The 215,192-nt window shown below is 54.4% G+C and carries 209 protein-coding genes, 6 tRNA genes, 1 pseudogene and 1 riboswitch (1 of these 217 cut by a window edge); of the genes and pseudogenes, 138 read left to right on the top strand and 78 right to left on the bottom strand.

What is annotated here, in order from left to right; genetic code table 11:
- Positions 1–1,312: hypothetical protein (locus C6Y32_RS07530; RefSeq protein ID WP_129589412.1), on the bottom strand; the 1,312-nt coding region annotated here is incomplete at its 3' end.
- A 510-nt stretch (positions 1,313–1,822) separates the two neighbouring features.
- Between C6Y32_RS07530 and C6Y32_RS07525 the strand changes: the two genes are divergently transcribed.
- A complete protein-coding gene (locus C6Y32_RS07525; RefSeq protein ID WP_105204683.1) occupies positions 1,823–3,040 on the top strand; it encodes an RNA polymerase sigma factor in 1,218 nt (405 codons plus the stop codon).
- 71 nt (positions 3,041–3,111) lie between these two features.
- Here the strand turns inward: C6Y32_RS07525 and C6Y32_RS07520 are convergent, their stop codons facing one another.
- Entirely contained in the window at positions 3,112–4,491 is a 1,380-nt protein-coding gene (locus tag C6Y32_RS07520; protein ID WP_105204682.1) for a glycine--tRNA ligase, read from the bottom strand.
- 357 nt (positions 4,492–4,848) lie between these two features.
- Positions 4,849–5,808 carry an L-lactate dehydrogenase gene (locus C6Y32_RS07515; protein ID WP_105204681.1) on the bottom strand — a complete coding sequence of 320 codons (960 nt, stop codon included), beginning with the start codon at positions 5,806–5,808 and terminating at the stop codon, positions 4,849–4,851.
- A gap of 224 nt (positions 5,809–6,032) precedes the next feature.
- Here C6Y32_RS07515 and C6Y32_RS07510 point away from each other — a divergent pair, with 224 nt between their 5' ends.
- Complete coding sequence (locus C6Y32_RS07510; protein ID WP_164998180.1) at positions 6,033–6,716, top strand: lipase family protein; 684 nt, start codon at positions 6,033–6,035, stop codon at positions 6,714–6,716.
- Between the two features lie 194 nt (positions 6,717–6,910).
- Here C6Y32_RS07510 and C6Y32_RS07505 read toward each other — a convergent pair whose 3' ends face one another.
- The 8 genes from C6Y32_RS07505 to C6Y32_RS07470 form a co-directional block, all read right to left on the bottom strand.
- A complete protein-coding gene (locus C6Y32_RS07505; protein WP_105204679.1) occupies positions 6,911–8,179 on the bottom strand; it encodes a GGDEF domain-containing protein in 1,269 nt (422 codons plus the stop codon).
- 520 nt (positions 8,180–8,699) lie between these two features.
- Positions 8,700–9,197, bottom strand: coding sequence for a flavodoxin family protein (locus C6Y32_RS07500; protein WP_164998179.1), 498 nt, complete (start codon positions 9,195–9,197; stop codon positions 8,700–8,702).
- 4 nt (positions 9,198–9,201) lie between these two features.
- Positions 9,202–10,440: a nitrogenase component 1 gene (locus C6Y32_RS07495; RefSeq protein WP_105204677.1), complete on the bottom strand. Its 1,239-nt coding sequence runs from the start codon at positions 10,438–10,440 to the stop codon at positions 9,202–9,204.
- Positions 10,437–11,735: a nitrogenase component 1 gene (locus C6Y32_RS07490; protein ID WP_129589411.1), complete on the bottom strand. Its 1,299-nt coding sequence runs from the start codon at positions 11,733–11,735 to the stop codon at positions 10,437–10,439. The genes C6Y32_RS07495 and C6Y32_RS07490 overlap by 4 nt, the downstream gene beginning before the upstream one ends.
- Before the next feature lie 24 nt (positions 11,736–11,759).
- Positions 11,760–12,539 carry an ABC transporter ATP-binding protein gene (locus C6Y32_RS07485; protein ID WP_105204675.1) on the bottom strand — a complete coding sequence of 260 codons (780 nt, stop codon included), beginning with the start codon at positions 12,537–12,539 and terminating at the stop codon, positions 11,760–11,762.
- A complete protein-coding gene (locus tag C6Y32_RS07480) occupies positions 12,529–13,557 on the bottom strand; it encodes a FecCD family ABC transporter permease (RefSeq protein ID WP_105204674.1) in 1,029 nt (342 codons plus the stop codon). Before C6Y32_RS07480 ends, C6Y32_RS07485 begins: the two co-directional genes overlap by 11 nt.
- A 34-nt stretch (positions 13,558–13,591) precedes the next feature.
- Positions 13,592–14,605 carry an ABC transporter substrate-binding protein gene (locus tag C6Y32_RS07475; protein ID WP_105204673.1) on the bottom strand — a complete coding sequence of 338 codons (1,014 nt, stop codon included), beginning with the start codon at positions 14,603–14,605 and terminating at the stop codon, positions 13,592–13,594.
- Between the two features lie 48 nt (positions 14,606–14,653).
- Positions 14,654–15,415, bottom strand: a complete 762-nt coding sequence (locus tag C6Y32_RS07470; RefSeq protein ID WP_105204672.1) for a nucleotide-binding protein — start codon at positions 15,413–15,415, stop codon at positions 14,654–14,656.
- A 187-nt stretch (positions 15,416–15,602) separates the two neighbouring features.
- On the opposite strand from C6Y32_RS07470, the gene C6Y32_RS07465 reads away from it, so the two are divergent.
- Positions 15,603–16,301, top strand: a complete 699-nt coding sequence (locus C6Y32_RS07465) for a helix-turn-helix transcriptional regulator (protein ID WP_105204671.1) — start codon at positions 15,603–15,605, stop codon at positions 16,299–16,301.
- A gap of 463 nt (positions 16,302–16,764) precedes the next feature.
- On the opposite strand, the gene C6Y32_RS07460 is transcribed toward C6Y32_RS07465, so the two are convergent.
- From C6Y32_RS07460 to C6Y32_RS07445, 4 genes are all read right to left on the bottom strand, one after another.
- Complete coding sequence (locus C6Y32_RS07460) at positions 16,765–17,112, bottom strand: nucleotide pyrophosphohydrolase (protein WP_105204670.1); 348 nt, start codon at positions 17,110–17,112, stop codon at positions 16,765–16,767.
- 57 nt (positions 17,113–17,169) lie between these two features.
- Positions 17,170–17,346, bottom strand: a complete 177-nt coding sequence (locus C6Y32_RS07455; protein ID WP_105204669.1) for a DUF4250 domain-containing protein — start codon at positions 17,344–17,346, stop codon at positions 17,170–17,172.
- A 124-nt stretch (positions 17,347–17,470) separates the two neighbouring features.
- Positions 17,471–18,028, bottom strand: a complete 558-nt coding sequence (locus tag C6Y32_RS07450) for a PucR family transcriptional regulator (RefSeq protein WP_105204668.1) — start codon at positions 18,026–18,028, stop codon at positions 17,471–17,473.
- Positions 18,029–18,035: 7 nt separating this feature from the next.
- On the bottom strand, positions 18,036–18,287 hold the full coding sequence (locus tag C6Y32_RS07445; protein ID WP_129589410.1) for a hypothetical protein: 252 nt from the start codon (positions 18,285–18,287) through the stop codon (positions 18,036–18,038).
- Between C6Y32_RS07445 and C6Y32_RS07440 the strand changes: the two genes are divergently transcribed.
- Both C6Y32_RS07440 and C6Y32_RS07435 read left to right on the top strand, forming a co-directional pair.
- A complete protein-coding gene (locus C6Y32_RS07440) occupies positions 18,256–18,774 on the top strand; it encodes an acetolactate decarboxylase (RefSeq protein WP_164998178.1) in 519 nt (172 codons plus the stop codon). The genes C6Y32_RS07445 and C6Y32_RS07440 overlap by 32 nt on opposite strands.
- Positions 18,775–18,980: 206 nt before the next feature.
- A complete protein-coding gene (locus C6Y32_RS07435) occupies positions 18,981–19,868 on the top strand; it encodes a MerR family transcriptional regulator (RefSeq protein WP_105204665.1) in 888 nt (295 codons plus the stop codon).
- Between the two features lie 273 nt (positions 19,869–20,141).
- On the opposite strand, the gene C6Y32_RS07430 is transcribed toward C6Y32_RS07435, so the two are convergent.
- The 4 genes from C6Y32_RS07430 to acgA form a co-directional block, all read right to left on the bottom strand.
- Positions 20,142–20,756, bottom strand: a complete 615-nt coding sequence (locus C6Y32_RS07430; RefSeq protein ID WP_105204664.1) for a 4Fe-4S binding protein — start codon at positions 20,754–20,756, stop codon at positions 20,142–20,144.
- A gap of 10 nt (positions 20,757–20,766) precedes the next feature.
- Complete coding sequence (locus C6Y32_RS07425) at positions 20,767–21,345, bottom strand: nitroreductase family protein (RefSeq protein WP_105204663.1); 579 nt, start codon at positions 21,343–21,345, stop codon at positions 20,767–20,769.
- A gap of 4 nt (positions 21,346–21,349) precedes the next feature.
- On the bottom strand, positions 21,350–22,381 hold the full coding sequence (acgM, locus tag C6Y32_RS07420) for a radical SAM/SPASM domain protein, ACGX system (protein ID WP_105204662.1): 1,032 nt from the start codon (positions 22,379–22,381) through the stop codon (positions 21,350–21,352).
- A gap of 98 nt (positions 22,382–22,479) precedes the next feature.
- The gene (gene acgA, locus C6Y32_RS07415) at positions 22,480–22,695 is read right to left on the bottom strand and encodes an ACGX-repeat peptide (RefSeq protein WP_105204661.1); all 216 of its coding nucleotides are present in this window, start codon (positions 22,693–22,695) and stop codon (positions 22,480–22,482) included.
- A gap of 281 nt (positions 22,696–22,976) precedes the next feature.
- Here acgA and C6Y32_RS07410 point away from each other — a divergent pair, with 281 nt between their 5' ends.
- Positions 22,977–23,303 (top strand): winged helix-turn-helix transcriptional regulator, encoded by a 327-nt coding sequence (locus C6Y32_RS07410; RefSeq protein ID WP_105204660.1) that lies wholly within the window; start codon positions 22,977–22,979, stop codon positions 23,301–23,303.
- 197 nt (positions 23,304–23,500) lie between these two features.
- Here the strand turns inward: C6Y32_RS07410 and C6Y32_RS07405 are convergent.
- The 9 genes from C6Y32_RS07405 to argH form a co-directional block, all read right to left on the bottom strand.
- Positions 23,501–23,585 (bottom strand) — tRNA-Tyr (locus C6Y32_RS07405).
- Between the two features lie 17 nt (positions 23,586–23,602).
- Positions 23,603–23,679, bottom strand: a tRNA-Pro gene (locus C6Y32_RS07400).
- Between the two features lie 194 nt (positions 23,680–23,873).
- Complete coding sequence (locus C6Y32_RS07395; protein WP_105204659.1) at positions 23,874–24,728, bottom strand: polysaccharide deacetylase family protein; 855 nt, start codon at positions 24,726–24,728, stop codon at positions 23,874–23,876.
- Between the two features lie 2 nt (positions 24,729–24,730).
- A complete protein-coding gene (locus C6Y32_RS07390) occupies positions 24,731–25,597 on the bottom strand; it encodes a polysaccharide deacetylase family protein (RefSeq protein ID WP_105204658.1) in 867 nt (288 codons plus the stop codon).
- Between the two features lie 30 nt (positions 25,598–25,627).
- Complete coding sequence (locus tag C6Y32_RS07385; RefSeq protein WP_105204657.1) at positions 25,628–26,350, bottom strand: amino acid ABC transporter ATP-binding protein; 723 nt, start codon at positions 26,348–26,350, stop codon at positions 25,628–25,630.
- On the bottom strand, positions 26,337–27,002 hold the full coding sequence (locus C6Y32_RS07380) for an amino acid ABC transporter permease (RefSeq protein WP_105204656.1): 666 nt from the start codon (positions 27,000–27,002) through the stop codon (positions 26,337–26,339). Before C6Y32_RS07380 ends, C6Y32_RS07385 begins: the two co-directional genes overlap by 14 nt.
- Before the next feature lie 597 nt (positions 27,003–27,599).
- Entirely contained in the window at positions 27,600–28,430 is an 831-nt protein-coding gene (locus C6Y32_RS07375) for a transporter substrate-binding domain-containing protein (protein WP_164998177.1), read from the bottom strand.
- A gap of 49 nt (positions 28,431–28,479) precedes the next feature.
- Complete coding sequence (locus tag C6Y32_RS07370; RefSeq protein ID WP_105204654.1) at positions 28,480–29,226, bottom strand: aspartate/glutamate racemase family protein; 747 nt, start codon at positions 29,224–29,226, stop codon at positions 28,480–28,482.
- Between the two features lie 13 nt (positions 29,227–29,239).
- Positions 29,240–30,574, bottom strand: coding sequence for an argininosuccinate lyase (gene argH, locus C6Y32_RS07365; protein WP_105204653.1), 1,335 nt, complete (start codon positions 30,572–30,574; stop codon positions 29,240–29,242).
- A gap of 395 nt (positions 30,575–30,969) precedes the next feature.
- On the opposite strand from argH, the gene C6Y32_RS07360 reads away from it, so the two are divergent.
- Together C6Y32_RS07360 and C6Y32_RS07355 are read left to right on the top strand one after the other, a co-directional pair.
- Positions 30,970–31,045, top strand: a tRNA-Thr gene (locus C6Y32_RS07360).
- Positions 31,046–31,085: 40 nt separating this feature from the next.
- Positions 31,086–31,170 (top strand) — tRNA-Tyr (locus C6Y32_RS07355).
- A gap of 177 nt (positions 31,171–31,347) precedes the next feature.
- On the opposite strand, the gene C6Y32_RS15355 is transcribed toward C6Y32_RS07355, so the two are convergent.
- Positions 31,348–31,527 carry a hypothetical protein gene (locus C6Y32_RS15355; RefSeq protein WP_164998176.1) on the bottom strand — a complete coding sequence of 60 codons (180 nt, stop codon included), beginning with the start codon at positions 31,525–31,527 and terminating at the stop codon, positions 31,348–31,350.
- Positions 31,528–31,661: 134 nt separating this feature from the next.
- Between C6Y32_RS15355 and C6Y32_RS07350 the strand changes: the two genes are divergently transcribed.
- The 5 genes and pseudogenes from C6Y32_RS07350 (at position 31,662) to C6Y32_RS07335 (ending at position 36,860) form a co-directional block, all read left to right on the top strand.
- Positions 31,662–32,276 (top strand): TetR/AcrR family transcriptional regulator, encoded by a 615-nt coding sequence (locus tag C6Y32_RS07350; protein ID WP_105204652.1) that lies wholly within the window; start codon positions 31,662–31,664, stop codon positions 32,274–32,276.
- Positions 32,273–33,478 (top strand): annotated as a pseudogene (locus tag C6Y32_RS07345) (cation:proton antiporter); the annotation flags it as partial. The gene C6Y32_RS07350 and the pseudogene C6Y32_RS07345, both read left to right, overlap by 4 nt.
- 39 nt (positions 33,479–33,517) lie before the next feature.
- On the top strand, positions 33,518–34,123 hold the full coding sequence (locus C6Y32_RS15640) for a cytidylate kinase-like family protein (RefSeq protein ID WP_279386208.1): 606 nt from the start codon (positions 33,518–33,520) through the stop codon (positions 34,121–34,123).
- Between the two features lie 547 nt (positions 34,124–34,670).
- A complete protein-coding gene (locus C6Y32_RS07340) occupies positions 34,671–36,056 on the top strand; it encodes a TrpB-like pyridoxal phosphate-dependent enzyme (protein ID WP_105204650.1) in 1,386 nt (461 codons plus the stop codon).
- 225 nt (positions 36,057–36,281) lie between these two features.
- Positions 36,282–36,860 carry a hypothetical protein gene (locus C6Y32_RS07335; RefSeq protein ID WP_129589409.1) on the top strand — a complete coding sequence of 193 codons (579 nt, stop codon included), beginning with the start codon at positions 36,282–36,284 and terminating at the stop codon, positions 36,858–36,860.
- Between the two features lie 74 nt (positions 36,861–36,934).
- Here C6Y32_RS07335 and C6Y32_RS07330 read toward each other — a convergent pair whose 3' ends face one another.
- Both C6Y32_RS07330 and C6Y32_RS07325 read right to left on the bottom strand, forming a co-directional pair.
- A complete protein-coding gene (locus C6Y32_RS07330; RefSeq protein ID WP_105204648.1) occupies positions 36,935–38,548 on the bottom strand; it encodes an amidohydrolase in 1,614 nt (537 codons plus the stop codon).
- A 1-nt stretch (position 38,549) separates the two neighbouring features.
- Positions 38,550–39,965, bottom strand: a complete 1,416-nt coding sequence (locus C6Y32_RS07325; RefSeq protein ID WP_105204696.1) for an APC family permease — start codon at positions 39,963–39,965, stop codon at positions 38,550–38,552.
- A 128-nt stretch (positions 39,966–40,093) separates the two neighbouring features.
- A riboswitch (Lysine riboswitch) is annotated at positions 40,094–40,262 on the bottom strand.
- A 250-nt stretch (positions 40,263–40,512) separates the two neighbouring features.
- Between C6Y32_RS07325 and C6Y32_RS07320 the strand changes: the two genes are divergently transcribed.
- On the top strand, positions 40,513–41,415 hold the full coding sequence (locus tag C6Y32_RS07320) for an LCP family protein (RefSeq protein WP_105204647.1): 903 nt from the start codon (positions 40,513–40,515) through the stop codon (positions 41,413–41,415).
- A 134-nt stretch (positions 41,416–41,549) separates the two neighbouring features.
- Here C6Y32_RS07320 and C6Y32_RS07315 read toward each other — a convergent pair whose 3' ends face one another.
- The 8 genes from C6Y32_RS07315 to glmU all read right to left on the bottom strand — a co-directional run bounded on the left by C6Y32_RS07315 (position 41,550) and on the right by glmU (position 51,871).
- Positions 41,550–42,125, bottom strand: coding sequence for an AAA family ATPase (locus C6Y32_RS07315; RefSeq protein WP_370738812.1), 576 nt, complete (start codon positions 42,123–42,125; stop codon positions 41,550–41,552).
- 68 nt (positions 42,126–42,193) lie between these two features.
- Positions 42,194–42,532 (bottom strand): Smr/MutS family protein, encoded by a 339-nt coding sequence (locus C6Y32_RS07310; protein ID WP_475600678.1) that lies wholly within the window; start codon positions 42,530–42,532, stop codon positions 42,194–42,196.
- A gap of 31 nt (positions 42,533–42,563) precedes the next feature.
- Complete coding sequence (locus tag C6Y32_RS07305; RefSeq protein WP_105204644.1) at positions 42,564–43,763, bottom strand: transglutaminase domain-containing protein; 1,200 nt, start codon at positions 43,761–43,763, stop codon at positions 42,564–42,566.
- A 130-nt stretch (positions 43,764–43,893) separates the two neighbouring features.
- Entirely contained in the window at positions 43,894–44,940 is a 1,047-nt protein-coding gene (locus tag C6Y32_RS07300) for a hypothetical protein (protein WP_105204643.1), read from the bottom strand.
- A gap of 152 nt (positions 44,941–45,092) precedes the next feature.
- Positions 45,093–48,539 (bottom strand): transcription-repair coupling factor, encoded by a 3,447-nt coding sequence (gene mfd / locus C6Y32_RS07295; protein ID WP_105204642.1) that lies wholly within the window; start codon positions 48,537–48,539, stop codon positions 45,093–45,095.
- Between the two features lie 9 nt (positions 48,540–48,548).
- On the bottom strand, positions 48,549–49,139 hold the full coding sequence (gene pth, locus C6Y32_RS07290) for an aminoacyl-tRNA hydrolase (protein ID WP_243562601.1): 591 nt from the start codon (positions 49,137–49,139) through the stop codon (positions 48,549–48,551).
- Between the two features lie 280 nt (positions 49,140–49,419).
- Entirely contained in the window at positions 49,420–50,373 is a 954-nt protein-coding gene (locus tag C6Y32_RS07285; RefSeq protein ID WP_105204640.1) for a ribose-phosphate diphosphokinase, read from the bottom strand.
- Positions 50,374–50,458: 85 nt separating this feature from the next.
- Positions 50,459–51,871 carry a bifunctional UDP-N-acetylglucosamine diphosphorylase/glucosamine-1-phosphate N-acetyltransferase GlmU gene (gene glmU / locus C6Y32_RS07280; RefSeq protein ID WP_105204639.1) on the bottom strand — a complete coding sequence of 471 codons (1,413 nt, stop codon included), beginning with the start codon at positions 51,869–51,871 and terminating at the stop codon, positions 50,459–50,461.
- A gap of 472 nt (positions 51,872–52,343) precedes the next feature.
- Here glmU and ppdK point away from each other — a divergent pair, with 472 nt between their 5' ends.
- Complete coding sequence (gene ppdK / locus C6Y32_RS07275; protein WP_105204638.1) at positions 52,344–54,965, top strand: pyruvate, phosphate dikinase; 2,622 nt, start codon at positions 52,344–52,346, stop codon at positions 54,963–54,965.
- A gap of 319 nt (positions 54,966–55,284) precedes the next feature.
- Positions 55,285–55,656: a VOC family protein gene (locus C6Y32_RS07270; RefSeq protein ID WP_105204637.1), complete on the top strand. Its 372-nt coding sequence runs from the start codon at positions 55,285–55,287 to the stop codon at positions 55,654–55,656.
- A gap of 723 nt (positions 55,657–56,379) precedes the next feature.
- On the opposite strand, the gene C6Y32_RS07265 is transcribed toward C6Y32_RS07270, so the two are convergent.
- The 6 genes from C6Y32_RS07265 to C6Y32_RS07240 all read right to left on the bottom strand — a co-directional run bounded on the left by C6Y32_RS07265 (position 56,380) and on the right by C6Y32_RS07240 (position 67,168).
- The gene (locus C6Y32_RS07265; RefSeq protein WP_105204636.1) at positions 56,380–56,865 is read right to left on the bottom strand and encodes a PaaI family thioesterase; all 486 of its coding nucleotides are present in this window, start codon (positions 56,863–56,865) and stop codon (positions 56,380–56,382) included.
- Between the two features lie 21 nt (positions 56,866–56,886).
- Entirely contained in the window at positions 56,887–60,057 is a 3,171-nt protein-coding gene (locus C6Y32_RS07260; RefSeq protein ID WP_105204635.1) for a UvrD-helicase domain-containing protein, read from the bottom strand.
- Between the two features lie 233 nt (positions 60,058–60,290).
- Positions 60,291–62,999: a bifunctional metallophosphatase/5'-nucleotidase gene (locus tag C6Y32_RS07255; RefSeq protein ID WP_164998175.1), complete on the bottom strand. Its 2,709-nt coding sequence runs from the start codon at positions 62,997–62,999 to the stop codon at positions 60,291–60,293.
- 388 nt (positions 63,000–63,387) lie between these two features.
- Positions 63,388–64,641, bottom strand: a complete 1,254-nt coding sequence (locus tag C6Y32_RS07250; RefSeq protein ID WP_105204633.1) for a TPM domain-containing protein — start codon at positions 64,639–64,641, stop codon at positions 63,388–63,390.
- On the bottom strand, positions 64,638–65,753 hold the full coding sequence (locus C6Y32_RS07245; protein WP_105204632.1) for a TFIIB-type zinc ribbon-containing protein: 1,116 nt from the start codon (positions 65,751–65,753) through the stop codon (positions 64,638–64,640). Before C6Y32_RS07245 ends, C6Y32_RS07250 begins: the two co-directional genes overlap by 4 nt.
- A 77-nt stretch (positions 65,754–65,830) precedes the next feature.
- Positions 65,831–67,168, bottom strand: a complete 1,338-nt coding sequence (locus C6Y32_RS07240; RefSeq protein WP_105204631.1) for an SPFH domain-containing protein — start codon at positions 67,166–67,168, stop codon at positions 65,831–65,833.
- Positions 67,169–67,457: 289 nt separating this feature from the next.
- Here C6Y32_RS07240 and C6Y32_RS07235 point away from each other — a divergent pair, with 289 nt between their 5' ends.
- From C6Y32_RS07235 to C6Y32_RS07220, 4 genes are all read left to right on the top strand, one after another.
- On the top strand, positions 67,458–68,480 hold the full coding sequence (locus C6Y32_RS07235; protein ID WP_105204630.1) for an ADP-ribosylglycohydrolase family protein: 1,023 nt from the start codon (positions 67,458–67,460) through the stop codon (positions 68,478–68,480).
- 133 nt (positions 68,481–68,613) lie between these two features.
- Positions 68,614–69,540: a carbohydrate kinase family protein gene (locus tag C6Y32_RS07230; RefSeq protein WP_105204629.1), complete on the top strand. Its 927-nt coding sequence runs from the start codon at positions 68,614–68,616 to the stop codon at positions 69,538–69,540.
- Positions 69,541–69,620: 80 nt separating this feature from the next.
- Positions 69,621–70,637, top strand: coding sequence for an ADP-ribosylglycohydrolase family protein (locus C6Y32_RS07225; protein WP_105204628.1), 1,017 nt, complete (start codon positions 69,621–69,623; stop codon positions 70,635–70,637).
- Positions 70,638–70,768: 131 nt separating this feature from the next.
- Positions 70,769–71,701 (top strand): carbohydrate kinase family protein, encoded by a 933-nt coding sequence (locus C6Y32_RS07220; RefSeq protein ID WP_105204627.1) that lies wholly within the window; start codon positions 70,769–70,771, stop codon positions 71,699–71,701.
- 467 nt (positions 71,702–72,168) lie between these two features.
- On the opposite strand, the gene C6Y32_RS15350 is transcribed toward C6Y32_RS07220, so the two are convergent.
- The 5 genes from C6Y32_RS15350 to C6Y32_RS07205 all read right to left on the bottom strand — a co-directional run bounded on the left by C6Y32_RS15350 (position 72,169) and on the right by C6Y32_RS07205 (position 74,757).
- A complete protein-coding gene (locus tag C6Y32_RS15350; protein ID WP_164998174.1) occupies positions 72,169–72,324 on the bottom strand; it encodes a hypothetical protein in 156 nt (51 codons plus the stop codon).
- A 9-nt stretch (positions 72,325–72,333) separates the two neighbouring features.
- Entirely contained in the window at positions 72,334–72,465 is a 132-nt protein-coding gene (locus tag C6Y32_RS15750; protein ID WP_279386207.1) for a hypothetical protein, read from the bottom strand.
- Between the two features lie 80 nt (positions 72,466–72,545).
- Positions 72,546–73,079: a flavodoxin domain-containing protein gene (locus C6Y32_RS07215; protein WP_105204626.1), complete on the bottom strand. Its 534-nt coding sequence runs from the start codon at positions 73,077–73,079 to the stop codon at positions 72,546–72,548.
- On the bottom strand, positions 73,076–73,615 hold the full coding sequence (locus C6Y32_RS07210) for a nucleoside deaminase (RefSeq protein WP_105204625.1): 540 nt from the start codon (positions 73,613–73,615) through the stop codon (positions 73,076–73,078). The genes C6Y32_RS07215 and C6Y32_RS07210 overlap by 4 nt, the downstream gene beginning before the upstream one ends.
- Complete coding sequence (locus C6Y32_RS07205; RefSeq protein ID WP_105204624.1) at positions 73,612–74,757, bottom strand: CPBP family intramembrane glutamic endopeptidase; 1,146 nt, start codon at positions 74,755–74,757, stop codon at positions 73,612–73,614. The genes C6Y32_RS07210 and C6Y32_RS07205 overlap by 4 nt, the downstream gene beginning before the upstream one ends.
- A gap of 266 nt (positions 74,758–75,023) precedes the next feature.
- Between C6Y32_RS07205 and C6Y32_RS07200 the strand changes: the two genes are divergently transcribed.
- Together C6Y32_RS07200 and C6Y32_RS07195 are read left to right on the top strand one after the other, a co-directional pair.
- Complete coding sequence (locus C6Y32_RS07200) at positions 75,024–76,862, top strand: ABC transporter ATP-binding protein (protein ID WP_105204623.1); 1,839 nt, start codon at positions 75,024–75,026, stop codon at positions 76,860–76,862.
- On the top strand, positions 76,849–78,696 hold the full coding sequence (locus tag C6Y32_RS07195; protein ID WP_243562598.1) for an ABC transporter ATP-binding protein: 1,848 nt from the start codon (positions 76,849–76,851) through the stop codon (positions 78,694–78,696). The genes C6Y32_RS07200 and C6Y32_RS07195 overlap by 14 nt, the downstream gene beginning before the upstream one ends.
- 109 nt (positions 78,697–78,805) lie before the next feature.
- On the opposite strand, the gene C6Y32_RS07190 is transcribed toward C6Y32_RS07195, so the two are convergent.
- The 4 genes from C6Y32_RS07190 to C6Y32_RS07175 all read right to left on the bottom strand — a co-directional run bounded on the left by C6Y32_RS07190 (position 78,806) and on the right by C6Y32_RS07175 (position 90,047).
- On the bottom strand, positions 78,806–80,710 hold the full coding sequence (locus tag C6Y32_RS07190; protein ID WP_105204622.1) for an NAD(+) synthase: 1,905 nt from the start codon (positions 80,708–80,710) through the stop codon (positions 78,806–78,808).
- Positions 80,711–80,957: 247 nt separating this feature from the next.
- Entirely contained in the window at positions 80,958–88,001 is a 7,044-nt protein-coding gene (locus tag C6Y32_RS07185; RefSeq protein WP_105204621.1) for an InlB B-repeat-containing protein, read from the bottom strand.
- Between the two features lie 151 nt (positions 88,002–88,152).
- On the bottom strand, positions 88,153–88,605 hold the full coding sequence (locus C6Y32_RS15635) for a hypothetical protein (RefSeq protein ID WP_243206524.1): 453 nt from the start codon (positions 88,603–88,605) through the stop codon (positions 88,153–88,155).
- A gap of 248 nt (positions 88,606–88,853) precedes the next feature.
- Positions 88,854–90,047 (bottom strand): AfsR/SARP family transcriptional regulator, encoded by a 1,194-nt coding sequence (locus C6Y32_RS07175; RefSeq protein WP_105204620.1) that lies wholly within the window; start codon positions 90,045–90,047, stop codon positions 88,854–88,856.
- Positions 90,048–90,338: 291 nt separating this feature from the next.
- Between C6Y32_RS07175 and C6Y32_RS07170 the strand changes: the two genes are divergently transcribed.
- The 7 genes from C6Y32_RS07170 to C6Y32_RS07140 are packed head-to-tail and all read left to right on the top strand — an operon-like array spanning position 90,339 to position 95,135.
- Positions 90,339–91,262 carry a transglutaminase-like domain-containing protein gene (locus C6Y32_RS07170; protein ID WP_105204619.1) on the top strand — a complete coding sequence of 308 codons (924 nt, stop codon included), beginning with the start codon at positions 90,339–90,341 and terminating at the stop codon, positions 91,260–91,262.
- 44 nt (positions 91,263–91,306) lie between these two features.
- Complete coding sequence (locus C6Y32_RS07165; RefSeq protein WP_105204618.1) at positions 91,307–92,356, top strand: type II secretion system F family protein; 1,050 nt, start codon at positions 91,307–91,309, stop codon at positions 92,354–92,356.
- Positions 92,353–92,688 (top strand): hypothetical protein, encoded by a 336-nt coding sequence (locus C6Y32_RS07160; RefSeq protein WP_105204617.1) that lies wholly within the window; start codon positions 92,353–92,355, stop codon positions 92,686–92,688. The genes C6Y32_RS07165 and C6Y32_RS07160 overlap by 4 nt, the downstream gene beginning before the upstream one ends.
- Positions 92,689–92,706: 18 nt before the next feature.
- Positions 92,707–93,192 (top strand): DUF4860 domain-containing protein, encoded by a 486-nt coding sequence (locus tag C6Y32_RS07155; RefSeq protein WP_105204616.1) that lies wholly within the window; start codon positions 92,707–92,709, stop codon positions 93,190–93,192.
- Positions 93,189–93,632, top strand: a complete 444-nt coding sequence (locus C6Y32_RS07150; RefSeq protein ID WP_105204615.1) for a type II secretion system protein — start codon at positions 93,189–93,191, stop codon at positions 93,630–93,632. Before C6Y32_RS07155 ends, C6Y32_RS07150 begins: the two co-directional genes overlap by 4 nt.
- A complete protein-coding gene (locus C6Y32_RS07145) occupies positions 93,629–94,069 on the top strand; it encodes a hypothetical protein (protein ID WP_105204614.1) in 441 nt (146 codons plus the stop codon). Before C6Y32_RS07150 ends, C6Y32_RS07145 begins: the two co-directional genes overlap by 4 nt.
- 4 nt (positions 94,070–94,073) lie before the next feature.
- Positions 94,074–95,135 (top strand): type IV pilus twitching motility protein PilT, encoded by a 1,062-nt coding sequence (locus tag C6Y32_RS07140; protein WP_105204613.1) that lies wholly within the window; start codon positions 94,074–94,076, stop codon positions 95,133–95,135.
- 97 nt (positions 95,136–95,232) lie between these two features.
- Here C6Y32_RS07140 and C6Y32_RS15850 read toward each other — a convergent pair whose 3' ends face one another.
- From C6Y32_RS15850 to C6Y32_RS07075, 13 genes are all read right to left on the bottom strand, one after another.
- A complete protein-coding gene (locus C6Y32_RS15850) occupies positions 95,233–95,763 on the bottom strand; it encodes a GNAT family N-acetyltransferase (RefSeq protein WP_370738811.1) in 531 nt (176 codons plus the stop codon).
- An 848-nt stretch (positions 95,764–96,611) separates the two neighbouring features.
- Complete coding sequence (ileS, locus tag C6Y32_RS07130; protein WP_105204612.1) at positions 96,612–99,725, bottom strand: isoleucine--tRNA ligase; 3,114 nt, start codon at positions 99,723–99,725, stop codon at positions 96,612–96,614.
- 417 nt (positions 99,726–100,142) lie between these two features.
- Complete coding sequence (locus tag C6Y32_RS07125; protein ID WP_105204611.1) at positions 100,143–101,198, bottom strand: type IV pilus twitching motility protein PilT; 1,056 nt, start codon at positions 101,196–101,198, stop codon at positions 100,143–100,145.
- Between the two features lie 12 nt (positions 101,199–101,210).
- Positions 101,211–102,887 (bottom strand): GspE/PulE family protein, encoded by a 1,677-nt coding sequence (locus tag C6Y32_RS07120; RefSeq protein WP_105204610.1) that lies wholly within the window; start codon positions 102,885–102,887, stop codon positions 101,211–101,213.
- Between the two features lie 25 nt (positions 102,888–102,912).
- Positions 102,913–104,070, bottom strand: coding sequence for a prepilin-type N-terminal cleavage/methylation domain-containing protein (locus C6Y32_RS07115; RefSeq protein ID WP_164998173.1), 1,158 nt, complete (start codon positions 104,068–104,070; stop codon positions 102,913–102,915).
- A gap of 37 nt (positions 104,071–104,107) precedes the next feature.
- A complete protein-coding gene (locus C6Y32_RS07110; protein WP_105204608.1) occupies positions 104,108–104,467 on the bottom strand; it encodes a prepilin-type N-terminal cleavage/methylation domain-containing protein in 360 nt (119 codons plus the stop codon).
- Positions 104,460–106,778 carry a bactofilin family protein gene (locus C6Y32_RS07105; protein ID WP_105204607.1) on the bottom strand — a complete coding sequence of 773 codons (2,319 nt, stop codon included), beginning with the start codon at positions 106,776–106,778 and terminating at the stop codon, positions 104,460–104,462. The genes C6Y32_RS07110 and C6Y32_RS07105 overlap by 8 nt, the downstream gene beginning before the upstream one ends.
- Positions 106,729–107,388, bottom strand: coding sequence for a hypothetical protein (locus C6Y32_RS07100; protein WP_105204606.1), 660 nt, complete (start codon positions 107,386–107,388; stop codon positions 106,729–106,731). Before C6Y32_RS07100 ends, C6Y32_RS07105 begins: the two co-directional genes overlap by 50 nt.
- Before the next feature lies 1 nt (position 107,389).
- A complete protein-coding gene (locus tag C6Y32_RS07095; RefSeq protein ID WP_105204605.1) occupies positions 107,390–107,965 on the bottom strand; it encodes a hypothetical protein in 576 nt (191 codons plus the stop codon).
- Between the two features lie 11 nt (positions 107,966–107,976).
- Positions 107,977–108,876 carry a type IV pilus biogenesis protein PilM gene (pilM, locus tag C6Y32_RS07090; protein ID WP_105204604.1) on the bottom strand — a complete coding sequence of 300 codons (900 nt, stop codon included), beginning with the start codon at positions 108,874–108,876 and terminating at the stop codon, positions 107,977–107,979.
- Between the two features lie 13 nt (positions 108,877–108,889).
- Positions 108,890–110,077 (bottom strand): type II secretion system F family protein, encoded by a 1,188-nt coding sequence (locus C6Y32_RS07085; protein WP_105204603.1) that lies wholly within the window; start codon positions 110,075–110,077, stop codon positions 108,890–108,892.
- 34 nt (positions 110,078–110,111) lie between these two features.
- The gene (locus C6Y32_RS07080) at positions 110,112–110,894 is read right to left on the bottom strand and encodes a prepilin peptidase (RefSeq protein WP_105204602.1); all 783 of its coding nucleotides are present in this window, start codon (positions 110,892–110,894) and stop codon (positions 110,112–110,114) included.
- 149 nt (positions 110,895–111,043) lie between these two features.
- Positions 111,044–111,469, bottom strand: a complete 426-nt coding sequence (locus C6Y32_RS07075) for a prepilin-type N-terminal cleavage/methylation domain-containing protein (protein WP_105204601.1) — start codon at positions 111,467–111,469, stop codon at positions 111,044–111,046.
- Positions 111,470–112,904: 1,435 nt separating this feature from the next.
- Between C6Y32_RS07075 and C6Y32_RS07070 the strand changes: the two genes are divergently transcribed.
- The 23 genes from C6Y32_RS07070 (at position 112,905) to C6Y32_RS06955 (ending at position 134,207) form a co-directional block, all read left to right on the top strand.
- Positions 112,905–113,726 (top strand): ParA family protein, encoded by an 822-nt coding sequence (locus C6Y32_RS07070; RefSeq protein ID WP_002569249.1) that lies wholly within the window; start codon positions 112,905–112,907, stop codon positions 113,724–113,726.
- The gene (locus tag C6Y32_RS07065) at positions 113,683–114,612 is read left to right on the top strand and encodes a ParB/RepB/Spo0J family partition protein (RefSeq protein WP_006059569.1); all 930 of its coding nucleotides are present in this window, start codon (positions 113,683–113,685) and stop codon (positions 114,610–114,612) included. Before C6Y32_RS07070 ends, C6Y32_RS07065 begins: the two co-directional genes overlap by 44 nt.
- Before the next feature lie 11 nt (positions 114,613–114,623).
- Positions 114,624–114,896 (top strand): DUF5720 family protein, encoded by a 273-nt coding sequence (locus C6Y32_RS07060; RefSeq protein ID WP_007862445.1) that lies wholly within the window; start codon positions 114,624–114,626, stop codon positions 114,894–114,896.
- Between the two features lie 28 nt (positions 114,897–114,924).
- The gene (locus C6Y32_RS07055) at positions 114,925–115,113 is read left to right on the top strand and encodes a hypothetical protein (RefSeq protein WP_006059571.1); all 189 of its coding nucleotides are present in this window, start codon (positions 114,925–114,927) and stop codon (positions 115,111–115,113) included.
- 67 nt (positions 115,114–115,180) lie between these two features.
- Complete coding sequence (locus C6Y32_RS07050) at positions 115,181–116,059, top strand: DUF6017 domain-containing protein (protein ID WP_006059572.1); 879 nt, start codon at positions 115,181–115,183, stop codon at positions 116,057–116,059.
- Positions 116,060–116,095: 36 nt separating this feature from the next.
- The gene (locus tag C6Y32_RS07045) at positions 116,096–116,863 is read left to right on the top strand and encodes a BRO family protein (protein WP_002589066.1); all 768 of its coding nucleotides are present in this window, start codon (positions 116,096–116,098) and stop codon (positions 116,861–116,863) included.
- A gap of 23 nt (positions 116,864–116,886) precedes the next feature.
- Positions 116,887–117,198 carry a DUF5720 family protein gene (locus tag C6Y32_RS07040; RefSeq protein ID WP_008723307.1) on the top strand — a complete coding sequence of 104 codons (312 nt, stop codon included), beginning with the start codon at positions 116,887–116,889 and terminating at the stop codon, positions 117,196–117,198.
- A 100-nt stretch (positions 117,199–117,298) separates the two neighbouring features.
- Positions 117,299–117,799 carry a PcfB family protein gene (locus C6Y32_RS07035; protein WP_008723309.1) on the top strand — a complete coding sequence of 167 codons (501 nt, stop codon included), beginning with the start codon at positions 117,299–117,301 and terminating at the stop codon, positions 117,797–117,799.
- A complete protein-coding gene (locus C6Y32_RS07030; RefSeq protein ID WP_006059575.1) occupies positions 117,796–119,625 on the top strand; it encodes a VirD4-like conjugal transfer protein, CD1115 family in 1,830 nt (609 codons plus the stop codon). The genes C6Y32_RS07035 and C6Y32_RS07030 overlap by 4 nt, the downstream gene beginning before the upstream one ends.
- Positions 119,626–119,844: 219 nt before the next feature.
- Positions 119,845–120,063, top strand: a complete 219-nt coding sequence (locus tag C6Y32_RS07025; protein WP_003525154.1) for a Maff2 family mobile element protein — start codon at positions 119,845–119,847, stop codon at positions 120,061–120,063.
- 69 nt (positions 120,064–120,132) lie between these two features.
- Positions 120,133–121,002 carry a VirB6/TrbL-like conjugal transfer protein, CD1112 family gene (locus C6Y32_RS07020; protein WP_050005938.1) on the top strand — a complete coding sequence of 290 codons (870 nt, stop codon included), beginning with the start codon at positions 120,133–120,135 and terminating at the stop codon, positions 121,000–121,002.
- 13 nt (positions 121,003–121,015) lie between these two features.
- On the top strand, positions 121,016–121,561 hold the full coding sequence (locus tag C6Y32_RS07015) for an MT-A70 family methyltransferase (protein ID WP_002589060.1): 546 nt from the start codon (positions 121,016–121,018) through the stop codon (positions 121,559–121,561).
- A gap of 14 nt (positions 121,562–121,575) precedes the next feature.
- Complete coding sequence (locus C6Y32_RS07010; protein ID WP_002589059.1) at positions 121,576–122,031, top strand: PrgI family protein; 456 nt, start codon at positions 121,576–121,578, stop codon at positions 122,029–122,031.
- Entirely contained in the window at positions 121,988–124,387 is a 2,400-nt protein-coding gene (locus C6Y32_RS07005) for a VirB4-like conjugal transfer ATPase, CD1110 family (protein WP_071699002.1), read from the top strand. Before C6Y32_RS07010 ends, C6Y32_RS07005 begins: the two co-directional genes overlap by 44 nt.
- A 2-nt stretch (positions 124,388–124,389) precedes the next feature.
- The gene (locus C6Y32_RS07000; RefSeq protein ID WP_050005937.1) at positions 124,390–124,764 is read left to right on the top strand and encodes a DUF3851 family protein; all 375 of its coding nucleotides are present in this window, start codon (positions 124,390–124,392) and stop codon (positions 124,762–124,764) included.
- Positions 124,757–126,466, top strand: coding sequence for a C40 family peptidase (locus C6Y32_RS06995; protein WP_050005936.1), 1,710 nt, complete (start codon positions 124,757–124,759; stop codon positions 126,464–126,466). Before C6Y32_RS07000 ends, C6Y32_RS06995 begins: the two co-directional genes overlap by 8 nt.
- A 29-nt stretch (positions 126,467–126,495) precedes the next feature.
- Positions 126,496–126,747: a DUF4315 family protein gene (locus C6Y32_RS06990; protein WP_050005935.1), complete on the top strand. Its 252-nt coding sequence runs from the start codon at positions 126,496–126,498 to the stop codon at positions 126,745–126,747.
- On the top strand, positions 126,737–127,489 hold the full coding sequence (locus C6Y32_RS06985; protein ID WP_050005934.1) for a DUF4366 domain-containing protein: 753 nt from the start codon (positions 126,737–126,739) through the stop codon (positions 127,487–127,489). The genes C6Y32_RS06990 and C6Y32_RS06985 overlap by 11 nt, the downstream gene beginning before the upstream one ends.
- Before the next feature lie 147 nt (positions 127,490–127,636).
- Positions 127,637–128,344, top strand: a complete 708-nt coding sequence (locus C6Y32_RS06975; protein ID WP_050005933.1) for a hypothetical protein — start codon at positions 127,637–127,639, stop codon at positions 128,342–128,344.
- Positions 128,325–130,424, top strand: coding sequence for a type IA DNA topoisomerase (locus tag C6Y32_RS06970; RefSeq protein WP_071698958.1), 2,100 nt, complete (start codon positions 128,325–128,327; stop codon positions 130,422–130,424). Before C6Y32_RS06975 ends, C6Y32_RS06970 begins: the two co-directional genes overlap by 20 nt.
- Positions 130,421–130,699: a hypothetical protein gene (locus C6Y32_RS06965; RefSeq protein WP_050005931.1), complete on the top strand. Its 279-nt coding sequence runs from the start codon at positions 130,421–130,423 to the stop codon at positions 130,697–130,699. Before C6Y32_RS06970 ends, C6Y32_RS06965 begins: the two co-directional genes overlap by 4 nt.
- A gap of 6 nt (positions 130,700–130,705) precedes the next feature.
- Positions 130,706–133,990 (top strand): YodL domain-containing protein, encoded by a 3,285-nt coding sequence (locus C6Y32_RS06960; RefSeq protein ID WP_105204599.1) that lies wholly within the window; start codon positions 130,706–130,708, stop codon positions 133,988–133,990.
- Position 133,991: 1 nt separating this feature from the next.
- Entirely contained in the window at positions 133,992–134,207 is a 216-nt protein-coding gene (locus C6Y32_RS06955) for a transposon-transfer assisting family protein (RefSeq protein WP_055228434.1), read from the top strand.
- Positions 134,208–134,302: 95 nt separating this feature from the next.
- Here C6Y32_RS06955 and C6Y32_RS15630 read toward each other — a convergent pair whose 3' ends face one another.
- On the bottom strand, positions 134,303–135,070 hold the full coding sequence (locus tag C6Y32_RS15630; protein WP_243562594.1) for a hypothetical protein: 768 nt from the start codon (positions 135,068–135,070) through the stop codon (positions 134,303–134,305).
- Here C6Y32_RS15630 and C6Y32_RS15625 point away from each other — a divergent pair.
- From C6Y32_RS15625 to C6Y32_RS06915, 9 genes are all read left to right on the top strand, one after another.
- Complete coding sequence (locus C6Y32_RS15625) at positions 135,057–135,413, top strand: TnpV protein (RefSeq protein WP_158361358.1); 357 nt, start codon at positions 135,057–135,059, stop codon at positions 135,411–135,413. The two genes, C6Y32_RS15630 and C6Y32_RS15625, sit on opposite strands and share 14 nt — an antisense overlap.
- A 776-nt stretch (positions 135,414–136,189) precedes the next feature.
- Complete coding sequence (locus tag C6Y32_RS06950) at positions 136,190–143,068, top strand: SNF2-related protein (RefSeq protein WP_475600677.1); 6,879 nt, start codon at positions 136,190–136,192, stop codon at positions 143,066–143,068.
- 1 nt (position 143,069) lies between these two features.
- The gene (locus tag C6Y32_RS06945) at positions 143,070–143,888 is read left to right on the top strand and encodes a DUF3848 domain-containing protein (protein ID WP_105204597.1); all 819 of its coding nucleotides are present in this window, start codon (positions 143,070–143,072) and stop codon (positions 143,886–143,888) included.
- Complete coding sequence (locus C6Y32_RS06940; RefSeq protein WP_425516119.1) at positions 143,885–144,229, top strand: plasmid mobilization protein; 345 nt, start codon at positions 143,885–143,887, stop codon at positions 144,227–144,229. Before C6Y32_RS06945 ends, C6Y32_RS06940 begins: the two co-directional genes overlap by 4 nt.
- Before the next feature lie 155 nt (positions 144,230–144,384).
- Positions 144,385–144,684, top strand: a complete 300-nt coding sequence (locus tag C6Y32_RS06935; protein ID WP_071698956.1) for a CD1845 family protein — start codon at positions 144,385–144,387, stop codon at positions 144,682–144,684.
- 124 nt (positions 144,685–144,808) lie between these two features.
- Complete coding sequence (locus tag C6Y32_RS06930; protein ID WP_425516120.1) at positions 144,809–145,402, top strand: type IV toxin-antitoxin system AbiEi family antitoxin domain-containing protein; 594 nt, start codon at positions 144,809–144,811, stop codon at positions 145,400–145,402.
- On the top strand, positions 145,399–146,253 hold the full coding sequence (locus C6Y32_RS06925) for a nucleotidyl transferase AbiEii/AbiGii toxin family protein (RefSeq protein ID WP_002595844.1): 855 nt from the start codon (positions 145,399–145,401) through the stop codon (positions 146,251–146,253). Before C6Y32_RS06930 ends, C6Y32_RS06925 begins: the two co-directional genes overlap by 4 nt.
- Positions 146,250–146,576, top strand: coding sequence for a hypothetical protein (locus tag C6Y32_RS06920; protein ID WP_006059593.1), 327 nt, complete (start codon positions 146,250–146,252; stop codon positions 146,574–146,576). Before C6Y32_RS06925 ends, C6Y32_RS06920 begins: the two co-directional genes overlap by 4 nt.
- Positions 146,577–146,630: 54 nt before the next feature.
- Complete coding sequence (locus C6Y32_RS06915) at positions 146,631–148,043, top strand: relaxase/mobilization nuclease domain-containing protein (protein ID WP_071698954.1); 1,413 nt, start codon at positions 146,631–146,633, stop codon at positions 148,041–148,043.
- 188 nt (positions 148,044–148,231) lie between these two features.
- Here C6Y32_RS06915 and C6Y32_RS06910 read toward each other — a convergent pair whose 3' ends face one another.
- Entirely contained in the window at positions 148,232–148,573 is a 342-nt protein-coding gene (locus tag C6Y32_RS06910) for a helix-turn-helix domain-containing protein (RefSeq protein ID WP_008723376.1), read from the bottom strand.
- 130 nt (positions 148,574–148,703) lie between these two features.
- Between C6Y32_RS06910 and C6Y32_RS06905 the strand changes: the two genes are divergently transcribed.
- The 31 genes from C6Y32_RS06905 to C6Y32_RS06770 all read left to right on the top strand — a co-directional run bounded on the left by C6Y32_RS06905 (position 148,704) and on the right by C6Y32_RS06770 (position 173,067).
- Entirely contained in the window at positions 148,704–149,246 is a 543-nt protein-coding gene (locus C6Y32_RS06905; RefSeq protein ID WP_105204596.1) for an SLOG family protein, read from the top strand.
- Positions 149,247–149,353: 107 nt separating this feature from the next.
- Entirely contained in the window at positions 149,354–149,524 is a 171-nt protein-coding gene (locus tag C6Y32_RS15345; protein WP_008723379.1) for a hypothetical protein, read from the top strand.
- Between the two features lie 15 nt (positions 149,525–149,539).
- Positions 149,540–150,655, top strand: coding sequence for a hypothetical protein (locus C6Y32_RS06900; protein WP_105204595.1), 1,116 nt, complete (start codon positions 149,540–149,542; stop codon positions 150,653–150,655).
- Between the two features lie 61 nt (positions 150,656–150,716).
- Positions 150,717–150,995, top strand: coding sequence for a hypothetical protein (locus tag C6Y32_RS06895; RefSeq protein WP_024739416.1), 279 nt, complete (start codon positions 150,717–150,719; stop codon positions 150,993–150,995).
- A gap of 21 nt (positions 150,996–151,016) precedes the next feature.
- Positions 151,017–151,526, top strand: a complete 510-nt coding sequence (locus tag C6Y32_RS06890; protein ID WP_105204692.1) for a hypothetical protein — start codon at positions 151,017–151,019, stop codon at positions 151,524–151,526.
- Positions 151,523–151,756: an immunity 17 family protein gene (locus C6Y32_RS06885; RefSeq protein ID WP_105204594.1), complete on the top strand. Its 234-nt coding sequence runs from the start codon at positions 151,523–151,525 to the stop codon at positions 151,754–151,756. Before C6Y32_RS06890 ends, C6Y32_RS06885 begins: the two co-directional genes overlap by 4 nt.
- Positions 151,757–151,767: 11 nt before the next feature.
- Entirely contained in the window at positions 151,768–152,271 is a 504-nt protein-coding gene (locus C6Y32_RS06880) for a DUF2004 domain-containing protein (RefSeq protein WP_002588985.1), read from the top strand.
- Between the two features lie 36 nt (positions 152,272–152,307).
- The gene (locus C6Y32_RS06875; protein ID WP_002588986.1) at positions 152,308–152,634 is read left to right on the top strand and encodes a DUF5713 family protein; all 327 of its coding nucleotides are present in this window, start codon (positions 152,308–152,310) and stop codon (positions 152,632–152,634) included.
- A gap of 5 nt (positions 152,635–152,639) precedes the next feature.
- Complete coding sequence (locus tag C6Y32_RS15890; protein WP_006059601.1) at positions 152,640–152,789, top strand: hypothetical protein; 150 nt, start codon at positions 152,640–152,642, stop codon at positions 152,787–152,789.
- A gap of 65 nt (positions 152,790–152,854) precedes the next feature.
- Positions 152,855–153,586: a DUF4241 domain-containing protein gene (locus C6Y32_RS06870; protein WP_173892457.1), complete on the top strand. Its 732-nt coding sequence runs from the start codon at positions 152,855–152,857 to the stop codon at positions 153,584–153,586.
- Between the two features lie 27 nt (positions 153,587–153,613).
- Entirely contained in the window at positions 153,614–154,054 is a 441-nt protein-coding gene (locus tag C6Y32_RS06865; RefSeq protein WP_006773011.1) for an Imm51 family immunity protein, read from the top strand.
- Positions 154,051–154,314, top strand: a complete 264-nt coding sequence (locus tag C6Y32_RS06860; protein ID WP_006773010.1) for a hypothetical protein — start codon at positions 154,051–154,053, stop codon at positions 154,312–154,314. The genes C6Y32_RS06865 and C6Y32_RS06860 overlap by 4 nt, the downstream gene beginning before the upstream one ends.
- 10 nt (positions 154,315–154,324) lie before the next feature.
- The gene (locus C6Y32_RS06855; RefSeq protein ID WP_006773009.1) at positions 154,325–154,624 is read left to right on the top strand and encodes a DUF6881 domain-containing protein; all 300 of its coding nucleotides are present in this window, start codon (positions 154,325–154,327) and stop codon (positions 154,622–154,624) included.
- A gap of 15 nt (positions 154,625–154,639) precedes the next feature.
- Positions 154,640–155,590: a hypothetical protein gene (locus tag C6Y32_RS06850; protein ID WP_006773008.1), complete on the top strand. Its 951-nt coding sequence runs from the start codon at positions 154,640–154,642 to the stop codon at positions 155,588–155,590.
- Complete coding sequence (locus tag C6Y32_RS06845) at positions 155,587–155,997, top strand: DUF6966 domain-containing protein (protein ID WP_105204592.1); 411 nt, start codon at positions 155,587–155,589, stop codon at positions 155,995–155,997. Before C6Y32_RS06850 ends, C6Y32_RS06845 begins: the two co-directional genes overlap by 4 nt.
- A gap of 11 nt (positions 155,998–156,008) precedes the next feature.
- Positions 156,009–156,986 carry a hypothetical protein gene (locus C6Y32_RS06840; protein WP_105204591.1) on the top strand — a complete coding sequence of 326 codons (978 nt, stop codon included), beginning with the start codon at positions 156,009–156,011 and terminating at the stop codon, positions 156,984–156,986.
- 42 nt (positions 156,987–157,028) lie between these two features.
- Positions 157,029–157,499 carry a DUF4259 domain-containing protein gene (locus C6Y32_RS15620; protein ID WP_113998225.1) on the top strand — a complete coding sequence of 157 codons (471 nt, stop codon included), beginning with the start codon at positions 157,029–157,031 and terminating at the stop codon, positions 157,497–157,499.
- Between the two features lie 3 nt (positions 157,500–157,502).
- A complete protein-coding gene (locus C6Y32_RS06835) occupies positions 157,503–163,706 on the top strand; it encodes an immunity protein Imm33 domain-containing protein (RefSeq protein ID WP_243562592.1) in 6,204 nt (2,067 codons plus the stop codon).
- Between the two features lie 15 nt (positions 163,707–163,721).
- Positions 163,722–164,585: a CbrC family protein gene (locus C6Y32_RS06830; protein ID WP_105204590.1), complete on the top strand. Its 864-nt coding sequence runs from the start codon at positions 163,722–163,724 to the stop codon at positions 164,583–164,585.
- Between the two features lie 15 nt (positions 164,586–164,600).
- On the top strand, positions 164,601–165,380 hold the full coding sequence (locus C6Y32_RS06825; protein WP_105204589.1) for a hypothetical protein: 780 nt from the start codon (positions 164,601–164,603) through the stop codon (positions 165,378–165,380).
- A 12-nt stretch (positions 165,381–165,392) separates the two neighbouring features.
- Positions 165,393–166,271: a DUF4261 domain-containing protein gene (locus C6Y32_RS06820; RefSeq protein ID WP_105204588.1), complete on the top strand. Its 879-nt coding sequence runs from the start codon at positions 165,393–165,395 to the stop codon at positions 166,269–166,271.
- Positions 166,272–166,412 carry a hypothetical protein gene (locus C6Y32_RS15335; RefSeq protein ID WP_007862354.1) on the top strand — a complete coding sequence of 47 codons (141 nt, stop codon included), beginning with the start codon at positions 166,272–166,274 and terminating at the stop codon, positions 166,410–166,412.
- Positions 166,413–166,440: 28 nt separating this feature from the next.
- The gene (locus C6Y32_RS06815) at positions 166,441–167,403 is read left to right on the top strand and encodes a helix-turn-helix transcriptional regulator (RefSeq protein ID WP_105204587.1); all 963 of its coding nucleotides are present in this window, start codon (positions 166,441–166,443) and stop codon (positions 167,401–167,403) included.
- Between the two features lie 131 nt (positions 167,404–167,534).
- Positions 167,535–167,903 (top strand): helix-turn-helix domain-containing protein, encoded by a 369-nt coding sequence (locus C6Y32_RS06810; RefSeq protein ID WP_003524836.1) that lies wholly within the window; start codon positions 167,535–167,537, stop codon positions 167,901–167,903.
- Between the two features lie 68 nt (positions 167,904–167,971).
- The gene (locus C6Y32_RS06805; RefSeq protein ID WP_425518609.1) at positions 167,972–168,529 is read left to right on the top strand and encodes an ImmA/IrrE family metallo-endopeptidase; all 558 of its coding nucleotides are present in this window, start codon (positions 167,972–167,974) and stop codon (positions 168,527–168,529) included.
- A 104-nt stretch (positions 168,530–168,633) separates the two neighbouring features.
- On the top strand, positions 168,634–169,170 hold the full coding sequence (locus C6Y32_RS06800) for a hypothetical protein (protein ID WP_002592913.1): 537 nt from the start codon (positions 168,634–168,636) through the stop codon (positions 169,168–169,170).
- 311 nt (positions 169,171–169,481) lie between these two features.
- The gene (locus C6Y32_RS06795) at positions 169,482–170,030 is read left to right on the top strand and encodes a sigma-70 family RNA polymerase sigma factor (protein WP_006059623.1); all 549 of its coding nucleotides are present in this window, start codon (positions 169,482–169,484) and stop codon (positions 170,028–170,030) included.
- Between the two features lie 487 nt (positions 170,031–170,517).
- Positions 170,518–170,898 carry a type II toxin-antitoxin system PemK/MazF family toxin gene (locus tag C6Y32_RS06785; RefSeq protein WP_002569115.1) on the top strand — a complete coding sequence of 127 codons (381 nt, stop codon included), beginning with the start codon at positions 170,518–170,520 and terminating at the stop codon, positions 170,896–170,898.
- Between the two features lie 30 nt (positions 170,899–170,928).
- On the top strand, positions 170,929–171,156 hold the full coding sequence (locus C6Y32_RS06780) for a helix-turn-helix domain-containing protein (protein WP_002589006.1): 228 nt from the start codon (positions 170,929–170,931) through the stop codon (positions 171,154–171,156).
- 104 nt (positions 171,157–171,260) lie between these two features.
- Positions 171,261–171,698 carry a helix-turn-helix domain-containing protein gene (locus C6Y32_RS06775; protein WP_024739393.1) on the top strand — a complete coding sequence of 146 codons (438 nt, stop codon included), beginning with the start codon at positions 171,261–171,263 and terminating at the stop codon, positions 171,696–171,698.
- Complete coding sequence (locus C6Y32_RS06770) at positions 171,676–173,067, top strand: tyrosine-type recombinase/integrase (protein ID WP_069411180.1); 1,392 nt, start codon at positions 171,676–171,678, stop codon at positions 173,065–173,067. Before C6Y32_RS06775 ends, C6Y32_RS06770 begins: the two co-directional genes overlap by 23 nt.
- Before the next feature lie 348 nt (positions 173,068–173,415).
- Here C6Y32_RS06770 and C6Y32_RS06765 read toward each other — a convergent pair.
- Positions 173,416–173,492: transfer RNA gene (locus C6Y32_RS06765), tRNA-Arg, on the bottom strand.
- Between the two features lie 390 nt (positions 173,493–173,882).
- Between C6Y32_RS06765 and C6Y32_RS06760 the strand changes: the two genes are divergently transcribed.
- The 4 genes from C6Y32_RS06760 (at position 173,883) to C6Y32_RS15330 (ending at position 176,554) form a co-directional block, all read left to right on the top strand.
- On the top strand, positions 173,883–175,274 hold the full coding sequence (locus tag C6Y32_RS06760; RefSeq protein ID WP_243206526.1) for a TrkH family potassium uptake protein: 1,392 nt from the start codon (positions 173,883–173,885) through the stop codon (positions 175,272–175,274).
- A 40-nt stretch (positions 175,275–175,314) separates the two neighbouring features.
- The gene (locus tag C6Y32_RS06755) at positions 175,315–175,941 is read left to right on the top strand and encodes a hypothetical protein (protein ID WP_105204585.1); all 627 of its coding nucleotides are present in this window, start codon (positions 175,315–175,317) and stop codon (positions 175,939–175,941) included.
- A gap of 86 nt (positions 175,942–176,027) precedes the next feature.
- On the top strand, positions 176,028–176,159 hold the full coding sequence (locus tag C6Y32_RS15745; protein ID WP_279287518.1) for a hypothetical protein: 132 nt from the start codon (positions 176,028–176,030) through the stop codon (positions 176,157–176,159).
- A 239-nt stretch (positions 176,160–176,398) separates the two neighbouring features.
- On the top strand, positions 176,399–176,554 hold the full coding sequence (locus C6Y32_RS15330) for a hypothetical protein (protein WP_164998172.1): 156 nt from the start codon (positions 176,399–176,401) through the stop codon (positions 176,552–176,554).
- Positions 176,555–176,636: 82 nt separating this feature from the next.
- On the opposite strand, the gene C6Y32_RS06750 is transcribed toward C6Y32_RS15330, so the two are convergent.
- Both C6Y32_RS06750 and trxB read right to left on the bottom strand, forming a co-directional pair.
- Positions 176,637–177,929, bottom strand: coding sequence for a glycoside hydrolase family 10-like protein (locus C6Y32_RS06750; protein ID WP_164998171.1), 1,293 nt, complete (start codon positions 177,927–177,929; stop codon positions 176,637–176,639).
- A 10-nt stretch (positions 177,930–177,939) separates the two neighbouring features.
- Positions 177,940–178,872, bottom strand: coding sequence for a thioredoxin-disulfide reductase (gene trxB / locus C6Y32_RS06745; RefSeq protein WP_105204583.1), 933 nt, complete (start codon positions 178,870–178,872; stop codon positions 177,940–177,942).
- 388 nt (positions 178,873–179,260) lie between these two features.
- Between trxB and C6Y32_RS06740 the strand changes: the two genes are divergently transcribed.
- The 9 genes from C6Y32_RS06740 (at position 179,261) to C6Y32_RS06705 (ending at position 187,348) form a co-directional block, all read left to right on the top strand.
- Positions 179,261–180,208: a D-2-hydroxyacid dehydrogenase gene (locus C6Y32_RS06740; RefSeq protein WP_105204582.1), complete on the top strand. Its 948-nt coding sequence runs from the start codon at positions 179,261–179,263 to the stop codon at positions 180,206–180,208.
- A gap of 111 nt (positions 180,209–180,319) precedes the next feature.
- Positions 180,320–181,411: an iron-containing alcohol dehydrogenase family protein gene (locus C6Y32_RS06735; protein WP_105204581.1), complete on the top strand. Its 1,092-nt coding sequence runs from the start codon at positions 180,320–180,322 to the stop codon at positions 181,409–181,411.
- A gap of 13 nt (positions 181,412–181,424) precedes the next feature.
- A complete protein-coding gene (locus C6Y32_RS06730) occupies positions 181,425–182,579 on the top strand; it encodes an aminotransferase class I/II-fold pyridoxal phosphate-dependent enzyme (protein WP_105204580.1) in 1,155 nt (384 codons plus the stop codon).
- Between the two features lie 252 nt (positions 182,580–182,831).
- Positions 182,832–182,920 (top strand) — tRNA-Ser (locus tag C6Y32_RS06725).
- A 199-nt stretch (positions 182,921–183,119) separates the two neighbouring features.
- Positions 183,120–184,379, top strand: coding sequence for a diaminobutyrate--2-oxoglutarate transaminase (ectB, locus tag C6Y32_RS06720; protein WP_105204579.1), 1,260 nt, complete (start codon positions 183,120–183,122; stop codon positions 184,377–184,379).
- Between the two features lie 203 nt (positions 184,380–184,582).
- A complete protein-coding gene (locus tag C6Y32_RS06715) occupies positions 184,583–185,230 on the top strand; it encodes a CatB-related O-acetyltransferase (protein WP_105204578.1) in 648 nt (215 codons plus the stop codon).
- A gap of 49 nt (positions 185,231–185,279) precedes the next feature.
- Positions 185,280–185,444, top strand: coding sequence for a hypothetical protein (locus C6Y32_RS15325; protein ID WP_164998170.1), 165 nt, complete (start codon positions 185,280–185,282; stop codon positions 185,442–185,444).
- A gap of 71 nt (positions 185,445–185,515) precedes the next feature.
- Positions 185,516–186,475: a hypothetical protein gene (locus C6Y32_RS06710; RefSeq protein WP_105204577.1), complete on the top strand. Its 960-nt coding sequence runs from the start codon at positions 185,516–185,518 to the stop codon at positions 186,473–186,475.
- Positions 186,476–186,481: 6 nt separating this feature from the next.
- Positions 186,482–187,348 (top strand): 4Fe-4S binding protein, encoded by an 867-nt coding sequence (locus C6Y32_RS06705; protein ID WP_105204576.1) that lies wholly within the window; start codon positions 186,482–186,484, stop codon positions 187,346–187,348.
- A 235-nt stretch (positions 187,349–187,583) separates the two neighbouring features.
- Here the strand turns inward: C6Y32_RS06705 and C6Y32_RS06700 are convergent, their stop codons facing one another.
- The 6 genes from C6Y32_RS06700 to C6Y32_RS06680 form a co-directional block, all read right to left on the bottom strand.
- Positions 187,584–187,796, bottom strand: coding sequence for a helix-turn-helix transcriptional regulator (locus C6Y32_RS06700; RefSeq protein WP_105204575.1), 213 nt, complete (start codon positions 187,794–187,796; stop codon positions 187,584–187,586).
- A 268-nt stretch (positions 187,797–188,064) separates the two neighbouring features.
- On the bottom strand, positions 188,065–188,364 hold the full coding sequence (locus C6Y32_RS15115) for a hypothetical protein (RefSeq protein ID WP_129589407.1): 300 nt from the start codon (positions 188,362–188,364) through the stop codon (positions 188,065–188,067).
- A 52-nt stretch (positions 188,365–188,416) separates the two neighbouring features.
- The gene (locus tag C6Y32_RS06695; protein WP_105204574.1) at positions 188,417–189,616 is read right to left on the bottom strand and encodes a tyrosine-type recombinase/integrase; all 1,200 of its coding nucleotides are present in this window, start codon (positions 189,614–189,616) and stop codon (positions 188,417–188,419) included.
- Positions 189,617–189,857: 241 nt separating this feature from the next.
- On the bottom strand, positions 189,858–190,871 hold the full coding sequence (locus C6Y32_RS06690) for a DUF4236 domain-containing protein (RefSeq protein ID WP_105204573.1): 1,014 nt from the start codon (positions 190,869–190,871) through the stop codon (positions 189,858–189,860).
- Positions 190,872–190,943: 72 nt separating this feature from the next.
- Positions 190,944–191,444, bottom strand: coding sequence for an ImmA/IrrE family metallo-endopeptidase (locus C6Y32_RS06685; protein WP_105204572.1), 501 nt, complete (start codon positions 191,442–191,444; stop codon positions 190,944–190,946).
- Position 191,445: 1 nt separating this feature from the next.
- Positions 191,446–191,871: a helix-turn-helix domain-containing protein gene (locus C6Y32_RS06680; protein ID WP_105204571.1), complete on the bottom strand. Its 426-nt coding sequence runs from the start codon at positions 191,869–191,871 to the stop codon at positions 191,446–191,448.
- Positions 191,872–192,069: 198 nt separating this feature from the next.
- On the opposite strand from C6Y32_RS06680, the gene C6Y32_RS06675 reads away from it, so the two are divergent.
- From C6Y32_RS06675 to C6Y32_RS06510, 33 genes are all read left to right on the top strand, one after another.
- Positions 192,070–192,291 (top strand): XRE family transcriptional regulator, encoded by a 222-nt coding sequence (locus tag C6Y32_RS06675; RefSeq protein WP_105204570.1) that lies wholly within the window; start codon positions 192,070–192,072, stop codon positions 192,289–192,291.
- A gap of 46 nt (positions 192,292–192,337) precedes the next feature.
- Entirely contained in the window at positions 192,338–192,637 is a 300-nt protein-coding gene (locus C6Y32_RS06670; protein ID WP_105204569.1) for a hypothetical protein, read from the top strand.
- Positions 192,638–192,933: 296 nt separating this feature from the next.
- Complete coding sequence (locus C6Y32_RS15320; protein WP_164998169.1) at positions 192,934–193,092, top strand: hypothetical protein; 159 nt, start codon at positions 192,934–192,936, stop codon at positions 193,090–193,092.
- Positions 193,093–193,384: 292 nt separating this feature from the next.
- Positions 193,385–194,326 (top strand): ATP-binding protein, encoded by a 942-nt coding sequence (locus C6Y32_RS06660; RefSeq protein WP_105204567.1) that lies wholly within the window; start codon positions 193,385–193,387, stop codon positions 194,324–194,326.
- A 124-nt stretch (positions 194,327–194,450) separates the two neighbouring features.
- Positions 194,451–194,915 carry a hypothetical protein gene (locus tag C6Y32_RS06655; protein WP_154865201.1) on the top strand — a complete coding sequence of 155 codons (465 nt, stop codon included), beginning with the start codon at positions 194,451–194,453 and terminating at the stop codon, positions 194,913–194,915.
- A complete protein-coding gene (locus tag C6Y32_RS06650) occupies positions 194,912–195,493 on the top strand; it encodes an HD domain-containing protein (RefSeq protein ID WP_105204565.1) in 582 nt (193 codons plus the stop codon). Before C6Y32_RS06655 ends, C6Y32_RS06650 begins: the two co-directional genes overlap by 4 nt.
- A 57-nt stretch (positions 195,494–195,550) precedes the next feature.
- Positions 195,551–195,988, top strand: coding sequence for a hypothetical protein (locus C6Y32_RS06645; protein ID WP_105204564.1), 438 nt, complete (start codon positions 195,551–195,553; stop codon positions 195,986–195,988).
- Between the two features lie 2 nt (positions 195,989–195,990).
- On the top strand, positions 195,991–196,521 hold the full coding sequence (locus C6Y32_RS06640; protein WP_243562605.1) for an ERCC4 domain-containing protein: 531 nt from the start codon (positions 195,991–195,993) through the stop codon (positions 196,519–196,521).
- Positions 196,518–197,141, top strand: coding sequence for a CHC2 zinc finger domain-containing protein (locus tag C6Y32_RS06635; protein ID WP_105204562.1), 624 nt, complete (start codon positions 196,518–196,520; stop codon positions 197,139–197,141). Before C6Y32_RS06640 ends, C6Y32_RS06635 begins: the two co-directional genes overlap by 4 nt.
- 43 nt (positions 197,142–197,184) lie before the next feature.
- Positions 197,185–198,897, top strand: coding sequence for a DUF927 domain-containing protein (locus tag C6Y32_RS06630; protein ID WP_243562603.1), 1,713 nt, complete (start codon positions 197,185–197,187; stop codon positions 198,895–198,897).
- Between the two features lie 276 nt (positions 198,898–199,173).
- On the top strand, positions 199,174–199,608 hold the full coding sequence (locus C6Y32_RS06625) for a hypothetical protein (protein ID WP_105204560.1): 435 nt from the start codon (positions 199,174–199,176) through the stop codon (positions 199,606–199,608).
- Between the two features lie 173 nt (positions 199,609–199,781).
- Positions 199,782–200,063 (top strand): nucleoside triphosphate pyrophosphohydrolase family protein, encoded by a 282-nt coding sequence (locus C6Y32_RS06615; protein WP_105204558.1) that lies wholly within the window; start codon positions 199,782–199,784, stop codon positions 200,061–200,063.
- A complete protein-coding gene (locus C6Y32_RS06610; RefSeq protein ID WP_105204557.1) occupies positions 200,056–200,406 on the top strand; it encodes a 3D domain-containing protein in 351 nt (116 codons plus the stop codon). The genes C6Y32_RS06615 and C6Y32_RS06610 overlap by 8 nt, the downstream gene beginning before the upstream one ends.
- The gene (locus tag C6Y32_RS06605; RefSeq protein ID WP_105204556.1) at positions 200,406–200,777 is read left to right on the top strand and encodes a hypothetical protein; all 372 of its coding nucleotides are present in this window, start codon (positions 200,406–200,408) and stop codon (positions 200,775–200,777) included. Before C6Y32_RS06610 ends, C6Y32_RS06605 begins: the two co-directional genes overlap by 1 nt.
- Complete coding sequence (locus tag C6Y32_RS06600; protein WP_105204555.1) at positions 200,764–200,952, top strand: hypothetical protein; 189 nt, start codon at positions 200,764–200,766, stop codon at positions 200,950–200,952. The genes C6Y32_RS06605 and C6Y32_RS06600 overlap by 14 nt, the downstream gene beginning before the upstream one ends.
- The gene (locus C6Y32_RS06595) at positions 200,949–201,392 is read left to right on the top strand and encodes a hypothetical protein (RefSeq protein ID WP_105204554.1); all 444 of its coding nucleotides are present in this window, start codon (positions 200,949–200,951) and stop codon (positions 201,390–201,392) included. Before C6Y32_RS06600 ends, C6Y32_RS06595 begins: the two co-directional genes overlap by 4 nt.
- Complete coding sequence (locus C6Y32_RS06590; protein WP_105204553.1) at positions 201,385–201,831, top strand: sigma factor-like helix-turn-helix DNA-binding protein; 447 nt, start codon at positions 201,385–201,387, stop codon at positions 201,829–201,831. Before C6Y32_RS06595 ends, C6Y32_RS06590 begins: the two co-directional genes overlap by 8 nt.
- Before the next feature lie 479 nt (positions 201,832–202,310).
- Positions 202,311–202,679 carry a phBC6A51 family helix-turn-helix protein gene (locus tag C6Y32_RS06585; RefSeq protein WP_105204552.1) on the top strand — a complete coding sequence of 123 codons (369 nt, stop codon included), beginning with the start codon at positions 202,311–202,313 and terminating at the stop codon, positions 202,677–202,679.
- 2 nt (positions 202,680–202,681) lie between these two features.
- Positions 202,682–203,917, top strand: coding sequence for a PBSX family phage terminase large subunit (locus C6Y32_RS06580; RefSeq protein WP_105204551.1), 1,236 nt, complete (start codon positions 202,682–202,684; stop codon positions 203,915–203,917).
- 9 nt (positions 203,918–203,926) lie between these two features.
- Entirely contained in the window at positions 203,927–205,390 is a 1,464-nt protein-coding gene (locus tag C6Y32_RS06575; RefSeq protein WP_105204550.1) for a phage portal protein, read from the top strand.
- A gap of 124 nt (positions 205,391–205,514) precedes the next feature.
- Positions 205,515–206,945: a minor capsid protein gene (locus C6Y32_RS06570; protein ID WP_164998168.1), complete on the top strand. Its 1,431-nt coding sequence runs from the start codon at positions 205,515–205,517 to the stop codon at positions 206,943–206,945.
- A complete protein-coding gene (locus C6Y32_RS15740) occupies positions 206,930–207,052 on the top strand; it encodes a hypothetical protein (RefSeq protein WP_279287426.1) in 123 nt (40 codons plus the stop codon). Before C6Y32_RS06570 ends, C6Y32_RS15740 begins: the two co-directional genes overlap by 16 nt.
- Positions 207,053–207,157: 105 nt before the next feature.
- Positions 207,158–207,712: a phage scaffolding protein gene (locus C6Y32_RS06565; RefSeq protein WP_105204548.1), complete on the top strand. Its 555-nt coding sequence runs from the start codon at positions 207,158–207,160 to the stop codon at positions 207,710–207,712.
- Positions 207,713–207,725: 13 nt separating this feature from the next.
- A complete protein-coding gene (locus tag C6Y32_RS06560) occupies positions 207,726–208,604 on the top strand; it encodes a phage capsid protein (RefSeq protein WP_105204547.1) in 879 nt (292 codons plus the stop codon).
- Positions 208,604–208,903 carry a head-tail connector protein gene (locus C6Y32_RS06555; RefSeq protein WP_105204546.1) on the top strand — a complete coding sequence of 100 codons (300 nt, stop codon included), beginning with the start codon at positions 208,604–208,606 and terminating at the stop codon, positions 208,901–208,903. Before C6Y32_RS06560 ends, C6Y32_RS06555 begins: the two co-directional genes overlap by 1 nt.
- Entirely contained in the window at positions 208,900–209,220 is a 321-nt protein-coding gene (locus C6Y32_RS06550; protein ID WP_105204545.1) for a hypothetical protein, read from the top strand. The genes C6Y32_RS06555 and C6Y32_RS06550 overlap by 4 nt, the downstream gene beginning before the upstream one ends.
- Positions 209,213–209,632: a hypothetical protein gene (locus C6Y32_RS06545; RefSeq protein ID WP_105204544.1), complete on the top strand. Its 420-nt coding sequence runs from the start codon at positions 209,213–209,215 to the stop codon at positions 209,630–209,632. The genes C6Y32_RS06550 and C6Y32_RS06545 overlap by 8 nt, the downstream gene beginning before the upstream one ends.
- Entirely contained in the window at positions 209,622–209,990 is a 369-nt protein-coding gene (locus C6Y32_RS06540; protein WP_105204543.1) for a hypothetical protein, read from the top strand. The genes C6Y32_RS06545 and C6Y32_RS06540 overlap by 11 nt, the downstream gene beginning before the upstream one ends.
- A gap of 4 nt (positions 209,991–209,994) precedes the next feature.
- Positions 209,995–210,807 (top strand): hypothetical protein, encoded by an 813-nt coding sequence (locus tag C6Y32_RS15315; RefSeq protein WP_164998167.1) that lies wholly within the window; start codon positions 209,995–209,997, stop codon positions 210,805–210,807.
- Positions 210,808–210,870: 63 nt separating this feature from the next.
- Positions 210,871–211,689 (top strand): LptM family lipoprotein, encoded by an 819-nt coding sequence (locus C6Y32_RS06530; protein ID WP_105204542.1) that lies wholly within the window; start codon positions 210,871–210,873, stop codon positions 211,687–211,689.
- A gap of 55 nt (positions 211,690–211,744) precedes the next feature.
- Positions 211,745–212,026, top strand: a complete 282-nt coding sequence (locus C6Y32_RS06525) for a hypothetical protein (RefSeq protein WP_105204541.1) — start codon at positions 211,745–211,747, stop codon at positions 212,024–212,026.
- 307 nt (positions 212,027–212,333) lie between these two features.
- On the top strand, positions 212,334–215,048 hold the full coding sequence (locus tag C6Y32_RS06515; protein WP_105204539.1) for a phage tail tape measure protein: 2,715 nt from the start codon (positions 212,334–212,336) through the stop codon (positions 215,046–215,048).
- A protein-coding gene (locus C6Y32_RS06510; protein ID WP_105204538.1) for a hypothetical protein crosses the window boundary here: on the top strand, positions 215,045–215,192 show its 5' portion. The gene runs 545 nt beyond the window's last position; the window shows 148 of its 693 coding nt (coding positions 1–148); the start codon lies at positions 215,045–215,047; its stop codon lies beyond the right edge, outside the window. The genes C6Y32_RS06515 and C6Y32_RS06510 overlap by 4 nt, the downstream gene beginning before the upstream one ends.

Below are 215,192 nucleotides of genomic sequence, written 5' to 3'. Positions count from 1 at the left end.
GGGCCGTCTTCTTCTGCAGTTTCCACACGCCGGAGAGACTGTCGGTGAGGGTGAGGTCGGTGCTGGCGGCGGCAAGACCGGGGGCGGTCTTATCGATCTTGATCTCGTCTTCTTTTTTTACCGATACGGCGTTTTCTTTGGAGCTCTCGGCCTGCAGATACACCGGCTTGCCGGAGAGCTCATCGGTGTACTGCTGGACCTTGTTCGTCTCGTCCAGCAGCACCTTGTCGCCGGTATTTTGCCTGTCGGTGATGCCGAACCGGTCGAAGTCGCCGGGGCAGAACTCGATCTTCACGTCCCCGTTGTTCCAGCCGTTTTCGTTGGCCGGGGTGCGGATGTAGTGGTAGTCCTTGCCCGGCTCCTGCTGTTCTTCTTCCGGGGCGGCAGGGTCGTAGGGAATGAGCGGCTGCTCGGGCACCAGTTCGGTGCCAGAGTACTGTTTAGAGAGGAAGAAGTCGTCCTCCATCATCTGCCCCACCGACACCGCCAGCCCGTCGGGGTTTACTACCTTGGCCCGGTAGGTGACGATGGTGTCGCCGGCCTTACAGGAAAAAGGGATACCGTTCCCGGTGATGTTGGCGTTTGGTATAGTCTGGGCCGCCTGGCCGGCGTACTGCACCTGTACCTGCTGGCTCTCTCCCCCCCAGCTCGTGTCGTCAAAATTCAGGCCGGCGGTGGTGTACTTCTCCTTGTCCGACAGTTTCAGGTGTACCGGCACCGCGTTGGCGGTGCCGGTGCCACTATTGGGGTCTTTGTAGTTGTTGGTGACCTTGGCCTGAATGGTGATGATGTCGCCGTCTTTAACCTTTTTAAGTTCCTCAGGGCTCATGGGCTGCCAGCTGCCAGCTTCGGCCTGGGTCACCACGACGGTCTCGATAAACTCCGGCTGGTACTGGGTGTAGCGCGCCTCGTTAAAGTGGGCCTTTATGCTGCCCTGGGGGGTGTCAGATGTTTTGAGCCAATGTGTTAGGCCAGAAATACCTACGGATACTTTATCTCCATTGATATAGGGACATGCAGCGGCAGTCGTAGAGACAGATTTCCCGTTAAAAGTAGCCGTAAGTGTTTTTGTATCTGCACGGTAACTCAAGACAAATACGTGGGTGCCGCTCACGTCACTGCTGGAAAGAGAGATTTTCGCATAGACTTTATCGTATTTGCTACCATCCCAGTGATGTATTACAAATTCATTGTCGTCTGCATCTATAGCAATACCTCCCTTTTCTCCAGAAATAGTATAGCGCGCCATACAGATAGCAGCAGTCTTTTTATCCAGCGTAAAATCGGTAGAAAATTGCCAGTCTGCCTGCATAGATACCTGCCGTGTACTTCCAACACTTGTCGTATTTGACCAATAAGTTGGGCCCCACTCAGGCGTAACCCACCTATCCTTTAAAGATGGTTGGCTGAGCAGCAAATCATTCTCGCTCATAGCCATCGGTGATCCGCTAAAAATCTCGCGCAAGTCAAAACTGCCCACAAACTCGCTGCTGGTATCTTCCTCCTCCCCCTCGGCGGCGACGGGCAAAAGGATTATTGGCAGGCAGGCCGCACACAAGGCTGCAGCCAGCACCAGCGCCAACAGGCGGCGGCCCGCCGCTCTTATATTTTTTGTAAGCTGTCTCATGACTTTTCACTCCATTTCAATTTTTGGGCGCTCTCTCCCTAAAGCGTCCTTATAATCAGTAGGTGTTTCACTTGCGCAAAAAGCACCAGGCAGCGGACAAAAATTCGTCCTGGGTGCTTTTTCCGTTGTCCCCCCTGTCAAATCATGTTATACTCAAGGCGAAAAACAGAAAATTTTGTCAGATAGGGTGGTGGAATGACGCTTACACACAAAGAGCTGGAAAAGCTGGTACAGCGGGCCCAGGGTGGCGACAGCACCGCCTTTGAACAGCTGTACCGCGCCACCAGCAGCGCCCAGCGCTATCTGGCGCTGGGCTACTTAAAAGATGCCGACGCCGCCGACGAGGCGGTGCAGGAGGTGTACTTAAACCTGTACCGCAAATTGCCGCAGATCGAGAGCGGGCGCTCGGTGGTGGTCTATTTAAATCACACCACCTACTTTGTCTGCCAAAACAAAAAGCGCTGGTGGCAGCGGCAGCGGGATGCCACTGTGCAGGATGCGGACCTGGAGGGGTTAGAGAGCAGCGAGGAACAGAGTCAGCCGGAACTGAGCTTGCAACGAAAAGAGCGGGACCGCCAGCTATACGCCGCGCTGGAGGCACTGCCCGACCGTCAGCGGGCTGCAATTTTGCTGCGCTACTTTAATAATTGCAGGATAAATGAGATTGCTGAGATCCTGTCCGTTTCGAGGAATACCGTTTTGCGGGACCTAAAAAACGCCAAGCGCCAACTGCGCGCCGAGATGGGCGACTTTTTCCCGGCAATATTTCCACTGGGTATCTGCCTACAGGCCGCACTGCAGCAAGACGCGGCGGCAATTGGGCTGGGTGGCGGCCAAGCTAAGACCGGGATAAAGGCACGCACCGCCTTGGCGGCCTGCGCGGTGGCAGCGGTGGGAGCAGCGAGTATCGGCGCGCTGCTCCCACCGCGCATTACCGGGGCACAGTGTCAGGTATTCACCCCCACCACCGCCAGTATCACCGCCCGGGTGCAGGGGCCGCAGATCCGGCAGGTATATGTGACAACAGAGGGCCAGCACCTGCCCATGTCACAGCAGGACGGCAGCTATGTGGTCACAGCTACCCAAAACGGCTGTTATACCATAACGGCGGTCACCGCCGCCGGCAACAAGACCAGCCGCCAGGTAATGGTGACCGGCCTGGATGATGAGCCGCCCCAGATAGTGTGCTGGGGGCAGCAGGAAGGATACGTATCGGTGTGCCTGACCGACAGTGGGAGCGGCGTAGACTGGTCCAGTGTGCGGGCGACCGGTGACGACGGCACCGTATTTTTCTCCTCTCAAACAGACCCGGCCAGCGGTACTGTACTGCTGGCACTGCCGCTGGGCAGTTACTGTTTAGAAGCCACCGACCTGGCAGGCAATCGGGTGAGTGGACTACTGACCGTGCAGTGAGTGGCAGCTAGGTTAGACCTCCGCAATAAAAAGGCAGCCCCTTAAAGGGACTGCCTTTTTAGCTGACCAGATCAGAAAGCCAGCTTTTCCTCGATATACCGATCCAGGTCGGCGATAGCGATGCGCTCCTGGGCCATTGTGTCGCGGTCGCGTACGGTGACACAGCCGTCCTCCTGCGACTCGAAGTCGTAGGTGATGCAAAACGGCGTGCCGATCTCGTCCTGACGGCGATAGCGCTTGCCGATAGAGCCGGCATCATCGTAGTCGACCATAAACTTTTTGGCCAGCTGGGCGTACACCTCGCCGGCGGGCTCGCTGAGCTTTTTAGACAGCGGCAGCACGGCGGCCTTAAACGGCGCCAGCGCCGGGTGCAGGTGCATGACGATGCGGGTATCTTTCTCGTCGAGCTGCTCCTCGTCGTAGGCCTCGCACAGGAAGGCCAGCGCCACGCGGTCGGCGCCCAGCGAGGGCTCGACCACGTAGGGGACAAAGCGCTCGCCGGTCTGCTGGTCGAAGTACTCCAGGCTCTTGCCGGAGGTGTTTTGGTGCTGGGTGAGGTCGAAGTCGGTGCGGTCGGCTATGCCCCACAGCTCGCCCCAGCCAAACGGGAACATGAACTCGATGTCGGTCGTCCCTTTGGAATAGTGGGAGAGCTCCTCGGGGTCGTGGTCGCGCAGCTTGATGTTCTCCTCTTTGATACCCAGCGACAGCAGCCAGTTTTTGCAGGTGTCTTTCCAGTAGGCAAACCACTCCAGGTCGGTGCCGGGGGCACAGAAAAACTCGAGCTCCATCTGCTCGAACTCGCGGGTGCGGAAGGTGAAGTTGCCGGGAGTGATCTCGTTTCTAAAGGATTTGCCCACCTGCGCCACGCCAAAAGGCAGTTTTTTACGGGTGGTGCGCTGGATGTTGGCAAAGTTGACGAAGATGCCCTGTGCGGTCTCGGGCCGCAGATAGATCTCGTTTTTGGCGTCTTCGGTCACGCCCTGAAAGGTCTTGAACATGAGATTGAATTTGCGGATATCGGTAAAGTTTTTGCCGCCGCAGTTGGGGCAGCAGACACCGTTTTCTTTGATGTACTGGGACATCTGTTCGTCGCTCCAGCCGTTGGGGGCCACACCGGTCTGGTCCTCGATGAGCTGGTCGGCGCGATGGCGGGTCTTGCAGTCCTTGCAATCCATCAGCGGGTCGGAAAAACCGCCCACATGGCCAGAGGCCACCCAGGTCTGCGGATTCATGAGGATGGCTGAATCCAGCCCCACGTTGTAGGGGCACTCCTGCACGAACTTTTTCCACCAGGCGCGCTTGACGTTGTTTTTGAACTCGACGCCCAGCGGGCCGTAGTCCCAGGTGTTGGCGAGACCGCCGTAGATCTCGGAACCCGGATACACGAAACCGCGGTTTTTACAGAGCGCTACGACTTTGTCCATGGTCTTTTCACTGTTTGCAAGCATTGCGAAACCTCCAAAATTTTAAGTGCCGCCGACCGGCTGCCGGCGGCCTTATCTGCCGCTGCTACCCGCACCGACCGCCCGATTTGCGGGCAGCTACAGGCGGGGCAGGTGCTCGCCGCGGCGGGGGCCGGCGGTAGAGCGCGCGATATGAGTATTGTAGTATCCCCCCGCGACAAAGTCAAGCGCTGCAGAGGCCACATAGCGCCCGCCACCGCGCGCTGTCACCGGCCGGCGCACAGTGGATGCACACTGTATGCCCGGCAGCGGACAGCACCGCCGTACAGGCAGCAAAAAAGCCGACCTTTCGGCGGCTATACTTCCCGCACGGGTCGGCTTTTTAAACGGCTATACCTATATCTAAAAATGGGTGACTTTGATCTGATCGTAGGACTGCTGCAGCGTTTGGCAGGAGGCCTGTAGTTTTTCCAGCTCCTCGGGCAGCAGATTTAAAGTGAGCACCTTTTTGACACCGCCCCGATTGATAAAGCAGGGCACGCCCACGAACACGTCGGAGGCACCGTACTGGCCGTTGAGCCGGGCAGACACGGTGAGCACGCTGTTCTCGTTGCCAAAGATGGCCTTGGTGATACGGGTCATGGCCATGCCGATGCCGTAGTAGGTGGCGCGTTTGGCGTCGATGATCTTGTAGGCGGCGGTGCGCACCTCCTCGGTGATGTCGTCGAGATCGGACAGCTTGTAGCGGCCGGATGACTCGCTGCAGATATCGAGGATGGGCTTGGTGGCCAGCATGGCCTGACTGTAGGGCACGAATTCAGTATCGCCGTGCTCGCCCATGACATAGGCGTGGACATTGCGGGCGTCGGCCTCGAAATAGTCGCCCAGCAGGTAGCGCAGACGGGCGGTATCCAGCGCGGTGCCGGTACCGAGTACCCGGCCGGCGGGAAAGCCCGACAGCTTGTGGGTGATGCGGGTCATGATATCGACCGGGTTGGTAGCCACCAAAAAGATGCCGCCAAAGCCCGACTCGATGACCGGATCGACGACTGAGCGGAACACCTCGGTGTTACGCTGGAGCAGGTCCAGCCGGGTCTCGCCCGGCTTTTGGGCCACACCGGCACAGATGGCGACGATGTCGGCGTCGGCACAGTCGCGGTACTCGCCGGCATAGATCTTCATGTTGGAGCCGGAGAAGGCCAGACCATGATTGAGGTCCATCGCCTCGCCCATGGCGCGCTTTTTGTCTAAGTCGATGAGCACCAGCTCATCGCACACTGCCTGGTTGAGCAGGGCATAGGCGTAGCTCATGCCCACCATGCCGGTGCCGACCAACGCCACTTTTCGAATATCGTTTCGCATTATTGGCCCCCTTTTTATGGATGGGCCGGCGCGGGGCAATAAAGCGGTTTGCACCGGGCCGGTCTATTTGTTTTTACAGCTTTAGCATACCCCATTTACTGCCGGATTGGCAAGAGAAGGCGGGCATTTCTGTACAAAAGTACGACGAAATGGAAAAACATGGTGTGCGCCTTGTGACTCTGGTGCGCCGGGCGGCATATCTCTGCCAGAGAGGGGGCATTTTTGTGGAGGACGAATACCTGCTGCGCTACTATTATGAAAAGTGCCTGTACGCCAAATACTACCAGGTGGAAAACGCCGGCAGCTACGCCACCGAGCGCCAATGTGGCACGCTGTATTTGATGTTTGAAAAATCTAACGGGCTAGAGGACTGGGTAAACAATTTTGACTTTCCCGCCAAGCTGCACTGCGACAGTGGGGCGCTTTGGTATTGCCACCGTGGTTTTTTGCGGGTGTGGGAGTCGATACGACCGCACATCGAGCACGAGGTGCGCGATCCGGCTGTAAAAAAGATCGTGCTCATCGGTTACAGCCACGGCGCGGCCATTGCCACCTTGGCCCACGAATGGGTGTGGGCGGTGCGCCCGGACCTGCGCGAGGTACTTTACGGCTACGGTTTTGGCTGTCCGCGGGTATATTGGGGCTTTTGGCTGCGACAGGACCTGCGGCGCCGGTGGGTCCACTTTACCCCGGTGCGCAACCTGAGCGATATCGTGACCCACGTGCCACCGGTCCTATTTGGCTTTCGCCATGTGCACCGGGTGCTGAACATCGGCCGCCGAGGGCTGTACAGCCCTATTGACGCCCACCGGCCCGAGAGCTATATCGCACAGCTGACCGCCTACGAGGAAAAGCTGCAGGCGAGCGGCCACTCTGCTCTGTCCGCCCATGGGCTGTGGCTGCTTTGACGGCCGAGCGCACACAGAGAGCGATGGTGCAAACCGTGTGGGTGTTTTTATATACCGGCTGGCTGCCCGATGTACCGTATTTTGCCGGGAAAATAGCCAGCTATACTACAAGGACCATTTGTAAATAAGTAGGTACATGTGGGCACAAAAGAGCTCCCGGCGGTGACCGCCGGGAGCTCTTTTGTGTTTTGTATTTACTGCCATACGATCTGGTTACGGCCCTGATTTTTGCCGACATAGAGATTTTTGTCGGCCCGGCTGATGATCTCGTTCACCGCACTGCCCTCGGTGCAGCAGGAGAGACCAAAGGTCATGGTGACCGATATCTGATGACCGCCACAGGAGATGGGGGCTGCCACCTGCTGTTGCAGCTGGCGCAGGTGCTCTAAGGTCTGGGTGCAGTCCGCATCCTCGTAGATGAGCAAAAACTCCTCCCCACCCCAGCGAAATACAAAGCCCAGATGTTCGATATGCGCCGTCAGCCGCTGGGCCACCTGCCGCAACACCTGGTCGCCCACCTGGTGGCCAAAGGTGTCGTTTATCGACTTGAAGTGGTCGATATCCCCCATGACGGCAGTAAAGACGCTTCCCTTGCGGTGATTTTCGGCCATGAGGCTCTCGAGCACTACGTCGCAGCTGCGGCGGTTGTGCAGGCCGGTGAGCGGATCTTTTCCTACCAGATCGGTGATGGAGTTTTGCAGCACTACGGCAAACCGGCCCATCTCGCCGATCTCGTCTTTGCGGTCGAGCAGATAGGGGTCGATGCGGGCAGTGAGGTCGCCGCCGGCGATCTCGCCCAAAAACTGCTCCGTTTTATCCAGCGAATAGAGCAATTTTTTGCTGTAGTAGCCGGACACTGCCACCGCAATGGTGAGGATGCCCACCGCCGACACACAGACCAACAGGATGTTGCGGTCGATCCGCTGCATCACCTGGGTGCGGGGGCGCCCCACGAACAGCATGCCCACAGTGGCGCCGTCGGTGTTTTGTACCGGCATGTAGTAGCCAAAATACTCGGTACCATCGACCAGCACCCGGTCGGAAAAATAGTCTTTATTTTGCTGCAGGACCGTGCTGGACACCACTTTCTCGGCCTGAGTGCCCACCGCCCGCTGCCCATCCGCCCCGCGGATGGTGGTGAGGTACCGCCTGTCGCCCCAAAATAGCGTCGCATCGGCGCCGGTATCCGCTTTGACCTGGTCTACCAGCTCCACGTGGGCAGAGAGGTCCTGCCCTCCCTTGGTGACGCGGGTGCCGTCGCTCACAAAATCACCAGGGTAGGTGAGCTGATAGGTCTGGTAGGCGGCGTGCACCAGCACGTCGAGACTGTACCGCACCTCGTCGCGCAGGCCAGTGTAGATGAGATGCGAGGTGACGATGGTGACCACCAGGCCAAAAACCAGCAGTGGGGCGATGGTGAGCGCCAGCAGCGACCTGGTGAGCGCCCCTTTTTTGTGTTTCATATAAGCCCTCTTTTAGAAAGCATCGCTGTGCGGTCTTCTCCCCTGCACTACAGCGTTTTTCACAGCCTATTTTTATTGTACAGATACCGGTCGCCGACAGCCCGTATACACGGTGTTCTGGAGATAAACGAGCGGGTGACGCCGATCATGAGAGCAACTGATCCCCTGTGTTTTGAGCAGGAGCCATAAGGTCTGTACTCGACTTTTTGAAGCTTGACCAGCCAGCAGCATAAGAGGAGCGCCCATATGTGCCTTTCTCCCCCATCTCGGCCGCCGTTTCGACTTTTATTATAGTCTAATCAGCGTCTGAAAAGATAGCCCCCTTTCGACAAAACATGACTACCCACAAAAAAACGCTTTGTTCTTGTGGCATATTGCCGTTTGACGTGTGTCGCATGCCAGGTCAGCTGTTGGTGCGGCCGACGGCCAAAACGCTGCCCACGATAAAAGGCAGCTGCCCCTGCGCAACATTTGCAGCGGGCAGCTGTCTTTGTATGGAAGGAGAAAGGTGCGGGCAGCCCTACTGGTGCTGCAACCGCTCTTTAAACAGGGAGGCGGCGTACTGGATATCGGTCTGGTTGGGATGTGTGGCGGCGATAGTATGGCGGGTCTTCGCCTGGGGCGCGATCGGCTTATCGGCGGCCATGCGCTGCAGCAGATCTGGGTCGACCGGCCCCTGACAGAGAAAGTGCCCCATCAGCAGGCAACTGTCGGACAAGCAGTCCTCTGCCGCCTGCATGATATGCCGGGCGTGCGGGCCGTAAGGATATGCTCCCAAAGTGCCAAACAGGCCCACTTTTTGGCCGGTGAGCTGTTTTAAAAAATGCTGGGCGCGCTCGTCGGCGCGGCCCCGGTCGACCCAGTAGCCCACCAGGTAGCAGTCGGCGGCGGGCAGTGGACCCTGCAGCTGGGCCAGATCGATCAGGGCGGGGGCGTAGGCGGACAGCTCGTCGGCTATGCCCTGCGCCAGACGACGGGTGTTGCCAGTACGGGTGGAATAGAATACAGCCACTTTCATGCGATCACTCCAATACTTGATAATAGCGGTCGATCGTCTCGAGGATGTAGTCGGTGCCGCGAATGCCCATGAGAGGCAGGTGCTCGGCGATCTGCACATGACTGACCAGCGGAAAGCTGACACAGAGGCCAGTGTTGGTGCGGTCGCACAGATGCAGCGATACATCGTCGCCAAATACCAGATGGTACTGCAGCTGGCGCAGGGCGGTTATCTGCTCTTTTTCGGTGGCAAAGTGGCGAACGATGGGGTCGCAGTCGGTAATATCCCTTAAGGTGTGCGGGCAGATGAGCAGGTCTGGGCAGATATCCAGCTCCCGGCACAGGCCCGCCAGGCCCTGCAACAGGTCGTAATCGCCGATGATGGCGGCAGCAGGGGGGTGGGGTCTGTTGCGGTACATGGTGGCATACATGCGGAAAGTAGCTGCCTGGCTCTGTCGCTGGCCCAGCTGGTCGCGCACTGATCGGGCGGCAGGCCGCCCCAAAACGGAAGCGATCTGCTCGAGCCATTGTTCAGTTCCCTGATAGCCGTACGGGACGCCGTAGACATAAGGGGTGCCAAACTGCTGTTTGAGCCACTCGGCAGCCGGGAGCGCCTCGGCTCGCAGCACGATGTTCAGCTGGGCGCCGCCCATAGCCGCCAGCTGTTGTAAGCTGGTATCTACCCCCAGAGCCGTGTGACGGGAAAGACCAAAGGAGCGCGAGAGCAGGTCCTCTATCTCCCTGAGGTCGGAGCGGATGCGGTAACTGCTGGCCGAGGCGCCCAGCACATTGTAACGGCCAGGCAGCAGCCCCTGCTTTTGCCCCGCCAGCTGTTTGACCAGCAGACGATAGACCTGGCGCAGACCGACGGTATAATCCCCCTTGAAACCGCCGTTTTCCAGTGCGATGAGGCGGGCATCGACCTGCTGCTGCATGTAATTACAAACGCCGACCAGATCGGTGCCGATGACCGCGGTGACCGCCGAGGCGATGACAAAGATCACCTTGGGGCGATACCCCTTATCCAGCTCGACGATGGCCTCTTCCAGACGCCGGACATCGCCCATGATGACATCGTCTTCGCTCATGTGCGTGGTAAAGAGTGACTGGTCGGGCGAGATGCCCATGGCACCAAACAGACTGACGCAGTAGTGGGTGGTTCCCGCCGGGCCGTATTCCAGCACCACCGCGTCGCCCACGGTGAGCAGCGTCCACATGACAGCCATGCGGTCAGACGGGACCGGCAGATATCTGCACAGACTCATACGGCGGCCCTCCCCTCACGCAGCTGCCGGGCAGCGGTGCTGGCATCGATCAGCTGCTGTACCCCGGCTATGGTGACCTCTAGCCCCAGCATGGGGGACAGTACATCGGTGTGGGCGATCTCGATCTTTTTTTTGCGCAGCCGTTCGGCGTATTCGTGCCCCAGATACAGGTGGGGCTGCAGCACGTCGTACACGTATTGCAGCGGGGCGATGTTGGCAGTTTTGGTGACATAGGGGTCACATTGCTTTAATATGGTCTGCCGGGCAGGGTCTTCTTCCCCGGGAATGGCGCTGGTCTGGATGAGCAGCGGCCGCATACCCAGTTTGACCATAAAGGCGTTAAGCTCAAAACACTCTACCGGCGTGTTGCCGTAGATGTAGGTGACGCCCGCTAGGTGGGCAGAGGCACCGGCCACTGCCCGGCAGGCCTGGCGGTATAGGTCTTCGACCTCGGCCGGCAGGGGCAGCTGCAGATAGCCAAACAACTGGGCGTATAGCCGGTAGATGCGTGCAGGGTCGATATACTTGTCGAACAGCACATAGGGGGTGCCAAACGCCCGCTGCATTTTTTTGGCCAGCGGCAGACCGATGGGGTTGACTACCAGATTTACCCGGGCCGCTGCGGCCCGCTCGATCTCGGCCACGGTGGTGCCGCTGGGCAGCATCATCCCCATGGGCACACCGGCCTGCTGCAGCACGCGGTAGAGCTCGGTGGTAGTGAAATCGCCCAGGCGTTGGCCAATGACATTGACCGTCTGTCCCACCGGCTGTGGGCGCATCATGGCAAAGCAGGCGGTGATAGTATCCTGTACTCCGGGCAGGTGGTTCTCGGTCTTAAAGTGCTCGGTGTGCACCGCCATGACCGGGATGCCGTACTGCTCGCCCAGCTGTTGGGCCATCGAGTCGACATCGTCGCCAATGACTTCTACTACGCAGGTGGTGACCACGAACACCGCTTTGGGGGCGTACTCCTCCATCAGCTCGGCAAAGGCCCGGTACAGCTTTTCCCGGCACCCAAAAGTGACGTCGTGGCTGTCGAGCACCACCGAGAGACAGCGCCCGTCGAGGCCGCCGAACGAGCTGCCGCTGATGGTGGTGTTTTTGGTGTAGTAGGTGCACTCGTCGGTACCCACTACCAGCAGCACGCTGTCTTTGATGCCGCGCACCGCCATCATGGCGCCCATGAGCGGGCAGTGGGGCCCGGGGAATATAGCGCTGCTGAGCTGCGTGACCTCTTTTATGTCGGTGACCTGACTCAACCGCTTCATGCGCGAAACAAGGTCCTGTCCGTTCAATATAATTCCTCCTTTAACTCTGCGCTAGGCGAGCTCGGCAAAGGCGATGAGCGGTTTTTGCCGCCCCTCGATATGGATGATCTCGCCGCCCACACCGTAGACCTCGCGCAACATTTTGCTGGTGATGACCTCGCTGGGGGTGCCTTCGCTGTACTTTTTTCCATCTTTGATCACCACGATGTGGTCGCTGACTTCCAGTGCGTGCGACAGATCGTGCAGCACCATCACCACCCCTACGCCAGTCTCTCGGTTGAGACGGCGCACCATACGCATCGTGTCGAGCTGATGAGAGATATCTAAATAGGTGGTGGGCTCGTCTAAAAACAGGATCTCGGGCTGCTGGGTGAGCACGGTGGCGATCCAGACGCGCTGAGTCTCGCCGCCGGATATCTCGTGGATAGATTTATCGCGCAGGTGGTAGGTACCGGTAGCGCGCATGGCGCTTTCGATAATGCGTTCATCTTCGGGCGACTTGCGGGCAAAAAAGCCCTGGTGTGGCATACGGCCATAACTGACGAGCTCTTTTACGCGAAAATCAGCCGGAGCCGAATGCATCTGCGGCAACACACCGATGCGGCGGGCCAACTCTTTGGGTCCAAAATCCTGCAGGTCCCGCCCGTCGATGCAGACGGTACCGCGCTGGTATTTGAGCAGCCGGGTGAGAGCCTTGAGTACCGTGGATTTGCCCGAGCCGTTGGGCCCGATGATACTGGTGACCTCGTGTCGACCGATGTGGATATCGAGGTCTTTGACCACCACGCAGTCCCCGTATCCGATCTGTAAGCGCTCGGCGCTAACTTCCATTAAATTTACCCCGCTTTCTGAGCATGTAGAGGAAAAACGGCCCGCCGGACACCGCCATGACGATGCCCACCGGGATCTCCATCCCGGGGATGATGGTGCGCCCCACCGTGTCGGCAAAGAGCAGGATCGAGCCGCCCAACAAGATGCTGGTGGGCATGAGCACCTTGTAGTCAGAGCCCACCAGCATGCGCGAGATATGCGGCACGACCAAACCGACAAAGCCGATCATGCCGGCCACCGATACGGTGGAGGCGGCCAAAAATGCCGATACGGCCGACAGACACACCCGACTGGCATTGACGCGGATCCCCAAATTTTTGGCCATCTCGTCCCCCAACTGCAGCGCGTTGGCGTGGCGGATACACAGAAGCGCCAGAGCCAGGCCCACCAGCGCATACACCGCCATGGTACGCACGTGCACCCAAGACATGCCGGACAGACTGCCGTTCATAAAGGCCAATACCCCGGAGAGATTGTCGCTGTTCATAAGCTGCAGCAGCGAGTTATAGCCGCCCAGCACTGAATTGATGGCCACGCCCGAGAGAATGATGCGCACCGGGTCGACGCCGCCTTTCCAGGCCAGCGCATAGATGAGCACGCAGGCCAGCGCGGCGCCCACAAAGGCAAACAAGGGCAGAGAGAGCGTGAGATTGGGGAAGATGAGCAGCACCGTGATGGCAGCGGTACCGGCACCGGCCGAGACGCCGATGGTACCGGGGTCGGCCAGAGGGTTGCGCATGACGGCCTGCAACAGCGCACCGGCCGCCGACAGCGCCCCGCCGATGAGCAGGGCCAATATGACTCGGGGCAGACGCAGGTTGAGTACTACTGTACGGGTGGTGCTGCGCTCGCTGGAAAAGATGGCCCCGAGCACCGCGCGAAATGAGTAGCCCGCGCTGCCGATGGCGATGGCGGTGATGCTGAGCACCACCAGTACCGCCACCAGCACCGTCCACACCACTCCCACCCGCAGCAGCTGGACACCACCCTGATTTTTACCGTGTTTTTTTGCTGTCATGGGTATGTTCCTTTCCGGTAGCGGGCGTGGCCGGCTACTTTTGGGCATAGTAGTCCTCTAAAATATCGGCCAAGTCTTCAATATTCTGGATGATGTTGATACCCGCGGTCGAGACGTAGTTGCCCGGCAGGTAGATGACGTTTCCATTTTTAATGGCGGGAATACTGTTCCAGTAGTCGGGGTTGAGCTCGTAAACGCCTTTCATCAGCGTCTCTACATCCTCGGAGGTACCCATACCGGTAATAAGCACCACGTCGGGATCGTATTCCAGCGCCTTTTCCATATCCAGCGGGATCATGGAAGCGGCCTGATCGTTTTGGTACACGCTCTCCAGCCCACACATGGCCGCCATGCAGCCCAGCGTTCCTTTTTCGGTCTGCAGGTACATGGAGGTGGGGCCGCCGGCCAGCAGCATCAGCACCGATTTTCCGGCACAGATCTTCTGCATCTCCTCCACCCGCTTATCGAGATCGTCAAACTGAGCCATGACCTCCTTGGCCTTGGCCGCGGAGGCGTCGTCCATGGTGAAGGCGTCGACCAAGGCTTGGCTCTGCTCGCGCACCACGTCGTAGATGCTGTAGGTCTGGGAGTTGGTGGCCATATAGTAGACCGGGATGCCCAGACTGGACAGCGTATCGCCGTAATCCTGCTTGCTGGCGGCGGCCATGATCACCAGATCTGGCTCCAGCTCGACGATGCTCTCGGCGTTAAAGCTCTCCATACTCAGCGACGGCAGCTGCTGGGCCTCGAGATCAGCGGGGTAATCCAGTACCGAGGTCTGGGGCACGGCGATCATCTCGACATCCATATCGTACAGCGTCATCACCGGATAGGTGGTGGTGCACACGATGCGCTCGGGGGCCTTTTCGAGCTCGATCTTATCGGTGTAGCCCAGCTCCTGCATGTGGGCGGGGTACTCGAGGGTGAATTTCTGCTTGTCGGCAGTGCCGGAAGATGCGGTCTGTTTGGCGTCGTCGCCGGCACAGCCGGCCATAGACAGGGCCAACACGGCAGCCAGGGCCGCGGCGGCGATCTTTTTCAGTTTCATCGGTATTCCTTCCTTTCGGTGGGCCGGTTCAGAGCCGGCTGGATTATATTAGGCCGATAAGATCTTTTCGGCCAGCTCACTGTATACGGCCTGCATAGGAGAACTCTCCAGCGTCTCGAACACTGTGCCTCCCCGAGCCTCTGCGCTCTGGATATCGGGTGAGCGGGGAATGTATTGGATGACACGGGTATCTATCTCCTGCACGGCCCGATCGACGATCTGGCGCTCGTTTTCGATGTTTTTGGCGTTGAGGATAAGGCCCTGCAGCTTGGCGTAGCCCCGCTTGCCAAAGCCGCGAATGGCGGTGGCAATATTGTTGGCGGCGTACAGGCTCATCATCTCGCCGGAGGAGACGATGTACACCTCGCGGGCATAGCCACCGCGGATGGGCATGGCAAACCCGCCACAGACCACATCGCCCAGCACGTCGTAAATGACGATATCGGGACGATACACCGCGAAAGCGTCGAGGCTTTCGAGCTGCTCAAAGGCGGAAATGATACCCCGTCCGGCGCAGCCCACCCCGGGGGTGGGGCCGCCAGACTCGACGCACAGCACACCGCCAAACCCGGTAAAAACGATGTCCTCCAGTTTGATGGCATCACCTTTTTGACGGATCTGCTCTAATACGGTGGGAATGCGCTGGCCGCCCATCAGATTTTTGGTAGAGTCGGCCTTGGGATCGCATCCGATCTGCATGACCCGGTACCCCTTACCAGCCAGTGCCGCCGATAGGTTCGATGTTGTGGTGGATTTACCGATACCGCCTTTGCCGTAAATGGCGATCTTGCGCTGTATGATATGCTCCAAATTTTGACCTCCCTTTTTTGCTGTAAAATTGGATGAAAGCAGTGAAAATCCGCTTTACAGAAGATGGAAAACATGTTACGATGTGGTTAGCGATAGCTAACTGCGTGCTAAAGTATACCACACAGAAAACTTTCATGTCTTTCAAAATATTAGGCAGCTTTTGCAATTTAGCAGGGAGGACCCGTCTATGAAAGAGACTCAACAGATGTACCCCGAGGCATTTTACAACTTTCAGCTGTTGTGTGATGCCGTGTTGCACCGGGACCTGATACAGGCCCGTCTGGTACTGGAAGAACAGTCGCAGTGCCTGTTTGAGAGCGAACGGCCGTCGTGGGAGTCGATGATGGTCTTTTTGACCTCTATGAACCGCAGTCTCTATAACTTTATCCTCTACCGCACCAGCTTGTCGCTGCACCAGTGCTGTTTTGAAAACAGCAAGCTGATGCACAAGTGCCACACTCGGCAGCAGTTCTTCGACCTGGCCGAGCAGATATTAGAGGCCTATTGCAGCGAGTTGCGCTGTGACAGCTGCCGGGGCAACTACATCACCCGCGCCAAAGCCTACATCGACTGGAATCTGGATAAGCCGCTGCGCCTGGAGGAGGTGGCCGCGCGGGTATTTATCAGTAAGACCTATCTGTCGGAGCTGTTTACCAGCTACACCGGCATGTCTTTTACCACCTATGTGACCCGTCAGCGGATGCAGCGGGCCAAAAAGCTGCTGCTTTCTACGCGCATGTCTATCCACGATGTAGGGCAGGCCTGTGGCTTTTACTCCTCGGCCTACTTTTCTACCGTGTTTACCCGGCAGTTTGGGTTATCGCCCAGCCGTTACCGAACAGCTATGGCCCAGCTGCCCACCGATGACCGCCGCGACTATGCCTGAGACGGAGACTTATTTGCAGGCGGCAAAAGCGGTAAATAAGTGGTAAATTCTCCGGGGTAGAGTGGGCCTGCCCCGACTGCGCCTGACGATCAAAAAAGCAGGACCGGCTATCTATATTAGATAGCCGGTCCTGCTTTTTCGCCGGGCAGCTGTCGACAGCGGACAGCAGTTTAACTTTTAACCCTGCTCACAGTGCCACACAGCGCTTGGGCCGCAGCCAAGAACCCCTGCGCACACACAGTGGTCAGATGACCGCTCACCGCCAAAACAAGCGGTCTATTCTAGTGTCGGGCTGTTTACCCACCACACCAAAACCACAGCCGTTGCCCCTGCTGCCGTGGACACCCGCGCGCTGGGGCGACTGACCAGGTATAGCGGCTGGCCAAGACCGCCCCTTTACAGGGCCGGCGTGGCCGGAGATTTGGCAGACATGCCAGTTTGCACTGCAAAAGTTCCTGCGGTGTTACCGATCCCGGCCGGTCTTGGCCGGGTATTTGACGGCGTTCTTCATCGCTTTGTCGGCCACTGCCTGGGTCAGGTCAATATCAAAATGCTGGCATATGCGGCAGAGATACCAAAACACATCTGCCAGTTCCTCTTGCAGGTGCTCAAACTCGCGGGCGTCCTGTCTGACATCATCGGCTGCGTCGGAGTGTCTCCACATAAAGATCTCGGCCAACTCGGCGGCCTCTACGGTGAGGGCCATAACCAGATCTTTGGCGTTTTGCTCTTTGCGCCAGCCCCGCGCATCTGAAAATTGCTGGATCTGCTGTCTGAGTTGGGCCACCGTGGTTGTCTGGTCGTTTTTCATCCTGTCTCTCCTTTTACATCTTTCGGGTGTGCTTTTTGCGGACACAGCGACCCTATATCAGCGAAACTGATTGAGTGCCGGCAGATAGGTATAGCCAATAGCGGCCATCTTTTTTTCGAGTGCGGCGCGGTCGGCCTGCAGATCGTCGCACAGTGCATCCAGGCTGGTGTAGCAGTCGCGCAGCTTGGTGTTCAAAAAACTCAACAGTAAAAATGGATCACTGGGGATGGGCATATGATCTCTCCTATATGACCCGTGGATGACATGTGTCATCCACGGTACTATTTTCGCGTATGCCCGCATTGTACCACATTTCTGATCGCGCCGGCAAACCCCGTTTATCTATGATACAGGGGTATTATGACTGCCGCGCACCGGCTGCGGGCGACGGGGCCAGCTGAAAGCCCCGCACAAACAGCTGGTCCTGATGATCCCAGAGCAGTACCAGCGCCGCTGACAGCAGCAGAGCCAACGCCTGGGATGGGTCGTCCAGCGGCAGATCGAATTCCTCTTTCATCTTGCGCAGGCGGTAGAGGACCGTATTGCGGTGGGTAAAGAGCTGGGCACAGGTCTGCTTTACCGAGTGGTGGCTGATACAGTAGGTGTACAGTGTGCGGCAGTACTGCGTGTGGTACTGGTGGTCGTAATCGAACAGTGCCCGGATCTGGGGGTGGATGAGATCAGTTCTTCCCTGCAGTTGACGCAGCATCAGGTCGTGAAACTGCTCGACCCGCGCGACCCAGCTGCCGGCGGTATGCGCCCGCAAATACTGCATCACCTCGTCTGCCGCACGGTAGTACCGGGGCAGGTGATACAGCCGGTCAAGCACGTCGGAAACAACGACCCGCAGGTGAAATTGCCGGGCCAGATCATCAAACTGGGTCAGGTCGTGGCCGTCGTTGAGAAACAGTAGCACCGATCCCCTATAGAGGAAGGGGTGGGCGCTGAGGCCGATAGTCGGCGAGGTAGGTGGCGGCCTGTGCTTTAAAAAACACCTCGCTGGAAAACTTGTCGTCCAGAAGGTGGGTGAGCACCTCTTCGGCGGTGGAGAACATCACCCCGCCGCGGCTGGCTTCGAAGTATAGCTGCTTGGCCAGGATCGCCTGCAGCTGCTCAAAGGTCTTTGGCGGCAAGGTGATGGTAATGCAGCCAGAGGACGGGGTGGCTTTTGGCACCGTATCGCGCTCTGACAGCCAGGCACCTATTCAACAGCTGCACGATATACCGTCGCTGGATGTACTGCGGGAGAAGCTGGCGCCCGCAGTGGCGGCTAACCCCAACCTGTTTTACATACTCAAAGTTCGCGGAAACTTTCGCACCATGTACGTGCGCAGCTGCTTTGTGTGTGAAAAACCTTATCCCACGCTCTGGGAGGCGGCCGGCCAGCAGCGGGAATTCCGCTATGAAAATGTGTCCGGCAGTATTATCGCCGTATTTTGCCCCGCATATGTAGAAGGCATCAACCTGCCGGGCTGGCACTTCCATTTTCTAAGTGGCGACAAGCAAAAAGGCGGCCATATCCTGGGGCTGAGCGCCGATACACTGATATACCAGATCAATGCGCTGCACGATTTTGAGCTCCTGCTGCCCCAAAACCGCGAATTTGCCGGGCTCGACCTGTGCGAGGATCTCAGCGCTAAAACTGCCGCTGTCGAGGGCTGACTGACCAGCCTACTGTATCCGTGACAAAAACCGCCCTGCTGTATACCGGTGGGGCGGTTTTTAATCTCGCTGCGATTTTTTGCAAAAAAACGTCTATGCCCCTTGACTCTTACGCTGCGTGATAGGGTAGGATAGCAGTAGATGGTAAAGCAGTTGCCGGCAAACGTATATCCATCCAGCGAAGAGAGGAAAGAGGGCGATGAGAGATGAAGACCATCAGCGAAATTGCCGCACTGACCGGCGTCAGCGTGCGCACCCTGCAGTACTACGACGAGATCGGTCTCCTGCACCCAACTGCACTGACTGCGGCGGGCTACCGATTATACGATGAAAAGGCGCTGGCTGCCCTACAGCAGATCCTGTTCTTTAAGGAACTCGATTTTCCCCTAAAAGAGATCGCGCGCATCATGACCGACCCCGGCTTTAGCAGGCAGGAGACTTTTCAGCGGCAAAAAGCACTTTTGACCGCCAAACGAGATCGGCTGGACCGCCTGCTACAGCTGCTGGACCGGCTGGAGAGAGGAGAGAATTGCATGGATTTTGAGGCTTTTGATATAGGTGGCTATATACAGGCCCTGGAGGACTTTAAACAGACGCACCACACAGTCATCGCCACCTATTGGGGCAGCGAGGAGCATTTTGACGAGCTGATAAGGCGCTGCCGGGAACACGGGCCCAATATTGCCCAAAATGCCATCCGCTATTACGGCAGTGTCGAGAACTATGTAACTGCTATGAGAGAGCAGATGGACCACTTTTCTGAGCACATGCAGGCGTTAGACACGTTACAGCAGGAAGGCAAAGTGGAAGAAAATCAGCGCTATATGCTGGAGCTGGTAGCCGACCTCACCCGCGATGCAAGCGACCCGGAAGTGCAGGGCATCATAGCGCGCATCGTTGGGCTGACGGGCGACAGCAGCATCTCTGCGCTGCAGGCCACCGAGAGCTGGCAGATGGTGATCGACGCCTACCTGTATAACGACAAGCTCATCGCAGCGATAGATAAAAAATATGGTCAAGGAGCCTCCCACTTTATCGGCGAGACGGCCCAATACTATTTTGATCATCAAAAAACAGTACATGGCCCGGCCTGATCGGGGAGAAAGCGCAGATCGTCTCGCACACGATACGCTGAAATTACCCGGTTGCCGTCTGAGGTCTGACCCACCAGGCATTTAAAACCGATAGATACCCGTACTGAACCATTACAAAAAAGGTCCTATCCCAATCGGGATAGGACCTTTTTTGTTGAGAGCGCGATACTTCAGCCCCGCTGACGTGCAGTGAAAGCAACGCCCGAATTTACCGCCGACAACACCGGCAAGACGCCTTAGCGGACTTACCGGCAATACTGTGCGCAGATCTCATCAAGTTCTCCGCTCTACTGCCTGGACCGGACAATTTTCAAAGCAACTGCCGCAGTGCAGACAGTGCGCCTGTTGGATGTGGTAGGGAGCTCCCGTCTGGATGCACTGCTGTGGGCAGACGCGCAGACATTTTCCACAGCGGATACAGCGGTCTGTTATCCGGTAGCCCCGCAGCTTGCGTTTACCGCTGCCGATTGTATAACACGCCCGAAAGATCGGGCGCACACCGAGATCGAAATATTCGATCTGCAGGTCGCCAGCGGCAAATACGACCCCGATCTTTCTCGTGTCGCCGGGATAGACATTTGAGAGATAGGGCTGCTCGGCAAAGATCCTATCAATATATTTTTTCTGCTCGGCCCGGGGGACCGGTACCGCCTTGGCAGAGATGCGGATCATCTCCTTGTAACGGGTAAAAGCCAGTATCTGCACCCGCCCATCGCGCAGCAATTCACGGCAGAACTCTTTGCCCCGCGCAGTGAAAAAGTAAAGCGTGTCCGGTGTATAGTGGATGGCGCTTATACACCGCACCTGCGGCGTTCCATCCAGCCCCACCGTAGCAAAATTGAGTACTCCCACGTATCGCAATTTTTCTAAACAGGTCTGTGCGTCCATAAGATCCACCTCACTCGATGATAAGGCTGCGCCCGTCTTTTCGGGGCTTGGCGGCGGGATAGGCTCCCGCACAGTAACCGAGCAGAACAAAGCACCGCACAACATAGCTGTCGGGTACTTTCCACTCCCGCAAGAGCGCAGCACCGGCCTCACCGGCAAAGGTATCTTCTCCCCGAGCTACGATACAGGAGGAGATGCCCAGCTCTGTCGCCGCCAACACCATGTTTTCTGCACAGCAAAATGCGTCGGGGATACTGTATAAAAAGTTTTTTGGGCACAGGACCATGCAGACGGTCGGTGCACCGTAAAATCCACTTTTGAGGGAGGGGTCATCGATGATACTCGGCTGCTCGGAAGAGACGTAAGAGCCGGCCAGCTGCTGCCGGTCGAATCTGGCGATATTGAGCTGCCCGACTTTTTGACAGAGAGCCTGATTGCGAAGGGCGATAATCGCGGCGCGCTGGCCACCGCCGGCGCTGGGCGCATACAGGCCGGCCTCGATGATCTTTTCCAGGTCGCATCGTGCGATCTGCTGGTCTTTATACTTGCGGATAGAGCGGCGATACCTCATCAGTTCAAACAGTTGCACCTATTTAAACCTCCTTCCAGCACTGGGGGTCGGCGGCATAAAAATTTCCGTTTTGTCCGCTGGCTACGGCGGGGCAGCCCCGGCAAAAGCGCAGCAGCTCACACCTAGAACATTTTTCAAACCTGGTGTAGTCGCGGTAGGTCTCCATCTGACAGATCCACACGTCGGCGAGTCGATCTTCAAACACATTGCCGACTTTGCTGCTTTGCACGCGGCGGCAGGCGTAGATCTCCCCTGTCGGCAGGATGGTCATATGGCAGTTGCCACAGTTACAACCGCCGTAGATCACCTTTTCCCCGGCACCCTCTGGGATCTGAAAGATGCCTCTTTCGTATTCATAGAGGGTCCAGAGGTGGTCCTTTTTGTTAAAATAAGTCGTGCAGCCGGCAGCTTCGTAGGCCTGGAACTTTTTGTAGCAGGTATCGAGTAATTGCCGGTACTGCTGCGGGGTCATGCCTGTGTCTTTTTCCTCGCTTGTAGGGCAGTAGCGGGCAAAGGCGAAGATGTCTGCCCCCGCCGCTACGACCGTATCGATTATGTCGGGCACCTCGCTGATGTTCGTCCCCGATACAGTCGTCATGATCACCGCGCGCATACCCGCTTTTTTAATGCAGGCGATCTTTTCGAGCGTACAGTCGAAAGAACCGGGCTTGCGGAACCAATCGTGGGTCTGGCGCATGCCGTCGATGGAGAGTTGATATTTCTGGCAACCGTATTCTCGCAGTTTTTGACAAACTGCATCGGTCAAGTGGAACGGGTTGCCGAGGATGGTAAATGGGATATCGTGTTCCTTTATCAGTGCCAGCAGCTTCCAAAAATCTGGGTGCAGGATCGGATCGCCGCCCGTGAGATAAAAGTACGGGAGCCGGTCGTAGACTCTGCAAAAGTCGAGGCAGTTGTAAAACGTGTCCTGCATTTGCCGCCAGCTCATAGCCTCTGGCTCTTTGCGGGTGTCCTCTGAAAAGATATAGCAGTGTTTACAGCGCTGGTCGCAGGCATCGGTGATGTGCCACTGAAAGGCAAAATACTGTTTCATACTTGATGCATCCTCACTTTATATAAGATCGGACAGGCCGATTTGCAATTCTGAGTTCCCGGCGAAGATATACACCGGGAACGGGTCGATGGAACAAGCTACTTGTCGCCAGCGCCGCAAGCCGCCCCACAGGCAGTGGGCTTTTCTTCCGGCTTGTCCGCCGCGCCACAGGCGGCAGGTGCTTCGGCAGGTCTGTCGCCGGCGCCACAGGCGGTACCGCAGGCGGCGGGACTTTCCTCCGGCCTATCTGCTGCACCGCAGGCGGAAGATACCGTTTCTTTTTCGTTCCATCCAAAGATGTTTGAGAGTGCCATAACTGTGACCTCCACTTTTGTATTCAGAGTGCTGTTGCTGTTGCTGTTTTGCTCTCTGTAATTCTAATTGTACGATTTTATTTTTCGGTCACAAGTACGCACTTTTTTATAACACAGTTACCTTGAGGTGACTTTTGCGCCGCCTCGGGCTTATAGAGGTCAAAAATATAAGCGGTATTAAAAAATTTTACAATACTGCTTACACGCAAATAGAGTAGTATCGTATAATAGGCATGTAACATTATATTTTGATCTAACAGCTATTTAAGGAGGTATTCATTGTGCTGACCAAAGCAGAGATGCCTGCATGCCCCGTTGCGACCACCGTACAGATGATCGGCAGCAAATGGAAACTGCTGATCATCAGAAATCTGCTCGCTCGGCCGTGGCGATTCAACGAGCTACGCAAGGATCTGGAGGGTATCAGTCAGAAGGTGCTGACCGACAGCTTGCGCTCGATGGAAGACGACGGGATCGTCACCCGCACCGCCTATCCCGAAGTGCCACCCCGGGTAGAATACGCCCTGAGCGAATTGGGGGAATCCATGCGTCCCATTATAAAAGCTATGGAGATATGGGGACTCAATTATCAAAAAAGCGCCAAATAGAAAAACTCGTAAAAACAGCGCCAAAGCTCTTTAAAATAGAGCACATTGGCGCTGCTTTTTGCTACCAAAATTCTGTGTTGATGCACATCTTATCGGGGCTATTATATAAAGCAGGTGGCGACACACCATATATTGGGCCAGATACTTTGTACTTGGATGCATAAAAAAGCCTGTACCGATGGGTACAGGCTTTTTTATGGTGGTGGAGGATGGATTCGAACCATCGAAGTCACTGACAACAGATTTACAGTCTGCCCCCTTTGGCCACTCGGGAACTCCACCGCATATTTGGTTTTAAATGGTCGAGGCGACAGGACTTGAACCTGCGGCATCCTGGTCCCAAACCAGGCACTCTACCAAACTGAGCTACGCCTCGGTACACAGTGCGCAGTTGTAGCTCACGGCCGTAACTACAGCTTTTTAATTTTATCGTATCCAGAACAAAAAGTCAACGGCATTTTCCTATTTTCACCTTGCTTTTTCACAAATTTCCTTCCAGATAAAAAAGAGCAGCACGGTGCTGCTCTTTTTTATCTGGTGCTGACTGTCGACAGCAGCACCTTTTTACCATTACCGGTGCAGGATCTCCGACTCATTTTGACGACAGTAGTCGTACATTTCGCTGCCGGTAGCAAACCACACCCCGGGCTTATCTTTGACAAAGGTCAAAAACTCTTCGAGTATGGCTGAGCGGCCGGGGTTACCGATCGTTTGGGGATCTAATTGCATGACGTAACACAGGTGATGGGTGTAGTGGCCGGTAAACTCATCCTTCCAGTTCGAGAGCATACTGCTGTAAGGTGCTACCCTGCCCTGACCGGTGGGAAAAGCCGGCCGGTAGTTAAAGGCCAGATAGGGGAAATCGAAGTTGGCCCACTGGATAGGTATCTGCAGCATTTGGGTGCCGGCATCGTCTACCGGCATAAAGTAGGGGCGGTCGTCATCGCTCAGGTCGCTGGAATAACACATGCCTAAGCTGTGGGCGATCTGCAGCGTCTCCAGGGTGAGGTCCCCCTCGGGGGCACGAAAACCGCGAGGCGAAACGCCACTGTACTTTTCGATAGCGGCCACCGCTTTTTTGAGCCGTTCTTGCTGTTGGGCGCGGTCAAACAGCGACAAGTTCTCGTGCAGATAGCCGTGGCAGGCGATCTCGTGTCCGGCAGACACGATGTCTTTCATGTAGCCGGCATATTTTTCGGCCACGATGCCGGGGACGAAAAAGGTCGCCTTGATCGAAAAGCTCTGTAAGATATCCAGTAACCGGCCCAGTCCGCGCGTCATGCCGTACTGGCCCATCGAAAGCGTTTTAGGCATGTGGGCCGCCCGTTCATCCAGCTGCAGCCAAAAGTATTCGGCGTCGAGATTGACGGTGATCATGGCTGCGCACTGGATGTTTTGCGGCCATTTGGGGTGCTGTGTATACATGTTTATCTATCCCTCCCTACTGCTCTGGCCGGGTATGTCTGCCGCCACCAGTCGGCGATCTGGCTGCCGGTAGCCACCCATACGTCTTGGTGGCTGGTGACTTCTCTGAGTATCTCTTCCAATATCTGATTGCGGCCCGGTGCGCCGGATATCTGTGGGTGCATGAGGAAAGAGATACACAGCCCATAGCGGTGGTAACCGGCAAATTCGGCCAGGTAATTTTGCTGTACATTGCGGTAACAGGAGATGCGGTCGAGGCCTGCCGGTTCAGCCGGATAGATATTGTAGGCCTGCGCCACATAATCGTCCAGTTCCCACTTGGAGGGAATCTCGATAAAGTCGGTTACCCGGCCATCGAGCACGGTGCGGTAGGGCCGGTCGTCGCCGCGCATGGAACTGGAGTAGGAAAAGCCCCGCTCCTCCAGCAGGTAGGGGGTGTCTACCGCCCAATCGCCCGACGGGGTGCGAAAGCCCACCGGCGCCGTGCCGGTGATATCTTTGATGATCTTCTGGGTCTTTTCGATGATCTCGATCTGCTCCTCCCGCGTTTTTTCCACAAAGCGCTCGTGGGTATAGCCGTGATTGCCGATCTCATGGCCGGCGGCATGTATTTTTTTCACAACTGCGGGATTGTGCTCGGCTACGTAGCCGGGAACGAAAAAAGTGGCCTTTACCCCGTACTTGTCGAGCAGATCCAGGATCATATCCACACAGCGGTTAGGGCCGTACTGGCCCACCGAGCGTGCGCGGATGAGTTTATCGGCGTTGGGCTCGTCAGACGACATGTTTTGCCAGATGATGTCGCCGTCGAGGTCAAAAGTAAACATGGCCGCGCTCTTGCAGCCGTGGGGCCATTTTACAGCTTGCATATAGGTCGTCCTCTCTATCGTGAGGTGCTGTTAGAGCACCTTCTCTAAAAACACACGGGCGCGGTCAGATTTGGGGGTGGAGAAAAACACATCGGGCGGCGCGTCCTCCACCAATATGCCTTCGTCTAAAAAGCAGATGCGGTCGGCCAGTTCCCGGGCAAAGCCCATCTCGTGGGTCACTAGTACCATCGTGATGCCGGTATCGGCCAGATTTTTGATGACTCCCAACACCTCTTTTACCATCTCGGGATCCAGGGCGCTGGTGGGCTCATCGAACAGGATGACTTCCGGGTCCATGGCCAGCGCACGGGCGATGGCCACCCGCTGCTTCTGCCCGCCAGAAAGCGTATCGGGGTACACGTTGGCCTTGTCGGGCAGTCCAACCTGCGCCAGCAGCTGCAGCGCCTTTTTCTCGGCCTGTTTGGGCGGCACTTTTTTTACTTTGCGGGGGGCATATGTCATGTTGCCCAACACGGTCATGTGGGGAAAGAGGTTAAAGTGCTGGAATACCATCCCCACCTTTTCGCGCACCGACATCAGGTCTACTTTTTTCTGGGTGATATCTTGCCCGTCGATAAAAATTGAGCCGCCAGATGGCTTTTCGAGCAAATTCATGCACCGCAGCAAGGTGGATTTTCCCGACCCGGAGGGACCGATGATCGCCACGATCTCCCCTTTGTGGATATCCAGCGACACGCCTTTGAGCACCTCCAGCGCGCCAAATTCCTTATAGATATTTTTAACGCTTATCACTCTTATGTACCTTCCTCTCAACCAGGTGGGCCAGCAGCGTCAGCAGCATGACGATGATGTAGTAGATGAGCGCCGATACCAAGAGTGGTTCAAACGCCTTATAGGTGGAGTTCATTACCAGCTGGGCGGTGCGCATAATATCTACCAGACCGATGGTGGCCACCAGCGAAGTACCTTTGAGCAGGTTGATGATCTCGTTGATGACGCTGGGCAGTGTGCTCTTGATCGCCTGGGGAAAGATGATATCGCACATCATACGCGGATAGGGTACCCCCAGAGCGATGGCCGCCTCGCGCTGACCCGCATCTACTGCCTGGATACCACCGCGCAGGTTCTCTGACAAAAAGGCGGCCGAGTTGCAGGCAAAAGCCAATACGCTGGCCTGCATGGCGGTGATCTTGTAGGCAAATAGCTGGGGGACGGCAAAGTACACCAAAAACAGCTGCACCAGCTGGGGAACACCGCGGAATATGGAGGTGTAGAAGTAGGCGATGCCCCGCAACACTCTGCTGCGCGATATCTTGCACAGCGTGAGCGGAATGGCGATGACAAAGCCCAACAGTAGGGACAGGCCGGTGATCTGTAAGGTCATGCCGATGGACTTAAAAAACAGCGGCATGTATTTGGGAATGACACTAAAGTCTAAGTTCACGTTCTCTCTCCTTTGGCCGCAGCGTAGAGCCAGACGGCTGCCCGCCTGGCTCTGCCTGCGCGAAATGCCGATATCGGCGCTGAGATCTTTTTTACACTAGGATGTGATGGAAAATATCCAATTTTTCGCCAAAAAGCGTATCGTCAGCCACAAGAACAGCGCTGCTGTTTCGCGGCGCGAGGAACTGTGTTTCGAGAGCTGTTCTTACACTTTTTGCGCTGCCTAACGGGAGGGTAGGTCTTATCTTTACCTGTATTTTGGGTGACCTATTGCGCAAAAAGCCCACCCTTGAATCGGCCCTGTGACCGTAAGAACAGCGCTGCCGCTTCGCGGTGCGAGGAACTGTGTTCCGAGAGCTGTTTTTACACTTTTGCGCTGCCCGGCGGGAGGATAGGTCTTATCTTTTTCCTGTATTTTGGGTGACCTATTGCGCAAAAAGCTCACTCTCAAATCGACCCTGTGGCTGTAAGAACAGCGCTGCCGCTTCGCGGCGCGCGGAACTGTGTTCCGAGAGCTGTTCTTACACTTTTTGCGCTGCCTGGCGGGAGGGTGGGTCTTATCTTTACCTGAATTTCGGGTGACCTATTGCGCAAAAAGCTATTCGCCGATATATGCCTCTCCCAGCCATTTGACGATGATCTGGTCCATCGTGCCGTTGTCCTTAAGTGTCTGGATCTCCTCGTCGAAAACTTTTTTGAGCTCTGAATCCTTGGGGAAAGCGATCGCGAACTCTTTGGCCACTCCTTCGCTCAGCGAACTGTCGACCGGTACCATAAAACCGTCGATCTCATCGTACTGTTTCATAAAACCGTCGATGAGCGAACCGTCGGTACACATGGCGTCGATACGGCCATTGAGCAGCTCCTGCAAAACCGCGGGCTGGCCGTCGAATGTTGACACCTGGGCATTTGGCACCCGGCGGGCCATGTCTTCGTATGAGGTACCGGTAGAGCAGCCGATCTTTTTACCGGTCAGATCGTCTACCGTGGTGATACCGGAGCCCTTTTTGACCAAAAAGGCATCGCGGGCCTGGATGTAGCCGATCGAAAAATCCACATTTTTGCGGCGTTCATCCGTGGCGGTCATTCCGGAGATGACCATGTCGGCCCGGCCGGACTGCAGCGCCCCGATCAGCCCGGAAAACTGCATGTTGGATATCTCGTAGGTAAAGCCCAGATCTTTTGAGAGCTGCTCGATAAAATCGATATCCAGCCCTTCGTAGGTCTCGTTCCCCTCCTCATCGACGGTGACCGACTCAAAGTTTTTAAACGAGGCGCTCAGGGCGATAACATAATGCTTGCCAGACAGGGGCTTTGAGCTGTCACCTCCCGCAGCACCGGTCTCTTTGGCCTCTTCGCCACAGCCGGCAAACAGCCCCAGAGTGAGTACCGATGCCGCCAACAGGGCAAGTATTTTTTTCAGTTTCATAAAAACTCCTCTTTCTCTCATACAGATATTGTTTGTAAAACCGTCGGCTCTACTGTGCCGACAAGTCGATCTTTCCCGCTTTCCAACACCGGGGCGACCGGGGTGGCGTGGGGTAGGCGCGCTTGCTGTGGGAGAGCGACTGGGCCACCAGCATCTCGGCGGTATTTACCAGTACCATAGCGGGGTCGATGACCGGGATGCCGACCAGCGCCGAGACCTGTGGCGCCAGCCCGGCAAAGCTGAGACAGCCCAAGATCACGGTGTCGGCCCCGTCGGCGGCACATTTTTTTGCCGCCTCGGCCAGTTGAGCGATCAGCTGGTCATCGCCAGTGGCGGTGCGTATCTGATCTGGCCTGTGCTGCGCGCTGCGCACCGAGGTCAAAAAGCTGCCATAACCCAATGCACGGACAAAAGCCTCTTTTTGGGGGATGCGGCGCTCGTCGGTGGTGAGTACCGAAAAGTGATAGCCCAACTGGGTGGCCAGCGCCAGCGAACACTGGGCCCCACCCAGCACTGGGATCGAGAGCACCTCGCGGCAGGCAGCCAGACCGGGATCGCTAAAACAGTATAGCGCCACTGCGTCGTACCCCTCCTGTTGGGCATCCAGTGCCAGCTGCACGATCTCGGGGGCCGCAACCGCCACATCCAAGTCGGAATCGATGCAGACCTCGGTACACTGGGGGCAGATCATCGATATTTGGGTATCCGGTCTGGCTGTTGTCAACAGCAGCGCCTCACGAACCGCCAACTGCTGGCGATCGAGACCAGAATCGGGGTTTATAAACTTGATGCGCATAGTTAAGTCCCCTCTAGAGCATCTCTTTTTTAATGCCTTTTTTCAGGATATTGTGGTAGTCGATATAGGGATATATGCCATCATCGAACACGGGGCAAAACTGCTGCAATTCTGAGAGCTGCAGCTCCTCGATAGCTTTTTGGTGGTCCTCGCAGTAAATGACGATCTGGCCGACGATGCCGTGGGCATCACGGAAGGGGATCCCTTTCCCCACCAGGTAATCGGCTACCTCCGTTGCATTGAGAAAGCCCTTTTTGACCGCTTTTTCCATATTTTCTTTTTTCACAGTGAGCGTGGCGATCATTCGCTCCATCATACAGAGCGATAAGATGACCGTTTGCAGACTGTCGTGAAAGGCCTCTTTATCCTCCTGCATATCTTTGTTATAGGCCAGTGGCAACCCCTTCATTACGGTGAGCAGCCCCATCAGATCGCCGTATACTCTGCCGGTCTTGCCGCGAATGAGTTCGGCCCCATCTGAATTTTTCTTTTGAGGCATGATACTGGAACCGGTGGTGTAGTTGTCGTCGAGACTGATAAAGCCAAATTCCTGCGAGCTCCAGAGGATGATCTCCTCGCTGAGACGGCTGAGGTGCATCATAAGGATACTAAAGGCAGACATGACCTCCAACTGGTAGTCGCGGTCACTGACCCCGTCGATAAAGTTTGCATACACGCCGCTAAAACCCAACTGTTCAGCGGTAAAAGCACGGTCGATCTGGTGTGTCGTACCGGCCAGTGCTCCACAGCCCAGCGGCGACAGATCCATGTTGTCCAGTGCTCTCTGCAGCCGCTTTTTATCGCGTTGGAGCATACCGTGGTAAGCCATTAGATAGTATTTGAAGGTGACTACCTGTGCCCGCTGCAGATGGGTATAGCCGGGCATAATACAGGGGTTTTGCGCCGCTTTTTCCTGTAGTGTGCGCTGCATCTTCTCCACCAGCTCAATAACGTACGCCGTCTGCTGCTTTACATATAGCTTCATATCTGTATTGACCTGGTCGTTTCTGGAGCGGGCGGTGTGCAGCTTTTTACCCACATCGCCGATGCGCTCGATAAGATGTACCTCTACAAAGGTGTGCACATCTTCGTAGGCGTTGGTCATCTGCAGGGCACCGCTCTGTACGTCCGCCAGGATACCCTGCAGGCCCTGTGCGATCTGTTCACCTTCCTGGACGGTGAGCAGCCCACACTTTACCTGCATAGCTACATGGGCCAAACTCCCCTGGATGTCTGGCCCACACAGCCAGGTCGTATTGGAGAGATTGTTGTTAAACTGCTCCATCAGCTCGTTTTCGTCCTGGCGGAAACGACCGCCCCACAGTTTGGTAACTGTTTTATGCTCCATTTTAAAGCCCTCTCTGCTGTATGTTTTTTAAAGTAGCATAATTATACGATATATTTTATAATAATTGCAATAGATTGCGATGAATTTTCTATTTATCTAGTAATTATACATTTATGAAGCTATATATATTCCATTTTTTGTATTTAATGCCTTTAATTATTGTATATTTAGTTGTATATTAAAATATTTATTCATAACATACAAATTGTACGGATGTGTATATCTGTATCTCTATCCACAATCGAGTAAAACTCTTTATCGCGGCTAACTTTGTAGCCTACCTGGATGAACAGCCTATGGGTTACAAAAAGATAAGCATGATGGTCGCAAAAATTCTCCCTCAGACATTGACAACCTAATAGGTAGATGATATAATTCACGTTGTTGTCATATTCGCTGGTGTAGCTCAGTTGGTAGAGCAGCTGATTTGTAATCAGCAGGTCGGGGGTTCAAGTCCGTCCACCAGCTCCATAAGATAGAGCCAGCCAATGTGGCTACTAAAATAAAATATGGTGGAGTTCCCGAGTGGCCAAAGGGGGCAGACTGTAAATCTGTTGTCAGTGACTTCGATGGTTCGAATCCATCCTCCACCACCAAAGCTGCGGCGTGTGCATTGCACACCGCAGCTTTTTTCTTTTAGTAACGCAAAATGCTCGCGTTTGAGGCGGTATCTAAACCGCTTGTCCCTCTCAGTAAAAAAGGCTGTGCCACTTCGGTCCAGTCTTTTTTACTGTCTGATGCACGTGCGCAAATGTAAATAGTAATTAAAAGACTCATTTTCCAGCCGCATTTACACGTTCCCCATGCATTTTACGAAAAAGTATTTTGTCCACATCCAGCGTTACAAAATGGCCGCCACTCGGCACAGCTCTCCTCTTTGTGTATACGACGGCTATGCACACCTTGCCGGGTAGATCCAGCAACCAAATATGCGCCTGTTTATCTAAAGACAATACTGCCATGCTCCTGTTTGTAGCTGCAGGATATCCCTGGTGTAAAAGCCCCAAGTAATATTGACCGAACGGTCTGTAATTGTTATAATAAAATATAGACCATCTAGTCTATATTTTAGTTCAGAGGTGTTTTGGTGAAAAAACAGGAGAAGACAGAACGGACGCGTGAGCGGATCGTCGGCGCCGCCATAGAAGAATTTGGCACTGTCGGTTACAGTGCCGCGGCGATCAACAACATCTGCAGTGGCCATGAAATATCTAAGGGGTTGCTCTACCACAATTTTACCGGTAAAGATGCATTGTATCTGGCCTGTGTATCGTGCTGCTTTGCCGAAGTGACTGCATATTTAAAAGATCAGGACATCGGAGATGACTTAGAGCGGTATATGCAGCTGCGCATTCGGTATTTTTCTCAGCATCCGCTGTGCGCCAGAATTTTTTTTGAAGCAGTCCTTCAGCCACCAGCACCGCTGGCGGCACAGATACGCGAGGCCAAAGCCGACTTTGACTGTCTCAACAAAAAGATATATCAGGCGGCACTGTCTAAAATGACGCTGCGGCCGGGCGTTACGCAGGATGACGCTATAGCGTATTATGAAGTCATGCAGGAGATGTTTAACGGCTATTTTAGCAGCCCGGCCTATGTGGGCAAAGACCTACAGGTACTGGTGGCTGACCACGAGAGCCGCCTGGCAAAAATGCTCGATTTTATGTTATATGGTATCGCCGAGAGGAGGATACAAAAATGATCTTGCTTTTTCTGCGGCTGCTGGCCGCTGTTGCGCTGGCCTTTGTGGCCGGTAAATTGGTGTCGAAACTCAAGCTGCCCTCGATCCTAGGCTGGCTGATCGCCGGCATGATCTTAGGCCCCCACGCGGTCTCTCTCGTGAGCAACACTCTGCTCGATGCCGTTTGGTATCAGAGCATCATGCATGTTTTAGAGTGTGCTGTGGGCCTGATGATCGGTACCGAACTGGTGTGGCGCAAGATAAGGCGTTCGGGAAAAGCAATCATCATCACCACGCTCACCCAATCTATTGGCACATTCCTAGTCGTGTCGCTGGTATTTGGTATCGTGTTCTATTTTTCCGGTATACCCCTATACCTGGCGTTTCTCTTTGGCGGTATCGCTCTGGCCACCGCCCCGGCACCGGCCCTCTCTATCGTGCGCGAATTTAAAACAGAGGGGCCGGTGACCGCCACCCTTATCCCTATGGCGGCGCTGGACGACATTGTGGGCTGTATCGTATTTTTTAGCACCATCGCCATCGTGGCGGGCAATCTGTCGGCGGGAGAGCTACCAACCTATATGATCGTGCTGGTAGTGCTGCTTCCTTTGATTATTGGCGTCGTCACCGGCCTGTTGGCCGGCTTGGTGCTGAAAAAAGAGCGGGGCGCAGGCCCCACTTTAGCTTTGCTGATAGCGATGATCCTCCTCTCCTCTGGGGTGGGTTTTTGGTGCAATGATTTGCTGCCACGACCGGTGCTCAATTTTATGTTGATCGGTATGGCTTTTTCAGCTACATTTTCGAATATGGTCTCTGAAAAACGGCTGGATCAGATCATGCAGGGCTTTAATCCCATTCTCGGGGTGGCCATGATCGTCGTCATCCTAAATTTGGGTGCACCGCTGGATTACCACCTGATCCTGGGGGCGGGGCTCTACACAGCGATCTACATCGCCGCCCGGGCATTCGGAAAGTACTTTGGCGCCTTTTTTGGCGCTGCGGTGACCAAGTCTCCCAAAACTGTGCGCAACTATCTCGGCCTTACGCTGCTGCCCCACTCCGGTGTATCGCTGGTGTTTACCGGTATTGCCGTATCGGTGCTGGCGGGGCCGGCACCGGCCTGCGCCAAGATCATTCAGGGCACGATCGCGGCCGCCGCGGTGATCAACGAGGTGATCGCCGTCGTCATGGCCAAAAAGGGGTTTGAATGGGCCGGCGAGTTTGATCGGCAAGAGGCCACCAACAACGTCAGCGCAGTACCCCTGCCGCCGGTCATTACCATCAGCCGCCAACACGGCAGCGGTGGGCGTATGGTCGGGCACCAGCTGTCACAGCAGTTAAAGATCCCTTTTTACGACCACGAGATCATCGAGCGGGCCGTCAATTCCAGTACGATCGACCAGAGCTTTTTTGAAGAGGCCGAGACACGTTGGGCGGGCAGTTTACTAGATGGGCTCTCCCGCGATGTCGGACAGGGTCTCTCGGTCGATGATCAGGTATTTTTACACCAGTCACAGATCATTCGTCAGATCGCCAGCGAGAACTCCTGCATCATTGTAGGCCGCTGTGCCGATCAGGTCCTCAAGGACCGACAAAATGTAATTCGGGTATTTATTTATGCCGATCGCAAGAGCCGCCAACACCGGCTCATCCATACCTATCACGAGACGACCGATCATGCTCTGGCGGATATAGAGAGGACCGACAAGCGTCGAGCTTCCTACTACAGTTTTTACTCCGGGCGTCAATTCGGCGATGCCGACAACTACGACATCTGTCTCAACAGCAGTGCATTGGGGATCGATGGCTGTGTGCAGATCTTAAAAGACGTCTATCGCTCTTTGTCTGCCGCCACCCAAGAGCCGTAGATAAGGGATGATCCATGTAAAAAAGCGCTCTGTCCGGGTGGGGCAGAGCGCTTTTAGGTGCACAGTCACACTGATTAAAAATCGGCATAGAATGGTCAGACTGAGCGAAGTACCCCTATCTGATCACCTTTGCTGGGCGATATGATTTTAAAAATAAACCTTGACATTTGTCCGTCATGTGCTAAAATACAGATTAAATCGACGAGGAAGAGGAAGTAACTGCTGTGCCTTCCGGCCAAGAGAGTTGCGGGCGGTGAGATCGCAGCGCGGTAAGACAGCAGTGAATGGGCTTCTGAGAGCAACCCGAACTTTTCTGGTTAGCAAAAGAAAAGTAGGCGCGCCGGAGTGAGACCTCCGTTAACAAATGTCTGGCGTATGTTTGTACGCGGCGAGTGGGCGCAGTGCTGTTTGCACAGACGAGCGCCAAGCAGGGTGGCACCGCAGGAGTGTTTTTACAGCTTCTGTCCCGGCAGTATGCAGGGACAGAGGCTTTTTTGTTTGCCTTTGTCCCGCAAGAGTCGCATATTTTGGAAAGGAGACAAATACTATGGCAAACCAAAACATCCCTTACAAGATCTACCTGTCTGAAAGCGAGCTGCCCCGCCAGTGGTACAATCTGCGCGCGGACATGAAAAACAAGCCCGCACCGCTTTTAAATCCCGAGACTCTGCAGCCCATGACCGCCGCCGACCTGGCGCCGGTGTTCTGTGAGGAACTGGTGGCGCAGGAGCTCGACGATACCACCCCTTTTATCGACATCCCCAGTAAGATCCGCGACTACTACAAAATGTACCGGCCTGCTCCGCTGATGCGCGCTTACCGGCTGGAACAGGCACTGGGTACTCCGGCCAAGATCTACTACAAATTTGAGGGCAATAATACCAGTGGCAGCCACAAGCTAAACAGTGCGATCGCCCAGGCCTATTACGCCAAAAAGCAGGGGCTAAAAGGCGTCACCACCGAGACGGGCGCCGGCCAGTGGGGCACGGCCCTCTCGATGGCCTGTGCGTACTTTGGGCTCGACTGCAAGGTGTATATGGTCAAGGTCTCGTACGAACAAAAGCCGTTTCGCCGTGAGGTGATGCGCACCTACGGGGCTGATGTCACCCCTTCTCCGTCTGACACCACCGCCGTAGGCCGCAAGATACTGGCCGAGTTCCCCGGTACTGGCGGCAGTTTGGGCTGTGCTATCTCAGAGGCGGTGGAGGCCGCCACCACCCGCGAGGGATACCGCTACGTGCTGGGCAGTGTGCTGTCGCAGGTGATGCTGCACCAGTCGGTCATCGGTCTGGAGACCAAAGCTGCTCTGGACAAATATGATATCACCCCAGACATCATCATTGGCTGTGCCGGCGGCGGTTCAAATCTGGGGGGACTCATCGCCCCGTTTATGGGACAAAAGCTGCGGGGTGAAGCAGATTACCGCTTTATCGCCGTAGAGCCGGCCTCTTGCCCCAGCTTGACCCGGGGCAAATACGCATACGATTTCTGCGACACCGGTATGGTCTGTCCGCTAGCCAAAATGTATACGCTGGGCAGCGGCTTTATCCCCGCTCCCAACCATGCCGGCGGGCTGCGCTACCACGGCATGAGCAGTGTGTTGTCGCAGCTTTATGACGACGGTCTTATGGAGGCCCGCAGCGTAGAACAGACGGCGGTGTTTGCCGCAGCTGAGCAGTTTGCCCGCATCGAGGGCATCCTTCCTGCTCCCGAGAGCAGCCACGCCATTAAAGTGGCGGTGGATGAGGCACTGGCCTGCAAACAATCTGGCGAAGAAAAGACCATCGTGTTCGGTCTCACCGGTACCGGCTACTTCGATATGACCGCTTACGAGCGCTATAACAACGGCGAGATGAGCGACTATATCCCCACCGATGAAGACCTAGCACGAGGTTTTGCCGGTCTGCCCCAGTTCCCCGGCAGCATGAACTGAACCTCCCCTTTTTCCTTCTCTTTATTTTCACACTGCTGAGAGACGAGCGCTGATGGCGTTTGCCTCTCTTTTTTTGTTTATCTATCTTCTTATCTTGACTTGCAGATAAGGCCCAGGAAAACGCTTTTTTGTTGTCTGTGGGCAAATTGGTGTATACTGGTATTTATAGAGAGCGGGCCCTTACTGAATATGACCGCCCTATACCAGAGCAGGAGGTAAAGTGCTGTGGACAAACTTTCTCGATGGATACGCGTCGCTACTGCAGCCCCTATTTTGGCCGGCTGTATGCTGGGCGTTTTGTATTGCTGCCGGCCCGAGCTGATAGGAGGAGCCCCTCCACTGCAGTGGGGGCTTTTGTGCTTGACGGTGCTGCCGCTGCTGGCCTACCCCCTGCAGCGATATATTCCCGGTTTTCGCGACCGCGGACGGGAGGGTCAGCGCAGCTTAGCTATGGTGTTCGCCGTTATCGGCTATCTGCTGGGGTGTGCGGGCAACGCACTGCTGCGCGGTACCCGGGCTATGTGGATCGTGTATACTGAGTATCTGCTCTCTGGGTTACTATTACTGGCGGTCAACAAGCTCATCGGTAAAAAGGCCAGCGGCCATGCCTGTGGTGCCGCTGGGCCCGTGGCACTGCTCTGCTACTTTGGAGTGCCGGCGCTGCTTCCGGGGGCGGTGCTCTTGGTTTTGGTGTGGTGGGCCAGTCTGCACACCGGGCGGCATACATCGGCCCAACTGGCCGGTGGTACAGCAGTACCGCTGGCAGCGCTACTTCTCATCCACCTGCTATCGCCGCTGCTGTAGATAGAATAGACTATAAATAGAAAGAGGGGCGGGACCGCCATAGGTCCCGTCCCTCTTTCTATTTATAGAGCCGATCAGACATCTTTTCGCTGATAGACGAACTCACCGGCCAATATCGTGGCGTCGACTTTTACATCTTTGATGCGCTCGGGGTCGATGGTGAAGATATCCTCGCTGAGCACTGCCAGATCGGCATAGTACCCGGGCCTGATGCGGCCCTTCACATCCTCTTCGAAACTGGCGTAAGCGCTGGCTGCCGTGTAGGCATCCACCGCATCGTACACGTCTACACACTCATCGGGATAAAAACCGCCGCTCGGGGTGCCGGCCAGATTTTTTCTGGTCACTGCACAGTAGATGTTGTGCATGGTATTCAGGTCTTCCACCGGCGAATCGGTACCGAAACTGTTGTGGATGCCCAACCGGTTCATGGTGGCAAAAGCATAGCTGGTCGCGGCCAATTCTTTGCCCGCCCGGCTCTCTAACACCGTCATGTCGTAGTGTAAAAAGATGGGTTGGATATAAGCCAAAATATCGTTTTGGGTAAAGCGCTCTACCAGCGCCCGATCGGTGATCTGGCAGTGGACGATGCCGTGCCGATGGGGGTTCTCCCCATCCCCGCAGACCGTATCGTAACTGTTAAGCACCTGCTCGATGGCTGCATCGCCGATCGCATGCACCGCCACCTGACAGCCGGCGGCATCGGCTATCTGAACCAGCTCGTCGGTCTGTTGCTGGGTGAGCGTTTGGATACCGGTAGTCGACGGGTCATCGGCGTACGGTGCGCGCATCAGCGCAGTGCGGGCGCCCAGCGAGCCATCTACAAACAGCTTCAGCGGCCCGATCTTATTAAAGGCGTCGCCGCTGCCGGTAATATAGCCCTGCTCTAAAAACTCCCGGTACTCGTCGGGGGCCATAAAATTACACTGGTGATAGACCCGCAATGTGGGGTGGGTCGACTGGATGTTGTGATAGGCCTGCAGCATATCTCTATAGGCACCGGGCCGCACATCCATGGTCTGCACCGAGGTGATGCCCCACTCGGCGGCATGCTCCATAGCGGTGTGCAGGGTGTGCTCGATCTCCTCTACCGTGGGGTCGCGGCGCAGGCACATCACCAAATTGGCCGCTGTCTCACGAAAGATGCCGTTGGGCTCGCCGTTTTCATCCACATCGAACTGGGCCCCTTCGGGCTGCGGGGTATCTTTGGTGACCCCGGCCAGTTGGATGGCCAGCGAGTTGGCCGTGAGGGCATGACCACAGGCCCGCTCTAAAATGAGGGGATATTCCGTAGTGATCTCATCCAGGTCGTGCCGGTCCATCATGCGGGGCTCATCGGTAAAGTAATCCTGGTTCCAGCCGGTTCCGTGCAGCACAGTGCCGGGCGCGGGCTTGGTGCGGGCGATAAAGTCGCGCGCGATCTGCTTGGCCTCGGCCATCGAGGTGACGCCGTGCAGATCGATAGATTCTAAGTTCTCGCCCACAAAGTACAGATGCATGTGGCTGTCGTTAAAACCGGGCACCACGGTGCGGCCGCCGGCGTCGTATTGGGGCGTACCGGCCGGGGCTACGGCCAGCACCTCTTCGTTGGTGCCCACTGCCTTGATGACACCGTCCTCCATATACACCGCCTGTGCAAATTTTTCGCGCTCTACATATACTTTGGCGTTGGTGATGAGTCTGCCCATGTTAGTTATCCTCCTTCTCGGCATTTTGAGCAGCCAGCACTGCCTGGCGGCTCTTTTTAAATACCAGTTCGTAGATGACAAGGCCGGCTGCCGGCACTGCCAGACCAATCAGGGAAGTGACCGGGTCCTCGATCAGGGTGTTGATAAGCAGGCCAATGGTGATGAGGATGGTGACGATCACCAGCACCGGATAGCCCCACACCTTGTACGGCCGCTCCATATGGGGGTATTTTTTGCGCAGCCGAATGACTGCATAGAAGATGAGCGTGTTAAACAGCATGCCGCTGAAAGCCACCAGGCTGGTCAGCTGATTGAGGTCGCGGGCCATCACCAGAGCAATAGACACGATGGCCGAGGCGATCTGGGCGTTGACCGGCGTTTTGTACTTGGGGTGCAGCTTGCCCACGCTCTTAAAGAAAGCGCCGTCTTTGGCCATAGCGTAGTAGGAGCGGGGGAACACCATCACACAGCCGTTGAGGGCACTGAAGATGGCCACCACCATAGCTGAGCCCACCACGATCATGCCCAGATTGCCAAACAGCTCTTTGGCGGCCTGGGTGCCCAGAAAAAAGTCGCCGTTGGCCAGCATCGTCTCGATGGTGGCGTAGGGGACGGTGCGGTAGATAGCCAGGTTAAACAGTACGTAGACCACCATGACGCCGCAGATGGAGATGATGATAGCCAGCGGCAGATTGCGGCGGGGATTTTTGATCTCCTCGCTGATGGTGTTCAGGTTGGTCCAGCCCTCGTAGGCCCACAGTGTAGCCACTACACCAAAGGCGATCATGCCGCAGAGCTGGAATACGCTGGGATTAGAAGCGGGCATGGGGCTTAAATTGGGGGTCTGCTTGCCCATAAACAGACCGCAGAGAATGATGGCCGCAATGGGCAGCAGCTTGAGCACCATAAAGATATTCTGGATAATGCTGCCCATCTTGATACCGAACACATTGATCACCGTGAGCAAGAGGATCATACCGATGGCGATGACCTTACAGCCCAGCGCACTGATGGGCACCAGGCTGGATATGGCCTCGGGAAAGGCAATGGCCAGCCCGGCGATCGAGCCCGAAGAGCCCAATATGAAGTTTGAAAAACCGCTCATAAAAGCGGTGCGCTCACCGTATGCCTCGCGCAGGTACACATAGCCGCCGCCGGCTTTGGGCATCATAGCCCCCAGCTCGGCGTAGCAGATGCCCGAGGCCAGGATCACCAGGCCGCCGATCACCCACACGATCAGAGCCAGACCCTGACTCATGCCCGCGCGCATCAGCACGTAGCTGCCCAGGTAGAAGATACCCGAGCCGATCATGATACCGCCCAGCACCGATACGCCGCCGAACAGCCCCACTTCGCGCTTGAACTCGGTCTTTTCAGACTGCAGTTCCTTTAAGTGGGTATCCTGTGTGTTTGCCATAAGAAAAAACATCCTTTCTCCCGGCGCGGATGCGCGCCGCTACTCCTCTTTTTGCCTACACGGCAAAATAAAAAAGCTGCACCCCACCGATGCAACTTTTCCATAGGCCCTGCGGGCATATAGCCGTTTTCACCGATAGCGCCTCTGTTAAAAAACAGGAGTCACAGAGATGTTTTCCCTGCGCCCAACTGATCTGCCGCGCCCGGCAGCCAGTTTCGGCAATTTGGCCTTTTCCGCGGCGTCACCGGGTGCCCCCTGTGCCGCGGTACTCATCCGCACTGCGCCTCTACCAACTTTTCTGGTACAAATATACCATACCGGGGCCAGCTTGTCCAGCTGTCAGCAGCCCCATTTTGACCATGAGCGCCACAAAGTGACAAAATACTATCACCCCAGCGATCCCCTATGTCGCCGAGTGCTGATAGGATGGCGCTCTCACCGGGCCGGCGCCCCCGACCAGTAGGCGCCAGCCGCTGTCTCTACTTTTGTTTGCCCGCATGATACGGCCCATTTTGTCCCATACTACCGGACGAGGGGAGGTGCGCCCATGCGCCCGGAACAAAAGACCTTTTGGAAGAGTTTCTTCCTAAGCCTGGCCGCTATTGGGCTGGTATTTGGACTGTCGTGGTTGCTGTTTATGCCCAAACAGGAAAAGCCGGCAGCATCTGACGCCCAGCAGGCAGCGGCTGACACCGATACTGCCGACGATGTAAATATCCTGTTTTTGCACCGCACCGACCGGCGGGGATTGCCCCAGAGCTGCCAGCTGGTGCGCATCTCCCCCGCACAGGGGCAGTTGCTGGTGACCAATATTCCCCTGTCGTGGAAGGTACAGTTCGGTACCCGCACCGGCGACCTGCGCCAGGCATATGCCTATAATGGGGTGGGCCAGTTTATCGAGAGTCTGCAGCAGCTCACCGGTCTAAAGACCGACTACTATGTTGATCTGACCGATGCCTCGCTGATCGCTCTGGCCGACAGTTTTGGACCGGTAGACTTTGACGTACACGAAAACATCTACCACTACAGTGAGCAGAGCGGTCTGCTGCAGTTCAAACTGCTCTACGGGCGGCAGCGGCTCGACGGCAGCCGCTGCCTGGGGTATCTCTCTTACTGCGATCTGCAGGGGCAGGAAAAAGATACCCTGCGCCTACAGCTCATCAAGGCCTATATCGAACACTATTTTAACCGCGACGAAGTCGAGCGTTTGGCCGATACCTTTACCGGGGTAGCCGACAATATCGAGACCGATATCGCCTCCATCGATATCCCCGATCTACAGGCCGCTCTGCGCGAGGTGTTGGTTACCGGCTCCAGCACAGTGACCACACCACAGATCTACTGCGACGAAAATGGCGACTATCAGCCCGACCTGCACGGCAGCGTACTGCGGGACTACTTTGGAGTGGGCCTCCAAAAAGAGACACCTACTGTGTCGTCACCCGACTAACAGTTGAGCAGATCTGCTCTAACTCCGTATCTCTCACCTCAATAAAAGCCCCCGGCACAGGCAAAGTAAGCTGTGCCGGGGGCTTTTACGAGTCATTTTCGGTGGCGACCGGCGCTTTCTATCTGCGCCGGCAGCTACCCTAATACCTCTTTTATTTTCCGGGCGATCTCTTTATAATCCACCTGAGCAAAATCGGTGCAGTCGACCGGGATCACTGGCCCCCGTACGGCAAAGCGGTCAAAGCCGCGGGTCTGTACACCAGCGGTAAAGGCTGCTAATCCCATAGGCACATAGGGCGGCGGGGGTCCTACTTCGGGGTAGACGGCATTCACCACATGGCCGCGGTGGCGCTGTGGTGACTTGTCGCGGGCAATAAAGCGATGGTACAGTACCTCGATATCGCCGCCAAAACGCACCGTCACTGCCCGACAACCATACCGATCCAGCAGCTGCGTCAGTGGCTGGATCGAGCTGTCTTCAAAGTTGTTCTCCAAAATAAAGCTGTTTTGGGCTTCTAGCTGGCGCGCGGCAAAATCGAGCAAGACTGCCTGTGCTGCTGCGCCCAACGCCACTTTCTGTCGCCTGCTCTCAAAGCCCAACTGATCGAAGAGCAACTCTTTTACGCCATCTTTAGATAGGCAGGGCAGCTGCCAGGCACTGCCTAGCCAGCAGGCAAAACGGGTCTTGCCCGCTGCCGGTATACCCGCCACCAAGATCGCACATCCACCGCTTATGCCAGAACCGGGCTCAAAGTCTTTTTGAGGAGGCACAGCGGTGTTCATTTGAATACCACGAAAGTAATGCCCAAATTCATACGGCCCATATCGCTGTCTCCGGCCAAAAAATAGTATTTGGCCAACGCGCGCTGGGTATCGGCATCGAACAGGGTAAAGTTTTCGCCGTAGATCACCGCCTGCAACTCGCCATCGGCCAGCTTTTCGCCCAGCCGCTGGCGCACTGCCTTTTTGATCTTGCCGCCTTTGCCGCTGGAGCCGTAGCCGTGGATAAATTTGAGCACTTTACAGCCGCTCTTCTTCGAGCGCTCCAGTGCGCGTTCCATGTGTTCCAGCGCCTCTTTTACAAAGGGGCGGCCCTCTTCTAAATTTACTGTATCCACTGCCAATGTCCGCCCCTCCTCTGGTATGCAGTCAACTCTCGGCCCGCTGAAAGTAGATCTGCACCGTGGACTGCTCCTCGTTGAGATAGTACGAGTAAGCGTAGCTCAGCTGTACGTCGTTTAGCCGGTAGTTGATATCACCCAGCAGCCGACCCATGGCGTTGCGCGACTCCACCAGCTCCAAAGCCTGCTCTTTACTGCCAAAACGCAGCTCCAGGTAATCCTCGCCGGCGGCGATGTTTTGGGCCGCAACCTCGGCGGCCCGGTCGGCGATCTGCTCAAAATCAGCAGCCTGCAACCCGTTTTTCACATAGTAGTTGAGCGCCTGCTCGCTGCAGTCGGGCAGAGGATAGTTCTCGCTGTCGTCGATCTGGTGGTCGCGCAAAATATCGGCGGTGGTAATGTTTTGATAAGTGTGATTGCGCACCCCTTGTTCCTGCTCAGAGCTCTCGAACTGAATGTCGTTCCAAGTCGGGTCCAGATGATAGTACGCCCCCTCCAGCTTGACGATATTCCAGCCGTGGCGCTCACCACGGCTCTCGCCCCGCACATACAGGCACTCCATGCCCGCCTGCTGAAACAACAATTGAGCGGCTTTGGCATACCCCTGGCATACCGCCTGCCCCTGCACCAGCGCCCCGTAGGCGGTGTAAGCATCGGCACCAGCGGCCTGTTCGGTATCGTACTGCAGTGTGGCTGACAGATAGTCGCTGACGAACACGCTTCTTTCAAAATCACCCGGCTGTCCCTGCATCTGACTGTCGAGCTCTTCCAGTTTTTGCTGTAGCTGCGAGGACTGGGCCTCGATCTCGCCCCGGGTACCGCTGTAATCCAGCAGTACTTTCTTTACCCGCCCCGACTCGGTGCGGGTCACATAGCGATACCCCTCGATCCAAAAGTGCTCTGGCGAGTCGGAAAAATAGTAGCGGTATACCCGTTCCAGTTCTTCCGCAGTGATATCGCCCTTTATACGCACCTCGTCCTGCCGCGAGGCGACGGCGGTATACAGTGCGTCGTAGAGGATCTGCTCGTCACCACTGAGTTGGGTGCGGCCATATTTGGCCTCTAGTTTAGCGTCGATATCCTCACCCGCCACGATGAGGTCGGCCTCAGGCCCGAGCAGGCCCTCCACTTTGTCTCCCAGCTGACAGCCGGTCAGCGCTGTCAAGAGCAGCAGGGCCAGCAGGCTTACGAATAGGTGTCTGTAGCGGCGATGGCTTTTTTTTTGCAATGTGTCCTCCCAAGGTATCATACCCGCTGCCCAGCACGGTGTACCGAATAAATGGGCAAATGGGTAAAAGAAAAAACGGAGCGGTGCATCCGTTTTTTCTTTTGCGCCGTATAGTTTTGTCAATGGCAGGCTACTTCTCGTACTTCACCTTTTTAGGGGTGTACTTTTTCAGAGCCTCTTCGCTGATCTTTACTTCCAGACTGTCCTGTTTTTCCTGTACCAGCGTCTCATACTCGGGCTGCTTCATTGCCGCTAACAGGCTGGTCTTGTAGCTGGCATACGCCTCGGGGTCGCTGTCGACCTCTACCCGCTGAAATACGTAGATGTACTGGGCCCCTTCGTAGTAGCCGTAGCTGCCCACCGCCGTGTCTTTCATGGCTTTCACGTACGCCAGCGGGAAGTTGGTGCCGTCCTCGCTGTAAGAGACATAGGTGGCGCCGATATAGTCGGCCCCCTCGCTCACGGTGTAGCCGCCTACCGGCAGGCACTGGGCCATCACGTCGCTGGCCACCTGGGCAAAGTCCTTGCCGCCATTGGCATCGGTCACGCCCTGCTGAGCGTACCCCAACATCTGGTTTACGCCGTCTTTACTAATGGAGGCGCTGTTGCTGTCGAGTTTTGGGATCTCAAAATAGCGGATGCGCATATAATTTTCTCTGGTGTAGGTGAGCAGTTCCTCGTCGGTCACTGCCTTTTCACCGCCCTCGCCGTACAGGGCATTAAACAGCTTGGTGGACTTGACGGCATTTTCTACGATGAGCTTATACGTGGCTTCGCTCACGCCGTTTTTCTCCATCACTTTTTGACCTGAGGGCCAGTTCTGGGCCACAGCGGCATCGACGTAATCGCGATCGCTGTCGGTGAGCTCCAGCCCCTTTTCTGCAAACAGCTGCTCGACTGCCGCGTAGGAGGCGCAGTGGGTCTTGGTGCGGTCCACAATGTACTCAGAAGCGGTCTGATCACCGACTTTTTGCTTAAACAGGCTCTTTTCCGAGTCCTCTACCGCGCTGAGCGCCTCGCCATAGGCGGTGTACTGATAATACAGGTAGATACCGTCGGTGATCTTTACGTCGCCCACCGTGGCCACGGTGCCAAAATGGGTGCCAAAGGTACAGCCGGCCATCACCAAGCTCAGTACCAGCGCCAGCGGTGCCAGCAGCTTTTTCTTTATCGACATTTCTAGGTCTCCCCCTCAACGCCGGCAGCCCGCCGGCGGGAATTTTTAACATTCTGCAGGGCCCTATGGCCCCATAATACTTTGCCTGTTATTATAGCAATTTTCGCGCCCGGTGTAAAGGCAAACCTAGCCAGCTATAGCCGGCTAGGCGGCTATTTCTCCATCAGTGCCAACACTTTTTTGATCAGGTCGATAGGCTTTTGGCCCGCTGCCAGTCGCGCGGCCAAATATGGCTTTTGACCGGCGTTAAAGACGATATTCTTGGCGCCGGTGCCCCCCGAAAGCGCCCGCGAGATGCGGTCCATATTCGGCCGGCCTATATAGAAATAGATGGTATCTTCCCGCTGTACGATCTCGGTGATGTCGAGCCCTGCCGCCTGGTTGCGCAAAAGCGCCACATCGATGAGTCCCAGCACGCTGCGCGGCGGGTCGGAAAAGCGGTCGATAATCTCGTCGAGCACGTCGTCTGCCTCCTGCCGCGAGGCGATGGCAGCGATCTTTTTATAGATATCGATACGGCTGGGCAGGCTCTCGATATAGGTCTCAGGGATATAGGCGTCCACCTGGATATCCACCTGGCACTCCTCATTCTTGTACGGCCGCTCCTCGCCTTTTTTCTCGCTCACCGCCTCGGCCAACAGGCGCAGGTACATATCGTAACCCACCGCCTCCATATGGCCGTGCTGTTGGGCCCCCAGCAGGTTGCCGGCGCCCCGCAGCTCCAGGTCGCGCATGGCGATCTTAAAGCCCGATCCAAAACTGGTAAACTCGCGGATGGCTGTAAGCCGTTTAGAGGCGATCTCGGTGAGCACCTTGCCCCGCTTAAAGGTAAAGTAGGCAAAGGCCCGCTTGGTGGAGCGGCCCACACGGCCGCGTATCTGATATAGCTGCGACAGACCTAGTCGGTCGGCGTCCTCGATAATGAGGGTGTTGCAGTTGGCCACGTCCACTCCGGTCTCGATGATGGTGGTGCAAACCAACACGTCGATGGTGCCGTCAAGCAGTTGCGACCACACCGACGACAGTTCCCGCTCGGTCATTTTACCGTGGGCAAAAGCCACGCTGGCCCCGGGGACCATCTGGGCGATCTTGGCCGCCCGGCTCTCGATCGATTCCACCTTGTTATACAGATAATAGACCTGGCCGCCACGGCGCAGCTCCTTTTTGATGGCGTCGGCCACCAGCACGTCGCTGTGTTCCACCACATAAGTCTGGATGGGGTGGCGGTCCTGGGGCGCCTCGTCGATGATGGAGATGTCGCGGATGCCCGACATAGCCATGTTCAGGGTGCGGGGGATGGGGGTGGCCGACAGCGTCAGCAGATCGATCCCCTTAAACGCCTCTTTGAACCGCTCTTTGTGAGCCACGCCAAAGCGCTGCTCCTCGTCGATGATGGCCAGTCCCAGGTCTTTAAACTTTACATCTTTTTGGATGAGGCGGTGAGTGCCCACCACGATATCCACCTCGCCGGTGCGCAGTTGACGGATGATCTCGCGCTGCTGCTTGGCATTGCGAAAGCGCGAGAGCAGCTCTACCTTTACCGGGAAGTCGCCGATGCGCTTGAGCAGGTTCTGATAGTGCTGCCAAGCCAGGATGGTGGTGGGCACCAAAATGGCGCACTGCTTGGAGTCGAGCACACATTTAAATGCTGCCCGCAGCGCCACTTCGGTCTTGCCAAAGCCCACGTCACCGCACAAAATGCGGTCCATGGGGCGAAGAGACTGCATATCCTGTTTGATCTCCTGGATGCATCGCAGCTGATCGTCGGTCTCGGCGTACTCGAAGCGCTCTTCAAATTCTCGCTGCCAGTCGTTGTCCGCAGAGAAGGCGAAGCCTTTGGCCTGAGCGCGGGAGGCATACAGTGCGATGAGTTCGTCAGCCATGTCGCGCACTGAGGCGTATACTCGCTGTTTGGTCTTCTGCCACTCGGTGGAGTGCAGCCGGTTGAGCTTTACCCGCTTATCCTCTTTGGGGCCGATGTATTTCGACACCAGATCGAGTTGGGTCACCGGCACGAACAGCACGTCTTTGCCCGAGTACTTGATCTTTAAATAGTCCTTTTTTACCCCCTGTATCTCCAGCTGGGTCACCCCGTCGAACTGGCCGATACCGTGGGCGATATGCACCACGTAGTCGCCTTTGGTGATGTCCTCCAGCGAAGTTATAGCATCTTTTTTGCGCACCTTTTTGGCCCGGCGCTTACCGGCACCCACATTGGTCTGCAGATAGGTGATGACCCCTACTCGCAGTTCGGGGTACTCAAAGCCCGCCGACAAGCTGCCGGTGGCCACGTATATCCGCCCGGCCACGATATCTTTGCCGCTCTCGGTATACTGGGCGCTATAGCCGTCTTTTTGCAGGTCGTGGGCCAGCGTACGAGCTGATTTTTCGGTGCCGGCCAAAATTAACAGGCAGTAGCTCTTTTCCAACTGGCCGTCGATCTCCTCGCGCAGCATCTGCATCTGGCCGCTCCAGCAGGAGGTAGAGATAGCGGTAAAATCGATCAGATCTTTTAAGGCAAAGTCGGGGATGGGGCGGGAAAAAGTCTCTAAAAAGGCGGTGCGCCGCCGGCCCAACTGCCCCAGCAGGTAACCCTTATCACCGCAAAAAGTGGTGAGTTTTTCTACCAGTAGCCCCTCTTCCAGGAGCGTTTGGATATCCTCTCCCATCTGCCACAGAAAGTTGTCGAGCTCTACCAAAATATCGTTTAGCTCACTGGTAAATACCACTGCGTCTTCTAAATAGTCAAACAGCGTTGCTCCTTGCGGGTAACATAGGCCGATATAGCGGTCAATGTCCACGATCTCCACACCGTTTTGTGCCCGCTCGATATCTGCCGCCAGCTGCTCGTTTTTCTGCTTGGCGGCCAGTTTTTGCAGCTGCTTTACCAGGTCTTCCGGCTCCTGTATAAGCACCTCTTTGGCCGGGGTGATGGCTATCTTCTCCAGCTGGTCGGTGCGCCGCTGGCTCAGTAGGTCGAAAGTGCAGATGGTATCGATCTCGTCGCCCCAGTACTCCAGGCGCAGCGGCTGCGCCGCCTGCGGGGGAAAGATATCCAGAATACCGCCCCGCAGTGAAAATTGACCTGGACCATCTACCTGCGGCCGGCGGATATACCCGCTGGCCACCAGCCGCGCAGCCAGCTGCTGTACCGGCAGCTCGTCGCCCTGACCCACCTCAAAACTGTTTTGCCGGTAAAGCTGTGGTGGTATCGTGTGTTGCAGCGCCGCCGGGGCGGTGGTTACCACGATCTTACAGCTGCCGTCGAGTATGCCACCCAGCACTGCCAGGCGACTGTACTCAAATTCCCGCGAGGCCCCCTCGATAGGCCGAAATACAAAATCTTTTTGCCGATACACCTGGGCCAGCAGGCTGCCGTACATGTTGTTGATGTTGTCACAGGTGCGCTCGGCCGAGCGCTCGTCAGGGCAGAGCAGCAAAAATTGCCCGCCCAGGTCGCAGTAAGCGGCCATGGCCAGGTTGGATTTGTGCACCGTAGACAGCCCGTACCCCGCTATGGGGGTATTTTCGTCTTTCAGTGCGTCTTTTAACCTTTGATAGGGACCCGAGTTCTGCAGGATACTGTGAAAAAATTCCATGGTGCGCCTCTAGCTGTTGTAGCGGTTCATGGCCTCGCCGATATTGTCCTGCAACACCAGCTGTACGGTGTCCAGGCAGGGCTCGGCCAATTCCTCGATGCGGCGGCGCTCGCTCTCGGTAAAGCGGGAGAGCACCCAGTCGGCCAGGTCGTAGCGGGGGTCGGGCTTTTTGCCGATACCCACCTTGATACGCGGAAACGCCTCGCTGTCCAGGCAGTAACTGATATCGCGGATACCGTTGTGCCCGCCGTGCGATCCCTTACGCCGGATGCGCATCTTGCCTATCTCCAGCGAGATATCATCAAAGATGACCAGCACTTTTTCCGGTGGGATCTGATAGTAGTTGCAGGCCTCCAGCACGCTGTGGCCCGAGAGGTTCATAAAGGTCTGAGGCATTAACAGCAGCACCTTTTTTCCGTTTATCTGCGCGCTGCCACATTTGCCCTGAAAACGGGCCCGATCGATCTTGACTCCCAGTTGATCGGCTATCTTCTCCATCAGTATAAAGCCGGTGTTGTGCCGGGTATATTGATATTTGGGTCCGGGGTTGCCAAGGCCCACCACACACAGGTCAAATTGGGGCCGCGAAAACAGTGCCACGATAAAAGTCCCTCCTACTTCCCCATCTGGGGGCGTTTAGCTGGTTTATATGCGGGCAAATTTTATCGCCGCGCTGCCCATTGGGTAAGCCCGGTTTAAGTATGACACTGCTCTTTCAGCTCATTGTGTCACGGTGCCGCGCAAAAATTTGCCAAAAAGCGGCGAAACGCCTATTGGCGGACCGGTGAAAAACACCGCCCCGCCAATTGCTATGTACACCTGTATGCCGCCCGTCTTCTGCGCTGGGTGCCTCAGCCGAGCTGGCCCGGCGGCACTGCACTCAGACAAACAGCGTCGACACTGGTTTGTCTGAGTAGATACGGGCGATGGCCTCGGCAAATACGGGGGCCACCGGCAGCACTTTGATCTTGTCCAGCTGCTTTTCTTTGGGCAGCGGGACGGTATCTAAAAACACCAGCTCTTTGATGGGGCTCTCTTTGATGCGCTCGATGGCTGGACCGGAGAGCACCGCATGGGTGGCGCAGGCGTATACCTCTTTGGCGCCTTTCTCGATCAGCGCTTTGGCGCCGTTACATAAGGTGCCGGCGGTGTCGATCATGTCGTCGACCAAGATGATGCGCTTGTCTTTCACGTCGCCGATGATATTCATCACTTCCGACACATTGGCCTTCTGGCGGCGCTTGTCGACAATGGCGATGGGGAAATCCAGTTTCTGGGCGAAGTTACGGGCACGGGTCACCGAGCCGAAATCGGGCGACACTACCACCACGTCGTCGGCGCCGGCAAACTTCTTTTCAAAGTACGGGGCCAGCAGAGGCACGCCCAGCAGGTGATCTACCGGGATGTCGAAGAAGCCCTGCAGCTGAGCGGCGTGCAGGTCCATGGTCAGCACCCGGTCGGCGCCGGCGGCGGTGATCAGGTCGGCCACCAGCTTGGCCGAGATGGGGTCGCGGGCCTTGGACTTGCGGTCCTGCCTGGCGTAGCCAAAGTAGGGGATGACCGCCGTCACCCGGCCGGCCGAGGCCCGTTTAAAGGCGTCGATCATGATGAGCATCTCCATCAGGTGGCGGTTGACCGGCGCACAGGTAGACTGCACTACAAAGACGTCTGAGCCGCGGACCGACTCGTGGATTGCCACCGAGATCTCGCCGTCAGAAAACTGCCCTACGTCGGATTTGCCCACCGGCAGCCCCAGATACTCGGCGATCTCTCCGGCCACTTTGGGGTTGGAGTTCGCGGTAAAAATCTTGATGTCTTTCCCGTGTATGTTCATAATTTTTCCCCTATCTTAAAATCAAGTCTATCCCTTATCCGGCGGGACACGGTCCGCCGTTTCTCCCCTTTTTGATAGCGGCCGGCTACTTCTCCTCTTTTTGGGCCCGCTGTTTCTTGATGCGGGCCGCAAGCTTTTTGCTGGCCCACCCCTCGATATTTTTCTGGTATCCGCGCTCGATAGCCAGCGAGCCGGCGGGCACGTCCTCAGTGATGGTAGAGCCGGCGGCGGTATAGGCCCCCTGCCCCACCTTTACCGGCGCCACCAGGTTGGTGTTGCAGCCGATAAATGAGTCGCTCTCGATGGTGGTGCGAAACTTATTAGACCCGTCGTAATTGACGGTGACGCAGCCGCAGCCGAAGTTGACCCGGTCGCCCACATCACTGTCGCCCACATAAGTCAGGTGGGCGATGCTGGTCTTTTCGCCCACGGTGGAGTTTTTCACCTCTACAAAGTTACCCACCTTAGCCATGTCGCCAATATGCGAATTGGGCCGCAGCTGCACGAACGGGCCCATGCGCACCCCGCTGCCCACAGTGGCATTTTGCATATGGGTGCTGTTGATGATGCTGTCGTCGCCGATGACCGAATCGTCGATGAGCGAGTTGGGGCCGACGATGCAGCCGCCACCGATGACCGAGCGACCTTTGACGATGGTCCCAGGCAGCACTTTGGTATCGGGGCCGATCTGGCAGTCGGGCGACAGCACTACGCCGTCACAGCTGACAAACTCTACCCCCTCGTCCATCATCCGCTCGATGACCCGCTGCCGGGCGATCTGGTTGAGTTTGTACAGGCTGCGCCGATCGTTGGCCCCCAGCACCACATCATCGCTGGCGGCGGCAAAGCTCCCGGCCCCGCGGCCCATCTCGATGAGCAGCGCCACCGAGTCAGTCAGGTAGTACTCGCCCTGGGCATTGTCATTTTTTAAGCTGTCGAGCACCTCTAACAGGTCGCCGGTCTTAAACCAGAAAGCGCCGGAATTGACCTCTTTTATAAGCAGCTGCTCAGGGGTGGCGTCTTTTTGCTCCACAATTGCCGCTATCTTGCCATCGCTCCCTTTTACGATGCGGCCATAGCCGGTGGGGTCGCTCAGCTCGGCAGTGATCACAGTGACTGCGTCGCCGCTCTGCACGTGCGCCCGAAGCGAGCGGCGGATGGTGTCGGCGTCGATAAAAGGGGCGTCTCCACATAAAATCAGGGTATGCCCATTGGTACGCGAAGATAAAAATACTCTCCCCTGCATCACAGCATGCCCTGTTCCCAGTCTCTCTTTTTGCAGCACCGTGGTCACATCGTCACCCAACACGTCGATGACCTGCTGGCTGCCGTTGCCCACCACGGCACATATGTCCTGTATATCGGCCTCGCGCAGCGCATCGACGACCCAGTTGATCATCGGCTTAAAAAGCACCTCGCAGAGCACCTTGGGTTTTTTCGAGCGCATGCGTTTGCCTTCGCCGGCAGCCAGCACCACTGCGCTGATGGTTTGCTCCATTACTTTTCCTCCCACACAAAACGCGCCGATAAGGCGCTATCTCTCATGGCGGTGAGCCAGAACATCTGCTCGCGGTCTGCCCGATCTCTTTTCACGACCTAAAACAGCCCAAAAGCGGGCGCACTGCACCCGCGAAAACAACAATTTTTTGTGAAATAGGCAGACGTCCGACCCAGTTTGTATATATAATTATTACAATTTTAAAACTTTTTTGCAAGTCCTTTTTGATTTGCTGGGGAAAATATATGGAAACTACACAATATTTGCCCGCCAAATCAATTTGGGTATAGCAAATAGAGGTCCCATTTGTTATAATGATAGGCATAGACAAAGGGTCTAAAGCATATGAACAATCAGCGACGCACTCTGTGCAGATTTTAACCCCGCGAGAAATCCGCTTGCGAGGAGATATCTGCATGGGTATTTTGCTGTCTGTTTGTGTGGATGTAAAAATATCAGGAGGTAGATATTTGTGAGCACAAAATTTGTGTACAAATTTTCCGAGGGCAACGGCACTATGCGCGAGCTCTTGGGCGGCAAAGGTGCCAACCTGGCCGAGATGACCAACCTGGGCATGCCGGTGCCCCAGGGCTTCACCGTCACCACCGAGGCCTGCACCCAGTACTACAAAGACGGCAAACAGATCAACGAGGATATCCAGAACGAGATCTTCGCCAATCTGGCTGATTTTGAGAAACTGGTCGGCAAAAAATTCGGCGACCCCGAGAACCCGCTGCTGGTCTCTGTCCGCTCCGGCGCCAGAGCTTCTATGCCCGGCATGATGGACACCATCCTCAACCTGGGCCTCAACGACGAGGTGGTCGAGGGCTTTGCCAAGTTCACGAACAACCCCCGTTTCGCCTACGATTCCTATCGCCGCTTCATCCAGATGTTCTCTGACGTGGTCATGGAACTGCCCAAACCCGAGTTCGAGAAGATCATCGACCAGAAGAAAGAGGAGCGCGGTGTCGTTCAGGATACCGAGCTGGATGCCGACGACATGAAAGACCTGGTCGTCCGTTTCAAAGCTTTCTACAAAGAGAAGAAAGGCACCGACTTCCCCGCTGACCCCAAGGTCCAGCTGATGGAGGCCGTTAAAGCCGTGTTCCGCTCTTGGGACAACCCCCGCGCCAATGTCTACCGCCGCATGAATGAGATCCCCTACGACTGGGGCACCGCTGTCAACGTACAGATGATGGTATTCGGTAACTCCGGCGACAACTCCGGTACCGGCGTTGCCTTTACCCGCAACCCCGCCACCGGCGAGAAAGCGCTGTTCGGCGAGTACCTGATCAACGCTCAGGGCGAAGACGTGGTCGCCGGCGTACGCACTCCGTTCCCCATCTCTCACCTGAAAGAGGATATGCCCGAGGTGTACGACCAGTTTGCCGCTATCGCCGACCGACTGGAGAAACATTACCGCGACATGCAGGACATGGAGTTTACCATCGAGAATGGTCAGCTGTTCATGCTGCAGACCAGAAACGGCAAACGCACCGCCGCTGCCGCTCTGAAGATCGCTGTCGACCTGGTCGACGAAGGCATGATCTCTGAGAACGAAGCTGTCCTGCGCGTTGAGCCCAAACAGCTGGATTCTCTGCTGCATCCCCAGTTCGACGCTGCCGAGCTGAAAAAAGCCGAGCTCATCGGCAAAGGTCTGGCCGCTTCTCCGGGCGCTGCCTGTGGCAAAGTCGTCTTTACCGCTGAGGACGCCAAAGAGTGGGCCGACCGCGGTGAGAAGATCGTTCTGGTTCGTCGCGAGACCTCTCCTGAGGATATCGAGGGCATGAACGTAGCCGAGGGTATCCTGACCGTTCGCGGCGGTATGACCTCCCACGCTGCTGTTGTTGCCCGTGGCATGGGTACCTGCTGTGTATCCGGCTGCGGCGAGATCGTCATGAACGAGGAAGCCAAAGAGTTTACCCTGGGTGGCAAGACCATCAAAGAGGGCGACTTCATCTCCATTGATGGCTCTACCGGTAACATCTACTACGGCGCCATCCCCACCAGCCCCGCTGCTATCTCCGGCGACTTCAGCCGTTTCATGGCTTGGGCCGATGCTGTGCGCAAGCTCAAAGTGCTGGCCAACGCCGACAATCCGCGCGACGCCAAGCAGGGCCGCGCTTTCGGCGCACAGGGTATTGGCCTGTGCCGTACCGAGCACATGTTCTTCGAGGAGACCCGTATCAAAGCCATGCGCGAGATGATCGTGGCCGAGAACACCGAGGACCGCAAAAAAGCGCTGGCCAAAATCGAGCCCTATCAGCAGGGTGACTTCGAGGCGCTGTACGAAGTGATGGAGGGCGACCCGGTAACCATTCGTTTCCTCGATCCCCCGCTGCATGAGTTCCTGCCCACCAAGGAAGAGGACATCAAAGAGATCGCCGACGAGCTGGGCATCACCGTTGAGAAGCTCAAGACCGTTATCGCCTCTCTGCACGAGTTTAACCCCATGATGGGTCACCGCGGCTGCCGCCTGGCTGTCTCCTATCCCGAGATCGCCGAGATGCAGACCACTGCCGTCATCAAAGCGGCCATCAACGTCACCAAGAAAGGCAAATTCTCGGTAAAACCCCAGATCATGATCCCGCTGGTCGGCGAGGTCAAAGAGCTGAAGTTTGTCAAAGACGTGGTCGTTGCCACCGCTGACAAGCTGATCGCCGAGTCGGGTATCGACCTCGAGTACGAAGTCGGCACCATGATCGAGATCCCCCGCGCTGCTCTGACTGCCGACGAGATCGCCACCGAGGCCGAGTTCTTCAGTTTCGGTACCAACGACCTCACCCAGATGACCTTCGGCTTTAGCCGTGACGACGCCGGCAAGTTCCTGGATTACTACTACGACAACAAAGTCTACGAGTCCGACCCGTTTGCTCACCTGGACCAGAAAGGTGTTGGCAAGCTGGTAGAGATGGCCGCCAAACTGGGCCGCCAGACCAGACCTGACATCCACCTGGGCATCTGCGGCGAGCACGGCGGTGATCCGACGTCGGTCGAGTTCTGCCACCGCGCCGGCCTGGACTATGTCTCCTGCTCGCCTTTCCGCGTGCCCATCGCCAGATTGGCCGCCGCTCAGGCTGCGCTGAAAGACTAAGTTTTTTAACCAGGGCGCCGGTGCCTGGCACCGAAGAACTCTGTCTAGGTTTATCTAAGTGAATAAAAAGCACCCGCCGTTTTAAACGTCGGGTGCCTTTTTATTTATACTAAACCATTCTTTCTGTACCCTGCATTTGTGCTCAACACTGTCTCACTCTTTTTTGCATACCAGTATTATCGGCAGATGCACGGTATCGAGGCAGCAATTCCTGTACAATCTGTAAAAAGTATATGAGATCTCTTGTTTCTACCTGCAGCAAGTAGTATGGTAAGATTGTAAAATTGTTCTACTTGTCTAACGAATAGGAGGGATCTCAATGGCTGATCAGATCAAACTAGCCGATATTGTGGTGGATTGCCCAGATGAACAGAAACTCTGCACGTTTTACCAGGAATTGCTGGGCTGGTCTCGCAGTGAGATGTTTGGACATCCGGCAGTGGTCAGCAAAAACGGCGTGATGTTTCTTTTTGTTCAGGAGGAAGACTATGTAGCTCCTGTCTGGCCAGAGGAACCTGATAAGCAGCAAAAACAGCTGCACTTTGACTTTCTGGTGCCCGATGTGGCGGCAGCTGTAGCTAAAGCAGAGCAGTTGGGGGCTATTAAGGCTACCGCTCAATTTGGCGGAGATCATTTCGTCACCATGTTCGACCCTGCCGGTCATCCGCTCTGTCTCTGCCTGGCAGATTGAGCAGCGAGCAGTTATAGCTGCTTATAAATCTACTGATAAGCAAAAAGTGGCGCTATATAAATATAGCGCCACTTTTATATTATAAGTATTTAACTCAGGAATTCGCCCCTACTATTGCATTTTTGTCTTGATCTGCACCAATGCCTTCTTTAGCACTTGAGCGTGTAGCGGCCCTAGACCCCTCCTGACTAAAAAGTACTGAAGTATCTCTTTCTACCCATATCTGCTGGCAGCAGTTCAGAAAGTGGGGATTCGATGCTCCAGATAACCAATGGCAAGATAGTAATTGCTGATGATAAAAGCGCAGTCTCTCGACATTAAATATTCTGTGTTGTGAAAAATCGGGGTTTATATCCGGTTCGTGTCCATCGACGACTGCCTTTGTTCCTTCTGTATGCGCTCGTACAAGCATCTATACCTACAAGTATATAGAGCATATAGGACTTCTGTTTCTATTTTGTTAAAATACGTACATTTTGTACGGGTATTTTCCAAGACAGTGGGCGTATATCAGTAGATAGGAAAACACTTGACGGCCAACCTATAATAATCTGCATACTCCCGTTTTGTACTAAAATTGTTTACAATTATATTTAGATTAGGCCTGTTAAAGTAGCAGATCACACCGGAGATAACATCCCTGCGTCTTCCTCTCAATTGACCAGTAGACGCCGTTATCTTTGCACTGTTTTCTGGAATATGAAAGGAATACAGCAAGAATATTTATAGCTCCCACACATCATCTATCAACGGATAGCACATCTCCTCGTGAAAGTCAGCGTCGGTCACTGCCGCACTCGGCAACTTGATATACTTCATCTCGGCTTCGGCCAGTACTTCCCCATCTAAGTCTCGTATCTCGGCGTGGCTCTTCACAAATCGTGAGTTGGCCATCTCTATAGAACCCTGTCCCAGCAGCGGCACCCCGTAGGGTACTGGTTTGCGGTATTTGGTCTGCAACGTCATGGTAACTGCCAACACCTCCGGCTCTACCACCCAGTAGGCGCGGAAACCCAACTCATCGAGCATAGCTGTGATCATACCTCCGTGTACCCGGCCGGGGTAGCTCTGATGTTCGGGGCGGTAGCAAAAGCGTGTCATTACCGAGTCGTCTTCCATTACGTAAAACGGTGCCTGTACACCGAGTGGATTATCCATCCCGCAGATCACGCACATACGACTGTTGGCCTGCTTTTCCCTCACTCTCATTTTTTTGACCTCCGGTAGCTCTTAGAAAAAGCGCAGCTGTTGTACCCGGGGTGCCGGGCGGCGGCGCTGTATCATGCGCACCTCTGCCGGCAGCTCAGCCACAAAAAGGCTGCTCTTGTCAGCTCCCGTCAGCATCAGGTGCTCCTTAGCTCGGGTAATCCCCACATAAAACAGCCGCCGTTCCTCTTCCAGGTCATCCACTTCGCCACCGCGTTCCAGGGGCAAATTCCCTTTAGAAAGCCCCGCTAGTATTACCGCCGCAAACTCCAATCCCTTGGCACCGTGCAGGGTCATCAACCGCACTGCTCCACCGGATCCGACTTTACCACTGCGGCGGCGCAAATCGCCTTCCTGACCCAAGATCAGCGCCTGCAACATCTCTGGCAGCGTTTTGTAAAAAGCTGCGGCTCCCAGCAGCTTTTGCAGGCCTGCCGTCTGCTCCGGCTGGTTGTCGGTCCATTGTTGTAAAAGCTTTAGCGGCTTATCTTTTAAGTGGGGTAGATAACTCTCCACTGCGGTCAACCAAGAGGCGAGCAGCGGCTGTTGACCGAAGGTCCGCTGTAGGTCTTCTATCTCTAGTTCCCCCATCTCACCACACTGCCGACACACTGACTGTACCAGGTCTTCTGGGCAGTTCCACAGCACCCGCAGTGCCGCACCCAGTGCCGGACGATCAGCCGGCTGACACAACCAGCTAAAAAGGGCCAGCACACCTTGTACCTCTGGCTGTTCTAAATAATTTTCTCGCCCGGTGACGATACAGGGGATGTCATCGTGGCGCAGACAATGTTCGATCAGATCTAATTGGTGGTGTGTGCGCGCCAACACTGCTATCTCACCAAAGGCATAGACACGTTCTGGCTGTTCCATATCTTGAGCAGCCAACATGTCTACACCGCCGGACAGGCGGGCGATTTCCTTGGCAATAGCCACCCCTTCAGAAAAATCGGTGGCTGACTGCACGTATTCCACCGGTTCTCCTTCTGGCAGATGGGGCAGCAGAAGTCGCGGCTCGCCCGGATTGTGATCGATCACGGCGCGGGCGCAGTCGAGTACCTGCGGCGTGCTGCGATAATTTTGTCGCAACACCACTGTACGTACCGGTCGGTCGCCGGCAGACAGCCGCTCAAAGCAGTGGGCATCTGCCCCGCGAAATCCGTAGATCGCCTGGTCAGGATCGCCGATAGCAAACAAGCTCTGGCTATTTGCCGCCCAGCACTGCACCAGATCAAATTGAACCGGATTGATATCCTGAAACTCGTCTACCAGCAGATGGGTGAATCGGGCCGATCGTCCCGGTCCTTTTTGCAGTGCGCGCAACAACAGATCATCCAGGTCAGTCAGGCCGTACACTTGTAACTTTTGGTCATATGCAGCCACGATATCGTCCAACTCGCCGGTCTGTCGACTATTTTTGGCCGCCGAAATAGTCTGTAATAATTTCTTAGGCCGTTCTTTGCGCCCATACTCCTGAATCAGTTGAGCGGCGATCTCCGCTGCCGCCGCATCATTGAGCAGCTGTACCTTTCCCAACAGCTTTAAGCAAATGCTGTGAAAGGTCCCCACCGTCAGACCGCGCAGTGCTGACTTACCGCCCAACATAACCTCTAAACGCTGGCGCATCTCAGTTGCCGCCTGATTAGTAAAGGTGACTGCCGTAATGTTTGCGGGCGAAACACCTTGCTCGATCAGATGTGCGATTCGGGCTACCAGTGTCTTGGTCTTACCCGTACCCGGACCAGCAATGACTGCTATTACCGGATCTGTGGCGGTAGCAGCTTCTAGCTGCTCGGCGTTTAGGCCATCCAGTGGGCCTGTTGATAAACGCCGCTTCTCCTCTGGCTCTGCTGGCTGCTTATCTGAGCTGCCACCTGTCAGCGGCAATGTCTCGCGCTTTTGAGGTGCTTTCTTTTTCTTTTCTGGTACCAACAGCGTCATCTGGCCGTTGAGCAGTTCCAGCTCCTGTTCATCAAACAGCTGTATTTTACCGTAAGCGCCGTCATAACCGGGGGTACGCTGTACTTCACCACGGCGCAGTCGGGCAATACCTTCTGCAATAGCCGGGCCGGCTACCTTTTCGACCTCCGCTGTGTCCAGCTGCCGCAGAATAAAAAACTCCGGCCCCAGTTGCCACAACAGCTCTATATAGGTTCTCTGCACCTTTTTGCTAGTTGCCGAAACTCCCGTCGAGGCGGCGATGATCTCTGGCAGTGGGACGATGCTCTCATAAGGTTTTGCGCCCGGCCGCACCGTACCAAGTGCCCGGTCAGCCAATTCCTCTACCCGGTGCTGCACGCCTACCGTGATCTTTTTTCCACACACCGGACAGCGACCGCCCAGCCATACCGTCTCGGCCGGCTCGATGCACAGATCGCAGTTCCGGTGGCCATCCAGATGATATTTTCCCTCTTCGGGGAAAAATTCCAGCGTCCCGGCAAATCCCTCCCCAGTGCAGATCGCTGCTGCCATCGCCGGGTAAGAGAGCTCTGTATCTAACAGATTTGCCTCGCGCCCCAACTTAGCTGGTGAGTGGGCATCGGAATTCGAGATCAGTGTGTATCCATCAATACTCGATACCTGCCAGTTCATGGGCGGGTCGGAGGAGAGACCCGTCTCCAGCGCGTGGATGTGCCCGCTCAGATCGCCAAAGCACTGTTCCACCGTCTCAAAACCGGAGAAGGCGCCAAACATTGAAAAATGTGGGGTCCAGATATGGGCGGGTACAAATACTGCCTCCGGGCAGCTCTCCAGCGTCAATTCCAGCAGGTCACGACTATCCAGGCCCAGAATAGGCCGACCGTCCGAGTGGATATTGCCCACTGCCTCCAGCCGGCGGGCTAGCTCATCTGCCGCTTCCAGGCTGGGGAGCAATATCACATTGTGCACTTTTCTTGTGCGCCCGTCTTTTTTATAGATACAGCTTATCTCTCCGGTCACCACAAAGCGCGGGTCGCATACCTGCCCAGCGACCTGGTCGGGTATGCGGTATTCCGGGCGCAGTGTATAGAAACCCTCCTCAGCCGGCTGCAACCGTTCGCGCAGCTCCTGCCGCCAGGCCTGGTGTGTAAAATCACCGGTACCCACTACTTGAATACCTTTGCGGCGTGCCCACTGATCCAGGTGGGGGGCATCGCAGTCTTTACTGGTGGCCCGAGAATATTTTGAGTGGATGTGCAGGTCTGCTATATACAAAGCGTATTCTCCTTATTCTTCTGTAGGGCTCTATCGGCCCGCCTACCATCAGTGGATAGCTCTGACAAGTGATCTCCTCTATTATACTGCAAACAGTGTCAAAAAAACTAGTTTTTTGCCTATTTTCTGTAGTTTTGATAGCGAGTCATGTCTCTTTTGTACTGCTGATACGGCAAAAAAAGAGCGCCGAATGGCACTCTTTTTTTGCTCTTATCTAGAACGACCGTGTACCTCTAGTTCTCTTTTTTCTTACGCAGGGCAACAAATGCCACTCCGGCTAGAGCAGTAAAGGTAACTACTGTCGCCACGGCAAAATCGTCACCGGTGTTGGCAGAGTCATTCTTGTTATCTGGTTTATCGTTTTTGCCAGACTCTACCTTCTCGCCCACGATACCGAAGACTGAGAAAGAGGAGGTGGTGATGCTGACTGCATCACCCTCAACAGCGGCATCCAGCAGTTCTACCGAGCCATCGGCTTTCAGGTGCGCGACTTGGATGCCTTTTAGCACGTCTTGGACACCTTTCGAGACGATAGTGACGTTGACCGGTCCCTCGGGCTGGAACTCTTGATCACTGAGCATATCAAACAGTTTGATCTCGTAGATATCGGCCAGCATCTTACCCTCCGGGATGCCTTTCAGCAGACCAGCTACAGAGTCTTCACCGCCGTCTCTGGGGGCGACGGTCACCTTTACGTACCAGGGCAGATTGTCGCCAGAAACAGTGACGTTGTCCGCAGTGTGGTTGTAGTTAGCTACCTTTGCGATAGCACCGTCTAGTTTGAGCAATGCATCAGAACTCACGCGGTCGAAGTCCTCGTCGCTGAGTTCGCCAATAGCCAATAGGATATCGATCACTTTCTCCACATCGCTATCCGACTTGATCTCATCGGGCAGTGCGGTGATAGCGTTCTCTACATCGGTCACTGCCTGCGGCAGCGGGGTGGAGAACTCGCCGGATGTGGTATTGATGAGCAGTCCGGCAATGTTGTCGATATAGGCGACTTCCGAGGTGATTCTTGTATCGATCGAGCGGATCGTTACTTCCTGCGGGCCATTTTTCAAATTGATATGCAGCTCTCCAGCGGCATTGGTCTTTGCATTGCCCACATACTCGCCATCAGAGTACACTTCAAATTCACGGTCCGCCACCGCTGCATCATTTTCCTTTACGATGATGGTGGCCTCAAAAGAATCAGCGGTGTAGAGAGAATCTACCAATTTGATGCGGCCAGAATCCACCGGCACGGTAATGCCGTCTTCATTGCCGGGCAGGCTCATCAGGTATTTGATATAGTCTACCAGTGCCACATCGGAGGAATTGAGCTCGGCCACTTTATTGGTATTGCCCAGCATGTAATAGCCGTCGCCGCCGCCGATCTCGTACTCGCTGCAGACCAAGATCATCTTGGTAGTGGTGTCGTTCCTGTCCAGCAGTACTTCCGTACCATCGTCTTTTACCAGGTAGATCTCTTTTAAACGGTTGCCCATGATCTTGTTGTTTACGTCACTGGCAGTGCCGTTTACATTGTAGGTGTATCTAAAGCCGGAGGCCTGCGGGAAACGGCCATGCACATTGCCGTCAGCCGAAAGAGCACCGGTGGTGGTATCTTGGCCGGTCATAGCGCTCAGGCCCGCCTCAATGACCTCATAAAACAGTTTCGGTGTGACTTCTACGCACACGTCAGAACCGCCAAAGGGCAGGACCGTCAGTATTTGCCGTTGGGTGATGTCGCCGGCGGGGATGGAATCGCGTATGCCGCCGCCGCCCTGCAACACTACAAAAGGTGTGCCGGCACTGGTCTCAGTAGGCATATTCTGCATGGCTTGCCATCTGCGGGCATCGGCCACCAGAGAGCCCATATTGGTCTCGCCGCGACGGGCGATGCTCACCTTGTTGGGCATACCCACATTGCCGCCCCAAAGGTTAGATTTGCTCTTGCCCACGACCTTATTGAGTATGGGGTCCATCTCGGCATCCAGTGCATCGATGGCAGCTTTTACCGCCGCATCGGAATAGGTGTTCATGGCGGCGTAATCCAAACCGGTGGATACGGCGCTGGTGACACCGGTGCTGTCTATCGTCAGCTCAACTTTGCCCAGGTAGGCCAGTTTGGTGCCGGTAGAGGCGATGAGTGTCTGGTAGGTACCGACCTTTTTGCTGCTGTCGCCCAACATCACCTGGTGAGCGTGGCCGTCGATGATGACGTCTATCTTTTCAGTCTCGTCGGTGGCGGCGTTGGCGATATCGTAAGAGGAATCGCCGGCAGCTTCGTCATAGCCACAATGGGATAGACAGATAACAACGTCACAGCCCTGCTCCGTGCGCAAGGTCTTCGCCATCTCATTGGCGACATCGCCCACATCTTCAAACGTGATGCCCGAGAGTTTGGCGGGGTTGGCCGTCACGGCAGTCGACGGGGTCAGAATGCCAAATACACCGACCTTAACGCCATTATCCAGTTCTTTGGTAAAATAGGGCTGCAAGGTGGTGCCCAAACCCTTTACGTTTGCCGCCAGAACAGGGAAACCGTGCTGGCCATTTGAAGTGTCGGCGGCCAGCGAGATGTTATTGTACAGGTCCTGCAGCGCATAGTCAAACTCGTGGTTGCCCATTGCCGCCGCATCGTATCCGGCCAACTTCATCATTTTTACTGCAGTGGCGCCATTGTCGTGCGATACGTCAAAGTTGCCCTGTGAGAAGTCACCGGCATCCACTAATAGGGAATTGGGTGTGTTCGCTTTTATGCCAGCGATCATATCCATGCCGACTGAGCTCTTGCCATCGCTGCCGATGGCCCCGTGCATATCGTTGGTGTGGAAAATGGTTACTGTAGCAGTCTGGCCGCCACTCGGGAGCGCCGCCGAGACATTCGGCAGTACCAAGCTGAAGACCATAGCCACCGTCACGACCATCGATATGAGCCGTTTAAAGGTTTTCATGTACATCCTCCTTATTAAGTGTACGTTTTCGTTCACATTCATCCAGGGTACATTCTCTTCATATTTTTGGGCAGGTCTTGCAAAAAGGGCCTGCTCTTTTTGCCTCTTATCTACAAAAATAAATATGAACGAAAAGTTACAAATTCTGTTTTCATTATAGGTTTTAAAGCATCTCTGTCAATACTTTACATAAATTTTACACAATTAGTCTTTCAATTTTGGATGTATGGCCAATAGCATCTCTTCAATTTTGGCAATTATTCTCACTTACTGTTTACACAATGTGCTTTTCTTCGACAGCTCCAACCGGTACAAAAAAAGGCCCGCTGATCGAGCGGGTCTTTTTAAACTGATATTTATGCAAATAGATGCACTCTACTTTAAGTCTTTAAAAACTGCGGCCACCGCCACCGTGGCTGCTGCCACTAGAGCTGGTATGTGTCGATGACCCCCCGCCGCTGTGACCTCCACTATCTTTTGGTATGGCGGTACGGCTGGTGTGTGTGCTCACAAAACGGTCTTCTTTGATATATAGCTGCATGCTCTGTGCGCCGCGCCGGCCAGCTGTACCGCCGCCACCGGCAATATTTTTATGCCCGGCATACATCACCCATATGGTAATGCCACCCACGCCCAAAGAGATGCCCAGAGCCAGCAAAATAAAGCCGGGAGTAAACTGTGAGCTCACCCGCTTACCTTCATGCTCGATGCAGTAAGCACTCATCGAGAGGAACTTGTCGGCCGCTTTGTAATAGTCGTCATCGCTCATTTTGGGGGTGATCACGTCGAGGATATCATCGATATTGCGATCGCTGAACAGCTCGATGGCTTTGCCTTTGGTCGATATCCAGATTTTGCGCGCGTCCATATCCATCAGCAGGATCAGTCCATCGCCTGTTTCACCGCAGCCCAGACCATTATAGTCGTAAAAGTCATCGGCGAATGCCATCGACGACTTGCCCTGATTATCATCAATAGTCAGCACGGCGATGTCTATCTGGTATTGGTCGGCGATTTCTACCGCCGCCTGCGACAGCTCTTTTTCCTGTTCATCATCCAGCAACTCAGCGTAATCGTATATCTTCTGATATCCGGTGTCTTGAGCGCCGCCAAACAAGTTTCCCCCGATGTTGCCGGTATCCATCGGCGCCAACAGCTGCTTTGCCCGATCAAAAAACAATTGGCTACCTGCCAGATAGTTATCTTCATCGATAGCCTCTACGATATCGCGGGTCAGAGTATCCAGATCATCATTAGTGAGGTAGTTGTTCACTGCCCCCACCGAGTGCAGATAGACCTTGTATTCCTGCATATCCAGCAGCAAAAACAGTGCACTTCGGGTGTCTCCCCTACCCAGACCGTTGTTTTGGTACAGTGCCTGTACAAAGTCGTACTGGTCCTGGTCGCCCTTATCTCCGGTGGTGACGACAACGATATCGGTACCGTATCGGGCCGAAAGCTCCCCCGACTGCTGCGAGAGCTGCTGTAGCTCGCTATCCACAAACAGGCCGGCGTCATCATAAATACCGGCATAGTCTGTCTGCATGGCGGCGCTGGCCGGCAAGACTGCCATGACCACAAGCACAAGTGCCAGCAGCACCGCTGCCAGCCGCTGTGGGCTATGCTTTTTTTGATCTGTCATAAAAGCAGCCCTCCCCCCAGCATGATCAGGCCAAATACCACCGCCGAGACACCGGCAAACCAGGCCAGCATACGCTTTTTACTGAGGGGCAGCCGCCCTACCATTTTACCAGTCTGGCCGTTCATGGCAAATGTGTAGGTCTCGCCTTTATAGCGGGTGTTGAGCATCCACACCGGCAGCATCACGTAGTCGGCGTGGATCTGCTTGATCTGGGTATTGGCCGAGGACACCTGCACCGCCGCATAGCCCATGATCGTGTCTTTGAGCAGCTGCTGGCTGGTGGATGTCACCCGGTCGCGTACCCGCGGATACAGCTGTTGGGCATCTTCATCGTAGCGCTCGGCCAGGTATCCCGACAAATAGGCCATCGAGAAAGGTTTGAGCTGACCAAAATCAAACGGTTCCATACCGTCCATCAGCGCATTGTCCATCTTTTTCGAACCGTCTACCGGCAGATCTTCAAATTGCAGCTGACCGCCGCGGATTATGGAATACACATCTGTCTTGGTGTAGCGGTAGTTGGAATCTGACCAGTGCTGCACCCGCTCAGCTCTGGCCTGCAGTGAGGCGTCGGCCGCACAGTCGTACAGCCAAAACGGCGTGTAGATGCCGGTGAGTTTTTCTATTTGATGTGTCTTTTTAAAGTCACCAGGCAGCAGTGGGCGCTTTTTACAAAGGCGTTGTAGCGCATCCTGCGCGGCATCGGCCTTTAGCCGAAAAGGCAGGATCTGTTTGGGCGCGAATTTGCCCTGTACCTGGCCGGGTATAACGGTGGGGTTTTGGCAATAGGGGCAAAACGTGGCGGCGGTATTCTCATCTGCCAGTATCTGTGCCCCACAGCTGTTACAGCTCCACACGCGCATCTGGGAGGCATAATCCTGTTCTTCACCGCCACTTTTGGGGGTCTCGTCCACCACTGGTTGGCCGCTCTCGGTCTCGCCTTCGTCGGCCAGAGGGTCGGGCACCTCCCCCTCTTTCTTCTTTTTATAGATCTCGTCCATCTGCTCAACTGTAAAGCTGCTCAGGCAGAATTTACAGTCGAACTTCTGGGTGTCGCTGTTAAAGGTGAGTCCCGCCCCGCAATTGGGGCAGTCATAGGTGACCGTCTGCACAGCGCATACACCTCCTCTTTTCCTCAAAATGGGCGCCAGCCGCCATTCGGCTGGCGCCCATTTTACGCCATTTATAGTTACTGCAGCTTTTTACCGCATTCCGGACAGAATTTAACTGGCTGTTCTCCCTGCCAACCGCAGTCAGGGCACACCGTACCAGGTTCTGGGCCCTCTGGCCGTTTAGCGCCACAATTCGAGCAGAATTTCCCCTTGTTCTCCTGTTGTCCGCAGGCCGGGCAGGTCCACACCGCCGCCGGAGCCGGCTTGGCGGCTCCGCAGTTCTGACAGAATTTTCCGCCATTATCTTTTTCACCGCAGGCCGGGCAGGTCCAACCCGCTGGGGCTGGTGTTGGGGTTGGAACTGGGGAGGGAGTCGGTTCAGCCCCGCTAGCTGCAGCTGGCTCGGGCTGCTGGCGCTGCATCTGTGCCTGGTTGGAGGCCGAGGCAGCACCCACAAAGCCACCGCCTACCTGCGACCCCATGCCCATACCCATAAAGGCAGCCGCCGCACCGGCGGAGTTGCTGCCGGCAGCCTCCATACCGCGGGCCATGGCTCCCTGTACATAGCCCTCACGAATGCTGGCGTCGGCGAGCATAGCGCCCTGATTGCGCTGATTGATGAGTTTTTTCGAGTCCTCATCGTACGAGATAGAGCTGATGCCCACGCTCTCGACGATCATACCGCGCTTTTCGTTCCAGTCGTCGTCCAGCACGGTGGACATGTAATTGGCTAACTGCTGTCCCTTGGAGGCCACAAAGGAGATGCGCTCCCCATCGGCCGACATCTGGTTGATGGAGGTCTGCAGAGCGGTGAGGAACTCCGACAGGTACAGCTTGTGGATATCGGTGATGTCCACTTTAGCGGCGTTGCGGGGGATGGCCTCAGCGTAGAACTTGAGTGGGTCGGTTATCTTGATAGAGAAGAATCCATGGGCCCGCAAAAACAGTTCGGCGCCATAGAAGTTATCGAAATAATTGATGGGGTTGACGGTGCCGAAGGCAATATTTTTGATCTCCTGTAGGTTGATGAAATACACCTTTTGCTGCAGGGGGCTCACGCCGCCGAACTTCACCCGCTCAAAAGTCTCTTTGAGCGCCTCGCCAAACTGCCCGTTAAACAGCGAAGGAGCCGAGGAGTTATCCACCTTATAGTAACCGGGCTCAGCGGTGTAGTCCACTACTTTGCCGCCATCTACCAGCAGCATGAACTGGTTTTGGTTCACCTGGATGATGGACCCGTTGGAGATCAGGTCGGCAGTCCCTTTATAATTCTGGTCTCTCCGGTCGCCCTGACGCACCTTTACACCAGGCGACATCACGGTATCATCGCCCATATCATAGGCCTCGTATACCTCTAACCACTGGTCGGCTAAACCGCCGCCGATGGCATTCATGGCTGCTTTAATAATGCCCATAGCCTGTTTCCTCCTTCGTTTATGCGCGCGAGCTGTCGCTCGGCGTCGAAAAATCTGTAGACATCCACATTATAACACAGATATGCGTCTGCTCCGATAGATTTGTATTCGTCAAATAAAACTTTTTCGGCCGCTGATTTTGTTGATTTTGCCGACAACCCCTACCCCAAATGTGGCACAGCTGTGCATATGCGGCTGCGGGTGGGGTGTGCTATACTGGTGGTAGACAATGCGTTTGGGCCGGCTGGGTGGCCGGCCCCATCTGCGAGCAGAGAGGAGTCTTGTAACAATGACAAGGTACGACAAGATACTGGGCAACCTGATAGGTGGCGCTATGGGCGACAGTATGGGTGCCCCCACCGAGGAGCGCTCCACCGCCATGATCCTGCGCGATTTTGGCGGCTATGTGACCGAGTTTTTAGATTCGCCGCTCGACACCTGGGCCCACGGCGCCGCTGCCGGTATGGTCACCGACGACTTCTCGCTGGCCTATTTCACCGCACAGGCAATTGCTGAAAACGGCGGCCACGCCACCACCGAAGCCGCCCAGAAGGCACTACTCAAATGGTGCGAGTACCCCGAGTACTTCGACTATAATGTCGGCCCCACCACCCGCGCTGCCATCGAGGCCATGAAGGGGAAAAAAGTGGAGAAAAAGCCCGGCGCTATCACTCCGGCGGCAGATAACGGCAAAGCCACCAACGGTGCGGCCATGAAGATCGGCCCCATGGGTCTGTTCTCCGGCGGCGATATCGACCGGGCCATCGACGATGCCATCACCGTCTGCCTGCCCACTCACCGCAGTGATATCTCGCTCTCGGGTGCCTGCGCCGTAGCCGCCGCCGTGGCCAAGGGGCTCGACCCGGCTGCCGGTATCTACGAGATGGTGGAAGCCGGCCTGTACGGCGCCCGCCGCGGTATGGAACTGGGCGGTAAGGTCGGCGATCAGGCAGCTGGCCCCTCGGTCGAAAAGCGCATTTGGCTGGCGGCCTCTATCGGTATGAAAGCCGGCGGCGACTGGGAGAAAGGCATGTGCGAGGTACGCGATATCATCGGCAACGGCCTGATGACCGTTGAGGCGGTACCTGCCGCTTTTGGCCTGTTCGTATCTGCCGGGGGCGACGTGATGAAAACGGTATATGGCGGCGCCAACATCGGTGGTGACACCGATACTATCGCCTGCATCGCCGGCTGTATCGCCGGTACTTATGCCGGCACTGCCGGTGTGCCGGAACGCTACCTCGACCTCATCGAGGAGAAAAACAAATTTGATCTGCGCGGTTTGGCCCGGCAGATAGAGGAGCTCTTATAGTGGATGAGCTTTGCCCCAATGTCTGGTTGCAGCGGCAAAAAGGCGGCTACTTTAAAAATGGTGACAGTTACTGACTCTGTGTGCATAGCGGGGGCATACCCCGCGCTACACAGACGAAAGTGAGGGTTATTATATGCAAAAAGAACAATACGTCATCTGTGTGGGCAGCGGCGGAGTAGACAACTACTTTACGCTTCCCCACTGGCCCAAACTGGGCGTGCAGATCGTGGCCCGGCCCATTGGCAAATATGTGGGTGGTCTGGTCTCTAACGCCTGCAATGTGCTGGCCGGTTACGGTGCCCACACCTATCTTATGGGCATGGTCGACACCACCCCCGACGGTCAGTTCGTACTCGATACGCTCAAAGCCGGCGGGGTGGATATGGCCTATTACCGGCAGGATAAAAATTATACTGCCTGCGTCTGCAACATCTATCTGGTCGACGGCGAGCGCACCATTTTTGTGGGCATTCCCGAGGAGCACGAGCGCTTTTCCTTCACCCCTGAGCAGATCGAGGGGCTCTGTGGAGCGGCCTATATCTACACCACCCTCGACCAGATCGAGGGCATTGAAAACGGCTATGAAGTCATCACCAAAGCCAAGGCGTGCGGGGCCACGGTCTGCGTGGATATGGAGAGCTATCAGCCCGACGAGATCCATCAGAAATACCTGCCGCTGTGCGATATCATCTTTGTCAATGACCACGATTTCGAGGTGCTCTCGGGCGGCAAAGACGAGCTCATCTACTGCAAGACACTGCTGGAAAACGGCGCCAAGCTGGTGGTCATCACCAAAGGCAGTAAGGGCGGCAGCGTCTACTCTAAAGATATGTTGTTTGACTACCCCGCTTTTCCGGTCAAGGCGATCGACACCACCGGGGCTGGCGACACCTTCAACGCCAGCTTTGTCTACGGGCTGCTGCAGGGCATGTGCCTGAAAAAGGCGGCCGTATTCGCCGCTGCCGCCGCGGCGCGGGCCGTAACTCAGCTTGGCCCCCAGGGCGGGGTGACTGATGTGGCTACCGTACAGGACTTTATGCAGTCTTATGGCCAACAGTAAAACTGTTTTGCGCACGGGCAGCCGGCGACGGCTGCTACACATACAACCGTAATATTTAATATTTCAGGAGGAACACGATTATGGAGCGTTATAAGAGAATTTTAGGCGGCCTCACACTGGCTGCTGCGGCTGATTCGATCGGCACCGTCACCGAGACCAGATCTATGGACCTGATCAAAGAGTATTTCGGCGGCTTTGTACGCGATTTCCGCCAGGCACCGGAAGACACCTTTGCCCGCGGCGCCGAGGCCGGCCTTGTCAGCGACGACTTCTCGCTTGCGTATTACACCGCATTGGCCATCATCAAAAACAAAGGCGTCATCAACGACAAGACCGCCTCTGATGCTCTGCTCGACTGGGCGGCCGACCCCCGCTACTTTGAGGCCTTTGCCGGCCCCACCACCAAAGCTGCCGTTTATGCCCTGCAGGGCCATCCGGTACAGGGTCCCTACCCCTTCTTGGCCTGCGACAACGCCAAGGCCTCTAACGGTTCGGCCATGAAGATCGAAGCGGTCGGCTACATCCATCCCGGCGACCTGGATGCTGCCATCGACGATGCCATCACCATGTGCATGCCCACCCACGGCAACGATATCGCACTGTCTGCCGGCTGCGCGGTAGCAGCCGCCTGTGCCAAAGCCATGGAGGACGACGCCGACCTGTTTAGCATCGTTGAGGCCGGCCTGTACGGCGCCCGTGTGGGCTACGAAAAAGGCGGCAAAGTCGGCAAGCGGCTGGCTGGCGCCTCGGTCGAAAAGCGCATCAAGCTGGCCGTCTCCATCGCCATGCAGAGCGAGAGCTTAGAGGATGCCATGCGTGAGATCGCCGCCATCATCGGCTGTGGCCTGCGCGCCAACGAGGCAGTGCCCGCGGCGTTTGGCCTGCTCATTGCCGCCAAAGGCGATCCGGTCGAGGCTATCCTGGCCGCTGTCAACATGGGCGACGACACCGATACTGTGGCCACCATCGTCGGTTCTATCGCCGGTGCCTATGCCGGTATCGATGCGCTGCCGGCTCACTACCTAACCACCATCGATCGGGTCAACAAGTTCGATCTTGAGGGGACCGCCAAAGCCCTTGACGCGCTGATCGACTAAACTTACCCTACACATGTATGCGGGCGCGCCCGCTACCGGGATACCCGGCCCAATACACAGGGCCGGGTATCTTTTGAGCAGGCGCCCCTTTTTACCCCAATACTTCTTTTCATAAGAGAGGCAAGAGATCTATGAGCGATAAAAACGACCGCTATGTAGTGTTCATCGGCGAAGCCTGCATGGACGAGTACTACGAGACCAACCGCTGGGGCCAGATGGGAGACAAGATGATGCTGGTGCCCCAGGGGAGCCTGGTGGGGGGGATGGTGCCCAACGCCGGTGGAGTGATGGCCGGCTACGGTCACCAGACCTATCTTATCGACGCCCAGAGCGACAGCCCGGTCTGCCGCCACATCAAGGAGGAGATCCGCAAATCGGGCATGAACGTCGACTACGTCATGCTCGACGAGCAGATGGCCGACCCCAAATGTATCATCGTCACCCAAGAAGGTGAGCGAGTGGTGTGCGTGGTAGATACAAAGCGCGCGCCTCGCATCATAACGCCCCGCCATCAGCAGCTGTTAAATGGGGCCACCTATATCTATACCATTATCCGCACACTGCAGCAGATCGAAAATGCTCCTGCCGTTTTAGATGAGGCCAAAGCCAACGGCTGTAAACTGTTTTTGGATGTGGAGGGTCTGGTAGAGGAGGATAACGACCTCACCTACATCACCCGCGCCAATACGCTCTCTTTTAACGATCAGGGGTTCGACGCTTTTCGCAAACAGCAGTCAAAAGAGGAGTGCCTGCAAACGCTCTTTGGTTACGGGGTCGAGGTCGTCGTTATTACCTTGGGTGCCGACGGCTGTGAAGTACACACCCCCGAAAAAAGCTATCGGGTAGCCGGTATCCCCACCAAACCGATCGACACTACCGGTGCTGGTGACACCTTCAACGCCAGCTTTGTCTACCGCATGCTGCACGACTATCCGCTGGATGACTGTGCGCGTTTTGCCAATGCGGCAGCCGCCAGAGCCATCACCGTATTTGGTCCCCGCGGCGGCATTTGCGATCTGTCTACCATTGAGCAGCTGGTAAAAGAGCACTACGGCAGAGTCTGACTCCCCGGTGCCCCACAATACCTCATACAGCGAAACAGTATTCCACATGCATAAAGACCGGACGGAGCTATGATGCTCCGCCCGGTCTCGCTGTATATCGGGTGTCATACCTATTAAAATCTGTCTGTTTATATGAGATCTACCCACAGCTGCTTGTGATACAAGTAACAAGAGCGCTGCTGCTCCTGCCACTCAGGCCCAGCACGATCTCCCGCGTCCCCGCCCGGCAAGATCCCCAGTACGCGTAAAACTGGTATGTACAGCCCGAATCTGTAAAGAGGTGGATCTTATTCCCCTGCTCTTTTTGCTCTAACGCACGCAGCAGCAACGTTTCTATACCACTGTCTATTGTGCGGGGTCAACGGCAAAAAGCCGATCTCCCCCTGCGGTGTACAGCGCTCTTGAAAGGATCGGAGCATCTCCTCGTTCGCCGTGTCGTACAGGTCTGCGTGCCCGCTGTAAAACACTTATAACAGCAGCGACACCGCCTTCACCTTTACCTCTACCAGTACCCCATACAGTACCGGCACTCCCAGTTTTGGCTGCCCTTCTATATCCGCCAGCAGTACGCCCACCAGCTTTTCGTCGATGTATACACCGATCGCCTTGGTGGCGCGCGTCATCTCCAGCCATCAGAAGTAGCGGCTGTACACCCACAGCTCCACTGCATTTTTGGTGCACCAGTCCAGGTGTGCGCCCGGCACGATCATCGCTTGCGCAGCACGGTAATCGCCGCGGGCCAGCGATCTGAACTCTACTGTCATACGGTCTCTTCTATACCAAAAAGCGCGCCCGGTCTCATCCGGGCGCGTTCACTTCCAAAAGCTGTTTTCCAGCCGATACTCTATTCCTGCATATACGTCAGCAGCTCCACCGTCTGGTCGACATCCACACAGTCCTCGTGCCGATCTAGCGCGGTCAACAGACCCTCATCAGCAGAGGTGTGGTCATCACTGCCCTTTTTCTGAAGACCCCGCCGCAAAAGGCCGATGAGCAGCCGATGAGAAAAGACCAGCTGGTCGTACTCCAAATTGCCGCTGTAGTGAAACACCCGAATGGCGGCCCGCATCTCGGAATTAAAGTTGTGGCTGTCTACCTGCCGATAGTAGCCGGCATCGCTACAGGGGGTCAGGCCCACTGTAAAGGCAGCCATCTTTTTGCCCCACAGCTGGGGCAGGTATTTTTTGATCTTTCCTATTCCGGCCATTTTTCCAGCATACAGCCCACCGCCGAATACCAGTTTCTCGTACTCCAGCAGCTGGCCGGCATCGATCTGCTCCCAGCTGTACAGGTCGGCGCCCAACTCCTGGGCGATATAGCTGGCATAGCGGCGCGTACTGCCGTAACGGCTCTTGTAGATCACTGCCGTGGTGTTCATGTATCTTGCTCCTCAGTCGTATTTTCAGGGGGGCCGGCAGCCGAACGGGCGGCCTTCTTTTGGGCCCGCAGCTCCTTAAAAAAGTTGCCCAGCAGCGCCTGGCAGCGGCCGACCTCTACCCCGCCCTGCACGGTGTGGGGCAGGTAGGTGAACCGCTGGGAAAACAGGTCGGTCACACTGCCACAGGCGCCAAATTTAGGGTCGCTGGCGCCGTAGTACACCTGGTCGATACGGGCGTTGATAATGGCCCCCGCACACATGCTGCAGGGTTCCAGCGTCACCAAGATCGCACAGCCGGGCAGCCGCCAGCCGCCCAAGTTGCGGCAGGCCATGTCTATAGCCTTCATCTCGGCGTGGTCCAGCGCATTTTTGGTGTGCTCGCGGGTGTTGTAGCCCCATCCCACGATACGGCCCTCCCGCACCACCACCGCTCCTACCGGCACCTCTCCCTGAGCGGCGGCGATCTCGGCACACTCGATCGCCGCCGCCATAAAGCGCTCTATCTCCTCGGGGCTGAGCCGCTGCGGCCCGCTCATCCGGTAAGCCTCAACTGTCCCAACAGCAAAAATAGCACTACGCCCGCCGCGATGAGAAACCCGCTGGACGAGACGAAGGTGGACAGCTTGGTAGTCAGGGTATTTACGTCCTCTAAGTCGGTGATGGCAAACATACTGCTGCTGCGCCGAGCCATCAGGATCACTGCCAGGATACCGCCTAGCAGTACCAGCGCACAGGTGCTCCACAAAAACACCTGATAGGCTCCCCGCCCCATCAACGGCTGGGCCCCCTCCATAAAAATGGCAAAGGCACTGTTGAGACCGTGCAGGATCATACAGGTGTAGATCGAGCCAGATTTTATAGCCACATAGCCCAAAAACAGGCCCACAAAAAAGGTTCCCGGCACCGATACCACACTGCGACAACCCATGGCGAACACCGCAGCACTCACCACCACGGCAAAGCGGTCGCCCATGGCCCGCAGCGGCTGCAGCACTGCGCCCCGGTACACCAGTTCCTCCACCACTGCCGGCACTACCGACCACAGCACCGCATATACCGCCAAACTGCGCCAGCTGGTGCTCGACCCGGCGTACTGCTGGATAAAGCGCACACCACCGCGGGCGGCCATGCTGGTAAACAGCCCCGAGAGCATACTGCCTACCACATTGAGGCCCAGCAAAAAAAGGCCCGCCATACACAGGTAGGGCAGTTGTGCCCGCCGACGGGGCAGATCCCGCTTGGGCGTATAACCCAGCAGTGCACCGACCAGCAAAAAAGGCAGCAGCAGACTAAATATGTAGACCAGGAGCTGGATGGTGTAGAGTGCCGGGCGCGAGGCCAAGATATCGCCGTTTTCAAGCACGCTCACTCCCGGCAGCACCGGCGCCACCACCCGCAGCAGTGTACTCGAGACCACTGAATTTAAAAATACCGACAGCATCACCCCAAAGCCCAATACATTGGCTGCCCGGCGGATCTTGGCGCGCTGCAGCTCACTGCGCGACAGCCGTATAAAGCCGTAGCCCGGGGCGTAGGCATACCCCTCCTCGTCCTCGGGGGCCAAGTCGGGCCGCAAGCCCACACCGGTGTGACGGCGCAGTGGGTCCTGCTCGGGCTGCATTTGGGCAAACACCTGCTGCCCGTTCTCGCTCTCGAAAAATCCATTCTGCCGTGCCACTGGCTATCCCCCTTTGCTGTCAGGTATGTGGCGCCAAACTGCGCCGAGCGGGGGCAGGTGATCCAAAGTACCTGTCCCCGCGTAAAGGATACATAAATTGTACCATCGGCACCGGTCAAAATCAATCGCTATTGTTTGAACAAAGCGTAAATACGCCCGTTCGACAGCGCCGGTCTGGGCTTTTTTATCCAGGTGCTGCCATTGATCTCAAGATATGGTATACTGTCTATACTTGTACCGTTTTATAAGAGAGGAGGTCTTTATATATGCCCCGAGAACAGATCACCCGCGCCGGGCTCATCGGCCGTTTTTTGCGCGGGTCTGCCCATCACTTTGTCAGCGCCATCGTTTTTTCACTGGCCGGCACTGCCCTGGGCGCTCTGCTGCCGCAGATCGTCAAGATGGCCGTCGACAGCATACTCGGCGGACAGCCCAGCTTTTTAGACCCGCTACTGGCAGGGTCCATTTTGGGTCAGGCACCTGGCACTCGGCGCGACCTGCTGCTGGCCGCCGGGCTCATCCTGCTCATTTCGGCCCTGGCCTGGCTATCGCAATACCTCTACCGGGTCAGCATCGCCCGCGGGTCAGAACGCTTTACCAAGTCCATGCGCGACACGCTGTACAGCCACATTCAAAAGCTGCCCTACGCCTGGCATATGACCCACCAGACCGGCGAGATCATCCAGCGCTGCACCTCTGATGTAGAGGTGGTGCGCAGCTTTGTTTCGAGCCAGCTGCTAGAGGTGTTTCGCACCAGCTCGCTGCTGGGCATCTCGCTGTGGGTCATGTTTTCTATGAACATCTCCATCTCGCTCATCGCCACCGCCTTTTTACCGCTTATCCTGCTCTATTCGGCCATCTTTTACCGCCAGATAGCCCGCCGCTTTTTAGCGGCCGACGAGGCCGAAGGCGAGCTCTCATCGGTGGTGCAGGAAAATCTAACCGGTGTGCGCGTGGTGCGGGCCTTTGGCCGCGAACAATTTGAGCTGGACCGCTTCGACGAGAAAAACACCGGTTTCGCCAAACTGTGGATCAAGCTCGGCTATCTGCAGAGCTACTACTGGGGCATTGGCGACATGATCACCAGCCTGCAGATCATCGCCGTCATTGTGGCCGGTACAGTCCAGGCCACCAGCGGCGCCATAACTCTGGGGGAATTTTTGGCGTTCTGCTCTTATAATCTCACCCTGATCTGGCCGGTGCGCAGCCTGGGGCGCATCCTGTCTGAAATGAGCAAAGCCGGCGTCTCTATGGACCGGGTGCGCTACATTTTAAACTGCACACCGGAAAGTGACCGCCCCGGCGCACAGCGCCCCCCGATGGATAGAGACATCTCTTTTTCACACGTCACTTTTGGCTACGACCGGCAAAAGCCGTTGCTACACGATATCAGTTTCACGATCCCGGCCGGTACCACACTGGGTATTCTGGGCGATACTGGCTCGGGAAAATCGACACTCATCCACCTGCTCGACCGGCTGTACGATCTGCCGCCAGACGGCGGCCACATCACCATCGGCGGCGCCGATATCGCTGATATCGAACTCGCCTGGCTGCGCCGCAATATCGGCATGGTCTTGCAAGAGCCGTTTCTCTTTTCGCGCACTGTACACCAAAACATTGCCGCCACCCACCCCGACGCCTCTCCCGAGGAGGTCCGCCGCGCTGCCTCAACCGCCTGTGTGCACAGCGCTATCGACCGCTTTCCCGACGGGTATGACACACTGGTGGGCGAGCGGGGCGTCACGCTCTCGGGCGGGCAAAAACAGCGGGTGGCTATTGCCCGCATGCTCATGCAAAATGCCCCCATCATGGTGCTCGACGACTCGCTCTCGGCTGTCGACGCCGAGACCGACGCCAAGATCCGTGCCGCCCTGGATGCGCACATGCACCAGAGCACCGTGATCCTCATCTCGCACCGGGTCACCACACTGCTGCACGCCGACTGTATCATGGTGCTCGACGGCGGCCGGATCGCCGAAATGGGCACCCATCAACTGCTGCTGCAAAAAGGCGGTATTTACCGCAGTATCTACGATCTGCAGCTGCGCGGTGAAGATGCCGCCAGCTTAAAAGAGGGAGGTGTGGGCCGTGAAGCAGACTGAGCGGCAGGCGCGCGCCAAGCGCAGCATTGACGGGTCTGTGTGGAAGTCGCTGCTGCCGTTTTTGCGCCCCTACAAAAAAATATTGGCGGCGGTGGTGGGGCTCAACTTGCTGGTGGCTGCCATCGATATCTCTTACCCTCTGTTTCAGCGCTATGCTATCGATCATTTCATACAGACCGGCACGCTGCAGGGCCTGGGTGTTTTTGCCCTGTGTTACCTGGCTGTCTGCACATTGCAGGCGCTCTCGGTGGTGTTTTTTACCCGCGGCTCTATGGTGGCGGAGATGCAGCTGGGCAAAGACCTAAAACGGGCCTGTTTTGTACAGCTGCAAAAGCTCTCTTTTTCCTACTACAACCAAAAGCCTGTGGGCTATCTGCTGGCCCGGGTCATGAGCGATACCAATCGCATTGCCGGCTTGGTGGCCTGGAGCCTGGTCGATATTCTCTGGGCGCTGACCTATGTGCTGGGCACGTTTTGCGCCATGTTGGCCCTAAATGCCCGGCTGGCACTGCTCATTGCGCTCATCGTACCGGCTATCAGTCTGCTCACCGTCTATTTTCAAAAGCGTATTTTGCGCCAAAACCGCAAGATGCGACAGCTCAACTCTACCATTATGGGGGCTTACAACGAGGGGATCACCGGGGCCAAGACCTCTAAAACGCTGGTCATCGAGCAGCAAAACGAGCAGCAGTTCTCACATCTCACAGGACAGATGCAGCGCGCCTCGGTCAAGGCCGCCCGGCTGGGGGCTGTCTATATCCCCACCGTAGTGTTTTTGGGGTCGCTGGCCACCGCCATCGTGCTGGCCAGCGGCGGCAATATGGTCGCCGAAGGCGCGTTGCTGTTGGGCACATTGTCGGCTTTTATCAGCTACGCCGTCAGCATCTTCGAACCCATTCAGCAGATCGCCCGCATCCTCTCGGATGTCATTTCGGTACAGGCCAATATCGAGCGGGTAAACAGCTTGCTCTCCCAGCAGCCCGCCATTACCGACAGCCCCGCTGTGACCGCGCGCTACGGCGATGTGTTCAGCCCTCTAAAGCAAAATTGGGAACCGCTTGTCGGCGATATAGAATTTCGCGACGTCTCGTTTAAATACCCAGATGGCGGCGATTATGTGCTGCGCCACTTCGATCTGCACATTCCCGCCGGCACCACTGTGGCCATCGTGGGCGAGACCGGTGCCGGCAAGAGTACGCTGGTAAACTTGGCCTGCCACTTTTTTGAGCCCACCGAGGGTCAGATCCTCATCGACGGGCGCGACTACCGCGAGCGCTCACAGCTGTGGCTGCACCAAAATATCGGCTATGTGCTGCAGAGTCCCCACCTGTTTTCTGGCACTGTGATGGAAAATATCCGCTACGGACGGTTGGACGCCACCGACCGGGAAGTTATTGCCGCGGCCGAGAGCGTTCATGCCGACGCAGTTGCCGCCCGCCTTAAAGACGGCTACCAGAGCGATGTGGGTGAAGGGGGCGACCTGCTCTCTACCGGCGAAAAGCAACTCATTTCTTTTGCCCGGGCGGTCCTCTCTGACCCGCGTATTTTTGTGCTGGATGAGGCCACTTCTTCTATTGACACCCGCACCGAACAGCTCATTCAAAACGCCACCGAAAAACTGCTGCAGGGCCGCACCTCTTTTCTCATTGCTCACCGCTTGTCCACGATCCGCAAAGCTGACGTTATACTGGTAGTCAAAGACGGCCGGGTGGTGCAGCGCGGCACCCATCAACAGCTGCTGCAAAAAGGCGGCTATTACCGCGACTTGTATACCCGCCAGTTCGAGGAAGAATCTGCCCTGCAAGTACTGCGGCAGGGCCGTGTCGAAAAGTAGTTGCGGCCCCTTTACTGTCGCACAAGGTTGCACAAGCAAATAGAAAAAACACCGGCAAGAGCTGTCTCCAACAGCGTCTTGCCGGTGTTTTTTAGCAGAAACTGCGATCTTAAAGTGCGTCGAGCTCCTGTTTCCACAGTGCGATACTGGCGTCGCTGGGCATCCGCCAATCCCCCCGGGGCGACAAGGTAATCGAGCCCACCTTGGGGCCGTCGGGCAGACAGGACCGTTTAAACTGCTGAGAGAAAAAGCGCTGGTAAAATACCCGCAACCAGCGTACGATCGTCTCGTGCCGGTACTCTTCGGCAAAGGCGTGCTCGGCCAAAAAGCAGATCTTTGCCGGGGAAAAGCCAAAGCGCACCACATAGTAGAGAAAAAAATCGTGCAGCGCATAGGGTCCTACCAGATCCTCTGTTTTTTGTGCGATCTGGCCGTTTTTTGCCGGCAACAACTCAGGGCTTACAGGCGTACTTAAAATGTCCTCTAGCACGCTTTTTAAGCGTTTTCTGCTGTGCTCTGCCACATAGCTCACCAGGTGGCACACCAGAGTTTTGGGGACCGAGGCATTGACGGCGTACATCGACATGTGGTCGCCATTATAGGTGGCCCAGCCCAGCGCCAGCTCTGACAGGTCACCTGTGCCGACTACCAGGCCATCTGTCTGGTTGGCTAGATCCATCAGCAATTGGGTGCGCTCACGGGCCTGGGCATTTTCGTAGGTGATATCGGCGATATGCGGGTCGTGGCCCAGATCGGCTAAATGGCCCGTAACAGCAGCTGTAATATCGATCTCGCGAAAGGATACCCCCAGTTCGGCACATAGTTCAGCGGCGTTTTTCCGCGTGCGGTCGGTCGTGCCAAAGCACGGCATACTGACCGCCGTGATATCCCGGTGCGGGCGTTTTAAGAGTTCTATCGCACGCACCGTGACCAGCAGGGCAAGCGTAGAATCCAGCCCGCCAGAGATCCCGACGACAGCCGTTTTGCAACCTGTAGAAAGCAGCCGTTTTTTAAGGCCCTGGGCCTGCATGGTCAAGATCGACTCGCAGCGGCGGGCACGGTGTGCGCTGTCGACAGGCACAAAGGGGAATCTTGCCACCTCACGGCACAGTGGCGTACATATCGGCCGCTGCTCAAAATATACCGTGCGGTATGCCCCATCAACAGGTGGGTAGGTGCTCATACGGGTGCGCTCTGCCCACAGGCGCTGCAGGTCGATGTCGGCGACGAGCTGCCCGTTTTCAAATAGGGGTGTCTCGGCCAATACGGTGCCGTTTTCGGCGATAATATTATGGCCGCCGAACACCATATCTGTGCTGGACTCCCCCTCCCCGGCATCGGCGTACAGGTAAGCACAGCACAGCCGGGCTGACTGGCTGCTTACCAGCTGGCGGCGATATTCCGCTTTGCCCACCGTCTCGTCGCTGGCGGAGAGATTGCAGATCACCGCCGCACCGGCCAACGCGTGGGCGATGGAGGGCGGAGCAGGCACCCACAGGTCTTCACATATCTCGACAGCAAAGGTGAAGTTGGGCTTGGCACCACTGGCAAAGAGCAGTTGCTCGCCAAAAGGTACCGTCTGTCCCAACAGCTCTATATCCCGAACTGCTACTGGGCCGGGGGCGAAGTGGCGCGCCTCATAAAATTCGGCGTAATTGGGCAGGTTGCGCTTAGGGACCAATCCCAATATGCGCCCCTTTTGCAGAACAGCAGCACAGTTATACAGCTTGCCACCCATCTGCAGCGGCAGGCCTACCACAGTGATCATATCGCTTTGACTGCTGACTGCACACAGCTGCTGCAATGCCTGTAGCGCCCCCTGTTGCAGAGTATGCTGCAAAAACAGATCACCGCAGGTGTAGCCGGTAAGGCCCAACTCTGGCAGTACGAGCAAACCGGCTCCAGCGCGCTGGGCGCGGTCCATCTCCGCTGCTGTCCTGCGTGCATTATAGTTGCAATCTCCCACCTGCACAGCGGGGGTAGCCACTGCCATCTTGACAAAACCATAATCCATCTGTACATGCCCCTCCTCTTGCCGTTTTATCTGCACTTCATCATACTGCCCACACCGTGCCGCTGGCAAGCGAATTTGTCACGAACTGGCGCTTTGTGGGACGCAGACCGCACAGAAAGTTCCAGCCATCGTAAACATTGCCCATATACAGGATCTGGCAACACAGACACACTAAAAGAGAGACCGCCATATGGCGGTCTCTCTTTCGTTAGGCAGTAGACATATCTCTACTGTTTTGTGTTTGATACTACTGTGCGTTCACAGCCTCGGGATCGTCTTTCTGGTCGTTATCCTTGCGGCGTTTGATGCACAGGATCGAGATGATCAGCTGTACCACGGCAATGATGAGCATCAGCAGGGTCCATTTATCGGTAAAGATCATGGGATTGCGCATGTCCTCGGTGAGGAAGAACACAATGATGGAACCGATACCAGGTACCAGGCTGAGCAGCCGCCAAATGCCTTTGCGCTTGAGGATATCGGCATCTTCGTCGTCCTGACGGGCGTACTGGCTGTTTTCATCTTCATCTTTCTTGTGGTTTCTGCCCAGGATGTAGCCTACGATCAGCAGGACCGATACCAGAGCGGTAGCGATAGCCAGCAGCAAGTTGAGCAGCGCCCAGCTGGATTGCGACTGTGCAAGCGGGGTCTCGGGATCCTGGATCTCTACTTCAGGTGTGTCGACCTCAGGGGTAGCAGGCTCTTCCACAACAGGGGTCTCGGGGGCAGCCGGGGTATCAGGTGCTGCAGGGGTCACCGGAGTTACGGGACCTGCAGGGGTGGCGTCGGTCGGCGGAGTGGTCGGCGTGACGGGTGTTACCGGAGGCACGACCGGGGCCGGCTCAGCCACATAGTTGACGCGGATGACATCGCCATCTTTGACCTGATAAGGCAGCTCTACGCTGTAACTGCTGAACTGATAGCCGTCGTAGGTGTTCTGGGCGATAGAAGTCACTTCGGCAGTATCGTCACCAACCCAAACACGCACGGTCACCTGTTCGGTATCGCGGGCAGCGGTCTCGCCCTCCACCCAGTGCTCAACAGTGTAGGTGATCTCTTTTTGCTGGTCGTCATCGCGCACATAGTTCACGCGGATGACGTCACCGTTTTTAGCCTGGTAGGGCAGCTCTACGCTATAGCTGTCAAACTTGTAACCGGTATAGGTCTTCTGCGCAACAGCCGTTACCTCGGTGGTATCGTCATTGACCCAGACAGACTTGGTCACCTGTTCGGTATCGCGGGCAGCGGTCTCACCCTCTACCCAGTGCTCAACAGTGTAGGTGATCTCTTTTTGCTGGTCGTCATCGCGCACGTAGTTCACGCGGATGACGTCGCCGTTTTTAGCCTGGTAGGGCAGCTCTACGCTGTAGCTGTCAAACTTGTAACCGGTGTAGATATTCTGGGCGATAGCAGTGACTTTGAATGTGTTATCGTTGACCCAGATCTTTTCGGTTACCGGCACGCGATCGCGGTAGGTTTCTTCGCCCTTTACCCAGTGCTCGACATAGTAGGTCAGTTCTTTCTGCGCCGTGAGGTCTTTTTCGTAGTAGACTTTGATGACGCCGTTTTCAGACACTTCGTACGGCAGCTCGACATTATAGGCGCGGAACGTATAGCCGGTGTAGTCTTTCAGCTGTACAGCTGTTACGCTGTAGCTGTCGGCCGCAGCCCAAATATCCACTTGAACCTTCTCGCGGTCGCGATAGGTCTCTTCGCCGTCGATATAATGCTCTACGTAGTAGGTGAGTTTTTTGGTGTCATCGGGGTTGATGGTGTAGTTGACACGGATGGTCTGGCCGTTATAAACGGTGATCGGCGTAGCCACTTGACTGCCATTTACAGTGTAGTCTTTAAAGGTATAACCGGCAAAAGTCTTTTCGTCGACAGCGTTGACTTTGTAGCTGTCGCTCTCGACCCAGATCTGCTCGGTCTTTACTTCACGGGCTGCATAGGTGCTCTCGCCTTCCAGCCAGTACTCTACATAGTAGGTCAGCGCCTTGGTGTCGTCGTAGTTCTCGGTCCAGTGAGCGGTATAGCTGCGATCTCCAGTCGAGCCCTTAACTACCTGCACCGTCATGGTGGGGGCAGTTAGGTCCGTACCAGTCCAACCGGCAAAGGTATAGCCGCTTCTGGTGGGATTGTTCAGGGTAAATGTCTCGGTCTCAACATCGTAGTGTACGGGGTTCTCTTTGCCTTCGGGCAGAACGCCTTGAGCCAGATCGTATTCGATGTCGTAGCCGATCTTCTCCCAGTTGGCGGTGTAGCTGCGATCACCAGTAGAACCTTTCTCCACGGTGACCGTCTTGGTCTCGCCCTCCAGGTCGGTACCGGTCCAACCGGTAAAGGTGTAGCCGGTCCGAGTGGGATTATGCAGGGTAAAGGTATCGGTCTCGATGGTGTATTTGGTGGGGTTCGACTCGTCCTGAGCCAAGCTGCCGCCGGCCAGTTCGTAATCGATACGGTAGTCGATAGCCTCCCACTTGGCGGTGTAGACACGATCGCCAGTAGAACCTTTCGTCACGGTAACAGTCTGGGCTGTACCGCTAAAACCAGTCCCCTCCCAACCGAGGAAGTTGTAGCCGCTCTTGGTGGGGTTATGCAGGGTAAAGGTATCGGTCTCGATGGTGTAGGTGGTGCGGTTCTCGGCGACGGTAGCACCATCCAGGCCGCGGTACTGAATGTTATAGATCTCCGGCTGCCAGTTGGCAGTGTATGCACGGTTGCCGGTAGAGCCTTTTTGCACCGTTACCTCTTTAGACATACCATCGACATCTGTACCGCTCCAACCCAGGAAAGTATAGCCGTCTTTGGTGGGGTTATTGAGGGTAAAGGTCTCGGTATCTACACTGTAGCTGGCGGGGTTCTCTTCGACCACAGCGTTCTCCAGGCCGGCATACTGAATGGTATAGCTGTCTTTGGTGAAGTTGGCAGTATACTCTCTGTCGCCGGTGGAGCCCTGCTCGATGGTGACTACCAGCGTAGCGCCACTGAGACCAGTACCGGTCCAACCAGTAAAGGTGTAGCCCGCTTTAGAGGGATTATTGAGGGTAAAGGTCTCGGTGTCAACATTGTAGCTGGTGGGGTTCTGTACGTTTTCGGCCAGCTCGCCACCATTTAAAGTGTACTGAATGTTGTACTCATTGCGCTGCCAGGTGGCCACATAAGCGCGGTCGCCGGTAGAACCCTTGGCTACGGTCACTTTTTCGGTGGGGTCGATAAGGCCGGTACCGGTCCAGCCGGTAAAGGTATAACCCGCTCTGGTGGGATTATTTAAGGTGAACGTATCGGTCTCAACATTGTAGCTGGTGGGGTTCTGCTTATCTGCTGCCAGCGAGCCGCCATCCAGGTCGTAGCTGATCGAATAATCGATGCGCTCCCAGTTGGCCGTGTATTCGCGGTTGCCGCTGGAGCCCTGCTCCACCACTACTTGATCGGATTTGCCGTCAATGCCGGTACCGCTCCAACCCAGGAACTTGTAACCCGCTTTTTCGGGGTTAAAGAGGGTAAAGGTATCGGTCTCAACGGTGTAAGTCACCGGGTTTTCGTTGCCTTCGCCCAGCGTAGCGCCGTCCATTCCCTTATAGGTAATGGTAAAGGCGGTGGGGGTCCAACGGGCGGTAAAGGTAGTATCGCCCAGGATCTTGTAGTCCTTATAGTTGGCGTTGACCAGCGTATTGTTGTGATCTTTCCAACCCAGGAAGTCGTAATTGGTGCGGTCGAACAGCTTGCCGGCAACGGTGTAGGTGTAGTTTGCCGGGTAGATGGCCTCGTCGGTGATCGAGCCATCGCCAAAGCCGTCTTTGTAAGTTACGCTGTACTCTTCGTAATCGGGGATCTCATCCGGGCCTTTGTCGGGGCCGTTTTGATCGATCGCCCAAGCGGCGTAGAAGGTGATGCCGCCGCTCGTCATCGGCACCTTTGTACCGGCCGGATAGAAGACGATATCGGCCGACGGGGCCTGAGTAAACGGCTCATAAGCGGTAGTGGTCCAGCCCAGGAACACATGATCGGTGTAGCTGAGTGCATCGCCCGACTTAACAGTGACCTCGTGGCCCTGCTTATAGGTCTTATCATCCTTTACTTCGCCGCTGCCGCCGTTGGCATCGTAAGTGACGTTATAGGCAGCTTCGGTGTAGTAGAAGTTCACTACGTTACCGGTCTCTTTGATCTCGATCTGCACGCTGTCAGCACCGTCCAGATTGTAGACCTTGCCATTTTTCTGGATGGTGGCCGGCGCGGTAACGGTGACCGTGTCGCCGTGGGTCTGGCCGCCTACTACAGAGGGCTCCCGCAGCACATTGGCCGGATCAGTACCTTTTTCAAGGTAGTTGACGGTGTAGCTGAGGTCGGTGCGCAGAGTGTAGTAGAAAATGACCACATTGTTTTTGGGGTTCTCGCTGATGGTCAGCTGCTGGCTGCTCTCGCCCACCACGCTGTAGCCGGCGATACCTTTGGCATTGACTGTCAAGTCATCACCGTAAGCGGCTTTGGCGGTGTAGGGGTCAGCCAGTTTTTTGTTGGTACCCTGCTCTAAATACTTTACGGTATATCCGTAGTTATTGCGGGTGTAGTACAGGTTGAGGGTCAGCGTACCGGTGCTGGGAATGATACCCGTATCGGTGCTGATTGCACTCTGGTAGGTAAAGCCCGTGTAGTCTTTGGCACTGGCTGTTACTTTGGCGCCGATAGCGCCGGTCTTGGTCGTATCAGACTCTTTGAGCTCGTAACCGCCGCCCAGTTTCTGTACGTAGTGGTTAACGGTGTAGCTGACCTGTGCATTTTGAGTGTAGTAGAATTTAATGACATTCTTCGACTCATCCTGCACCAGCTGCAGCGTTTTCTGGTAGGCATCAGGGGTGTAGCCGGCAATGTTCTTGTAGTTTTCGGTGACCACTGCATTTTTGCTGGTCATGGTCTTTTTGCTGTGCTCTTTTTCAGAACCGTCGGCGTTTTTAATGATGTAGTAGACGGTGTAGTCTACCTCGGTAAACTTTTTGTAGGTAAAGACGATCTCGTTACCTTTGGCCTTGAGCGTGGTGCTCTTGGTCAGGGCCTCCGGCAGATAGCTGTCGATGACCTTGGCCGTCTCGGTGACGGTGCTGCCCATGGTCTGGCCGGTCACGGTCTTAGGGTCAGCCAGTTTTTTACCGTTTTCATCCACATATTTTACGGTGTAGGTGATATCGGTACGGGGCGACCACTTGGCCTTGAGGGTAAAGTCGCTGTGTACTTCGCGCGCAAACAGGTAGTGGGCGTTTTCACCGGTCTTGTACCAGCCCTCGAAGGTATAGCCCTCACGGGTGGGCTCTTGGGGCTCGCTCACCAGGCCACCTTTGGTGATCTCCTGGCTGTTGATGCTGCCGCTGCCGCCATTCAAATCGAATTTGACCGTGTATACCGGCGGGTCCCACTTGGCGTAGAGCTGAAGATCACCAGCGGGCATCGTGGCATCGTTCCAGTTAAACTTGCTTTCGGGGTAAAGCTCTTTTGTGGTATACCAGCCACCGAACGTATAATCGGAGCCAAAGGGATTGGTGGTAGGCACGTAATTGTATTTCTCTATATTGGCTTCGTATTTGACTTTGCTATAAGACTTTTCTACCTGATTGTTATTGTAGAAACTTAGAGTATACACATCGCGGCTATAGTAAATATAGCCGACTCGGTTATATTTGTTACCGTCTTTTTCATAGTTATCCCAACCGGTATTTTTAAAGCCGGGAATAGTATAAGTACTATTTTTATCTATAGTAATCCCACTACTATTTGTCTTGTAAGATACGGTTGCATAAATGTCATAGTAGATGCCATTTTTATAGATACGACCACCGCCAGAGCGCTGAGTCAAAGACTCTACACAGTGGTAAGCAGTATATTTATAAGAGCCACTCGTTACCGTACCATATAATACAATGTTATGATTTTCCATGTATTTAAGGTTCAGTAAATAAGAGCTAGAGCCTGCTTCTCTATGCCATTTAATAGTCTCCTCAGGAGTTGGCCACTGGTCTAGGATCTCTTGACCATATTTGGCCGTAATAGTCCACTCTGATTTAGTCGTATAGTCGCGTGGATCATCTTCGTCATCGAAGTATCCATCATTAAAAACTTTAAAAGTAATTGTATAGGTCCCGCGGTCATAGTACACGTTTACAACCGTGCTGCCATCACCATTGACGACTACATTTTTATCGGTCTTGGCACTGTTAAAAACATAGCCCTGCGTGGGATTCGTGTCACTGCCGCTGACTGTAGTGCCCGGACGCGCATACATTGTTTTGATGCCGCCGTAGTCATAGCCGTCATTGGTCGCATTTTCCAGCCAGTAAACAACTGTATATTTTGTACTGCTTTTAGGTTCCCACTTAGCATAGACGCTCTGGTCAGTAGCCGGCATAGTGCTGGGGTGCTTATAAGCATTTTCCAGTGTCTCATCTACATACCAGCCGGCAAAATCATAACCCGCACGAGTGGGATCACTAGGCTGCGAAACATCAGCGCCGTACAGGGCCACTGTAGGATCTATATAGCTGCCCCCATTTGTATGGTAATAGATAGCATACGTATTGCGGTCGTAGTAGACCTGCAGCACGGTACCGCCATCAGCGGCCACCTCGGCACTGGGCAGATCACCTTTTCTGGTAAAACCGGCATACTCTCTATCCGGGGCGGTCACTACAGTACCGGTGGTGGCCGAAAGAGGCAACTCGTCTACCACGTCGTAGCCACTGCCGTCTACCTTTTGCTGCAGGTACTGTACCTTGTAGGCGGTACTGCCGTTAGCCAGGTAATATACCGTATAAACTTTGTCCTCGGTCACGCTGTCGATGCTGATATCGACGATACTCTGATCGGGGCTAAAGCCCACCACATCGGGGGAGATGACCCGGTCGCTAAACGACTCGCCGGCGATAACGCTGGCCACATAGGGCTGAGCGGCAACGCGGGTGCTGTTCTCGTAGAAATAGTTGATGGTGATGGTACGGGACTCTAACTTCTTATACTGGGCGGTGACATCCAGGTCGGAAGTCACGTTAGAAAAGTCTTTGTCCCAGCCGTCGGCCACCCAGCCATCCCGACCAGGATGCTCTGGCGCAGTGGCGGCCTTACCGTCTTCTACCTGCTGGGCCTCGCCGATCTGGCTGCCGTCCCAATCGTAGAAAGTTACGGTGTGTGTGGCTGTATCTCCCTCTGCAGCCTGCACAAAGGCAGACAGCGGCAGCAGGCCAAAAGACATAACTGCCACCAGCATCAGGGATATCAGCCGACGTAAACCTTTTTTGTGTTTCATCTCGACACCTTCCCTCTTGAACCATAATGTGAACCTTTTCGTTCACCTGTGTGTGCTTCTAATTTTTGTGTAGATATCCGATGATCTCCTACAAGATCATCGGTTTTTTTGTTTGTTTCGCGAATATTTCGCACCGCCCGATTTTGTTCACTCAGTCGTTCTGCGAAACAGTGCTCTCGCTCTCGTCGAGCGCGCTGTCTATGAGCTTGATCAGTTCCAGTGCACTGCGAAAAGATTTGGTCTCATCTTTATCCGCCCAGGTGACTTTGCCCTGCCAGGTGGCGTTTTGCCGGTACTGGATCTGCACGACGAACGTCTCTTTGTCTCCGCGGTGCTTGGTGATCTGCGCCATGGGCGTTCCCTCCTTTTTCTCCACTGCCGGTACCGCCTGACGGCCAAAGCGCCGGCCCTGAGTCGATGCCTGTGGGCCGATCTCATCGAAGATGTGATCGAGCTGCAACACCACTCGCCCCAGCTCGGTAAAGCAGATAGGCGGCTGGTCATCGGCGTAATAGGCCCTGCCCTGCAGGGCGGTCTCACAACTCGAGTCGATACACAGGCATACGGCAGCGGGGGCGTTAATGGGGATGATACTCTCTTGCATGGGCTTCCCCCCTCTTCCTTATGCCTAAATCATATCATCTGGCGGTCACAAGACAGGTCACATTTAAAAGTTCTTCTCCGATTTTTTGACCCGCTCATTGTGACAACTTGTCCGGTGGGAGCGCCCCTCTCTGCATGCGGCGCCTTTTATATAGGTAAATAAAATCACACGGCAAAAAGCGACCGGAGCACTCTGCTCCGGTCGCTTTTCTATAAACTTTTTCGTGACCGCACCAGGTCAGTTGGCACTCACAGGTTTCTCTTGGCCAGCGCAGAGGTGTAGCGGACCGCCATTTTAATATCTTTATCCCGGCAGAAACGGCGAAAATTGTTGGCGATACGGCCCATGACCATGCGGCAGTTCTCCTGGTCGATCTTCATGAGCAGCACCAAGAACTGGCTCTTGCTGTAACGGGTATAGATATCGCTGCGGCGCAGCGAACAGGCGATCGCATTGTGGTAGGCCTGCACGCCGGCCTTTAATTTTTCCGGCGGCAGCGGGTCGCCGTTTTGATCGGTAAAGGTACACAGTGCCACAAAAGCCGAGTCGCCGTTGCGCTGAATGTGCCGCACCACAAAGCGAAAAGTGTTGATAAACACCTGGTAGTTGCAGTAATAGGCGCCGTGGGCGTCCTCGGTCTCGATGATCTCGCTGAGGATATCGTCCAGCGAGCGCTCCACATGCTCCAGCGAGCCGGTGATCTTGTGGTACAGTGCCCGCATTTCTTCCGAGGGCTCTACCCCCAGCTCGTCAAATAGCATCGCCGTGGTCGATTCGTACTCGCTGACCGCCTCGCGGGTGCGGCCCATCTGGTACAGGCAAAAAATATACAGCAGTCGGTAGAACTCCTCGTAGGGGTACAGCGTGACCGCCCGGTCGGCCACCTGCAACGCCTGCTCGTAATCCTCGCGCTGGCACAGCATCGAAAAGGCCTGCTCTACACAGTCGCGGTACATGCCCTGATATTTCACTGTGCGGCTCATCACCCAGGTCTGGCTGTAGGCGCGGGGCAAAAAGTCACCGCCGTACAGGGCGATAGCCCGCAAATAATGGCTGAGTTTTTCGCCGTCACGGGTATTGCGCGCCAATTCCCAGTGCTCGCAGAACTGCTCAACATCTATTTGGCAGGGCAAACTACTGGTAAATCCGTACCCACCCGATTTGGCGTAGATGTACTCCTTTTCGGGCAGACCGGCAGCGGTCAGCAGTTTTCTGGCCCGATAGGCCAGATTTTTGAGCACATTGAGGGGGTTGGCACTGTCATCGTCGCCCAGCAGTACCTCGATGAGCTCCTCCTGCGGCACAATGCGGTCGCGGTTTGCCAGCAAATAGCGAAACAGCGAAGTGGCTTTGCTCTCGCGGGACTGTTCTTTGATGACGGGTGTCTCGCCGTAGGTAACACTGAACCCACCTAACATCTTTACCTTTAATATCTCACCCAACGGTGTGGCCCCCCTTTGCGCTGTGCGGTGTTGCAGTCTCAAGCAGGATTGTCTCTGCAATATGTATGATGGTTTTTGTGACAAATACCCAAAATTTGTACAGTAGATTTTGCTTTTACAATATAAATATACTCGAATTCTGCCGCTTATGCAACTTATTTTTGTACTTTCTCATTTTACTGCCCCAGTATATCCTGTTGTTACCAGTCCGCTTTACAAGGCAAATTTACTCTGTTATAGTAAGGTTAGTTTGGTCCGTCTAATCGCCGGGCAAAGAGGAGGCGCTGGCTATTGCATAGAATAAGGCGATTTCTGGCGCCGGTCTTCTGCGCCGCACTGTGTTTACTGCTGTTTTGCAGCTGTGGCGACGACGGCATGCCCGACCCCGATAAGCAGGGTAGCTGGGACGCCACTCCCCAGGTGCTCACCGCCCCCACCGGCAGCGATGTGCGGGGCAACGACCGGGTGCTCGTAGATCTCTCTGGTACTGCGCAGGGCTGTGTTGCGGTGACTTACAGCGGGCAAAACCCCAAGGTTCGGCTGCAGATCACGCCCCCCAGCGGCAACGTATACACCTACATCGTGCGCACCGACGGGGTGGCGGCAGTGTTCCCTCTGTCAGAGGGAAATGGTTCCTACACCATCAACGTCTTTGAAAACACGCAGGGTGACCGCTATGCCCAGGCCTTTGGCACCACTGCCGAAGTGACTTTAGAAAACGAGTTTGCCCCTTTTTTGCACACCAACCAATACGTGCAGTACACCACCGACAGCCAGGCGGTAGTTCTGGGCAGCCAGCTGGCCAGATCGGCCGACACCGACCTGGATGTGGTGGAGAACATATATCGCTACATCTTAAAAAACATCTCTTACGACACCGATCTGGCGCAAAAGGTCCAGACCGAGGCGGGCTATCTGCCCGATCTGGACCAGGTGCTCAAAAATAAAAAAGGGATCTGTTTCGACTATGCGGCGCTGGCCACAGCGATGCTGCGCACCCAGCGCATCCCCACCCAGCTGGTAGTGGGGTACTCGGGTCAGGTGTACCACGCCTGGATCAATGTGCACATAGACGGCGTGGGCTGGGTGAACAAGATCATCGAGTTTAAAGGTGACAAATGGGTGCGCATGGACCCCACCTTTGATGCGGCCAAAAAAGGGCTCAATCAATTTGTGGGTAACGGCGACAACTATAACCCCCTGTACGTGTACTGAAAAGCGGCGGCCCCGCACCCCCGCGCTTAAAGGAGTGTATCGATATGGCAGCACAGAAAAAGCTACGCCAATTGGCCCCCGACGAGATCGCCGGCTTTTGCCAACAGCTGGCAGTCATAACCCAGGCCGGCATCCCCGCCCAGGAGGGGCTCTACGTGATGCTGGAAGATACCAGCGACAAATACAGCCGCGAACTATTGCAGCAGATGATCGACGCGCTGGAAATGGGAGAGCCGCTGTCGGCGGCAGTGGCCCAGTGTGGCCGCTTTCCCGACTACGTGGCCGACATGTTACAGGTCGGTGAGGGGTCGGGCCGCATCGATCAGGTGCTGGCCGCGCTGGCTGAGCACTATCAGCGCACCCAGGCCATCCATCAGGGAATAAAAGACGCCATCCTTTACCCCAGCGTGATGGTGGCCATGATGCTGGTGGTACTCGGGGTGCTGGTGATCAAGGTGTTGCCGGTATTTCGGCAGGTATTTTTGCAGCTGGGCAGCGACATGTCGCCGCTGGCGTTGGGACTGATGCACTTTGGCGCCGCCCTGAGTCAAAACGCAGTGTGGGTACTGTTGGCCGTCTTGGTGTTGGCGGTGCTCTATCTGGTGCTGCGGGCCACTCCGGGCGGGCGCAAGATCGGGGCAGTGCTCTCGCGGCACTGTTTTAAAAAGCTGCGGCGGGCCACAGCCATGGGGCGCTTTGCCTCCTGCATGTCGCTCACGCTGGCCAGCGGGCTGGACACCGACCAGTCGCTGGAGATGTGCCAGCGGCTGGTAGAGGACCCCGATACTGCTCAGAAGATACAGCGGGCCCGCCAGATGATGCAGGGCGGCGACCAGACGTTTATTCAGGCGATGTCGGCCACCGGGCTGTTTGGCGGGCTGCAGCTGAGCATGCTCACCGTGGCGGCCAAGGCCGGGGCGATCGATACGGTGATGGCCCAGATCGCCGCCATGTACCAGCAGGAGGTGGAGCGCCGCACCGACGGGCTGATCGGGGCCATTGAGCCGACGGTGGTGGCGGTGCTCTCGATCTTGGTGGGAATGATCCTGCTGTCGGTGATCCTGCCGCTGATGGGAGTGATGGCGTCACTATGAAAAAGGCATTCGTACAGGGGCCGCGGCGACGGCACACCGGCCTTTTGGGGGCGGCAGCACTGTTTTTGTGCATGGTGGTATTGGTGGTGTGCGGGGTAAACAGCATGAGCCGCAGCACCGCCGAAAAGCGCCAGCAGGCTGCCGGGCAGGCTATTCGCCGGGCGGCGGTGCAGTGCTATGCCATTGAGGGCCGCTACCCGAGAGACCTGTCGTATCTGCAGAAAAATTATGGTCTGCTGCTAGACAGCGACCACTTCGTATACCACTATCAGCCGCTGGGGGATAACCTGATGCCCCAGATATCGGTCTTTTACCTGCCGCAGGAGCAGTAGCGAGAGGAGGAAACACACATGGAGACCAAGCGCCGCCACACCAGCGATCTGCTGTTTGGCCTGGGACTGTTTTGCCTGTTCGTCATCACCTCGCTGCTGCTGGTGCTGCTGGGCTCGCGGGTTTACCAAAATGTAAACACCCAAATGGACCGCAATTACGACCTGCGCACCTCGCTGGTGTACATTACCCAAAAGGTGCGCCAATGTGAAGGCGGAGAGCTGCGGCTGGATGCGGTGGCCGGGCAGGACGCATTGGTGCTGACCAGCGCCGAGGGGACCGTACTGTACGAGACCTGGATATTTTGCGGCAACGGGCAGCTGCGGGAAGTGACGGTACAGCCGGGCACCGCCGTGAACCCCACCGACGGCCAACAGATCATGGAACTGGACACGCTGCAGCTGCAGCTGACGGCGCCCGGGCTTTTACAGGTATCGATAACTGGTGCTTACGGTCAGCAGGGTGCGACTTCGGTCTGCTTTGCACGGGGGGAGGCGGCGGTATGAGCCAGACAGCGGGGCGCCGCCACTCCGGCGCATTTTTGATCGAGCTCATCATCGTGATCTTGTTTTTTGCCTGCGCGGGGGCGGTGTGTTTAAACTTGTTTGCCGCCGCCAGCAATACCGGCGACCGGGCTACCGATCTGACCCAAGCCACCCTGCAGGCCCAGACGGTACTGGAGCAATCCAAAGCCAGCAGGGGCGACTTTGCACAGGTGGCGGCAATGGGCGGCGGAGCAGTCCAGGACGGGCGGCTGACCATCTATTTTGACAGCCAGTGGCAGCAGACAAGTGACCGCGACCGGGCTGCATATACCTTAACAGCTACTACCGAGACAAATGACAGCCTGTGCCGGATACGGGCGTCGGTACAAAAAGACGGCGCCGACATCTGCTCACTGCAGACGGCTCTGTACATCGGAGCTAGTGGGGAGGTGGCATCGTGAGCGGCGGCAAACGGCGGGGCGTGACGGTGGGCGGCGCCTGTATCCTGACCGTTTTTACCGTGCTGTGTCTTACCACATTTTCGGCGCTGAGTTTGGCCTCGGCCCGGGCCGACTACAAGCTGGCCCAAAAGGCCCACCATGCCGCCACCCAGTACTATACGGCCGAGGAGCAGGCCGAGACTGTTCTGTCGGAGTGGATAACGGCGCTGCGAGCCGGGCAGGATATCACCGGACCGCTGCAGGCAGCCGGCGGCAGCGCCGAACAGACCGAGGAAGGACTGCTGCTGACCTACAGCACCCAGAGTGGTAGCACACAGTTGATGGCGGAGGTACTTTTGCAGACCGATGCCAGCGGGCAGCCTACCGGGCGTGTACTGTACCAGCACCTGCAGCCGGTGACCGGGGAAGGCACTGCTGCAGGCGGTGAGAAAGGATAGAGTCATGGAACTTATCGATATCCTCAAGCAGGCGGCGGCCAAGCACGCGTCGGATATTTTTATCATAGCCGGCCTGCCGCTGAGCTATAAAATCAACAACCACATCACCCGCATGGAGACCGAGCGGCTGACCCCTCAGCAGACCCAGGAACTGGTGATGGGCATCTACTACCTGGCTGAGGGGCGCGACCCGGCGGCCCTACAGCAGCGGGGGGACGATGACTTCTCGTTCTCGCTGGTGGGGGTGTCGCGCTTTCGGGTGAGCGTGTACAAGCAGCGCGGATCGCTGGCGGCAGTTATACGGGTAGTGGCGTTCAGCCTGCCCGACCCGGCACAGATCGGCATTCCCGAACAGGTGCTGGCGCTGGGGCAGAAGATGAAGGGGCTGGTGCTCATCACCGGCTCGGCCGGCAGCGGCAAATCCACCACGCTGGCCTGTATCATCGACCGCATCAACCAGACCCGCAACGCCCATGTCATCACCCTGGAGGACCCGCTGGAGTACCTGCACCGGCACAGCAAGAGCATCATCAGCCAGCGGGAGATCTCGACGGATACCAGCAGTTATGTGGTGGCGCTGCGGGCGGCACTGCGCCAGGCGCCCGACGTGATCCTGCTGGGGGAGATGCGCGACTACGAGACCATCAATGTAGCCATGACCGCCGCCGAGACCGGCCATCTGGTGCTCTCGACGCTGCATACCGTGGGCGCGGCCAACTCGGTAGACCGCATCATCGACGTATTTCCGGTGCAGCAGCAGGCCCAGGTGCGCGTACAGCTGTCGATGGTGCTGGAGGCGGTGGTATCGCAACAGCTGGTGCCCACGGTGGACGAGCGGGTACAGCCCGCCTTTGAGATCATGATGTGCAACAGCGCCATCCGCAACATGATACGGGAGTCGAAGATCCACCAGATCGACTCGGTGATCGCGGCCGGGGGCGGGGCGGGGATGCGCAGCATGAACGGCAGCCTGCTGGAGCTGCAAAAGCAGGGCATTATCGACGCCCGCACCGCAGTGGAGTACAGTTTGACCCCCGACCTGATGGCCAAGCGGTTGGGCCTGTAATTGTTACCAAATTGTAAAAACGCAATAAAAAGCGCCTATTGCCACGGCAATAGGCGCTTTTTTGGTGTGTGACGTATGGGATGGCAGCTTATCTTTTTTACTCTGAAATAATGCGCTTGGCCATCCAGATATCGGGCCGGCCGGGACCATTTGCGTCGGGAAACACGCCGACAATGGAAAAGCCCTGTTTTTGGTAAAAGGGATAGGGGTGATCGCCGGTGAGGCGGATGTTCTCTATCTGTGACCAGGTATCGCGGTACAGGTCAGCCCCCGCGAGACTGGTGCCGCCAAACTCGTCGTCGCAGCCCAGGTACAGACAGCAGCAGCCCCGGGCAGCCACCCACTGTTGCAGCGCCGCCACCAGGCGGGTGCCGATGCCCCGGCGCTGCCAGGCGGGGGCGACCAGCAACGGGTGCAGCTCCCAGCCGGTTTGGCCGTACTGGGGCATAGCCCCCACAAAGCCCACCAGCTCGCCGCCAGCCAGCGCCCCCAGTGCCACCCGGCCGGGCGATAGCAGCGCGTCAGCCTCCTCTTCTCCACAATTTTTATACGCCTGTGGAAAAGTCTGCTCCAGCAGGGCGGCCAGCGGGGATAAAAAGCGGTCTTTTTTCCGGGAAATATCGCCTATCTCGACCGGCCGCCCGGCACACGGGACCGGCAGTGGCCGGTCGGGCATCGGATCGACCGGCTCGCGGTCGCCGTTTTGGGCCACCATGCGGCGGATGTCGCTGCCGCTGTAGCCCAGCAGCCGCCCCAGCTGATAGGCCAGCGAAAAGCGGGGGCGACCGGCGTACCGGCCCGCCTGTTGCAGGACGGCCTTATGGCGGTGGATGGACAGGTAGGCATCGATCGCGGCCCGGTCGCGGTAAAAGACCAGGTTGTAGGTGCCGCGGTTGAGGGACGCGGGAAACAAGTCGGTGACCAGGCCGCCGTTTTCACAGTAATAGCGCACCCCATAGCGGTCGGCCAATCCTTCGGCGTACGGGAGATAGCGGTCGCGGGCGGCCTGACTGGGTTGGGGATGGGTGAGCGCGACCGGCTTGACCCCGGCGGCGACCATCTCGGCAAAGCTGTCCATTACCCCACACTGATGGGAATAGGCGTCGATGGGTGGCATTTTGGGCTCCTTTCTGGCTAAAAAACAGCAGTAAACGCACTGTTTGTGCGCGATATTACCATTTTGAGGTCATATTACGGCCATTTTGCTGGTATCGATCCATGCTGTACCGGGACTACTTATCAGGACCGACTATTTGAGGCAGGGCACACCGCCATTATAGCACAAGACGCGGCGGTTCGGCGGTCCAGCTAATCAGGTTGGTCAAGACCGTTTATCAGTCCTGGGGGCGACCGGTATAAAAAGAGAGCAGACAGTGTGATCTTCTTACAGAAAAAGAGGTATCGGAAGACAGATCCGATACCTCTTTTTTACCGGGTATTTTTAGTGGGATGGAGGCGGCGGTGCGCGGAGAGCGCTCAGCCGATCACCTCGACGCCGAAGGTGACCGCCTCGCCGTTTACCTTCCAGTCCATGACAAAGCCGGCGGTCTGGCCGGCCACCACCTTGTCGGCCAGCACGTCGTGGCAGATGGTGTCGCGGTTGCGGTCGATGATGGCGGCAATCTTGTCGTTGCCGGTGTGGTACAGACAGATGTGGTCGAGCACGTTGAAGTCGGCCTCTTTGCGCATCGACTGCACCTTGCTGATGATCTCGCGCACAAAGCCCTCCTCGATGAGCGCCTCGGTCAGCTGGGTATCCAGCGCCACGGTGATACCGCGGTCGGACACCGTCTCGTACCCGGCAGCCTGGGCGGTCTCGATGAGCAGCTCCTCCTCGGTGAGGCTGATGTCGCCGTCGGACAGCGCCAGAGTGATGGAACCGGTGGCGTCGAGCTGGGCCTTGGCGGCACTGCCGTCGAGCTCGGCGAGCTTTTGGCGGATCTCACCGATCTTTTTGCCGTACTTCTGACCCAGTATTTTGAGCTGGGGCTTAAAGCTGTAGGAGGTGAACCGGCCGGCATCCTCCACCATGTGCACCGCCTTGACATTGAGCTCGTCGGCGATGATGTTTTTAAACATCTCGTCCAGCACGCAGTCGGCTTTGACGTAGAGGTTGGCCACCGGCTGCCGGTTTTTGATGTTGGCGCCGTTGCGGGCGGCACGGCCCAGCACCACGATCTGCAGCACCTGGTCCATAGCCTGCTCGAGCTCTCTGTCGATATAGCTCTGGTCGGCCACCGGATAGTCGCACAGGTGGATGCTCTCGGGGGCGGTGGCATCGATGCTGCGCACCAGGTTCTGGTAGATGTCCTCGGTCATGAAGGGTACCATGGGGGCGGCCAGCTTGGCCACGGTGACCAGAGCGGTGTACAGCGTCATATAGGCGTTTTGCTTGTCCTGACTCTGGCCCTGGGCCCAGAAGCGCTCGCGGCTGCGGCGCACGTACCAGTTGCTCATCTCGTCGACAAAGTCCTGCAGCGCGCGGGCGGCTTCGGGGATGCGGTAGTTTTCCAGGTCGCCGTCCACCTCTAAGATAAGGCTGTTGAGTTTAGAGAGCAGCCACCGGTCCATTACAGATAGTTTATTTTTATCTAAAGTATACTGTGTGGCATCAAATTTATCGATGTTGGCGTACAGCACGAAGAAGGCGTAGGTGTTTTGCAGGGTGGACATGAATTTGCGCTGGCCCTCGCGCACCACTTTATCAGAAAAGCGCTTGGGCAGCCAGGGAGCGGCGCCGGCGTAGAAGTTCCAGCGGATGGCGTCGGCGCCCAGTGTCTGCAGCGCCTCCATGGGGTCGACGGCGTTGCCTTTGGACTTGGACATCTTCTGGCCGTCCTCATCGGTGACCAGGCCCATGACCAGCACGTTGCGGTAAGGGGCCTTGTTAAACAGCAGAGTGGAGATGGCCAGCAGCGAGTAGAACCAGCCGCGGGTCTGGTCGACCGCCTCGGAGATAAAGTCGGCCGGGAACTGCTGCTCGAACAGCTCTTTGTTCTCGAACGGGTAGTGGTGCTGCGCAAACGGCATAGAACCGGAATCGAACCAGCAGTCGATGACCTCCGGCACCCGCTTCATGGGTTTGCCGCAGTGGGGGCAGGTGATGGTGACGGCATCGATATACGGGCGGTGCAGCTCGATATCGTCGGGGCAGTCGGGCGAGAGCTCTTTGAGCTCGGCGATGCTGCCGACGGCGTGCCGGTGGCCGCACGCACACTCCCAGATGTTGAGCGGGGTGCCCCAGTAGCGGTTGCGGCTGATGCTCCAGTCCTGCACGTTCTCCAGCCAGTCGCCGAAGCGGCCCTTGCCGATGCTGTCGGGGTACCAGTTGACGGTGTCGTTGTTGCGGATAAGATCCTCGCGCACATCGGTCATCTTGATGAACCACGACTCGCGGGCGTAGTAAATGAGCGGGGTGCCACAGCGCCAGCAGTGGGGGTAGGAGTGCTCGAACTTGGGGGCGGCGAACAGGAGCCCGCGCTTGTCGAGGTCGACGAGCACCTCTTTGTCGGCGTCTTTGCAGAACACGCCGGGCCAGTCGGTCTCGGCGGTCATTTGGCCCTTACCGTCGACCAGCTGCACGAAGGGCAGGTCGTATTTGCGGCCCACGTTGGCGTCGTCCTCGCCAAAGGCGGGGGCGATGTGCACCACGCCGGTGCCGTCGGTGAGGGTGACATAGCTGTCGCAGGTGACGTACCAGCACTTTTTGTCAGGCTCGACAAAGCGAAACAGTGGCTCGTACTCCATGTTTTCCAGGTCGCGGCCGATGTAGGTCTCGAGCACGGTGTAGTCCTCTTTGAGCACCGTGTCGGCCAGCGCGGCGGCCAGGTAGTATACGCTGCCGCCGCAATCGACTTTGACGTACTGCTCGTCGGGGTTGACACACAGCGCCACGTTGGAGGGCAGCGTCCAGGGGGTGGTGGTCCAGGCCAGGATATAGCTGTCCTCGCCTTTGACTTTAAATTTGGCGATGGCCGAGCGCTCTTTTACGTCTTTATAGCCCTGGGCCACCTCGTGGCTGGACAGCGGGGTGCCGCAGCGGGGGCAGTAGGGCACGATCTTAAAACCTTTATATAAGAGCCCCTTCTCCCAGATCTGCTTGAGGGCCCACCACTCCGACTCGATAAAGTCGTTGTCGTAGGTGACGTAGGGGTGCTCCATATCGGCCCAGAAACCCACCGCGTCGGAGAACTCCTCCCACATGCCTTTATATTTCCAGACGCTCTCTTTGCACTTTTCGATAAAGGGCTGCAGGCCGTACTCCTCGATCTGGTCTTTGCCGTCGAGGCCCAGCAGCTTTTCGACCTCCAGCTCGACCGGCAGGCCATGGGTGTCCCAGCCGGCTTTGCGGGGGACCATGGCCCCTTTCATGGCGTGGTAGCGGGGGATCATATCTTTAAAGGCGCGGGTCTCGACATGGCCGATATGGGGCTTGCCGTTGGCGGTGGGGGGGCCGTCGTAAAAGGTGAAGGTCTCCCCTTCTCTTCTGCTGTCGACACTTTTTTTGAAGATGTCGTTTTCACGCCAGAATTTCTCGATCTCCTGTTCGCGGGCCACAAAGTTCAGGTTCGTGGGCACTTTTTTGTACATGCAAATGACCTCCTGTTAAAGATGCTTGCGTTTTACCGGTATGCGCTGCCGGGCCGACAGACCGGTACTGTAAAAGAAAAAGGTCTTCGCCCTGCCAAACAGGACGAAGACCGTGCCTTCGCTATACCACCTATTGCCACATACCAACATATGCGCTTCCGATAACGGTGGAAAACCGGCAGCGACCTACTGGGGCGGCGGCCCTTTCAGCGTGCAACTACAGAGGGATGTTCAGTAAAGACCTACTGGCGCCGGGCTCGCACCCACCCCGGCTCGCTTGGGCTTTTGGTCAGGACCTACTGTCTCTGTCAATGTTTTTTGTCTATTCTTTTAAGAATATACCACGAAAAAAAACAAAATGCAAGATGTTGGGACAAACATCTGCCACCCGCACCGCACCGCGCCGGCGGCCGCCTTTTAAAAGCCCAGCTGGGGCAGGTACTGCTGCAGCTCGGCCAAGTTGGCGGCGCGCTCCATCGCCATCTGGGGACTGATGACCTGGTCGCGTACCAGGCGGGCCAGGTCACCCTCCATGGTGTGCATGCCGGTCTCGGCGCCTGACTGCATGGCCCCGGACAGCTGGTGGGTCTTGCCCTCACGGATCTGGCTGCGCACCGCGTCGGTACCCAGCAGCACCTCGGTGGCGGCGACGCGGCCGCTGCCGTCGGCTCTGGGCAGCAGCTGCTGGGTGATGACCCCCGCCAACACCCCGGCCAGCTGGATGCGTATCTGACCCTGGCTGTGGGAGGGGAACACGTCGATGATGCGGTCGACAGACTGGGCGGCGCCGGGGGTGTGCAGGGTGGAGAGCACCAGATGCCCGGTCTCGGCGGCGGTGACGGCGGCGGAAATGGTCTCGTAGTCGCGCATCTCCCCCACCAGGATCACGTCGGGGTCCTCGCGCAGGGCCGAGCGCAGAGCGCCGGCAAAGCTGCCGACATCCCGCCCCACCTCGCGCTGGTGGATCATGCTCAGGGCGGGGGCGTACACGTACTCGATGGGGTCTTCGATGGTGAGGATATGGCAGCTGCGGCTGCGGTTGATGGCATCGATCATGGCCGCCAGAGTGGTGGACTTGCCGCTGCCGGTGGGGCCGGTGATGAGCACCAGGCCCCGCGGCAGCATGGCCAGCCGGCGCATGACCGGCGGCAGGTGCAGCTCGTCGAGGGTGGGGATATCTGCCGCCAGCAGGCGGATGGCGGCACAGAGCTTACCCATGTGGCGGTACACGTTGACCCGCTGCCGGTCGCTGCCGCAGGCAAAGGAGAAATCGAGATCCTCCCCCGTTTCCAGCGCCTGGCGCTGGCGCTCGCCCAGCAGCGAGAATATGCGCTCCTGCTGGGCCGCGTCGTCGCCCAGCTCGCCGTTTACGAGCTGGCCCAGCCGCCGCAGCACGGTGGGCCGGCCCTGGGTGAGGTGGATATCGGAGCACCCGGTCTGCCGGGCGTAGGCGATCAGTTCTTCCAGTGTCACCGCAGTTCCCCCTTAATCGGCGTAATAGGTGAGTTTGAGCATCTCTTCCACGGTGGTGACGCCGTCGCGCACCAGCCGCAAAAGCTCTTCTTTTAAAGTGACCATGCCCTGTTTTTGGCGGGCGTAGGCAAAGATCTCGTCCACCGGGGCGCGGGCGGTGATCATGCGGCGGATGGGGCCGTCGATGGCCACCATCTCGTGCACGGCGGTGCGGCCTTTATAGCCGGTGTGGTTGCACAGATGGCAGCCGTTGCCCCGGCGCACGCTGGTGATGCGGTCGTCTTTTAAGGCGGCGCGCTCGGCCTCGTCGGGGGCGTAGGCGTAGCCGCAGTGGGGGCAGACCTTTTTGACCAGCCGCTGGGCCACCACCCCCACCACCGAGTTGGCGATGAGGTAGGGCTCGATCTCCATGTCCTCCAGCCGCACGATGGAGGAGATGGCGTCGTTGGTGTGCAGGGTGGAGAGCACCAGGTGGCCGGTGATGGCCGCCCGCACCGAGATGGCGGCGGTCTCGTTGTCGCGGGTCTCGCCCACCATGATGATGTCGGGATCTTGCCGCAGCAGCGAGCTGAGGCCGTTTTCAAAGTGCAGGCCGGCGGTGTTGTTGACCTGCATCTGGTTGACTTTGGGGATGTTGCGCTCCACCGGGTCCTCGATGGTGGAGATGTTGACCGGCTGGCGGGCCAGATGCTCGAGGATCATATAGAGGGTGGTGGTCTTGCCGCTGCCGGTAGGGCCGGTGAAGTAGATGATGCCGTGGGGATTTTGCAGCATGGCCAGCATTTTCTGGTAATTTTGGTCGCTCATGCCGAACTGGCCGGAACGATCGATGAGGGTGTTGGTGGTGAGGTAGCGCAGCACCGCCTTTTCGCCGTAGGCGGTGGGGATGACCGACACGCGGATGTTCATTTGGCTGCCGTCGAGGGTGACCTTGAAATGGCCGTCCTGCGGCAGGCGCTTTTCGGCGATATCGAGATTGGCCAGGATCTTGATGCGGGCGATGAGTGACGGGTGCAGGCTCTTGGCCACGCTGACATAGTCGACCAGGATGCCGTCGACGCGCATGCGCACCAGCGTTTGGCTCTCGGCGGCCTCGATGTGGATATCGCTGGTACCGGTGCTGTAGCCGCGCAGGAGCAGCGAGTTGAGCAGCTTGACCACCGGCGCGTCCTCGTCGCCGGAATCGTCCTCCTCCACCGCGATCTGCTCCTGCACGGCAAAGGTGTTGGCCGAGCTGGCGGCCAGCTTGGCGTCGATCTCGGCGTAGTAGTACTCGATGGCCGACTGAATGGACCGGGACTCGGCCAGGCAGATAGCCAGCGGCTGGTTGACGATCTGGCGGATGTCCTCGATGGCGTAGAAGTTGAGCGGGTCGCTCACCGCCACTTTGAGGGCGGCGCCCTCGGTATCGATGGCGATGAGGCCGTATTTGGACGCCAGCTGCTTGGGGATCTTCTCGACGGCGGTGAGGTCGACCTGATAGGTGTCGAGCTCGATGAGCGGGTGCTGCAATTTTTGCGACAGGGCGGTGAGCATCTGCCGCTCGGTGACATAGCCCATCTCGATGAGCACGGCACCCAGCAGCTTTTTGCCGCTGTCCTCTTTTTGCTTTTGCAGCGCCTGCTGCAGCTGCTCTTCGGTGATGGCGCCGCTCTGCAGCAGCACCTCGCCGATGCGTATGTTCTTCATCGCTCTGCTTCCTTTCCGGTGGCGGTCATTTGAGGGGGTTCCACAGCTCGGTCAAGTTGTCGTAATAGGCCTTGTCGTCGGGGCGGGGAGTGGCGACGTTGGCATCTTTATAGGTGCCCAGTTTGGTGCCGCCGGTGGTGGGGAATGGCGCATACCAGTAACTGTCGTAGGGATCGTACACCACCAGCGGGCGCCACATGGAGTGGTTGTTGCTATTTGCCGGACCTTTTTGCACCGCGTAGATGACGATACTCATCTTATCGGGATCGTTGGTGCCGGGGACATTGGCGGCGTGGAACTGCAGTTCCAGCGGGGCGATATCTTTTAAGTCCCCCTTTACATAGGGGTTTAGCTTGTTGGTGTTCTCGACACTGAAGCGCTCGAGGCCCAGGTCGATATCCGGCCAGGTGCCGCCGTAATAGGTACTCCGCACGTAGTCGCGCATCTGGTCGTTGGAAAAGCTGGCCACGTTGGAGACGCCGTATTTATCCATGATCTCCTGCTTTTTCTGCGCTTTGCGGGGATCGTTCCAGGCCATAGCGTTATATTCGGCTTTATCTTTTTGAAAGTCGGAAAAGGCGGTGAGCACATATTCTTTCATTTGGCTGGGGACCGGTGTTTTGACCTTGTCGGAGATGATCTCGGTGTCGTCGAGGATGAGGTAGGGGTCGGTGAGCGGGGTATCGAGCACGCCTTCGGGGGCGGTACCGGCCAGGGTAATATTGATGAGCTCGATGGTGGAGGCGGTGCGGTAGGCCACCTTGCCATCCTGCAGGACCTGTACCTGCAGCTCGACCCGGCCGTCGGCGCGGGCGGTGACCAGCAGCTGCACCCTGCATTTTTTATACCACTCGTCGCCGTAAAAGTCGTAGGCCGGGTCGTCGCCGGTCTTGTATGACAGGTGGCCGGTATCTGCGTCGACGGTGTACTCGCTGGCGTAGGTGTGGGGGATATCGCTGTCTTGGGGCAACACCTGCAGGTGGGTACAGTAGGTGAGCCGCCGGGAGAGGTGGCGGTAGATATCGTCGCCCAGCTGCTTGACCTCGTTTTCGCTGGCGCCGTGGCCGAAGAGGTTAAACACCATGAGGAAGATGGAGATGGTGGCCCCCATGGCGATGGCTAAAATAGCCATGGATACGCTGACCTCGACCAGGGTAAAGCCCCCGCTGTGTTTTTTGCGCACCGGATGTCCCTCCTCTCCCCGGCGCCGGCCAGAGCTTTTAACCGGCGTTTTTCTGATAGCTGTCGCTGTCGTACTTATAAAAGTGTATCTGCCCGTTCTCGGCGTCGGTGACGCCGCGGCAGTTGCCCGACAGCACCAGGGTGCTGCCGTCGGACAGCTTGATGGTCACCTGCCCCCGCTCGTCGCTTTGGACGGTGGCGCCGTCGGGGTCTGTGGCCCCCTCCAGCACACCGGCGGCATGCTGGCCCTTATTTTTGACCACCCCGCCGCGTGAGAACAGCTGCCCGGCGGTAAAAAAGCCCAGGTAGAGGATGGAGAGAGCCAGCGAGAGCACCGCCAGGCCCACTATGGTCTCGACCAGCGTCATACCGCGCCGGTCGCGCAGGCGTTTACCCATTTTGAGACACCCCCTTACCGGAATACATGCCAAAGCTCCAGGTGTCGCCGGTGGTGGGCAGGTCTTCGTCGGGCGGCACCACCGGTTGGCCGCCGGCGGTGATATCGCCGGTGAAGTGCAGCCGCACCCAGTCGCCGATATCGAGACTGTCGACGTAGAGACCGCCGTAAAAGTCGGTCCCCTGTTTCATGGTGAAACTGCTGCCGGTACCGCCCGCGATATAGGCGCACAGCGGCTCGGCATCTTCACTTGGTCCACTGCGATTATTATAGGTGAACGCGGCATCCTCACCCAGCGAGAACACCACCTGGGGGTGCTCGGGGTCGCCGCCGTACAGGTCGTCGAGTTTGAGCTCGGCGCCGTCGAGCAGATAGATGAAGATGCGCTGGGCGTCTTCGGCCACGGTGAGACTGCTGAGATTGAGGTTTGCCCCCTGCGGCAGGTAGTAGTAGGCATCGCGGCCCACGTGGCCGATCTCGGTCGTCTTGTTGGTGAGCTTTTCCACCAGCGAGTCATCGGGTATGGGGAGCACCTGGGGGCGGGCGGGGGCCGGGTGCGCAAACGGCACTGCCGCCACCGCATGGATGCTGCCCTGGACCCGGGCGGCATCGGCCTGGGAGAGCGGCTGCACAGTGGATACGCTGCCGACGATATCGCCGTTCATGGTCATATCCACGGCGTCAGCTACCACCGTGCCGTACACCACACTGCCGCCACTGAGCACCAGCTTGCCGGTGCAGGTGACGGTGACCGGCTTTTCGGGGGTACCGATCACGACTTTGTCGAGATACAGGTCGCCGTCGATGGACATGTCACCGGAGACAGCGCCCAGGGCGCTGTCGTCGCTGGCCAACATGACGGTGCCGACGTTGATGAAGTGCGGCTCGAGCTGCAGGGGCTTGGTGGAGCTAAAGTGCAAGTTGAGATCGGCCCGGCCAAACTGCACTGTACCTTCGCCACCGGCGAACAGGCCGCCTTTTTTGGCGGTGGCCGCAGCGGCGTAAAAGCCAGTAAAGCCGGCGGCTTCGCCCTGACCCTGACTGCCGCCGGAGGAGGTGCCGCCGGTGGGGGGCACGTAGTAGAAGGTGAGGTCGTCAAAGGAGACGGTACCGGCCTGCACGGCCCCGTAGGCGGTGGCGCTGCCGGTAAAGTCGACGCGGGAGGAGGACGGGCCGTAGAACTCGTCCCCCTGTACCACCAGCCGGGCATTTTCGCCCAGGATAAAATAGAGGTTGGGCGCAGGGGCGACGGTGCCGCTGTTGGTGGCGCGGCGCTCCTGCCCGGCGACGGTAAAGGTGGTGCCCGCCGGAATGTAGTAAAAGCAGTTGCCGGCATCTTCGGCGGTGTTGATGGTGACCTGCAGGCCGTCTTTCTGGATCTGGTAGTGGGCGTTTTGGCCCGAGACGCCCAGGGTCTTGTTAAAGAAGGTGCTGTCGTATACGGCGTTGGCGTCGGGCGGGCAGCTGGGCACGGTGGGGGTATCGAGTTCGGGCAGTTTAGAGGGCTGGGCCGCGCCGCCGGCGGCGGGGGTGACGGTGCCGCCGACGGTGACCCCGCCGGCGCACTGGGAGCTGGTGGTGGAGTAGATGCTGCCGGCGATATCGAGATAGCCCGAGAGCTGGATGGGGCCGTTGGACACCACGCTGCCGGCGACGTGCAGGTGCTTACCGTAGGTGCCGCCGCTGACGGTGACGCCCGGCCTGCTGTACAGACTGCCGCCCAAGTCGAGGGCGGTGCCGGACACCTGTACGCCCCAGCCCGACCTGTCCTCGCCGCTGACATATACATCGGTATCGGCGCCGGTCTTTAGGGCGCTGCCAAATTCGATCGTTTCGCCGACCAGGCCAAAAAAGCCGGTGATGGCGCTGTCCTGCTGGCCGCCGGCGGTGCGGTTCAGTTTGAGGTGTACGGTGCGGCGGCGCCGACCCACCGTGGCGGTGGCAGCGATATCGATGGTGTCGATATCGACCCGCTCGACCAGCGCGGTACAGCTGCCCATCTTCTGGGGAAAATCAAAATTTTCCACCTGCAGCTTGCTGCCCACCGGCAGCTTTTGCAGCAGGCCCTGACCGCCGGCAGTGCCCTGACAGATCTCGCCGCCGATGGCGTTGCAGGCTGAGCGGGCGGTAAAATAGGCCTGCCGGTCGGCGTTGTTGTCGGTGCTGCGCTGGGCGTAGGCCATAGCGATGCTGAGCACCGCCCCGGCCAGTATGGTGATGAGCAGCAGTGCCACACTCACCCACACCAGCAGAGAGCCGCTGTTACGCCGCGGTGCCTGTTTGGTTTTCGCTGTCGTTTGCCGGCTGTTCATATAGATAAACCTCTAGATCCATGATCACGTCGTAGGCGCCGCTCTCGTAGGTGTAGCCCGAGGGCAGCGTCACATCCATGGTGGCGATGCGCAGATAGGGCATCTCGTGGATCAGGTCGGCCATGGCCGTCACGTCCTCGATAGTGCCCTGCCCGCTGACCTGTACGGCGACGACCTGCACGCCGCCTACCGGGACCTGCGGCTCACCGCCGGGGTCGCTCTCGCTATCGGCGGCGGGCTGCTGGCCGTAGGCGGGCAGCGAGAAGGCGGCGGGGGGCTGCATCTCGAGCTTTTGCGGCCTGACGCCGCTGCTCTGCATGAGGTAGGTGATGAGGGAATCGATATCTTCCTCCTGCGGGCCGGACAAAAATTTCTCGCGGAAAGCGGCGATATCCTGCTCGATGGTCTGCAGCGACTGCTTGTCGCTGTCGATGGCGGAGATGGTCTGCTCGACCTGCTCCCGCCGGGACTGTTTGGCGCTGAGCTGGTCTTTTACCTCCAGCCGGCTGTCCATTGCCGGCAGCACCAGCAGGTACAGGCCCCCGGCCAAGATCGCCACACAGAGCAGGATGTAGAGCAGCAACTTTTCGCGTTTAGACAGATCGGCCATCTCACTGCACCCCCTTCAGCTGGGCGGTCATACTGAACTCGTAGGTCCAGCTGTTGTCGGCGGCATAGCCGATGTAGGTGATGTCGGCGAAAAACCCAGTCTCGCGCAGCGCGGCGGCAAAGGCGGCTGCGTCGTTGGCGGAGGCCGAGGTGCCGGTGACCACCACCGCGCCCAGCGATGCGTCGAAGGCGAGGCCCTTGACCGATATACTGTCGCCCAGGCAGTCTTTTACCTTTTGCAGGGCGGTGCTGGTGTAGTCGGGGTAGGAGACGATGTTCTGCGCCGCCTGCTGCAGCGCCTCTTTGTCGGCCAGCGCGCTGCTGATCTTCTCTTGTAAAGAGTTGGCCTGGGCCAGTTTGAGGGTGACGGCGCTGCTCTGCAGGTAGCCCGTCACCTCGTCGAGCTGGGACTTTAAGCGCAGCCTGTCGAGGGTGAGGCCGCCCCAGGCGGCGACCAGCAACACTGCCGCCAACACCGGCAGCAGGATCTTACCCAGCTTGCGGCTGCTCTTTTTGGCCCGCGGGCCGCCCTGACGGTAGACGGCGTAAAAATCGATCCTCTTTTGCATATGTCTCATATTTTGGCGCCTCACTTCTCGCCCAGGCCGCTGGTGGCAAACAGGTAATCGCTCACCGCATAGGGCTTTCTGGGGTCGGTCTTTTGGACGGAAAAGGCCTGGGTGGTGGGCAGCGGTTCGGCCCGCAGGCTCAGGGCGGCGTTTATCTCGCCGCAGACGGTCTGCTCTTCGGGGCGCAGGCCGCTGAAGTACACAGTATCGGGGGAAAAGCCGGTTTTTTGGGCCGAGGTGAACTGCACCATGGAAGAGACGCTCTGGGCCATCTCGGCCCGGCAGGCGGCGGTTCCCCGGGCGCCCAGCAGGCGCTGGCGATTGCTCATGCGGTAGCTGCCGGCCAAAAACAGGGCGGTGATGAGGACGTTGCCGTCGACCATGCACAGGATATAGTGTTTTTGGTGCAGCTGCGGCAGGATATCGAGCAGTTGGATGACCCCGTCCAGGGCAATGCCGATGGCCGACAGTGCCAGCCCGGCGGCGCCGAACAGCGACACGTAGCTGCCGACGAGCTGGCGCTCGACGGCGCTGCACAGCACCTGCTGGCGGCCGTCGGCGGTATCGGGCAGCTGGGCGTAGTCGTAGAGCAGGTCCTCGCGGCCGGTGGCCGAGTCGGCGAAGGTGTTGCGGGTGAGCGCGAGCAGCTGGGCGCGGCCCAGCTTGGGCACCGTCTCGACCCGGGTGAGGATGGAGCTGGAGTCGATGACCAGGCGCAGATCTTTGCCGCCGAGCCGGCCCTGCTTGGTGAGGTCCGCGAGGGCCGACAGCAGCGGCCGCTCGTCGGTGATGACGCCGTTGATCATGGCCCCCTCGGGCAGCGGGGCGGTGGCGTAGCCGGTGATCTCGACGCCCCTTTTGCCGATAGAGCCGCTTACGGCGGTGACGTCCTGACTGGACAGATAGATGCTGGTGGACATGGTTTCCCCCTTATTAACCGATGGTGCCGTACAGCTGATAGATGGGCATCATCACCGAGATCATGATAAAGCCGATGACCAGTGCCATGAAGATGATGAGCACCGGCTCGATGAAGGTGGTGAGGCGCTGGGTGGCCATCTCGGCCTCGTAATCGAACGAATCGGCCACCGAGCCGAGCATGTCGTCGAGGCGGCCGGTCTCCTCGCCGATGAGAATGGTGGAGGAGAGCTTGCTGTCGAACCCGTCGACCACCTGGATGGCCCGCGACAGCGGCGTGCCGCTGCGCACCAGCTCGACGACCTGGTCGAACTGGGCGTCGATATAGCGGTTGCCCACAGTGGTGCGGGATATCTGCAGGGCGCTGATCATAGAGAGACCGCTGGTGTAGAGCGAGCACAGCGTGCGCGAAAAGCGGGCGGTGTAGATGATGCGCAGCAGTTTGCCCACCACCGGCAGCCTGAGCTTTTGCCGATCCAGCCAGGTGTGGATCTGCGGCGAGGTGAGCAGGATGGCGAAGACGCCGACGAGCACCAGCACCGTGATGAGTACGGCGGCCCAGTGGTTTTGCAGCCCGTTGCTGATGGCCAGCACCACCCGGGTGGGGCCGGGCAGGGTATCCATATCCTCGAACAGGGTGAAAAACTGGGGCAGCACAAACAGGAAGATGGCCAGCATGACCAGCACGGTGACACACAGCAGGATGATGGGGTAAATGGTGGCGCCGCGTATCTTGGTGTGCAGCTTGTGCTCCTTTTCAAAATGGGCGGCCATTTTGGTGGCCACCGTGTCGAGCTGGCCGCTGGACTCGCCGGCGTAGAACATGCTGATCATCAGCGGCGGAAAGGCGCCCCGCTGCTGGCGCATGGCCTCGGACATGGGGATGCCCTGCTGCAGCGAGCGGTACAGCTGGCTGTACACCTGCCGCACCCGCGGCTTTACATCGCGGTGCAAAATGATATCGACGGCCCGCACCAGCGAGATGCCCGAGGAGAGCATGGTGCCCAGCTGGCGGCAGAAATCGGCCAGCTCGGGCGCCCGCAGCCGCACCCGGCTGTCGTCGCCGGTGAGCTCTTTGCTGCGCACCAAAAACAGCTGTTTTTGGTGCAGCGCGGTGGAGAGCTGCCGGGGGTCGTCGGCCTCCAGCTGGCCGGAGACCTGCCGGCCCTCTACAGTTTTGGCCGTGTATCGGTAAAGAGGCATACACTGCGCTCCTCTCTGGATATTTGGGTGGAGGTCACCAGCCCGTTACGAGGCCGATGTACCAGTTGATCAGGTCCTGGCCGTACAGCAGGGCCAAAAATGCACCGCCGCACAAAAACGGGCCAAAGGCGAAGTGTCGGCTTTTGTTGCGGCGATCTTTGATGAGCAGATAGCTGCCGTAGGCGCCGCCGGAGAGCAGCGCCAAAAAGAGCCCCAGCAGGGTGCGCTGCCACCCCAGCAAAAAGCCGCACACCGCCACCAGCTTGATATCGCCCCCGCCAAAGCTGCCGGGGATGGCCAGCGTGATGAGCAGCATGGGCACGCTGACGCAGAAAAGGCCGATGAGCCGGGACGGCAGGCCCGGCGACTGGGGCAGCAGCAGACTGCCGAGCACCGGCACCGCCAGCGCGGCGATAAGGCCGCCGGGGATGAGCATGGAGGCGAGATCGGTGAGGGCTATGGCCAGCAGCGCAAAGCAGATGGCCAGATAGACCCAGAAGGTGCTGTTAAACGTGCAGTTTTGCGACAGCAACACCCACACCGCCAGCAGGCCGCCGGCGAGCTCGGTAAAAAACAGCCGCCAGGGGATCGGGGCGCCGCAGTGGCGGCAGCGCCGGCGCTGCCACAGAAAGCTGACGAGGGGAATGAGCTCGCGCGGGGAGAGCTGCCGGCGGCAGTGGGGGCAAAAAGAGCGCCCCCTGACGATGGACTGGCCGCGGGGCACCCGGTCGGCCACCACCCCTAAAAAGCTGCCGACACAGGCGCCGAACAGAAAGACGATGCCCAAAAGCAACGCATAGGCCACCCAGAGCGGCATGTGCAGACCTCCCCCCGAAAAGCAAACGCGCCCCCGCCTGATGTGCGGGCGGGGGCGCTGTTGCACGCGTTATGGAGCCGCCGGGGCAGCTCCATGGTAAAATCGCCCCGCCCGTTACGGGACAGGGCGATCACACATTCTCTCAAACTCTAGCTTATCTTGGTTACGGTGTACTTACCGCCGGCATAGGCCACAGAATAGCCGCCGCTGGCAGTGATGGTAAACGAGTTCACTTTGCCGCTGCTGATCACGGGGACGGCAGTAAAGGCGATATTTTGGCCACTTAAGCCCTCAACAGCTACGGCGACATCGCCGACGGCCATTTCTGTACCATTGTCGTTGAGGAGCTTGGTAGCAGTTGGGTGCTCGGCAAACTGGTCGGAAGCCAGTGTCTGTACGGCTACAAAGGCTGTACGCGCCTCAGCGGTGGCCGTTTTCTCTTGCGCCTTGGATATGTAGCCGGTGAGCGCGGGGATGGCGATGGCGGCCAGGATGGCCAGGATCACCAGTACTACGATGACCTCTACCAGGGTAAAGCCCTTCTTGTCTTTGAGTTTTTGCATGGTCTTTTTCATATTGTCGACACCTTCTCTAAAATAATTGTGCGCGGTCTCTCCCCCACATCGCGCCCATCTGTGCACAAGACCGCATGTGCACAGATTTCGTTTGTTAAAGTATACCGCGGAGGTCATAAAAAGTCAATTTAACTAGTGAAAAACTGTCAAACTTCTAACCGGTATGGGGCAGTTGCCGCTCTGTTTATACCTTTTAGACAGCCGGGCCACAGGTCTGGGAGACCGGCCGGGACGCCGTCGGGCGAAAAATGACAAAAATGCGCAGTGTGGTGGGTTTTTTTGCGTGTTGGAGACCGGGCGGTGGTGTGTGTGCGCCACCGACAGTGTGACCGGGAGCGCCGCCATATATAGCAGCGGGCGCAATTAGGGGTCAAAGCAGGACAGCGCGCTGCTATTGGGGGGCGAGCCGCATAGAATGGCCTATTGGGGCATATGGATGGGCAGGCGGCGGGGCGGAGCCGACTGCCCATCCGGCTCAACACCGGCAATCCCATTCCAGCAAAATCTCTCGCGACTGCGGTCTTTCTTTATATATTCTTTATACTATTTAATAGAGGGACATCGCTCTCGACCGGTGCCGGGATAGCGTGCGGCACCGCCAAAACCTCTTTATACAAATTTAATACTGTGTTTTTTTACTGGGGGCCGAGCGGGCAGATATCTGCCCAAAAGTGAGCGCTTTAAAAAAGCTGCCGTGCAGCCGACAGCAGTGCCGGGCCCACACAGGCCGAGTGCGCTGACGGGGTGCCGACGGGTACAAAAGCACCGGGCACCGGGCACAGCGGCGGAAGAGTACCGGCACACGCCGGGGGCGACGGGTGGCCGGCACCGCCCGGTGTAAAACCGGCTGCGCGCGGTGTAAGCCGCCAACGGCCGCTGCCGAAAAACGGCTTGACAGGTGTATTTGCCGGCATTTTTATACCCGCCTGACCGCTGACCTGCCACGGTGGGGGTGCGGGGGCAAGCGGGGTGATGCGGGGGTAAATGGGGCCAAAACAAAAGCCGCCGCAGACGACGAAACTGTCTGCGGCGGCTTGGCGCGCCTGAGAGGATTCGAACCTCCGGCCTACCGCTTAGGAGATGGACCCAGTGCATATATTCCCTATCAACAGGGATAAAGAAAATGCAGTTATATCAAGGCTTTTCTCCATGTTCTCTATAAACCTTGTACAAGCAAAATCAAGCAAAAACAAAGGATTTTAGCCCCCTATTGTTTGCACTCTGTTTGCAAAGGCGCGAAATTTGGCGTTAGCCAAAAGTTCAATTCCCGTCGAGACTTAATTATATTCATGGTATCGTGGACATAGTTTACCATACATAGAGGTTCATTACAAGAGGTATTGAGCCAGTGAAAGTGCCTGTTTTATCTTTCTCAGGAAAGGTAAAGCAGGCACTTTTTTTCATATCTAAACTTAGAAAGAAATGAGGTGAAATCATGAATACACAGATTATTGCCATAGCCAACCAAAAAGGTGGTGTCGGCAAAACAACCACTTGTGCCAATCTTGGAATTGGTCTGGCGCAGTCCGGGAAGAAAGTCCTTCTGATTGACGGAGACCCACAGGGAAGCCTGACCATCAGCTTGGGCAATCCCCAGCCTGATAAGCTGCCCTTTACACTGTCAGACGCTATGGGCCGTATTTTGATGGATGAACCAATTCGTCCCGGCGAGGGTATCCTGCACCACCCTGAGGGCGTAGACCTGATGCCTGCGGACATCCAGCTATCTGGTATGGAGGTATCTCTGGTAAACGCTATGAGCCGAGAAACCATTCTGCGACAATATCTGGACACGCTGAAGGGGCAATACTCCCATATCCTTATTGATTGCCAGCCCTCCCTGGGTATGCTTACGGTCAATGCACTGGCTGCCGCTAATAGGGTTATAATCCCCGTCCAGGCAGAGTATCTTCCAGCTAAAGGTTTGGAGCAGCTTTTGCAAACTATCAATAAGGTTCGCAGACAAATCAATCCCAAGCTGCAAATTGATGGGATTCTGCTGACGATGGTAGACAGCCGAACCAATTTTGCCAAAGAAATCTCCGCTCTTCTGCGCGAAACCTATGGCAGTAAGATCAAGGTGTTTACATCAGAAATTCCTCATTCTGTCAGGGCTAAAGAAATCAGTGCTGAAGGAAAAAGCATTTATGCCCATGATCCTAATGGCAAAGTGGCTGAGGGCTACAAAAATCTGACGAAGGAGGTATTGAAACTTGAAAAGCAGCGCGAAAAAAATAGAGCTGGCCTCAGTAGATGACCTGTTTTCTACAGAAGAAAGTCGGCAAGACGAGCAACTGGAAAAAATTCAGGAAATTCCCCTATCTGAACTGCATCCGTTCAAGGATCACCCCTTCAAGGTCAAGGATGATGATGCAATGATAGAAACCGCAGACAGCATCAAAAAGTATGGTGTGTTGGTTCCTGCGATTGCCAGACCACTGCCTGATGGCGGTTATGAGCTGGTAGCCGGTCACAGACGCCGCAGAGCCAGCGAATTGGCCGGAAAAGAAACCATGCCTGTCATTGTGCGCGACTTGGATGACGATGCTGCCACAATTATTATGGTTGACAGCAATTTGCAGCGAGAAAATCTGCTCCCCAGTGAAAGGGCTTTTGCCTACAAAATGAAGCTGGAAGCCATTAAACATCAAGGAGCAAGAACAGACCTGACTTCTGTTCAAGTTGAACAGAAGTTGAGCGCCAGAGACCAGGTGGCAAAAGAAGCCGGTGAACGAAGCGGTATCCAGGTAATGCGATATGTTCGTTTGACTGAACTGATTCCAGAGCTTTTGGATATGGTGGATGAAAAGAAAATCGCATTTAACCCAGCCTATGAACTCTCTTTTTTGAAACCGGACGAACAGCAAATGCTGGTGGAAACAATGGACTATGAGCAGGCTACCCCTTCTCTCTCTCAGGCTCAGCGAATGAAAAAGTTCAGCCAGGAAGGGAAATTGTCAGAAGATGTGATGCTTGCCATCATGTCAGAGGAAAAAAAGGGTGATCTGGATAAAGTGACCTTGAGCAGCGATACCTTGCGAAAGTATTTCCCCAAAAGCTATACACCGGCCAAAATGCAGGAAACCATTATTAAACTGCTGGAACAATGGCAGAAAAAACGCCAACGAGATCAGGAACGATGAAGGGAGAGCCTATGAAAGATATTGCAGCAAGGGAACTGAAAGGCCACAACATTCTTGCAGTGGAGCGATTTTGGGACAGCACTTTCTGGATGATTGAGTTTACTGTCTTGCGCCCTACTGCTTATGGAGAACCTGGTGACGAAATGAGGCTTTTTCTCACAGAGGACGGGTATCAGTCAGCTCTGCAAAGCCAGCAGCGTCGAGAAATCAAAATTAAGAGATATGCCCATGTTATTGAGGGGCATATCCTCGACTTCAAGCCTAAAAAACACCGTCGTTCATAACCGATACAACGAAAGGAAAGGAATGAATATGTGTACTGTAAGAGAAATCCGAGAAGCTATTCAAGAAGATTGCCGCTCACAGCGTGATATGGAATCCACCGAGATTGACCGTGTTTTTCAAACCTTACCATTTTCTCAGGAAAGGGATCTGTTTGATAAACCACCAATGCCAAAACGCCCCTACCGACGCAAGAAAAAAGATACAGACAGACCCTAACCGCTGCCACAATTCTTTTATGAATTGCGGCTTTTTTCATACCTGAGAAATGAAAGGAGTGAAGTAAATGGCTGTTTTTCGTGTAGAACGCACTGGCGATTACACGGTTATGAGCAATTTTCATCTAAAAGACAAACGACTTTCTTTGAAGGCAAAGGGTCTCTTGTCGCAAATGTTATCTCTGCCTGATGACTGGGATTATACGCTGTCAGGACTCAGCTATATCAATCGAGAAAGCAAAGATGCAATCCGCTCTGCTGTCAATGAGCTTGAAACAGCCGGATACATTCGGCGCAGACAGACAACTGATGCTTCTGGTAAATTCGCAGCCAATGAGTATACCATTTTTGAGCGTCCCATCGAGGGAGAACCGATGTTGGATAAGCCGTTGTCGGAAAACCCGATAACGGTAAACCCGTCAGCGGTAAATCCGTTACCGGAAAATCCAACACAATTAAATACTAAGAAATCAAATACCCAAAAACAAAATACTCATGGATCAAATACCGATTCCATTCCCTTCCGGGAAACAGCGGCGGTAATACCGCCGGAACGGAAAGGAAGGGATGCGATGTCTGTCACAGAGATAGAAAATTATCGGGAATTGATTTTGGAGAATATCGAGTATGATTGTCTGAAGCAGCGTTATCCTCTCTACCTGGATGACCTGAATGAGATCGTAGAGCTGTTGGTAGAAACGGTCTGTGCCAAACGAAAGACCACCCGGATCTCTGGTGCGGACTTTCCTCATGAAATTGTACGCTCCCGCTTTTTGAAGCTGGACAGCTCTCACATCGAGTTTGTCATGGACTGTCTGCAAAAGAACACCACCCAGGTACACAACATCAAGCAGTACCTGCTTGCAGTGCTGTTCAACGCTCCTACCACCATGAATAACCACTACACTTCACTGGTAAATCACGATATGCACGCAGGCGGCTGGTAATCAGCCGCTTTTGTATTACACCAAAGGAGGCACAGCATGAATCAGATTGAAATTTTCAATAGTCCAGAGTTCGGAAGCATTCGCACTTTGGAACAGAATGGCAAAGTATTATTTTGCGGTACAGATGTGGCAACAGCGCTGGGATATACCAATCCACGCAAAGCCGTCCGCGACCATACCAGGGGTGGAACGAAATGTTCCATAGGGGTCCAGACTGGGAAAAAGGCAGATGGAAGCCCCGCGGTACAAATGGTCGAAATGCTCTTTATCCCCGAAGGTGATCTATATCGTCTGATCGCCCATAGTAAACTGCCGTCAGCGGAACGGTTTGAACAATGGGTGTTTGATGAAGTTCTACCTGCCATTCGCAAGCACGGAGCCTATCTCACAAAAGAAAAGTTGTGGGAGATAGCCACTTCTCCGGAAGCTCTGATAAAGCTCTGCTCCGAGCTGCTTGCTGAGCGGGAAGAAAATGCGTCGCTACGAGAGGAAAATGCCCTGCTGGAGAGTAAGGCAGCCTTTTATGATTTGTTCATCGACCTCAATCACAGTACCAACCTCCGCACCACCGCCAAAGAGTTGCTTGTCCCGGAGCGTCGGTTTGTCCGTTTCCTTCTGGAAAAGCGTTTTGTGTACCGCACCGCATCCGGTAATGTACTGCCCTATGCAAAGCCAGCCAATGAAGGACTGTTTTGTGTCAAAGACTACTGCAATCACGGGCATATCGGCTCCTATACGCTGATAACCCCGCAAGGCAAACTCTACTTTGCTCAGCTGAGAGACATGATTTTGATGGTTGTATGAGAGTGGGAAAGGAAGTGAGTTTTATGCCAGAAGGCAAAACAATCGGTCAGCTGATGGAAGAAATGCGCCAGAAAGCTGGAGCGCAGAACTATCACGGCCATGACTACATGGATCTCCAGCGATTTGCTGAGAACACCCGGCACATGATTATTTTTGATGTGCTGACGCATGACTCCCCGGTGGGCTGGAAAGGTGAACGAACCCGCCTGTTTTTGTCAGATAAGGGCTATGAAAAAGCTCTGGACAGTCAGGCAAAGGGACAGATCAAGATTCTCAGTCATGCAAAGGTCAGAAATGGAGATTTGCTCTATGACCGTTCTGAGCAAATTCGTTGAGGGCGGTTCGATGAAGAAATACCTTCTCCGGCGGCTGGTGGTCCCGCCTTAGAAATAAATGCACCACCCCTGCACATTTTGTGGAAAGGAGGCGATGAAAATGCAGGAAGAAGTGGAAAACAGGACTTTAACGCTGGTTGTCAGCGGAACAAAGTTCACCGGCAGGCTGCTCAAAGCCGCCATCAGCAAGTACCTTGCCCACCGCAAGGAAAAGAAGCTGCAAAAGCAGAGAAGCCGTGACGCGCCTGTGAAGCCCCAGGGCAAGCAGACGGTGAAACAGCTGATTGGTCAAAACCAAGGGGTTTCCAACATCGAGATCACCGACCCCTCCATCAAGGAGTTTGAGAAGATCGCCCGGAAATACGGCGTGGACTATGCGGTGAAGAAGGACCGCAGCAGCTCCCCACCCAAGTACCTGATCTTTTTCAAGGGTCGGGACGCGGATGCCCTGACCGCTGCTTTTACCGAGTACACCGGGAAAAAGGTCAGAAAGGCGGAGAAATCCGAGCGCCCGTCCGTGCTGGCAAAGCTGAGCCAGTTCAAAGAACTGGTAAAACACGCCGTCGTGGACCGGAACAAGCGGAAGGAGCTGGAACGATGAAAAAGCAGCTGAACATCAAAAAGCTCATTTTGCTGAATCTGCCGTATATCCTGATGGGGCTTTTCTCCACCAACTTCGGTGAAGCGTGGCGGATGGCCGTGGGTGCGGACGCTTCGGCAAAAATGCTCTCGTTCTTCTCCACGCTGCCGGTGGCGCTGGCCAGCTGGTGGCCCAGCCTGCACCCGCTGGACCTGCTGGTGGGCCTGTGCTGCTGCGGCGGCCTGCGGCTGGCTGTGTACCTGAAAAGCAAGAACGCCAAGAAGTACAGGCACGGCATGGAATACGGTTCCGCCCGGTGGGGAACCCATGAGGACATTACACCCTACATCGACCCGGTATTCCAGAACAATGTGATTCTGACGAAAACGGAGAGCCTGACAATGAACAGCCGCCCCAAGGACCCAAAGACCGCCAGAAACAAAAATGTGCTGGTGATTGGCGGCTCCGGTTCCGGTAAGACCCGCTTCTGGCTCAAACCGAATCTGATGCAGATGCACAGTTCCTATGTGGTCACAGACCCGAAGGGAACCATTTTGGTGGAGTGCGGAAAAATGCTCCAAAGGGGCGCACCCAAGCTGGGGAAAGACGGAAAGCCTATGAAGGATAAGCACGGCAAGGTCATTTATGAGCCGTACCGAATCAAGGTCCTAAATACCATTAACTTCAAGAAGTCCATGCACTATAACCCTTTCGCCTATATCCATAGCGAAAAGGACATTTTGAAGCTGGTAACAACGCTGATCGCCAATACCAAAGGCGAAGGCAAGGCCGGAGACGATTTCTGGGTAAAAGCAGAAACCTTGTTGTACTGCGCGCTTATTGGCTATATCCATTATGAGGCTCCGGTGGAGGAACAAAACTTCTCCACCCTCATTGAGTTCATCAACGCCATGGAAGTCCGTGAGGATGACGAGGAGTTCAAAAACCCCGTAGACCTGATGTTTGATGCACTGGAAGCCGAGAAGCCAAACCACTTTGCGGTGCGCCAGTATAAGAAATATAAGCTGGCCGCCGGAAAAACAGCCAAGTCGATTTTGATTTCCTGCGGCGCTCGCCTTGCCGTGTTCGACATTGCAGAGTTGCGTGAGGTCACGGCTTATGATGAGCTGGAGCTGGATACTCTGGGAGACAGGAAAACTGCCCTGTTCCTCATCATGAGTGACACTGATGACAGCTTTAATTTCCTTATATCCATGTGTTATACCCAGCTGTTTAACCTGCTCTGCGAAAAGGCCGACGATGTGTACGACGGCAGACTGCCGGTTCATGTGCGCTGTCTGATCGACGAGTGCGCCAACATTGGCCAGATACCCAAGTTGGAAAAGCTGGTGGCCACCATCCGAAGCCGTGAGATCTCCGCCTGTCTGGTGTTGCAGGCGCAGAGTCAGCTCAAGGCGATTTATAAGGATAACGCAGATACCATTATCGGAAACATGGATACTTCCATCTTTCTGGGCGGTAAGGAGCCGACCACTCTCAAGGAGCTGGCCGCCGTGCTGGGTAAGGAAACCATCGACACCTACAACACCGGAGAGAGCCGTGGGAGGGAAACATCCCATTCACTCAACTATCAAAAATTGGGGAAAGAGCTGATGAGCCAGGATGAGCTTGCTGTTATGGATGGCGGCAAGTGTATCCTCCAGCTGCGCGGTGTGCGTCCTTTCCTTTCGGATAAGTACGACATCACCAAGCACCCCAATTTCAAGTACACTGCCGACGCGGATGACAAGAACGCTTTTGATATTGAAGCATTCTTGTCCGCAAGGCTGAAACTCAAGCCCAATGAGGTCTGCGATGTATATGAAGTAGACACAAAGGGCGCTTAATTTCGTTCCGCTTTAGAAGGGAGTGATCTTATCTATTCGCCGCATCTGCCCTCTATGGGCCATTGGCGTACAAAGCGGACAATCGCGAGAAAAAATAATGAAAAAGGAGGACAGCCGGAATCATGCCCCCGGAAACCGGGCGGCAGATTGTTCCGGCTTTTGTATGCCTATGAAACATGACAAACCTATTTTTTAATCAGATTCCGGCTAACAAACTATATGGCATTTTTTGAACAGGCAATCACCGTTCTTCAGACCCTCGTTATCGCGCTCGGTGCCGGTCTCGGTATCTGGGGCGTTATCAACCTGCTGGAAGGTTACGGCAACGACAACCCCGGCGCCAAGAGCCAGGGCATGAAGCAGCTCATGGCCGGTGCTGGTGTAGCCGTGGTAGGCATGGTCCTTGTACCTCTGCTCTCCGGGCTTTTCTCTGTCTAAGCGTCTCCGTATGAAATCCTTGCCGCTCCCGCAGTTTTGCGGGGGCGGCGGAAAGGAGGTTGACACCGTATGGATTTCTTACTTGAAGCCCTGACAAATTGGCTGAAAGAAATGCTGGTGGGCGGCATTATGAGCAACCTTTCGGGGATGTTTGACAGTGTAAACAAGCAGGTCGCGGATATATCCGTACAGGTAGGCCAGACCCCACAGGGATGGAATGGCAGTATTTTCAGCATGATTGAGAATCTGTCCAACTCCATCATGGTGCCGATTGCAGGCGTGATCCTGGCTATCGTGATGACCGTAGACCTGATCCAGATGATCGCAGACAAGAACAACCTGCATGATGTGGACACCTGGATGATTTTCAAGTGGGTGTTCAAATCAGCCGCTGCCATCCTCATTGTCACAAATACATGGAATATCGTGATGGGCGTCTTTGATATGGCGCAGAGCGTAGTGGCGCAGGCGGCAGGGGTTATCAATTCGGATGCGTCCATTGACATTTCCTCAGTTATGACCGATCTGGAACCGAGGCTGATGGAAATGGATCTGGGACCGCTGTTCGGACTGTGGTTCCAATCCCTCTTTATTGGCATTACTATGTGGGCGTTATATATCTGTATCTTTATCGTTATTTATGGCCGTATGATCGAAATCTACCTTGTGACTTCGGTGGCTCCCGTTCCAATGGCTGCAATGATGGGTAAAGAATGGGGCGGTATGGGACAGAATTACCTCCGATCCCTGCTGGCGCTGGGCTTTCAGGCGTTTCTCATTATCGTCTGCGTGGCAATTTATGCTGTGCTGGTGCAGAACATCGCTCTGGAAGATGACATCATCATGGCAATCTGGAGCTGCGTGGGCTACACCGTACTGCTGTGCTTTACGCTGTTCAAAACCGGCAGTCTCGCAAAATCAGTCTTTCAGGCGCACTAAAGGAGGGTTCTGTATGAAAAAATATCAAATCATTTACGCAGACCCGCCATGGAACTACAAAGTATATTCCAAGAAAGGATTGGGACGCAGTGCAGAAAGTCACTATCCGACCATGAGTATCGAGGATATTTGTGCGCTGCCAGTAGGCAACTTGGCGGATAAAGACTGTGCCTTGTTTTTATGGGTCACGATTCCATGTTTACTGGAAGGTCTCTCAGTTCTGAAGGCATGGGGATTTACCTATAAAACCGTCGGCTTTGTTTGGGTAAAGCAAAATCGAAAGGCAGATAGCTTGTTCTGGGGAATGGGATATTGGACGCGCTCCAATGTGGAACTTTGTATCCTCGCAACGAAAGGACATCCCAAGCGTATAAACGCAGCTGTTCATCAGGTCATTGTCTCTCACATTGAAGAACATTCAAAAAAACCGCAGGAAGCCAGAGAACGCATTGTCTCATTGATGGGTGATCTCCCGCGCATAGAACTGTTTGCTCGTCAATCCACACCCGGTTGGGATGTGTGGGGAAATGAAGTGGACAGCTCTATTTCATTCCCATAAAGGAGGTGGATAATATGGCTTATGTACCCGTACCCAAAGATTTAACCAAAGTCAAAACCAAGGTCATGTTCAATCTGACACGAAGGCAGCTGGTCTGCTTTACCGCCGGGGCGCTTGTAGGTGTACCGCTGTTCTTGTGGCTCCGTGAGCCTGCGGGAAACAGCATGGCTGCCATGTGTATGATGCTGGTCATGATGCCCTTCTTCCTGCTGGCAATGTATGAAAAGCATGGACAGCCCCTGGAAAAGATCGTCGGCAACATCCTCAAAGTAGCTGTGATCCGTCCCAAGCAGCGTCCCTACCAGACCAATAACTTTTATGCCGTATTAAAGCGGCAGGAAATGCTCGATAAGGAGGTGTATGACATTGTTCACCGCAATGAAAAGCTGGCTGCGCCGTCTGCTGGGAAAACCGGAAGAAAAGACCGTGCATCCGGTAAAGACAAAGAAAAAGCTGTCCCGCGCCGATAAGAAGCAGATCGAAGCGGCCATTGCCCGCGCCAACCGCACGGACAAAAAAGGAAAATCGGCACAGGACAGTATCCCCTATGAACGAATGTGGCCGGACGGGATCTGCCGCGTATCGGACAGCCACTACACAAAGACCATTCAGTTTCAGGACATCAACTATCAGCTCTCCCAAAATGAAGATAAGACCGCGATCTTTGAGGGCTGGTGTGATTTCCTCAATTATTTCGACAGCTCGATTCACTTCCAGCTGTCTTTTTTGAACCTTGCGGCATCGGAGGAGACCTTTGCCAACTCCATTTCCATTCCGCCCCAGGGGGATGCCTTTGACAGTATCCGTGAGGAATATACCACGATGCTGCAAAATCAGCTGGTCAGAGGCAACAACGGTCTCATCAAGACCAAATACCTGACCTTTGGTATTGACGCTGACAGCATCAAAGCCGCCAAGCCCCGTCTGGAGCGTATTGAGACCGATATACTCAACAACTTCAAGCGTCTTGGCGTAGCTGCCAGGACACTGGACGGTAAGGAAAGGCTTTCCCAGCTTCATGCGGTATTCCACATGGATGAACAGCTCCCATTTCAGTTTGAATGGGACTGGCTGGCTCCTTCCGGTCTGTCCACAAAAGATTTTATTGCACCAAGCTCCTTTGAGTTCCGCACCGGCAAGCAGTTCCGTATGGGCAAGAAATACGGGGCTGTTTCTTTTTTGCAGATTTTAGCCCCAGAGCTGAATGACCGTCTGCTGGCTGATTTTCTGGATATGGAAAGCTCGCTCATTGTGAGTATGCACATTCAGTCGGTGGATCAGGTGAAAGCCATCAAAACGGTAAAGCGTAAGATTACCGATCTGGACCGCAGTAAGATTGAGGAACAGAAAAAAGCAGTCCGCGCCGGATACGACATGGACATCATTCCTTCTGACCTTGCCACCTACGGCAGTGAGGCGAAAAAGCTGTTGCAGGATTTGCAGAGCCGAAACGAGAGAATGTTCCTGGTCTCCTTTTTGGTGCTGAACACAGCGGACACCCCCCGTCAGCTTGGCAACAACATCTTTCAGGCAGGCTCTATTGCCCAGAAGTATAACTGCCAGCTGACCAGACTGGACTTCCAGCAGGAAGAAGGGCTGATGAGCTGTCTGCCCCTGGGACTCAATCAGATCGAGATTCAGCGAGGGCTGACCACCAGTTCTACGGCTATCTTTGTACCATTCACCACACAGGAATTATTCCAGAACGGCAAAGAAGCCCTGTACTACGGCATCAATGCCCTGTCCAACAACCTCATCATGGTGGATAGAAAGCTGCTGAAAAACCCCAACGGCTTGATTTTGGGTACGCCGGGTTCCGGTAAGTCTTTCAGCGCCAAGCGTGAGATTGCCAACTGCTTTTTGCTTACCAATGATGATGTCATCATCTGTGACCCGGAAGCGGAGTACGCACCTCTGGTGGAGCGTCTGCATGGGCAGGTCATCAAGATCTCGCCTACCTCAACCAACTACATCAATCCGATGGATCTGAACCTGGACTATTCGGATGATGAAAGCCCGCTGTCCCTCAAGTCTGACTTTATCCTCAGCTTGTGTGAGCTGATCGTGGGCGGTAAGGACGGATTGCAGCCGGTGCAGAAAACCATCATCGACCGTTGTGTGCGTCTGGTCTATCAGACCTACCTCAATGACCCGCGCCCGGAGAATATGCCCATACTGGAGGATCTATATAACCTGCTCCGTTCACAGGAGGAAAAGGAAGCCCAGTATATCGCCACGGCCCTTGAAATCTATGTAACCGGCTCCCTCAATGTGTTCAATCACCAGAGCAATGTGGACATCAATAACCGCATTGTCTGCTATGACATTAAGGAGCTGGGCAAGCAACTCAAGAAAATCGGTATGTTGGTGGTCCAGGATCAGGTGTGGAACCGCGTTACCATTAACCGCGCTGCCCACAAGTCCACCCGTTATTACATCGACGAGATGCACCTGCTTTTGAAGGAGGAGCAGACCGCCGCTTATACGGTGGAAATCTGGAAGCGATTCCGCAAATGGGGCGGTATTCCGACAGGTATCACCCAGAATGTCAAAGACCTTTTGAGCAGCCGCGAGGTGGAGAACATCTTTGAAAACTCCGACTTCGTGTATATGCTCAACCAGGCAGGCGGAGACCGTCAGATTCTCGCCAAGCAGCTGGGCATTTCCACGCACCAGCTTAGCTATGTGACCCACTCCGGTGAGGGCGAGGGCCTGCTGTTCTATGGCTCCACCATCCTGCCCTTCGTTGACCACTTCCCGAAGAATACTGAGCTTTACCGCATTATGTCCACCAAACCCCAGGAACTGAAAAAGGAGGATGAATAACTATGAAACAGAATATTTGCGAACTTGATACCATGATTTTTTTCCGTGAGGCATTGGAGGCTCACGAATTCATGTTGCTTCCGGTAATGGCCTCCGCTGTTGTTGAGTGTCGTACCGCTGACAAAGAACTCAAAACCTTGAATGAGGATGGCGAAATTGGTCTTGCCCGTCTCTTTTCGATTTGGGCGAATATGATGTGTGCCCCTGGTGCAGGAACCATTGTAGGGTGCAGACCTATCACAATGCTCTCTGAGATTCTGGCGCAAGTCCATGCGTATCTCACCGTGCATCCGCTATATGATCCGGAAGGTTTGGCCCTCTATGTGGAGCTGCACCACATGATGGATGCTATCCTAATGGGTGATTGGTTTGAATAAAGAGCCGCGCCTGCGCTTTACTGATGAGGAACGGGCTGACCCTGCACTGGAAAAGCCGATCCGCAAAACGGAGAAAGCTACGGCCAGAGCAGATAAGGCGCAGGCCAATATTCCAAAGAAAAAAGTCAGACAGACGGTCATTGACCCGGACACCGGGAAAAAGACCTCGAAGCTGACCTTTGAGGACAAGAAAAAACCACCTTCCAAACTTTCTCAAGGGGTTAAGGAAGCTCCCGTCCATCTGGTCGCGGGCAAGTTTCACAAAGAGATCCGGGAAACAGAACAGGACAATGTGGGCGTGGAAAGCGCCCACAAGTCCGAGGAGGCGGTGGAGACCAGCGCTTATCTGGTGCGGGAGGGCTATCGCAGCCACAAGCTGAAGCCGTACCGCAAAGCAGCACAGGCAGAGCGCCAACTGGAAAAGGCAAATGTAAATGCCCTGTACCAGAAGTCCCTACGGGAAAATCCTCAGTTTACCAGCAACCCTCTCTCCCGCTGGCAGCAAAAACAGAGTATCAAAAAGCAGTATGCCGTCGCCAAGCGCACCGGTCAGACTGCCGGAAATACCGCCCAGGCTGCGTCCAAAACCGGAAAAGCCGCAAGGACGGTAAAAGAAAAGGCACAGCAGGCAGGGGCATTCGTCATGCGCCACAAGAAGGGCTTCCTGATGGCAGGGGTTTTGTTCCTCATCGCCTGTATGCTGATGAATACCATGTCCTCCTGCTCTATGATGGCACAGAGTATTGGTTCTGTAATTTCCGGCACTACCTATCCATCGGATGACCCGGAAATGCTGGCGGTGGAGGCAGATTATGCAGACAGAGAAGCTCGGTTGCAGGAGAAAATCGACAACATCGAAAGCAGCCACCCAGGGTATGACGAGTATCGCTATAACCTGGATATGATTGGCCATGACCCCCATGAGCTGGCGGCAGTTCTCTCTGCTGTCTTGCAAGGCTATACACGCCACAGCGCACAGGCAGAGCTGGATCGTGTGTTTGATGCACAGTATCAGCTTACGCTGAGAGAAGAAATTCAGATTCGCACTTACACTGACGAAGATGGGGATGAGCATGAATATGAATATCGTATTCTCCATGTAACTTTAACAAGCCGTTCCATTGCCTCTCTTGCGCCAGAACTACTGACTCCGGAGCAGATGGAGATGTACCAGGTCTACCGACAGACTATGGGCAATAAGCCGCTGTTATTTGGTGGCGGTTCTCCCGATACAGGTGTTTCTGAAGATTTGACTGGTGTTGAATTTATCAATGGCTCCCGCCCCGGCAATCCGCAGCTGGTGGAACTGGCGAAAAGTCAGGTGGGCAATGTGGGAGGACAACCTTATTGGAGCTGGTACGGCTTTGACTCCCGTGTGGAATGGTGTGCCTGCTTTGTATCATGGTGCTATGGTCAATCCGGTCGAACGGAACCACGCTTTGCTGGTTGTCAGTCTCAGGGTGTTCCGTGGTTCCAGTCTCATGGACAGTGGGGCGCACGAGGATATGAAAACATCGCCCCCGGTGATGCCATTTTCTTCGATTGGGATCTGGATGGTTCCGCAGACCATGTGGGAATTGTTGTCGGCACCGATGGCAGCCGTGTTTATACCGTGGAGGGAAATTCCGGCGATGCCTGCAAGATCAAAAGTTATGACCTGAATTATCAGAGTATCAAGGGCTACGGCCTGATGAACTGGTAACAGAGATTTTTTAGAAGGAGTGATAGACGATGGCAAAGAACAAAATTGAACGCATTGACCAGGAGATTGCTAAGGTCCGCGAGAAGATCGCAGAGTATCAGGAAAAGCTCAAGGCGCTGGAAGCACAGAAAACCGAGGCAGAAAATCTGGAGATCGTCCAGATGGTGCGCGCCCTGCGTATGACCCCGGCTCAGCTGAGCGCCATGCTGTCCGGTGGCACAGTTCCCGGCAGTTTGGCTGATGACAACAACGAACAGGAGGAAAACAGCTATGAGGAATAAACGATTGCTCCGAACACTTTCCGCCCTTTGCCTGACGCTGGTGCTGGCATCGGGCTTTACTGTTCCCGCTTTTGCCCAGGGCGCAGCGCCGCCCCCGGCAGAGGATACCACCAATGACAGCAATGTGGTGGTGGAAGAAACGGAAAAAGCACCTCCGCTGACCCCGGATGGCAACGCCGCTCTGGTGGATGATTTTGGTGGCAACAAGCAGCTCATTACCGTTACCACCAAGGCAGGCAACTATTTTTATATCCTGATCGACAGGGCCAATGAGGATAAAAAGACTGCTGTTCACTTTCTGAACCAGGTGGATGAAGCGGACCTGATGGCGCTGATGGAGGATGGAAAACCCAAAGAGGAGCCGCCTGCGGTGTGCAGTTGCACGAAGAAATGTGAAGCAGGGGCAGTCAATACGGCCTGTCCGGTCTGTGTAACTGATAAGAGTAAATGTACGGGAAAAGCACCGGAACCTCCGGCAGAAACATCGGAGCCGGAAAAAGAGAAGCCTGCCGGACTGAACCCGGCTGCGCTGATCCTTCTGCTGGCTCTGCTGGGCGGCGGTGGCGTATTTGCCTACTTGAAGCTCGTTAAGAATAAGCCTAAGACCAAGGGCAATGACAGTCTGGACGATTATGATTATGGTGAGGAAGATTCCGAGGAATGGGAAACCGAAGATGAGGAAGTCCTTGAGGATGGTTTTGAGGGTTCTGACCCTAATGAGGAACGCGATAGAGCAGATTGAACCATTTGAGCGTAGCGTATTTCAAATCATTGCGGGATAAGGGACAGAGGACAGGGAGAAATTCCTGTCCTCTGCTGCTCTACTCACTCTCTTACTGTAAATCCACACCCAAAATCAGCACATGGTCAAAGAAAGGAGGACCTCACAATGAACACCTGGAACTGGTTATTACACTTTCTGATTATTTTTGATCTGGTCGCCTTCGGAATTTACTTTGGAGGAGACATTCTTTTCACTGCTATAAGCAAAGTTCAAAAAAAGTCAAAGAAGAACGATGACTTGGATCTTTATGATTTTGAAATTGAGACCGCACCCCAAAAACGCTCTTTATGTGTGGACTCAATCCGAATGCTTTATTCTGGTGAGATAGATGAATTTGTGGAAAAGGAACTGTTGCCTGATGCAGCGGAGACCATGAACGCTTTATCTGAAGCTGAAAAAACAGCAGTTAGCCTGTTACTAAAAGCTTATATCGGTTTTTTGAGCGAAGAAGCAACGGTAGATGAACAAAGTTTTCCCATGGTTAAGGAACTGTTGTCTTATACACAGGGCAGCAAAGAAGATGGTGAAAAAGATGCCATAGATTGTCTGATGGAAGATACGGTCAGCAGAACCCACAGACATCGAGAATATTACAACAATTATCAACGCTATCAACTGATGCAGGTGGATAAAGAGCGTGTGATTATGGCCTGCAATATCATAATCAATGATTTGATTGGCAGGTTGTACCGATATGATTATCGCTTTGGCTATGACATTACACTTGCCTCAGAACACAGCATTGCAAAAAAACTGTCTGATAATTGGCAGAATGAATGGGAGGTTGAAGATTATGAAGCTGGTGATTGCTGAAAAACCATCGGTTGCACAAAGTCTGGCTGCGGTAATCGGTGCAACTGCTCGTAAGGACGGGTATTTGGAGGGTAACGGTTGGCGTGTCAGCTGGTGCGTAGGCCATCTGGCCGGTCTTGCGGATGCAGACAGCTATGACCCCAAGTATGCCAAGTGGCGATATGATGACCTGCCTATCCTGCCGGAGCATTGGCAGATGGTGGTGGGAAAGGACAAGAAAAAGCAGTTTGATATTCTCAAAAAGCTGATGAACGCCCCGGATGTGACGGAGGTAGTAAATGCCTGTGATGCCGGACGCGAGGGCGAGCTGATCTTCCGCAGCGTCTATGAGCTGGCAGGCTGCCAAAAGCCGATGAAAAGGCTCTGGATTTCTTCGATGGAGGACTCCGCCATAAGGGAGGGCTTTGCAAACCTGCGCCCAGGTGTAGATTATGATGGACTTCGGGATGCTGCTCTCTGCCGTGCCAAGGCCGACTGGCTGGTGGGGATCAATGCCACAAGGCTTTTTTCCGTGCTGTATCACCGCACCCTCAACATCGGGCGCGTGATGTCCCCAACGCTGGCGCTTATTGTCCAGCGAGAAGCTGAGATCGACACCTTTAAGCAGGTTCCCTTTTATACCGTGGTGCTGGAGCTGCCCGGTCTTACCGTATCCGGGGAGCGCATGAGTGACCGAGCAAGCGCAGAGCAGCTGAAAGAAGCCTGCCAGGGTGCAGCTGTCACAATCAAAAAGGTGGAGCGCAAGGAAAAGTCCGAAAAGCCGCCTGCTCTCTATGACCTAACTACCCTGCAAAGAGATGCCAACCGTCTGCTTGGATTTACGGCCCAGCAGACCCTGGACTATCTGCAAAGCCTGTATGAAAAGAAGCTCTGCACCTATCCCCGTACTGACAGCCGCTATCTGACCGGTGATATGGCAGACAGCCTGCCGGTGCTGGTGAATCTGGTTGCCAATGCTATGCCATTTCGCAAAGGGATCGCCATTACCTGTGATCCGCAGACGGTCATCAACGACAAGAAAGTAACCGACCACCACGCAGTAATCCCTACCAGAAATCTCAAGGATGCAGACCTTTCTGCCCTTCCTGCGGGAGAAAAAGCGGTGCTGGAGCTGGTGGCCCTGCGTCTGCTGTGTGCCGTGGCCCAGCCCCATATCTATTCGGAAACCGTTGTGATTGCAGCGTGTGCCGGTGGGGAGTTTACTACCAAAGGAAAAACGGTGAAGCACCCCGGATGGAAAGCACTGGAGGACGCCTACCGTGCCAAAATGAAGGATGCGGAGCCGAAAAAAGAGGGCGCAGAGAAAGCCCTGCCGGAGCTGACTGAAGGACAGACCCTTTCGGTTGCTGCGGCAATCGTCAAAGAAGGCAAAAGCAGTCCGCCTCAGCACTTTACGGAGGACACCCTATTGTCCGCGATGGAGACTGCCGGAAAAGAGGATATGCCGGAGGATGCCGAGCGAAAAGGTCTGGGGACACCGGCCACCCGTGCCGGTATTTTGGAAAAGCTGGTATCTGCCGGTTTTCTGGAACGAAAAAAGAGCAGGAAAACGGTGCAGCTTCTCCCTTCCCACGATGCAGTTTCCCTGATTACCGTTCTGCCGGAACAGCTGCAATCTCCGCTTTTGACTGCCGAGTGGGAGTACCGCCTGGGGGAAATCGAGCACGGGCAGCTTGCCCCGGAGGAGTTTCTGGACGGGATCAGCACCATGCTGAAAGATCTGGTGGGAACTTATCAGGTCATTAAGGGAACTGAGTACCTGTTCACTCCGCCCCGTGAGGTGGTGGGCAAATGCCCTCGCTGCGGCGGGGAAGTTGCAGAACTGCAAAAAGGTTTCTTCTGTCAGAATGATTCTTGCAGATTTGCAATCTGGAAAAACAACAAATGGTGGGCCGCCAAGAAAAAACAGCCGACCAAGGCTGTGGTGTCTGCACTGCTTAACGATGGCCGTGTCCGTGTGACGGGCCTATATTCGGAGAAAACCGGAAAGACCTACGATGCCGCTGTGGTTTTGGAGGATGATGGACAGTACGCCAACTTCAAGCTGGAATTTGACCAGCGGAAAGGAGGCAGCCGATGAAGCTCTCTTTAGTGGAACGGGAAACCATTCTCCTCTATAACCAGGCAGAACCAATGGCTGAGATCTATACTCATGATCCCCGTCTGATGGAGAAGCTGGATCTGCTGGCAAAAAAGCACCCCGACCAGATCATCCGAAAGGACGCCCATAACTTTACCGTCCCCAAGCGGTGTGTATCAGTCCGGGAGCCATATAGCGCAGAACGCCGCAAAGCCGCCAGTGAGCGTGCGAAAGCCGCCGGATACCAGCCTCCTATGCGAAAGTCCGGCAGTTAAAGGCACATGACAGAGAATGTATTTGAAGCAGTCAAGCAGTCGGTCAGCACCAGAGATGCGGCAGCGTTTTATGGGATCGAGGTCAAACGAAATGGCATGGCCTGCTGTCCCTTTCACGATGATAAGAACCCAAGCATGAAGGTAGACCAGCGGTTCCACTGCTTTGGCTGCGGTGAAGATGGGGATGTGATCGACTTTACCGCAAAGCTCTTTGACCTCTCCTCAAAAGAAGCGGCGGAGAAACTGGCACAGGACTTTGGCCTGATCTATGACAGTCAGGCCCCTCCCCGCAGGAGATATGTCCGGCAGAAAACCGAGGCACAGCAGTTTCGTGAGGATCGGCAGCGGTGTTATCGCGTACTGTCCGATTACTACCATCTGCTGAAAAAATGGGGGATTGACCATTCTCCCCGGACACCGGAGGAAGAACCGCACCCCCGCTTTGTGGAAGCAATCCAGAAGAAAACCTATGTAGAGTACCTGCTGGACCTTTTTCTTTATGAAAGTGAAGAAGAACAAAAGGCATGGATTGCAGAACACACAGCAGAAATCACACACTTGGAAAGGAGATTGAAAATCATGGCTGAGAATAAACCCACCAACCGAGAACGGCTAAGGGAAATCACAGATGGCATCGAGCAGGGGATCAAGGAACTGTTTGAGAGTGAAAAGTATATGCGCTATCTGTCCGTCATGTCCCGCTTCCACCGCTATTCGGTAAACAACACCATGCTCATCTATATGCAGAAGCCGGACGCTACATTGGTAGCCGGATACAATAAGTGGAAAGACCAGTTTGAGCGTCATGTAAAAAAGGGCGAGCATGGCATTACCATCATCGCCCCCACACCGTATAAGAAGAAAATCGAGGAGCAGAAGCTGGACCCGGATACCAAGGCTCCGATTCTGGATAAAGACGGAAAGATCGTCACAGAGGAAAAAGAAATTGAGATTCCCATGTTCCGCCCGGTCAAGGTCTTTGATGTGAGCCAGACCGACGGGAAACCTTTGCCGGAGCTTGCTTCCTCCCTTTCCGGCAATGTGCCAAATTATGAGGCATTCATGGAGGCCCTGCGCCGCAGCGCACCGGTGCCGATTACTTTTGAAGCAATGGCCGCTGATACGGACGGCTATTTTTCTGCTGATCATCAGAAAATTGCCATTCGTCAGGGCATGAGTGAGGTTCAGACGGTTTCAGCCACAGTACACGAGATTGCCCACAGCAAGCTCCATGACCCTAAAAAATATGAAATGCTACCGTCATGGAAGGTTGTGCAGGAGAGTGAAGGTGGAACCAAACATGATTTCAAGTTGGATTTTGCCACAGAAAAAGAAGCCGAACAGTTTGCTTCTGATATGGATTGGCGTTATGTGGACGAAAATCAGTTTGAATGGCGTCTTGCAGTTGAGGAAGATGCAATCGCAGAAAAACAGGCAATCAAAAACCGTCACACGGAAGAAGTGGAGGCTGAAAGCATCTCCTATGCAGTCTGCAAATATTTTGGCATCGAGACCGGAGAAAACAGCTTCGGCTATATTGCAAGCTGGAGCCAGGGCAAAGAGCTGAAAGAGCTGAGAGCCAGTTTGGAGACCATCAACAAAACCTCCGGCACTTTGATCTCCGACATTGAGCGCCACTATAAGGAAATCTGCAAAGAGCGCGGAATCGACCCTCATGCAAAGGTAGAGCCGGAAACCGCCCCGATAGAGCAGCCAGCAGATGCCATTAAGGTATCTGATAGGCTGCCGACCGGCGATCTGACCTACTATGTAGCAGAGTGCATGGAATTTCCAAACCTCGGAGAATACCACGATAACCTGTCTTTGGAGGAAGCTGTCCGCATTTATCAGGAGATTCCAGCAGAGCGAATGAACGGGATCAAGGGCATTGGTTTTGAGCTGAAAGACGGAAGCGACTATGAAGGACCTTTTCCGATTTTGACCGGCCAGACCATTGACCTGGACACCATCCAGGCAATCGACTATTACCGTGATAATCCTCTGGTGCAAAAAGCGGTAAAGGAACTGGCTGCGGCAATGCCGGAAATGGAAGTGCTGGGGGCGGATGCCAACCAGCAGGAGGCTTTGTTTCTGATTGACGATGCCACCTATCTTCATATCCAGTCCTGTGACAGCGGCTGGGACTATACCCTTTACGATGCCGCGTCCATGAAAGAGTTGGATGGTGGTCAGCTGGATATGCCGGAGATTTCCCGCATGAAGGCAGTTCTCCAGATTTGTGATGACAACGATTTGGGCAGAGACTCGGTAAAATACGCACCGTTGTCCATGATTGAGACCTTGCAGGAAGCTGCCTACCAGCAGATGCAGGCAGAGGCCAGTCAGATGGCTGCTTCTTCTCAGCTGCCGGAAGCACAAGAGCAGGCGCTGGATGAATACCCTATGCCTGATGAGCAGGTATCCACACCGGATATGCAGGAATACGGCTACTTCTATGATGGGATACTCCCTGTCACCAGAGAACGGGCGCTGGAACTGGATGCCGCTGGTTTGACTGTCTATGTGCTGCATGAGGACAATACGGAGAGCATGGTGTTTGACCCGCAGGAAATCATGGATCATGGCGGTCTTTTTGGCGTGGACCGTGAGGAATGGGAGAAAAGCCCTCAGTTCCACGAAAAGGTCATGGAGCGCCAGGAACATCAGCAGGAACGCGAACAGGCATTTCTATCCCAGAACAGAGATTGCTTTGCTATCTATCAGGTGAGCCGTGACGATCCGCAGAATGTGCGCTTTATGAATCTGGATTGGTTAAAGTCCCATGACATTTCCATAGACCGCAGCAATTATGACCTCATTTACACAGCTCCGCTGAGGGAGCCTGGCACGGTACCGGAGCAGCTGGAAAAACTATATGAGCAGTTTAATCTGCAAAAGCCGGCGGATTTTCACAGTCCTTCTATGAGTGTCAGTGACATCGTTGCGATCAAGCAGGACGGTAAGGTATCCTGTCATTACTGTGACAGTGTTGGTTTTACCCAGATCCCCGGATTCCTGCCGGAAAATCCGCTGAAAAATGCGGAGATGGCCGTGGAGGACGATTACGGCATGATCGACGGTATCATCAACAATGGCGCAAAAGAGCCTACGGTGGCAGAGCTGGAACAGCAGGCCCGCAGCGGGCAGCCCATTTCCCTGATTGATCTGGCTGCCGCTGCCCATCGGGAGGAACGGGAAAAGAAAAAGTCCGTCATGGAGCAGCTGAAAAGCCAGCCCAAGGCAGAACACAAAAAGATAGCGCCAAAAAAGAGTGCGGAAAGGGAGATTTGATATGGGAAACTTTACTTTTGAGGAAATGAACCTGATGTGCATTTACAATACCGGCAGCCGCACCGGACTGATCGACAGCCTGCGTGAGATGCGCGGCGAGCTGGCCCCGGAGGAAACCGAGCTGCGGGAGTTGACAGACAGCGCACTGGGCAAGCTCCAGACCATGAGTGATGCCGAGTTTGCCGAGCTGGAGTTGTACCCGGATTTTGACCGGTAAACACCATAATTGCAGGGATGGGGTGGCAATATGCTACCCCACCTTTTACCCCAAAACTGAAAGGAGGACAGAACACTATGCCAACCAAAGCTGAACTATATGCACAGATGGCGGAGAAGGTGGCAACGCAGCTCACGGGAAGCTGGCAGGAATGGGCAGGGTTCCTTACTACGGCAGCCCGACTTTACAAGTACCCGTTCCATGAGCAGCTGATGATCTACGCCCAGCGCCCGGACGCTACCGCCTGTGCAGAGTACGATTTGTGGAATGAAAAGATGGGCCGGTATGTAAGGCGCGGCTCCAAGGGAATCGCTCTGGTGGACGATTCCGGGGACAGACCCCGCCTGCGCTATGTTTTTGATATTTCCGACACCGGAACCCGTGAACATTCCCGCACTCCCTGGCTGTGGCAGCTGGAGGAGCGCCATTTGGATTCGGTGCAGGCCATGCTTGAGCGCACCTATGATGTTTCCGGTGATGACCTTGCCGGACAGCTCACCGAGGTAGCCGGAAAACTGGCTGAGGAATACTGGACGGAGCATCAGCAGGACTTCTTCTATATCGTTGACGGTTCCTTTTTGGAGGAATATGATGAGTTTAACATCGGAGTACAGTTCAAGGCAGCAGCCACCGTCAGTATCACTTACGCTTTGATGTCCCGCTGTGGACTGGAGCCGGAACGCTACTTCGACCACGAAGATTTCATGGCGATCTTTGATTTCAATACTCCGGCAACCATCGGAGCGCTGGGAACAGCGGTCAGCCAGATCAACCAGCAGGTGCTGCGGCAGATCGGCGTTACCGTCCGAAATGCAGAGCGCGAAGCCAACCAAGAAAGGAGCAAACAAGATGAACAATCCCATGACCTATATCCAGAACGGAGACTATCTGATTCCCGACCTGAAGCTGAGCCAGCAGCCGGAGAAACCCCTGGGCAAGTACGGAAGGATGAGGAAAACCTACCTGAAGGAACACCGTCCCATCCTCTACAACCAGATGTTGCTGAGCGAGAAGCTGTACCCGCACCTCATCGAGATCGACGAGACCGCCCAGAGCAGACTGGAACAGATGATGCCCCAGCTGGCGAAGGAAGCGGGAGCCACCGAGGAACTGAAAGCCAGCGATCCCATGAAGTGGGTGGGCCTGATGAACACCTGCAAAGCCCAGGCAGAGGAGATCCTGATGGCGGAGCTTATCAACAGCTGACCCTAAACCTGTTCCTCTCCGAAGCGGAGCAGATCCAATCCATAGATGAAGCAGAGAATGTAGCGCATACATCCTCTGCTTTTTCTTTTGCCCAAAATGATATTGACCATGTGCTGCGTTTGGGCGGCAATACAGACCGCCAGAGAGAGCGTGTGGTTGCTGCCTTTGAAAAGCAAAAAACCACCGCTGAGATTGCCGAGATACTGAAAGCGCTGTACCACGGCGGCAACGGCCTTGGCAGTGTGAGCGCATGGTATGCCGAGGATGGTATCCATCTTTCCCACGGGAAGTCTGTCCGTTATGACAGGTCTGCCCAGGTCATTTCCTGGGAGAGCGCCGCAGAGCGTATCGGGGAGCTTTTGGAGAGCGGCCAGTTTGCCTCCAATGTGGAGCTTGCAGAAGCGGCAGGCTATGAACGCTCCCTCCTTGCAGAAAAGCTCTGGTATCTGTACCACGATTTCAGCGAGGAAGCCAGAGAAGCAGGATATTTGTCTTGCCTGTCAGAAATCAGAGGCAATGGGTTCCCGGAGGAGACCCGCCGCCTGACGGAGCAGTTGAATGACCCGGCTTTCCGCCAGACACTCAAGGAAGAATACGCCGCCTTCTGGACTGCCTATCAGCAGGACCGTGACCTGCTGCGCTTTCATTACCATAGGCCAAGGGAAATCTGGGAGAACCTGAAAGACCTTGACCTGCCCCGCAGGACTTTTTCTTCGGACCTTTCCCAAGTGCCAACCGTCCAGCATTTCATTACAGAGGATGAGATCGACACCGCCATGACCGGCGGCAGCAGTTTTGCCGGAGGAAAAGGCCGTATCTATGCGTTCTTCATGGAAAACCATACGGATAAGGAAAAAGTGAGATTCCTTAAAGACGAGTATGGCATTGGCGGACGCTCTCATGCCCTGTCCGGCGCAACACACAGCGGCGAAGATCACGATGGGAAAGGACTGCACTATAAAAAGCAGGACTGCCCGGATGTTCACTTGAACTGGGAAAAGGTTGCCAAGCGCATTACCTCACTTGTCCAGAAAGGCCGCTATCTTACCGAACAGGAACAAGCGCAGTATGACAAGATCCAGGCTGAAAAGGATCTGGCAGAAGAAGATGCCATTCAAGCCCAGCAGCCGGAGATAGAGGAAGAAACGCCAAAGCCTACCCTTCGGGAGCAGTTTGAGCAGTATAAGCCTGTGGTGACTGCCGCTATTTCCGAGGATACCGCATACCGCAATGCCTGCGGTCATTTTGACCGTGAAAATGCTGTCATCGAGGGTAATGCCGCTGTGCGCCGTGCGGTTCTTGGCTCTAAGGATATGGAGCTGATCCGCCTTTATTCGGATGTGCCGGAGTTCCGCCAGCGTCTGCACCGGGAAGTGATCGACGAAACCTATCCAAAGCTCCATGAGCTTCTGCGCCCTCTTTCTCAGGAAGATATTGATACTGCCCTTTGTGCATGGAACGGCAATATTGAGAGTAAACACGCTGTCGTCCGCTATATGAAAGATCATGCAAGAGAGAAAGATACCGCTGCATGGCTGGCTCAGGAATACGGCGGCAGCAACAGCCTGTTCGTTGTCCGTGCCGGAAGCCCGGAGGAAACGCAGCTGCCCTGGCCGAAGGTACAGCGCCGAATCGCCCAGCTCATTCAGGAGGACCGGTTCTATACCGAAGAAGAACAGGACCGTTTTGACAATATCGACCCCATCGCCATCCGGGAAGCCCTGGAGGAAAGGGGCATCGTCAACGGCCAGGTGGCAGACTCGGAAAAACTGGACAATGACCCATTTATCCAACAGGTGATGTCAGATGCAGAGCAGATCGCAGCTGCCGAGGCAGAGCAGACTTCCGAGATTTCCATTTCCGATGAGGAATATGATGCCGTTCGCAGTCCAATTCCGCAAAGGACTTCCTATGACCCTGCCGCCCCGGTTTATGCTGTGGGCGATACCGTGTATATCGAGGATGACGCCTATCAGATCACCGAGCTGCGGGAGGACACCGTACAGCTTCTGCCCACCGGCATGGTATATCCCATCTATCGGGCAGAGCGCAAAGAACAGTTCGAGCAGTTGCTTCGGGCAGACCGCCGCAATGCTTACTATACCGAGCTTCTTCCCATTGACCCGGACAAGGCAGATCAGGACTTGCGGGATGTATTGTCCCATGGACTGATGGATGAAGCAGATAAAAAACAGGTTTCCACGCTGCTGCAATCCGGCAGGAGCAACAGTGAGATTGCCTACTGGCTGAGCAGAGCCTACCCTCATGAGATTGAGACCCTGAATCTGGAGACCGGCGATATTGCCGATTACCGTACCACGGCACAGGGCATGGAGCTGGAAGTCCTGGACGCAGAGGAAAAGCGTTTGGCTGTGCTGTATTTCCGCTGGGATGAAGTTGCGCCTTTGCTGCGCGGGATGTATGCCCGTCAGATGGATGGCTTTGGACAGGAACAGCCCCAACCGTCTGCCGAATCCCCGACCTTCCATTCCGAGACCGTGGCCGTCTATCCGGGCGATAAGAACAATCTGCCTTATGATGTGGTGGTGGAACGGCTGCATATCGAGGAGCCGGAGCCACCAGCCCCTGTGACTGAGTCGGAGAAACCCTTTGAGGAAGTGCTGGACGAACACCCGGTTTCCATTCAGGTCAATGGCCAGTGGCAGACCTTCCCCAATGCCAAAGCTGCCGAGGAAGCCTCCTATGAGGAATACAAGGCCAACCTGCGCCGCAATGCACAAAACTTCCGTATTACCGATGAGCATTTGGGCGAAGGCGGTCCGAAAGCCAAGTTCCAGGCAAATATCAATGCCATTCGTTTGCTGAAAGAGTTGGAAGCTGCCGGACAGCAGGCAAGCCCGGAACAACAGGAAGTCCTATCCCGCTATGTGGGCTGGGGCGGTCTTTCTGATGCCTTTGACCCGGAGAAACCGGCATGGGCTTCCGAGTATGCCCAGCTGAAAGAGCTGCTGACCCCGGAGGAATATGCCGCCGCCAGAAGCTCCACCCTCAACGCCCATTACACCAGCCCTACGGTCATTCAGGCCATCTATGAAGCGGTGGGCCGTATGGGATTTGAGACCGGAAATATTCTGGAGCCATCTATGGGTGTGGGCAATTTCTTCGGTATGCTGCCGGAGGAAATGCGAAACAGTCGTCTGTACGGTGTGGAGCTGGACCCGGTTTCCGGGCGCATTGCAAAGCAGCTCTATCCCAAGGCGGACATCACAGTAGGCGGCTTTGAGACCACCGACAGGCGTGACTTCTTTGACCTTGCCATCGGCAATGTGCCTTTCGGTCAGTATCAGGTCAATGACAAAGCCTACAACAAGCTGAATTTTAGTATTCACAACTACTTTTTCGCCAAATCACTGGACCAGGTGCGTCCCGGTGGTGTGGTGGCTTTTGTAACCTCCCGCTATACCATGGACGCCAAGGATTCCACCGTGCGCCGCTATCTTGCCCAGCGTGCCGAGCTGCTGGGAGCTATCCGTCTGCCCAATGACGCGTTCAAAAAGAATGCCGGTGCCGAGGTGGTATCGGACATCATCTTCCTCCAAAAGCGGGACCGCCCGCTGGACATCGTGCCGGAATGGACTCAAACCGGACAGACGGAGGACGGATTTGCCATCAACCGGTATTTTATCGACCACCCGGAAATGGTGCTGGGCAGACAGGAGCCGGTAAGCACTGCTCATGGTATGGACTACACCGTGAACCCTATCGAGGGACTGGAGCTTTCCGACCAGCTGCATGATGCGGTGAAGTATATTCATGGCACTTATCAGGAGGCAGAGCTGCCGGAGTTGGGCGAAGGCGAAGCCATTGGCACCTCCATTCCTGCCGATCCTAATGTGAAGAACTATTCTTATGTCATTGTAGACGGGCAGGTGTACTACCGGGAAAACAGCCGCATGGTGCGCCCTGATCTCAACGCCACCGCAGAAGCCCGCGTAAAAGGTCTTGTGGGACTGCGCGATTGTGTGCAGGAACTGATCGACCTTCAGATGGATGCAGCGGTTCCAGACAGCACCATTACCCAAAAACAGGCGGAACTAAACCGGCTCTATGACAGCTTTTCTGCCAAATACGGTCTCATCAATGACCGTGCAAACCGCCTGGCCTATGCAGACGATTCTTCCTATTACCTGCTCTGTGCGCTGGAAGTTATTGACGAGGACGGAAAGCTGGAGCGCAAGGCGGATATGTTCACCAAACGGACCATCAAGCCCCATCAGGCAGTGGCTACTGTGGATACGGCAAGCGAAGCACTGGCGGTGTCCATCTCGGAAAAAGCCTGCGTAGATATGGGCTATATGAGCCAGCTTACCGGAAAAACAAAAGAAGAACTGGCGGGAGAACTGCAAAGTGTGATCTTCCGTGTGCCGGGACAGCTGGAACAGGACGGCACACCCCATTATGTGACTGCTGATGAATACCTTTCCGGCAATGTACGCCGCAAACTGCGTCAGGCTCAGCGGGCGGCACAGCAGGACCCTTCTTTTGCAGTCAATGTGGAAGCTCTTACCGCCGCCCAGCCCAAAGACCTGGATGCGTCGGAGATCGAGGTGCGTCTGGGCGCTACCTGGATTGACAAGGAATATATCCAGCAGTTTATGTATGAGACCTTTAATACCCCGTTTTATCTCCAACGCAGTATCGAGGTCAACTATTCGTCCTTTACCGCTGAATGGCAGATCAAGGGAAAATCTTCTGTATCCTACAACGATGTGGCAGCTTATACCACCTATGGGACCAGCCGCGCCAACGCCTACAAGATTCTGGAGGATTCCTTAAACCTGCGGGATGTCCGCATCTATGACACCATAGAGGACGCAGACGGAAAAGAGCGCCGCGTGCTGAATGCCAAGGAGACCACCCTGGCGGCTCAAAAACAGCAGGCGATCCGGGAAGCCTTTAGGGACTGGATCTGGAGAGACCCGGAGCGCCGCCAGACTTTGGTGAGCCAGTACAACGAGGAAATGAACTCTACCCGTCCCCGTGAATATGATGGCAGTCACATCACTTTTGGAGGCATGAACCCGGCCATTACCCTGCGGGAACACCAGAAAAGCGCCATTGCCCATGTGCTGTATGGAGGAAATACCCTGTTGGCACATGAAGTAGGCGCAGGCAAAACTTTTGAAATGGTAGCTGCTTCGATGGAAGCCAAACGCCTGGGACTGTGCCAGAAATCTCTCTTTGTGGTTCCAAACCATCTGACAGAGCAGTGGGCGTCGGAGTTTCTGCGTCTCTATCCTTCTGCCAACATCTTAGTCACCACCAAAAAGGACTTTGAGACCCATAACCGCAAGAAGTTCTGCGCCCGTATTGCGACCGGTGACTACGACGCCATCATCATGGGACACAGCCAGTTTGAGCGTATCCCCATCAGCCGGGAGCGTCAGGAACGGCTTCTCTATGAGCAGATCGACGAGATCACCGAGGGCATCGCAGAGGTGCAGGCCAGCGGCGGCGAGCGTTTTACCGTCAAGCAGCTGGAGCGTACCAGAAAGTCTCTGGAAGCCAGACTGGAAAAGCTGCAAGCCGAGGGGCGAAAAGACGATGTGGTAACTTTTGAGCAGCTGGGGGTGGACCGTTTATTTGTGGACGAGGCCCACAACTACAAAAACCTGTTTTTATACACAAAAATGCGAAATGTGGCTGGTCTTTCCACATCGGACGCGCAGAAATCCTCCGATATGTTTGCCAAGTGCCGCTATATGGACGAGATCACCGGAAATCGTGGTGTGATCTTTGCCACCGGCACCCCGGTCAGCAACTCCATGACCGAGCTTTACACCATGCAGCGTTATCTTCAGTATGAACGCCTGCAAGAGCTGAACATGACCCACTTCGACTGTTGGGCTTCCCGATTTGGGGAGACCGTCACAGCATTGGAGCTGGCACCGGAAGGCACCGGCTACCGGGCAAGAACGAGATTCAGCAAGTTCTTTAACCTGCCGGAGCTGATGAACCTGTTCAAAGAAGTGGCTGACATTAAGACTGCCGACCAGCTGAATCTGCCTACCCCGGAAGTGGAATACCACAACATCGTGGCGCAGCCTACCGAACATCAGCAGGAAATGGTCAAAGCTCTTTCGGAGCGTGCATCGCTGGTACACAGCGGAACTGTTGACCCGTCCCAGGATAACATGCTCAAGATTACCTCGGATGGCCGTAAGTTGGGGCTTGACCAGAGGATCGTCAACCAGATGCTGCCGGACGAACCTGGCACAAAGGTCAATCAGTGTGTGGACAACATCATGCAGATCTGGCGGGACGGCAAAGCTGACAAGCTGACCCAGCTGGTGTTCTGCGACATTTCTACACCACAGGCCAAAGCTCCTGCAAGCAAGGCGGCGAAAACGCTGGATAATCCACTGCTTCACGCATTGGAAGGCGCTGTGCCTCTGCCGGAACAGGAACCGACCTTTACGGTATATGACGATATTCGTCAGAAACTCATTGCTCAGGGGATGCCTGCCGACCAGATCGCTTTTATCCATGAAGCCAATACCGAAGTGCGGAAAAAGGAGCTGTTCTCTAAAGTCCGTACCGGTCAGGTTCGTGTCCTTTTGGGCAGCACCGCCAAGATGGGCGCAGGCACCAATGTGCAGGACCGTCTGGTGGCACTTCATGACCTGGACTGTCCGTGGAGACCGGGAGACCTTGCCCAGCGCAAGGGCCGTATCGAGCGCCAGGGTAACCAGAATCCTCTTGTCCATGTGTACCGCTATGTGACCGAAGGAACCTTTGACGCATACCTCTGGCAGACGGTGGAGAATAAGCAAAAATTCATTAGTCAGATCATGACTTCTAAATCGCCGGTACGCTCCTGCGATGATGTGGATGAAACCGCCCTCAGTTTTGCAGAGATCAAGGCTCTGTGTGCCGGAGATCCCCGCATCAAGGAGCGCATGGATTTGGATGTGGAGGTATCCCGCCTGAAGCTGATGAAAGCCGACCACCAGAGCAAGCAATATCGTCTGGAGGACCAGCTGCTCAAATACTTCCCGGAGGAGATTGAAAAGCACAAGGGCTTTATCAAGGGCTTTGAATCCGATCTGGAGGTTTTGGCAGCGCACCCGCACCCGGAGGACGGTTTTGCTGGTATGGAAATCCGTGGCGATCTGCTGACCGATAAGGAGAACGCCGGCGCAGCCCTTTTGGATGCCTGCAAGGAGGTTAAAACCTCCGATCCGGTGCAGATCGGCAACTACCGGGGGTATGCCATGTCCGTGGAATTTTCCGCTTGGAAACAGGAGTATACGCTCCTGCTGAAAGGACAGATGACCCACCGGGCAACCCTTGGTACAGACCCTCGCGGAAATCTTACCCGTATCGACAATGCCCTTGCTCAGATGCCCCAGCGTCTGGAGTCGGCAAAGGCACAGCTGGATAACCTCTGTCAGCAGCAAGCTGCGGCAAAGGAGGAAGTCGGAAAGCCATTCCTTTATGAAGAAGAACTGAGATGCAAAAACGCCCGTCTGGTGGAGCTGGATACCCTGCTCAACATCGACGGAAAGGGACAGGCACACACCGAGTCTGTTGTTGCCAAAAGTACACGGCCTTCGGTGCTGGATAACCTAAAACGCCCGGTGCAACCCCGCAGTACAGACAAGAAACCAAAACAGCATGAGGAGGTGCGATAACATGAATACTAACGATCTGAATACAGCCCTTTATGAAAAGATGGCTGCCGAACAGGACAAGTTCCGGGACTGGCTGAAAAGCCAGCCCCCGGAAGAAATCCTGCACCACACCTATGAGTACACGGTTCGTGAGGACATTGTGATGGCGATGGAGGAACTGGAGCTGACTGATGCCCAGGCTCAGGCACTTTTGGAATCTCCCTCTCCGCTGGCGGATGTGTACCGCTATTTTGAAAAGTTGGAGACCGGTTATATGGATGTGATCCGGGACAGCATTGAGAACCGTGCCGATGATGTGTGCAGAGCCAAAGAGGAACTGCGAACAACACCGGTCTATCCCCATTCTGCCGCCTATGCGAGAGAACATGGGGAGTTGGAGCAGTACCGGGCTTCCAACAATGCAAATCTCCAATGCAAGGAGTCCATTGAAGCGGCGGTGCGGGAACACTTCGACGGAATGTATCTCAGTCACGATGCGGCAAAGGGTGTGATCGAGATCTATGGCATGGAGCGTGTGGCTATGGTTCTGGCTAACACCGTCCAGCTTCAGGACTGGGATGGGCGCTACTCCCGACGCAACAAAGAATGGGCTAAGACCATTCCCAACGATAATCCCGAAACTGTCCGTTGTGGTTATGCCTTAAACAGCCACCCTGCTGTGCTGGATGGCTTTATTGATCTGGTGCGTGTAGAACAGCAGCGCAGCCGTACTCAGGGAGAAAAACTGCAACCGTCCCGCCCCTCAGTACGGGATAAGCTCAAACAGGAGCTGCCTGCCCATAAGCCTGCCGCCCCGAAGAAACGGGAGCCGGAGCGATAACTATGGCAAAGCGTAAGCGGGATATGCAATTAAACTTTAGAGTTTCAGCGGAGGAGCTTGCTGTGATTGAGCAAAAAATGTCTCAGTTTGGAACCTCCAACCGTGAAGCCTATCTAAGAAAAATGGCGCTGGATGGGTATGTAGTCAAGCTGGAGCTGCCGGAGTTGAAGGAGCTTGTTTCCCTGATGCGCCGAAGCAGCAACAACTTAAACCAGCTGACCCGTAAAGTGCATGAGACTGGACGGGTTTATGATGCTGACTTGGAGGATATATCCCAGCGGCAGGAACAGTTATGGGAGGGCGTAGAGGAAATTCTTACCCAGCTTTCCAAACTTTTATAACAGGGATAGATACTCCATTTGCGGAGGGAGGAACGGCATTACTTCGCTGCTCCTCTCTCCGCTTTTTCTTTTTATCGGTATCCTTGTCTTTTGCCTGCCCATGCCGGATAATATGATTAGAAAAGATACCAAGAACGCTGCAAGGAGGAAATAACATGAAGATTTTGAAAGGGCTTTTGATGATTATAACTGCACCGGTCACTTTGGTGCTGACGCTTTTTGTCTGGCTCTGCACGGGGCTGATCTACATATCCGGTCTGGTGCTTGGTCTGCTCAGCACTGTAATTGCTCTGCTTGGCGTGGCTGTGCTTATTACCTATTCCCCGCAGAATGGTGTGATTTTGCTGGTTATGGCATTTTTGATTAGCCCGATGGGGCTGCCACTGGCTGCAATCTGGCTACTGGGCAAGGTGCAGAGTTTGAAATTTGCAATTCAGGAGTTGGTTTATGGATAAAAATACGCAAAACCATAAAAATGCCAGACACCGTCTGTTAAATTTGGGAAAAGGAATTTTATATCCACGACTTTACTTTTGAACTAATATTGAATATAATATTAGTACGAAAGGAAGTGACATGATGGGACAATTTGAACAGCTGGATCAGATGCTAACAGCACAAGAAGGAATGCTGCGAACATCGCAGGTCGTATCTTCGGGAATTTCAAAGCCGGTATTTTATGATTATGTGCGTTCACGAGATTTGGATAGAGTCGCACATGGGATTTATCTGTCCAAAGATTCCTGGGTGGATGCCATGTATCTGCTTCATTTGCGATTTGAACAAGCAGTATTTTCACATGAAACAGCTTTATTTTTTCACGATCTGACAGACCGTGAACCAATAGAATATACAGTTACGGTCAAAACTGGATGCAATCCAAGCAAAATGAAAGCAGAAGGCATTCAAGTTTTTACGATTAAAGCAGACTTACATGATGTAGGACTTACAACAGCGAAAACTCCGTTCGGGCATACTGTGCCGGTTTATGATATGGAGCGAACGATCTGTGATTTGCTCAGAAGCCGTAGCAGAATTGAAATTCAGACCTTTCAGGGAGCACTGAAAGCGTATGCCCGTAGAAAAGATAAGAACCTGCGAGCTTTAATGCAATATGCTGGGATGTTCAAGGTGGAAAAAATTTTACGACAGTATTTGGAGGTACTTTTATGATAAAAACAGCAAGGCAGCTTAAAGATTTAATACGAAACCTTTCCAGAGAAAAATCCGCAGATGCTCAGATTTTAATGAGGAACTACATGATGGAGCGTTTTTTGGAGCGTATTTCTCTTTCTGAGTATCGTGATAAGTTTATCTTGAAGGGTGGTATGTTGGTAGCGGCTATGGTTGGATTGGATGCCCGCTCTACGATGGATTTGGATGCAACCATAAAAGGAGCTAATGTTAATGTGGAGGATATTGAGAATCTAATTTCATCAATCGTAACTGTTCCGATTGATGATGGTGTTAAATTTCAGCTGAAAAGTATTTCGGAGATTATGGATGAAGCAGAGTATCCGGGGATTCGTGTCAGCATGAGTACAACATTCGATGGTGTAGTGACCCCTTTGAAAATTGATATTTCTACGGGAGATGCAATCACTCCAAGAGAGGTTCGGTATTCATTCAAACTTATGCTGGAAGATCGCTCCATTGATATTTGGGCTTATAATTTAGAAACTGTGCTGGCAGAAAAACTGGAAACCATTATTACCAGAACCACAACCAATACCCGCATGAGAGATTTCTACGATATTTACATTTTAGAACAGCTGCATGGAACCACGCTGAACCCGAAAATTTTACATGATGCGCTTCTGGCAACTGCTCATAAACGGGGATCGGAGAAGTATCTTAACCAGGCTGAAGAAGTTTTTGACGAAGTGGAAAATGATTCGGTTATGCAAAAACTTTGGGAGGCATACCGTAAAAAGTTTTCTTATGCTTCTGATTTGGAATGGGATGTGATTATGAAAGCAATTCGCAGGTTATATGTTCTTTGCGAGAAGGGCATCAGCTTATGAAAAAGCATGGACACTATTGTAAAGTTTGTGGTGAATACAAAGCCAACGAAAAATTTTCAGGCAAAGGTCATGCATCCCACATTTGTAAATCCTGTGCTTCGCTACCAGCAGAAACGCAGGCTGAACTGATGACACTGAATCGTCTTTTGAATCTTCCATGGAGGCTATCGAAAGAGCAGTTGTCCTGGCTGAAAAATCGACTAAAGGATAGGCGGCCTGATGTCCGTGCATTGGCGCAAGAGCAATATGAAATGAGATTTCCACCAAGACACTTAGAAGATGATGAGTTCAATTTTTTCGATGAAGAAAGTTTTATAGAATAGTGAAAGCGGTCTGCTATGGCAGGCCGTTTTCTTTTCGGGAAGGAGGTCTGACCTATGGCAACCACGAGAATCATGCCGCTTCATGTCGGCAAGGGCCGCACAGAAAGTCGGGCGATCAGTGACATCATCGACTATGTGGCCAACCCAAAGAAAACAGATGACGGCAGACTCATTACCGGCTATGCGTGTGACAGCCGGACTGTGGATGCGGAGTTCCTTCTGGCAAAGCGGCAGTACATTGCCGCTACCGGACGAGTGCGCGGCGCGGATGATGTGATCGCCTATCATGTGCGCCAGTCGTTCCGCCCCGGTGAGATCACTCCGGAAGAAGCGAACCGGCTGGGTGTGGAATTTGCCAAGCGTTTTACCAAGGGCAATCATGCCTTTGTGGTCTGCACTCATATAGACAAATCGCACATTCATAATCACATTATCTGGTCATCGGTCAGCTTAGAATATGACCGGAAATTCCGAAACTTTTGGGGCAGCACCAAGGCAGTCCGACAGTTAAGTGACACCATCTGCATCGAAAACGGACTGTCCATTGTGGAGAATCCGAAACCTCACGGAAAGAGCTATAACAAATGGCTGGGCGATCAGGCAAAGCCCTCTCACCGAGAGCTGCTGCGTGTAGCGATTGACAACGCATTATCACAAAGTCCTGCTAATTTTGAGGAGCTGCTGAGGCTGCTGCAAGAGTCCGGCTGTGAGGTATCAAAGCGCGGGAAATCGTATCGCCTGAAGCTCCCCGGTTGGGAGAAAGCCGCCCGAATGGACAGCCTGGGCGAAGGATATGGATTAGATGATTTGCAGGCGGTTCTCTCCGGGAAGAAAGCGCATACCCCACGAAAGAAAATAGTTACACAGGCAGAGACGCAGAAGGTCAATCTGCTGGTGGACATTCAGGCAAAATTGCAGGCAGGAAAAGGTGCTGGCTATGCTCGATGGGCTAAGGTTTTCAATCTGAAACAAATGGCACAGACCATGAATTACCTGTCAGAGAATAACCTGTTGGAGTATGCGATTTTAGAAGAAAAGGCTGCGGCTGCCACGGCACATCACAATGAGCTTTCGGCGCAGATCAAAGCGGCTGAAAAGCGCATGGCAGAGATTGCTGTTCTGCGTACTCACATTGTAAATTATGCCAAGACCCGTGAGGTCTATGTGGCATACCGCAAGGCCGGCTACTCTAAGAAATTCCGGGAAGAACATGAGGAAGAAATTCTGCTCCACCAGGCTGCCAAGAATGCCTTTGATGAAATGGGAGTCAAGAAGCTGCCTAAGGTCAAAGAGTTGCAGACGGAGTATGCGAAATTGCTGGAAGAAAAGAAAAAGACCTATGCCGAGTACCGGCGTTCTCGTGAGGAAATGCGGGAGCTTTTAACTGCAAAGGCCAATGTGGATCGGGTGCTGAAAATGGAGGTAGAACAGGATGTTGAAAAAGAAAAAGACCACGGCCAGCGATAAGCTGGTCCTGGTCAAAAGCGTTCGCAGAACGCGCAGCCACAGAATGAAATTCTGTGTTCAAAGGGGCTTGGGGGCACTGCCCTCAACAAGCAGTTTGTGGCGAAATGGATAGCCACAAGCATTGCTTGCCACAATATGCTGCGCATAAAATGAAAAACTAACGACGGGACGCTTACTGCCTCCTATCGTTAGTTTTCTGTGTTTAAGCGACTTATAAAACCAATCAGCATAATCAGATCGTCATCTGACATCTTTCTCATTCCGTCTAAAGCCTTCTTGATAAGCTGAGGGTTATTTTCCTGTGCATCAAAAAATTGAAGCGGCGTGATTTCAAAATACTCACAGATGTTGAGAAACTGCTTCATAGACGGCATAGAACGCCCAGAAGAAATCGCCTGAATATAGCTTCTGTTCTGCCCTAACTCCATGCTCATCTGATATTCTGAAACGCCTTTTTTCAATCGTAATTCTGTGATTCGATTGCGGATAAATTCTTCGTCCATACGCTCACCTCTCTGCTCTTTTAGCATAGCAGAAAGCAATTCTTGATACTTCGTATGTATTGTGTTATAATTTTGTAATATAACCTTTATACGCATTATTATTTGCGTTATTTTTGCTTTATATGCGTAATCACGGCGGTTATCAAGGGTGATTTATATGAATCAGTATGCCTGCGCCATTACCGGCCACAGACCAACAAGATTTTGCTTTGGATATAATGAGGAAGATCCCCTATGCCAAAAATTAAAAGAATGTCTCCTGGAGCAGTTTCGGATACTCCATGACGAGAAATTTGTCCGTACTTTTTTTGTCGGCGGTGCTCTTGGTGTGGATATGTGGGCTGGAGAACAGCTGCTGACATTGAGAGCACAAACGGGATACGAGGATATTAAAATTATCGTTGTAGTTCCCTTCATCGGCTATGACTCTAAATGGCCGGATCAGAGTAAACATAGATTGAAAAAGCTGATCCAAAACGCAAACGATTCTATTGTTATTTCACATTCTGCGGATGTTTCCAGTTATAAAAAAAGGAATTACTATATGGTCGATCATGCAGAGTACCTCATCGGTGTGTTTGATAATCAGAAAAAGCTGCGTTCAGGCACAGCACAGACAGTCAACTATGCCTTACATCAGGGAAAAGTAATCACTCTGATCCATCCAGACACTATGGAGATAACAGCCCCTGCGCCTTAACAAATTCACAAAAATTTTTCATTAGCATTTCCAACAAAATATTTTCATTGAAGGGGTGCTGTGATATAATAAGATATAAAACTACGCTCAGAATAAATGGTGCCGCTATGAACAAATATATTGGACAGCAATTTGCTGCTTTAAGATACGAAAAAAATATTTTGGTTGTTGAAGAAACTACATCTGCTGGTGGATGCGGCTCCTTCAACGCGGCTTCTTCATGTCCTGCGTCAGCCTGTCTTTATGACAGTGCGGCGTGGGGCTTTTTTATTGCCTGAAAGGAGTATGAGAACATGAGTCTGAAATATACCTGCCCCAGCTGTGGAACCCCATTGGGTTATGAGGGATTGTGTTGGAAATGTAAGTGCGAGCAAGAACGGCAAGCTGCTCTGGCCTGGATGCCGGAACAAATTGTCGAAAAACAAAGAAACTTGATACAGAACATCCAGAGGCTGGCTGATATGGAGGACCCAGAGTTCGCCGACTTTTGGCAGCTGCTTGGCTACCATGATGCCATCACCCCGGAGATTCAGCGAGTGGCACTGGCCGCAGAGGTGTTCTGGCCCTGTGAGATCTATTATCATGCTCCCGCCGATGTGCGGGATGGTCTGATCCATGCGCTGTTGTCCGCAGAATATTCCAGCGCGGCCTCCAACCTGATGAGTTGCCTTGCTATGCAAGGAGATGACAAGGCAATGGAGACTCTGCTGGAGCTGGAGCGAAATCCCCGGCCCTGGCGCAAGGGCCTCTATGTAGACCCATCCAGCTATGCGCAGATCGGAGGCTGGACCTTCGACAAGGAGGGCCAGAAAATCCAGCTCAACTTCGATACCTGCTATCCTATGGTCAAAGGAACCACCAGCGAGAAATCTCCCGTCCGCATTGGCCGGGCACGGGAGGACACATGCCCCCACTGTGGCGGACGCATGGTGGACATGCTGGTGCTGGATGGCCAGGATGAGCGGCTGAAATTTCTGGGGTTGGATGGTATTCTGACTGCCACCTGCTGCCCCAACTGTGTGGGATTCTTGAAAGGTCCAGCCTTTAACAGTTTTACCCTGGATGGCGGCGTGGAAGTCTTTCCCTCCGAGCTCTTTGACGGGGCGGAGAAAACGGATTGCTATGTCAGTCCCGAGGACTACAAGGCCCTCACGGAAAATCCCTTTGTGCTGGGCGAAGCGCCCGTGCCCCTGTTTTACGGTGCGGCCTGCCAGGATGTGAACACGGTGGGTGGCTTTGCCAACTGGGTACAGGACGCGGAATATACGACCTGCCCCCACTGCGGGAAACCTATGAAATATCTGGCCCAGATTCAGTGGGATACGGTGTTTGACTGTGCGGAGGGCACGCTCTATGTGGAATTCTGCCCGGACTGCCATATCGTGTCCATGCAGCACCAGCAGACCTAAAAAAGTCGCACGGTATGAAAAGAGAAATACCAGCAGGTATTTGCGTAAGGAGGCGTCCACTATGTGCGAGCACTGCCGAAACATTCAAACATGGAGAAAATTTGACGCCCCAAAGGACTATCTGGCCTGTATTGCTTACATTCAGCAGTTGGTGTCGGAGGGGGAATTTGAACTGATGCAAGAGGAATCCACCTGCCCACTGGAGAAGGTAAAGACAGAGGATGGCTGGGCAGACGAAATTATGGCTCACATGATTAGGTGCAAGCACTGCGGCCAGATCTTCACCTGTGTGGTCAACACCTGGCGAGGCAGCGAACACTTCAGAAAAGGCAAGGGATAACACAGAAAAGGCGGTGAAATGATGAATCAGACAGAAGAAACAAAACTGCTGGAGCAGATTGAGGAGTGGAATGATGCGGACGAGTTCTCACGATGTATTGAGGCCATCGAGGCTATCCCGGAGCAGGAGCGAGATTATTTGCTAACCGTCAAGTTGAGTCGGGCTTACAGCAATCTGGCGGTCCTGGGAGATCATGGAGAGCACGGAACCGACAGTGAAGTGGACGGAAATCTCATCCAGCACGCCATCCGACTGCTGGAGTCCGTTCGCACCCAGGGAGAAAACGACCCTTACTGGAACTCCCGGATGGGCTATTCCTGCCTGATGGCATACAGCTCCGCAGCCATCGCCTATGAATACGCAAAACGCTGGCTGTCCCTGGCCCCGGATGACCCAGCCGCCCAAAAGCTGGTTCGGGACTGCGAGGAGTATCTGGAGGAGGAAAAAGCCTTGGAAATAGATTTGAAAGAACGGGAGGAATTTATTCGGCGGGAAACTCCCGATGATGAAAAGGGGGTTATATGTAAATGAACAGCGAACAGATCACAACATTTTTGCAAGAGTATTGGTGCATTGCCTCGGTGCTCATCGGGGTCGTGATTTTAATTGGGGCGATCCGCAACTGGAACTGGCTCTGCGACCCCACTGGTACGCGGGATGCCCACCGCCACAGCAGAGGATACCGGCGTGTGGTTTTCTTTCTGCTGGGTGTCCTCTTGATTGTGGTGAGTATCTGGGGATTTGTGCTGAAATTGAAATAAGAGGTATATCTATGAAACTGAATTGTAAACGCATTGATTTTACATATACACCCGGTGAGGAAATCTTCAACTTTCCCGAGGAATCGGGACTACCCTTTATCTTCGATGTAGAGGAAGAACTGACCGGCGATCCTGCTGTCATGGATGCGGTGGGAGAAATGCTGGATGAGGCGGAGAAATTGGCGGAGAAGGCCAAAGCCGCCATCAAAGCGGCGCTGGCAGACGAGGACAGCCGCTACCATAGCGTTGTGACATTTTTCATGGAGTTCCATCGGGACGATGTAGGCCCGGATATTGTGGCGGAACTTTTTCCGGGAACCGACCCAGCCAAACTGTCCTTTGCTGAGATGGTTGACTTTTTGAAGCTCAAGCGGTTCGGCAGTCTGGTGGATAGCGAGATGAACCAGCAAGTTTTCATTCTGGATCTGTCCTTTAACCCGGAGATTACCGACGAACTGATGGTAATCTACTTTGATTTGAACAAGGAGATTTTCTGTATCACACATGAGAGCTGAGCGTGACTGACATACACGAGGAAAGGAGCAATCCCTATGAAAGCATTTGACCCCAATTACAAGCTGCTGGACGAGATGTATCAGGACGATTACTATCCTGCTTTTCTGGTGGACAAGGTAAAGGACGAGCTTCAGAAGGTCATCGCCCTGCTGGAGAGTGGCGAAACCGACACCGAAGTGGTGCAGGAAACGCTGGACGAGGCGGTCTGCGGCATCAATGATCTCCAGGAGGAGTTTGACGAGAACGACAGCGAGATCGAAACGGTGGCGCGGGAATGTATTGCGGCAACCGTGGCCTACATTCTGGAGTGGTTTGGCATCCCCATTGACACCGAGGAGGCCATCCGGGAACGGGACTGGTGAACCCTATGGCAGAAAAAGAACTGGCCCTTTGTGATGAGTGCGGAAGCCTGTTTTTCAAAGGCTCCTCACAGATGATGGGGCTGTGCCAGAATGTGCCCATGTTCTCTATGGCTACCCGAATTGTGACCATCATTTTCAGGATGGCCGGTGTGTGAACTGCTATTGGGACGGCTCAAAGAGTGTGTACATCAAGAAACAGAATCAACAGGAGGAAACTGATATGCCTACAACTGAATGGCTGAACAAATACGAAGCAATCAAGGATAAATTGACCTGTAAAGATGACTTGGAGGCCCATTTCACAGAGAAAGTGATTGGGAACATGGCGGTGGATGTGCTGGACATCGGCACCGTCCATTTCCCCACCGGGCAGATTTTCGCCTGTGATCCGCTGGTGGAACTGGAGGACACTCTGCCGTTCCTTCAAACGATCCCCGCCGGAACTTATCCCGTAAAAATCTGCGTGGTGCCCAGCGAACAATACGGCGACCGCTATGCCTGCGTCAAGGTGGAGGTTTCTCAGGAAAAGCCTGTCCGCTATGAGCTGGGCATGGTGGGCAACGAGGATCTGGACGAGGAACTGGGAGAGGACGAGTATTTTGGCTTTGGCGTAGACGCCGGGATGGGCTGTGTCGCGGACATCCAGACCCAGGCGGCCTTCAAGGCATACTGGGCCAAGCGTTTAGAAGAAGACCCGGACATCGACCACTACAACGACCTGTTCTGCGATCTTCTGGAAGAAAACGCCAAAGCCTACCCCAAATATCAGGGGGACTGCGGCGACTGGCTCAACTGGACAGTGCCGGGCACGGACTGCAACCTGCCCATCTTTGCCTCCGGCTGGGGGGATGGTTACTATCCTGTCTACTTCGGGTATGACGCCAAGGGCAAAATCTGCGCCGTGTATGTGCGGTTCATTGACATTGAAGCCAGTTATCGAGAGCAGGATTAAAAATGTGACAGAACAAAGGAGAACACTATGAAAGACCTTTGCCAATACGGAAACCGGCCGGAGGACGAATGGGAAATCTTGCCCTGGATACCTGACCCGCGTCCGCCCTTCAAAATCTGGGTGAAGCCGGAGCAGATTGCGCCATTCTTTCTCATTCCCCACCACCCCTATGCGCTCTCCCTTCTGCTGAAAATCAACAATGGATTCCGGACGGAAGTATTCCGTCGGCTGGGACTGACTGGAAGCAGCGGAGACTGGGAGCGGCTGGTCCGGGGCGTGATCCAGGAGTTCGAGGAAAATAACAGCGGCGTGGATCTGTTTCACTTCGACTCTGACGAGGATGTGTTCTGCGTGTACTCCCAATACATCGACGATTTGATGCTGCTGTCCAAAATGATCCGGGCGGCCTGTGACAATGAAAAAACGATGGGGATGTATCTGAACATGAGCGAGGTTGCGAAAGCATGAAAGATTTGACCACTCAAACAGGGATTATAGTAAAATGCAGTAAAACGGCCATTGAATTTTTCCAAAATGCTCAATCAGTGGATTTCTTCTCTGCACTGGAAATTCCGAAGGAATTCCAAGACATAGCGGTTGAGTTTTATGATTTGATTATGGAAAACGATCATCTCGCGGCCTTGCTGGGCTGTCGCGGCAATTATGATATTGCAATACAGATAGATGAGGTAACCGGCACCATGACGGGGTGGCATTGGTTCAAATGAGGGAAATGGAATGATGGAGTACATCAAGCTTTTTTGGGAGGACGCACCGGAGGGAGAACCGTCGGTGATCCTCTATGAAGTGGATACAGAAAATGAGCGGCTGGCCCTCCACTCCATTGACATCTTTGCAGATGGCCGCACCCGCAATATCCCTGACCTTTACGACGGCGCCATCGAGATCACGCCGATCCCCACCGTGGAGGAATTGAACGCCCATGTCTGGGGTGAGGAGTTCCACGCCTGCGTCATAGAGCAGGCGGAATTTGAGGCCGCCTGGGAAAGCCACACCTATGATGGAGCGTTAAAGTAGCCAGGAGGAGACACTATGAACAAACCTATAAAAGCCAAAAATCTGCCGTTGTTCTCCATCATTGACCTGGACCAGCTGCGCCGGGAAAAACATCTGGAGGGCACAGAAGTGACAGACTTTTTCACGGCAAGGGATGGAAAAGTCTATCTTCTCATGGAACAGCCGTCCGAAACACAGGGTAAGGACTGGCTCAGCACTCCTTCCACCTATACCGCAGTGGAAATCCAGCTGGATTGGGCGGAACAGCGGGTGCTGGAAACGACGCTGTTTCCTCTTGGCCTCTTGAAGTTCCAGTTTCATTATTTGCGGCCCGCAGGTGATCACTTCCTCCTGCTGGGGGCAAGATGCGCCTATCGGGAAAACGGCCCCGACCAGAACGCCTGGATCGTCAGCCGGGACGGAGCTGTGCTGTCCCGTTTCTGCCTGGGGGATGGCATTCAAGACTGTGTGGTAAAAAAAGATGGCACCATCATTACCAGCTACTTTGACGAAGGTGTATTTGGTAATTACGGTTGGGATGAACCTCTGGGTGCTTGCGGCCTGATTGCATGGACATCGGAGGGAACTCCTCTCTGGAAGAATGAGAACTATTCCATCTATGACTGCTACGCCATCAGCCTGGACGAAGAAGAAAACCTGTGGTTTTATTATTACGATGAATTCCGGCTGGTGCGGACGAACTTCAAAGAGGACTTTGTATTTGAACTGCCAATCGAAGGAAGCGGAGCTTTTTCTGTTGCCCCGTCCGGCAATACCTTCCTGTTTCAAGGCGGATACCAGCAACGGGATAAATTCTACTTCCTTACCGCTCATGGTGATCACCTTGGGAAAAAACAGGAGGCTATTCCCACCTGTGACGGAAACAAGGTCGCTGTGGAGCAGTGCAGCCTGCTTCGCAGCCGGATGTTGTTCCTTGGAAAAGATGGTGTGCTCTATGGAGGTATTTGGGGGAGCGATGGCCAATGAAACAGTCTGATATTTATACCGAGGCTCTGACCTGTCTGCGCTCCATCCTTCTGGCAGACCATCCAGAGTTCCAAAACTGGATCGGCTGGCTGGAGCGGGACATTCAGGACTGGAACCAGCAGCGGGAGGTTGCCCACCATCTTCGGGCATACGGTGGTATGGGCTCATTCAATGATCTGCCCAGTATGCGCGGAAATCACGACTACATTTTTGACTTTCTAAAGTCTGTGTGCTATGCCTTCGGCCATCTTTATGGCAAACGGGAAGGCATTTCTCCGGAGGTATTGATGGCGGAGTGCCTCCACGATGTAGAGCAGGCAGCCTATCACCCCCATAAGCCACTGAACCAAGCCATTGCCCAGCACTTGATGCAGGGCGATTTACAGGAAAACCTGGATAGGCTGTAGGAGAACTTACTATGAACGAAAAACTGTCCCGTCCCCAATTCAATCAAATGGACACCACCGAGAAGCAGACACTGATGGAAAGCCTGGCTGCTCGTTATACTATGACCTTTCTTGATCTACATACTTTTGACCGCTGGGGCCAGAGCAGCACCACCGGCATATTCGAAAAAGATGGCCGGAAGTTTGTCTTTGTTCCCGGCGATACCGTCACCCTGGGCTGGGAGCAGTTTGCCGTGGGACTGAATCAGGAGAGCCGGGAGGAATTGGAGTATCTGTTCCGGGAATGGGAAATGGAACCGCAGAACCCGGAGGAGATGATCCGGGAAAGCATGGCTCCCGTCCGGCAAGTGGCCATTGGCCCCATGCTGGTGGGCCGGGAGTTGGAGGAAATTAACTGGGAGCCAGTCAAAATGGACGATCCCAGGCTGACTGCCCACCCTGACTGGCTGAAGGAGTTCCGGGATTTTGCCTGGAGTGACAGCAGCAGTCTTACCTTGCATCAGTCGGCCCGTATTGAGCGGACGGAAGATGGATTTCAGACCTGGATCTATAACCGCACTGATTACGATGAACTCCTTGCCATGCTGGAAAACAGGGGCTTCTCCCTGCCCACGGCGGACGAGTGGGCCTACCTGTGTGGCGGCGGGTGTCGGACCCTGTTCCCGTGGGGAGATGGGTTAGACTACTCCATGCGTCTGCGCTGGTTTGAGGACATGGATGAGGATGAGAACCGGCCCTATGACATGGAGGAACCCAACTTCTTCGGCCTGTCCATCGCCTACGATCCCTATATGCGGGAAGTGGTGCAGGCTGATAGGCTTACCACCTGCGGTGGCGATGGCGGGTGCAATATCTGCGGCGGGCTGGGTCCATTTCTCGGTTTCCTACCCTGTTCGCCCCACTGTAAGCCGGAAGTGCAGGAGGACAATGAACTAAACGGAGATTATGACTTTTATCGGCCTATCATTCGGCTGGAGAACTATGATTGACAATAGAAGCTTGATACAAAATAAAGAAAGAGAGGTGCCGACATGGGAGCATGGGGCATAAAAGCATTAGAGCGTGACGAAGGACTGGATGTACTGGACATCCTCAAAAATGAATATGTACCGGAGCATCCGGTAATGGATCTGGGCGAGATGATCGAACTGATGAAAGAGGAAGTCATGCTGGGAGCTGACTTCTCACAAATCGACTTCCTCTTTGACAATACTGCGATGGCTCTGGCGGAGCTGTATTTCCAATGGAAGGATAATGGCAAGCTGGACTACGATCATGAAGAAGCTATATGGGATAAAGTCACCGGTTTCACAGCATCCAAAGAAGCCCTTGCTTTCCTGCTGCGGCAACTCACCGACATCAAAAACGAGGTGCCGGACGAGGACGGCATCCGTGAGATTGTGGATCTTTGGAAGAACGAGGACAGCGGTGAGATCGCTCCTGCGTGGCCAGAGCATTTGGACTGGCTCATCAAGCGACTAATTTCGGAACAGGAGGCGTAACAAATGTATATCAAAAAATACTGGGGTAACTTTATCGGAGGCTCGGACGACAGCCTGAACCTTGTGGCCTTTTTGGTAGATCAGAAGAAGGAGGAGATCCCCCTCAGCGAGATCTTCGCCAAGATCGGGCTGGACAAGCAGAACTGGGACTTCCGCCAGACCGTGGAGTATCTGGAGTTTACACACTCCGATGGCGTGGAGATGGACTTCCACTTCGCCATTGATGTGGTCACTGATCTGGCCGCCATCCTGCTGGAGTGCAGCGTCAGTGGCAGTGTGAACCTTCAGGATCTGGACGAGTACAACACCCCTGCCCGCCGCATCCGCATCACCGTCACGCCAGAGGAGCATGACGCCATGAACAAGGCACTGGCGGATTTTGCCCAGAATCCGCTGGAATATGACCTCAGTGAGATGATGGACAACGAGGAGATCCAGGAGATGGCTCGGGATGTGGAGGCGCTGCGGAAGGAACTGTACGAGGCCGCTGGCCGCAACCGGGACTACCATGTGAAAGCGGAGGATGTGAAATCTCTGCTCCCTGACTGGGAGGGCGCCGATGGCTGCATCGCCACCAACCGCATCACAGTAGAGGGCCGCAAGATTGGCTACTGCTACCGGGAGGAGCCGGACGGCGGCTGGGACAGCGGCTGGCGCTTTACCGCCGGTGATGAGAGCGACGAGTACATGGACGACCCTAACAACGCCGGGATCTACAAGCTGAACACGATCTGCAATGACGATCCCGACATCATCCCTTTGCTGAACACCCCCGCTCCCTGCGCCTTTGAGCGGGATGAAAATGGCGTGTTCCAGAAGATCAAAGACTGGAAGCCGGATGAGGACGAGGAGGACCCTGATATGGACATTTTGAAGCAGTGCCAGAAGTGGCATGAGGAGAGCAAACAACATAAAATTATTGATGCGCTGGAGGCCATCCCCGCCGAGGAGCGTACCCCTGAGATGGACAGCGAGTTGGCCCGCGCCTATAACAATCTGGCAGACCCACATAAGCCAACTTGCAAAGAAATGCTCAAAAAGGCCCTCGCTCTGCTAAAGCCCCATGAGGAATACTTCGAGGACGACTATTACTGGAACTTCCGCATGGGTTACTCTTACTTTTATCTGGATCAGGAGGGCCGGGCTCTGCGATATTTTGAAAAGGCATTGGAAGTCCGCCCTGGTGACGATGACACCAAAGAGTTTATCGAACGGTGCAAGCAGGGTATTTCTCTGCCGCAGTTCTGGGAGTGCTTCCGGGAGCGGACAGAGAACTGGTGGGAAACCTTTGCCGAGATGGAAGCAGAATTGCGCCAGATGATGGATGAGGACAAAGATTACACCCGCGGCGCAGAACTCGTGGCCCCAATGGAAGGGGCTTTGAACCAGGCGTTTGACGAAATCTCCTTCGAGATGGGCTTCAACGGCAAAAAGCATGAGCTGATCCTCACCCCGGAGGGCGACAAGGTCAAGCTGTTTGAGCTGGTCTACTTCCAGAAGCACGCCCCCAAGGAGGTGCTGGAGCACTGGAACATCCTGGTGGGCCGTCAGCCCCTCCAGAACATCGGCCTGCGCACCGAGGACGGCTGGGATATCTCCGGGGAGGATGTGCAGATCTGGCTGGAGGAGCAGGGTGAAAACAGCTTCGCCATCTCCGCTTACTGCGAAAAGCTGCTGCCTATGCTCCGGGAGGAAGAAGGCCGGGCCTGGTGGATGCTCACCACCCTCACCGATCAGGTGCTGGGTGAGATCCCCCACATGAGATACATAGACAGCTTTGATGTGCTGGAGGAACCCAAGGCAGAGCCGTCCTTCCTCCTGTCCCAGCTGCCCGACAAACTGCGGGAGCAGGGCCTGGAGCTCTCCACCGACCCGGAAGCCTATCTGGAGAGCTACCTTGGTTACAAAATGGAACCCAAACAGGACCCGGACGCCGATTGGCGGCTGGATGTAATGGCCGGTTCCACCTGCTGTGTGCCGCTCATCAACGGCTATCTGAATGCCGACAATGATTTTATGGACGATCTCCATGCCGACGGCGCGGTGGCGGGCTTCTTCTGCTATCCCCTGGATACCCTGCGGGAGGAGGAAGGCAGTCAGAAAATTTTCGACTTCCGGGACAAACTGGAGGAAGTGCTCACCGGCGGGGATGGTTCGGAAGTGCTCACTCTCACCGGCGGGGCAACCGGCCTCTACTGCGGCTATGTGGACTTCATCGCCTGGGACATCCGAGAGGCGCTGAACATGGCGAAAGAGTTCTTTGAAGGCACGGACATCCCCTGGGCCATCTTCCACACCTTCCGCCGTGAAGCAGGTTCTGTACCCCTAAAGCAACAAGATGATGGGCCAGAAACTAAGAATCAGGATGACGAGTTGGACGAAACGCTGACGGGCATGGACTATATTCCTTATACCCAACAGAACGCCGAAGCATTCTTCGCTCAGCTGGAGCAGTGGAACGCCGAAGACGAGTACACCCGCTGTATCCAGGCACTGAATGCCATCCCGGAGAACTGGAGGAACTACCGCACCGCCTACGCCCTGGCCCGTGCACTGGAGAACTACGCCATCATCGGGGACCATGACGAAGGTACTTTGAAATCCAAGGGAGACAAAGCCCTTCTGAGGGCCATTGAGGTGCTGGAGTCCGTCCGGGAGGAAGGCCAGGACAAGGCGGAGTGGAATATGCGGATGGCCTATGGCTATCAGTATCTCTACGGCCAGGAGGAAAAGGCCATTCCCTACGCCCAGCGGTGGGCAGAGTTGGACCCGGAGGATGAAAATGCTCCGGCGGTGATTCGGGAGTGTAAGGCGGAGATCCGGAAACACCAGCGCAGCCGGAAGAAGAAGGCCAAATTCGTGCCCGGTGATACCCCATTTGAGGGCTTCGACCTCACCAACTTCTGGGATGATAATTGGTATGCACTGAAAGAATATGTCAGTGAGCCGCCTTCCGATGAGCTGATTGCCAGCGTGGAGGAGGAACTGGGCTACAAGCTGCCCGCCGCCTACATCTGGCTGATGAAGCAGCACAACGGCGGCATTCCGGTGAACACCTGCTATCCCTGCGATGAACCTACCTGCTGGGCAGATGACCATGTGGCCATCACCGGCATTTTCGGCATCGGACGAGAAAAGAGCTGCTCCCTCTGTGGAGAGCTGGGCAGCCAGTTTATGATCGATGAGTGGGAGTATCCTGCCATCGGTGTGGCCATCTGCGACTGTCCAAGCGCCGGACACGATATGATTTTCCTGGACTACCGGGCTTGCGGTTCCCAGGGAGAGCCTGCGGTAGTCCATGTGGATCAGGAAAATGACTATAAAATTACCCATCTGGCAGATAGCTTTGAGGAATTTATCCGCAGACTGGAGCATGAATCCCTCTATGATCCGGATGAAGATGCAGGGGGTCTTGAGGATGACGCCGACGAGGAGGAAACCGACCATAAGGGTTCCTTTGCCGGATCTGTGCTCCTCTCCAAAGCAGAGTGGGACAAGGAGCAGTTGATTCGAGATCTGCGGGAAGAATGGGGTATCGTAGATGAGGAGCCGGATGAGGGCGACGAAGATGTTGAGAACAGCAATGACGCTGTGGTAATGCGGGTCGGCAATATGATGCTGATTGTGACACTATTCCACGGTCACATCCCGGACAATGAAGCAGAGATCAACGCCGAAAACAACTATATGTGGCCAGAGGCCGTAGAAGTGGCCAAAGCGCACAAGGCCCATATCATGGTGGCTGTGTTGGGCGAGGAGGAAAAACTGCTGGAACGAGGTAAGCTGTTCACCAAGGCGATGGCAGTGTGCTGCAAGCAGAAATACGCCACCGGTGTCTACACCAGCGGCGTGGTATTTGAGCCTCGTTTCTATGAGGGCCTTGCCGATATGCTCAAAGAGGACGAACTGCCCATCTTCAACTGGGTTTGGTTCGGCCTGTACCGGAGCGAGGGGGGCCTAAACGGCTACACCTACGGCATGGATGTGTTTGGCAAGGAGGAAATGGAGGTGTTGAACACCGACGCTGAGCCGGAGGAACTGCGGGACTTTTTGGCCAGCCTTGCCTCCTATGTGCTGGCGTGTGATGTGACGCTGCAAGACGGCGAGACCATCGGTTTTTCTGCGGACGATAAGCACACCATCACCCGCAGCCCCGGCATCTCTCTGCCAGAAGAACAGATGACCCTGAAGATCGGTTACGAGCCTATAAAGGGAGATCCGGAGGATGACAGCTGCGACCACTCAGACAATGATGACACGCAGGATGAGGAAGAATTCAGTAATCCCGAAGTCTACACCGAGGAGGAGATGGAAGCCGTCGAGGAGCACATTGAGCAGTATTTCGGCAAGTTCGAGAATGTGTTCCATGAGCTGGTTTCTCCCGACATCCATGTGGACATCTGCGTGGTGCCGCCCTCTGAGGAGCGGGACTACTGCACCCTGGTCACCATGGGCATGGGCGCTCACCGGATGAATGTGCCGGAGGAACTGGCGGAATATAAGCTGGAGCGGGCGGAGCTGGCCATTGCCCTGCCTGCGGACTGGAAGCTGGATCAGGAGTCCATGAAAGACGAAAAGTGGTACTGGCCCATCCGCCTGCTGAAATCCTTGGCCCGCCTTCCCATTGCCAGCGATACCTGGCTGGGCTTTGGACATACCATGGATAACAAGGAGAACTTTGCGGAAAATACGAAGCTGTGTGCCGCCATTCTCACCGGCCCCCAAAGTACAGAGGAGGGCGGCGAGGTCTGCACCCTGCCGGGCGGCGAGGAGGTCAACTTCTATCAGGTCATTCCGCTTTATGAGGACGAGTTGGACTATAAACTGGAACATGATGTAGACGCTCTGCTGAACAAGATGAGGGGGATCAGTTTTGTTGTAAACCCCACTCGCCAGAATGCGATCACCCGTGGCACCCTTTCCAATGATAATTTTGACGGTGAGATGGACGACGCTTCCTATCACCTTGAGAGCATTGAGGAGAAGGAACTGCCTATTGACCCCATCAATGCTTATAACCACATGGCCATCTACTTGCGCTGGTGCATGGAGCACGACCTGATGGGCGAGGACTTCCTGAAAGAATACAGCGAAGTGGCCAAACAGGTCAAAGCCGACCCTGCCAGCGTGGATCTGCGGGAGTTTATCCGGGATGAGCTGGACGGCTGTCTGTTCTTTGTGCTGTTCAATCAGCAAGGCCGTGCCTTTGCAGGCTATTACTACGGAGAGGGCGACAGCCCCTACTATCCTGCCGACATTGATGACTATGCCCTGAAATATTTTGGTCCGTCCCGATACCACTCCAATGAATTTCAACAGGAGGCATACTTATTCATCCCATTTGATGAGAAATACTATCAGACCATGGCTCAAGTGATTGAGGAACGCTTTGAAAACTGGCAGGGACAGGACTTCGACGAGGATACGCTGGAGCCTTCCGAGGTTGCTCAGGCCATCATGGAGTATCTGGACTGCGAGTGTACCTATTTCCCATCCATGGCAGATGATGACCCCATCATGTCGGCATACAGCTACGCCCAGCGGCTGGGGGTACGGGAGGGCTTTGTTCCCGTGCTCATCAAGGCGGATGATGAAACGCTGTTGGAGTGTCTGGTGATGAACGCCGACCCGGAGAACGATGCGGACTTTTATGAATTTGACCTCAAAACGGTAATGGAGTATCGAAAGAAGATGCTCTCCGCTCCCGTCAAGGACGGAAAGGCGGTTCTGGAGGAATTGACCGGCCAGCGCAAGGAAGAAGCCGAGGACGATGACATGGACTGGGAGGAGGAAGTCCTGGGCGAGATGGAGGGCGGCTATGACAATGACCGCTTCTCCTGCTATTGGGATTCGGATAGCCACATGACCTATCCGCTCATTCTGGCCAAAATTCCGGTCAAGAACCCCTGGGAGATCTTCGCCTACCTGCCCTTTGGAAACTGGAACGAGTGTCCCGACACGCCGGAGCTGATGGCGGTGGCGAAATACTGGTTTGAACAGCATGGAGCGGTCCCTGCCGCTATGACCCATGACGAGCTGGAGTTCCTGCTCCCGGTCCCCGTTTCCAAGGAGAAGGCCATGGAATTGGCCGCGGAGCAGTATGGGTTCTGCCCAGACATTGTGGATCAGGAGCAAGATGACCCGACGGTGGGCAATTTAGCAGATGTTCTGTGGCAGTCCACTGTCTGGTACTTCTGGTGGGATTGATGGGAGGTTGTGACCATGAACAAATACCTAAAGCAATATATTGAACTACAAAAGCAGTTTCGGGAGACAGAAGGAAATCCAGACAGTGTCCGTGCCCTCTATGCCTTTAAGGAGGAACTGGAGCAGAGCGAGGACCGGCAGGCCAAGGAAGTGCTGGTGGATGTGTATGACCTCCTGGACTTCAAAAAGGACGCCTACGAGCTGCTTTGCCAAATCGGAGATCGCTCCAATAAAAAGACTCTCAAGCGGCTGGGCACATTGAAGGACTACGCGGAGAACTGGGGCAATCAATACGCCATCCCCAAGCCCAAAACACCAGATGAAAAGCAGAAAGAGAGGGAGCGGCAGGCCCAGCTGGGCCTGCCCACCTTCCGGTATCACCCGAACCCGCTGGAAACCGGCGCCTTTGAGGAGTCCAAAGAGGGTGTTGTCTGCGACTGCTGCGGCAAGATGACCCATATTTTCTATACAAATCCGTTCTTTTCCGTGGAGGATATTGCATATCTGTGCCCAGAGTGCATCGCCAGCGGCGAGGCGGCCCGGAAATATGACGGCAGCTTTCAGGACGATTTCTCTGTGGACGATGGCGTAGACGATCCTGAAAAGCTGGACGAGCTCATCCACCGCACTCCTGGCTACTGTGGCTGGCAGCAGGAATACTGGCGTGCCCACTGCGGCGACTACTGCGCCTATTTGGGCTATGTGGGGGCCAGAGAGCTGCGGGCACTGGGTGTGCTGGAGGAAGTGCTGGACGATCCCATGTGGGACGAGGAACAGAAGGAAATGATCCGGGAATCTGTCAATGGCGGGCATCTGCAATGCTATCTGTTCCGGTGCCTCCACTGCGGAAAGCACCTGGTCTGGATGGATTTTGATTGAAAAGGAGGCAATACTATGGGACTTGACATCTACGCCGGAACATTGACCCGGTACTATTCTCACAACTGGAAAACTGTTGTTCAGCAGTGGGCGGAGGAAAACGGATACACCTTTAACCGGATCCCCCCGGATGGAGAACCCGCCGACAACGAGGAGGAGCTGTCCCCGGCTGAGATCCAGGCGGCAGTGGAGGACTGGCGGGATCAGATCTTAGCCGCCATTTCCCAGCCGAACCAGCCGCACTACACTCCATGGCCGGAGGACAACGAGCGGCCCTATTACACCGATAAGCCGGATTGGGATGCCTTTGGCGCTATGCTGCTGGTGGCTGCCTGTCATACATACGAGGAACCGGTGCCTCTCACCGTGGAGAAGGACTGGGACTTCGGGGAGCATCCCCTGATTGCCCGCCTTGCATCGGACGAGGAGCGGGTGTGGTCCCTGCTTCGGGGCGCGACTTGGTGGCTTCCCCTCACCGACAGCTTTCTATTCCAAGGCCCTCTGCCCACCGATGATCAGACGATGATCGCCACCTTGGGCGGACTGCGGAAGGAGCTGGAAAAGCTGAACCAGCTGGCATGGCAGGCCGATGAGGACACCATCCTTGGCTGGGCAGACACGGAGGGATACCCGGTAGACGGAACCGTAGACTCAGATGGACAGTACAGCAAGGCAGACATCCCGGAACACACCCAGTATGACACCCAATCCCTGGCCAAGTTCGCCTTCTCCATGTTCTGGCGGGCCATGCGGTTTGCCGAGGAACAGCAGGTGCCTATCCTGCTTGATTATTAAGGAGGAAACCAAATGAGCAATAAAGCTTTCCAGCAAAATCTGGACGACAAAAAAGGCCCCCAGCCCGGTGGCCCCTATCTCATTCAGATGCTGTTCAAAGAGCCGGTAGAAATGCCGGATAAAGAAAAAATGACTGCCGTAATGGAGAAGCACATCGGATCAACAGAGTGCTTCTGTTATGATAAGAAAATGGCTGGCTTTGCCGCACAGGAGCATATTGCAGAGTTCAAGGACGGAAAATGCCCGGTGCAGCTGATGGTGATGAAATGCGACAAGTTCAAGGGCAAAGGCTTTGATGCCTTCCTGATGAGCCAGATGTGGGACTGCCAGGAGGACCGGGAGCGGATCTTCCGGGAGTGTAAATATCAGGTGGTAGCCACCGATATGCTGGCTGCGGCACTTCCGGCGCTGGAACGGGCCAACCTGGACGCCGACTTTCTGGAGGCTCTGGCGGAGCTGTACCCCACCTGTGAGGCATTCTATTTCCAGAGCTGCGGCAAACTGTTTCTGGCGGAGGCTGTGCGTTCTCACCAGATTGAAGGCTCGGATCGTTTCATCCGCTTTGGCGTCAATGTTCGCTTCTTTAATATTGAGGGCACTGAGGATATGCTCATCGACACGGTGGGCATGAGCACCCTGTTCCTGCCCGACCTCCAGTACCACTTCCACGACATGAACCCAAATTGGGTGGTAAACCATGCCTACAATGTGGCGTCCTATATTCTGGAGCATGATAACCCCATTCAGGATGGGGAAACCATAGACGGCGTGGCGGATAGCCAGATGTGCCGGGAGGTCCAGTGGAAGTGCCAGTATGAGGACTCCCTGATCCAGCCGCCCAGAGGGGTGCTGGACATCAACATGGGAAACTATGCTTCGGGAGGACGCTGAATGAATGGCGTTGTGCTCCTGGCAGGCGGACTTCTGCTTGTGGCGGTGATCAAGCTGATTATAGATCGAAATTGGATCGGCCTGCTTCTCTGTGCTGTCGCCCTGCTTCTGGTCTTTGGGGCTGGACACCATACAAAATAGGCCATTTTAAGAATCGAGGAGGTGAAGTATGCAGAATTCAACAAATATGCGGATACTGGAATTACTCCGGTTTCTCTATGAGAGGACCGATGAAAACCATCCCGCCACAGTATCTGACATCATTGCCCATCTGAATGGAAAAGGAATTCAGGCAGTGCGGCAGACTGTTTACGCAGATACCAATGCGCTGATCGATGCAGGGATTGATATTGTGGTGGTCAAGAGTACCCAAAACCAATATTTTATGGGAAGCCGACCGTTTGAGTATCCTGAACTGAAAATGCTGACAGACGCAGTAGCATCCTCGAAGATCATTTCTGCCAAGAAATCCGAGGAACTGGTACAGAAATTATGCCGTCTGACCAGCACACATCAGGCAGAACAGCTTCAAAAATTTGCTGCTTTATCCAGCCGTGTCAAACCGCATAATGAAAAGGTTTACTATATCATTGATAATATCCAAACAGCGATTGGAAACCATCAGCAAATTCGGTTCCAATACTATGAATATACTCAGGAAAAAAAGAAAATCTTAAAGCACGATGGATATTATTATGTCGTAAATCCCTATGCGCTTGAATGGAAAAATAACCATTACTATTTGATTGGATTTTCTCTGAAGCATCAGAAGATTGCTCACTTCCGTGTAGATCGGCTAACAAGTGTAGAAAATCTTGAAACTTGCTTTATGCCGATAGAGGGATTTGATGTAGCCTCCTATACAAATAAAATGGTTGATATGTTTACATCGGAGTCATCGAAGGAAGTAACCCTTCTATGTGAAAACGAATTGATGAGAGTAATCATAGATCATTATGGAGAAGATGCCCCTGTTGAGAGATATGATGACGCGCACTTCACAGCAAAAATTGAAGTGAACCCCAGTGGAACTTTTTATGGCTGGATATTCAAATTTAAGGGAAAAATAAAAATTCTATCCCCAAAAGAGTGCATTATAGAAATGCAGCAAATCGCTCAGGAATTTATATAGCGCAAAAGAGGTGTTATTGATTTTTAACACCTCTTTTCAAATGAAATTTTTATCCTTGAAGTGAACAGATGTTCGATATACAATATAAGCAAGATGTTCGCAGTTCGTCGAACAAATGAGAGGTGAATGCTGTGGGCAATATAACTTTTGGATCATTTATAGCCGAGAAACGCAAGGCGCACAAATTCAATTTACGCGATACAGCCAAGCATTTGAATATTGCTTACGGCTATCTGTGTGATATTGAACAAAGCCGCCGTCCTGCACCCAATGGAGATTTTGTGGAACGCATCTCCGCCTTTCTGAATTTGGATAAATCAGAATATGAGTTGCTTTTGGATCTGGCTGCAAAATCACGCAATACAGTATCTGCTGATTTGCCAGACTATATCATGGAAAAAGATATTGTTCGGGCAGCCTTGCGTGTGGCAAAAGAAGTAGACGCTACCGATGAAGAATGGCAGACATTTATGAAAATGCTAAAGGAGCGTAAACGATAGGGGGGATAGCTTTGTCAATTCCACAAATCCGTACAGAAGCAATCGAGGCGGTAGGGCGAAAAATCCTGATGGAATATGATCCCTCTCTGCTATCCGGGCAACCATGTTCTGTGCCAATCGAAACCATTATCGAGACAAAGTTTGATCTAATCCTGGAGTTTCATACACTAAGAAAAAACCCCAAGATATTAGGGGAAACAATTTTCGATGATGGTGCCGTTGTTTTATATGACCAGATACAGAGACAGTATCGAATGATTGCAGTAAGAGCTGGTACAATCTTAATTGATGAACGGCTTTGTGATCCATCAAAATTAGGGCGGCTCCGTTTTACCTGTGCCCATGAGCTGGCTCATTGGGTACTACATAAGAAGTTGTACTCTGGTACTGGAGATGTTGCTGCTTATAACGGAAATGTTTCTTCCGACGAAAGTCATGGCATAATTGAGCGTCAGGCGGATACTCTGGCCTCTGCTCTGCTAATGCCTTTACCGCAGATCAAAAAATGTTTTTACCGGCTTAGAATAGGCCGGACAGATGAACAGCTCATTGCTGAAATGGCAAATATTTTTGAGGTTTCCAAGCAAGCAATGCAGATTCGTCTAAAATCCAGAAACCTGATATAACCAAATGGGGGAATAGAGAGAGGCACTGCCCTCTCTCACGCTCCTCTGCTATGCTATTTTGTACCTAATATGTTCGCAATATTGCGAACAAGGAGGGATGTTCTATGAGAAAAGAAAGCACAACAATCCAAAAATGTAACAGCAGGCTAACAGCTTTGGGGCTTAACAGCGACGCTGCGTTTCATAGAAGTAAGCTGATTCTAAAGATTTACCGTGATGTAGTCTGGGTTCTGAGTGAACGGGCAGAAGAATTACAAGAAACTGCTTGGATTATGGGAGAACAAGATATAGAGTCTGGCCTCTGCTATCTTGAAAATTTTGCACCAGATATTGAACTGCAAGCCTTTGAAGAAAAAGTTTGCTGCCTTGTTCAAAATCAAATGTTGGTCAATATTATTGACCGTGCACTCCTTCGTCTGAAACGGTATCCGGATCGAGGAGAACTTTACTATGAAATTTTGACTAAGCAATTTATCTATCGGTTCAACAGTACAGAGAAAGAATTGCTGGAAGAACTAAATATAGAGCGCAGTGTCTTTTATGACCGAAAACGAGAAGCCATCTATTTATTTTCTGTTTGCTTGTTTGGATATTCTATTCCAGAAGTCCTGGAGGAGCTGCCCCGACTAAATCCCGACTAAATCCCGACTAAATCCCGACAAATCCCCGACCTAATCCCTACTCCCTTCCGACTTCCGACCTGCTATACTTGTTATAGTGGCAGGAATGCGCTAAATTGAATACTTTTCTACATAAGGCCCGGCATTAACCGGGCTTTTTTCATTCCTGCTGCAATATGGCGGCAGGAACATGGCTGGAGGTGAAAACACTTCCGGCCTTTTTCTTTGCCCGGTATTAGGAGGCCGGTATGCGCTGGGAGGCGTACATAGCAAAATATCCATGACACCGTTCAAATTCGCTGACTACCAAGAATTTGAACGGAGGAAAGGATATGACGAGAGTATTCATTTGGAAAAATAACAGCCCACAGGAATGGGAGGAAATCAGTTTTTCAGCGTTCAGTAAGGCACGCCGCAATGGTTGCTTTACTGGGCGCTTTTTTGTTGAAACAGTCAAAATGTTCCGTGATGAAGATGACCGCATTATCATGGAATGTTCTCGCAAAGATTTTGAAAAATACCAACAGGAGGACCGCCACAGCCGCTATCTCCAGGAACATGAGAAAAGTCGCTCTATATTCCCGGCTTCTCATGTGGGAGATCGTGACGGCACAGAGGAAGGTTATCAGGATACAGATTTGTTTGTGGATGAATCTGTTGATACTGCGGAACAAGCTATTCAGAATTTACTTCTTGAGGATTTACACCAAGCTCTATTGAAACTGAGTCCAGCAGAACGAGATTTTATATTGTCCTATTATGAAATGAAAATACCAAATGCAACTTGTTTAGCCCAACGATATGGTATTACTCGGCAAGCCGCAGATAAGCGATTGAAAAAAATTGAAGAAAAAATAAAAAAGTTGGTTGCGATTTTCTAAAAAAGTGGCAGTAGCAAGTGAGAGGGAAATCCTTTCACTTGCACCTTGACAACCTCATATACGAATCATTAAGTTTGATCCTCTTTGGGCGTAATAGCCGCTACATCAGCGGTATATTTTCTGAGAGCTGCCACTCGCATAACAGGCCAACCCATTTTTGCTGTATAGATGAGTTTTCGGTTTATCAGAAATATATCAGGCTGGAATACATCGGATGGCATCCGGTCATGGCATAACAAGGAGGAAAGCTCTCTTACAGCCATAGTCCGAGCGTGATAATAACCGTCGCAGGCCATGGGTAAGACCAAACGAAGTGGAGGTGAAACTCCTGAGAAGCAGGCCAGCCACCTGCGGCTTAATGATTACCCAAGTCCCTGGGGTGTCGTGGACAAGTAAGGGATAAAACAGGCGCTAAATTGAAGGAGACTCTGTAATTTGCAGAGCCTCCTTCTTACATAATCAAATCTCAAAACATAGGAGGATGAACATGAAAGAAGATTGGATTTATAAGCGTGGGGATTTATATTATGCCAATTTGAATCCTTATTTTGGATCAGAGCAAGGCGGCACCCGTCCTGTCCTGGTTCTTCAAAACAATGTGGGGAATTTTTTCTGCCCCACTTTGATCGTAGCTCCGCTCACCAGTAAATGGATTAAGAAAAAGGAGCTGCCCACACACTATGCACTGGAGAGCGTTCCAGAGCTTGGACTGAAATCTGTTGTTCTGCTGGAGCAAATTAAAACGATTGATAAAAGGCGTGTTTTATCGTACATTGGGCGCGTATCTCGCGAAGAAATGAGAGCGATTGATGATGCTCTGCAAGTTAGTTTAGATATTCATATTCCGGAGGAAATGGAGGCTCCGTAAGGCCACTTACCGGATAAAGGAGGCGTTTTTATGTTTGAAGCAAGAATTGCGGAATTGAACCGCTTTAATGAACAAAATCCTGTCAGCTATGACAAAAGAACCTATACGGTCGATGAGATTCAGGACATTCTAGGTATCAGTCGTCCCACAGCATATAATCTGGTAAAACAAGGTGTATTCCACAGCGTCAGAGTCGGCGGTCATATCCGCATTTCCAAAAAGAGCTTTGATGACTGGCTGGATCACACAGATGAATGATTTGTCAAGGATGCCGATCTCCAAATCGACATCCTTAACTTTTTTTCTGCTTTCTCTTACAATGAGGCCATAGCAAGAAAAACTTTATAGAGGAGGCAAAAGCCATGCAGAAACAAAGAGTAAAGACCAGTATGTCTGTACCAGAGATGGGCAAAATGCTTGGGCTTGGTAAAGTAGAATCCTACTGGTTGGTTAAAAAGAACTATTTCAAAACAATTCAAGTGGCCGGACGAATGAGAGTTATGCTGGATAGCTTTGAAGATTGGTATGCCTGCCAGTTCCACTATAAAAAAGTGGATGGTACACCGCCCGGAGAGAAATGGAGGCATACTACGATGTCAGTTCCGGAAATGGCGGATCTTTTGGGGCTGAAATCTGGCACAGCTTATGACCTTGTTAAAAGGGGCTATTTTGAGACGACCTTGATTGATCGAAGAATTCGTATCATTACCAGCAGTTTTGAAGCCTGGTATCAAAAGCAAACTCATTATGTGAAAATCTCAGAAAGGAGCAATGAAAATGGCATCTATCGTGAAGCGTAAAAGCAAATATTCTGTGGTGTATGATTACACAGATGAAAACGGAAAACGCAGACAGCGTTGGGAAACCTTCAGCACAAATGCAGAAGCAAAAAAACGAAAAAAGCAAATTGAGTATGAGCAGGACTCTGGAACCTTCTTTATTCCTACGGCAAAGACCCTGAACGATCTGCTCGATGAATATATGTCCATCTATGGTGTAAATACCTGGGCAATGTCAACATATGAAAGCCGCCGTGGTCTGGCGAGAAACTACATAACTCCTATTATCGGAGATATGTTACTATCCGACATCACTCCAAGGATGATGGATAAGTATTACCGCGATCTGCTCTCTGTGAAAACGGTAAGCGTCAACAACCGCAAACCCACAAGCGAATATCTGACCCCGCATACAGTAAGAGAAATTCACAAGCTACTTCGCAGTGCCTTTAATCAGGCGGTGCGTTGGGAACTAATCAGCCGTAACCCTGTCCTGAATGCGACACTTCCCAAAGAAGAACATAAAGAACGGGATATATGGACTGCCGAAACGCTGAGCAAGGCTATGGAAGTCTGTGATGATCCTATCCTCTCCCTTGCCTTAAATCTGGCGTTCTCCTGCTCTTTACGCATTGGTGAAATGCTGGGCCTTACCTGGGACTGCATTGATATTGCACCACAGAGCATAGAAAATGGTTCAGCTTATATATTCGTCAACAAAGAGCTGCAACGGGTTACACGAGGTGCATTGGACGATTTGAGCGACAAAGGTGTTATTAAGAAGTTTCCACCTTGCATAGCCAGTACCCATACTGCTCTGGTCCTGAAAGAGCCTAAAACCAAAACCAGTATTCGCCGCGTGTACCTGCCGAAAACAGTTGCCTATATGCTGGTAGAGAGAAAAAAAGAAATTGATGAGCTGATGGATCTGTTTGGAGATGAATACATCGACAATAACCTGGTCTTTTGCTCCAGCAATGGCCGTCCGATGGAAAGTCAGGTGATTAACCGTGCTTTCAATAAACTTATCAAAGAAAACGGACTGCCTCATGTTGTGTTCCATTCTCTCCGCCACTCCAGCATCACCTACAAGCTGAAACTCAATGGCGGCGATATGAAATCAGTCCAGGGTGACTCCGGTCATGCTCAGGTTAAAATGGTTGCGGATGTCTATTCTCACATCATCGACGAGGATCGGTGCATAAACGCTCAGCGATTGGAGAAAGCTTTTTATTCCTCTAAGACTCCTGATCCCGTTGAAGATACAGAGCCAGAAACTGCGGATACTGCCGTCACTGAAAGTGATGAAAGTGATGCAGTGAAGATACTGGAGCTGCTTAAAAATCCCGAAACTGCCGCACTGCTCAAGCAGCTGGCAAAGGCTTTATAAAGTCCCCACCTCAGAAGAACGCCTCTCGCTTTGTGAGAGGTTTTCTTCGTTTGAACCACTTTGCACAGTGACCAAACACTTTTTTTGTTAGCAAGGTTCTGAAGGCATTTTTGAGCGATGTTAGCAAATTCGCGATTTTGTTTGCAACTTCCTCTAATTTCTGCTAACAAATGTTTGCAAGTTCCTTTGGTAAAAATCGAACCTCTGACTTACCGCCTTTCTTAGCAAAAGGCCAAATCTCGTTAGCAAATGTTAGCAAACCAAGGTTTTTTGCAAAAAAGCCACCAAAGCCGCAAAAATAAGAAAAGCCGAAAACCCTGATAAATCAAAGGTTTTCGGCGTGTTTGCTGGCGTCCCTGGCGGGATTCGAACCCACGGCCTTTCGCTTAGGAGGCGAACGCTCTATCCTGCTGAGCTACAGAGACTTATATTAAATTGAGACTGGCAACGATCACTTTTCCCCGTAAGGCAGCTGGTAGAGCACAACCTTAGGAGGCGAACGCTCTATCCTGCTGAGCTACAGAGACTTATATTAAATTGAGACTGGCAACGATCACTTTTCCCCGTAAGGCAGCTGGTAGAGCACAACCTTAGGAGGCGGTCGCTCTATCCGACTGAGCTACAGGCGCAATTCTTCGGCCCTTATAAAAGCCAGCACTTAGTATACTAAAAACGCACTAAAAAAGCAAGATACGGTCCAAAATAACTGGCATAGGCCATATTGAAAAACAAAGGGGCCTTTGCTATACTTGTGGTGCGTTGGATACGGCTGCAGGTTTATGCCTGCAAATTTTTTGTAAAAGAGGCTTTTTTATATGTCTACTTTACGCCCCGGTACACCGGCCAAGCCCAGAGATAAAAAGGCGGCCATGTCACCGACTCAGCTTATCGTCATCAGCTTTGCGCTGGTCATATTGACGGGTACTCTGCTGTTGAGCCTGCCCATCTCCTCCCGCGACGGCAGTTTTACGCCGCTGCTGGACTCGATGTTCACCGCCACTTCGGCCACCTGTGTGACCGGGCTGATCGTGTTTGACACCTATTTGCACTTTTCACTTTTTGGGCAGCTGGTGATCTTGACCCTCATCCAAATCGGCGGGTTGGGGCTCATTACGCTGGTGACCTTTTTTACGGTGGCCATGGGGCGCAAGCTGGGCTTTAAGAGCATGTCGCTGGCCCAGGAATCCATCAACGCCCAGTCGATGGTGAACCTGTCGCAGCTGCTGCGGATGGTGGTGGTGGTGTCGCTGTGCATCGAGGGCATCGGCGCGATCATCATGTGCTTTTCATTCGTGCCCCGGTTTGGCTTGGCGCAGGGGATATACACCTCCATCTTTTTGGCGGTATCGGCTTTTTGCAACGCCGGATTTGACATTTTGGGCCACGAGGGAGCCTACTCCAGTTTGATCCACTACACCGACGACCCCATCGTTATCGGGACCATCTCGCTGCTGATCATCATTGGCGGGCTGGGCTTTGTGGTGTGGCGGGACCTGTGGGACTGGCGCAAGACCAAAAAGCTGCAGCTGCACACCAAGATCGTGCTGATGCTGACCGGCGGGCTCATCGTGGGGGGGACCATCTTCTTTTGCGCCTTTGAGTGGAATAATCCCCAGACCATGGGCGGGCTGTCTACCCTGGAAAAGCTGGGGGCCGGGTACTTCCAGTCGGTCTCGACCCGTACGGCGGGCTTTAACTCGATCAATTTGGCGGACATGAGCGGCTTTACCAAGCTGTTTGCCTCGATCTGGCAGTTTATCGGCGCGGCGCCCGGCTCGACCGGCGGCGGCATTAAGGTGACCACCTTTGCCGTGCTGGTGATGACGGTGGTGAGCATGTCGCGTGGGCGGGGCGAGACGGTGATGCTGCGCCACCGCATAGACCCCAAGACCGTATACAAGGCCATCTCGATCACCTGTATGGCCATTATGATCGTGCTGGGCGTATCGATCGTGATGTATCTGTCGATGCGGCCCGGCCCGGCCAAGACCCCCATCAATGCCATTTTTGAGGCCTGCAGCGCCTTTGGCACCGTTGGGCTATCGGTGGGCGTGACCGAACAGGGCACCGCGCTGACCCACATCGTGACCAGCCTGACCATGTTTATAGGCCGAGTGGGGCCCGCATCGCTGGCAATATCGCTGGCGATGCCCAAAAAACAGGCCAAGAACCGCGTGATGCCCGAGGGCAAGCTGCTGGTGGGCTGACGGCCGCCGGCTGGTGACCGGGCGAGAGGAGCTATCTGTTATGCCTTTTACCGCTGTACACATGCGCAACTTCCCCGATTTTGACATGCTGCCGGCCATTGTGCCGACCTCGTTTCCCTTTGAGAGCGGCTCGTTTAAACCCTTTTTACACGCCCGCATCGCGGCGGTGGAGGGGACCGGCATACTGGTGAACTTTGCCGTGTATGAGAACGCCGCTACACTGCCTATTGCCCAAAACACTGCCGACCAGCTGCAAAACTGCTGTGCCTCGATCTCGCTGTGTCCCTTCCCCGAGGTAAGCGCGCGCTATATCAACGTGACCGGCGACATTTTTGGCGGCTTTACCGGCAAACTGTGCGCAGATCAGGAGCAGATAGACGACCTGACCGGCGAGATCACCGCCGATTTTACCCCCCTGACCCAGGGGGGCAGCAACGAGATCGGCTACTACTGGGGGCTGACTTTTTTGCTGTCGGACCGGCTGCTGGACCGGCTGTACGGCACCCACACACTGACGCCGGCCAGTGTGATGCGCGGAAATATCTATATTCTGTGCCACAACCCGGCCATGGAGCACTTCGGCTCGGTCAGCCCCATCACCGACCTGCAAAACCGCACCCCTTACCGCTGTGACGGCTTTGCCGATATTCCTTTTATTTCCCTTTAAAACAGGCCCGGGCCGTGCTATACTGAGGGTGGGGCCAGACCCCGTATTTTGGGCTTTGCGCCCGGGGTGAAAAGGACGTGATCGCTGTGAAACTATTGAGTAAGCTACTGGTACTGGTGACGCTGGCGGCAGTGGTGCTGGCCTTCCTCACCGAGCGGGAAAACGACCGCTACCGCGATTTTTTTAAACACTATATCCCCCTTGACCTGGAGGACTAAATGGCGGCGGGCCCCCAAATACCTGGGGGCCCGCTTTTTTTACCGGTGTCGTCTCCGCCCGGCGGCGGGCGGACAGGCCAGGTGGGGGAGAGGCAAACGGCGCCAAATCTTACGTTTTGCTTTCGAGAAAGCTACAGTGTGGTGAACTCTATTGCCGGGCGCTGTGGGAGTGGGTATGATAGAGACAGAGAGAAAGATCGCTGCTCTCTACACCTTCTCACAGAAAGGACGTGCCGGTCATGTTCTCGGCTCTGATGGCCCTACCTGGCCACGGGGGAGGCATTCTGGAATTTTTTAAGAGCATCCCCCTGCTGCCCATTTTGGGCGCGGCGCTGGCCGCGGTGCTGGTGCTGCTGCTCGTCTCTACCATCGCCTACCGCCGACGCGGCAAATAGCTCTGCCAAATAGGAGGCCCCGACCACCGCTCAAAGCGCGGCTGTCGGGGCCTTTTTTTGCATGCAAGCAGTACGGTGCCGCCTATTTATCCTGTAGCAGCTCTTGCAGGTTGAGCATCTCTTTGCCCACCACTTCGCCGCTCTGGGCCAGGTTGTCGTAGCGGAAGAGGATGAACCCGCTATAGCTGGTCTTGGTGCGGCTGTCTTTGACCATGCGGGCAAGATCGTCGCCGTTTTGGGTGAAGCCGCTCTCGCTGTCGCCCACCCGGTAGGCGGCCAGGCCGATGTACAGCTTGACCGAGGGCTCTTTCATATAGGCGTTCCACTCGCTGATCTTGACGTCGAAGCGGGCGCTGGGCAGCGGGTGCTCGTACCCCCAGTAGATCTGGGGCGCTATGTAGTCGATATACCCCTTTTGCGCACACCAGGTCTTGACATCGCTGTACATGCTGTCGTAGCAGTTGTCCACATTTCCCTGTGGGCTGATACCAAAAGTACAGTCGGAGCGCAGGCTGTGTACGGTCTGATATACCTGCTTGACCAGTGTATCGACGTTTTGGCGGCGAAAATCGCCCCGCTCGAGCGTGCCGCCAGCGGCGGTGTAGCGGCTGTAGGCGGCGGCATCAAAGCTGTCGTCGATGCCGGAGGGGTAAAAGTAATCGTCGAAATGGATGCCGTCGACCTGATAATTTTTCACGATCTCGGCCACGCCGTCGACGATGAGCTGCTGTACCTCGGGGATCGCGGGGTTATAGTAGAGGCCTTCGCCCACCTGGACCACCCAGTCGTTTTTAGTCTGTTCGTCGGCAAACCACTTGTAGCCCGGATTTTCGGCGCAGGGGGCCGTTCCCTCGGTGCTGGATATGCGGTAGGGATTGACCCAGGCCTCGATGGTGAGGCCTCTATCGTGGGCCGACTGCACCATGACTGCCAGCGGGTCGAAAGCCATGTGGTCGCCCTGTTTACCGGTGATATACTGGGAGGAGGGAAACAGCTGGGACCGGTACAGCGCGTCGCTGAAGGGGCGCACCTGTACGATCACGGTGTTGAGCCCCATATTCACACAGTTATCGAAAGCAGAATTTATACTATTTGTAAATTCCATCTCGGTTTTGCCCTGCAGGCGATCTTGCAAGTCGAGATAGGAAAACCACACCGCCCGGTACTCGCCGGTGTTTTTGACCGAGTTCTCTTCGGCGGTGACCACTGACGGTGCAGCGCTGCTGGCCGACTTTTTGCCGTCGCCGCCGGAGAGACCGCGCATCAGCATGAAGGTGGCCCCCACCATGACCAGGGCGATGAGCAGGGCCAGCCCCTGACCGCCGCCCCGGCGCTGGCCCCGGGCCTGCTTTTTGGGGGTGATCTTTTTGCCCATGTGCGCCCCCCTACGCCAGCTCGGCAGCGATATAGCTGCCGGCCATAACGGCGGCCACAGCGCCATCGGCGGCGGCAGTCACCAGCTGCCGCACCTGTTTTTGGCGGGTGTCGCCGGCGGCGAATACACCGGGGACGCTGGTCTTGGTATCCTCTCCGGCCAGCACGAAACCGCTCTCATCGAGCTGTATGCTATTGGCAAAAGGGGTGTTTTGGGGAATGCGGCCCACCGCCACGAACACGCCGTCAACGGCCAGTGTCTGCTGCTCTTGGGTGACCACGTTCTGACACCGCAGCGCGCTCACCTTATCTTGCCCCTGGATCTCGAGGGGGATGGTGTTGTAGAGGATCTCGATATTGGCGCGCTTTTTGACCGCATTTACGTTGTGCTGCTCGCCGCGGAAGGTATCGCGGCGGTGCAGGATATAGACCTTTTGGCACTGGTTGGACAAAAACAGCGCGTCCTCCAGCGCGGTATTGCCGCCGCCGATGACTGCCGTCACCTTATTTTTATAGAAGTTGCCGTCGCAGGTGGCGCAGTAGGACACCCCGTGGCCGGTGTATTTTTGCTCGCCGGGGATATCGAGCTTGCGGCTGATGACGCCGTTTGCCAAAATGACCGCCTTGGCGCGGTACTCGGTCTGGGCCGTATACACCGTTTTGATGGGACCGGAAAAATCGTGCCCCTCGATCTGCTCGTAGCGCACCTCGGCCCCGTGGGACACAGCCTGCTCGTACATATTGGTGGCCAGCTCTACCCCGGAGATCTTGGCGATGGAGGGGTAGTTTTCCACCTCCCAGGTGTTGATGATCTGCCCGCCGTGCACGTTGCTCTCGAGCACGATGACCGAGTTGCCGCCGCGGGCGCCGTACATCGCCGCAGTGAGGCCGGCCGTGCCGGCGCCGATGATGAGGATATCTACTTCTTGTGGCTGTCTCTCCATGATCGTTTCTCCTATTTGTTCACAGGTGCGGCGCCGGCACACAGCAGTCCACCGCCCCCGGGCGGCAGCCACACCTTGTCCACTACTTCTACTATACAGGCAGTGTTGCCTGTTTATGCCATTATCATACCCCATTTTTGGCGCTGTCGCAACCGAGCCGCAACCGAGATGCGGCGGTGAGCACGGCGGCGATACATGTGGGCTTTGGAAGTCCAACATGTGTAGGATATACATGATATTGGGGAATATCAGAGGACAATTCGTTGTATATGAGAATATTTATACATTTATATGGATATTTTTTAAAAAATCGTTGCCATTTTTGCCCGGCTGTGCTACAGTAACAACATAAAATATAGCCACACCGTTACCGCTAGGAGGAAAGCCCATGAAAGTCGCCGTCATCTCCCCTTTTTCCCCGCCGCTGCAGCAGAAGATCCGCGAAGCCGCTGCCGGCTGCGAGGTCACCTTTTTTGATCGACCGCTCACCGCGCAGGAGATCGGCCAGTACCACATCATCGTGGGCAACCCGGCCCATGCACTGCTGCCCCAGGCGACCAACTTGAAACTGCTGCAGCTCATCAGCGCCGGCACCGACGGCTACACCGACAGGGCAGTGTATCCCGGCGACAACGTGGTGCTGTGCAATGCCTCCGGCGCGTACGGCGACGTGATCGCCGAATTTATGCTGGCCATGCAGCTGTGCCTGCAGAAAAACCTGCACCTGTACCGCGACAATATGGCGCACCCGGCGTGGGAGATGCTGCCGGCCGGAGCCGGGGCTGCGGGAGCCACGGTGCTCTGCCTGGGCACCGGTGATATCGGCGGCCACTACGCCCAAAAGGTACAGGCGCTGGGCGGCTATACCATCGGGGTAAAAAATACGCCGGCGACGGAGCTGCCCGGCTTTGACGAGCTGCACACCACCGGCGAGCTGGACGCGCTGCTGCCGCGGGCGGACGTTATTGCCATGAGCCTGCCAGACACCCCGGCCACCCGCGGCCTGATGGGGGCCGACCAGTTGGCCCGGTGCAAGCCCGGCGCGCTGCTCATCAATGTGGGGCGCGGCACCGCGGTGGACACCGAGGCGCTGCTGCAGGCGCTGCAGAGCGGCCGCCTGGGCGGGGCGGCGCTGGATGTGACCGACCCGGAACCGCTGCCGGCCGACCACCCGCTGTGGCGGCAGCCGGGCTGCCTGATCACCCCGCACGTGACCGGCCGCTCGAACGACCAGGTGACCAAAAAGGCGATCGCCGAGATCGCTGCGGCCAACATCGCCAGCTTTTTGCAAAGCGGCAAGCCGGTGCGGGCGGTGGACTTTAAAAAGACCTATTAAAAGCGATCTTACTTCTTTTGACCCTATCGACTACTCAGAAGGCGCGGGCCACGCAGGCCGGTCCCGGCGGCGTGTATCCGCGCTCTCTTTTTCACTTAAAGGAGGCTCTTTATGTCTGACTATTCTGTCTCGCTGGCCAGCTACACCATCGGCGCTGACGCCTACGACAAGTTGGCGGCACACTGCCTGACCTGCGGCAAAAAGGCGCTGGCCGTGGGCGGCAAGACGGCACTGGAAAAGGCGCTGCCCAAGATACAGGCGGCGCTGGCCGGCACCGGCGTGGAGCTGGCTGACCCGCTGTGGTATGGCGGTGAGTGCACCTACGAGAATATCGACCTGGTTGCCGCAGCGGCCGGGCAGTGCGGCGCCGACATGATCCTGGGCGTGGGCGGCGGCAAGGCGCTGGACACCGCCAAAGGCGCCGCCCAGCGGGCGGGCGTGCCGGTATTTTGCCTGCCCACCATCGCCGCCACCTGCGCGGCCACCTCGGCCCAGTCGATCGTGTACACGGCCGACAGCGTCTTCGACTCGTTTTACTTTCTCGACGGGCCGGCCGCCCATGTGTTCATCGACACCCAGATCATCGCCGAGGCGCCGGTCAAGTACCTGCGCGCCGGTATCGGCGATACGGTGGCCAAACATTACGAGTGCGCGCTATCGGCCCAAAATGACGAGCTGGCCCACTCTGACGCGTTGGCTGTACAGGTGAGCGGGCTGTGTGTGGGGCCCATTCGCCGCTACGGCCTGCAGGCGCTTGCCGACTGCCGGCAAGACATAGCCACCTTTGCCCTGGAGCAGGTGGTGCTGGCCATCATCGTCACCACCGGCATGGTATCGGTGCTGATACAGGACAAGTATAATGGGGCGCTGGCCCACAGCCTGTTTTACGGATTTACCATCCTGCCCCACTTTGAGGAGCACTACCTGCACGGCGACGTGGTGGGGTATGGGGTGCTGGTACAGCTGGCGGTAGAAAAACGGCAGCAGGAGCTGGCAGAACTGTACCAGCTGTTTGCAGACATGGGGCTGCCCACCTGCCTGGCCGACATCGGCGTGCGCTGCGACCGGGAGGAGCTGGCCCCCATACTGGCCGAGACGCTGGCCGGGGCGGACATGGAGTATTTGCCTTGGCCCATTACCGGCGAGATGGTATTGGCCGGCATTGAGCAGGTAGAGGCGCTGGCGGCGCCGGCCAAGGTATAGGGGGCGCAGTGACATGAAAAACAAGTACATTGCCAAGCGGTACTGGAAAAACACCGATACAGCCATGGCTGCCAGCGGTAAGCTGGCCGGGCTGTACCCCGACCTGATCAACCTGGCCATCGGCGACCCCGACCTGACCACCGACAGCCGCATCATCGAGGCGGCCATGGCCGACGCCGAGCTGGGGCACACCCACTACACCGGCACCCTGGGCGACGCCGAACTGTTGCAGGCCATTGGTGCGTATTACCGCGAGATGTACCGGTACGAGATCCCCGGGGACGGGTGTATCGTGACGGCCAGTGCCTGCCACGGAATGTGGCTGGCGCTGGAGGCCATTTTGGACGACGGCGACGAGGTCATCATCCCCGACCCGTACTTTACCCCGTACCCCTACCAGGTGGAGCTGGCCCGCGGCGTACCGGTGTTTTTGCCCACCTATGAGAGCGAGAACTTTCAGATCGACATCGGGCGGCTGGAGGGGCTCATTACCCCCCGCACCAAGGCCATTATTTTAAATACCCCCAACAACCCCACCGGCAGTTGCCTGTCGCTGGAGACCTTACAAAAAGTCGGAAAGATCGCCGAGCAGTACGACCTTCTGCTCATCGCCGACGATATCTACACCATCTTCAGCTTTGAAAATCCGTTTATCCCGGTGACCACCCTGCCCGGGCTGGCCGAGCGCACCATTACCGTGTGCAGCTTTTCGAAGGACTACTGTATGACCGGCTGGCGCATCGGCTACAACTTGGCGCCGCCCGAGATCGTGGCGGTGATGCGGGATATCAACGAAAATGTGGTGTACACTGCGCCGGCGCCTTCACAGCGGGCGGCGCTGCACGCGCTGAAGCTGCGCCATCAGGTACAGCCGGCCATCATCGACGAGTTTAAGACCCGGTTGGACTACGCCTACCAGCGCATCTGCCAGATCGACTACCTTTCGGTACTGCCGGTGCGGGGGAGCATCTACCTGTTTGTCAACATCCAAAAGACCGGGCTGACCTCGGCGGCTTTTTGCCGGAGACTGCTGGAGCACTACCACATCAACGCGATATCCGGCGAGGCGTTTGGCGCCTGTGGTGAGGGCTACGTACGGCTGGCGCTGACCGTGGGCGTGCCGGCCCTCAAAGAGGCCTTTGACCGGCTGGACCCCCACCAGTTTTAGCCGACAGGCGGGGCCGCTCCCGATTGACACAGCTGCAGGGCTTTTGTGCCGGACCGAAATGGCCGTACAGTTGACTGCGCACTGCTCCTGGCGGCGTTTGGGTCGCCCCGCTGTGGCGCAGTTGCGCCGCGGTGGGGCTAAAGACCGGCTGTGCTAGAGCGATAACGAGAAAAAATCGCTCACCCCACTTGCCTTTTTAAATGGGGTTTGCTATAATATCTAGGTCAGAGCGCTGCTCTGGCCCAGATAGATGGAGCGGTATCGAAGTGGTCATAACGGGACTGACTCGAAATCAGTTGAGCCGCAAGGCTCCGTGGGTTCGAATCCCACCCGCTCCGCCAGTGTAAAAAGGCCCGGACGAAATCGTCCAGGCCTTTTTGTAATCCTTACAAATTTCTATCGATTTGCGCAAAAGCTGGACAACGCCGCCCGCTAGAGATATGATATTTGTGTACGTATAAACGGTGATTGACACCAATCGGTGCTGCCCCACCTGTAAAAATAGATTGGCACTGGTCTTTTTTGACGAGGAGAGGGAAAATGAACGTTTTTGAACAGTATGAATCTGAAGTCCGTTCCTACTGCCGCAACTACCCCACCGTGTTCGAGTACGCCAAAGATGACATTCTCACCGACGAGAACGGCAGACGGTATATCGACTTTTTCTGTGGTGCCGGGGCGGTGAACTACGGTCACAACAACGACTACATCAAGGAAAAGCTGATCCGCTACCTGCAGGAGGACAAGATCCTGCACTCGCTGGACATGTACGCCACGGCCAAGCGCAGCTTTATCGAGTATTTTGAGGAGGCCATATTGGCGCCCCGCGGGCTCGACTACAAGCTGCAATTCGTGGGGCCCACCGGCACCAATGCGGTAGAGGCGGCGCTGAAACTGGCCCGCAAGTACACCGGCCGCAGCGGTATTTTTGCCCTGATGGGCGCCTTTCACGGCATGACCATGGGCTCGCTGTCGCTGACCACCGACGCCGACTCCCGCACCGGGGCCGGGGTGGCGCTGCACGACGTGACCCACATCCCCGCCCCGTACATGTTCCCCGCGCTGGATACCATCGAGTATATCGAGACGATCCTGTGCGACGACCACTCGGGCATTGCCAAGCCGGCGGCCATCGTTATCGAGACGGTACAGGCCGACGGCGGCGTGTACCCACTGGACATAAAGTGGCTGCAGCGGTTGCGTGCGCTGTGCGACAAATATGAGATCCTGCTCGTCGTCGACGATGTACAGGTGGGCTGTGGGCGCACCGGCACCTTTTTCTCGTTTGAGCGCGCCGGCATCGTGCCGGATATCGTGACCCTCTCTAAATCTATCGGCGGGTACGGGCTTCCCTTTGCTATGGTGATGTTAAAACCGCAGCTGGATGTGTGGGCTCCCGGCGAGCACACCGGCACCTTCCGCGGCAACCAGCTGGCCTTTGTGTCGGCCAAAGCGGGGCTGGAGTATATGCTGGAACACGATATCGAGGCTGAGACCCGCCGCAAAGGTGCGATCGTCGACCAGTATTTGCACCGCGAGATACTGCCGCTGGACGAGCGGCTGCAGGTGCGGGGCATTGGGCTGATGTGGGGCATTGATTTCGCCCGCATACCCGGCGCCAGCAAAGAGATGATCACCGCCTGCTTTGAGCGGGGGCTGGTCATCGAGCGGGCCGGGCGCGGCAACGATGTGCTGAAGATCATGCCGCCGCTGATCATAAGCGACGACAACCTGCAAAAGGGGCTGGAGATCGTAAAAGAGGCACTGCAGGCAGTGCTGGCGGCGCATCCCGCACAATAAGAGAGCATGCCCCACTGGGGAAAAGGCGGGCCGCCCTGTATGACGGGCGGCCCTGCCCTATTTAGGAGATACCGGGCAAAAGCCCGACGGGAAGGTGACGATTTTGAAGAGGTGTATTGCCACAGCTGGAACGGCCGCATAAATGCGGGCGGCGCTGTGCCGGCGCGCCGGTGCCGCCTGCCGTAATCGCGCAGGAGGACACTATGGCTGTTCCAGAGAAGAGATCACCCTATCCGCGTACCGGTGACACCGAGACGGTATACCTGAACCGCGTGGTCACCGGACCCAACATCGTCGTCGGCGACTATACGATGTATAACGACTTTGTCGACGACCCCACCCAATTTGAAAAGAACAATGTGCTGTACCACTACCCCATCAACGGTGACCGGCTCGTCATCGGCAAGTTCTGCTCGATCGCCTGCGGGGCAAAGTTTTTGTTTACCAGCGCCAACCACACTCAGCGCTCTCTGTCCACCTATCCGTTCCCGCTGTTTTTTGAAGAGTGGGGGCTAAACAGGCGGCAGGTGACCGACGCCTGGGACAATCGGGGCGACATCATCATCGGCAACGATGTGTGGATCGGCTACCAGGCGGTGGTGCTCTCGGGCGTGCATATCGGCGACGGAGCCATTATCGGCGCCCGAGCTGTAGTGACCGGCGATGTAGCCCCCTACACTGTAGTGGGCGGCGTGCCCGCCCGGCCCATAAAGGAGCGCTTTGACCGCGATACGGTCGCGCGGCTACAACAGCTGTGCTGGTGGGATTGGCCGGTCGAAAAGATCAGGTGCTGCCTGCCCTATTTGACCCGGGGAGAGCTCTCTGAGCTGCCGCTGACGGGCGGCTTGTGATGGGCATCGGACGGCTGCCATAAAAAGTTATTGCGTAATAGCGGGAGGAATGATCCTCCCGCTCTTTTTAACTGTTTTAAGCCTACTTTTTAAAGGGGGAACCCAGAGTCTTGCGGATGAAAAGCTTCTGCTGGCGGCAAAAAATAAGCTATCTGGTGCTGCTGCTAAGAGGCGCGCCGCCACTTTGTGCGATATGCAGCTTGCCGGCGGCTGATGGCGGCGGTATGATAGTATTAGCTTATAAAATACAGCTTTTGCTTGTTTGGTATAGAGAGGAGGAGCCTTATGCCAGGGGCCTACTTTGCACCCGGCAGTGTAACTGCCCGCATGGCGCGCTGGGTGATGGACTCGGTGACTGAGCGCGACATTGCGCGGACAGTGACGGCGGCACAACTGGCGGCGGTTCGAAGGATCAGCTTGGTGGGAGACAAAGCCACCTATATGGCGGCGGTGGCCGCGTGCCCCCTGTTTGCACCGCCGGCAGCGAACGGCGTATTGCCGCTGGTACAGGCCTACCGGGGGCAGCCATATACCGGTGGCGGCGCCACTGACTGCCCTTGGGCTTGGCCCGATTCGGGCGATCATCTGCTGGTCGACCTTACCCGTTTGGCCCATGAGCGGCAGGCGGTGTGTGGTGATGGCGCATTGGCCGGCCATCCACTGCTTTCCTACACGATAGCTGTGTGGGACAGTTTGTTACTGGCACAAGCTCTGCACCGCGCACAGGGTCGAGAGCGGACGGATGGCGCCAGTCTGCTGCGGGGGCACTTTGAGCCGTCGGACGGAGATGACCGGGCCTCACCGGTGGCTCAACAGCTGCACCGGTGGTTGACGGCGGTGCAGCCGACATGCGTGCACTGCGTTGCCGACGGCCCCGACCGGGCGGCGGCACAGTATTTGGCGTGGTACTTGGAAGAGGCCCTGTGCGTGCCGGCGGCCGACATGAACAGCGCGCATTGGCTGCACCAAAACCTGCCGGGCCGCAACTCGAGACAGGCGGCGGTGTTCATCGCCGGCGGCCAACACCGCGACACGTTTGACTGGGCAGTTGCCGCTGCAACTATATGCCGGCGGCCGCTGCTGGTACTAACCGGACACCCGGAGCGCTTTGAGGTGGATTCACTGCCGTTGCCGGTGGTGGCGCCCCACTGGATCGGACCGCTTTTATACCCGCTGTGGCTGCACGAAGCGCTGGCGGCGCGGGCGCCACAGCACGATATGAGATATACGGCCAGGGAGGTGTGAGACGCGATGCCCAGCGACTTAAAGCAGTGGCTCGAGTGCAGGGCGGCACAGTATGTTGCCGGTCAAGGAGCCAATATAATCACCCCTCAGCAGGCGTTGGCCCCACCGCTGGCCGGACTACAGATATTTGATGCGCCGCTGTTGGGCTTTGGGCGGGCCGATGACCCCCTGTTCGATACCTTTTTGAGCCCGCAGATCATTGGGCCACACTACCTGACACCCAGACAGTGGATGCCGGGCAGCGTGTCGGTGGTGTCGTTCTTTTTGCCGTTTACTGCTGCTGTGCGGCACGCCAACCGGCAAAATTTCAGCTGGCCGGCGCTGGCCTGGCTGCATGCCCGCATAGAGGGGCAGGCGCTGGTGACGCAGCTGGCCCGACACCTGTGCGAAGGTCTGCAGCAGCGGGGCTACACTGCCATGATACCGCTGCTGGACGAGCGCTTTCGCATCGACGACGCACCTTTTCCCGGCGACCGTCAATTTCGATTTGGCAACACCGCCAACTGGTCTGAGCGGCACGCCGCCTATGTGTGCGGACTGGGCACCTTTAGTCTGTCGCGGGCGCTCATCACCCGCCGGGGAACAGCTGGGCGGCTGGGCAGTCTGCTCACCGACGCTCCAATAGAGCCCGACGAGCGGCCCTACCGCACTTATGACGCCTACTGCACCCACTGCGGCGCCTGTGTACGGCACTGTCCGGTAGGGGCTATTACCCTGCAGGGCGGCAAGAGCAACGCCTTATGTGGGCGCATGGTGATGGACACCAACATCGCCTATGGCGACTATTACGGCTGCGGCAAATGTCAGGTAGCTGTCCCCTGCGAGTCGGCGATCCCCGGCCAGCCGACCGATCTGCTGAAATATGCCCCGTGAAACCGGGCAGGAACGGCTCGTGTAAGAAGGCGTCACGACAGATGCCTATTTCGTTCCATGCGCACCAATAGCCCGGCAGTGACGACCTTAGCTGCCGCTGCCAGGCGTTTGTATGCTCATTGGGCGGTTGCCCCTGTGCGCTGCTGCGCCCCATTTTTGCCACATGCCGTAACTGTTTTAGATATACTGTAATAACTGTAGATGTTATATGTTGTTCGACTAGTTCACAATCGTGTTATTTATGAGGCGTGAGCAACTCGGTCACCGACAGGCCGGTGCTGCGGCTGAGCTTGTCGAGCATGCGCAGCGAGGTCTGCACTTCGCCGCGCTCGATCTGCGCGTAGCCACGGACGCTCATGTGGCTCTCCCAAGCCATATCTTCCTGAGAGAGATCATGCTCTGACCGATAGCGCACCAGATTTTGTGATAAAATTTCTCTGGAATCCAAAGTTCTCACTCCCCCGCCACAATTGTAAAAATGAACCGCTTTATTTTCCAGACATTATCATGCCTTGACAATTTCAATATGCACAGATTTGATACATATCTGTAAAGCGGATATGCAAATGTCATCAGCATTGTCTGCTATGGGCCGGGTGGGAAAGACAGCAAATAAAAAGTGCCGGGATACTATGTCCCGGCACTTTTTGAGGTGATTTGGGTGTTGCGCAGTGGGCAGTTGGGCCATCCGGTCGGTCAGCTCTGCGCTGATATATCTATAGATCTACTATATAGGAAAAGCCGTTGCTCGGCAACTGCCGGCAGACGGGAATACCTTTTGAAGGTGCAGGTTGCCATGTGGCAGGACGGTAAAAAAGCAGTACTGATACCGCATTGACTACTTTGACAGAAAAAGAAAAAGCGCCTGACCCTGCATGGTCAAGCGCTTTTTTGATGGAGCAGGCGATGGGAATCGAACCCACAACCTCAGCTTGGGAAAATAAATGCATTGTTTTCACAGATGGCAATGCAATGCCATTTTCTGCATACCTATGCGATTTTTTAATTTTCAGCACTGGTGCCCACTGCTATTAAACGGGGGAAAGTGTCGTACAAGTGTCGTACTTTTTATGACTGCCCATCTACCTTTTGTACTCGGTTTAGCTCTGCCCTCAGCATATCGATATCACCATGTCCATACACCTTGGAAAGCATCTTTAAGTCGCTCCATCCACCAAGCTTTGAAATGGCAAAAAGGCTCATACCTGCGTTTGCCCAATAGGAAGCGGCCGAGTGGCGTAGCTTGTGTGCAGACAGCAGCGGCATGTCTACTTTTTTGCTCGCATAGTACTCAACCATTTCGCGCATAAATGGTTGATACACATAATAAGTCCAGTTATGGGGACTTTGCACGCTGCCTTTTGCGTTATGAAAAATAAATTCTGTATTTACCGCCTTTAACGGTGTTTTATTTCGCACACTACCGCCTAAATAGATCATCTTAGGCTTTTGTAAGATCATTTTGTATAACCAGTCTGGCAAAGGATAATCTCTTGATCTGAACTCATTTTTCAGTTCGTCGTTGCCAACGTATACTTCCCACTTCCCTGTCGAGGCATTTTTTTGGTCGACCACTCCCCTGCGGATATGCATCACTCTATCGCTTGTGATATCCGTCCACTTTAACCCTAATAGTTCGCTGCGGGACACACCACACACGAGCAGTATCAGTATGCACAGCCCGTTCTTATGTGTCTTCGCGTAGTCAATAATCAAACCTATCTGCTCCGCTGTGTAGAATGCGGGCCCATCTTTTTTACGAGACACTTTCTTTTTAACCTTAACGCTGCGCGTTACTGGATTTTGCAGGCAAATCCTGTTTTCAACAGCCGTCTCAAACATGCCATCGAGTAGCGATCGCATTTTGCCAACGTATCCGGGCTCGACCTTTTTTAGCGCATGGTCTAGAAATGCCTGAATATCCACAGATTTGATCGAAGACATCGGTTTATCCTTAAAGTACGGGAGGATGTGCCTTCTGATAGGTATCTCGTAGTTATTGGCGTATGTATTATCTTTCACAGTCCCTAATATATACGTTTTCAGCCAAAGCGGCGCCCATTCTGTCACTGTGGTGGTCGTATCTACTACGGGCATATCGTTGGCCAGGTCCAGCTTATATGTTTCATATGCTTGCTCGGCTTCCCTTTTTGTGTGGCCGTAAAATGACTTTCTAATCGCTGATCCGTCTGGCCTCTCCCCTACCTTGCGTTTGATCTCTATTAGCTTCTGCTTTTTCTCTCTTGCAGTGGCTTTTTTTCGCGCCATGATTGCCCCTCCTATAAAGCTGTGGTATTATAAGAGGGTAGATTGTCCGTCAAGATCATCTACCCTTACTCGAGCCAGTGTATAGTTTGCAGCTATATGCTGGCTTATATTTTTGATTAAAAGTTCACCTTGCGCGTACATATTTTATGTGGTATCATATAAGTGTAGATTTTTTGGAGAGAAGTCTACCGTAATTTCGAGAGCCTGTTCAGTGTTGCAAGCGCTGGGCAGGTTTTTATTTCTACTCAAATTGTTTGATTAACGTATGATTAGAACACATAATATGAAGCTCAAACCCATTAGGCCCAGAAAAAACGATATGTCCATACCTATACTTTGGTATTTGATAATTATTTTGAAAGCGCTTGTCTGGGCCTCCGCTCTTGTTCACATAACGCCAAGTATAGGAGATGATCTCGCTATCCTTTGGACTAGGAGATTCTTGAATAAGACCTTTGTCATATGTTTGACAGGACAAATCATTGTACTGGATAGCGCCAAAAGCCCCCTTCCTTTTCACCAAAAGGACATCTGGCATAAAATAATACTGCTCTTTACCACAAGTCAACAGAACTGGCTGTATATTAGTCTTTATCGGAAAGTATGAACGCCTTGCAATCGTTGCACGTTCCGTCTTGAGTATTGTGCTAGCTCCTGAATGATGTTTTGTATCACTGGTTTCTGCTACTTGCTTATTTAGTTCTAAATCTTGAGTAGTCTTTAAAAGCATCCATTTACTTACGATTTCATCATTGTATTTTTTCCAGAAACTCTCGTCCATATCATATTGCAATTTCGGAGTAAAACAACTTTTAACCCATAATTTTGCACCAACGGAAAGGGCCAATAAAATCAAAATTACTGGATAGGCACAGCTAAAAATGGCAGAAACAATAATGCAAATAGTAGTATATTTATTATATTTTATGGAGTCATTCAATCTTTTTAAAAGTGTGGTTAAATCTGTAGGCTGTAAATCTGCTATATCAGAAGAGTCAACATCCCTATAATCTAGAGTCTGTGTGACTGTGGGTCTATGAGTCAGACCGCCCTTAGGCGCGGACGCTTTTCCACCTGATGTTTGCGTATATGACAATCCAGTGCCAGGTATTGAATATGTTTTTCTCTTTTTCCCATTCGCAGAGTGAGTTGTGCGGTATCCAGGCACACCCCAACTGTATCCTACACCAGACTTACTTAAATTGATGCGGAAACCACCCCCTAAATTAATACTCTTACGAAATCGAAACCCCATTTTGCACACTTCCTATCCTTTACTTACACCTTTTTGGTGTGGTAAGATATTCCCGTAAGTGGTGGGATCCATTTACATGCTCTTGGGCCAGTCAACAGTGGCAGCTGTTGGCTGGTCTTTTATTGTGTCTTGAAAAAGTGTAGGCGGTGTGCAAAGCATCCTATACTCAGCTAACGGCTCGGGCACACCCATTGCGGCAGACGCCTGCTGTACTGTGCCTAGTTGTAGCTGCTGGATGTAGTCATCGTCGTACAAATAGCACACAGCGAACTTGTCAGCCTCGCGCTCATACCGGCTTGATAGCAGGTATGTGTGGTTATCCATATAGATACGGTTTAGATCCTTGTGCATAAGCAGATGGCCTAGCTCGTGCGCACACACAATGCGACGTTGCCAGTCGTCTAAACTATTATCTATATAGATGATCTTGCACCGCGAGATGCGGTGGCAAAAACCGCGCACACCTTGTAGCGGTGTGTCAATGACGATGACATCAAGCGCCCGGGCCAGCTCATAAGGGTCCCTGGTACGGTATTTGGCAGCTATTTGATCTGCCAGTTGCTTGATTTTCATTCTATCCCTTCTTATATTTCTTAGGGGTATACTTTTCCTTGTTCCGCAGTTTTGCGGCCTCTAGCCCCAATTTCATGGCCTGTAGGATCGATTCACGCGCTTCATCACTGAGTGGATCCCCATCAAACATCAGCCCCTCCCCGCTCTCCAACGATTGACTCAATGTCTCGAGCTGACGGGCTATATCGCGCTCATCCTTTTTTGTAAGGGTGGGCGCTTTTTCTGTTCCGTTGCCTAGTAGATAGTCAACAGACACTCCAAAGTAATCAGCGATTTTTTGTGCTGTCCCTGTCGTAATTGTCTTTTTTCTGCCTGCCTTTAAGTCTGTAAGCAAGCCTCTGCTTATTCCTGTGTCGGCACACATTTTATACCCTGATATTCCCTTGTCCGCACACAGCTTCATAATACATTCATACAAATTGCTCATTTATATTACCTCATTTTTGTGCACTAGGCAGAAGTACACTATGGGGTACGCAATTGCATTGACACGTACCTGCAAAGGTACTATAATGCAATCAAGGACGTACTCCAAAGAGTAACTATGGTAGTGTGACAACTACACTATAGTACATGTTTGAGTACTTGTCAATTAGAAACTATAGAAAGGAGGATTTTTGTCGGAATGAGCAAATTGACGCCGTACGGGTTGTGCGTAAAAACAAAACTCATCGAGAAAGGAGCATCACAAACTTGGCTTGCTGAAAATATTCGTAAGGATACTGGGTTATATGTTGATACCGCATATCTATATAAAATTTTCACCGGCCAGCGCACAGCTCCCAAGATTGTCGCCAGCATCAACCGTATCCTACAGCTAGATGATAGCACAGAAACTATCCGTTAAACCGGACAGTAAAGCATTTAACAAAAAATCGAAAGGAGGAAACGTCGTGGGCGCAAATACTTATCAACACGCTGTGCAGTCACTGCTACAAGCGCCAGCCTCAGTAATCGAGGATCTGCAAAAACTGGACGAGCTTATTACTCGATATCCCCGGCTCATTCCCGCAGAGGCTGCAGCGCAATTTTTGGGGATGGACAAGGATGCTTTTAAAAAGGTTTTATCCTCTGGCCACTGTCCATTCGGTGTAGCAAAACCTATGCAGGGTGGTCGCAACGGCATTTACAAAATCCCCTCCACACAGTTTTGGCTTTGGTATCGGCTAAGCATGTGCGTGAGTGGCTTATGAAAGGAGGTGGCTGCATGATACATAAAATAGCCGGTACGCTGTCGGCACTCGGGCTTTTTCTAACGGCTGCTATGTCTGATGGCGGTGGAATCTCACCGGCTCAGTCACTCTTTGCCGGACTTATTTGTCTTTTGGGCCTAGTAGTTTCAGTAGAGTACCACTGGTACAGTCAGCTAAATCACAAGCAAAAAAGAGACCGCCCCCAGTGCTGCAACACTGAGGACGGGCCCAAAAATAGAATCTGCAACCATAATGTACAACCGATCGACCGGTTTGTCAAATAGGAGGCACACGTCATGAGTGAAAAATCTTTTGTGTTATTAGAACGCATCGAATTGATGTCAGATCTACTCATAGGACGCACATTGGGACGAGAGGCGGATGTCTATATCGATATTATCCAGGAGGCTGTGCAGACCATCCGTGCCTTAGAGGAGAATGAGACAGATGTGTGATATCTGCCGGCATAGTCCCTGTGATCTCAAATGCCCCAATTCGAACAGCATCTATGCGCCGCCTACCTGTATATGCTGTGGCGCACCCGCGGCATATTTGCTGGGCAATCACCCGTACTGTGCGGACTGCGTGGACGTAGCGATATACGGAGAAGCGTGCGCAGAAGACATAGAAGAGTACATAAAGAGCGATCTGGCTGATTTTGCTGCTTGGATGGTCCATACTGGCCGCACTAAACCAAAGCACCTGCAAGAGGATCTATGAAGATCGCGAGAGGAAAGGAGAACTAAAATGGCAATCATTCAGCCATCAGAGATGGATTTTACCAATAAGCGCTTTTCCATGATCATCAGCGGCAGCCCTGGCACCGGTAAGACTACACTGGCGCTGTCTGCCCCCAACCCGGTACTCATCGACTTTGATAAGGGAGTGTCCCGCGTCCGGGCCGCACACCGTAAGCTTACCATCGAGGCCGAGACCTACGAAGAGGTACTACAGGATATGCAGAGCCCTACTGTACAGCGCTGTCAGACCGTCGTGATCGATACCGGCGGTAGCTTCGTCACCTTTCTGCAGGACTGGGCTATGCGCCAAAATCCCACGCTTAACCGGCAGAAGAATGGTGCGATCTCCCTGAAAGGATTTGGCGCCGTAAAAGCGGAATTTGTCCGTTTTACCAACCAGCTAAAGTATGTCCAGAACAAAAATATCATCTATGTGTTCCATACAGTGGAGCAGCGTGACGGCGATGTAACCCGCCAGAGACTCTTATGCGAAGGCGCTGCCCGCGATATCGTGTGGCAACCCTGCGATCTGGGGTGTTTTTTGCAGATGGTCGGAGATGACCGGGTGCTGGGATTTTCGCCCACCGAACAGTATTTTGCCAAAGGCTGTTATGGAGTGCAGGGCCTGATCAAAATGCCCAAGCTGGATGAGGGAACGCCCAACGACTTTTTAACAAAGCTGTTTGCCCGCGCCCGTGACTACATACAAGCTGAGGCTGATCAAGTAGCTGGTCAGCAGGATGCCTACCAACAGACCATGGCACAGATCGAGAAAGTGCTGAGTGCTGTACAGGATGCCGACAGCGCAACACAGGCAGCTGAGCTGTTACGGCATATGGAGCACCATCTGACCAGCCAAAAAGAGGCTTCTTCCCGGCTTTCTGCACGGGTAAAAGAATTGGGTCTGCGCTGGGACAAAGAGGCTGGCTGTTATGTGTCCAAGAACTAGGTATCTGCTCACGCAATCGCTGCTGCAGGCCTGGCTTTGGCAATATCGAGCCGCTGATACAGAGCGAGCCCATCAGGACTTTTTGAGAGTCCTACGGCGTGAGCCGGCCGGACGGTCGAAAGCCATGCAGGACGGTATTGATTTCGAGGATCTGGTGACCGCCAAATGTGCCAGTACCAGCTCAACGGATAAGCACAAATGGGCTGCCGGTGTCGAGCAGGTGGCACAAGTTGTGCAGGGCGGGGCCATGCAAGTGCCACTCTCCTGCCGGCGGCAGGTATCCGGTGTGCCGCTACTATTATACGGTCGACTGGATGTGCTGAAAGCTGGCGAAATATACGATATCAAATTCTCTCATCGCTACCGGTCGGGCAAGTATTTAGATAGTCCACAGCACCCCATGTATTTGGCCCTGTGCCCGGAAGCTGCAGGATTTACCTACTTAGTAAGTGATGGGCATGACCTCTATCAAGAACGCTATACGCGTCAGGACACACCACCCATAGAAGAAACGATAGTGGATTTTCTACACTATCTGGATCACAGCCAACTGTCAGAAATCTATTTTAAAAATTGGAGGGCACGATGAGCGAGTTTAAACAGGAGTTTTTACAGATCTATCGCACGCATATTGCCAGGACCGGAGCGGACAAGCTTTTAGCCTGGTTGGAAACGACCGATTTTTTTACAGCACCAGCCTCGACGCGTTTTCATGGCTCCTATCCGGGCGGCTTGTGCGAACACAGTGTCCATGTGTATCAGCGACTGCGCGCTGAGCTGGCAGAAGATATAAAGGCTCACGCGCAACGAGAAGAAAGTATTGCTATCTGTGCGCTGTTGCACGACTTGTGTAAGGCCAATTTCTATAAAGTGAGCACCCGCAATGTAAAAAATGAGCAGACCGGCAAGTGGGAAAAGGCCCCCTTTTATCAGGTCGAAGATCAGTTCCCCTATGGCCACGGCGAGAAGTCGGTATTCCTCATCGAGCGGTTTATCCGGCTGTCTACAGAAGAAGCAGTGGCGATCCGCTGGCACATGGGCGGCTACGATGAGGCAGTAAAGGGCGGCAGTTATGCCCAGTCAGCGGCTTTTGACAAGTATCCTCTGGCACTGGCTCTACATCTGGCCGACATGCAAGCTACTCATATGGATGAGATATCTGATTAGATCAGCTGAAAGACATATACAATTTGATTTTTCACACCATTAAGTGGAGGAATATAAATGAGCATTTTTGACGGCTACAAAAGAGAAGAGTATCACCACCTGACCCCGGGCGACTACCGTGTGGTCATCACCGAAGTGCAAGAGGCAGTCAGTCGCACCAGTGGCAACCCTATGCTGATCGTATCCGTAAAGCCCAACGGTTCAGACATCACCATCAAGCATTATATCGTGAAGAATCAGTGGTTTAACCGCAACCTCACCGAGCTAAAAGACAGCTTCAAGATCGCTGAGGGGGACAATGAGATCCTGGGCTGGATCGGAGCCATGGGCGCCGCCAAGCTCATCGAGGACGACAACGGCTACATGAAGGTGCGCCGCTTTATCTCTCCCCAGAGACAAGCGGATCTGCCCGAATGGCAGGGAGAAGCCCCGCAACGGCAACAGGTGTCCGACTTTTCCCAGGTAGATCTCGACGATGATGACCTGCCTTTTTGATCATGCGCAGACGATACAGTGAAAAAGAGATCAAAGACCGCCTGAAAAGGCTCGAGATCCTAGCAGATACGCGAGAACAGGTATGGGAACATGTGGAGTCATCCTTGGCCGGTAAAAAAATCGCTGTACAGCGTGGAAAACTGGATTTTGGAGACTACACTGCCCTGATACCTGATGGAACAGGTGGTTTTTACAGCCTACAGGATGAGGTTGTCATCGAGCGCAAAGCCAACATTGACGAGATCGCGGGAAACTTTACGGCGGACCGCCGCCGGTTTGAAGCCGAGTTCTTGCGCGCTCGCGCCTCCGGGGTCAAGGTATTCCTACTCATAGAAAACGCCACTTGGCAAGATATCTTTGACCACAGATACCGCAGCCAACTGTCTCCCAAAGCACTGGCAGCCAGCCTGTTATCCTGGCAGGCAAAATACGGTATCACGGTGGTGTTCTGTCGACCGCAAGAAAGCGGGAGGATCCTGTATGGGATTCTCTATTATTGGGCTCGGCAGAGATTGGAAGGGGGGTTTACATGAATGCCGCAGACATCATAAAAGATCGCGTGAGCATCCCGCAGGCTTTGTCCTATTACGGAGTGGAGCTATCGCCTAAGGGACGCATTCCGTGCCCCATCCATCGCGGTGAACACAAGAACTTTGCCTATACACAAGACCGATTTATCTGCTTTGTATGTGGTGCACATGGGTCGGTTATCGATCTGGTGATGCAGCTCTTTGGCATCAGTTATAGTCAGGCTCTAGTGCGATTGGATGAAGACTTTTCGCTGGGGTTACTGCGTGGCAGAGGCACCCCAGAAGAGCGCCGCAGGGCCAAAGCAGCCGCAGAAAAACGGGCCTTAGAGCTACAAAAGCTGGAGCGTGACAAACTGCTTTACCAGCAGCAGACAGCAGCTTATTTAGCCGAATTTCGGGGGCTGAATCGAATGACAGAGTCATGCCGCCCCACATGGGACGGATCCGGCCAACCTCCGGAGCTTCCTCAAGAATGGGCATTTGCTTTTCACCGGATCCCGGCTGTAGGTCTTTGGCTAGAAATGTTTGAAAATTTTGACAGATGGGAGGCCTTAACAGGTGGAGGTGATTCAGGTCCCGGCATTCACACGGGAAGATTTTCTAGAGGGCACCGCTCCTTATGAGTTCCTGTACCAATTTTTTGACGACAAATTTGTGTTGGAGCGCATGACCCAACGGGTCAGTGAGCAGGCGCGTAAAGTGCGGGTCACCGGCTTTAAAAAAGCCTTTGGTGAGTATGTGAAAAAACAGCGAGCACTTAGCCAACCCGTATATGCTATGTCTGTTACCCAATTCGAAGGACAGGAGATAGAGCTCACGACAGGCCCCTGGCGGGCTGATGAGTACGGGGTGAGCATAGACGAGGACTATCGGGAGATCGTGGCGTGCAATCACCCCATCCTACCGGTCATGCGCCTATGCAATATTGACACGGGGGTTGAAAAGCTGGTGCTGGCCTTTCGCAAGGGCAGACAGTGGCGCCATACCACAGCAGACAAACGCACTCTGGCCAGCAGACAGAGCATTTTAGAACTGGCCAATGTAGGTGTGGCGGTGACCTCCGAAAACGCCGCCTATATGGTGCGCTACCTACATGATATCGAGGGACTAAACTATGACATGATCCCCGAAAAGCAGAGTGTCGGCCGGTTGGGCTGGATCTCTGGAGAAGGCTTTTCCCCCTATGTGGACAACCTGGTATTTGATGGGGATGCTAATTTTCGCGCCTATTTTGAGAGCGTACGTACTGCCGGCAGCTTTGACACTTGGCTGGATATTGCCCGTAAAGCACGGGTTCAGGACAGCATTACCGCCCGTATCGTGCTCGCGGCATCTTTTGCCAGCGTACTTGTCGGTCCGCTGGGTTGCCTTCCCTTTTTCGTACACCTGTGGGGCGGCACTGAGAGCGGCAAAACGGTAGGGCTGATGTTGGCGGCCAGTGTTTGGGCCTGTCCGGAGATGGGGCGGTACATACACACATTCAACTCAACTGCGGTGGGCCGCGAGCGCTCGGCGGCGTTTTGCAACAGCTTGCCGCTGATACTGGATGAGTTGCAGATCGCCAAGGACAAGAAAGAGTTCGATAAAGATATCTATATGCTATCTGAGGGAGTGGGCCGCACCCGGGGAAACCGGCAGGGTGGCACAGACAAGACCCCCACCTGGCAGAACTGCATCCTTACCTCTGGTGAGATGCCGATCACCAGCGCCTCATCCGGTGGTGGCGCCGTCAACCGTATTGTAGAGGTAGAGTGCCGAGAAAAGCTATTTAGAGATCCACGCGGCACAGCCAACGCGGTAAAGCGAAACTATGGATTTGCCGGTCCGCTATTTGTACAGCAACTGGATGAGGCTGGTATACAGGAGGCAGAACGCCTCTTTTCCAGGTATTTAGTTCAGCTTCAGCAGAGCGATACCACCGAGAAACAGGCCATGGCTGCTGCTCTATTATTGACCGCTGACGAGCTGGCGACCAGATGGATATTTACTGACGACAAAGCCCTGACTCTGGCTGATATCGCCGAATTTTTACGCACTAGAGCCAGTGTGGATGTCAATGGCCGCTGCTATGACTTCCTCTGTGAATATGTGGTGCAAAACCGGCACCGCTTTTGCGGGGAGAGCGACCAAAATGAGGTGTGGGGCGCTATTGATCGCGGACACGCTTACATCGTACGCAGCGTCTTTAACCGTATTTGCCAAGAGCAGGGATTTAATCCTCAGGCGTTTTTAAGCTGGGCTAAACAGGATAAAAAGATCCAGACCCGCGAAAAAGGCTACACCATGACCAAGCGTATAAATCGAGCTCCGTGCAACTGTGTGGTGCTGATCTTGCCGGCAGAAGCGCCCGAAACCGACGAATTATTGCCAGATGTGTAACCGTGTATAACCTTTGTGTAACCTTAGGGGGCCGAAAAACCGCATGGTTATGCGGTTGTGTAAATGTGTAACCTGTATGACCTTTTTAAAGGGTCCCTATATAGAAAATAAAAAAATCTGCACACTTGCAGAAAAAACACTCTCGCGCGTTAGTGTACATCGGAAATGGTTACACATTTACACAAACATCTATAAACCGCATAGATAAGCCAAAAAAAGCGTGTAACCTTTATTTACACACAGGTACACAGTTTACACAGAAAGGAGGATGTACATGTGAATAATGATCTGACATATCGCAAGGATTTCCGCCTACTGGAATTGGGCGCCAGTCAAAACGCGCCAATGCCTGATGGAGATTTAGAAGACCAGATGTGCTTCTTGGCCTTGCGCAGTCTATATACTGACCTGCGTGCTGGGAATGTTCTGCGGGATCGCGCTAGTAAGGAGCGAAAAATGCTGCAAAACAGCTATCGTTTGGCCAGATGCAGGCATATGCAGCAAATAGCCAGCTATAAGCAATATCAGTTTAATATCCTTGCGGCAGGAGATGACTTGTCGAAGATCCTAAAGGGTGTGCGCTGTGGTGTGTCATATAAAGAACTCTTCACAACTGCTACTCATAGCCTGGGCAAATTACTGGGTGAGGACGTGACTTATCAGGCCGTCTTAGCTGAAATAAGAGGACGTGAAGCGAATGAAGAAACATGATCCGATGACAGACCGTCGCATTGTCCAGATGTTTGACGACGGCGTCTCGATTGAGATGATAGAACAGCGATGCAAGCGTGATGGGTACATAGTAGACGATGAGGTGCGAAAATGTCGGCCATATCGGCATATTATGCAGGTTATCTATGATCACCAGATGGAGGGAAGACGACATGGAGCGTGAAGTAATTCTGCGGAATGCCCTGAACGTATATGGGCATAGGGCGCAGATCCTGGTGGCAGCAGAAGAGTGTGCGGAACTAGCACAGGCACTGCTCAAATATACAAGGCGAGATGGTACTGTGGCGGAAATAGACGCAGCATACCATGTGCGCGAAGAGATGGCAGATGTACAGATCATGCTGGATCAGCTGTATATCCTGTTTGGAAAGCCGCGCGACTGGGAGCGCAGAAAACTGGAAAGACTGGCGCACAGGTTGACACAAGATGCTTAACACACTGGCCGCCCTGATCGTGTCCGCTGCGCTTTCCATGCTACAGCCGATAGGCCAATTTGAGGTAGTCGCCTACTGCACCGAGCAGTACCCGCACATATGCGGTGGCAGCACCTATACATACACAGGCATACCGGTACAAGCTGGGCTTACGGTAGCGGTAGACCCTGATGTGATCCCACTGGGCAGCTGGCTGTACATCGACGGTGTAGGCTGGCGACAAGCACAGGACACCGGTGGAGCGATACAGGGGCGGCGCATAGATATGGCGGTTGAGACGCATGGAGAGGCCCTGGAGTGGGGCGTGCAGGACAAGCAGATTTGGATTATGGAGGTACAATGATGGAATTTCAGGAATACATGAAAATCAAGCGCAGGATGGTTAACTACAATTTAGAAGAGAGCTATTGTGATATGAGCTGCTCTGATTGCGCTCTTAGCCAGATAAAGAACGGGTTAGGCTGCTTTTGTGGAGATTTTGAAATGAAAGACCCAGAAAAAGCTGAAGAAATTGTTAGACAGTGGGAAGCAAAGCACCCGCAAAAGACGTATGCACAGGATTTTTTTGAGCATTTCCCGAAAGCTCCAAAAGATGAATATGGAGCCCCCAAAATGTGTCGTGTATATGTTTATGGGGGACAATGCGAAAAAGACCCGCATTGCGTAGACTGCTGGAACGAGCCAATGGAGGGCACCGAGAATGAAGCAGATTAAAACGATTGTGTTCAGGTTGGACAACAGAGACAACTTTGACAGTATGGTCAATATGGCCATTGCAGAGGGCTGGAAACTGAAAAAGCGAACGGTCCTAGTTCCCAAGGCGCAAAGTGATGACCGATATACATACATCATGCTTTATGCGGAGTTGGAGAGGGAGACGGAACAATGAGACTGATTGACGCCCCGGTTGGGCTGCTTATGTATGATGGCTGTTTAGCGTTTAAAACCGAGTACAGCACTGTAATCCAAGCGGAAAGCGGAGAGATTGTCACACCTGATTGCTACGTGGTAGAGAGTGGAGAATATTTTTGGGGTGGGGCAAAAACGGCAGAAGATAGAAATAATTTGAACGTTGAACCAATCGAACTACCACATGCTCTGCTTGACAATTGCCCCACCGTCGATCTCAAAGACCTGCGGCCGCATGGGCGGTGGGAGAGTGTGAAAAATCCTAGATGGCCCGCCTATTCTCACGATAAATGTTCGGTGTGCGGATGGTGGAACACAAGAAACGCATTGTGCTATGACGGTGGACACAAGCCGGGCCATAGCCTGAACTACTGCCCCAACTGCGGAGCCAAGATGATAGAGGAGGTGCTCAATGCCTGATATAGCAGCTCAACTGGCTCAGCTGCCACACCTGCGCAGAGAGATAACACAGCTTACAGCGGAGATAGAGCGGCTGCGTGAGGCCATGCCTCATGCGACTGATGTAGTCAAGGCATCTGCTCGGGAGTATCCGTATACTGAGGGGTGCGTGACTGTATCGGGGATAGACCTAACGGCTACCGAGGCACACAGGTACAGCCTAGAGATATCACACAAATTATCAGAGAGATCAATCCGCAGAGATCAACTACTGGACCTAGCAGACAGCCTAGAGCGCGAGATCAACAAGCTACCGGACAGCAGACACAGGCAGGTGCTACGGCTGCGGTACATAGAGGGGCTGACGATTGAGGAGACAGCCGAGCAAATGGACTACTCTGTTCGGCGCATATGTGATTTACAGAAAGAGGCTACCGAAAGACTGCATAGCATTGCATAGTCCGAGAGTAGTAAAATGGTAACGTAAAGTAGTGCGCGAAAGCGGACTGCAGTAAAGTTATCCTGCGTAGTAGACACCGCACCATAGGCGGACCGCCGAGACGCAGGAAGTGAACAGGACCTCCCGCACCTCTCAACGATGTGACCCAGTGGAGGACGATATATTGAGAGCTTACACATTTCGTGTAGGCTCTTTTGTTTAACACAGGAGACACCATGTGTCAGACAGAAGACATATGGCATATCATGGTGCAGATAGGCCGCATAGATAGGTAGATGCTATCCTGGCATCACCTTGTCCGCCTTGCGGGCTATCCGAAAAAGTCAGCAACGATTGTTCATCTTTTTCATGAGAAAAGCATATGAGAGCCTTGCACAAAAGTGCAGGGCTTTTCTTATTGCAAAACGGGTGTGCTGCCGCACGCGATACGCATATACGGCAGAGGGATGGGATCGGGGTAGAAGAAAGGAGGGTGGTGCGTGGCAAAACAGGACAAATCGGGCTTGAGCCCTAAACAGAGGCAGGCGGCGGAGATGTTGGCCAACCCGGATTTCACCGGTACAGTGACTGATCTGTGTAAAACGATCGACATTTCGCGCACCACCTTTTACCGCTGGATGGATAGACAGGCGTTTAGGGCTTACCTCAACGAGTTGATCGATAAGTTTACCGACAGCGAGCTCTCTGGCATCTGGAAAGCGCTGGTACGCAAGTGCTGTGGCGGAGATACGCAGGCGATACGGCTGTTTTTTGAGCTCAAAGGCAAGTACGGCAAACCGGTAGAGCAGGAGGACGATGGGCTTGTGGACGCATTGGCCGGGGCAGCTGCCGATGACTGGGGTGAGTAGCTGTGTTTAAGTTCGCCCCATTTTCACGCAAGCAGCGGCAACTACTTAACTGGTGGACAGATGGATCGCCAGTCAGAGACTATGACGGTATTATCGCAGACGGGTCCATCAGGGCGGGCAAGACCCTCCCCATGAGCCTGTCTTTTGTTTTTTGGTCGATGACGCAATTCGACGGCCAAAACTTTGCCATGTGCGGAAAGACCATAGGCAGCTTTCGACGCAATGTCCTACCGACACTCAAACTGATACTGCCAAAGCACGGCTACCAGATCGAGGACAGGCGAGCTGATAATCTGGTGATCGTCTCCCGCGAGGCTGTCAGCAACTACTACTATCTGTTTGGCGGCAAGGACGAGCGCAGCCAGGACCTGATACAGGGTATTACCCTAGCAGGGGCCTACTTTGACGAGGTGGCCCTCATGCCGGAGAGTTTTGTCAACCAGGCCACCGCCCGCTGCTCGGTGGATAGATCTAAGTGGTGGTTTAACTGCAACCCGGCGGGCCCCTATCACTGGTTTAAAACCGAGTGGATAGACAAGGCCGCTGGCAAGCACGTGTTGCACCTACACTTTACCATGGATGACAATCTGTCTCTGTCTGAGCATATCCGCCAGCGGTTTGCGCGCCAGTACACCGGCGTATTTTACCGGCGCTATATCCTGGGCGAGTGGGCGGTGGCCGAGGGCCTCATCTACGACTGCTTTGACGAGGCGGTACATGTCGTGCCGGACGAGCCGCGCGGATACAGCAAGTACTACATCAGCTGCGATTTTGGTACCTACAACCCGACTACGTTCGGACTGTGGGGCCTTTGTAAGGGCGTCTGGTATCGCATCAAAGAGTACTACTACAGCGGCAGGGATAAACAAAGACAAAAGACACCGGAACAGTACGCGGATGATTTGATGGCTTTTGCGGGAGACTTACCGATAACGCAGGTCATAGTGGACCCGTCAGCAGCACCGCTTATCGCAGCTATACGGCAGCGCACGCCGTACAGGGTGCGTAAGGCCAACAACGATGTTATCAAGGGCATAACGCGGGTTGCAACCGCGCTTTCAGGTGACAAGGTCAAAATATGCGCCTGCTGCCAGCACAGCCGCAAGGAGTTTTATACCTACGCTTGGGACGACAAGGCGGCCCAGCGAGGCGAGGATAAGCCCATCAAGACCAATGACCACTGTATGGACGATATACGCTATTTTGTGAGCGCTGTGATCTATGCGCCACGGTTATAGGGGGAAGCAATGGCAACAGGAGTAGGATTATTGGCGCCCACCATAAACTGGGCGCAACAGCTCAAAAATAACGGACTGGACGACCGACAAATCATTATGGAGGAGGTTGGCACTTTTGAGCGCTCCCCCAAATACCATTGGATGATAACGGGCGAGCGATATTACCTGGGCGACAACGAGGCTATCGCCAGAAAACAAAAGTACAAATACGACGCCAAAGAGCAGCGAGTAGTGGATGAGGACGCCATCAATAATAAGCTTGTGCACAGTTTTATGCACAACTTGGTGGATGACAAGGTGGCCTATCTACTTGCCAAAGAGCCGACTATCAAATGCGACAACGAGGCGTACATAGAGCTAATACGCGAGACCCTCGGGCAGCCGTTTTTCGAGCAGCGGCTTGAGACACTCTGTGAGGAAGCCAGCAACAAGGGCATTGGCTGGCTGTATGTGTACATCAACGAGCAGGGTGAGTTTAAGACGTTGGTATTCCCAGCTCAGCAGATCGTGCCCATCTGGTCAGACGACGACCACACGCAACTGCAGGCGGTCATACGTACCTACGAGCAGACTGAGTATATCGGGTCTCGAAAGGAGAATATCAAGCGTGTTGATCTCTATACATTCGATGGTGTGTACCACTACGATCTGCGGGGCGGGGCGCTGGCAGCAAACACCAATTACAAGGATTTCCCCACGCCTTATCTCAAACGAGGCAAGAGCGGTGCGCCTACAAGTTGGGGGACCATCCCCTTTATAGCTGTTAAAAACAACAGTTATGAGTACCCGGACATCAAATTTGTCAAGAGTCTTATTGACGACTACGACGACAAGCGCTCAGAGAACTCCAACTTTTTGGACGTCGCCCGACGGCTGGTGTGGGTGCTTAAGGGATATGGTGAGGAGGACCTGCACAAGCTTGCAGGCAAGATCGCACACTACAATGCCATCAACGTGGATGACGCCACTGAGGGCGGTGTAGAGGCGATAAGCCCCAGCATAGACCTGGGCGGGTATGACACCCACTTCGCCCAACTCAAGCGGGATATATTGGAGTTTGGGCAGGGAGTCAACAAAAATTTGGATGATATCGGGACCGCGCCGTCAGGTGTGGCCCTTAAATTTTTGTACTCAGGGCTTGACCTCAAATGCAATAAACTGGAAAAATCCCTCAAGACTGCCTTTCGAAAGCTTCTGGAGTTTGTGGATACCTACCTATCGCTGACTGGCAAAGCTGTGCCCAAAGAGCCGGTGGAGATCATCTTTAACCGATCGGTTATGGTCAACGAGAGTGAGGCCATCCAAAATGTGGCGGCGTCCACCGCGATCATCAGTCGTAAAACGGCAATCTCCCATCATCCATGGGTACAGGACGCCGAACAAGAGATGTCGGACATGGCGGAGGAGCAAGAAGACGAGGAGCAGCGCCTATACAACAAGGCTCCGGTAACGAATAATGCCCAGCAGGAGTAGTGCTGAGTATTGGGCTGACCGTACGGCGGCCCATACGTGGGACGCATACAATACTGCTGTGGATGAGTGTAGGGCTCTGCAGGATGTTTACAGCAAGGCCCAAAGAGATATAGACGCCCAGCTTATGCAGCTGCTCAAAAAGAGCCAGAGCGGTAAGCTATCGCTGACTGATGGATACACGATCAAGAGACTAAAGGCCATTAAGGCAAACATTCAAAAGACTGTAGACCAGCTTAAAGAGGCGGAAAAACAGCAGCTGGGCGAGGTATTAATAGAGGCATACCAGACCAACTACGAGACGCTGCGGGCTGAGCTGACAGACAGAGCGTTCACCACCGTCAACAAAAAGGCGGTGGAAAAAGCGCTGAAATATCCCTGGTCCGGTGCTGATTTTAGTGACCGCATCTGGCGGGATAAAGCGTCACTTACCTTTGCGCTCAATGAGATATTGACCCGCGGGCTGGTGCAAGGCCTGGGTGTTGGAGAGCTGGCACGGCAGATAGACGGGAAAATGCAATTGGGGTACAAAAACGCTTTGAGGCTTGCCCGCACCGAAACCATCCACTACCTCAATGACAGCGCCCTAAAGGCCTACAAGGATAGCGGCGTCAAAAAGGTCCAGTTCTGGGCGGCGGAGGACGAGAGGACATGCCCTGAGTGTGGGGTGCTGCACGGAAAAGAGTATCCGATCGACAAGGCGCCGATCCTGCCGGTGCACCCCAATTGCCGGTGTACCTACATACCGGTTGTGGATTTACCCACTGAAAATACACAGGACACACAAAATCGTGATATAATTAAGCAGGAGGAGCAGATTCGGCAAGCTAGCTCAATTAAAGACGCAAATACCTACGCCGAAAAAATCCTAAAGGTGCCACATGCAGGGTACAAGGGCGTGGATATTGAGATTGCAAACGCATGGAACGGAGGCCTGGCGGATAATCTTAAAAAATTTCCAGAGCTACTAGATAATTTTGATTTTGTAGGGACCTGCCAGGAGCGGAACCGATACATCAAGAAGAAATACATCGAAACAATCATGCCAGAATTACGGGCCAGGAACCCCGGAGTAACAGAAAAACGGCTTCTTGATTTTGCCAAGCAACAGGCCAACAAACGGGTGCCACGAGTGTCTAAAAATGTAATCGCGCAATCCTACAGGTATAAAATTGGCAGGGGCATTACGGTCAATGCTGCTGTTGGTTCGGCAGAGGAATTAGTCCAAGAACTCCGTTACTGCGTAAAAATGAAATTCCACCCGGAGGGGTGCGAAACTATCCGAAGTGTTTTAGACCATGAGATCGCACACCAAATAGACGACTTAATTATGATTTCTGGGAGACCAGAAGTCATAGATTTGTTCCAGTCCTTAAAAGGCCCCAAAATGACGGAGGCACTGTCTGAATACGCCTGGAAAAACAGCAATAAGGACCCCGTGCGAGAGTTTGTGGCAGAGGCGTGGGCAGAATATTGCAACAACCCCACACCTAGACCTGTCGCTAAAAGGATAGGAGAGATTATCGAGGAGGTGTATAGCGAGTGGAAGAAAAAATAAATTGGGATAGCATGGAGGAAGCACCGGAGCTAATCAAAGACCCTCCCCTTACCATTGACGGTGGAGATGTGCCGGTGGAAGATTGTACACCTGAAGATCACCAATAGAGCACTGGGATTTCCCAGTGCTTTTTTGCGCCCTTTGGCCGCTGGGCATAAATGCAGCTACTCCCTACTGTGAGAGACAGTATAATAATCTATGGAGGTAGAAGTATGGAATGGCTTAGGAAACTACTGAGAGACGCACCTAAAACCGAGGACGGCAACCTTGATATTGATACTGTAGTCGACCAGATCAATAAGGAGCTGCCCAAGTACACGGTGCCCAAGGAGGTGTATAACACCATCAAAAGGGAGAGGGACGAGGCGAGCGCCAAGTTAGCCGATGCCCAAAAGGTAGACGTGGCTGCTCTGCAACAGCAGCTAGAGGACGAAAAAGCTGGCCGCGCCGCGGATAAGGGAAAATACGCCTTTTTGACCGCCGCTACCAAGCGCGGAGCCAAAGACCCCGATTACCTGCTGTACAAATATGGCGCAGACAATATCAAGCTGGACGAAAAGGGCTCTCTCGATGACGAGGAGGGCCTTTTTAAGTCCCTGCAGGAGAGTTATGCCGGCCAGTTTGAGACTGATACTGGCGTGATCGGTACCTCGCCCAACACCCTGACAACCCAAACCACGCAGCCTGTATTTACTCCCGAACAGCTGCGTGGTATGACTGTAGACCAAATCAACGCCAACTGGGGCGATATCCAGAAGTCATTGTAAGGAGGATTTTTAAATGGCAGTAACCAATTTTATCCCCACCATATGGGAGGCGCGGCTGCTGGAAAACTACCACAACCGCTCTCTGGCAGATGTCATCACCACCGCCCCTACCCGCATCGAGGGCAACAAGATCGTGTTTGGCACTGTGGGCGCGGTAGCGACCAAAGACTATGCCGGTACCGTCGAGTGGGACGAGATCGATGTACCCAAAGTCGAGCTCAACATGGATCAGAAAAAGTACTTTGCCTTTAAGGTTGACGATGTGGACAAGGTACAGGCCGCGGGTAACCTCGTGGACCCCACAGTGGCCGAGGCATCGGCGGCCATGAGCGAGACTGTTGATAAGGCGGTGCTTAAAACTATTGCCGATGGCGTCGCTGCTGGCAACAAACTGGGCGTTAAGCAGGTTCACCGTAAAAACGCCTATGACCTGCTGGTCGATATGGCCACTAAACTCAACAAAAATAAGGTGCCCAAAGTAAACCGCTACGCCGTCATCGACAGCGAGTATCTGGGCCTGCTCTCTAAGGATGTGCGTTTTACACCCAATCCCAAGGTGTTGGAAAACGGTGTCGTAGAGGGCCAGACTGTTGCCGGTCTGCAGATCTGCGTGTCTGAGGAGCTGCCTGTAGCGACCAGCAAAACTACGATTATAGCGTTGTCCAAGGCAGCCACTGGCCACGGCAAACAGCTCAACGAGATGGAGGCCATGCGCCTAGAGGGCAGCTTTGCCGACGGCGTGCGCGGCCTGATGGTATATGGTACTGGCGTCCTGCGCGACAAGTCGGCTGTCACCGCACAGATCGAGTACGTGGATGAGCCCGCCACCCAGGTCAACGTTATCAACACCACTGCCGCTCCGGTCAATACCAAAGAGGTAGCAGGAGCCTAATGGACACCGTCAAGGAGCAGGTTAAGAGCATTGTTGTAGGGCTTGAGCCGAGTGCAGAGGCTAAGTTTGACACACTGTACGCCTTGGAAAGCGCCGCACTTATCGAGTACTGCGGTATGCCGGAGATAACGGGCAAGCACGTGGCGCTGCTGGCCGACTTGCTGCTGCACCGTTACAACACACTGGGGCGCGACGGCATATCGGCAGAGAGCTACTCGGGGGTGTCCTACACATATAGCACAGACCTGCCCGCTACGCTGCACAGGCGTCTCAATAGAGCGAGGAGGCTTAGCTGGTGAGCATTATGAGTAATATGCAGCGCGTGTCGCTGCTGCGCAACGTGCCCATTCGGTCCCCTACCACGGGGGCCGTGGAGCAGCGCTTGCAATCGGTCGGATCGATTGATATGGCTATCTATCAGGACGATACTCTGAGGATATCGCAGACTGTACAGGGCGATGTGACGAGCCATATCGGCATATCTGCGGAGACTGCGGCCAAGACCGACGATGTAATAGTATGCGCCGATAACCGGCAGTACAAGGTGTGCACCATGCCTGTAGGTGGCCGCTATAAGATGGTACGGCTAAAGGAGCTGGCCGGCAGTGATGGATGACCAGAAAGCGTTTTGTGATAGTGTAGACGGAGCTGCTACACAATTGGTTCAGCTGGCGGCACGTAACGCCGAAACATGCGGGCTGTATCTAGAGGGACAAATCAAAAAAGAGACGCCGGTAGACATGGGCCTATTACGAGCGGCGAACGGCCATCAGGTGGACGTAGACAATGGGCAGATCACACTGACCCTATACAACGTCATGGAGTATGCCCCATATGTCCACCAAGGCACTGGCATATATGCCGAGGACGGAGATGGCCGCAAGACACCATGGGTGTATACCGACGCCAAGGGAAACACGCATAAGACAGCAGGCCAAAAGCCCAACCCGTTTATGCGGCGAGCCATCGAAAAAAATAAGGGCAAGATCAGCAAGCTATTGGGAGAGGGGAGCACGAGTGGAACTTGAGATATATGGGCTGCTGTGCGAATATCTCGCCGGAATATTTGTGCCCAACGCTATCCATCCCATCAAAACCGGTGATTTGAGCAAACCTAATCTGGTGTATGAGTATTACGACGACAGCGCTGGCACAGTGCACACGGGTATGCTTACACTCAAGATCATATCACCATCTTATGATGAGGCAGCCTGCTTGTCCGCGCAGGTAAAAAACAGGCTGAATACCGATGTGCAAGGCCAGTCCCTGCTTAGTGACAGTTACGCTGTCAGGTGCCTGCTTGCTGGTGGCGGCTGCCTGTATAACAGCGATTTTGACCGGTACGAGTATCAGCAGATATACACCATCAGATATGCAAGGAGGTAATGATTTGGACAAAAAAGATGAGATCATCTTTGGTGCTGGCGAACTGTATATGTACGAGTTTGCGGGCAAAGAGATCCCCGACCATGCGGTCATCGAGACCGAAGACCACAACGTAGGCCACTGCTCGGGGGGGTTTTCGGCGGAGTACAAGCCCGACCGATACGACATCAAAAACCAGTATGGCAGCACTGTTAAAACAGTTATCAAAAATGAGGAGATCACCGCCAAAACCGGTATCTTGTCGTGGGACCTGAGCAAGCTCGCGCTGCTCTCTACGGCAGTGTTTGCCGAGGATACGGCCACCGGGACCCGCAAGTTGACGTTTCGCGGCAAAGGCTCTCTGCGCAACGTAATGGTGCGGTTTGTCCACACCAAAGACGACGGGCGCAAGCTGCGGTTTACGATGATCGGCCAGGGCGGCAACGGCTTTTCGCTACAGTTCGGTGAAAATGAGCTGACTGTCGACGCCACTCTCAACGCCATCAGCTATATCAAGGACTTTTTGGCTGAAATTGAGGAGGAGATTGCCATAGAGGCAACCGGCCTGACGGTACAATCTGCTGCGGGCACCGCCACTGGTGATACCAATATCACCGTCACACCGGCGGCCGGCGGTAGTAATACTCAGGCCTATATTGCCGGTCCTACTGTCAATGTGCCTTGCGTAGGTGATAACTGTACCGGTTATACTGAGTTGCCCAGCGGCGGCAATATCTCGGGTCTCACCGCCGGCGAGACCATCGTTGTGGTGGAGCGGGATGCAGAGGGCAAAGCCGTTAAGGCGGGCTCGGCAAAAATTGTCGTGAAGACTGCCTAAAAGGTTGTACATATCCTCTAATTGTGATATATTTTGTTTATCATAATATGGAGGTTTTGTGAAATGAAAAAGTGTTTGTGTGCGGTGTTGGCGCTTTTTATGGCGCTGTCACTTGCGGGATGTGGTGGGGATAAGAACAGCACAGTAAAGCTGACTGAAGAAGAGCGGGCAGAGTATGTGCGAGCAGATTACTTTGATCTAGACCTGCAAGCCGATGCCAAGAAAGATTTGGATAGAGACTTTGAAACCGAAAAAGTTTTTGTAGAGGGAAAAGTGAAAGATATGGTGCAGTCGTCTAATGCTGCTTACCCTACAGAGATAAATGTAGTTCAAAAAGAGAATTACGGCCAAGAAGACACATTTAAAGTGTGTGCGGAAATGGGCACTCTTATGATAAAATTGGCACACGGTGAAACCGTCCGTATATATGGTAGGCCAGATATAGATAAAAATGGAAACCTCGTCATTTTGGCAGAGGGCGTCGAGAAAATTAGTGAAAGTGATTTAACAAAATTAGATCACCCTGACCCAAAAACAGAGGAAGAAGAGCAGGCGGAATTAGAACAGTTAAAGAGAGAGGCAGTGGAGGCAAACTGGCAGCTGTTGTCTGGTGATAATACCCCAATCGGTATGAATGTAAAATTTATAGGTATGGTCTATGATATCCACACAGAAGACAACATAGAGATACTCACCATCGTTGTTATTGACGATAACGGAGAATACACTCTAGAGGATCAAAAAATTTCACCATACACAGTTTGGAATGCCTCTGGAAATACTTTTGCAAAGGCGGATTTGGTTCAGGTCTATGGCACGAACTCAGGCCTTGATGGAGAATACCCAACGATATTGGGGAGATCAATAGAAAAGGTCCAATAACACAAAAAGAGATCGCTTAGGCGGTCTCTTTTCTATTGCATTTTTAGGAGGCAAAATGTTAGATTTAAACACCTATCTCAACAAGACGCTCGAAGTAAAAATCGGGGAAGAAATAGTCCATGTAAAAGACCTGTCCTATGCAATGTGGCAGGAGCTAGGCGGCAAAGCGACCACCTTAGACGAACAGCTTGACTTTGTTGCCCGAGCCATGAGCAACAACACCGAGGGTAGAGACTTCACGGCAACGGAGCTAGCCAAGCTACCCAAACCCGCCGTAGAGGCCATTTTGGGGGTACTTATCAAGTCGGGCAGTGCCGCCGTCAGCGACCCAAACTAAAACTGCCCATCCCTGACGGTCCCGTGGGCGAGGCAATCATCAAAAAGTATTTTGCCTGCGAGGAATGGGAAAAAGAAATGGACTGCAGGACCCGTGAGTTAAAGCGTATGCAAGATTACACGGGGCTAAATTTTAACGAGCTGATGGCGTTACCGCTGTCGGCTTTTTTGTATCTGCGTAAAGAGAGTTGGGTACACAGTTTTTTGGTGTCGGAAACGGGCCGCGAGACGCTAAAAGACATATGGCGGCTATCCCAGACCAAAGCGGATATGACCGCCGTAAGGCGGCACAGTAAGGTGGTGGTACATTGAGCGCATTAACAGGCGGCATTGAGCTTGCGCCGCTGCTCACACGGATAGCGGTAGATCTAGACAGCTTTAAGACCGAGATGGAAAAGGCAAAGCAGACTGCAAAAGAGCAGGCTGACGGTATTAGCCAGCAAATCAAAAAGGCCGCACAGGTGGGCCAGGACCTACAGAAAGTAGGGGGCACGCTCACCAAAGCCATAACAGTGCCATTGATGGGTGCAGGAGCCGCCTCGGCCAAATTCGCCATGGATTTCCAAAAGGATATGGCCCAAGTAAAGACCCTTTTGGATGGCAATGCCCAGCAGGTTGAAGCCCGCACAAGAGAGTTGTCCGAAAACGTACTACAGGTATCTAACGACGTAAACATGTCGTCCAGCCAGATCGCTGAGGGCACGTATCAGGTCATTTCTGCCTACGGTGACAGCGCCGAAACGATGGATCTTGTCACCATAGCAGCCAAAGGAGCAAAAGCTGGCGGTGCGGAACTAGTAGATAGTGTTAACCTGTTGAGTGCGGTTACTAAAGGGTATGGTGATACATCAGCTGCGGCTAACGAGAAGGTGTCTGATCTCGCTTTCCAGACAGTCAAGCTGGGGCAGACCACTTATCCAGAGCTTGCGGCTAGTATGGGGCGCGTGGTGCCTCTGGCGGCCACACTCAAGGTGTCGCAGGAGGAACTTTTTGGCGTCATGGCCACCGGAACTGGCGTAACCGGTAATGCGGCAGAGGTATCTACCCAGTTGCGCGGTGTGCTACAGGCCTTGATGGCACCAACCGATAGTATGGCCGAACTCATGGCTAATCTGGGGTATGAGAGTGGACAGGCTATGATAGAGGGGCTAGGCCTACAAGGCACTATCGACGCCATCGTCAAGGCGGCCGACGAGAGCGGCATGCCGTTGCAGTCCTACATCGGCTCTATCGAGGGACAAACTCTCGCCCTTACGCTGAGCGGTGAGCAGAGCGACGTGCTCCGCGAGAAGATAGCAGCCATGGGTGAGGCTACCGGATCGGCGGCCAGGGCGTTTAAAGCAGCTACTGAGAACGAAGCGGAGGACTTTGACAGCTCCATCAACAAGCTCAAAAACTCCGCTATCGCGTTCGGCGACGCTTTGACTCCACTTATTTCTAAGGTAGCCGATCTGGTGAGCGGAGTAGCCGATTTTATTAACGATTTATCCCCTGCTCAAAAGGAAATGGCTGTTAATTTTGCCTTGGTAGCTGCCGCTGCTGGCCCGGCTATCAGTACAGTGGGCAAAGGTATCACTACATTTTCAAATGTTGCCGGGGCATTAAAAGGCTTGGGAGGTGCAGCGAGCACCGCAGCGGGTGCCGGTGGACTAGGCGGTCTTACAGGAGCAGTGGGGGGCTTGTTGCCAGCTCTTGGTCCAATAGCCGCCGCCTTGGGCGGCGTGGCGCTGGCCGGAACAGCCATACACGTGGCCATGTCACAGGAGGTCGTGCCTACTATAGACTTGTTTGAAAGTCGCATGGTAGATGCCAGTGGCAACATTATGGCTCACGGCGACTATATGGCGGCTGCTCTGTCCGCAGATACAATCGTTATCAGCGACGCTACCAAACAAGCTGTTGGAGCGTATATGGATATGGACACGCAGATGGGGCAGATACTGCTTAATCAGCAGGTGGTTGGTGGCGCGATTACGCAAGAGACTGCAGGGCAGATGGTGCAGACTTACAGCGGCATGGCGAACACCATAAAAACCAAACTAAAAGAGGGGTATGACACCGATTTAGCCAATTTACAACAGCATGTGACAGCTAAGGGGCTGTTATCCGAGGAAGATGCTGCAAAGGCCCAGCAAATTTTAGAGACTAGTTACCAGACCAAAGTACAGAAAATTGAGGAAAATGAAGCGCGCATAAAAGAGATCTATGAGACTGCTGCCGCAGAACATCGGGAACTGACTCAGGCAGAAGAAGATGAGGTCAATCGCATAAAAGCTGAAAGCGCTCAAATGGCTATTGTCGAATTATCCGAAAGCGAGGCCGAGGCGCAAGCTATTTTGCAGACCTGGAAAGATAATCATATAGAAGTTACTGCTGAAATGGCAGCTGAGCAGGTCAAGGTACTTAACGAGGCCCGGGACCAAAAGATTTTAGACGCTGAAAAAGAGTATACACAGCAGATGGATATCGCTAGGCAATTAAGAGAAGAAGGCTCTGCGGAAGCAGTGGCATTAGCGGATAAGATAGAAAAAGAGGCTACACGCCAAAAAGACGCTGTTGTCTCTCAGGCTAATAAAACGCGCGATGAAGGCATCAAGAAACTTGGGGATGCTTACAAAGGATTATCTGACGATGTGAATCTGGAAACAGGAGAAATTCTTACATATTGGGATCGCGTTAAAAGTTGGTGGGATAAGTGGAATCCAACCGCAAAAAAAATGAGAGTTACATACGAAGAAAATGTGTCAAAGGGGAAATATAACCCATATGCAACCGGTTCACTTCAGTATACCGGTCTATCCTACGTGCCCTATGATGGCTATAATATTATCGCCCACAAGGGCGAACGCATACTCACGGCAGAAGAAAACCGCGACTATATGCAAGGCAAAAACGGTCCTGCTTCCAATGGAGAGGAAGTCGCAGTGTATACACAAATCAATCTGGATGGCAAAGAAATAGGGTATGCGGTAGCGCCACACGTATCTGTGCAGCAGGCCCGCAATGCTAGGAGGATAAGATGATACAGAGCATATATTCCGCCGGTGTGGAGGTGGTGCTTGACGATTTTTCGGCGGCGTGCACGGCATATAAGGTGGAGGCGGCTGTCTTGTCCCCTAACACCTATCAGGGTGGTGGTGCCTTGCTGCCCACCTATACGGACACCA

It is taken from the genome of Neobittarella massiliensis (ex Bilen et al. 2018) (assembly GCF_900289145.1).
Taxonomy (GTDB): Bacteria; Bacillota; Clostridia; order Oscillospirales; family Ruminococcaceae; genus Neobittarella; species Neobittarella massiliensis.
The sequence above is the reverse complement of the archived record's forward strand: the minus strand, read 5'-3'. Positions and strand labels throughout refer to the sequence as shown.

Coding starts and splice junctions, on each gene's coding strand:
- C6Y32_RS07525 (WP_105204683.1), top strand. CDS start 1,823: ATGACGCTTACACACAAAGAGCTGGAAAAGCTGGTACAGCGGGCCCAG.
- C6Y32_RS07520 (WP_105204682.1), bottom strand. CDS start 4,491: ATGCTTGCAAACAGTGAAAAGACCATGGACAAAGTCGTAGCGCTCTGT.
- C6Y32_RS07515 (WP_105204681.1), bottom strand. CDS start 5,808: ATGCGAAACGATATTCGAAAAGTGGCGTTGGTCGGCACCGGCATGGTG.
- C6Y32_RS07505 (WP_105204679.1), bottom strand. CDS start 8,179: ATGAAACACAAAAAAGGGGCGCTCACCAGGTCGCTGCTGGCGCTCACC.
- C6Y32_RS07500 (WP_164998179.1), bottom strand. CDS start 9,197: ATGAAAGTGGCTGTATTCTATTCCACCCGTACTGGCAACACCCGTCGT.
- C6Y32_RS07495 (WP_105204677.1), bottom strand. CDS start 10,440: ATGAGTCTGTGCAGATATCTGCCGGTCCCGTCTGACCGCATGGCTGTC.
- C6Y32_RS07485 (WP_105204675.1), bottom strand. CDS start 12,539: ATGGAAGTTAGCGCCGAGCGCTTACAGATCGGATACGGGGACTGCGTG.
- C6Y32_RS07480 (WP_105204674.1), bottom strand. CDS start 13,557: ATGACAGCAAAAAAACACGGTAAAAATCAGGGTGGTGTCCAGCTGCTG.
- C6Y32_RS07475 (WP_105204673.1), bottom strand. CDS start 14,605: ATGAAACTGAAAAAGATCGCCGCCGCGGCCCTGGCTGCCGTGTTGGCC.
- C6Y32_RS07465 (WP_105204671.1), top strand. CDS start 15,603: ATGAAAGAGACTCAACAGATGTACCCCGAGGCATTTTACAACTTTCAG.
- C6Y32_RS07460 (WP_105204670.1), bottom strand. CDS start 17,112: ATGAAAAACGACCAGACAACCACGGTGGCCCAACTCAGACAGCAGATC.
- C6Y32_RS07455 (WP_105204669.1), bottom strand. CDS start 17,346: ATGCCCATCCCCAGTGATCCATTTTTACTGTTGAGTTTTTTGAACACC.
- C6Y32_RS07440 (WP_164998178.1), top strand. CDS start 18,256: ATGCAGCCAGAGGACGGGGTGGCTTTTGGCACCGTATCGCGCTCTGAC.
- C6Y32_RS07435 (WP_105204665.1), top strand. CDS start 18,981: ATGAAGACCATCAGCGAAATTGCCGCACTGACCGGCGTCAGCGTGCGC.
- C6Y32_RS07430 (WP_105204664.1), bottom strand. CDS start 20,756: ATGGACGCACAGACCTGTTTAGAAAAATTGCGATACGTGGGAGTACTC.
- acgM (WP_105204662.1), bottom strand. CDS start 22,381: ATGAAACAGTATTTTGCCTTTCAGTGGCACATCACCGATGCCTGCGAC.
- acgA (WP_105204661.1), bottom strand. CDS start 22,695: ATGGCACTCTCAAACATCTTTGGATGGAACGAAAAAGAAACGGTATCT.
- C6Y32_RS07395 (WP_105204659.1), bottom strand. CDS start 24,728: ATGTATACACAGCACCCCAAATGGCCGCAAAACATCCAGTGCGCAGCC.
- C6Y32_RS07390 (WP_105204658.1), bottom strand. CDS start 25,597: ATGCAAGCTGTAAAATGGCCCCACGGCTGCAAGAGCGCGGCCATGTTT.
- C6Y32_RS07375 (WP_164998177.1), bottom strand. CDS start 28,430: ATGAAACTGAAAAAAATACTTGCCCTGTTGGCGGCATCGGTACTCACT.
- C6Y32_RS07370 (WP_105204654.1), bottom strand. CDS start 29,226: ATGCGCATCAAGTTTATAAACCCCGATTCTGGTCTCGATCGCCAGCAG.
- argH (WP_105204653.1), bottom strand. CDS start 30,574: ATGGAGCATAAAACAGTTACCAAACTGTGGGGCGGTCGTTTCCGCCAG.
- C6Y32_RS07340 (WP_105204650.1), top strand. CDS start 34,671: ATGGCAAACCAAAACATCCCTTACAAGATCTACCTGTCTGAAAGCGAG.
- C6Y32_RS07330 (WP_105204648.1), bottom strand. CDS start 38,548: ATGGGCAGACTCATCACCAACGCCAAAGTATATGTAGAGCGCGAAAAA.
- C6Y32_RS07325 (WP_105204696.1), bottom strand. CDS start 39,965: ATGGCAAACACACAGGATACCCACTTAAAGGAACTGCAGTCTGAAAAG.
- C6Y32_RS07320 (WP_105204647.1), top strand. CDS start 40,513: ATGCGCCCGGAACAAAAGACCTTTTGGAAGAGTTTCTTCCTAAGCCTG.
- C6Y32_RS07300 (WP_105204643.1), bottom strand. CDS start 44,940: ATGTCGATAAAGAAAAAGCTGCTGGCACCGCTGGCGCTGGTACTGAGC.
- mfd (WP_105204642.1), bottom strand. CDS start 48,539: ATGGAATTTTTTCACAGTATCCTGCAGAACTCGGGTCCCTATCAAAGG.
- C6Y32_RS07285 (WP_105204640.1), bottom strand. CDS start 50,373: ATGAACATACACGGGAAAGACATCAAGATTTTTACCGCGAACTCCAAC.
- glmU (WP_105204639.1), bottom strand. CDS start 51,871: ATGGAGCAAACCATCAGCGCAGTGGTGCTGGCTGCCGGCGAAGGCAAA.
- C6Y32_RS07270 (WP_105204637.1), top strand. CDS start 55,285: ATGGCTGATCAGATCAAACTAGCCGATATTGTGGTGGATTGCCCAGAT.
- C6Y32_RS07265 (WP_105204636.1), bottom strand. CDS start 56,865: ATGAGAGTGAGGGAAAAGCAGGCCAACAGTCGTATGTGCGTGATCTGC.
- C6Y32_RS07255 (WP_164998175.1), bottom strand. CDS start 62,999: ATGAAAACCTTTAAACGGCTCATATCGATGGTCGTGACGGTGGCTATG.
- C6Y32_RS07250 (WP_105204633.1), bottom strand. CDS start 64,641: ATGACAGATCAAAAAAAGCATAGCCCACAGCGGCTGGCAGCGGTGCTG.
- C6Y32_RS07240 (WP_105204631.1), bottom strand. CDS start 67,168: ATGGGCATTATTAAAGCAGCCATGAATGCCATCGGCGGCGGTTTAGCC.
- C6Y32_RS07235 (WP_105204630.1), top strand. CDS start 67,458: ATGACAAGGTACGACAAGATACTGGGCAACCTGATAGGTGGCGCTATG.
- C6Y32_RS07230 (WP_105204629.1), top strand. CDS start 68,614: ATGCAAAAAGAACAATACGTCATCTGTGTGGGCAGCGGCGGAGTAGAC.
- C6Y32_RS07225 (WP_105204628.1), top strand. CDS start 69,621: ATGGAGCGTTATAAGAGAATTTTAGGCGGCCTCACACTGGCTGCTGCG.
- C6Y32_RS07220 (WP_105204627.1), top strand. CDS start 70,769: ATGAGCGATAAAAACGACCGCTATGTAGTGTTCATCGGCGAAGCCTGC.
- C6Y32_RS15350 (WP_164998174.1), bottom strand. CDS start 72,324: ATGACGCGCGCCACCAAGGCGATCGGTGTATACATCGACGAAAAGCTG.
- C6Y32_RS15750 (WP_279386207.1), bottom strand. CDS start 72,465: ATGACAGTAGAGTTCAGATCGCTGGCCCGCGGCGATTACCGTGCTGCG.
- C6Y32_RS07215 (WP_105204626.1), bottom strand. CDS start 73,079: ATGAACACCACGGCAGTGATCTACAAGAGCCGTTACGGCAGTACGCGC.
- C6Y32_RS07210 (WP_105204625.1), bottom strand. CDS start 73,615: ATGAGCGGGCCGCAGCGGCTCAGCCCCGAGGAGATAGAGCGCTTTATG.
- C6Y32_RS07200 (WP_105204623.1), top strand. CDS start 75,024: ATGCCCCGAGAACAGATCACCCGCGCCGGGCTCATCGGCCGTTTTTTG.
- C6Y32_RS07190 (WP_105204622.1), bottom strand. CDS start 80,710: ATGGATTATGGTTTTGTCAAGATGGCAGTGGCTACCCCCGCTGTGCAG.
- C6Y32_RS07185 (WP_105204621.1), bottom strand. CDS start 88,001: ATGAAACACAAAAAAGGTTTACGTCGGCTGATATCCCTGATGCTGGTG.
- C6Y32_RS15635 (WP_243206524.1), bottom strand. CDS start 88,605: ATGCAAGAGAGTATCATCCCCATTAACGCCCCCGCTGCCGTATGCCTG.
- C6Y32_RS07165 (WP_105204618.1), top strand. CDS start 91,307: ATGGCAGCACAGAAAAAGCTACGCCAATTGGCCCCCGACGAGATCGCC.
- C6Y32_RS07160 (WP_105204617.1), top strand. CDS start 92,353: ATGAAAAAGGCATTCGTACAGGGGCCGCGGCGACGGCACACCGGCCTT.
- C6Y32_RS07155 (WP_105204616.1), top strand. CDS start 92,707: ATGGAGACCAAGCGCCGCCACACCAGCGATCTGCTGTTTGGCCTGGGA.
- C6Y32_RS07150 (WP_105204615.1), top strand. CDS start 93,189: ATGAGCCAGACAGCGGGGCGCCGCCACTCCGGCGCATTTTTGATCGAG.
- C6Y32_RS07140 (WP_105204613.1), top strand. CDS start 94,074: ATGGAACTTATCGATATCCTCAAGCAGGCGGCGGCCAAGCACGCGTCG.
- ileS (WP_105204612.1), bottom strand. CDS start 99,725: ATGTACAAAAAAGTGCCCACGAACCTGAACTTTGTGGCCCGCGAACAG.
- C6Y32_RS07120 (WP_105204610.1), bottom strand. CDS start 102,887: ATGAAGAACATACGCATCGGCGAGGTGCTGCTGCAGAGCGGCGCCATC.
- C6Y32_RS07110 (WP_105204608.1), bottom strand. CDS start 104,467: ATGGGTAAACGCCTGCGCGACCGGCGCGGTATGACGCTGGTCGAGACC.
- C6Y32_RS07105 (WP_105204607.1), bottom strand. CDS start 106,778: ATGAACAGCCGGCAAACGACAGCGAAAACCAAACAGGCACCGCGGCGT.
- C6Y32_RS07100 (WP_105204606.1), bottom strand. CDS start 107,388: ATGGCCGATCTGTCTAAACGCGAAAAGTTGCTGCTCTACATCCTGCTC.
- C6Y32_RS07095 (WP_105204605.1), bottom strand. CDS start 107,965: ATGAGACATATGCAAAAGAGGATCGATTTTTACGCCGTCTACCGTCAG.
- pilM (WP_105204604.1), bottom strand. CDS start 108,876: ATGTCCACCAGCATCTATCTGTCCAGTCAGGACGTCACCGCCGTAAGC.
- C6Y32_RS07085 (WP_105204603.1), bottom strand. CDS start 110,077: ATGCCTCTTTACCGATACACGGCCAAAACTGTAGAGGGCCGGCAGGTC.
- C6Y32_RS07080 (WP_105204602.1), bottom strand. CDS start 110,894: ATGCCGCTCTGGGTGGCCTATGCGTTGCTTTTGGGCATCGTCTTTCTG.
- C6Y32_RS07075 (WP_105204601.1), bottom strand. CDS start 111,469: ATGAAAAAGACCATGCAAAAACTCAAAGACAAGAAGGGCTTTACCCTG.
- C6Y32_RS07070 (WP_002569249.1), top strand. CDS start 112,905: ATGAATACACAGATTATTGCCATAGCCAACCAAAAAGGTGGTGTCGGC.
- C6Y32_RS07060 (WP_007862445.1), top strand. CDS start 114,624: ATGAAAGATATTGCAGCAAGGGAACTGAAAGGCCACAACATTCTTGCA.
- C6Y32_RS07055 (WP_006059571.1), top strand. CDS start 114,925: ATGTGTACTGTAAGAGAAATCCGAGAAGCTATTCAAGAAGATTGCCGC.
- C6Y32_RS07050 (WP_006059572.1), top strand. CDS start 115,181: ATGGCTGTTTTTCGTGTAGAACGCACTGGCGATTACACGGTTATGAGC.
- C6Y32_RS07045 (WP_002589066.1), top strand. CDS start 116,096: ATGAATCAGATTGAAATTTTCAATAGTCCAGAGTTCGGAAGCATTCGC.
- C6Y32_RS07040 (WP_008723307.1), top strand. CDS start 116,887: ATGCCAGAAGGCAAAACAATCGGTCAGCTGATGGAAGAAATGCGCCAG.
- C6Y32_RS07035 (WP_008723309.1), top strand. CDS start 117,299: ATGCAGGAAGAAGTGGAAAACAGGACTTTAACGCTGGTTGTCAGCGGA.
- C6Y32_RS07030 (WP_006059575.1), top strand. CDS start 117,796: ATGAAAAAGCAGCTGAACATCAAAAAGCTCATTTTGCTGAATCTGCCG.
- C6Y32_RS07025 (WP_003525154.1), top strand. CDS start 119,845: ATGGCATTTTTTGAACAGGCAATCACCGTTCTTCAGACCCTCGTTATC.
- C6Y32_RS07020 (WP_050005938.1), top strand. CDS start 120,133: ATGGATTTCTTACTTGAAGCCCTGACAAATTGGCTGAAAGAAATGCTG.
- C6Y32_RS07015 (WP_002589060.1), top strand. CDS start 121,016: ATGAAAAAATATCAAATCATTTACGCAGACCCGCCATGGAACTACAAA.
- C6Y32_RS07010 (WP_002589059.1), top strand. CDS start 121,576: ATGGCTTATGTACCCGTACCCAAAGATTTAACCAAAGTCAAAACCAAG.
- C6Y32_RS07000 (WP_050005937.1), top strand. CDS start 124,390: ATGAAACAGAATATTTGCGAACTTGATACCATGATTTTTTTCCGTGAG.
- C6Y32_RS06990 (WP_050005935.1), top strand. CDS start 126,496: ATGGCAAAGAACAAAATTGAACGCATTGACCAGGAGATTGCTAAGGTC.
- C6Y32_RS06985 (WP_050005934.1), top strand. CDS start 126,737: ATGAGGAATAAACGATTGCTCCGAACACTTTCCGCCCTTTGCCTGACG.
- C6Y32_RS06975 (WP_050005933.1), top strand. CDS start 127,637: ATGAACACCTGGAACTGGTTATTACACTTTCTGATTATTTTTGATCTG.
- C6Y32_RS06970 (WP_071698958.1), top strand. CDS start 128,325: ATGAAGCTGGTGATTGCTGAAAAACCATCGGTTGCACAAAGTCTGGCT.
- C6Y32_RS06965 (WP_050005931.1), top strand. CDS start 130,421: ATGAAGCTCTCTTTAGTGGAACGGGAAACCATTCTCCTCTATAACCAG.
- C6Y32_RS06960 (WP_105204599.1), top strand. CDS start 130,706: ATGACAGAGAATGTATTTGAAGCAGTCAAGCAGTCGGTCAGCACCAGA.
- C6Y32_RS06955 (WP_055228434.1), top strand. CDS start 133,992: ATGGGAAACTTTACTTTTGAGGAAATGAACCTGATGTGCATTTACAAT.
- C6Y32_RS15625 (WP_158361358.1), top strand. CDS start 135,057: ATGAACAATCCCATGACCTATATCCAGAACGGAGACTATCTGATTCCC.
- C6Y32_RS15630 (WP_243562594.1), bottom strand. CDS start 135,070: ATGGGATTGTTCATCTTGTTTGCTCCTTTCTTGGTTGGCTTCGCGCTC.
- C6Y32_RS06950 (WP_475600677.1), top strand. CDS start 136,190: ATGACCGGCGGCAGCAGTTTTGCCGGAGGAAAAGGCCGTATCTATGCG.
- C6Y32_RS06945 (WP_105204597.1), top strand. CDS start 143,070: ATGAATACTAACGATCTGAATACAGCCCTTTATGAAAAGATGGCTGCC.
- C6Y32_RS06935 (WP_071698956.1), top strand. CDS start 144,385: ATGAAGATTTTGAAAGGGCTTTTGATGATTATAACTGCACCGGTCACT.
- C6Y32_RS06930 (WP_425516120.1), top strand. CDS start 144,809: ATGGGACAATTTGAACAGCTGGATCAGATGCTAACAGCACAAGAAGGA.
- C6Y32_RS06925 (WP_002595844.1), top strand. CDS start 145,399: ATGATAAAAACAGCAAGGCAGCTTAAAGATTTAATACGAAACCTTTCC.
- C6Y32_RS06920 (WP_006059593.1), top strand. CDS start 146,250: ATGAAAAAGCATGGACACTATTGTAAAGTTTGTGGTGAATACAAAGCC.
- C6Y32_RS06915 (WP_071698954.1), top strand. CDS start 146,631: ATGGCAACCACGAGAATCATGCCGCTTCATGTCGGCAAGGGCCGCACA.
- C6Y32_RS06910 (WP_008723376.1), bottom strand. CDS start 148,573: ATGCTAAAAGAGCAGAGAGGTGAGCGTATGGACGAAGAATTTATCCGC.
- C6Y32_RS06905 (WP_105204596.1), top strand. CDS start 148,704: ATGAATCAGTATGCCTGCGCCATTACCGGCCACAGACCAACAAGATTT.
- C6Y32_RS15345 (WP_008723379.1), top strand. CDS start 149,354: ATGAACAAATATATTGGACAGCAATTTGCTGCTTTAAGATACGAAAAA.
- C6Y32_RS06900 (WP_105204595.1), top strand. CDS start 149,540: ATGAGTCTGAAATATACCTGCCCCAGCTGTGGAACCCCATTGGGTTAT.
- C6Y32_RS06895 (WP_024739416.1), top strand. CDS start 150,717: ATGTGCGAGCACTGCCGAAACATTCAAACATGGAGAAAATTTGACGCC.
- C6Y32_RS06890 (WP_105204692.1), top strand. CDS start 151,017: ATGAATCAGACAGAAGAAACAAAACTGCTGGAGCAGATTGAGGAGTGG.
- C6Y32_RS06885 (WP_105204594.1), top strand. CDS start 151,523: ATGAACAGCGAACAGATCACAACATTTTTGCAAGAGTATTGGTGCATT.
- C6Y32_RS06880 (WP_002588985.1), top strand. CDS start 151,768: ATGAAACTGAATTGTAAACGCATTGATTTTACATATACACCCGGTGAG.
- C6Y32_RS06875 (WP_002588986.1), top strand. CDS start 152,308: ATGAAAGCATTTGACCCCAATTACAAGCTGCTGGACGAGATGTATCAG.
- C6Y32_RS15890 (WP_006059601.1), top strand. CDS start 152,640: ATGGCAGAAAAAGAACTGGCCCTTTGTGATGAGTGCGGAAGCCTGTTT.
- C6Y32_RS06870 (WP_173892457.1), top strand. CDS start 152,855: ATGCCTACAACTGAATGGCTGAACAAATACGAAGCAATCAAGGATAAA.
- C6Y32_RS06865 (WP_006773011.1), top strand. CDS start 153,614: ATGAAAGACCTTTGCCAATACGGAAACCGGCCGGAGGACGAATGGGAA.
- C6Y32_RS06860 (WP_006773010.1), top strand. CDS start 154,051: ATGAAAGATTTGACCACTCAAACAGGGATTATAGTAAAATGCAGTAAA.
- C6Y32_RS06855 (WP_006773009.1), top strand. CDS start 154,325: ATGATGGAGTACATCAAGCTTTTTTGGGAGGACGCACCGGAGGGAGAA.
- C6Y32_RS06850 (WP_006773008.1), top strand. CDS start 154,640: ATGAACAAACCTATAAAAGCCAAAAATCTGCCGTTGTTCTCCATCATT.
- C6Y32_RS06845 (WP_105204592.1), top strand. CDS start 155,587: ATGAAACAGTCTGATATTTATACCGAGGCTCTGACCTGTCTGCGCTCC.
- C6Y32_RS06840 (WP_105204591.1), top strand. CDS start 156,009: ATGAACGAAAAACTGTCCCGTCCCCAATTCAATCAAATGGACACCACC.
- C6Y32_RS15620 (WP_113998225.1), top strand. CDS start 157,029: ATGGGAGCATGGGGCATAAAAGCATTAGAGCGTGACGAAGGACTGGAT.
- C6Y32_RS06835 (WP_243562592.1), top strand. CDS start 157,503: ATGTATATCAAAAAATACTGGGGTAACTTTATCGGAGGCTCGGACGAC.
- C6Y32_RS06830 (WP_105204590.1), top strand. CDS start 163,722: ATGAACAAATACCTAAAGCAATATATTGAACTACAAAAGCAGTTTCGG.
- C6Y32_RS06825 (WP_105204589.1), top strand. CDS start 164,601: ATGGGACTTGACATCTACGCCGGAACATTGACCCGGTACTATTCTCAC.
- C6Y32_RS06820 (WP_105204588.1), top strand. CDS start 165,393: ATGAGCAATAAAGCTTTCCAGCAAAATCTGGACGACAAAAAAGGCCCC.
- C6Y32_RS15335 (WP_007862354.1), top strand. CDS start 166,272: ATGAATGGCGTTGTGCTCCTGGCAGGCGGACTTCTGCTTGTGGCGGTG.
- C6Y32_RS06815 (WP_105204587.1), top strand. CDS start 166,441: ATGCAGAATTCAACAAATATGCGGATACTGGAATTACTCCGGTTTCTC.
- C6Y32_RS06805 (WP_425518609.1), top strand. CDS start 167,972: ATGGAATATGATCCCTCTCTGCTATCCGGGCAACCATGTTCTGTGCCA.
- C6Y32_RS06800 (WP_002592913.1), top strand. CDS start 168,634: ATGAGAAAAGAAAGCACAACAATCCAAAAATGTAACAGCAGGCTAACA.
- C6Y32_RS06795 (WP_006059623.1), top strand. CDS start 169,482: ATGACGAGAGTATTCATTTGGAAAAATAACAGCCCACAGGAATGGGAG.
- C6Y32_RS06785 (WP_002569115.1), top strand. CDS start 170,518: ATGAAAGAAGATTGGATTTATAAGCGTGGGGATTTATATTATGCCAAT.
- C6Y32_RS06780 (WP_002589006.1), top strand. CDS start 170,929: ATGTTTGAAGCAAGAATTGCGGAATTGAACCGCTTTAATGAACAAAAT.
- C6Y32_RS06775 (WP_024739393.1), top strand. CDS start 171,261: ATGCAGAAACAAAGAGTAAAGACCAGTATGTCTGTACCAGAGATGGGC.
- C6Y32_RS06770 (WP_069411180.1), top strand. CDS start 171,676: ATGGCATCTATCGTGAAGCGTAAAAGCAAATATTCTGTGGTGTATGAT.
- C6Y32_RS06760 (WP_243206526.1), top strand. CDS start 173,883: ATGTCTACTTTACGCCCCGGTACACCGGCCAAGCCCAGAGATAAAAAG.
- C6Y32_RS06755 (WP_105204585.1), top strand. CDS start 175,315: ATGCCTTTTACCGCTGTACACATGCGCAACTTCCCCGATTTTGACATG.
- C6Y32_RS15330 (WP_164998172.1), top strand. CDS start 176,399: ATGTTCTCGGCTCTGATGGCCCTACCTGGCCACGGGGGAGGCATTCTG.
- C6Y32_RS06750 (WP_164998171.1), bottom strand. CDS start 177,929: ATGGGCAAAAAGATCACCCCCAAAAAGCAGGCCCGGGGCCAGCGCCGG.
- trxB (WP_105204583.1), bottom strand. CDS start 178,872: ATGGAGAGACAGCCACAAGAAGTAGATATCCTCATCATCGGCGCCGGC.
- C6Y32_RS06740 (WP_105204582.1), top strand. CDS start 179,261: ATGAAAGTCGCCGTCATCTCCCCTTTTTCCCCGCCGCTGCAGCAGAAG.
- C6Y32_RS06735 (WP_105204581.1), top strand. CDS start 180,320: ATGTCTGACTATTCTGTCTCGCTGGCCAGCTACACCATCGGCGCTGAC.
- C6Y32_RS06730 (WP_105204580.1), top strand. CDS start 181,425: ATGAAAAACAAGTACATTGCCAAGCGGTACTGGAAAAACACCGATACA.
- ectB (WP_105204579.1), top strand. CDS start 183,120: ATGAACGTTTTTGAACAGTATGAATCTGAAGTCCGTTCCTACTGCCGC.
- C6Y32_RS06715 (WP_105204578.1), top strand. CDS start 184,583: ATGGCTGTTCCAGAGAAGAGATCACCCTATCCGCGTACCGGTGACACC.
- C6Y32_RS15325 (WP_164998170.1), top strand. CDS start 185,280: ATGATCCTCCCGCTCTTTTTAACTGTTTTAAGCCTACTTTTTAAAGGG.
- C6Y32_RS06710 (WP_105204577.1), top strand. CDS start 185,516: ATGCCAGGGGCCTACTTTGCACCCGGCAGTGTAACTGCCCGCATGGCG.
- C6Y32_RS06705 (WP_105204576.1), top strand. CDS start 186,482: ATGCCCAGCGACTTAAAGCAGTGGCTCGAGTGCAGGGCGGCACAGTAT.
- C6Y32_RS06695 (WP_105204574.1), bottom strand. CDS start 189,616: ATGGCGCGAAAAAAAGCCACTGCAAGAGAGAAAAAGCAGAAGCTAATA.
- C6Y32_RS06690 (WP_105204573.1), bottom strand. CDS start 190,871: ATGGGGTTTCGATTTCGTAAGAGTATTAATTTAGGGGGTGGTTTCCGC.
- C6Y32_RS06685 (WP_105204572.1), bottom strand. CDS start 191,444: ATGAAAATCAAGCAACTGGCAGATCAAATAGCTGCCAAATACCGTACC.
- C6Y32_RS06680 (WP_105204571.1), bottom strand. CDS start 191,871: ATGAGCAATTTGTATGAATGTATTATGAAGCTGTGTGCGGACAAGGGA.
- C6Y32_RS06675 (WP_105204570.1), top strand. CDS start 192,070: ATGAGCAAATTGACGCCGTACGGGTTGTGCGTAAAAACAAAACTCATC.
- C6Y32_RS15320 (WP_164998169.1), top strand. CDS start 192,934: ATGAGTGAAAAATCTTTTGTGTTATTAGAACGCATCGAATTGATGTCA.
- C6Y32_RS06660 (WP_105204567.1), top strand. CDS start 193,385: ATGGCAATCATTCAGCCATCAGAGATGGATTTTACCAATAAGCGCTTT.
- C6Y32_RS06655 (WP_154865201.1), top strand. CDS start 194,451: ATGCAGGACGGTATTGATTTCGAGGATCTGGTGACCGCCAAATGTGCC.
- C6Y32_RS06650 (WP_105204565.1), top strand. CDS start 194,912: ATGAGCGAGTTTAAACAGGAGTTTTTACAGATCTATCGCACGCATATT.
- C6Y32_RS06645 (WP_105204564.1), top strand. CDS start 195,551: ATGAGCATTTTTGACGGCTACAAAAGAGAAGAGTATCACCACCTGACC.
- C6Y32_RS06640 (WP_243562605.1), top strand. CDS start 195,991: ATGCGCAGACGATACAGTGAAAAAGAGATCAAAGACCGCCTGAAAAGG.
- C6Y32_RS06635 (WP_105204562.1), top strand. CDS start 196,518: ATGAATGCCGCAGACATCATAAAAGATCGCGTGAGCATCCCGCAGGCT.
- C6Y32_RS06630 (WP_243562603.1), top strand. CDS start 197,185: ATGACCCAACGGGTCAGTGAGCAGGCGCGTAAAGTGCGGGTCACCGGC.
- C6Y32_RS06615 (WP_105204558.1), top strand. CDS start 199,782: ATGGAGCGTGAAGTAATTCTGCGGAATGCCCTGAACGTATATGGGCAT.
- C6Y32_RS06610 (WP_105204557.1), top strand. CDS start 200,056: ATGCTTAACACACTGGCCGCCCTGATCGTGTCCGCTGCGCTTTCCATG.
- C6Y32_RS06605 (WP_105204556.1), top strand. CDS start 200,406: ATGGAATTTCAGGAATACATGAAAATCAAGCGCAGGATGGTTAACTAC.
- C6Y32_RS06600 (WP_105204555.1), top strand. CDS start 200,764: ATGAAGCAGATTAAAACGATTGTGTTCAGGTTGGACAACAGAGACAAC.
- C6Y32_RS06595 (WP_105204554.1), top strand. CDS start 200,949: ATGAGACTGATTGACGCCCCGGTTGGGCTGCTTATGTATGATGGCTGT.
- C6Y32_RS06590 (WP_105204553.1), top strand. CDS start 201,385: ATGCCTGATATAGCAGCTCAACTGGCTCAGCTGCCACACCTGCGCAGA.
- C6Y32_RS06575 (WP_105204550.1), top strand. CDS start 203,927: ATGGCAACAGGAGTAGGATTATTGGCGCCCACCATAAACTGGGCGCAA.
- C6Y32_RS06570 (WP_164998168.1), top strand. CDS start 205,515: ATGCAGCTGCTCAAAAAGAGCCAGAGCGGTAAGCTATCGCTGACTGAT.
- C6Y32_RS06565 (WP_105204548.1), top strand. CDS start 207,158: ATGGAATGGCTTAGGAAACTACTGAGAGACGCACCTAAAACCGAGGAC.
- C6Y32_RS06560 (WP_105204547.1), top strand. CDS start 207,726: ATGGCAGTAACCAATTTTATCCCCACCATATGGGAGGCGCGGCTGCTG.
- C6Y32_RS06555 (WP_105204546.1), top strand. CDS start 208,604: ATGGACACCGTCAAGGAGCAGGTTAAGAGCATTGTTGTAGGGCTTGAG.
- C6Y32_RS06545 (WP_105204544.1), top strand. CDS start 209,213: ATGGATGACCAGAAAGCGTTTTGTGATAGTGTAGACGGAGCTGCTACA.
- C6Y32_RS06530 (WP_105204542.1), top strand. CDS start 210,871: ATGAAAAAGTGTTTGTGTGCGGTGTTGGCGCTTTTTATGGCGCTGTCA.
- C6Y32_RS06525 (WP_105204541.1), top strand. CDS start 211,745: ATGTTAGATTTAAACACCTATCTCAACAAGACGCTCGAAGTAAAAATC.